Below are 220,816 nucleotides of genomic sequence, written 5' to 3'. Positions count from 1 at the left end.
GGATTGATGTCGTTGCCGATGGTTCCGTTGATGACAGCCATTTTAGCCCTCCCGTGCTGTTTGGCATTATCCCAAGGATGATTGTATCCGAAGGTTGTATTAGAGTCATCTTATATAAAAGGCCGTAGAACCAAACTGTTCCGCGCCAAGAGTGCCCAGGATTTTATTTCCAATTGTATTGTCGGGCAGCATCGAAGTTTTTCGAGGAAGCACTACAGTTGGAAGCGCCAGGGCGCTCACTGGACGGCTCGACTCTCAAGAGCGTCATGAAAACAGGAAGAGCAGAAGCCGCACCGGCAGAGGTGGGCGCCTGCTGGAGTGCTTGTTGGTCTAGCGATTTGTTAAACGGCGGACCGTCGCAACCACCATTGGTTCTCGTTAAGATTTGCAACGCTCGCTCTGGTTCCTGGAGCAAGCTTAGTTGTTATTCAGCCTCTCACACCACGACGAAATCGGCGTTGGTGAGCGCGAGGTTTGTGGCCAGCGTGGCGAAATGGGTGGAACCACCCGCCGCACTGCCGTTGCTGTCATAGTAGAGCCAGCCCGTGTCGGTCTCGTAGATGATGTGATCGTCGCCGTCGCCGGCAAGACCAGTGGTGTTCTTGACGAACTGGTTGGCCGTCAGCGTGCCGTTGCCGCCAAGCGCTGCAAAGATCAAATTGTCGGCCTGGATGGTGTCGTCGACCACCGCGAAGTCGGTGATGGTATCGACATTGGTCAAGGCGTCGAGCGCTGTATGGAAAACGAAGAAGTCGCTGCCAGTTCCGCCGATCAGTGTGTCGTTGCCCAGGTGGCCGTCGAGGACGTCGTTGCCCGCGCCGGCAGTCAGGATGTTGTCGTGCCCGCCGCCAAATATCTGATCCGCAAACTGCGTACCGGTGACATTGCGGATATTGGTTACGAAATCCGTATTCCCAAACGAATCCGTTGCGGTATCGGCTGCCACCCCCAGTTGCGAGCCGCCAGCCCAGAGATTGACGACGATACCATGTACTGCGCCGCTGTTGACGTCGGTACTGTAGTCGACCGTGTCAAGGCCGGAATTGCCATTGATCGTGTCATTTCCACGTCCGCCAATCAGCCTGTCGTCGCCTGAGTTGCCGTTGATGATGTCATTCCCGTCTCCCCCAATGAGCGTGTCGTTCCCGTCCCTGCCGCTTATTGTATCGTTGCCGCCTCCGCCGATGAGAACGTTGACGAAACCATCGCCGGTCAATGTGTCGCCACCACTGCCGCCGGTGACATTCTCGATGTTGCGAACAGTATCTTCCGCGATCCCGCCGATCGTGACTTGAGCGTCAACGGCCTTGGTTAGACTTACAGCAACAGCGGCGACCTGGTTGGCGTAGTCGGCCGTGTCGAGGCCATCTCCACCATCCATAACATCATGACCGAGGCCTCCTCTGAAGATATCGTTGCCGCCGAGGCCCAAAAGTGTATTTACACCGCTGTTGCCAGTGATGATGTTGGCAATCGAATTGCCGGTGCCGTTGATGTTCGCCGCGCCTGTCAGTGTCAGGGTCTCCAGCTCCTGGCCGGAGAGATTGAAGGAGACGGAACTGAAGACGTTGTCGGTGCCCTGGCCAGTCAGGTCTATGACATGGTCCCCGGCATTGTCGACATAATAGGTGTCGTTGCCTTGAGCGCCGCTCATCGTGTCGGCGCCGCCAAGGCCGTTGATGATGTTGTTGCCGGAATTGCCGTTGATGATGTTGGCAATCGAATTGCCGGTGCCGTTGATGTTCCCCGAGCTGCGCAGCTGCAGGTTCTCGAGTTCCTGGCCGGAGAGGTTGAAGGAGACATAGGCCTGCACATTGTCGGTGCCCTGGCCGGTGGTTTCAACCACGTGATCGCCGGCATTGTCGACATAATAGGTGTCGTTGCCGATGCCGCCTTGCATGGTGTCGGCGCCCGCCTTGCCGTCCAGCGTATCGTTGCCGCCGAGACCGATCAGCGTGTTGATGCCTGAATTGCCGGTGATGACGTTGGCGATTGAATTGCCGGTGCCGTTGATGGACGCCGCGCCGGTCAATGTCAGGGTCTCCAGTTCCTGGCCGGAGAGGTTGAAGGTGATCGAACTGAAGACGTTGTCGGTGCCCTGGCCAGTCAGGTCTATGACTTTGTCGCCGGCATTGTCGACATAGTAGGTGTCGCTGCCGAGACCACCTTGCATGGTGTCAGCGCCGCCAAGGCCGTTGATGACGTTGTTACCGCTGTTGCCGGTGATGATGTTGGCAATCGAGTTGCCGGTGCCGTTGATGGACGCCACGCCGATCAATGTCAGGGTCTCGAGTTCCTGTCCGGAGAGATTGAAGGAGACCGCGCTGAACACGTTGTCGGTGCCCTGGCCAGTCACGTCGATGACTTGGTCGCCGGCATTGTCGACATAGTAGGTGTCGTTGCCGAGACCGCCCTGCATGGTGTCTGCGCCGCCAAGGCCGTTGATGACGTTGTTGCCGGTTGTGCCGGTGATGGTGTCCGCGAACTGGCTGCCTTCAGCGTTCTCGATGCCGCTCAGGGTGTCAGTGAAGCCCCAGCCGTCAATTGCAATGCCGGTCGCCAGATTGATCGTTGCACCATGTGTGATGATGCCGCCGCCGTCGGCGTCGACTCCAAGGTCAAAGCCGTCGTCCCAATAGGAAATCGTATCCACGCCGGCGCCGCCAACTATGGTGTCGGTGCCGCTTCCGGCCATTACCCTGCCGCCGTTTGATCCCATCTGGATGGTGTCGTTGCCCGCCCTCGCAAACGCCCAAAAGCCGTCATCTCGCATCGTGATGTTGTCTGCGAAGTAGCTGGCGTTCAGCCCCTCGACACTGTCGAGCGTATCGGTGTTGCCCAGGCCGTCGGTGACGACACCAGTCTGCATGTTGATGGTCAGGCCATTTGTGTAAGCCTCGTAGACAACGTCATCCTCCCCGTCCCCTCCATTCACCTGGTCGTTGCCGCCAATCGCCATGAAAATTAAGTCGTTACCGGCCAATGCGTTGATGGTGTCGTCGCCGACCAGGTCCTGAACGCCGGGGTTGATGTCGTCGCCGATAGTTCCGTTGATGACAGCCATTTTAGCCCTCCCGTGCTGTTTGGCATTATCTCAAGGATGATTGTATCCGAAGGTTGTATTAGAGTCATCTCATATAGAGAGCCGTAGAATCATTCTGTTCTGCGCCAACGAGGTGCCCAGAAATTATAATTCCAATAGTATTGTTGAGGATAAAAGAAACTTTTCAATGAATACATACAGCTCGTAATCGCTGAGGCGACCGCTTGGCGGTTTTATTTTCAGGAACGCCATGAATAACAGGAAGAGTAGAAGTCGCGCCGCCGGAGGCGGCGGTCTGCTTGGATTGCAACCATCGGTGGTTTCGGCTGAAAGTTGCAGCGCCCGCTCCAGCCCTGAAGCAGGCTTTTGCTGCTATTCATCTTCTCACACCACGACGAAATCGGCGTTGGTCAGCGCCAGGTTTGCGGCGAGGGTGGCGAAGTGGGTGGAACCGCCCGCCGCACTACCGTTGCTGTCATAATAGAGCCAGCCCGTGTCGGTCTCGTAAATGATGTGATCGTTGCCGTCGCCGGCAAGACCTGTGGTGTTCTTGATGAACTGGTCGGCCGTCAGCGTGCCGTTGCCGCCGAGCGCTGCAAAGATCGCATTGTCGACCTGGATGGTGTCTTCGACCACCGAGAAGTCGGTGATGTGGTCGACATTGGTCGAGGCATTGAGCGCCGTGGTGAAGACGAAGCTGTCCTGACCCTGCGCGCCGGACAGCGTGTCGTTGCCACCGAGCCCATTGATGATGTTGTTGCCGGAATTGCCGCCGATGACATTGGCAATCGAATTGCCGGTGCCGTTGATGGAGGCGGGGGTACGCAGCTGCAGGTTCTCCAGCTCCTGGCCGGTGAGGTTGAAGGAGACATAGGCCTGCACGTTGTCGGTGCCCTGGCCGATGGTCTCAACCACATGGTCGCCGGCATTGTCGACATAATAGGTGTCGTTGCCTTGTGCTCCGCTCATCGTATCGGCGCCGCCAAGGCCGTCGATGATGTTGTTGCCACTGTTGCCGTTGATGATGTTGGCAATCGAATTGCCGGTGCCGTTGATGGAAGCGGCGCTGCGCAATTGCAGGTTCTCGAGCTCCTGGCCGGAAAGGTTGAAGCTGACATAGGCCTGTACATTGTCGGTACCCTGGCCGACGGTCTCGATGACCTGATCGCCGGCATTGTCGACATAATAGGTGTCGTTGCCGATGCCACCTTGCATGGTGTCGGCACCCGTGTTGCCGTCCAGCGTATCGTTGCCGCCAAGGCCGATCAGGATGTTGACGCCCGAATTGCCTGACATGACATTGGCGATGGAATTGCCGGTGCCGTTGATGGAGGCCGAGGTGCGCAATTGCAGGTTCTCCAGTTCCTGACCGGAGAGATTGAAGCTGACATAGGCCTGCACATTGTCGGTGCCCTGGCCAATCACATCGACCACAAGGTCGCCGGCATTGTCGACATAGTAGGTGTCGTTGCCCTGTCCACCGTTCATCGTGTCGGCACCGATGCCGCCGTCCAGAATATTGGCAACATCGTTGCCGTAAAGTTGGTCCGTATGGCCCGACCCGGTCAGGTTTTCGATGAGGGAATAGCTGTCGCCGTCGGCGTCACTGGTATTGACCTTGTGATTTGAGAGGTTCGCAATGACGCCTGCGGCAGCACTTGCATAAGAGGCCGTATCCGAACCGTCGCCGCCATTCAGATTGTCCTCGCCGCCGCCGCCGATCAGTATGTCATTACCGAGGCCGCCATTGATGGTGTCGGCATGGGAAGAACCGGTGATCGTATTGGCAAGACCATTGCCCGTAACAGTGATAGCGTCGCTCGTGTCAGTCCAATTGTTGGCGAAGACTGTCGTCGACAGGCTGACGTTCGCGGTCATAGCGTCCAGATTGACGACGAGATTGTCGGCTCCGTCGCCGCCAAAGAAGGTACCGGTCACATTCGTCGACTGATGCGAAAGGGTCAATGACTTGCCATACAGGCCAATGCCCCCGTGATTGATCAGGTCCTGGATCGTCGTCCCGCTTGCGGTGATGCCGGATATGTCGAGAGCGCTTCCCGCGGCGATGACCAGACCCGATGAACTCGCTATTGTGCCGGCCGAAATCAGATACAGCGAACCATCCGCTATATTTGTCGCCCCCGTATAGGTGTTGGCGCCCGCAAATACCTGGGTGCCGTCACCGCTCTTCGTCAGGTTAAGGCTCCCGAAGACGCCGGAGCCATCCGAGATCACTCCATCAAACGTCCGTGCTCCCAATTCGAGGTCGACTGTCAGCGTAGCCGAGGTCACAGTGTCGGCCCGGACTTCGCCGCTGCCGGCCAGCCCTGCAACCGTTTGATCGAAAGCGCCGATGTTGAGCGTCGCTCCGGCGTTTACGGTGACAACGCTCTCAGCGCTGAACGCGTGGTCGGCTCCCGCCCGCAATGTTCCGATCGCGACAGTGGTTGCGCCGGAATAGGTATTGAGCCCCGACAATGTCAGCGTTCCGATGCCGATCTTGTTTAATCCTATATGGCTCAAGCTATTCGCCAAAACACCCGAGAAGCTGGAGATGCCGGCTTCATTGACGTTCGCGACAACATCGGAAAGGCCGTTGTTGCTGATCAAGCCCCCTCCGGTCAGATGGTTCAGTTCCAGATTGAAGCCATTCGCGTCGAGAACCGCTCCGGCTGCGATATTCGTGTTGGCCAGCCCGTTGGTAAATGACGCGAACGCTGCACCCACACTCAGCGTACCGCCATCAATGGCAAGCGAGCCCGCATCGTTGGTGGTGATGCTAGTTGAGACAAAGTGAATCGTTCCCGCATCGGCTGCGCTGCCAAAATGCACCGTAGTCCCGGCCCCGCCGAGCGCTGCGAAGGTACCGGTCAACGTCAGTGACGTGCCCGTCTGTGCTCTGATGGTCGTCGAAACGCCGGCAAGTTCGACCAGATCGTTGGCAAGCGTCGTGATGCCTGTAGACCGGAACGTGCTGTTGCCGGCGAACGCGATGTCTCCCGTTCCGAACGCGGCGGCGCCAAACGAAACCATGCCTTGATCGATTTGCGTTCCACCTGACCAGTTGTTGGTCGCATCGGACAGTTTCAGCGTGCCGACGCCGGATTTGGTTAGCAGTCCCGTTCCGGTAATCTGTGCCTGAACGTCGAGGGTGGTGTTGGCTCCGCTCGTCGCGATCAACGTTGCCGTATTGAGCTGCAGCGTCAGCGACGACGCCAAAACACTTGCCAGTGGATTGCCGCTCGACGTTACGCTGATGAGCGCACCGCCCGCCTTGTTCATGATGAGCGAGCCGTTCTCGAGACTGTAATTCTCGATTGCGGAACTCGCCAGATTCAGGGTGCCGACAGTGAATGGACCTTGAACCGCCAGGTCGATGTGATGCGTGAGGTTGGCACCGGCGAGATTGCTGAAATCGGCTGTAGCACCGATTGCGTCAGGCACGCCGCCAGTCCAATTTGAAGCGGTTGACCACGCGCCACCTGCAAGACTATTCCAAACCGACATTTCTGACCCCCGTCAAAACAAATTCTCAATTGAAGCAGAAGTTTTCCTGACTCGTTGCGCCTGGATACAGTCTTGGAATCCGACGCTACTCAGGGCCACGGCACCTGAATTGGCGCGTTCTGGAACCTGCTTTACCGCCGCCCACTAGGCCCGGCGTGTTGCAATGTCGTCACCCGAAAGGATGAGCTCTCGGAAATCCTTCGGCTTGCGTTGAGCTTTTCGAGACCAAGCTGGTATAGGCAGGGACGGGCGGTATCCCTGACTGACAGAAAGGGAGGGCGCTGCTGGGCGGGGGCAAAATGAGCAGGCTGAGCAACGAATTGCTTTCGTCGATCATCGGCGACATTTACGATTGTGCACTCAATTCGGAGTTCTGGACCGGCGTCATGGTCCGGCTCACCGAGTCCGTGGACGCCGCCTATTCAACCATCGCGCTGGCTGACCCCGGCGGTCAACATGGACGTTTTGCGGCCCAGTCGCCTTGGGATTCGGAGCAGATGCGCGTTCTCCAGCAGGACTACGGCTTCGAGGACATTCCAGGTCTGAAGGCCGTCGTCTTCGGCGACATCGACACACCGTTGTCGACATTGTCGAGCATGAGTGAAGCCGAGCTTCAGCTGTCACCTTTCTACCGGAACTGGGCTGGCCCGCAGGGATTGCGCGAGGGTTGCATCACCAAGTTCGTGCACACCTCGGATCGGATCGGCCTCGTGAGCTTCACGACACGCGCGAGCAGGGGGGCCGTCACTGCGGAGGAGCAGCGCTTCATAGCGCTGCTTTCTCCGCATTTGCGCCGCGCTTCGCTGATCGGCGACCTGCTCGATCAGGCGGGCGTCACCGCCAGTCTCTACCGCGCGACGCTCGACAATCTTGCAAGCGCTGTCGTTCTGACCAGCGCGGATGGCGCGATCCTTTATGCCAACGGCCGTGCCGAGGCGATGCTTTCGACCCAGCAGCCCATCTTTTCTAGAAACGGCATCCTCCAGGCACAAAATCCGATGACGGGCCGTGCCCTGCTGGAAGCGATATCGGGAGCCGCTCATGCCGATGCGTCGCTTGGCGCGCGCGGCATCGGCTTGCCCTTGTCCGCGGCCGGTCAGCCGCCAGCCGTTGCCTATGTATTACCACTGACCGAGGGGACCGCGCGCGCGGCTTTCCATCCCGCATGCGCCGCCATTTTCATCTCGACGACAACCTCGGCCGCGCCGCCCTCGGAGGCGGTGCTGACGACACTGTTCGATCTCACGCCAGCGGAAGTGCGGGTTTTGCTGGCTGTGGGTGGCGGACTGACCACGCAGAAGACTGCGCTATCGCTCGGGGTCGGAGAGAACACGATCAAGACCCACCTTGGCCGCATCTTTGCCAAGACCAACACGACGCGGCAGGCGGACCTCGTCAAGCTTGTCTCTGATATTGGTGCGCCGCTCAGTCGGGGTGCCGTCCCATTGGACATCGCATGACGGTTGGCGATAACGCGTCCGTTGCTGCCTCGACCGGTCGCGACGACAGGAATGGTGTTTAGCCGGGTCAAGACATTTCACTCTGCGGGAGACCCGATTCGGAAGTCGTTGCCCTCGGGCAGCAGTTGACCGCCATCGACGACAATGGTCGTGCCGGTGATGTGGCTGGCATCATCGGAGGCGAGGAACAGGAAGGCATTGGCGACGTCGCGCGGGCTGCCGAAGCGGCCGAGCGGGATGGAGTCCTCCATGTTCTTGATGTAGGCCGCGCCGCGATGCAGCTCGATCGCTTGGTGAGGATGTTGCCGGGTTCGACGCCGTTGCCGTTGATACCGCAGCTGGAGAATTCGACCGCGGCCGCGCGATAACGATGACAAAATTCAAATCAAACCAAGGCCGGTGAAGGCCGTATCCGGTTCAGGACTGGCTCACATGCTGTTCCTGGCCGATTGCGCGATGTCAAAACCGCTTCAAGGGTGGGCGAGCCCGCAACCGTTGAGCCAACAAACATGGAGCAGAGATGATCGAATTGCCGTTTGCCCGCGACGAGTACCAGCAGCGGCTTCGAAAGATCCGCACCGAGATGGCGAAGCGCGGTCTCGAACTCCTGATCATCAACGATATTGCGAATCAGCACTACATCACCGGCTATGATGGCTGGTCCTTCTACACGCCGCAGGTGGTGCTGGTTCCAATCGAAGAGGTCGAGCCGGTCTGGATTGGGCGCGCCATGGATGCGGCTGGTGGTCTTCTGACGGCGTGGATGAAGCCCGAGAACGTCGTTGGCTTCCCGGAGGACCACGTTCAGCGTGCCGATCGTCATCCCATGGACTGGATCGCGGCCTGGATCGTCGCCAAGGGTTGGGGTATCAGGCACATCGGCATCGAGCTCGAAGCCTATTATTTCTCCCCGAAAGGGCATGCCCGGCTTGTCGCCGGACTTCCCAATGCGAAATGGCACGACGCCGATCTCCTGGTGAACTGGATTCGTGCGGTCAAATCGGCGCCCGAGATCGCGTATTTGCGCAAGGCATCAACCTTGGCCGAAGCGGCGGTCTCGCGCGCCTTCGAAGTGATCGCGCCCGGTGTTCGCGAGTGCGATGCCATTGCCGCCATCCAGGCGGCGCAGATCGCCGGCAGCCCGGACTTCGCCGGTGACATCACCGCATTGCCGCCAACAATTCTCGGCGGCGAGAATGCCTCCGCGCCGCATATCATGTGGAGCGACAGGCGGTTCGGTGAAAACGAGACGATCGCCCTGGAACTCGCCGGTGTCTGCCGCCGCTATGCTGCCGGGCTGGCGCGAACCCTGCAGCTCGGCAAGACGCCGACCAATGTCTCGGATACGGCAAAGGCGGTGATCGAAGGCATGGATGCGGTGCTCGATGCGGTCAGGCCGGGGATATCAGCCGAAGCCGTCGAGGGCGCATGGCGCAAGGTCATTCAACGCTATGGACTGAAGAAGGAGTCGCGTATCGGCTATTCGATCGGCGTCGCCTATCCGCCGGATTGGGGCGAACACACGATCAGCCTCAGGCCGGGCGACAAGACGGTGCTTGTATCAGGCAACGTCGTTCATTCCATTCTTGGCATGTGGATGGACGGATGGGGCATCGAGATCAGCGAGACCATCCTGGTTACCGAAACCGGCAATGAGACGCTGACGAAATTTCCGCGAGAAATCCATGTCAAATCATGAAAGTGCGGCCCCGGCAGGCGCGCATGCCGACACGATCGAGATCGATGCCGGAATTCTCGATCGCATGATCGAGATCCGCCGCCATCTGCACCGCAATCCGGAGCTCTCGAACCACGAAGCCAACACGCAGCGCTATCTCAGGCAGATGCTGGCTGGTCAGGGAATTGCCGACATTCGCGACGTCGCGGGCTTTGGCCTGGCGGTCGACATTGTCGGAACCGGCAAGCCGTCGAACCGAAAGGTGGCGATACGCGCCGACATCGATGCCTTGCCGATCGAGGAGGCGTCCGGTGTCGACTTTGCGTCGATCAATCCAGGTGTGATGCATGCCTGCGGCCACGACGCCCACGCATCTATGGCATTCGCGGTTGCCGCGCATCTTCACCAGTCGCGGGATGAGTTTGGCGGAACCGTCCGCCTCATCTTCCAGCCGGCCGAGGAAGACGAGCCGTCGGGCGGCAGACGCATGGTGGAAGAGGGGCTTCTCGACGACGTCGACGCCGCCATCTGCGTTCACGTCGATCCGTACACACCATCCGGCAAGATCGCTGTGAATTCCGGGCCCTACACTCTGGCGTGCGATACGTTCGATGCCCTCGTCGTCGGCGAGGCGGCACATGCGGCAAAGCCGTATGAGGGCATCGATGCGATTGCCGTGGCCTGCTCCATGGTGAGCGAACTGCAGAAGATCGTCTCGCGCGAGATCGACCCCTATGATCCCCTGGTCATCTCCGTAACCGGGATCAACGGCGGCAGCGCCTACAACGTGATCGCCGGCAAGGTCGCATTGAAAGGGACCATCCGCAGCGGCAGCGACGCAACGCGTGAGCGAGCCTGGCGGCGCGTTCGTGCCATACTGGAGGGGATGGCGGCGAGCCACGGCGCCAGTGTGCAACTCGACATCCACAAGGGCGAACCGGGGGTCGTCAACGACGCCGAGATGACGGAGCTGATTGTCGCCAGCGCCAAGGCCTGCATCGGGCCCGACAATGTCCTCAACACACCTGGATGGACCATCGCCGACGATTTTGGCTACTACAGCGACAAGCGCCCATCGGTCTATTTTCGGCTCGGAATCCGCAATGAGGACGTCGGATCGGTCTTTCCGCTTCACCATCCGAGGTTTCGCGTCGATGAGGCCGCCTTGAAAGTCGGCGCCGCGACCTTGGTTTCCGCGGCCACGACGTTTCTGTCGATGCAACGGGAAAATCCCGGCTGACCAATCGGTGAAAGCGGGTCGCCTGTTCAGTATTTGATGATCCGGCGCTCGACCAGCACCACGGCGCAGAACAGCGCGATCGACAGGCATGACGACAGCACGATCGCCGCGTAAAGCCGGTCCGACTGGTAGTTGAAGCTCGCCTGGATGATTAGCGCGCCGAGGCCCTTGTCCGAGCCGATCCATTCGCCGACGATGGCGCCGATCACCGCCGTCGCCGACGCGATCCTGAGCGAGGAGAACAGCATCGGCAGCGCGCGCGGCAGGCGCAGGCCCCAGAAGATCTCCCAGCGCGTCGCCGACAGCACGCGAAACAGTTCGTGCTCGTTGTCGCTGGCCGAGTCCAGGCCGCGGATCATGTTGACCAGCGTCGGGAAGAAACAGACCACTGACGCGATGACGATCTTCGGTGTCATGCCCAGCCCGAAGATCAGGGTGATGATCGGCGACAGCGCCAGGATCGGAATGGTGTTGAAGAACAGCACGATCGGAAAATAGGCCGCCTGAAGGATGCGGCTGTGGACGAACAGAACCGCGAGCAGCACGGCCGCAAGATTGCCGATCACGAAGCCCGCCAGCGCCTCGATCAGCGTCGGCCTGAGATTGTCGATGAGCAGCGCGAAACTCTTCTGGAAGACGCCTGATATCGCCGTCGGCGTCGGCACGATATAGGCCGGCACGCCGAGAGCGGGCAGCAGAAACTGCCAGGTGAGAAGGATCGACGCCGCACCGAGAACGGGCAGGGCGGTTGCCATCTGCGGAGACAGTGGTGCCGGCCTCATGACGCGCGCTCCAGCGCGGTCCGCAGCTCGGCCATGGCGGCGACGATCGCCGGGTCTTCGCGCGAGCAGCGGTTGCCATCCTGCTTGAATGGCCGCATGTCGATGTCCTTGGCCAGTCGCCCCGGATTGGCGGCGAGCACGATGACCCGTTCGCCAAGATAGGCGGCCTCGGCGATCGAATGGGTGACGAAAAGGATCGTCGTGCCGGTGCGCCGCCACAGAGCGAGCAGCTCATCGTTGAGGCGGTCGCGGGTGATTTCGTCGAGAGCCCCGAACGGTTCGTCCATCAGCAGCAGCTTCGGTTGCCCGAGCAGCGCGCGAGCGATTGCCACACGCTGGCGCTGGCCACCGGAAAGCTGGTGCGGCAGGCGTTCGCCGAAGCCAGCAAGCCCCATCAACTCCAGCAATTCGTCGCTGCGATCCTCGATGCTGCGGGTCAGGCTGCCTTGCCCGACGCCAAGCGGCAGGCGAACGTTGTCGCGCACCGTGCGCCAGGGCAGCAGGGTCGAATCCTGGAAGACGAAGCCGACATCGCGGCGCGATCGCACAGCGTGCGGCGTGTCGCCGAGCACGTTGATGGTGCCGCCAAGCGGATCGAGCAGATCGGCAACCACCCTGAGCAAGGTCGACTTGCCGCAGCCCGAAGGTCCGAGGATCGCCAGGAAGGATCCGGCCTCGACGTCGAGGTCGAGGCCGGAGAGCACTTTGACGGCGGCCTGGCGGCCGCCATAGCCGACATCCAGTCCGCGGGTTTCGATCGCGTTCGCCATCAGGCGGCGGGCGCGTCGAGCTTCGGCCGGTCGGCGGCCGAAAGTTCGAGGATTTTGGTGGTGTAGACGTCGGCGGCCGCCGGCCGGCCGTTCGGATATTGTCCCACCTTGTCGAGCAACGCCAATTGCTCCTCGAGGGAGGCAGGATCGAACGTGCCCCAACCGTCCTTGGCCGTTGCCGCATCGAAGGACAGCTTGAGCACCAGGTTGACGGTCTTCTCTTCCCAGCCGAGGTCCATTTCCGGATAGGCGGCGACCATTTTCTTCACGGCCTCCTGCGGGTTGGCATGCACCCAGCCCCAGCCCTTGGCGACCGCGCCGATGAATTTCGCCAGCGTGTCCGGATCCTTTTCGATCGCGGCGTCCGTGGCGAAATAGACGTCGGCATAGGAATTCAGTCCGAGATCGCGCACCAGAAGGTCGATGCGATCATCGCCGACGATGCTCAACGCCTGCGTGTTGGTGATCCAGCCGCCAATGGCATCGACATCGCCGCGCATCAGTGGCGCCTTGTCGAAGCCGACATTGACGACAGTGACGTCGGACGGGCCCATGCCGTTCTTGGCCAGGATCTCGTCGATGACGAAACGCGCGGTTGGCTGGATACCGATCTTCTTGCCCTTGAGGTCGGCGATGCCGCGGATCGGGTTTGCCGCCTTCGAGGTAAAGGCATAGGGGCCGGTGCGGAAGCCGCAGGCGATGATCTTTACCGGCACGCCGCTGGCGCGCGCCGCGAAAAGCTGCGGCGTTTCGGAAAACTGGCCGAGCTGTGCCGCGCCGGAGATCACCGGCGGCACTGTCGAGGCGTTGGGGCCGCCCGGGCTGAATTCCACGTCGAGCCCGGCATCCTTGAAATAGCCATTGGCGACGGCCGCGATGTCGCCGATCTGGCCGTTGGACATCAGCCAGTCATACTGGATGATGATCTTTCCGGCCGCCTTCGCACCCGGGGTCAGCACCAGTTGCATCCCTGCCGATGCCGCGGCAACGGCCGCCATGCTGGATTTCATGAAGCTGCGGCGGTTCATGTCGTAATGTTTGTTCCCACTCATTTTTCGCTCCTGTTGCAAGACTTGTCTGTCTCTTCATTGCACGCCGGTCCCTCGGCGCGCTGTCGTCTACGGCCGTTCTTCGTGGTAGTCGCCGGGGCCGCCGTCGAGCCAGGCGTAGAGTTCCCAGAGCGTGTCGTCCGGGTCGGTGAAATAGGCGCAGCGCGCGTTCCAGACATAGTCCCCTGGCGGGCCCTGGAAGGGCACGCCCTTGGCCGTCAGATCGGCGTAGAGGCGGTCGATTTCGCCGGGCGCGTCGAGTTTGACCGCCACGCAAACCTTGTGCGCATGGCGCGGCGAACGCAGCTTCGAGACGCCGGTGTGCTGGCTGATATGGTCGATCTCCCAGGCAGCAAGCGTCACGCCCTCGCCATGGAAGTCGGCAAAACCCTCGGCGCGCCGGCGCAGGCGGAAGCCGAGCTTGTCGACGTAGAACGCCACTGTGCGCTCGATGTCCTCGACAAGCAGGCAGACGTCCGAAATCCGGTATGCGGTGCCGAGCGACATGGCTATTTCCTTTCGTCGGCGCGCTGGGCGCGCGACGCCGGCAGCTTGACGCCGACGCGGTCGGCAGCGCCGATGATGTGCGCGCGCATCGCCGCTTCGGCGGCTGCCGGATCGCCGGCGACCAGCGCCTCGTAGATGCGCACATGCTCGCCGACATTGACTTCCACCAGGTCGTGCAAGGGGTTGGTGAGGCGTGCGTAGTAGATCGAGCGGCGGATCTGTTCGCAGACGAAGGAGATGAAGGTGTGGATATAGCTGTTGCCGGTCGCCCGGGCGATTTCGCGATGAAACAGAAGGTCGGCGTCGATGCTGCCGTCTTCCCAGCGCTCCTCGCCGCTCATGCGGTCGAGAGCCGCCTTGATGGCGTCGAGATGTTCCTGCTCGCGCCGCTCGGCGGCAAGTGCTGCTGATTCTGCCTCGAGGATGCAGCGCAGCTCGAAGAGCCGCTCCATGTTCTGCCCTTCCTTCAGCGTCTCGCGGTCGATGCGGATTGCCGCGCGCTGCTCCGGGGCCAGGACGAAAGAGCCAATGCCTTGTCGCGCCTCCACCATGCCATCGGCGCGCAATTGCGCGATTGCCTCGCGCACCACGTTTCGGCTGACGCCGAATTTCTCCGAAAGCTGTTGCTCCGTCGGCAGCAGGCTGCCCGGATTGAGATCACCGGACTCGATCTCGCGGCTGAGGAACGCTGCGACCCGGTGCGGCAGCGCCTCGACAGTACCGATGGCAGCCAGTCGTTGTTTCATGAAACGGTCTCCGTCGTGGGTAAGAGGCAGCCGGGATTCATCAACTTGTTCGGATCGAGGGCATTTTTGAGTGTGGCGACAAGCCTGCGGTGGACGGGAGAGAGCCCAACCCAGTACACGCGCTGGCGGGTGCGCCCGATGCCGTGTTCGGCGCTGATCGAGCCGCCAAGGGCGTTGACGATGTCGTACAGCCCGGCTGTGATCTCGGCACCCCTGGCGCGAGACTCGGGCTCGGCAAGGTCGAGCGGCGGCAGCACATTGAAATGGATGTTGCCGTCGCCTGCATGGCCGTAGGCCTGGGGGATCCAGCCTGGATGGTCCAGCGCGACAAACTGGCGGGCCTGGGCGATGAGCGCGGGGATGTCCGAGATGCGCACGGAAAGATCCGTGCGTACATGGTAGCCGCGCTTGGCCTGGCCCTCGACCAGCCCTTCGCGAATGGCCCAGAAAGCCCTGGCCTGTGCGCCGCTTTCGGCCAGAACGGCGTCAGTGACGAGATGCTTTTCCATGGCTCCGGCAAGGAAGTCGACCAGCAGCGTGCGCAGGTCGATGGCAGCGCTCGCCGACAACTCGATCAGCACATGAACAGGGGCGGTGACCGGCGCGACGATGTCCGGATCGATCAAACGCGCAAGCTCCATGCATTCAGAGCCGATGATCTCGAAGGCGGATATCAGGTCCGAGCATCCGCGTCGGGCTTGCCCGAACAGCGCGATCGCTGCTTCGAACGAGGGAAGGCCCAGATACGCGGTCTCGACCCGGCCGGGTTTCGGAAACAGCTTGACCTCGACGCCGGTGATGATGCCCAGCGTTCCTTCGCTGCCGACGAACAGCTGCTTCAGGTCATAACCGCGGTTGTCCTTGCGCAGGCCGGAAAAGCCGCTCCACAATTCGCCGTCCGGCAGCACCACTTCGAGGCCGACAATGAGATCGCGGGCCATTCCGTAGCGCAGCACGTTGACGCCGCCGGCATTGCTTGCCGCGTTGCCACCGATCTGACAGCTGCCCTGGGCGCCGAGCGCCAGCGGAAACAGGCAGTCCTGGTTTTCGGCGGCATCCTTGATGTGCTGCAGGATGCAGCCGGCATCGGCCTGCAGGATGAAATTGTCGACGTCGACGAGACGGATGCTGTTCAGCCGCTCCAGGCTGATGACCACCGCACCCCGGCCCATGCCGATGTCGATCGCACCCGCCACAAGCCCGGTGTTGCCACCTTGCGGGATCATCGCCAGCCCAAGCCTGCCGCACAGCCGGACAGTGGCCTGAACCTCCGCGACCGAAGCCGGCTTCAGCACGGCGAGGGCGCCGCCATGATGATCGCCGGACCAGTCTGCGAGATATCTGGCCATACCCGCGGCGTCGGCAGCCACGCCGCTCTGCCCCAGCACATGCTCGAGGGCAGTGAGAATGTCAGGCGAGACGCCGTGGATGGTCATTGTCGGGCCGGTTTTGATGCAGGTGTGTATGCTTATACATATCATCCTACAACTGGAATGCTGTCAACGCCCAAGCGGTGTCGCCAAGGGCAATCACTTCAGATCGACGACAGTTTCCAATTTGTGGGGAAGGTCACCATTGTCGAAGTCGGCGCCGCCCCCATCGCCCTGCCGGGCACTTCTCCCCGTATAGTGACGGGGGGAAGGGGGCTGACCGCGTCACCGGCACCTTTTCTGCGGCGCTGACAATTGGCGAAACCATCAGGGCCTTCAGGGCGAGCTGAGTCTGGAGAGGGCCGCCGATCAGCTCAGCGCTTGCGGCGCTCAGAGATACTGGGCGACCTTCTTGCCGACGGTGAGGAAGCGCAGGGGGTCGATGGCTTCGCCATTGTGGCGGACTTCGTAATGCAGATGCGGACCTGTCGAGCGGCCGCTGCTGCCGGTCTTGCCGATGACGGCGCCGGCATCCAGCTTCTCGCCCACGGTCACGTCGATTTCGCTGAGATGTCCGTAGCGCGTCGCAAAACCATTGCCGTGGTCGACTTCCACCATCCGGCCATACCCGCCGTTCCAGCCTGCCTTGGTGACGACGCCGGGCGCCGTGACCTTGGCGGCCATGCCGATCGGTGCCCTGAAATCCATCCCGGAATGCAGCGCGGCGGTGCCGAGGATCGGGTCGGTGCGCACGCCGAACGGGCTGGTGACGGAATGGCCGGGGGCTGGATTGGTCAGCGGCAGCTGGCGCGCTTCCTTCTTGAGGTGGTCGAGCGTGTCCAGCGCCTCGTCCAGTTCCTTGACCTTGCTGTCGAACATCATCGAACTGTCGAGCGGGATCAGCGGTCCGCCGACGTCGCTCTCGTTCTTGCCGAAATCGCTGTCGACCGGCAAGCCTGCCGCTTGCAGGGCCTGGGTGATTGCGTCGGCGCTCTTGTAGGCGTTGTCGGCAAGCGTGCTGATGCGGGTCAGCTGTTCGTTCTCGATGGATTTCAGCGACTGGTTGATCGAGACGAACAGCCTGTCGGCACGGTCGGCGGCTGAATCGTTGGGCAGCGGATCGGAGCGGGTCGACCAAAGCGAGAATGGCCTGGTGTCGCCTGCACCAAGGTCGGCGCTCAGACTGGCGACCGCGTAGGTCTGCACTGGCGGGTTGATGCTGCCGGTTACCTCGGCGGGTTTGTCCGGCTTGCCAGCCGCAGCCGGATCCTCGGCTGGCGCCGTGCCGACGTCATTCTCGGCGCGTTCGAGCAGCGGGCCGAGGCGGCCGTGACGCTGGCTCAACTGGCTCTGGCGTTCAAGCAGTTCGCTGACCTTGGTTTCCATCAGCTGCTGGTCGAGCAACTGGCGGCTGGTGATGCGGTCGACCTGGCCGCGAAGCGCCGAAATGCGATCTTCATAGGCCTGCTGCATGCGTGCCTGCCGCGCCGTGGTGGCGCCGATCAGGTCGTCGCGCAGCACGAGGTAGGAGGTGGCCAGGAGGTAGCCGATGGCAATGGCGGCCAGCGCTGAGCCGACAAAGGCCGCGAGCCAGGGTCGGATCGTGAAGTGCCTGATCTCATTACCCCGGGCGATGATGATCGTGTGGGGCTCTTTACGCCTGCCGAAGACTGCTGACTGACCGGTTGCCTTCACGGGACCAAGCTTTCGTTTACGACACCACGACAAGCTTGATTACACATTATTAGGGTTAACAAAGTTTTGCGCTGCCGGCTTGCCGTCAACGATTACCAGCCATGCGGGCATGAGGTTGTAGGCAAGGGGCGTCGGCTGTGCCGACAAACTCAAAGCGCGCGGACAGCCGCCAGCACTTCCTCGGCATGGCCCTTGACCCGGACCTTGCGCCAGATCCTGGCGATCCGCCCGTCGCGGCCGATCAGGAACGTCGCGCGCTCGACACCCATGTACTTGCGGCCATACATCGATTTCTCGACCCACAGATGGTAGGCCTCGATCACCTTGCGCTCCTCGTCGGCAGCGAGGTCGATGGTGAGACTGTATTTCGATTTGAACTTGTCGTGCTTTTTGACGTTGTCAGGCGACAGGCCGATCACAACGGCGCCCGCCTTCGCGAAGTCCGGCTTCAGCTGCGAGAAGCTGATCGCCTCTTGCGTGCAGCTTGTTGTGTCGTCCTGCGGATAAAAATAGAGCACAATGGGCTTGCCGGAGGATGCGGCAAGGCTGAGCGATCCGCCGCCGTCCCGCGGCAGGTCGAATTGCGGCGCGAGATCGCCTACGTCGAGGTCAGTCATACCGATGCCCTTGTTTGTGGTTACGCGCGACGCCACACCGATATAGTGTCGAGCGGGGATTCGTCCACGATCGAGTTCGTACAACGGAAAAATGCGTGGATCAGGAGCAACCGCAACACGAGAAGATACGGTTCAGGCGGGATGAGATCACCGACCTGGGGACCTTTCCGTCCGCGTGCCGCGTGCCGCCGCTCGGTCAGGCGCGGATCGGACGCGGCTTTCGCATCCTGGCAAGGGTGTTCGCCGGTTTCGCCAGCTTCGTCTTGTTGGCGGCAGTTGTTGTCTATCTGGTCGGTGTGTCCGGCGTTGGCTCCGAGCGGCTTCGAGCGGAAGCGGAAACCGCCATCGAGAAACTGGCCGGCGTCGATGTCGATGTTTCGGTCGGACCGGCGCGCATCACCCTTGATGGATCGAGCTTCATTGCGTTGCAGGTCAGCGACGTCAGCCTGAAGACGGCCGGCGGCAAGCCGATGGCCGATGCGGGCCGCGTGCGCTTCGGCGTGCGCCTGATACCGCTGCTGTGGGGGGATGTGCGGCTGACCAGCGCCAGGATCTCCGATGCGCGCATCTTCGTGGCGGCGATGCCGTCCGGCGACTGGACCGCTGTCCTGCGCAACGAGGACGGCCTCATCGATCCGGAGAAACTGTCCGCTGCGGTGTTCGGCAACGTCAACCGAGCGCTCGATGCCGTGCGGGAAGATTCACTGCGCCGGATCGAATTTCGCAATGTCGAATTCGTGCTGCCCGAAGCCGGGACGATCAAGCTGATCAAGATCACCGACGCCACCGTCGCGCAATCGGGACCGGGCGGCATGCAGTTTTCGTCCGAGGCCGATGTCGACGGCAGGGCGGTTGCCGTTGCCGCGTCCGCCGCCCGCGATGTCGCGGCACACCGCGTGACGGCGCTGGATGCGAGCATCGATCTGGCCGGCGACACCACGGCTGTTGCCGGAAAGCTGGGCGCGGTCACGCTGAAGCTGTCGGGATCGGAAGGGGCCGGCACGAATGCATCGCGGCTGACGGCCACGCTGTCATCGACGGGTTCCGTGCTCGATCTCGGCGCACGCGGGTTGCTGCCGGCGGATGTCGATGTCAACGCGACGCTGGTTGCGGGCAGCAACAAGGTCCAGGTCGACAGATTGTTGCTGAAGACCGGCCGGTCGACATTCGATTTTGCCGGTTCGATCGGGCCGAAGCCGGCAACCGGAGCGGCAGGTGAGGAACCGTCCTATCGCTATGACCTGACCAGCGACGGTTCGTCGCTCGCGCCGTCGGAGTCGCCCGAGCCTGCGCTCGCCTTCCTCGCTCGGATTGCCGGTGTCTACAACACAGTGAGCCACAAGCTCGTGGCCGATCAGATCGCGATTCGGTCCGCCGCCTCCGGCGAGGTGCTTGGCACCGCCGCTGTGGAATTCGTCGACGGCCAGGCACCGGGGATCAATCTGGCGTTCAACGTCCACAACATGCAGGTCTCTCACGTCAAGCAGCTTTGGCCGTGGTTTTCGGCACGCAACGCCCGGCTGTGGGTGCTGGCCAATCTGTTTGGCGGCCGCGTCGTCGACGCCAACCTGCAGTTCCAGGTCGTCCCGGGCCGCCTTGGCAATGGCGTGCCGCTGTCCGCCGATGAGGTGTTCGGCCGCTTCCAGATCGAGGGATCGCGTTTTGACACGGCCGGGCGCATTCCGCCGATACGCGATGCGGTCGGCGTTGTTGCTTTCCACGGCAATGATGTCGACGTCTCCCTGTCCTCGGGCACCGTCTACCTGCCCAGCGGCCGCACCGTGGCGGCCAGCAATGGCACGCTGACGGTCAAGGCGGCCAATCATCCGCCGGTCATCGGCGCGCTCGACATCGATGTTGAAGGCGAAGCGCCGGCAATCGCTGAACTCGCCTCGTACGAGCCGATCAACGCCATGCGCCATGTCGGCCTTCTGCCGGAAGACCTGTCGGGCAGCGTCACCGGTCATGTCAGGGCTGACATTCCGTTGCAGTCCGGCGTTGACTCCTCGAAGCTCGATTGGCTGGTGTCGCTCGACTATAGCGGCCTGTCATTGGCCAAGCCCTTCGAGGGCCAGACCGTGACGGACGCCGACGGTTCGATTACCGTCGACCCCGAAAAGGCAGTCATTTCCGCCAAGGCATCGCTGAACGGCATTCCGGCCGAACTCGACCTGATCGAGCCGCTCCGGGATGATGGGCCGGCGCCCAGCCGCAAGGTGGCCCTGGTTCTCGACGACAAGATCCGTGCCGCCGCAATGCCCGGCTTGACGCCGCTGCTTGGCGGAACGGTGAAGGTCGCGATCGACAAGAGCGGCAGCGGCGACCAGAACGTCTCGGCCGATCTGACCAACGCCAGGCTGGACATTCCCTGGGCCGGCTGGAGCAAGGGGGCGGGGGTTCCCGCCAATGTCACATTCGTCATGACCAAGTCCGGCGACACCACGACGCTGTCCGACTTCGAACTCGACGGAAAGAGTTTCTCCGTCGATGGCAACATCGTGCTGGTCAATGGCGCCCTGTCTTCCGCAAAGTTCAGCAAGGTCACCTTGAACAGGGGCGACAATGTCGCGGTGTCGGTGAAGCGGTCCGGCAAGGGCTATGCGGTCAACATATCTGGCAACGCGCTGGACGCGCGCTCGCTGATCAAGCAGTTCACCTCGGACGTCGACACTGCGACCAAGACCACTGGTTCCGACTCTATTTCAGTCAGCGCCGACGTCGATCAGCTGACCGGTTTCCACGACGAGCAATTGTCCAATCTGAAGCTCGACTACAGCGCGGCCGGTTCGCGCGTGAACGGGCTGAAGGTCAGCGCCACGGCAAGTTCGGGAGCCGCCATAACCATCAGCAACACCACCGGCGCCGGCCGGCGCACCCTCAACATGCAGTCCGCCGACGCCGGCGCGATCCTTCGGTTTCTCAACATCTACGAGCATATGGAAGGCGGAGCGATCACCCTGGCGCTGGCGGGGCCGAGCGACGGATCGCTGACGGGCAAGGTGGATACCAGCAACTTTTTCGTGGTCAACGAACCGAAACTGGCCTCCATCGTCTCGACCACGCCGGCCGGTGACAACCGAAGCCTCAACCAGGCGGTCAAGGGCAATCTGGACACGTCGCGGGTGAAATTCGAACGCGGTTACGCCGAGATCGACAAGGGCAGCGGCTATCTGAAACTGGCCAATGGGGTGCTGCGCGGCCCGCGCATTGGCACGACGTTCCAGGGCACGCTCTACGACCAGAACAACAACATGGACATGACCGGCACGTTCATGCCGGTCTATGGCCTCAATCGCATCTTCGGCGAATTGCCCATCGTTGGCGCGCTTCTCGGCAATGGCCGCGACCGCGGCCTGATCGGCGTCACCTACCGGCTGAAGGGCAACGCCAACAAGCCGGTTCTGGATATCAACCCGCTGTCGGTGATCGCGCCCGGGATATTCAGGTCGATCTTCGAATACCGGTGACCGGCCTTAAACAGGCCGCACGAGAATGTGTTTTTTCCTGCCGAGTGAAAGCTTTGCGACGTTTTCCGGACTCAAATCCTGAGATGTCACCAGCTTGCGCTCGTCGCTGACAGGCAGATCGTTCAGCCGCACCGCACCGCCCTGCACATGCCGCCGCGCCTCGCCGTTCGACGCCGCCAATCCGGCGGTCACGAGCAGCGACAGGATGCCGACGCCGGCTTCGAGTTTGGCTTGTTCCACCTCGACGGACGGCAGCGATTCGGCGAGCGCGCCTTCCTCGAATGTCTTGCGCGCCGTGTCGCCGGCCTGTTCGGCGGCCGGGCGACCGTGCAGCAAGGCCGTGATCTCGGTGGCGAGGACTTTCTTGGCCTCATTGATCTCGGATCCGCCGAGCTGCTCGAGCCGCGTAACCTCGTCCAAGGGCAGCGTCGTGTAGAGTTTCAGGAAACGGCCGACATCGGCATCCTCGGTGTTGCGCCAGTACTGCCAGAACTCATACGGGCTCAGCATGTCCGCATCGAGCCAGACCGCGCCCGACGCCGACTTGCCCATCTTGGCGCCCGATGAGGTGGTGAGCAGCGGCGTGGTCAGCGCATAGAGTTGCGCGTCCTCCATGCGGCGGCCGAGATCGATACCGTTGATGATGTTGCCCCACTGGTCGGAGCCGCCCATCTGCAGGCGGCAGCCGAGACGCTTGTAGAGTTCGACGAAATCATAGGCCTGCAGGATCATGTAGTTGAATTCGAGAAACGACAGCGACTGTTCGCGATCGAGCCGCAGCTTGACGGAATCGAAGGCCAGCATGCGGTTGACGGAAAAGTGACGGCCGACGTCCCGCAGGAAATTGACGTAGTTGATCTCCATCAGCCAGTCGGCGTTGTTGACCATGATGGCGTCATTCGGCCCACTGCCGAATTTGAGGTACGGCATGAAGTTGCGGCGGATGCCGGCGAGGTTGTCGTCGATATCCTGCGGGGTCAAAAGCTTGCGCGCCTCGTCCTTGAAGGACGGATCGCCTATCATCGAGGTACCGCCGCCCATCAGCGCGATCGGCCGATGACCGGTCTGCTGCAGCCAGTGCAGCATCATGATCTGAATCAGCGAACCGGCATGCAGGCTCCTGGCGGTCGCGTCGAAGCCGATATAGGCCGTCACCGTCTCCGTGGCGAAGAGATTGTCGAGGCCGGCATCATCCGAAGTCTGGTGGATGAAACCGCGCTCGCTCATCGTGCGCAGGAAATCGGATTTGAAGGCAGGCATTTTTTGTTTCCCGAAAGCGTCCGGCCGATCTGGCCCAAGCGTGGCGTGCATGAACGCGGGCGTTTAGCACCCAAGCGCGATCAGCAAAAGTGGAATCCGGTTTTGGCGCGATCGCACGTTGCGAGCGGCAGCCGCTGCTGCCCACTGGCCATTTGCCGCAATCCACCGTCCGGCTCCCATGCTTGCTTCATCGTTTCGGCTGGCGTAATGAGGCGCCGCGCCAAAGGTTCTTGCAGTCCACGACCTCAAGCGGCACCGCACGGCATCCACAAAATGCCATATCCGACGACAGAGCCCCGACGCGACATGCCGGACGCATTGATATCCATCGTCATTCCTTGCAGGAACGAGGCGGCCAATCTGCCGCTGTTGATCGACGAGATCGAGGCCGCCATGGCCGGGCGCGACTTCGAGCTGATCATCGTCAACGATGGCTCGACCGACGACACCACTTCGGTTCTCGCCGCGCAAGCAGCACTTCGCCCGTTTCCGGTGCGGGAATTGCGGCACCGGAAATCCGCCGGCCAGAGCCTTTCGGTGCGTTCCGGCGCCTGGGCCGCGCGCGGCGGCATCGTCGCCACGATCGACGGTGATGGCCAGAACGACCCTCAATACATACCCATGCTGGTCGATGCCTTGCGGCAGGCGGGCCCCGATTTCGGCGCGGCACAGGGCCAACGCCTCAAGCGTCGCGACAGCAAGGTCAAGCAACTGGCGTCGCGTTTTGCCAACTGGCTGCGGGGCGCGATCCTGCATGACGACACGCGCGATACCGGTTGCGGCCTCAAGGCGATCCACACCGATATCCTGCGCAAATTGCCGTTCTTCGACGGCACCCATCGCTTCGTTCCGGCCCTGGTCATCCAGGAGGGTTATCGCGTCGTGCATTGCGACGTCGTCGATCGCTCGCGCCGGCATGGCAAGTCGAATTACGGCATTTTCGATCGCGGCCTGCAGGGCGCGCTCGATCTCGGTGGCGTCTGGTGGCTGCGCCGCCGGCGCCGCAGAATGCCCAAAGTAGAGGAAATCAGCCGTGGTTAACGTGCTTCAGGAACTGGTGACGTGGCTTCACCAGGTTTTCGTCAAGCAGTTCGATGCGTGGATCCTGCTCGGCTTCATCGCCCAGTTCTTCTTCACCATGCGCTTCGTCGTGCAGTGGCTCGCCTCCGAAAAGGCCAAGCGCAGCGTCGTGCCGGTCGCCTTCTGGTTCTTTTCCCTGTTCGGCGGCGGCCTGCTGCTGATCTATGCGATCGTGCGCCAGGATCCTGTGTTCATCGCCGGCCAGGCCATGGGCATGTTCATCTATATCAGAAATCTCTGGCTGATCGCCAACGAGCGCAAGGCGGCGGCGATGACCAAGGTCGATTGAGCAGCGGTCGATTGGGCAGTCTGGCGCATCGAGAGAACGGTTGGAGAGGCTGAAAACATGGCGGTGAACAGGAATTACATCCTTCTCTTCCTGTTCAGCCTGGTGATGACGGTTTCGGGGTTGGCCTCGATGCCGCCGATCGACCGCGACGAGTCGCGCTTCGTCCAGGCCACCAAGCAGATGGCCGAGACCGGCAACTATGTCGACATCCGCTTTCAGGACGCCTCGCGGTACCAGAAACCGATCGGCATCTACTGGCTGCAATCGGCGGCCGTGGCGCTGAGCGGCGAGGGCGCCCAAGCGCCGATCTGGGTCTACCGCACGGTCTCGGCGCTTGGCATTGCCATTGCGGTGCTGGCGATCGCCTGGACCGGCACCAATCTGTTCGGCGCCAATGCCGGCATCGCCGCCGGCCTTGTCATGGCGGCGATCTTCGCCACCGCTTTCGAAGGCCGCGACGCCAAGACCGACGCCATGCTGCTGGCCTGTTGCGTGGCGGCGCAAGGCGCGCTGGCGCAGATCTATCTGGCGTCGCGCCGGAACCAGCCTGTCGCTGGCCATCTCTGGTGGATTTTCTGGATCGCGCAAGGTGCGGCGATCCTCATCAAGGGACCGATCGCGCCGCTGCTGTCGGCGCTCACCATCGCCGTACTTTTTGCCTTCGAGCGTGACGGGCGCTGGCTGTCGAAGCTGAAGACGGGGCGCGGCCTGGCGCTCGTGGTGCTGATCGTGCTGCCCTGGCTTGCGCTGATCACCTGGAAGAGCGGCGGCGCCTTCCTGCAGCAGGCCGTCGGCAAGGACATGATCGGCAAGGTCGCGTCGGGCGAGGAATCGCACGGCCTGCCGCCTGGCTTCTACATGCTGACCTATTCGCTGTTCATGTGGCCCTTCGGCCTGATCGCGGTCGGCGCCGGGCTGCAGGCCCTCAACCGCTTGCGCGACGATCCCCGGCTGCGCTTCTGCCTCGCCTGGTACATCCCGTTCTGGCTGGTGTTCGAGCTCATCCCGACCAAGCTGCCGCACTATGTCCTGCCGGCCTATCCCGGCATGGCGCTGCTGATCGGCTGGCTGCTGACGTTGCAGCCGCAGGATGCGAACGCACCGCTCAAGCGCTGGCAGGATTGGTTGTGGTGGTCGACCGCCTTTGGTCTCGCCGTGGTCAGCCTCGGTCTGGCGGCGGTCTGCATCGGCGCGCCGATCTACCTCACCGGCGCCTTCTCCTGGTGGAGCATTCCGGCGGCGGCGGCAGCGCTCGGCGCCGGCTACTTCGCCTTTTCGCGGCAGTTGCAAGTGCCGCTGCGCCGCATCGGAGCTGTCGCGGTCTGTGCCGGCATCACCTATGGGCTGTTGTTCGGCGTCATCGCGCCGTCGCTGAAGCCGATCTGGCTGAGCCCGGCCATCGAGGCGGCGGTGCGCGCCAACAAGCCTTGCGACACCACCGTACTCGCCTCGTCGCGCTATCAGGAACCGAGCCTGGTGTTCCTGGTCGGCACGAAAACGGTGCTGACCAATGTCGAGGGCGTCGCCAGGCATCTGTTTACGGATCCGGCCTGCGCGCTCGCACTGGCGCCGATTGCGGACGAGCAGAAACTGAATGGCATGCTGGCGGCATACGGCAAATCGGTGAACCGCGTTGCCGAGATCGACGGGCTCAACTATTCGTCGGGAGACAAATTGTCGCTCGGCCTCTATCGTATGGCCCAATGACGGCTCGTCGATGACAGGGTCGAGTTTCCTATGCTCGTGAAATCGCGCCCTTCCGTTTCCGGTATGCTCCTTGGAGTGGGGCGCCGGTCCCTCGACAACTTTCGCGATACGTTGCAGATCGCAAGAAGGCGCTTTGCCGCTCGTCCCGCCAGATACCCGAACATCGTGTGGCCGGTTTGGGGCCTGGTCTGGATTTTGCTGACGGCGGCGGCGTTTGTTCGCCTCGACACCCCGGCAGGAATGTCTCACGGCCAATGGTCGCCAGGGTTCGTCCAATTGGCCGATTTCTTCACGCAGTTCGGCCTGGGAGGCTGGTATCTCATCCCATCAGCGCTTTTGCTCGTTGCCGCCAACCTGACGGACTGGCGAAGCCTTTCAAGGCGATCGCTGATGCTGGTCTACAACTGGACCTGCCTGGCTTTTCTGATGCTGAGCGCCGCCGGTCTGTCCGGCCTGGCCGTCAATGTGCTGAAATACGCGATCGGTCGGGCTCGCCCGCTGTATTTCGACGATTTTGGCGTGCTGGCCTTGCATCCCTTTGCTTTTGATGCGCGCTTCGCCGGCTTCCCGTCCGGCCACGCCACCACCATGGGCGCCGTGTTCGGGGTCGCTTTGCTGTTGTTTCCGCGGCGCTGGTACATCGCGCTGGCGATCACGGCCTGCATTGCCTCGACGCGGGTCTTCGTCGGCGCGCACTATCCCAGCGACACCGTCGCCGGCTTCGGCCTCGGCTGCGCCTTCGCGTTGGCTTGCGGGCTGGTCTTTGCCCGGCTCGGCTTCATCTTTCGCCCGATGCCGTCGGGGTTGCCGGTCCGCAAGGGAACGTTTCGGCTGACCTAATTGCCGTCCAGGCCGCCATAGGATCTGACCAGGCGTGCCATGTCAGGCGAGCGGTGGTCTTCGTTTTCGAGCCCTTGCGCAACGCCGGCGCGATCGGCGACCGGCCGGTTCTGGCTGACCTTCCACTTGCCGTGGATTTCGCTGATCTCGATTTCCAGCCCGATAATGCCCTTGATCTGCGACTGGATGAAGGGCGCCGGCGCGTCGGTCACCGCCCAGGGCGCGGCGCGGGCGCCTTCCTGGGACGCGGTCAGGTCGGCGATCTGCTGCGCCAGCCAGGCCTGGTCATCGATCACCTTGACGGTGCCTCGCACCTGCACGATGGCGTAATTCCAGGTCGGCACCACCTTGCCGGTCTCGCGCTTGGTCTCGTACCAGGACGGCGTCACATAGGCATCGGTGCCCTGGAAGACGATCAGCACCGGCGATGCCGGATTGTCGGCCAACAGCTGCCATTGCGGATTGGCCTTCGCCAGATGGGCGCGCAGCCTGCCGTTCGGCGGGGGGCCTTCATCGAGCCCTGAGGGGGCGTCGAGCAGGAACGGGATGGCGTTGGCGACCGGCCCCTCGGCTCCGTTGCAAATCAACAGGCCCAGCGGATGCGCCCGGATCAGCCCGTGCAGGATTTCCGGCCGCGTTTCCCTGAAATGAGGAGGCTCGTACATCGCTGCCCGTTTCCTTTGCCTATCTCAACCGCTTCGCCTATCTCAGCCGCTTGGGGCGCGGATCCGACAATTCGCCGGCCAGCCGGCGATCGAGATAGTCCGCGCATTCCTCGAGCAGCAGGTCGGCATCGTTGGAGAAGAAGTGGTTGGCGCCGGGCAAGGTCTTCTGCGTGATGGTGATGCCCTTTTGCGTGTGCAGCTTGTCGACCAGGCCCTGCACATCTTTCGGCGGCGCCACCTTGTCGGCATCGCCATGGATGATCAGGCCAGACGACGGGCAGGGCGCCAGGAACGAGAAATCATAGGTGTTGGGCTGCGGCGCGATCGAGATGAAGCCTTCGATCTCCGGCCGGCGCATCAGGAGTTGCATGCCGATCCAGGAGCCGAAGGAGTAACCGGCGACCCAGCAGCTCTTGGAATCCGGATGCAGGGACTGCACCCAGTCCAACGCGGCAGCGGCGTCCGACAACTCTCCGGTGCCGTGGTCGAACTCCCCCTGGCTGCGGCCGATGCCGCGAAAATTGAAGCGAAGCGTGGTGAAATCCCGCTTCTGGAACATGTAGAAGAGGTCGTAGACGATCTTGTTGTTCATCGTGCCGCCGAATTGCGGATGCGGGTGCAGGACGATGGCAATCGGCGCGCTCTTTTCCTTGGAAGGCTGGTAGCGTCCCTCCAGACGGCCGGCAGGACCGGTGAAAATGACCTCAGGCATGAAATACTCCACTTGGTATGCGAATGCGCGGCGCCCGGAACGTGTCTTCCTCTGGCCTTGACGCAGGGCGAGCGTCTTCTTAGAAGCTAGTTTAGAATTGTTCAAAACTGAGTGGCCAGAAGTCGAGCCCGGCCACCCGCGCCGCAAGCCGCGTAAATAGGACGGCTCGCCTTGGAATTTCAAGGAAATAACGCGATACGACAGCGGAATGGCTTCTGACGGGACCAAACGGACGAAAATGGCCGGAACACGCGCCTATCTCGACTATAACGCCAGTGCGCCGCTGCTTGCCGCGGCGCGTGAGGCTGTGGTCGCGGCACTTGACGTCGCCGCCAACCCGTCGTCGGTCCACGCCGAGGGACGCGCCGCACGCCGCCTGATCGAGACCGCGAGGCGTGACGTGGCGGCGCTGGTCAACGCCAGGGCCGAGCACGTCGTGTTCACCTCCGGCGCGACGGAAGCTGCCTCGACGCTGCTGACATCAGACTGGCAGATGGGGCGCGGCAGCGTGCGCATGAGCCGGCTCTACGTGTCGGCGGCCGATCATCCCTGCCTGTTGAATGGCGGGCGCTTCCCGGCGGCGCAGGTCGCCCGGATCGGCGTCGACGCCAACGGCATTGCCGATCTCGACGCGTTGGCGGCCGCACTCGCCCATCACGACAGGGCCGAGGGCCTGCCGCTGGTCGCCATCCATGCCGCCAACAACGAGACCGGCGTCATCCAGCCGATCGATCGTATCGCCGAGATCGTCAAGGCAGGGGGCGGCGTCCTCGTCGTTGATGCAGTCCAGGCCGCAGGGCGTGTTTCGATCGATCTGTCAGCGGGTTACGCCGATTACCTGATTCTGTCCTCGCACAAGATCGGTGGTCCCAAGGGGGTCGGCGCCATCGTCGCCGCCTCGGATCTGATGATGCCGAAGCCCTTGATCAATGGCGGCGGCCAGGAAAAGGGCCATCGCGGCGGCACGGAAAACCTCGCCGCCATTGCTGGCTTTGGCGCCGCTGCACGCGAGGCACTCACCGGATTGACGGCCATGGATGCGGTGCGCCATCGCCGCGACGAGATCGAGGCAATCGTGAAAATGCTGGTGCCGGACGCGGAAATCTTTGGAACCGGTGCGCCAAGGCTTGCCAACACGACATTCTTCGCTATTGCGGGCATCAAAGCCGAAACCGCGCAGATCGCCTTCGATCTGGCCGGCGTGGCGCTGTCGGCCGGCTCCGCCTGTTCGTCGGGCAAGGTCGGGCCGAGCCATGTGCTGAAAGCCATGGGGTACGGTGACAGTCTTGGCGCCTTGCGCGTGTCGATCGGTTCGGCGACCGGCGCAGAGGACATCGAACTGTTCCGCACCGCGCTGGCAGCAATCGCCGCACGCCGGGCGAACAGGGAAAAGGCCGCATGAGCAGCGGCCGGACACAAACAGGCCTTTGGCCTGGCAGAGCCGTGCGTTTCATATTGGCCGGGTGAATTTCCGGTCGAAACGCACTATATGAAACTTACGCTGCCGCGAATGCCCTTCGGCGTTCATTTTTGGCGGTGCCATAGTTTGAAAACTGTCGGGCCTTGACCCCGGCGTGGATGGAGAACGCATATGCCTGCTGTGCAGGACACGATCGATCGGGTCCGAAAGATCGACGTCGACCAATACAAATACGGATTCCAGACCGAAATCGCGATGGACAAGGCCCCCAAGGGCCTCAGCGAAGACATCATCCGTTTCATTTCGGCCAAGAAGGACGAACCGTCCTGGATGCTGGAATGGCGTCTGGAAGCGTATCGCCGCTGGCTGACGCTGGACGAGCCGACCTGGGCGCGCGTTCACTACCCGAAGATCGATTTCCAGGACATCTACTTCTACGCGGCGCCGAAGAGCACGCCCGGCCCGACGTCGCTGAGCGACGTCGATCCCGAACTGCTGAAGGTCTACGAAAAGCTGGGTATCCCGCTGAGGGAGCAGGAAATCCTCGCCGGTGTGCAGAAGACCGACGCCTCGGAGCTCGAGGAAGTCAGCGATAATGTCTACAAGTCGGGCCGCGTCGCCGTCGACGCGGTGTTCGATTCCGTCTCCGTCGTCACCACCTTCAAGAAGGAACTGGCGCAGGCCGGCGTCATCTTCTGCTCGATCTCGGAAGCCATCCGCGAGCATCCGGAGCTGGTGAAGAAATATCTCGGCTCGGTCGTGCCGACCTCCGACAATTACTACGCCACGCTCAATTCCGCCGTGTTCACCGATGGCTCCTTCGTCTTCGTGCCCAAGGGTGTGCGTTGTCCGATGGAGCTGTCGACCTATTTCCGCATGAACGAGAAGAACACCGGCCAGTTCGAGCGCACGCTGATCATCGCCGAGGAGGGGGCTTATGTCTCCTATCTCGAAGGCTGCACGGCGCCGCAGCGCGACGAGAACCAGCTGCACGCCGCCGTCGTCGAACTGGTGGCGCTCGACGATGCCGAGATCAAATATTCGACGGTGCAGAACTGGTACCCTGGTGACGCCGAGGGCAAGGGCGGCATCTACAATTTCGTCACCAAGCGCGGCGACTGCCGCGGTCACCGCTCGAAGATTTCATGGACGCAGGTCGAGACCGGCTCGGCGATCACCTGGAAGTATCCGAGCTGCATCCTGCGCGGCGACGATTCCAGCGGCGAGTTCTATTCGATCGCGGTGTCGAACGGCTATCAGCAGGTCGACAGCGGCACCAAGATGATCCATCTCGGCAAGAACACGTCGAGCCGCATCATCTCCAAGGGCATCGCCGCCGGCTTCTCGCAGAACACCTATCGCGGCCAGGTCTCGGCGCATCGCAAGGCGACCAATGCCCGCAACTTCACCAATTGCGATTCACTGCTGATCGGCGACCAGTGCGGGGCGCACACCGTGCCCTACATGGAAGCCAAGAATTCGACGGCGCAGTTCGAGCACGAAGCGACGACGTCGAAGATTTCCGAGGACCAGAAATTCTACGTCATGCAGCGTGGCATTCCCGAAGAGGAAGCGATCGCGCTGATCGTCAACGGCTTCGTCAAGGACGTCATCCAGCAACTGCCGATGGAGTTCGCTGTTGAGGCGCAGAAGCTGATCGGGATCTCGCTTGAGGGCTCGGTCGGCTGACCGGACACATATTCAGGAAACAAAGAATGCTTGAAATCAGAAACCTGCACGCCCGCATCGTCGATGATGGCACCGAAATCATCCGCGGCCTGAACCTGACGGTGAAAGCCGGCGAGGTCGCCGCGATCATGGGGCCGAACGGCTCGGGCAAATCGACGCTGTCCTACATCCTCGCCGGCCGCGAGGACTATGAGGTCACCGAAGGCGACATCCTCTACAACGGCCAGTCGATCCTCGAAATGGATCCGGCCGAGCGCGCCACGTCGGGCATTTTCCTCGCCTTCCAGTATCCGATGGAGATACCGGGCGTGGCCACCATGGAATTCCTGAAGGTGGCGATGAACGAGCAGCGCAAGGCGCGCGGCGAGGAGCCGCTGAAGATCCCGGAATTCCTGAAGCGCGTGAAGGAAGCCGCCGCCTCGCTCAGCATGGACATGGCGATGTTGAAGCGGCCTCTCAATGTCGGCTTCTCCGGCGGCGAGAAAAAGCGGGCCGAGATCCTGCAGATGAAGCTGCTGGAGCCGAAACTCTGCGTGCTCGACGAGACCGATTCCGGCCTCGACATCGATGCGCTGAAGATCGTTTCCGACGGCGTCAACGCGCTGCGTGCGCCGGACCGCGCGTTCCTGGTCATCACCCACTACCAGCGCCTGCTCGAACACATCGTGCCCGACACCGTGCACGTGCTCTACAAGGGTCAGGTCATCAAGTCCGGCGACAAGTCGCTGGCGCTCGATCTTGAAGCCAATGGCTATGCCGGCGTGATCGGCGAAGCCGCGTGAGATGCCAGAGGTAATACCGATGAACATGCACGCACAACCGCAGCGGACACCGGCCGAAACAGCGTTGATCGACGCGTTTGGCGACCGGCTGTCGCTGCTGCCGGGCGACGGCGCGGTAATGCTGAAGCGCGACGACGCCATCGAAGCGATCAAGCACGGTCTGCCGACCCGGCGCATCGAATCCTGGCACTACACCGACCTGCGCCGGCTGTTGAGCGCCGTACCGGACTTCGATCCGGCCGCCGCGCCCAAAGCTCTTGCACCGATCGTGGAAGGCTCCGCCGTGCTGGCGATCCTCAACGGCGTGTCGAGCGCGAAAGTGCCTGATATCGAGGGCGTCACCGTGCAGCGCCTGTCGGAAAAGCTCACCGACGGCAGCATCGCGCCGGGGCTCGACCCCTATGGCAGCGACGACGCCATCGGCGCGCTGAACGCGGCTTTCGTGGCCGACGGTTACTTTGTCGATATCGCCGATGGCGCCGAATTGGAAAAGCCGATCGAACTGCAGAACCTGCAGGCCGGTGGCCAGACCCATGTGCGCCTGCCGGTGCGTGTCGGCGCCGGCGCCAAGGCTGTCATCGTCGAACGTCAGGCCGGCGATGGGGCCGCCCTGGTCAGCTCGGTCAGCCAGCTCGTGCTCGGCGAAGGCGCCGAGGTGACGTGGCTGATCGTCCAGGAGCAGCCGGAAACGGCGACGCATCTGGCGCAGTTCAAGGCCCATATCGGCAAGAATGCGAAACTGACGCTGTTTGTCATGAACGCCGGCGGCAAGCTTGTGCGCCAGGAGATCATGGTCCGGACGACCGGCGAAGGCGCCGACTTCAAACTGCGCGGCATCAACCTCCTGGCCGGCGACACCCACACCGACGTGACCATGGTGCTCGACCACGCCGTGCCGCACACGGCCTCGACGGAAGTGATCCGCAATGTGGTGACGGGCAAGGCGCGCGGCGTCTTCCAGGGCCGCATCAACGTCCATCAATATGCGCAGAAGACCAACGCCAAGATGGCCTGCAACACGCTGCTGTTGTCGGATGATGGCGAGTTCTCGACCAAGCCGGAGCTTGAAATCTTCGCCGACGACGTCGTCTGCGGCCATGGCGCGACGGTCACCGAGATCGACCACGACCATCTGTTCTACCTGATGGCGCGTGGCGTCGACGAGAAGACCGCGCGGGGCCTTCTGGTCAAAGCCTTCGTCGCCGAGGTGATCGAGGAACTGGACGACGAGACGATCGTCGAGGCCCTGGAAGCGAAGCTCGACGACTGGTTTGTGACACACGGGTAGCTCCCTCCCTTCTCCCCTTGTGGGAGAAGGTGGATTGGCGCGAAGCGCCAAGACGGATGAGGGGTTCTGGAAGGAACGCGGCCTAGAGCGGCAAGGACTTCGAAATGGACCAGAAAGTCGAAAACATCCCCTACGACGTCGAGGCGATCCGCCGCGACTTCCCGATCTTGTCGCGCGAGGTCTACGGCAAGCCGCTGGTCTATCTCGACAATGGCGCCTCGGCACAGAAGCCGCAGGCGGTGCTCGACGCCATCCAGCATGCCTACAGCCAGGAATACGCCAACGTCCATCGCGGCCTGCATTTCCTCTCCAACGCGGCGACCGACGCCTATGAAAAGGCGCGTGAGACGGTGCGTCACTTCCTCAACGCACCAAGCACCGACAACATCGTCTTCACCTCGAACACCACCTCGGCCATCAACACCGTCGCCTATGGCTATGGCATGCCCAACATCGGCGAGGGCGACGAGATCGTGCTGTCGATCATGGAGCATCACTCCAACATCGTGCCGTGGCATTTCATCCGCGAGCGGCAGGGTGCGAAACTGGTCTGGGTGCCGGTCGACGATCTCGGCGTCTTCCACATCGAGGAATTCGAAAAGCGGCTGACCGACCGCACCAAGCTGGTCGCCATCACCCAGATGTCGAATGCGCTGGGCACGGTGACGCCGATCAAGGAGATCGTCCGCATTGCCCATGCGCGCGGAATTCCCGTCCTCGTCGACGGCAGCCAGAGCGCCGTGCATATGCCTGTCGACGTGCAGGATCTCGACTGCGACTTCTTCGTCTTCACTGGCCACAAGGTCTACGGCCCCTCAGGCATCGGCGTGCTCTATGGCAAGAAGGACATTCTCCTAGGCATGCGGCCATTCATGGGCGGCGGCGAGATGATCGAGGAGGTGACTGAGGACATCGTTACCTACAACGAGCCGCCGCACCGCTTCGAGGCCGGCACGCCGCCGATCGTGCAGGCGATCGGGCTGGGCGCGGCATTGGATTATATGGAGAAGGTCGGCCGTGAGCGCATTGCAGCGCATGAGGAAGATCTCAAGACCTATGCGCATGAACGGCTGCGCGCCATCAATTCGCTGCGCATCTTCGGTGACGCGCCGGGCAAGGGCGCCATCATTTCCTTCGAACTGCAAGGCATTCACGCCCATGACGTGTCGATGGTGATAGACAGGCAAGGCGTTGCCGTCCGCGCCGGTACCCATTGCGCCCAGCCGCTGTTGAAACGCTTTGGCGTAACCTCCACATGCAGGGCATCGTTTGGCATGTATAATACCAGGACCGAAGTCGACGCTTTGGCCGAAGCGCTTGAAAAAGCGCGCAAGTTTTTTGGGTGACGACCATGGATGACGCTAGCCACACCACCGAGACCGCACCGGAACCGGCCATGAACCCGCTGGTTTCCGCTTCGGCCATTCCCGCCGACGAACTGGCGCGGCTGACCGACGACATCGTCTCGGCGCTGAAGACGGTCTATGACCCGGAAATCCCGGCCGACATCTACGAACTCGGCCTCATCTACAAGATCGACATCGAGGACAATCGCGCGGTCAAGATCGACATGACGCTGACCGCCCCCGGCTGCCCTGTCGCTGGCGAAATGCCCGGCTGGGTGGAAAACGCCGTCGGCGCCGTCGAAGGCGTGTCCGGCGTCGAGGTCAACATGACCTTCGACCCCCCCTGGTCGCCCGACCGCATGTCCGAAGAGGCGCAGGTCGCGGTGGGTTGGTACTAGCGTCGAGCCCGACAGGGGTTGGCGCACTTGCGCCAGTCATAAAACTTCACCATTTTAGGTGAGGAATCGTTCGGCAGGCCTTGAACCTGCGTGAATGCGGAGAAAGAAAAATGGGACGCTTTGCCGTCATCACGATGACCGAGAAGGCCGCCGACCGGGTGCGCGAGATCGTCGCCACGCGCGACGGCGCGCATGGCATTCGCCTCGGCATCAAAAAGGGCGGCTGCGCCGGCATGGAATACACGGTCGACCTGGTGACTGAGCCCAACACCAAGGACGATCATATCGAGCGCGACGGCGCGCATGTCTATGTGGCGCCGGAGGCAGCCCTTTTCCTGTTCGGCACCGAGATGGATTTCGAGCAGACGACGCTGCGCACCGGATTCACCTTCCACAACCCGAACCAGAGTTCGGCCTGCGGCTGCGGCGAATCCGTCGAGCTGAAGCCGGCCGATCTCAAGGCTCTCGCGGAAGCTCGCGCCACGGCCTGAGTGCCCTTCGCCCCGTTTACGGGGTGAAGAACGCTAGTCCACCCACATGCCCGTCCGCTTGTGCCAGTCGGCGATCGATTCCTCCGGGTAGACATCGAACGTCTTGTCGCCCTTGCCGATCACGGGCTCGACCCAGTTGGCCTTGTATTTCAGCATCAGATGCACCCGGCTGGGCGGCTTGGGAAGGTCGTTGTCGATCGCCGATGCGAACGGATGCACGAGCTCCGGCCAGGTCGGATCGTAGAGCCACAGTGCCGACCCGCACTTGCGACAGAAATTGCGCTCGCCCGTTGATATCTCGCACTGCGGACGCTCGTCGTCCTCGATCTCGGCCCGGTAAACGCCGAGGCTCCTTTTGCCCTTGATTTTCAGGGTGTCGTTGATGGCGCCGAGGTTGATGGCAAAGCCGCCGCCGCCTTGCTGCTTGCGGCAGATCGAGCAGTAGCACAGCATGAATGGTGCCGGCGTGTGGCTCCCCACCTCGAAGCTGACGGCATTGCAGCGGCAGGACCCTTTTAGCAGAAGCGGCATGGCAAAAACTCCAACGGATGGCTCTCAACCTGTCAGCATGATTTTGGTTGCGGCATGACAATGCCAAATGCCGGTGACATGATTGCGGCATGGACAATGAACGCATCGCCGAACTGTTCGAGGGCCTCGGCCCGGTCAGCATCCGCAAATTGTTCGGCGGCAAGGGCATCTATTTCGACGGTGTCATCGTCGCCATCGTGCTGCGCGGCGAATTGATGCTGAAGGCCGACGCGCAAAGCGCGCCCGACTTCGAAGCCGCGGCATGCCGGCAATGGACCTATACCGGCTCTCGCCACGGCAAGCTTGTCTCCATGCCGTACTGGACCATTCCCGACAGCGCCTTCGACGATCCCGACGAGATGACGGCCTGGGCACGCCGCGCCTATGAGGCAGGGCGGCGCGCCGGCAAGTAGCTGCGTCGGAACTACAAAGCCTTGGCGATCTTCGCCGCCAGCCTTGCGTTGTTTTCGACCAGCGCGATGTTGGTCTTCAAGCTCCGGCCGCCCGTGAGTTCGAGGATTTTCGACAGCAGGAACGGCGTCACCGCCTTGCCGGTCACGTTGAGCGCTTCGGCGGCCTTCTGCGCCGCTTCGATATAACCGGCCATCTCCTCGGCCGGGATTTCGTGGTTCTCGGGCACCGGATTGGCGATCAGCATGCCGCCGGCGAGCCCCAGCGCCTGCCGCGTCTGGTAGAAATGCGCGATCTCTTCCGCTCCGTGCAAGGTCAGCGGCGCGCGGAACGGCGAATGCCGCGACCAGAAAGCCGGCATCGTCTCGCAGCCATGACCGACCACCGGCACGCCGCGTGTCTCCAGCACTTCCAGCGTCTTTTCGATGTCGAGGATGGCCTTGGCGCCGGCTGACACGACAATCACCGGCGTGCGCGCCAGTTCGTCGAGATCGGCGGAAATGTCGAAACTCTTTTCCGCGCCCTTGTGCACGCCGCCTATGCCGCCGGTGGCGAACACCTTGATGCCGACCATGTGCGCCGCGATCATCGTGGCGGCGACCGTGGTGCCGCCGGTGCGTCCTTGCGCCACCGCAAAACCGAGATCGGCGCGCGACAGCTTCATGGCGTCGCCGGTCATGGCCAGCGATTCGCGCTCGCCGTCCGACAGGCCGATCTTGATGCGGCCGCCAACCACGGCGATCGTCGCCGGCACCGCGCCGCCATCACTGATGATCTTTTCGACATCGGCTGCCATGGTGCCATTGTCAGGGTAGGGCATGCCATGGGTGATGATGGTGCTCTCCAGCGCCACCACCGGCCGCCCGGCCGCCAGGGCTTGCGCCACGGGCGCATGGATGTCGATGAAGGGGCGGGCGGTTTCTGGTGTCATCTTGATCTCCAACCCGGAGTGCGGCGCATCCATCTGGACGCGCAGCTGCATACCGGTGCTATGAACTGGCCGGTCTCATGCCACTTCCTGCGCATCCGGCACAAGAGCCAGCGCCTCGGTGAAATCAGCTGCGGAGAAATCGGGAACGGCGTCGGCGCTCTCGATGGCCAGCGTTGCAGCGGCAATGCCTTCGCGCAGCGCTGCGCGCAAAGGCAGGCCGCGCAGCAAGGCGGCGACCGTCGCGCCCGCCAGCGCATCGCCGGCGCCGGTGACATCGGCGACCTTTCTTGGCGTCGGCGGCAGGATCGAGAAGGTGCCGGCTTCATCGAAGCCCAGCATGGCAGCTCCGCCCGCCGTCACCACGCCGCTTTTGAGCCCTGCGCGCTTCAGCCCGCCGACGATGTCCTGCCCTGGGGCCGCACCGTCCAGGCCGGCAAGGGCTAGCGCCTCGCGCCGGTTCATGAAGACGACGGCCAGATGGCCGAGCACTGGCCTCAGGCGCACGATCTTGGCCGGCGAGATGGCAATGGCGAAGACGGGCTTGCCGGCGGCGAGTGCCACCAGCCGCTCCAGTGCCGCCGTCGGCAGGTTGGCGTCGCAGAAGACGGCATCGGCGGCAGCGACAACCTCTCGCACCTTGGAGCGCCTGATCTGCTTGGGAAACGCCAGCTCATAGAGCGCCATGTCGGCGAAGCCGACGATCAACTCGCCCTCGCTGTCGATCAGCGCCGTATAGCTGGGCGTCGTGCGATCGAGGAACACCGCCGACAGGTCGGCAATACCGGCCTCGGCGATGGCTCGTGAAACGGTATCGGCGGCGGCATCGCCGCCACGAACCGACAGCAGCGACGCGGAGACACCGCGACGAACCGCACTGCGCAAAGCGTTGAAGACGCCGCCGCCGACATCCTCGCGCATCGTGCCGGGATTGGACGCGGCTGGCACGTAGGGGCCGGACACCTGGCCGCGCCTATCGATATGGGCGCCACCTACGGCCAGTATTTTCGCGGATTTCAGCATGCCGGCGATATGACCTTTGTTATTCCAGCCGCACAAGCGCTAGGCTGCGTGACGAAGCTTCGCATCCAAGGCAGCGATTCGGCAGATCGAAACAATCGAGCCGCCTGGCCCAATGCGAGGTGCATTCCTGATCGAATTCCTGGGACAAAAAAAGAACAAATCGGGATATTGATTGTTTTTCAGATATTTGAACCCCCTTGCCAAACGAGAACAAAAAAGGTACAAATAGGCAGGGATTACGGATTGTCCGGCCTTCATTGACGACCAAGGGGTGATGTATCATGGCTCAGAATTCTTTGCGGCTGGTAGAGGACAAAGCGGTGGACAAATCAAAGGCTCTGGATGCGGCGCTGTCGCAAATCGAGAGGGCTTTCGGCAAAGGCTCGATCATGCGGCTCGGCGCGAACGAGCAGGTCGTCGAGATCGAAACCGTGCCGACCGGCTCGCTTGGCCTCGACATCGCGCTTGGCGTCGGTGGCCTGCCGCGCGGCCGCATCGTCGAGATCTACGGGCCGGAAAGCTCGGGCAAGACGACGCTGGCGCTGCACACCGTGGCCGAAGCCCAGAAGAAGGGCGGCATCTGCGCCTTCGTCGATGCCGAGCATGCGCTCGATCCGGTCTATGCCCGCAAGCTTGGCGTCGATCTGGAAAACCTCCTGATCTCGCAGCCCGACACGGGTGAGCAGGCGCTGGAAATCTGCGACACGCTGGTGCGCTCCGGTGCCATCGACGTGCTGGTGGTCGATTCGGTCGCGGCGCTGACGCCACGCGCCGAAATCGAAGGCGAGATGGGCGATTCGCTGCCCGGCCTGCAGGCCCGCCTGATGAGCCAGGCGCTGCGCAAGCTGACCGCCTCGATCTCGCGCTCCAACACCATGGTCATCTTCATCAACCAGATCCGCATGAAGATCGGTGTCATGTTCGGTTCGCCCGAGACCACGACCGGCGGTAATGCGCTGAAATTCTACGCTTCGGTCCGCCTCGACATCCGCCGCATCGGCTCGGTCAAGGACCGCGACGAGGTCGTCGGCAACCAGACCCGCGTCAAGGTGGTCAAGAACAAGCTGGCGCCGCCCTTCAAGGTGGTCGAGTTCGACATCATGTATGGCGAGGGCGTGTCCAAGACCGGCGAACTGGTCGATCTCGGCGTCAAGGCCGGCGTGGTCGAGAAGTCGGGCGCCTGGTTCTCCTACAATTCGCAGCGTCTCGGCCAGGGCCGCGAGAATGCCAAACTGTTCCTGCGCGACAATCCCGACACAGCGCGCGAGATCGAGCTGGCGCTCAGGCAGAATGCCGGGCTGATCGCCGAGAAATTCCTCGAGAATGGCGGCGCCGAGAGTGGCGACGACGGTTTCGAGGAGGAATCCGGCGCGATGTAGCAGCGTCGTGCGCAAGATGCCGGTCGAAGATCGGCCATAATTTTGTTTCATTATCTCAGGCTTATGTAATCGAGTTCTGTGTTTTCGCGTTCCAAACCGCCGGCTTTCGAGCCGGCGGTTTTTCATTTTGGCGGCGAAGCAGCCTGGGTTCGAACGGCAGGCAAAGGCCGCGAATTGGACCAATTCCGTGTTTCTGGACAGGGTGCGATGTGACGGCTAAAAGGCCATGTCCATTTCCGCCGGTTTGCCGGTGGCTCTCTCGAAAAGGCAGTATTCATGAGTGGCGTGAACGAGATCCGGTCGACTTTTCTCGACTACTTCCGCAAGGAGGGTCACGAGATCGTCGCGTCGAGCCCGCTGGTGCCGCGCAACGATCCGACGCTGATGTTCACCAACGCCGGCATGGTGCAGTTCAAGAACGTCTTCACCGGTCTCGAGAAGCGGCCCTATTCGCGCGCCTCGACCGCCCAGAAGAGCGTTCGCGCCGGCGGCAAGCACAACGACCTCGACAATGTCGGCTACACCGCGCGCCATCTGACCTTCTTCGAGATGCTCGGCAATTTCTCCTTTGGCGACTATTTCAAGGAGCGCGCCATCGAGCTTGCCTGGAACCTGATCACCAAGGAATTCGGGCTGAACAAGGACAAGCTGCTGGTCACCGTCTATCACACGGACGATGAGGCGGCCGGCTTCTGGAAGAAGATCGCCGGGTTTTCCGACGACCGCATCATTCGCATCGCGACCTCCGACAATTTCTGGGCGATGGGCGACACCGGACCGTGCGGGCCGTGCTCGGAGATCTTCATCGACCGCGGCGAACACATATGGGGCGGACCTCCCGGCAGCCCCGAGGAGGATGGCGATCGCTTCCTCGAATTCTGGAACCTGGTGTTCATGCAGTATGAACAGGTGACGAAGGAGGAGCGCATCGACCTGCCGCGCCCGTCGATCGACACCGGCATGGGCCTGGAGCGCATGGCGTCCATCCTGCAAGGGGTGGAAAGCGTCTTCGAGACCGATCTGTTCCGTCATCTGATCGACGCGGCGTCGTCCGCTATCGGGCACGGTCCCGACCAGGAGACGGTCGCGTCGTTCCGCGTCATTGCCGATCATCTGCGTTCGTCCTCCTTCCTGGTGGCCGATGGCGTGCTGCCGTCGAACGAAGGCCGTGGCTATGTCCTGCGCCGCATCATGCGCCGTGCGATGCGCCATGCGCAGTTGCTCGGTGCCCGCGACCCGCTGATGTGGCGGCTGGTGCCGGCGCTGGTGCGCGAGATGGGCCAGGCCTATCCGGAACTGGTGCGTGGCGAGCAGTTGATCACCGAGACCCTGAAGCTCGAGGAAACTCGTTTCCGCAAGACGCTGGTTCGTGGCCTCGGCCTGCTTGCGGAGGCGACGGAAACGCTGGGTGCCGGCGACATGCTGGATGGTGAGACGGCTTTCAAACTCTACGACACCTACGGCTTCCCGCTCGATCTGACGCAGGATGCACTGCGCCAGCGCAGCATTTCGGTCGATCTTGCCGGCTTCACCAATGCGATGGAGCGGCAGAAGACCGAGGCGCGGGCACATTGGGCAGGCTCCGGTGACGCGGCCACCGAAACTGTCTGGTTCCCGGTGCGTGAGAAGGCCGGAGCGACCGAATTCCTCGGCTACGAGACCGAGCAGGCGGAAGGCCTCATCCAGGCGCTGGTGCGGGACGGCAAGACCGTCGACAGCGCCGGCAAGGGCGACGCGGTTGCCGTGGTCGTCAACCAGACGCCTTTCTATGCCGAGTCCGGCGGCCAGATGGGCGACACCGGCGTCATTACAGGCGAGGGCTTCTCGATTGAGATTTCCGATACGCAGAAGAAGGCCGACGGGCTGTTCGTCCATATCGGCAAGGTGGCCAGCGGCACGGTCAAGACGGGTGCTGCCGTCGAACTGAAGGTCGATCATTCGCGCCGCTCCAGGCTGCGCGCGAACCATTCCGCGACGCATCTGATCCATGAGGCGCTGCGCGAGGTGCTGGGTAGCCATGTCGCACAGAAGGGTTCGCTGGTCGCACCCGAGCGCCTGCGCTTCGATATCTCGCACAACAAGCCCATTTCGCCGGAGGATCTCGAAGAGGTCGAGCGCATGGCGAACGAGATCGTCGTCCAGAACGGGCCGGTGACCACGCGCCTGATGTCGGTCGACGACGCGATCGCCGAGGGCGCCATGGCGCTGTTTGGCGAGAAATACGGCGATGAAGTGCGCGTCGTGTCGATGGGCACCGGCCTGCATGGTGCCAAGGCCAACCGGCCCTATTCGGTCGAGCTCTGCGGCGGCACGCATGTCAGGGCGACCGGCGATATCGGTCTGGTGCGTGTCGTGTCCGACAGTGCGGTCGCCGCCGGCGTACGCCGCATCGAGGCGTTGACCGGCGAAGCCGCGCGCAAGCATCTCGACGAGCAGGACCGGCGCCTGAAATCGGTGGCTTCGACGCTGAAGATCTCGCCGGCCGACGTGCCGGCGCGCGTCGAAGCACTGCTCGACGAGCGCAAGAAGCTCGAGAAGGAGCTGACCGAAGCGCGCAAGAAACTTGCGCTGGGCGGCGGTGCCGCGGCGGGTGCGCCGTCGGAGAACGAGACCGTGGCGGGCGTCGGCTTCCTCGGCAAGGCGGTCTCGGGTGTTTCGCCGAAGGATCTGAAGCCGCTGGCCGATGCCGGCAAGAGCTCGCTCGGTTCCGGTGTCGTCGTCTTTGTCGGCGCCGGGGAAGACAACAAGGCGAGCGTCGTGGTCGCCGTCACAGACGACCTCGTCGGCCGCTTCAGCGCCGTCGATCTGGTGCGCGTGGCCTCCGCCGCATTGGGCGGGCAGGGCGGCGGTGGCCGGCCCGACATGGCGCAAGCCGGTGGCCCCGACGCTTCGAAAGCCAATGATGCGATCGCCGCCGTAAGGGCTGCGATCAGCGAGGCGGCGTAACAAGCGCCAGTGAGATGAAGCTGGGGTAACAGCTGGCCCGGCGGACATCTTGGGGGATGATGTGCCCACACTGACCATGTATCAGGTCGACGCTTTTGCCGACCGCGCCTTTCAGGGCAACCCCGCTGCCGTCCTCATCCTGCAGGACTGGCTGGCGGACGACGTGATGCAGGCTGTCGCAAACGAGAACAATCTTGCCGAAACCGCCTTTGCGCGGCCGAATGGCAAAGGCTGGGATTTGCGCTGGTTCACACCGGTTCACGAAGTCGACTTCTGTGGCCACGCCACGCTGGCGACCGCCCATGTGCTGGCGGCGCAACACAATGTGGCTGAGGACATGGCCTTTGCCACGCGCGTGGGCGAGTTGCGGGTCTCGCAGCGGCAAGGCGCCTATCAGCTCGATCTGCCATGTTTTCCGCCGCAGCCTGTCGATGGCGAAACCATGTCGGCGCTGCAGGAGATTTTATCCCCGCTTCCGGTCGCGGGCTTTCGCAATTTTGAAAACCTGTTCGTCGAGTTCGCTGAGGAGCAGTCCGTCCGGGCCTTCGTACCCGATCTGCTCCGGATCGGAACCTTCCACCCGCTCGGCCTGGTCATTACCGCGCGCGGTCAAGCGCATGATTTCGTGTCCCGCTATTTCGTCCCGGGAGCAGGCATTCCCGAGGATCCGGTGACCGGCTCCATCCATGCGACGCTGGTGCCCTACTGGTCTGAAAAACTCGGGAAGACCCATCTGTCGGCGTTCCAGTGTTCACAGCGCGGCGGGCATCTGCTGTGTGATCTGGCCGGAGATCGCGTGCTGATCCAGGGCCGCGCCAGGACCTTCATGAAGGCGGAAATCTACCTTCCGGAATGAATGGCGTGCCGGAATAAACAGCAGGTGCAGGCTGATCAGGTCGCCGGGCCGCTCGCGGCAAAGCTTGGACGGGCCGCGATCCGGTCCCACCACGCCTTGATCTCGGGGAACCCGGCGAGCAGTTTTTGCCCCTCGGTGACCTTGATGAAATAGCTGATGATCGGTGCCGCATGCAGATCGGCCAGCGTCAACTGGTCGCCCAAAAACCATGGCCCCGGCGCTTTCAGCGAGGCGAGCGTCTGAAGCGCTTTGCGCGCCTGCGAAAGCCCGTTGGCGATCAGGGTCTCGTCGGGCGCGTCCTTCTCCAGCCGCTCGACGGCGACATCCCAGACCATCGACCTGTAGGCATAGGCGTCGAGCATGCCGATGATCTGGTTCATCCGCGCCTGGCCGCGCGGATCCTTCGGTTGCAGCGCCGGCCCCTCGAAGGCCTCGTCGACATATCTGGCAATCGCGCTGGTCTCGAAAAGCCGAAACCCGTCATGTTCGAAGGCCGGGATGCGGCCGAACGGATGATGCTCGAAATACCAGGCGGGGATGCCCTCGGCGGCAAAGACATCGACCGGCACAAGCTCGTAGTCGATGCCCTTTTCCGCAAGCACGAGGCGGACGATGCGCACATAGACGCTATAGTCCGCGCCGTAGACGACCGGTTTGCCCATGTGCCCTCCCGGGTCTTGGCTGGTCAGGCCATCGCCTTCTGCAGGTTCTCGTCGATCTTGTCGAGGAAACCGGTGGTCGAGAGCCAGGGCTGGTCGGGGCCGATCAGCAGCGACAGGTCCTTGGTCATGAAGCCGGATTCGACGGTCTGGATGCAGACCCTTTCCAGCGTCTCGGCAAAGCGCTTCAGCTCGGCATTGTCGTCGAGCTTGGCGCGGTGGGCGAGGCCGCGCGTCCAGGCAAAGATCGAGGCGATCGAATTGGTCGAGGTCTCCTCGCCCTTCTGGTGCTGGCGGTAGTGGCGGGTGACGGTGCCATGCGCGGCTTCGGCTTCCACCGTCTTGCCGTCCGGCGTCATCAGCACCGAGGTCATCAGGCCAAGCGAACCAAAACCTTGCGCAACGGTGTCGGACTGGACGTCGCCGTCATAGTTCTTGCAGGCCCAGACATAGCCGCCCGACCATTTCAGGCTGGAGGCCACCATGTCGTCGATCAGGCGATGCTCGTACCACAGCTTCTTCGACTTGAACTCGGCCTCGAACTCGGCCTCGTAGACTTCCTGGAAAATGTCCTTGAAGCGGCCGTCATAGGCCTTGAGGATGGTGTTCTTGGTCGAGAGATAGACCGGATAGTTGCGCAGCAGGCCGTAATTCAGCGAAGCGCGGGCGAACTCGCGGATCGAATCGTCGAGATTGTACATGGCCATGGCGACGCCGGCGCCCGGCGCATCGTAGACATCGTGCTCGATCACCTTGCCGTCCTCGCCGACGAACTTGATCGTCAGCTTGCCCTTGCCGGGAAAGCGGAAATCGGTGGCTCGGTACTGGTCGCCGAAGGCGTGACGGCCGACGATGATCGGCTTGGTCCAGCCGGGCACCAGACGCGGTACGTTCTTCATGATGATCGGCTCGCGGAAGATGGTGCCGCCGAGGATGTTGCGGATGGTGCCGTTCGGCGACTTCCACATCTTCTTCAGCTTGAATTCCTCGACGCGCTGCTCGTCGGGCGTGATCGTCGCGCATTTCACGCCGACGCCGTATTTCTTGATGGCGTTGGCCGAATCGATGGTCACCTGGTCGTTGGTGGCGTCACGGTGCTCGATGCCGAGGTCGTAATATTCAAGCTTGAGGTCGAGATAAGGGTGGATCAGCTTGTCCTTGATGAACTGCCAGATGATCCGGGTCATCTCGTCGCCGTCGAGTTCGACGACCGGGTTTGCCACCTTGATCTTCGCCATGGAAAGAATGCCTCGTTCAACAGTTGGGTGATGGCGGGGCTCGCCCCGCCAGGGTAGGGACTTCGCCTATAGCAAAGCGATCCGAGCGGTGCAAACCAACGGCGGCGGAAGACGCAGGCTTCTGCTGTAGAGATCGGTAACAAAAAGGCGATGCCGCACTGCCCTTGAGGGACAGGCGGCATCGCCTTTGTTTCGTGCTGCCGCGCAGGCGGCAGGTGGTTATTGCAATGGCGTACCGCCAGGGCCCGGGAAGGCCGTGATCGGCGTGCCGTCGGCTACGTTGCCGGAGATCATGTTGTTTTTGAACGACTGGACGGCGCCGCTTCCGGTATTGCTGACCCCGGTGACATTGCCGAACACCGTCGATCCGCCGAGAAAGGCGATGGCGCTTCCGTTGCCGCTGGCCGCGGCAGCGTTCGCGTTGACGCCGCTGCCGGCATTGGCGCTGATCGTGTTGCCGACAATCGTCGCGCGCACCGGCGAAGCCGCGGCGATGGATTTGATCGCCACACCGTTGCCGGTGTTGCCGCTGACCAGGCTGTTGGTCAGTGTCAGGTTCATGGCAACGGTGTTGCCGGTGCCGTCGACAAGAACGCCGCTGCCGTTGTTGGTAATTTCCACCTTCGAAAGGATGGCATTGATGCCAATGGCCCCAGTCGTTTTGACGAGGACACCTTCAGCGCCTGTTTCAGCTATGCGGGTGTTGCTTATGTAGAGTTCGCTGTTGCCGTTGGGGAGAAATTCGACGCCGTTGCCGGTAAACCGCTCGATGTTGCAGTCCTCGATATGCAGCTGACCTTGGCCGACCATACGCACGCCGTCGAGGCCGGTTCCCACACCGAATATGTCGAGGCCGCGAAGATGAACCGCGGCGCCGACAGGCGTGTTCACGATGATGGCGTTCGTACCACTGACAAGCACGCCCGCTTCAGTGTTCCTGCAGTCGATGGTGATGGATTTGGTGATGGTGACCCCGCCAAAACCGCCAGGGTCGATACAGTTGATTTCACCACTTACCGCCGTCTTCGAGATGGCACCTGCAAACGTCTTGCAAGGTGCCGTGCGGCTGCACGGATTGGCGTCGTCACCAACGCCGGAAACCCACGTGCGTGTCGCTTGCGCGGAAGCTGGCGCGGTCAGGAAGACTGACGCCAGGGCCAACACAGCGAGTGAAAGGAAAAACCGTACAACTTTCAATTGCCCCTCCTAGATTTTGGCCAACGCCCTCGTCGGCCATGGAAACCCGTGTCGAAATGCTTGGGGCATAAATAAATGACGGGAGCGTGCAAGACACACTCCATCTTCCAAATACCAACCGTCGATACAGATTGAAAACCCAAGCGGTTGGGAGCCTACCTTTTTCTAATTTGATTCTCCAGTCACGCGGTGCGTCATCGTAAATAAATATGCATTCGGATCGTAGATGATTTCTACAAATGGAAAACATCGTCAATGCCAACAGCGGCCGGTCCATTTGTCGGCTGGCGCATGGTCGGGCGATGCAAACCGGTGGCAGAGAAAGACGCAGGCTTCTGCTGGCAGTCGAGTACAAAAAGGCGATGCCGCACTGCCCTTGAGGGACAGGCGGCATCGCCTTTGTTTCCTACTGCGGCGCAGGCGGCAGGCGCTTATTGCAATGGCGTACCGCCAGGGCCCGGGAAGGCGGTGAGCGGTGTACCGTCGGTGAGGTTGCCGGCGATCATGTTGTTCTTGTACGACTGGACGGCGCCGCTCCCGCTATTGCTGACCCCGGTGACATTGCCGAATATCGTCGATCCGCCGAGAAAGGCGATTGCGCTTCCGTTGCCGCTGGCAGCGGCACCGTTCGCGTTGACGCCGGTGCCGGCATTGGCGCTGATCGTGTTGCCGGTAATCGTCGCGCGCACCGGCGATGCCGCGGCGATGGATTTGATCACCACCCCGTTGCCGGTGTTGCCGCTGATCAGGCTGTTGGTCAGTGTCAGGTTCATGGCAACGGTGTTGCCTGTGCCGTCGACAAGAATGCCGCTGCCGCTGTTGGTAATTTCCACCCTCGAAAGGATGGCATTAATTCCGACGGCCCCAGTCGTCTTGATGAGGACACCGTCAGCGCCTGCCTCGGCTATCCGGGTGTTGCTTATGTAGAGTTCGCTGTTCCCGTTGGCGAGAAATTCGACGCCGTTGCTGGTTATCCGCTCTATGTTGCTGTCCTCGATATGCAGCTGACCCTGACCCACCATACGGACGCCGTCGATCCCGTTGCCCGCACCGTTTATACTGATGCCGCGAAGATGCACTATGGAGCCGACGGGCGTGTTGACGATGACGCCGTTCGTGAGTGACGAAAGCACGCTACCTTCTGTGTGTCTGCAGTCGATGGTGATGGATTTGGTGATGGTGACCGCGCCAAAGCCGCCCGGGTCGAGACAGTTGATCTCGCCGGCCGTCGCCGTCTTCGAGATAGCACCGGCAAACGTCTTGCAAGGCGCGGTTCGGCTGCACGGATTGGCGTCGTTGCCAACGCCGGAAACCCACGTCCGCGTCGCTTGCGCGGAAGCTGGTGCAATCAGGAAGGCTGACGCGAGAAGCAACACAGCGAGTGAAAGGAAAAACCGTACGACGTTCATTTACCCCTCCTAGGTTTGGCTGACGCTTCGTCGGCCATTGAATCCGTGTTGGATGCTTGGGGCATAGATAAATGACAGGAGCGCGCAAAACGCACTCCATCGTTCCAAATACTATTCGTCGATAAAAATTGAACCCAAGCGGTTTCGATATTACCGCTTTCTAAATTGGTTTCCCAGTCACGCGATGCGTCATCGTAAATAAACGTTCATTCGGATCGTAGATGATTTCTACAAATGGAAAATATCACCAATAGCAACAGCGAGCACGGGCCGATCAATTTGTCAGCGGTTTGGGGTCGCAATGGTTGAGCCATTTGCCGCAACAAGACCAGATGTCTTGTCGCCAACTGCACGAGTGCGATGCCGCATCCCACCAATCTCTTGAGGGACGGAGCGCGCGGCTCAACTGCTTGGACAAGTCTGGTATTTGCGCGAGCCCCCCGGTGACGCGCATCTGGATTTTTCGCGCAAACCCGGGGGAGCGGCAGAAGAGTATTTGTCTGTCAGGCGGCCGATAACTCTTCAAAAAGCCGTATCGATATGGCAGGACGCGAAGACTGCGTAACGCAATCACCTGGAACACATGGCAGGAACGGACTTTCAGCGCGACCTCATGACCGCTGGCCCGGCGATCATCCTCGTCGAGCCGCAGCTCGGTGAGAACATCGGCATGGTCGCTCGTGCCATGGCCAATTTCGGCCTGTCGGAGCTGCGCCTGGTCAATCCACGCGACGGTTGGCCGAGCGAAAAGGCGCGCGCCGCCGCCAGCCGCGCCGACCACGTCATCGACGCCGTGACAGTGTTCGACGATCTGGCCTCGGCGCTCGCCGACCTGAACTTCGTTTTCGCAACCACCGCCAGGCAGCGCGACGGCTTCAAATCCGTGCGCGGCCCGGTGGAAGCGGGCAGGGTGCTCCGGACCCGTCACGCAATGGGGCAGCGCACCGGCATCCTGTTCGGACGCGAGCGCTTCGGCCTCTACAATGACGAGGTCGGCCTTGCCGACGAGATCGTCACCTTCCCGGTCGATCCCGATTTCTCTTCGCTCAACATCGCCCAGGCGGCCTTGCTGATGTCCTACGAATGGATGAAGTCCGGCCTGGAAGACGAGACCAAAACCAATTTTTCCGGCCCAGACATGAAGCCGGCAAGCAAGGAAGAGCTGCACGGCCTGTTCGCCTATCTCGAAGGCGCATTGGAAGCGCGCGGTTATTTCCGTCCCGCACCGAAGAAGCCGAAAATGGTCGACAATCTGCGCGCCGTGCTGACGCGTGCCGGCTTTGCCGAACCGGAGCTGAAGGTGCTGCGCGGCATAATCTCGTCGCTGGACAGATTTTCACCGGCGATGCCGCGTGGCGAGGGGTCTCCGGGCGACGATCCAAGACGATTGCCCGCGGCCGTAGCGCGCGCCCGCAAGGCGGAAGGCGATCGCCTCGCCGGCAAGGCCACCGGCAAAGACGACGACATGCCGCCGCTCGGCGGAAAAGGAACCGATAATGACTGAGCGGCCGATCCTGATGTTCGATTCCGGCATCGGCGGGCTCACCGTGCTGCGCGAGGCGCGTGTGCTGATGCCTGACCGCCGCTTTGTCTACGTCGCCGACGATGCCGCCTTCCCCTATGGCGCCTGGGAGGAGCCGGCGCTCAACGCCCATATCCTCGGCCTGTTCGGCGCGCTGCTGGAAAAATTCCAGCCCGAGATTTCGGTCATTCCCTGCAACACCGCCTCGACGCTGGTGATCGACGCGTTGCGTGAGAAATTCCCCGGTCATCCCTTTGTCGGCACGGTGCCCGCGATCAAGCCGGCGGCGGAGCGTACGCGCTCAGGGCTCGTCTCGGTGCTGGCGACGCCGGGCACGGTCAAGCGTCAATACACGCGCGACCTGATCAGCAAATGGGCGCAGAAATGCCATGTGCGGCTGGTCGGCTCGGACCGGTTGGCGCCGCTGGCGGAAATCTACATGCGCGAGGGGTTCGTCGACGAGGAGATCGTCCGCGCCGAGATCGCGCCATGCTTCGTCGAGAAGGACGGTGCCCGCACCGACATCGTCGTGCTCGGCTGCACGCATTATCCGTTCCTGGCCAACCGCATGCGCAAGACCGCGCCCTGGCCGGTCGACTGGATCGACCCGGCCGAAGCGATCGCCCGCCGCGCCATGTCGCTGCTGGCGCCCGTCGACGGGCCATTGCCGGTGGGTGAGCCTGACATTGCGGTCTTCACCTCCGGCAAGGTGGATTTCGCCACCAGCCGGCTGATGCAGGGGTTCGGGCTGGTCGTGAGCTAGATGGCGGCGGAAACGTCTGCCCCTTAAACAGGTTCGAAGACGATGCTGCGTTGATCTGGGTCGGCCAGGACCAGCCTTAGCATCAGATCGTCGCCCTGTCTAAGCCCGGAGGCCTTTACGTTGGCAACGACAGGCATGTCGGCAAGCTGAACGCGCACGCCATGGTCGACGACGTCGGTGACAGCAGCTTTGAACGTCTCGCCCTCGCGTCCGTTCAGCATTATCGCCTCGGCAAGGTCGATAGCGGCGTGGTTGATCTGCGAAGCGTGGCTATCCGCCCGCCCCATCACCTGCGGCAATCTGGCGAACGCGTCGGTGACAGCCTGGGACACCGGCTGGCCATTGGCGATGGCCAGCGCGCAGCGCACGACGTAGCGATCGGCCAGTCGCCTGAGTGGCGCCGTTGCATGGGCATAGGTCGCTGCCATCGCCTCATGCCAAGGGACAACACCTTCCTTATAGGGTTGGTAAGATGCGCCGGCGCTCGCATGGCGGATTTCCAGCATCAGCGCCGCCTGTTGCGGATCGGTCGGGTCAAGGGTTCGCTGATAGTCGCGCAAGCTGGTGGAGGCCGGCCAAGACAGCCCGAGAGCCTGTGCCGCGCTGCGCAGTCTTTGCACCCTGAAAGCATCTGGCTCCGACATCACCCGAAACAACCCGGTATGGTGCGCAAACATGGCGTCGGCAATCGCCATGTTTGCAGCCAGCGAAAGCGCGGCGTTGTCTTGCTCGGACTGCAGCAGCGGTCTGAACGAAAGCCGAAATGTACCATCGGCGAGCCTTTCAACCTCCTGCTCGGGTGGGTCGACGCGCGAAGCACCACGACGCTTTTCGTTCATTGCCATGCGTCGCGCCATTTCGGCGAAGCCGGCCGGAACGTCGGAGGCCTTCACACTGTCATAGGCGAGCTTCGCGCGGCTTTGAATGATTGCCCGCTCCGCGCCGTCCAACTTCGTCGCACCGTCCTGCGCAACCCGAACCGTGAAGACAACCGCTGGCCGCGATCCATCCGGCAACAGGCTCGCTGCACCCTCGGCAATTACCGGCGGGTAGAGCCCGGCCTTGCCGTCCGGCAAGTAAAGCGTCTCGCCCCGCGTCCAGGCTTCGAGATCGATCGCGTCACCGTCCTCGACGAACCAGGCTACGTCGGCAATGGCGTAATGCAGCAGAAGATCGCCGCCGCTCACTTCGATTGAGAACGCCTGATCAAGATCGGTGGAACTCGCCGGATCGAGCGTGACGAAGGGCATCGCTGTTCGATCGGCATGCTGGTTGGGCACACGTTTGGCCGCCGCCTCCGCGGCGGCCATTACGACTACCGGAAATCCATCTGGCACGTGGAATTCGGTGCGGATTTTCGCCAGGCCAGTGGAGAGAGCTTGTGAGGGATCGGTCAGAGATTTCATTCAGCCGTCCTACACTGGGGTTCCAGACACGGGAAGGCTGCCAACGAAAATCACCAAGCCTGACCACGTGGCGAACTGGCACCAAGCGGGCCGGGAACCGAGCCACTGGGGCTGGAACCGTCACCGAAGCGCGGCGTTTCTTCTGAGAGCAAGGGAAAACAGCCATGCCAGCCACCTCGAAAGCCCAGCAGAAAGCCGCCGGCGCCGCTCTGTCGGCCAAGCGCGGCGAGACGAAAAAGAGCGAGCTCAAAGGCGCTTCGAAGGAAATGTATGAATCGATGAGCGAAAAACAGCTCGAGGAATTCGCCGAGACGAAGCGCAAGGGACTGCCGGAGAGGAAATCGGACAGCTGACCCTGGCAGCGTCATCTGGAGAAGGGCGTCAAAAAATGAAAGCCCGCGGTTGAACCGCGGGCTATCGTCATTGTGACGGGCTGTTTTCCCCGATCAACCGATCCAGTCTGATGTCACCAGCGGTGGCAGCGCCGGACCCTGTGGACGATCACCCTGCGGTGACCATGCCGCCACACCACTCTCTTCTTCACGATGATGCGGCAAACCTGTTTGTGTCCGTGCCAATGACGCGCCATCGCCGGTTCCGGCGCCACCGCCATCGAACCCGCAAGCACCGCAGCACCAGCCAGGGTAAGGAAGAATTTCTTCATAAGTCTTGCGCTCCTCGAGCTCCAGTCCGTTCCTGATGCCGTTGGCGCAACAACCTCCCGCCACATCCGGCACTGCATTTACGCGGGAAAACGGGTATCTCGTCGCCGAGCCCTATGCCAGTCACAAGCTTGACACCGGTCAAATCTCGGTTTAACCAGCCGTCACAACCACCGGGCAGCGATGTCCGGTTTTTGTTTTGTATGCGCAAGATCAGGATGCCTAGTCGTTTCTGATCTTGTTTGAAATGACGTGTCCCGTGGGTTTTCCGCCGCGTTGCGTGGGAAAACCCTGTCAGGTCTCGAAAACGGAGGCCAGAGGAGGGCGCGTTTCCTTCACCCGGACCATGAGGTTCCGGGTGTGTTGTTTTGAAAAGGGAATGCGATGAGCAAGCGCGAATCCGCGAAGTACAAGATCGACCGCCGTCTAGGCGAAAATATCTGGGGCCGCCCGAAGTCCCCGGTCAACAAGCGTGAATACGGCCCCGGCCAGCACGGCCAGCGCCGCAAGGGCAAGCTTTCCGATTTCGGCCTGCAGCTGCGCGCCAAGCAGAAGCTGAAGGGCCACTATGGCGACGTTTCGGAAAAGCAGTTCCGCAAGGTCTATGAAGAGGCCGATCGCCGCAAGGGCGACACCTCCGAGAACCTGATCGGCCTGCTCGAGTCGCGTCTCGACGCGGTCGTCTACCGCGCCAAGTTCGTGCCGACGATTTTCGCCGCCCGTCAGTTCGTCAACCACGGCCACGTCAACGTCAACGGCAAGCGCGTCAACATCGGCTCGTACCGCTGCAAGCCGGGCGACGTCGTCGAAGTCCGCGAAAAGTCGAAGCAGCTGGTCATCGTCCTGGAATCGGTGGGCCTGGCCGAACGCGACGTGCCGGACTACATCGAAGCCGATCACAACAAGATGGTCGCGACCTTCTCGCGCATCCCCGGCCTGGCTGACGTTCCGTTCGCCGTGCAGATGGAACCGAACCTGGTCGTCGAATTCTATTCGCGCTAAGCGGCGAATTCCATTCGCGCTGAGCGAACGCGTTTGCGATACCCTCCAAAGGCCGCCCGTCGAGGCGGCCTTTTCTTTGTCGGCCATGTCCGCTAATCCGGGCGCTCCGAGCAATTCCAGGAAAAGCGGGAATCGGTTTTCCGTCCGGAATTGCTCCGAACAACGTGATAGAGCGGTCGGCGTTTCCTTGAAACGATGACCGGTTCACCGAAAGCGACATGCCATGAACATGCTGCCAGACATCGAAACGCTTGAACCGATTGCCGACAGCGACGGCGGCTTCCATCCGCTGTTTGCTGACGTGCCGTCCTCGGTCGAGTTCAACAAATTGCGCAAGCGACTGCTGCGTCTCACCCGTCAGGCGATCGAGGATTTCTCGATGGTAAAGCCCGGCCAGCGCTGGCTGGTTGCGCTGTCTGGCGGCAAGGACTCCTACGGGCTGCTCGCCGTGCTGTTGGACCTCAAATGGCGCGGGCTGTTGCCCGTCGATTTGCTGGCCTGTAACCTGGACCAGGGCCAGCCGAATTTCCCCAAACACATCCTGCCCGGCTATCTTGACAGCCACGCCATTCCGCACCGGATCGAGTATCAGGACACCTATTCCGTCGTCACCGACAAGCTGCCCGAGGGCAGCACCTATTGCTCGCTCTGCTCGCGGCTCAGGCGCGGCCATCTCTATCGCATCGCACGCGAAGAGGGCTGCTCGGCGCTGGTGCTCGGCCACCATCGCGAGGATATTCTGGAGACCTTCTTCATGAACCTGTTCCATGGCGGCCGTCTTGCCGCCATGCCGCCGAAACTGCTCAACGACGAGGGCGACGTCATGGTGCTGCGGCCGCTGAGCTACTGCGCCGAAACCGACCTTGAGAAATTTGCCGCGGCGATGCGGTTTCCGATCATTCCCTGCGATCTCTGCGGCAGTCAGGAAGGCCTGCAGCGCAACGCCATGAAGGCGATGCTCGAGGATATCGAAAAGCGCATGCCCGGCCGCAAGGACACCATGCTGCGTGCGCTGTCCAACGGCAGGCCATCGCACCTGCTCGACAGAAAACTGTTCGACTTCGCCGCGCTCAACGACACCCTCACCACCAGGCAAGATGTTCCCGATGAAATTTGACGACACCGCGATCGACTGGCTGGCCGGCCTTCTGGCCGAGGCAGCCCAGTCCGAGATCATGCCGCGCTTTCGCCGTCTGGGCGACGGCGACATCCGGCAGAAGACCTCGGCCGCCGACCTGGTGACCGAAGCCGACGTCAATGCCGAGCGGCTGATCACCGCCAGGCTGCGCGCGCGTTGTCCCTCGGCGATGGTGGTCGGCGAGGAAGCCTGTTCAGACGATCCGGCGCTGCTCAATGGCCTGGGCGATGCCGATCTGGCTTTCGTCATCGACCCGGTGGACGGCACTTTCAACTTCGCATCCGGCGTGCCGCTGTTCGGCGTCATGCTGGCAGTGGTGGTCAAGGGCGAGGCCGTTGCCGGCATCATCCACGATCCGGTCGGCAAGGACTGGTTGATCGGCGCCAAGGGCGCCGGCAGCCATATCAGGCATGCGCATGGCAGCCTGGAGAAGGTGCGCGTCGCGGCGCCTGCGCCGATCGCGGACATGACCGGCTCCGTCTCCTGGCAATACATGCCCGAACCGGAGCGGTCGCGGCTGGCGCGCAATCAGACGAAGATCCTGTCGCAATTCGCCTATCGCTGCGCGGCCCACGAATACCGCCTGCTGGCCAGCGGCCACGCCCATTTCGTCGTCTACAACAAGCTGATGCCGTGGGATCATCTGGCCGGTGTGCTGATCCATGCCGAGGCCGGTGGCCACGCCGCGCGCTTCGACGGCAGCGCCTATCTGCCGTCGCACCTGGATGGTGGCTTGCTTGTCGCGCCCGACCGGGAAGGCTGGCACGAGTTGCGCCGCGAACTTTGGGCAGAATAGGACCTATCCCTACGGCCGGTGTTGAATCGGCGGGTTTAATGCAAGTCGGCCATATGCCCTGAGACGGGTGGGTTGTGGGGCTGGAACATCTTGCCGCGCTCGGCGATGAAAATCATCAGCAGCGCTGCGACCGAGACGCTGCAGAAGCCGGCGGCCAATGGCGTCACCGTGCCGTTGAAGGCCTGACCGATCAGCGTGCCGAGAATGCCGCCGAGAAAGGTCTGCATGAAACCCAGGATGGACGATGCCGTGCCGGCCAGTTGGCCGAGCGGCTCCATGGCCAACGCGTTGAAATTGGCGCCGAGCGCACCGAAAGGCAGCATAGCGCATGCAAAGAAGGTGATGAAAAGCCAGAGTGGCATCTTCATTTCCAGCGAAACGACCAGCCAGGCCAGGCTGATGACCAGAAACAACAGCAGCGCGCTCTGCGACAGGCGGCGCATGCCGATACGGCCGACAAGACGCGAGTTCAGATAGTTGGAGAAAGCAAGCACGCCCGCAACCCCGGCGAAGATAACCGGGAACATCTCGCCGACGTTGAATATGTCGACATAGATCTGCTGCGCCGAGGCGATGAAGCCGAACATGGCCCCGAAAATGAAGGTGCTGGCAAAGGCATAGCAGATCGCAACGCGGTTGGTGAGCACGATGCGGAAACCGCCGACGATGGAGTTGACGGTCAGCGGCCGGCGGTATTCGGGATGCAGCGTTTCAGGCAGGCGCAGCAACGACCAGGCCGACACGATCAGCGCACCGGCCGCCATGGTGACGAAGATCCAATGCCAGGTTGCAAACAGCATGATGAACTGGCCGATCCCCGGCGCGATGACCGGGATGGCCATGAACACCATGAAGATCAGCGACATCACCTCGGCCATGCGCCGGCCGTCGAACGTGTCGCGCACGATCGAGACGGCGATAACGCGGGTCGCGGCAGCGCCTATGCCTTGCACGGCCCGGCATAGCAGAAGTGTTTCAAAGCTTGGCGCAACAGCAGCCGCCGCAGCCGCGGCGACATAGATCACCAGCCCGGCAACCAGTGGCGCGCGGCGTCCGAAACGATCCGAGATCGGGCCGAAGAAAAGCTGGCCGCCGCCGAAGCCAAGAATATAGGCTGTAATGACATATTGCCGATGGTTTTCGTTCTCGACGCCGAGCGAAGCGCCGATCTGCTGCAGGGCCGGCAGCATGATGTCGATGGCCAGCGAGTTCAGCGCCATCAGTGCGGCGCACAGGGCGATGAACTCCCAGCGCGGAATGGGCAGTTTGCTTGCCGATTGCGGCGCGGCTGTTGGCTGGTCCACGGCAAGTCCGATCTCTCAAACGAAAACGCGCCGGCGGGCCGGCGCATTGGCTCGTCTTGGTCCCGATATCAGGGACATAAAATTGCCGAGGTGGGGCTGCCCTGGCGCTTAACGTATGCGCAAAACAGAAATCAGGCGGCGCCTTTGACGCTGACGCCCTTCTCGACGAGGAACGTCTGCAACTCGCCTGCCTGGAACATCTCGCGGACGATATCGCAGCCGCCGACAAATTCACCCTTGACGTAGAGCTGCGGGATCGTCGGCCAGTTGGAATATTCCTTGATGCCCTGGCGCAGCTCGGCGGAGGTCAGCACGTCCACGCCTTTGTAGTCGGCGCCGATATAGTCGAGGATCTGCACGACTTGGCCGGAAAATCCGCACTGCGGAAAACCGGGCGTGCCCTTCATGAAAAGGACGACGTCGTTGCCCTTCACTTCGTTGTCGATGTAGTCGTTGATACCGCTCATGGACGATCCTTTCACGCCTGTGGGAGTCAGGCTGGAAACATAGCCATCAAATAAACCCATAGGTTGCCCGAAACAAGATGTTTGCGCCGCCGCCGCTGAAATGGCGCAAAGGATCGCCTGATATTGGGCCAAACGGGGCGCATTCTGAAGTCTCGAGGCGCGATGAAAAGCCGGCATGGTGCGGCGATCCTTGGTAGGCATTCTTGCTCTGGGCAGCGCTCCTGAAATGGTGGTTCAGGCAGCCGCAGAGCCCGGCCATCATCATGGAAACGAACGCCTACGCCGCCGCCAGCCGGATGTGGCAATCGCCACCCAGTCCGGCCCGATGCTGCCGCCGGGTGCCGCCAAAGCCGAAATATAGCTGTAGCTAACTCTTGAAGCTTGCGCTATTGTGACCGCAAGTGTCATTGCAAAGAGGACGCCGGCATGCGCGAGGGGAAACTCTGGGAGCGAAAGCTCGATCGAAGGCTGCTTCTGGCCGGTGGTCTTGCGGCTGCCGGCGGCACCGTGGTCGCGGCGAATGCCGCCCGCGGTCAGACAAGCCACGCCGGTCACGAGATGCCGGCGGCCGCTGCCGCTGAAGCGCCGCCGGCGCATCTCTCAGCCCATGGCGCCATGATCACGGTCGGCGAGGTCGACGACGCACGCAACGGCTTCGATCCATCGAAGATGCTAAGCGACTGGTACACCGGAACGGTGTCGATGCTGCCGGACGGGCGGACGCTTCGGACCTTCGAGGTCACTGCGGAGGACAAGGAGATCGAGATCGCGCCCGGCATCATGTTCCCGGCCTGGACCTACAATGGCCGTGTGCCAGGACCGACGCTGCGTGCGACCGAAGGCGAGCGGCTGAGGATCGTCTTCCGCAACCAAGGCTCGCATCCGCATTCGATGCATTTTCACGGTATCCATGCCGCGCGCATGGACGGTGTTCCGGGCGCCGGCCTGATCGGACCGGGCGAGGAGTTCGTCTACGAGTTCGATGCGAGGCCGTTCGGCTGTCACCTGTATCACTGCCACGCCCTGCCGCTGAAGCGGCACATCCAGAAGGGCATGTACGGCGCCTTCGTGATCGACCCCGATCCGGCCCGGCATCCGGAGCACGAAACGGTCGCCCGATCGCGCCTGCTCGGCACGCCGGAGAATGCCGGCTGGCAGGAATTCGTCATGGTGATGAATGCCTTCGACACCAACTTCGACAACGAGAACGAGGTCTACGCCGTCAACACGGTCGCACACGCCTATGCCAAGAAGCCGATCCGGGTGCTGAAGGACAAGCCTGTCCGCATCTATCTCGTCAATGTCGTCGAGTTCGATCCGATCAATTCCTTCCACCTTCACGCCAATTTCTTCGACTACTACAATCAGGGCACAACCCTGACGCCCACGCTCAGGACCGTCGACCTGATCACCCAGTGCCAGGCCGAGCGCGGCATCCTCGAGTTCCATTTCCGCGACCACGAACCTGGCCTCTATATGTTCCACCCCCATCAGTCGGAATTCACTGAACTCGGCTGGTCCGGCATGTTCGACGTCGTGGAGGCCGTGTCGTGACCGACCTGAGCCAAACTTCCGCCGATCCGCGCGCCGACCGCCCAAGGTCTGCCTATCTGCTCTGGGTCGCACTGCCGCTCGTTGTGCTCGGGCTAGCCATCGCCTGGCTGGTCTCCTCTGACCCGCTGTCGAGCTTCCGCAATGGCGCGCCGCCGGTCGAGAACCTCACCTTTGAACGGACGATCCTGGGGACCGACGGCATCCGGGTCCTTGTCCGGGGCGGCGGATCGGAAGCGATGACCGTTGCGCAGGTCCAGGTCGACGATGCCTTCTGGCAGTTCACGCAGGATCCTCCGGGACCGATCGCGCGCGGCGCCACGGCGTGGATCAGCCTGCCGTATCCCTGGGTGCTGGGGGAGGCGCATGCGATCAACGTCGTGACCAGCACCGGGACGACATTCGGGCACGAGATCGCCGTAGCCGTGCCCACGCCGACACGCGATTCGCTGAGCTTCGCCGCGCAGGCGGTACTCGGCGCCTTCGTCGGCATCCTGCCGGTAGCGATCGGCCTTATGTTTTATCCCGCGCTCCGCGGCGTCGGACGGGGCGGCATGGACTTTCTTCTGTCGCTGACCGTTGGGCTGCTCGCCTTCCTTTTCGTCGATGCCCTGGAGGATGCCTTCGAACTGGCCGGCGAAGCCGCCGCCCTATTCCAGGGGCCGACGATGGTGGTGCTTGCCGCCGCCGCCAGTTTCCTCCTGCTGATGGCTGCAGGCCGGCGGAGTGGGACGCCGACGGGCCTGGCGCTCTCCACTTTCATCGCGCTCGGCATCGGCCTGCACAATCTCGGCGAAGGGCTGGCGATCGGCGCCGCCTTCGCCTCGGGCGCGGCGGGGCTGGGCACCTTCCTCGTGCTCGGCTTCACATTGCACAACATCACCGAGGGTATCGGCATCGCTGCCCCGATCCTGAAGCAGCGCCCGTCATTGCGGACCTTCGCCGGACTGACGCTGCTCGCGGGCGGACCCGCCGTCGTCGGCCTGTGGATCGGCAGCCTCGCCTACGCCCCGCAATGGTCGGCGCTGGCGCTGGCTGTCGGCGCAGGGGCAATCCTGCAGGTGATCGTCGAGCTTGTTTCGATGCAGTTTCGCGAGCGGGGAGACGGCACACGTGCATTGTTTGCACCGAGCGCGATGGCTGGTTTGGCAGCCGGAGTTGGCTTCATGTACCTCACGGCGATGCTGGTCAAAATCTGAACAGCTGGGTCTCGAGGCTCAGTCCGGCACGCTGGTCTGCAGCGCCAGCGCGTGCAGCACCCCGCCCATATTGCCCTTCAGCGCGTCATAGACCATCTGGTGCTGCTGGACGCGGCTCTTGCCGCGAAAGCTCTCGGCCACCACCTCGGCCGCGTAGTGGTCGCCGTCACCGGCGAGATCGCGGATCGTGACCTTGGCGTCCGGAATGCCGTCCTTGATCAGTTTTTCGATGTCGTGGGCATCCATTGCCATGGCAAAATCCTGTTTCGAGCGGCCGGAGCCCGGCCATCTGATAAGAGTCGGGCGAGCCTAAAGCCTTTCTGGTCCGGATTGAAGCCGTTCAGTCCTGCCACCGGCAAGAAGACCCGGGCAGACTTAGGCTGGTGGGCTTGCTTCGTCCTCGGCAGCATCCTCGCGCGTCGAAAAAGCGCGGCCAAGGCTGAAGGCCAGCACATAGAGCGGAACGTTGATAATCAGGCTGACGATGGGGAGATAGCTCGTCATTCGCCAGAACGGCGAGAAGAATGGCTGACCGTATCCATCGCAGACAAGCGAGGAGCCGTATTCCCACAGCGCTCCAACGAGCACCGCGGCCGCGAAAAGCTTGATGCAGGTGACAATATGCCTTGCCCGCGCCGGATCCGGCAAAAGGCGATCCCATAGCACCAGGCAGAGGATCGGAACCGCGTAGATGAGGTTCTGCGCGGCGAGCATCGGAATGGTGCCATTGGCCGCGGCGAGGAACTCCGAGCGTGTTTCCAGCCGTGTGCAAACCTCGCTCGAGGTCGTCGACAGCAGGAAAAAGACGAACGGCCCGAGGAACCAGAAGAAGAACAGCGACGGCCAGAAAACGACTGCAAGCAGCGCCCGGGCAGCCAGTCTCGTCAACTGGCCTGATCCATGAAGCGTGGGAACCAGCCTTCGTGGGCGCCGGTCAATTCGCCGACCGGGATCGCCCGCGCCTCGCCGAGCTTCAGCGTGTTGCCGCCCGTCGAGCCGATCCAGGGCGCGAAAATGCCGAGTTCGCCTTGCTGCTTGCGAATGGTGTCCCATTCATCGCTATCCGGATCGATCGACAGCGTCAGGAGATAGCGCCCCTGATCCTCACCGAACCAGACCGGGATCGGATCGGTGCCGACAAGCCCGGGGATGGTGGCGCCGATGCCGGACGCCATCGCCATTTCGGCCAAAGCCACCGCGATGCCGCCATCGGAAACGTCATGCGCCGACGTGACGATGCCGGACGCGATCAGGGCGCGCACATGGTCCCCGACACGCTTTTCATGCTCGAGGTCGACCGGCGGCGGCGGGCCGTCGCTGCGCCCATGGATGTCGCGCATATAGACCGACTGGCCGAGATGCGTTCCCCACGAAGCGGGCGCGCCGACCAGCAGGATCATCTGGCCCGCACCGGCAAAGCCGGTTCGCACCATCTTCGACCAGTCGGCGATCAAACCGACGCCGCCGATGGTTGGCGTCGGCAGGATGCCCTGGCCGTTGGTTTCGTTGTAGAGCGAGACATTGCCGGAGACGATCGGGAAGCCGAGCGCGCGGCAGGCATCGCCGATGCCTTTCACCGCGCCGACCAGCTGGCCCATGATCTCCGGCCGTTCCGGATTGCCGAAATTGAGATTGTCGGTGGCCGCCAGCGGCAGCGCACCTGTGGCGGTCAGGTTGCGCCAGCATTCGGCCACCGCCTGCTTGCCACCCTCGTAAGGATCGGCTTCGCAATAGCGCGGCGTCACGTCTGACGAGAAGGCCAGCGCCTTGGTCGCATGACCGTCGACACGCACCACACCGGCGTCGCCGCCCGGCAACTGCAGCGAATTACCCTGGATCAGCGTATCGTATTGCTCCCAGACCCAGCGGCGCGACGAAAGATCCGGTCCGCCGAGCAGCTTCAGGAGCGCCTCGGCGACATCGGCCCGCGGAACGTCGTTGGCGGCAAGCGGGGCTGGCTTCTTGGCCTCGATCCAGGGACGATCATACTCCGGTGCCTTGTCGCCAAGATCCTTGATCGGCAGATTGGCGACCTCGTCGCCCTGATGCAGGACGCGGAAGCGCAGATCGTCGGTGGTCTTGCCGACAATGGCGAAGTCGAGCCCCCATTTGTGGAAGATCGCCTCGGCTTCCTGTTCCTTTTCAGGGCGCAGCACCATCAGCATGCGCTCCTGGCTTTCCGACAGCATCATCTCGTAGGCACTCATGCGCTCTTCGCGCACCGGCACCTTGTCGAGATCGAGCTCGATGCCGAGGTCGCCCTTGGCACCCATTTCGACTGCCGAACAGGTGAGACCGGCCGCACCCATGTCCTGGATGGCGATGACCGCGCCCGAGGCCATCAATTCGAGGCAGGCCTCCAGCAGGCACTTTTCGGTGAAGGGGTCGCCGACCTGCACGGTCGGGCGCTTCTCGTCGATCTTGTCGTCGAATTCGGCCGACGCCATGGTGGCGCCACCGACACCGTCGCGGCCGGTCTTGGCGCCGAGATAGACGACCGGCAGGCCGACCCCCTTGGCTTCCGACAGGAAGATCGCATCGGTCTTGGCTATGCCGGCCGCAAACGCGTTGACCAGGATGTTGCCGTTGTAGCGGGCGTCGAAATTGACTTCGCCGCCGACCGTCGGCACGCCGAAAGCGTTGCCATAGCCGCCAACGCCTGAAACCACGCCTGAAACGAGATGCCTGGTCTTGGGATGGTCGGGCGCGCCGAAGCGCAGCGCATTCATCGCTGCGATCGGCCGTGCGCCCATGGTGAAGACATCGCGCAATATGCCGCCGACGCCGGTCGCGGCACCTTGATAGGGCTCGATGTAGGAGGGGTGGTTGTGGCTTTCCATCTTGAAGACGACGCAGTCGCCGTCGCCGATGTCGACCACGCCGGCATTCTCGCCCGGTCCCTGGATGACCTGTGGGCCGGTGGTCGGCAGTGTGCGCAGCCATTTCTTCGAGGATTTGTACGAGCAATGCTCGTTCCACATCGCCGAGAAGATGCCGAGTTCGGTGAAGCTCGGCTCACGGCCGACAAGATCGAGGATGCGCTGATACTCGTCGGGCTTCAGCCCATGCGCGGCGATGAGCTCGGGGGTGATCGGCACGGAATTGGAAATGGTCATGGGCGGCGATTTGTATCCGGGGCGCTGGGATTTGAGTCCCCTCTTATCGCAAGCCTTGCGGCCGATACACCCATGGATCGACGAAAAACGCAGGAAAACCGGACAAAGCCACCGGGCAATCCGGGGTAGCCAGCGATCCCTCAGGAGCGAGCTGCTTCGGGCTCAGGAAAAACTGTCGTAGCCGGCGCGGCCCTCATCCAGAAGCCGCCGGATCACCGCGACGCCTTCGGCGATGTCCTTGCGTTGTCTTGGCTGTGAAACGCCGAAGCGCACGCCGTGGAAAACCTGCTCTGAGCGGCCGGCCTTGAATTCGTCCTCGTCGTCGATCAGCACACCGTGTTCGAGACAGGCGTTCTTGAAGGTGCCGGAAAGCCACGGGTCGGGCAGGGTCAGCCAGACAAAGGGCACCTTTTCGTGTGACTTGAACGCGAAGCCGGCCAGTGTCTCGCGCACGATCGCGATGCGGGCGTTGATTTCGGCGATGCTGCGTTTGCGGATCTCGTCCGCCAGGCCGGACAGCACCAGCCGGGTATTCACCTCCGCCAGCAGGAAGGGCATGCCGCCAGTCATCATCTTGTGGGCGACACGGATGCGGTGGCGATAGGCGGGCGGGCAGGAAAGCCAGCCGCCGCGAACGCCGGCCGCGACCGATTTCGACAGGCCGCCTGCGACGATGGTGCGTTCAGGGGCATATTCGGCCAGCAACGGCGTCGGATCATCGGTCAGGTTGCCGTAGAGATCGTCCTCGATGAGAACGACATTGTATTCGCGTGCGACGCGCGCGATTGCCTCGCGGCGCGACGCCGACAAGGTCACCAGCGTCGGATTCTGCGCCGTCGGCATCAGGAAGATCATCCGGGGATGTTTTTGCGCGCAGACGCGCTCGAAATCGGCCGGGTCGATGCCCCCTTCGTCTGACGCCACCAACGCCGTGCGACGGCCGATCAGCCCGGCACTGCGCGAAATCTGCGAGTAGGTGAGGTGCTCGAAGGCGACATAATCACCGGGTGTTGTCAGCGCTGCGATCGCCGCCATCACCGCGGCATGGGTGCCGAGTGTGGGGACAATGGCGTCGGCTTTTGGGCGGAAGGAATTGCGCGACAGCCAGCGGGCGCCGGCTTCGTACCAGCGGTCCGGAAAGTCCCGCGTGTAGCTCGAAATCTCGTGCGGATAGTCCTGCGCCGTGCGCGACAGGACATCGGCGACATCCGCGCCCTGGCCGATGTCGGGCGCGGCCGTGCTGTCGAAACGCAGCTTGCCGCGCGGCGCATCGATATAGCGCGTGCCTTCGCCGCTGACGTCTGAGGTCAGCAGGTTCGGCCTCGCATCATCGGCGCGCTGGCCGAGCACATAGGTTCCACGCCCGACTTCGCCGCTCACCAGCCCGCGCTCGCGCAGCAATTGATAGGCCCGGCCGACCGTGCCGACGGTGGTGCCGATGTCGTAGGCGAGGTCACGTTGCGGCGGCAGTTTTGCTCCCGCATCGATCACGCCCCGGTCGATATCCGTTTCGATGGAATCCGCAAGCCGTTGATACAGCGGCCCGGAGCCGGCGGTGAGGTCTGGCAGCCAATTTGTCATGGTGACAATTTTCTATATTGCACCGAAATGTGAGTCAATACATATCAGCTCTGCACCAAAAAGGGTGCAATTGAGAATTCTGGTAGAAAGAAAATGAATACAATCGCTACAATCCGTCATTCGAGAGCCGAGTTGTCAGGCCAATCGACATGCCCATCGGGCCGGCGCGGCTTTGCCGGCCGGCTGGTGTATGTGGTCAGGTCGCTGGCGAACTGGATCGACCATCTGCTGCAGCGCCGGCGCAGCCGGCTGGTGCTGCTGGAAATGACCGATGATCAGCTCAAGGATATCGGCGTCTCGCGCCGCGATGCCCACAGCGAGGGCATCAGGCCGTTCTGGGACTGACCCGGTTTTTTTTTGGATCAGGGCCAAACTTGGAATTGCGGACGGTGTCCGGATGACTAACGGACGCTCGATGTTCTGATGCGTGCAACGCCGTGGTCGACAAGGACGGCGGCCACGCACAGCACGAGAAAAAGCCCGGTGATGGCCGCTGCCGAGATGGCGACGCTGGCGGCGCCATTCTTGGCGACATCGAGGAAGGGGTAGGGCACTTCGCCGGCAAGCGGCGCCCGCGCCAGCGCATAGACCAGGTAGGCCACAGGATAGAGCATCCACCAGGAGATGTCGTTCCACCGCGTCCTGCCGTCGGCGCCTGCGACCAGCCACCACAGCACGAACAGCACCGGCGTCACATAGTGCAGCAGGACGTCGCAGAGCAGGAATAGGCCCTGTGGGTGCCAGAGCTGCGACAGCACCGTCGCATAGACGATGAAGACCAGAGTGATCGAAACGGCGATGCCAGCGCGCATCCGGAATCCCGCGAAGGCAGGCAGCCACGCATAGCCGGTGGACGACAGCAGCGATGTGTACACCAGCACCGCGCCGATGTTGGTCAGGATGGTGAAGAAGCTGAAAAGGAAGACGATGGAGCCGAGCAGGCTGCGGCCTGCTTCCATCGACGCCGGAATGCTGATGCAGAACTGCAGGACGAGCCCGGCCAGACCGATGACCAGACCCGCGATCTGCAGGAACCGGCTCATTGCCTATGCGGCCGCCGAACAGGAGGGATTGCCCGCCTGCCAGCGCGCAATGTCCGAACCGATGCGCGCACCGAGCGGGCCGTCGATCAGCGGTCCAAACGCGTCGACGCGGCTCGAATTGCCTTGTGCCTGCACGACCAGCAGTGGTTTGCCGCCATAATGCTTGGCCGGCACCAGCAGGAAGCGCGGCGTGCCGCTGTACGAATTCAGCTCGTTGGCCATCTGGTATTGCTTGAAGGCCGGATCCTTGCTGGCGATCCAGCATTTGTGGGCAGCGATTGCCACTTGTTCCATGGCCAGCAATGAGGCACTTTTGCCCGAGGGGACAGGCGTGCTCTTCGGGCTCGATTGGCAGGATGCCAGGGCGAAGCCTGCCGCGGCAACCAGCGCGATCGTCTTGCTCCTAGTCAAGCGGCACCCATCTCAAGCTCGGACAGAAAAATCTTCAGGCCGTCGGTCATTTCGCCCCACACCCGCGACAATGCCGGATGCTGCGAGGCGATCTGTTGATAGGCATCGAATTTGGGATAGGCGTCGAGCAGGTCGTGGCGTCCCGTCATGGCGCGGAACTGGTTGAAGATGAACCGCGTCGGCGTCAGCCAGGCGTCGGCGAAACTGATATCGTCGCCGAGCGCGAAAGGGCCTTGCGCCATGCGTTCCTCGATCGCCGCCAGTCCGTGGTGCAGGCGGGCGAACTGGGCGTCGATCTCGGCACTGTTTCGCTTCGGCACGAAATGAAGCTCGAAAAGCTTCATCATCGGGGTCAGTACGTCGAGATCGGTGATGCGGGCGAACATGCGCACCAGCGCACGATCCTTGGAATCGGGCGGCAACAGCGCGGGTTCCGGAAAGCGCTCCTCGAGATACTCGGCAATGACCACGGATTCGACGATCGTTTCGCCCGAACCGGTGATCAGCACCGGAATGCGGTTCAGCGGTGAGATGGCGCGAAACTCTTCCGGGATCGGAAAGCCGGGCGGCGGCGCGATGATCTTGAGCGGCACATCCTTGATGTAGGCCAGTGCCCGCACGATCGACGAATAGGGCGACAACGGTCGCGAATAGAGTTTCATGACCGTCTCTCTCCCCAATAATGCGGACTTGCTCCCGTAAAGAGACAGGAATGTCCGGCTGTTTTCAAGGCATCCGCCTCGATGATGTCAGGCGGCAATGCCAAGCGCGCTCTCGAACAGCGCCCGGCCATCGCTGCCGCCGTGGGCTGCTTCGATCAGGTTTTCCGGGTGCGGCATCAGGCCGAGCACATTGCCGCGTTCGTTGATGATGCCGGCAATGTCGTTGATCGAGCCGTTGGGGTTGGTACCGTCCGCATAACGGAACACCACCTGGCCCTCGCCTTCGAGGCGGGCAAGCGTGTCGGCGTCGGCAAAGTAATTGCCGTCATGATGCGCGACCGGCGAGCGGATGATCTGACCAGGCTGATAGCGGCGGGTGAACATGGTGTTGGCGTTGGTGATCTGCAGCTTCACCTGACGGCAGACGAATTTGAGCGAGGTGTTGCGCATGAGCGCCCCGGGCAGCAGGCCCGCCTCGACCAGGATCTGGAAACCGTTGCAGACGCCAATGACCGTTACGCCCTGGGCCGCCTTTTCGGCGACCGCCCGCATTACCGGCATGCGCGCGGCAATCGCGCCGCAGCGCAGATAATCGCCGAAGGAAAAACCGCCGGGAATGGCGATCAGGTCGACATCCGGGATTTCGGTGTCGGTCTGCCAGACCGTGACCGGCGGTTTTCCCGAAATCTTGGTCAGCGCCGCGATCATGTCGCGGTCGCGGTTGAGGCCAGGCAGAAGGACGACGGCGGATTTCATGGCAATTCCCGTTCGAGCATCTGAACCAGATACCGGGGTGAAACGTGGTTGGTCAACCAGACGCCGTTGTCGGAGAGAAAGAATGATACCCCATCCCTCATCATGGCTGCCGAGTCGACTTGGAGGATAACACTTTTTCCGTGGCGGCGTCGTGCGACGATCAGAGCCGTTTCGGCGTCCTTTGACAAGTGAACATGCTGGCGTGACTGTCTGGTCAGGCCTTCGCGGAGAATGCTGGGGAGAACCTCTTCCTTGGTGCCGTGGTAGAGGGTTGCCGGCGGGATCGATGGCGACAAGCCGAGATCGACATCGACGCTGTGGCCTTGCACGGCACGGATGCGTTGGCCGTCGATAGCAAAGCGCTTTTTCGGATTCTCTTCGACGATGCGCGAAACATCGGCGACCGATGCGCCGAACTTCGACTGTATCACCGCGCAGAGCGCGTCGAAATCGGCCCAGCCGTTTTCGTCGAGCGACAGTTCGGCCTCCTGCGGCGCATGTCGCAGGACCAGGCTCATGAACTTTGAAATCTGTGTGTCGTTCGGCATCGCAACAAGGCGGTTTTCAAGTGTCGACGGCGGCGTCTCGAAGGCGCGGGCGATTTTGACTGCGCACGCCGTGTGTAGCGAGGTCGCGGACGTCGGTCAAACGGGTACAGAGCTCGACAGGCAAGTGCCAATGTGGCGATCCAATGCAGGTGCATAGCACTTTATTAAGTATACTCTTGTGTCGATCTATATCGATGATCGATCTATAGGAGAATCGTTCAGTAGAAAACCACGTTGTTAAGGACCACTGCTGCAAGAGAGATGCTTCTGCAGCAGTTCGAGGCTCTGGTGGATTACGATAAGATTAGAGCACGCGAGTACAGTCGACGCGCGATGTGGGCTTCAGCCACCGTCGTGGCGGCACTCGCTGCCTTCGCCTTAATGTTGTTCTGGGATGCTTCGGCATCCATGCGATCGTTGTTTTCGACGTGGCTCTCTCTCAACACGGATTTGGGTGATTGCGCCGTGTCTTTCGCGCGCCTGTTGATGGTGGCGACGGCTCTTTCGATTGGCCTGGGGATCATTTCGGCGGGCCTGGTCGTGTCGAACGCAGTTGATGTCTTCAGCTACAAGAGAAGCTTCAGGGTCTACCGCAAGCTTCTGCTCCTCGGAGTGGGCCTGACGATATTTTTCCTTCTACCTCTTTTTTTTGGAAAAGGCACTTGGGACAGGGGTGGCCATCACGGAGTGTCGCGGATCGATCTCGCGAACGCCTGCATTGCCAGCCACCATACCACTTTCTACAGGCTGCATGGCCGTCTGCTGATAGTCGTATTTGCTGGCTGGATAAGCATATTGGTGCAGTTGGTTCTGCGACGCGCGATCGCTGACGGGCGCGATCCGAGCCAGCTTTCTGACGATCCGCGGACCCGGGAAATGCAGCTGCGAGTCCTAGAATTGGCTCAACGACGCCAGGCGAGTGGGCGAATCGTATTCAAGGTTGCGATGACGGTGCTAGCGGCTGCGCTGTTTTATTCTGGCGCGTGGTCGATGAAGCCGGCCGTCGTCCGGTTCATTCACACGTTCACCTGGGAGCGGCAAAAGGCGAACGTGGTCGAGACCGGCATGCAATGTGTCCTGGAAGTGAAAGTCAGGCGTAACTGGGTAGAGCGGTCCCGCGCCGATTGCTCCTCAGTTGCCGTGACAGTTCCTTCGACCCCGGCGCCGGGCGAGGGTGCGTGGCGCATCTCGAAAATTCCAACCGCAAAGCTCGCCTATCGCCCTCCAGGAGGTGGCGAATATTCGTTTGAGGTGACTGGAGATTTCTATGTGAAAATGCCGACGTCGGTCGGCACCGAGATCGAGGTGTTGCGAAATCCGGCCAATCCCGAGGGGATCGACAAGGTTTTCGACGGCGGTGATGTCAAACGAATGTTCTACAAACTGCTCGCGATCATCTCAGGTGCCGTCGCGATCTACTATCTTTGGTTTCGCAGGCCGCAGAGCCCACGCCCGAGCTAGACCGGATCACCGCCCGCAAACCGGCGGGCGCTATCGGCATCACACCAGCGTTACACTATAATTCTCAATCACCGTATTCGCCAGCAGCTTGTCGCACATGGCTTTCAGATCAGCCTCGGCCTTGGCCTTGTCGGTCTCCGAAAGCTCGACGTCGAACACTTTGCCCTGCCGCACCGCGCCGACGCCGCCGAAACCCAGTCCGGACAGTGCGTGTTCGATTGCCTTGCCTTGCGGGTCGAGCACGCCGTTCTTGAGGGTGACGGTAATGCGGGCCTTGATCACGCTGGACATGCTCCTGTTCTCAAATATCGGGGTGCAAGCCGCTATCAGTGCGGCTTGCCTTTGACGCCTTCGGTCGAGGCGACAAGCACCGGGCCGGTGGGGCGCGGCGGCTCGTTCTCGTTCATGATGCCGAGGCGGCGGGCGACTTCCTGATAGGCTTCGACGAGGCCGCCCATGTCGCGGCGGAAACGGTCCTTGTCGAGCTTGTCATGCGTCGCCACGTCCCACAGGCGGCAGGAATCCGGCGAAATCTCGTCGGCGACGACGATGCGCATCATGTCGCCCTCGAACAGGCGACCGCATTCGATCTTGAAGTCGACGAGCTGGATGCCGACACCCATGAACAGGCCGGAGAGGAAGTCGTTGACGCGGATGGCGAGCGCCATGACGTCGTCGATTTCCTGCGGGCTGGCCCAGCCGAACGCGGTGATGTGCTCTTCCGACACCATCGGATCGTCAAGCGCATCGGCCTTGTAGTAGAATTCGATGATCGAGCGCGGCAAAACGGTGCCTTCCTCGATGCCGAGGCGCTTGGACAGCGAGCCGGCCGCGACGTTGCGCACCACCACCTCGAGCGGAATGATCTCGACTTCCTTGATCAGCTGCTCGCGCATGTTGAGCCGGCGGATGAAGTGGGTCGGAATGCCCATGCGGTTGAGATGGTTGAAGATGTGCTCGGAAATGCGGTTGTTGAGCACGCCCTTGCCGTCGACGACTTCGTGTTTCTTCTTGTTGAATGCGGTTGCGTCGTCCTTGAAGAACTGGATGAGCGTACCCGGCTCGGGTCCCTCATAGAGGATCTTGGCCTTGCCTTCATAAATGCGGCGGCGATTTTTCATCTGATTTTTTCTCTGGAGTTCCGGGCAGGCGGCAAGCGACCATTTCCTGTCCGTCTGCCTGAAATAGTGCGGCTACGGTAGGGTTCAATGCCGGGTCTATCCCAATCACATCGTTTGCTCAATCGGCAAATCCTTCCAATCAACCGCTTTCGGGAGTGAAATGCCGCAGCGCAGCATGCTACGAAGCGTATTGACCGGCTCGCGACCTTTTGGTTTGTGCTTCGTCAACACATATACATCATCACCAGCGAATCGATTTCCATCGGAGGGATGCCATGAGCAGCATGAAGGATCGCGAAGAGGGCTTTGAGCGCAAATTCGCATTCGACGAGGAACTTCGGTTCAAGGCCTCGGCGCGCCGCAACAAGGCGCTCGGCCTGTGGGCAGCCGAAAAGCTCGGAAAATCGGGCGCCGATGCCGACGCCTATGCCAAGCAGGTGGTCGTCGCCGACATCGAGGAAGCCGGCGATCACGACGTATTCCGCAAGATCCGCAAGGACTTCGACGACGCCGGTGTCGACCAGTCGGACCACCAGATCCGCCGCACCATGGACGAGCTGATGGCGCAGGCGATCGAGCAGATCAAGAACACCTGATCCCACCACGCGCTGGACCAATCGACCGCCCGGCCTATCCGGGCGGTTTTTCTTTGCCTTTGCAGCGGTTTCCGGCTGAAACTGCTGTCGTTAACAAGGAAAAGATCAGATGTCCCTGAAGTCCCGCCTTGCGGCCGATGAAACGCTGTTCACCGCATGGTCCGGCGTACCGGATGCCTTGACCGTCGAGATCGTCGCCAAGCAGGGCTTCGATGCCGTCACGCTCGACATGCAGCATGGCGGCCATCATGAGGACAGCGTGCTGCGCGGTCTCGTGCCTGTGCTCGCCGCAAACAAGCCGGCGCTGGTGCGCATTCCGGTCGGCCGCTTCGACATGGCAAGCCGCGCGCTCGATTTCGGCGCCGAGGCTGTCATTGCGCCGATGGTGAATTCGGTGGCCGATGCAAAACTGTTCGCCGCCGCCATGAAATATCCGCCGATTGGCGAGCGCTCCTGGGGCCCGACCTATGCGTTTCCGCGCCACGGCAAGGGCGACCAGGCTGAATGGCTGCGCGACACCAATCAGCGCACCATGGCTTTCGCCATGGTCGAGACCCGCGCGGCACTCGACGCGCTCGACGGCATTCTCGACACGCCTGGTATCGACGGCATCTTCCTCGGCCCGTCGGATTTCTCGATCGCCTGGAGCAACGGCACGACCGTCAATTCGACGCTGGAAAGCATGATGGAAACCGTGGCGTCGGTCGCCGAACGCACCCGCAAGGCCGGAAAACATGCAGCGATCTATGTCGTCGAGCCGGCGATTGCCGGCCGCGTTGTGTCGATGGGCTACCGGCTGCTGGCCATGGGCTCGGAACACGCGCTGATCGGGCTCGGTGCAAAAACCCTGATCAAGAGCGTCAGGGATTCGATCGGCTCCTGAGCAAGCTCAGGGTTTCAGGTCGGTCAGGAACTTGGCGAAGGTCATCGAGCCTTCGGGCCACGGACCGAAGCCTGAATCGGCGTTGAGGTGACCGGTCTCGCCGGCGTCGATGAACAGCGAGCCCCAGGCGCCGGCAATGTCTTCGGCGACATCGAAGGCGCAGAAAGGGTCGTTGCGGCTGGCGATCACGATCGAAGGAAAGGGCAGCGGTTCGCGCGGATAGGGACCGAAGGTCATCAGGTGCCTGGGCTTGATCTTGGGATTGGCGACATCTGGCGGCGCCACGAAGAAGGCGCCGGCGACCGGCTTTACGAACTGCGGCATGGCTTGCACTGCCGCCGCGACACCAAGCGAGTGCGCAACGATGACGACCGGCCGCTCGGCCTCGTTGACCGCCTTGGCCACGCTCGCCGTCCAGTCCTCGCGCACCGGTTTGGACCACTCCGCCTGTTCGACGCGGCGCGCCGTCGACAGCTTCGACTGCCAGCGGCTCTGCCAATGGTCGGGGCCGGAATTGGTGTAGCCCGGCACGATGAGAATATCTGTGTCTTTGACCTTCATGGCGCTGAAATAGCGAGCGGCGTCGCTTCGTGCAACGGCCATGAACCGCGCACTTGATCACAATGGTGAACACGATGTTCGCTTCTTCACGTCTTGTGTGAACGATGCCGATGGACGATTTGTCGTCAGGAATAGAAACAGCCAGTGCGGGAACTCCACACGGCGTACAATGATTGGCGGCGCGGGGCTCTACCGCAGGCTGGCCGAACGGAGACTTTGATGAGTGAATTGCCTTTTGCCGCCACCACCCCCGTCAGCGTCGCCCGTGTCGGGCTGAAGGCGCGCGATGCCGAAAGCCTTGCCGCCTATTATCGCAGCGTCGTCGGCCTGCAGGAGTTGAGCCGCGCCGATGGCGCGATCACGCTCGGCGCCGCCAACCGTCCGCTGCTGGTCATCGAGGCGGATGCGACGGCAAAGCCGGATGATCCGCAAAGCGCCGGCCTGTTCCACACCGCCTTCCTGCTGCCCAGCCGCGCCGATCTCGGTCGCTGGATCAACCATGCCATCGCCGACAAGATCGCCATCGAAGGGGCTTCCGACCATCTGGTCAGCGAAGCGCTGTACCTGACCGATCCCGAAGGCAACGGCATCGAGATCTACGCCGACCGCCTCCCGCAGGACTGGAAGTGGAATGGCGACAAGATAGCCATGGCCACCGAGCGGCTGAACATTCCGTCGGTGGTTGCCGAAGTGCCGGTCGGTGATGCGGGCTGGCAGGGGGCGCCGGAAAACAGCATTGTCGGCCATGTCCATCTGCGAGTCGGCAGGCCGGAAGACGCCGAAGCCTGGTGGAACCAGGAATTCGGCTTCGACACCGTGGCGAAATATGGCGGTCAGGCGGTGTTCCTGTCGTCCGGGGGCTATCACCACCACATCGGCGCCAATGCCTGGCGCAGCCCCGGCGCCGGCCGCCGCGATCCGAGCCGCTCGGGCCTTGCCTGGGTTGAGATGCGCTCGGACAATGTGGCCAGCCCGGTAACCCGCGAAGACCCGTGGGGCACGGTGATCAGGACTGTTCCCGGCAAGGCCTGATCAACAAAAGCAGTTTAAGCTCGTAGGCGCTTGTCGACATATGAATCGACGAGCGCAGAGAGTTTCTGGGCATGAGCGAGAAATTTTTGCGCGTCGTAGCCGGCTGCGTCGAGATGAAAATCCAGCACAAACTGATGCAGCAGATCTGCAAATTCGCGGAGATCAGCGGTGTTCAGTTCATGTACGTATATGCAGTTGTAACCCCAGTCGTACTGATTACGAAAATTAACTAGGTACGGCTTTTCTCCGACCCTATCGATACAAAAGCGAATTACCCAGCGAGCGAACCAGGACGCTGTGCCAAAGTCTTCGATAACGTCGTCAATGACAACTACACCCATCGCCTGTACAGTTTATGCGATATGGACAAACTACGTCGTGCCTTGAAAAACGAAGGCGCTGTCGGCAACAACCAAGTTCCCTGCAGTCGAAATCCTCAGGCTTCGCCGAACACCCGCTTGAAGATCGTGTCGACATGCTTGGTGTGATAGCCGAGGTCGAACTTCTCGCGGATCTCGGCTTCCGGCAGGGCTGCGGTCACTTCCTTGTCGGCCAACAATTCCTCAAGAAAATCAGCGCCTTGTTCCCACACCTTCATGGCGTTGCGCTGAACCAGCCGGTAGGAATCTTCACGCGACAGGCCCGCCTGCGTCAGCGCCAGCATGACGCGCTGCGAATGCACGAGGCCGCGGAACTTGTTCATGTTCTTCAGCATGTTGTCGGGATAGACGAGCAGCTTGTCGACGACGCTGGTCAGCCGCGACAACGCAAAGTCGAGCGTCACCGTGGCGTCCGGCCCGATCATGCGCTCGACTGAGGAGTGTGAGATGTCGCGCTCGTGCCAGAGCGCTACATTTTCCATCGCTGGCAGCGCCATGGAGCGCACCATGCGGGCAAGGCCGGTGAGGTTTTCCGTCAGCACCGGATTGCGCTTGTGCGGCATTGCCGACGAGCCCTTTTGTCCCGGCGAAAAATACTCTTCCGCTTCCAGAACCTCGGTGCGCTGGAGATGCCGGATTTCGATCGACAGCCGCTCGATCGACGAGGCGATGACGCCGAGCGTGGCGAAGAACATGGCGTGGCGGTCGCGTGGGATCACCTGCGTCGACACCGGTTCCGGCTTCAGGCCGAGTTTTGCCGCCACATGTTCCTCGACATACGGTTCGATGTTGGCAAAGGTGCCGACCGCGCCCGAAATGGCGCAGGTGGCGATGTCTTCCCGCGCGTGCACCAGCCTCTCGCGGCAGCGCGAGAACTCGGCATAGGCCTGCGCCAGCTTGATGCCGAAGGTCGTCGGCTCGGCATGGATGCCGTGGCTGCGGCCGATCGTGACGGTGTCCTTGTGCTCGAAGGCACGCCGCTTGAGTGCTGCAAGCAGCGCGTCGATGTCGGCGAGAAGGATGTCGCTCGCTCGGGTAAGCTGCACGGCAAAGCAGGTGTCGAGAACATCAGACGATGTCATGCCCTGGTGGATGAAGCGGGCGTCGGGTCCGACGAATTCGGCAAGATGGGTCAGGAAGGCGATGACGTCGTGCTTGGTGACACGCTCGATCTCGTCGATCGCCTCGACATCGAATTTCGCGGCACCGCCCTTTTCCCAAATCGTTTTTGCCGCTTCCTTGGGGATGACGCCGAGTTCGGCCAGCGCGTCGCAGGCATAGGCTTCGATCTCGAACCAGATGCGGAACCGGGTTTCGGGCGACCAAATGGCGACCATTTCCGGCCGGGAATAACGAGGGATCATCGGTCAGTCCTGATTTGTCGAGGAGTTTGCCCGCGTCCTAACAGAGGCGGGCAAAATGCTCAACGCTGCTGCCGTGCAAACCAGACGCTGGCGGCAAACAAGGCGACGAAACCAAGCGGAAAATAAAGCCGGATGCCGAGCACCACGAACTGATAGAGCGCCGTCAGCGTCGTGAAGACGAACTGAAGGCCCCAGGTGAAGGTGAAAGCCGGGGCATGCCATTCGGCGTAGTAGGAGCGGTACTGCAGGGCAAACAGCCCGCCGGTAAGGCCGATCGTTGCGCCGAGCAGGCACACGAACGCCGCCGCAAAGGCGACCTCCCAGCGCCTTCCAAGCGAGACCAGCCGTGCCGCGAACAGGCCAAGCGGAAAGGCGAGCGCTCCGCCGCAGGCATAGAGGAGCGACACGGTGCGGATTTTCTCCGGCGTCTCCCAGTCGTCCAAAAGCAGGTTGACGAGCGCGCTGGCGCCCATCGTCACGGCCCACAACAAGGCGCCGAAAAGCGCGGTCCGCGGTGTTGGCATCGCACGGCGAAGGCGATTGCGCCCAGCGGGTTGAACAAGCGGTGTCACAGGCGGCCGGTCACCGCGATCCAGCGAAAGTTCGGCCCCTCGAAGCCGTACTGGCGCACCGTGATCAGCACCGCATAACCGCTCAGACTGTCCATGGAAAATGTCTGCACCGCGCCGATCCGGTAGCCGTTTGGGCAACCCCGGCTTCTGGGGATCGACTTGTCCTCGTGCAGCAGCTTGGTCGTGCCGCCATCCTGCGCCTCGATGCGCAGCAGCCGAAAGCCGTTGATCTCTCCCTGGCTCTCGCAGCCTTCGGTGTTGTTCATGCCGATCTCGTCGAGCCGGAATTCGAGCGGCCGGTCGACCGGCGAAAAGATCGGGCGTGGGTTGACCGCCATCCGGTGCGGATCGGCCGAAAGCTCGGTCACCGGGTTGAAGCCCGCGGTGATACCCCTGTTCGCGCTCAACTCAGCCTGTTTGACGATCGCTTCGCCTTTCTGCTGGGCCTCAAGGCGCGCCGCTTCGAGCGTGGCGTTCTCATCGTCAATCCGGACCCGGATCGGCGTTCCCTTGAGAAAGCTGTCGTCGTTCGTGTCGATGTAGTAGCGGTTGGCATAGGGGAATCCGGACCCGTCCTGGACGCCATACTCCTCGAAGGCGAAGACGCCGCCGTCCTTGGTGAAACCGAGGATTTCGAGTTCGGCGACATCGCCTGCATGGGCGGCGATCGACGTCGCGAACTGTGCAAGCAGATAAACGGCTAACAGAAAAAGCAATCGCATCGGTTCACTCCGGCAGCTGTCGTCGTTCCAATCCCCAAAAGCACGTCGCGTTTGAACGGATTCAGGTGACGCGCTTTAGGTCTTTCTTTCTATGCATGTCGTTCTCCCAAACCGGAACCACCTTTGGGCGACATGCATTAGCACGACGGAATCAAAACGTCGTGCAGTCCCAAAGCCGATGCATCCAATCGGCCCGTCATTAGTTATCGTCAGCAGCCCCAATGGAGAACCACCATGACCGACACCAGCAAAATTCGTGAGCATATGGAAGTCGTTGGCGCCGATGGCGTGCATGTCGGCACCGTCGACAAGGTCGAGGGTGAGCGCATCAAGCTGACCAAGGCCGATAGCGGCGCTGGCGCTCACAAGGGCCACCACCATTACATTCCCCTGAGCCTGCTTGCCGAGGTCGATGGCAAGAAGGTGTGGCTGTCAGCGAATTCCGATGTCGCGGTGACCTTCGAGGAAGAAAAATCCGATCCGGTCTGATCGGCTGATTCACCCCGAGCGCGACGACCAGACTGGAAACAGGTCGTCAACGGCAGGCGTCGCGGCAAACACGCCGCGGCTGATGGCGCGCGCGATGGTGGCGCCGGCCGCGGCGTAGAGGTCGATCGCCGCGTCGGCAAGCTCGACACCACTCGTGCCCGTCGCCAGCGCAAACACCAGGTCGCCATCGGCCGGCGTATGCGTTGGCCAGATGGCGCGCACGAATCCGTCATGCGCCGATATCGCCAGGCGCTTTGCAGCGGCCTTGGTGAGCACCGCGTCCGTGGCAATGACGGCGATGGTGGTGTTTCCGCCGGTTTCCATCTGTCCGCCGACACGCTTGTCGCGGTATTTCAACAGGATCCGTTTCGCATCGTCTGGCATCGGCGAGGGATAGCCAAGCCCGCCGAATTCGTCGCCGATTTCGAACGGTGCCGCCCAGAAATGGCGGGTTCGGCCGACGGTCACCGAGCCGGTCGGATTGATGGCGGCCAGCGCGCCGATGGTGATGCCGTTGTCCAGAAGCGTCGAGGCCGAGCCGAGGCCGCCCTTCAACCCTGAAGTGAGGGCTCCGGTGCCGGCGCCGATCGTGCCGAGCTGGAATTCGGTGCTGGCGGCTTGGACCGCTTCATAGCCGAGGTCGCGGTAGGGTGGATAACGCCCCCAATCCTTGTCGCCGCCATTGCGCAGGTCGAACAGGATCGCCGCTGGCACGATCGGCACGCGAAAGCCGCCGACTTCGAGCCCGATGCCGCGCTCGCGCAGCGCCGCCTGCACGCCGGATGCCGCGTCGAGGCCGAAAGCCGAGCCGCCCGAAAGCACCACGGCGTGGACTGCCTCGACCGAATTGTGCGGTTCGAGCAGATCGGTCTCACGGGTGCCCGGTGCACCGCCCAGGACCTGCACGCTTGCCACCGCCGTCCCGTCGCAAAGCACGGTCGTGACGCCGGACTTCAGCCTGGTGTCGGAAGCATTGCCGACGCGCAGGCCGGCAACGTCGGTGATCAGATTGCGCGGGCCGGTGCGAAACATCAGTTGCTTTCCAAGGGCGCAAAGCGCGTGCCATCGAAGCGGAAGACACGGTAGGGGCTCTGGCTGAGGTCGCCTTTCGCGTCGAAGCGGACCGGCCCGATCGCAGTGGTGAAATCATGCCCCGTCAGAGCGTCGGCGAGCGGCTTGCCCGAGGTTTCGGACAGGCCTGACGCCGCCTTGGCGATCTCGACCGCCGCATAAGCCGGTAATGTGTAGCCGTCCGGCACGATTTTCTGGGCCGAGAAGCTTTCCAGGACCTTTGGATCGGCGACATCGGCCCATTCAGGCGGCGCGATCATCAGCGTGCCCACCGCATAGGGCACGTCGCCCGGTGTGCGCAAATTTTCGCCGCCGGCGAAGACGATGCCGGCAGACAGTTGCGCCGCATCACGGCCCATGATGGCGATGTCTTCGCCGTCGCCGCCGGCAAAGACATGCGTGGCGCCTGCCTTTTTCAGCCGGCCAATCATTCCGATCTGGTTGTCCAGCTGCGGCCGGAACGTGTCGACGAAAACCGGTTTCAGCGCCGCCTGCTCGGCCGCCGCGCGAAGCGTCTCGGCGATTTCGCGGCCATAGATGGTGCCGTCATCGATGATGGCGAACAAGTCATTCTGCCACAGATGGGTGAGGCTGGAGGCGACTGCATTGCGCTCATCGTCACCTCGTGGCCCGAGACGGTAGACCGGCCAGCCGGTCTTGGCACGCCGGTCGGTCAGGCTTTCGGTTCGCACACCAACGGTGATGACCGGAATGTTCGCGTCCTTGAGGATCGGCATCGCCGCTTCGATCGCCTCGGTGCAGAGAAAGCCGACCACGACATTGACCTTGGCCGCCACGAATTCCCTGGCCGCGGCGGCGCCGCCGTCAGCGGTGCAGGCATCATCCATGGTCTTGAGTTCGATGCCGTTCGCTTCGGCTGCAAGACCCGTGCCGGCGTCGATCTGCTTGCCCAGGATGGCTGACGGTCCCGACAAGGGTGCCGCAACGCCGACCAGCATCGTCTGGGCGCTGGCGGCGCTGGCCATGAACAGCCAGGCCAATGCGGCCGATATCGTTACCCTGGATCGCATCCTGATGAAGAATTCCTCCAAGCTGGCGACATTTTGCTGGCGCCAATTCCGCCAAGACCTAAAGGCTGGCCGGGCTTGGTGCAACACGCGAATTTTGGGGAGAAGGAGCCCAGGCTCAGCCGTCGCCTCGCTTGTGGCATGTCATATGTCGCCATATATAGCGGTAGGGTTCTGACTGTGGAAAATTTCCGGTGCTGAAGAAGAACGACATTGGGCCGCAGGCCTATCGCGATGCGATGAGCCATTTTGCCGGCCACGTCCATGTGGTCACCACCGATGGGCCGGCGGGCAAGCGCGGCGCGACAGTGATCGCGGCCTGTTCGGTGTCGGATACGCCGCCGACGATTCTGGTCTGCCTCAACAGTGAAAACCCCAAGAATGAGCCGTTCGTGAAAAACGGCAGATTTGCCCTGAACACGCTGGCTTCGCACCAGGAGCCGCTGTCGGTCGGCTTTTCCGGCATCACCGGCCTGCCGGTCGAGGAGCGGTTCGCGCTCGGCGAGTGGGACGTGATTTCCACTGGCGCGCCAACGCTGAAGGGCGCGCTCGCGGTGTTCGACTGCGAACTGATCGACACCAAGGATCTGGCCACGCATCGTGTGCTTTTTGGCAAGGTGACAGGCCTGCGCATCGGCGATAATTTGCGGCCGCTGATCTACCACGCCCGCGGCTACCACGTTCTGGACAGCGGAGCGCCGGCGTTCACGGAGAAAGAATGACCGAGCTGAAACCGCGCCCCGTGCCGCGGACGATCGACGAGACGCTCGATCTCCTGACCGGCGCGGACTATGTGGCGGATCGATCGCTGGCGACCGTGCTGTTCCTGTCGCTGCGCATGAAACGGCCGCTGTTCCTCGAGGGCGAGGCCGGCGTCGGCAAGACCGAGATCGCCAAGGTGCTGGCCCAGGCGCTTGGCCGCCGGTTGATTCGCCTGCAGTGCTATGAAGGGCTCGACGTCTCGTCCGCCGTCTACGAGTGGAACTACGCCGCGCAGATGATCGAGATCCGCATGGAGGAGGCGGCCGGCAAGGTCGACCGCACCGCCATGGAGCGCAATGTCTTCTCCGAAAAATACCTGATCCGTCGCCCTGTGCTCGATGCGCTGACCGGCAAGACAGGCGCTGCCCCGGTCTTCCTGATCGACGAACTCGATCGTACCGACGAGGCATTCGAGGCCTTCCTGCTCGAAATTCTTTCCGATTTCCAGGTGACGGTGCCTGAACTCGGCACCATCAAGGCGGAAGAACCGCCAATCGTCATTATCACCACCAACCGCACACGCGAGATCCATGACGCGCTGAAACGGCGCTGTCTCTATCACTGGGTCGACTATCCCAACGCCGAGCGAGAGCTGGAGATCGTGCGCCGAAAGGTGCCGCAGGCCAACCAGCGGCTTTCGGCCGAAGTGGTTTCATTCATCCAGAAGCTGCGCCAGATCGAACTGTTCAAGGTGCCGGGCGTGGCCGAGACCATCGACTGGGCCGGCGCACTGACCGAGCTCGACAAGGTGGCGCTCGATCCGGAAACCGTGTCCGACACGATCGGCGTGCTGTTGAAATACCAGGACGACATCGCCCGCATCGAACAGGGCGAAGGCCGGCGCATCCTCAACGAGGTGAAGGCCGAGCTTTCGGCGGCGGAGTAGGGCCATGCCGGTGTCGCGCCCCGAACCCAAGGAAGTCCGGCCGGACGGACGCATCGCCGACAACATCGTCTATTTCGCCCGTACCTTGCGCAAGGCCGGCATGCGGGTCGGACCGGCCTCGGTCAAGGATGCCATAGAGGCGGTGCTGGTCGCCGGCATCGGTTCGCGCGATGACTTCTACTGGACGCTGCATGCCGTGCTGGTGTCACGGCACGAGGATCACGCCACCTTCGACGAAGCCTTCCGGCTGTTCTGGAAATCGCGCGAACTGATCGAAAAGATGCTGGCGATGTTTTCGCCGGTGGCGCCTGACGTCAGGGAGAAGCAGAAGCCGCGCGCCGCCGAGAACCGCGTCAGCCAGGCGATGTTCGAGGGCCACCAGAAGAACCAGCCGGCCCAGGAGATCCCCGAGATCGAGGTCGACGCCCGCTTCACCTTTTCCGGCAACGAGGTGCTGCGCGGCAAGGACTTTGCCCAGATGAACGCCGTTGAAATGGCGGATGCCAGAAGGGCGATCGCCCAGTTGCGGCTGCCATTCGACATGGTGCGGACCCGGCGCTTCAAGGCCGATGCGCACGGCCGCCGCATTGATCCGCGCGCCATGATGCGTTCGGCAGCGCGCACCGGCGGCGAACTGATCCTGCCGAAATTCCGCTCACCGCGCGAGGTCCATCCGCCGCTGGTGGTGCTGGCCGACATTTCCGGCTCGATGAGCCAGTACACGCGCATCTTCCTGCATTTCCTGCATGCGTTGACGGAAAAACGCCGGCGGGTGCACACGTTCGTCTTCGGCACGCGGCTGACCAACCTGACCCGGCAGATGCGCCATCGCGATCCCGATGCCGCACTTGCCGACTGTTCGGCGGCGGTCAAGGACTGGTCGGGTGGCACCCGCATCGGCGACACGCTGGCCGAGTTCAACCGGCTGTGGTCGCGGCGTGTGCTGGGGCAGGGCGCGGTGGTACTTTTGATCACCGACGGACTGGAGCGCGACGATATCGCCGGCCTGTCGGAGGAAATGGAGCGCCTGCACAAATCCTGCCGGCGGCTGATCTGGCTCAACCCGTTGCTGCGGTTCGACGGTTTCCAGGCGCGCGCCCGCGGCGTCAAGGCGATGCTGCCGCATGTCGACGAGTTTCGCTCGGTGCACAATCTCGATGCACTCGCCGATCTCTGCGCATCGCTGGATAAGAAATCGGCGCAGTCTGTCGATCCACGCCGGTGGCTGGACGCTGGCGCGAGGCACGCCGCGTGACCATATGTGGCCCGAGAAATACGAGAAACAGACTCTGAGAGAAGCGATCATGGAAGACAGCATCTATCTCGATGAGGCCCGCGACCCGCTGATTATCGCGGAAGGCTGGATGAAGGACGGCAAGGATGTGGCCATCGCCACCGTGGTCGAGACCTGGGGTTCTGCGCCTCGCCCCGTCGGCAGCCATCTGGTCATTGACGCCGACGGCAATTTCCACGGCTCCGTCTCGGGCGGCTGCGTCGAAGGCGCGGTGGTGACTGAAGCAATCGACGTGATCGACAGCGGCAAGGCCAGGATGCTCGAGTTCGGTGTTGCCGACGAAACCGCCTGGCAGGTCGGTCTGTCCTGCGGCGGCCGGATCAAGGTCTACGTTGAAAGATTGGGCTGACCTTTTATGGATCCCTATGCGCTGAAAACGTTGAACGCCGAACGCCGCGCCCGCCGCGCGGCGATCCTTGTCACCGATCTTGGTGACGGCCGCGACCGCATCGTGCGCGAAGGCGATCAGGTTGCCGGCGATCTCGGCGCTGCGATCGCCAAGGCATTCCGCACCGGCAATTCCGGTTCGGTCGAGGCCGAAGGGCGGACCTTTTTTCTCAACACGCATCTGCCGCAGCCGCGGCTCGTTGTCGTCGGCGCTGTGCACATCAGCCAGGCGTTGGCGCCGATGGCCAGGATCGCCGGCTATCCCCTGGAGATCATCGATCCGCGCACGGCCTTTGCTACACCCGATCGCTTTCCCGATGTCGCTTTGCATGCCGAATGGCCGGAGGATGTGCTGAAACGCCAGCCGCTCGACAGCTACACGGCTCTCGCCGCCGTCACCCATGATCCGAAGGTCGACGATTTCGCGCTGAAGGCAGCACTCGACGCCAGATGCTTCTATGTCGGCGCGCTTGGTAGCCGCAAAACGCATGCCAAGCGCGTCGAACGCTTGCTGGCGTTGGGCGCGAGCGCCGAGCAGATCGCCCGCATCCATGCGCCGATCGGGCTCGACATTGGTGCTGCCAGCCCCGCCGAGATTGCGGTCGCGGTACTGGCACAGGTTGTCCATGCCTTCCGCTCGCGCGGCCTCGAGTCCAAAGGCGCGGCAGCGTGAAATTTGGCCCGATCCCGATCGAAGCGGCAGAAGGTGCGGTGCTCGCACATGCCACCACAGCCGGAGAACGGCGTTTTCGCAAGGCGCACAGGCTGAGCGCCGAAGATGTCTCGGTGCTCAAGGTGGCAGGCGTCACGCAGGTGGTTGCGGCTGTGTTGGCTTCTGACGATCTCGGCGAAGACGCCGCCGCGCAGGAAATAGCCGAAAGCATGGGCTTTCGCGGTATCGATGTGCGACCGGCCGCCACCGGGCGGGTCAACCTCCATGCCAGCTCAGCGGGCATCTTCACCGTCAATGCCGCGATGATCGACGCCATCAACGCCGTCGATCCCGCCATCACCATCGCCACGCTGGCGCAGCATGCGCCGGTCGAGAAAGGCCAGATGGTCGCGACGGTGAAGATCATCCCTTTCGCGGTCAGCTCCGCGCTGGTCGATGCGGTCACGAAAATCTGCGCCGGTGGCGAGATCTTTGCAGCCAACGCCTATCGGCCGGTTCGCGTTGGCGTCATCCAGACGGTTCTGCCGGGCATCAAGCCGAGTGTGCTCGACAAGACATTGCGCGTCACCGAAGCGCGGCTGGCGCGCTCGGGCGGCAGGCTGACGGCGGAGCGCCGCACGCCGCATGAGATCGCGCCGGTGGCGAAGGCCGCGGCTTCGCTGGCGCGCGACAACGACATGGTGGTGATCTTCGGCGCCTCGGCGATGAGCGATTTCGCCGATGTCGTTCCGGCGGCGATTGAAATGGCGGGTGGTACCGTCATCCGCGCGGGCATGCCGGTCGACCCCGGCAATCTGCTGGTGCTCGGCACGCTCGATGGCAAGCGTGTCATTGGCGCCCCCGGCTGCGCCCGCAGCCCCAAGGAGAACGGCTTCGACTGGGTGCTGGACCGGTTGATCGCTGGCCTTGATGTGACCGCCAAGGATATTGCCGGCATGGGGGTCGGTGGACTGTTGATGGAAATCCCGACCCGGCCGCAGCCGCGCGAACCGCTGCCGGCCAAAAGCCAGCTCAAGGTCGGCATCGTCCTTCTGGCGGCTGGCCGGTCGAGCCGCATGGGTGGACCGAACAAGCTACTGGCGCTGTTCGATGGCAAGCCTCTGGTGCGCCGCACCGCCGAGCGTGCGCTTGGCTCGAAGGCTTCGGGCACGATTGTCGTCACCGGCCACCAACGCGAGCGGGTGCGCGCGGCGCTGGCGGGCCTCGATGTGACCTTCGCCGACAATCCCGATTTCACCGACGGCCTGTCCACGTCGCTGAAGGCCGGTATTGCCTACCTGCCCGAAGACGCCGCCGGCGTGATGATCGTTCTCGGCGACATGCCGGGTGTCGCGTCAGACGATCTCGACGGATTGATCGATGCGTTCCGCAAGGCCGGCGGCAATTCGGTGGTCCGCGCCTCGCATGACGGCAAGCGCGGCAACCCGGTGCTCTTGCCGCGCTCCCTGTTTCCGGCGATCGCCCATCTCGAGGGCGACACGGGCGCACGTCATCTGGTCGAAGCCGAAGGGCTCGATGTCATCGATGTCGAGATCGGAGCAGGGGCGTCCGTTGATGTCGACACCCGCGAGGCGCTAGAAGGGGCCGGCGGCGTGCTGCAGGATTGACAAACCGAAGTCGAAAACCGCATGCCATGGGCATGTCTTTCCGCTTCCGCTTTTTCTGCGTCCTCGTAACCGCGACAGCCCTGTTGTCGTCGGTCGCTCAAAGTCAGGCGCTGTCGCTAAAGCCCTTCAAGGACGATCTCTTCGCCTATCCGGCGACGCTGTCGTCCGACACCGACGGCGCCTACACGGTCCTCGATTACCATGAGATGCGCGACATCAACCAGCGTGACGAGGTGCCCGAGCGCCGGGTGCACGCCCAATACACCGACACCAGCGTTCGCAAGGCGCAGCAGGATCTGCTGCTGAAGACCGATGCTGGCGATGTCAGGCATGTTGCCGTCGGCAAGACCGAGGGCGCCGCCATCATTGTGCTTTACCTGCACGGGCAGGGCGGCAGCCGCAAGCAAGGCGTCGATGACTTCACCTTTGGCGGCAATTTCAACCGGCTCAAGAACCTGATGGCCGGCAATGGCGGCCTCTATCTCAGCCCGGATTTTACCGATTTCGGCGACAAAGGTGCGGCGCAGGTCGCTGCCCTGATCGACCACTACGCCGAACAATCGCCGGGCGCGAAGATTTTCGTCGCCTGTGGATCGATGGGCGGCGCTCTGTGCTGGAAGCTTGCCGCCCGCAACGACACGGGCCGGCGCATCAATGGGCTGCTGCTGCTCGGCTCGCTATGGGACGAGAGTTTTTTCTCAAGCCCGGCCTTCAGGCGTCACGTCCCCGTCTTCTTCGGCCAGGGCAGCCATGACGTGGTTTTCCCCGTGGAAAAGCAGGAAGCCTTCTTCCGCTCTATCATCGCCAAATCGAAGGCCTATCCCTACCCAACCCGCTTCGTTCGCTTCGAGACCGGTACCCATGGCACCCCGATCCGTATGACCGACTGGCGCGGCACGCTCAACTGGATGCTGTCGAAGGCGCCTTGATTCCCGCTTGGGGGAAGCTCTTCTGACTCTCAGGGTGCGGTGTTGTAGTCGACAACGGTCTGCGGATTTTGCTCGCCGTCATAGGACGCATCGACGTCGAACTGGACCAGCGAGAAATTGCCGTTGCGGAACAGATACGTCCCCGCGTCGGACGCATCGCCGATGCCGCGCCACTTGTTGAAAGTGGTGATCGTGTGGGCTTCCTCGTCATAGTCGGAATTGACCGCCCATCCGGTCGTCTGGAAGCCGACGATGCTCATGCCCAGCAATTTGCCGTCGCTGTCATTGTTCTCGTAGCGGATGTCCATCTTGGGTTCGGCGAACTGCAATTGCTGCACGCCCGACACCTCGTCGGTCATGTAGTAGATCGAGCTTTCATTGTAGGCAGCGGCCGAACAGGAAAAATGGAACAGCCGCGTTTCCTTGTCGGGATCGCCGGGCGCCGCATCCTTGTCCTTGTACTTGATCGAAAAGACGGTCGGCTCATTGGCCAGGAACTGCTTGTCGCACTGGTCGCCATAGGTCGCCAGGAAGGCTTTCTTGGCCTGCTCCAATGCCGTGTCCTTCTTCGGTGGCGGCGGCCCGTCGCCGCAACTCGGCGGCAGTGCCTCCTCGAAATCGGCCGTGGAGGGTTTCAGCGCGCCTTTTTCGATGTGGATCGGGTCGAAAGGCGGTGCCGCCTGGATCTGGGCATTGACCTGGCGCAGCGTATAGCAACCGGCAAACACCTTTTTGCCGCCACTCTTGTCGGTGGCGCGGATGGCGACTGGGACGTTGTAGAAAATGCTGCCGGCGGCGCCTTCGTCTGAAACGGCACCCGTCGCGACCTCGACCTTGTCGGTGCCGTCAAAGCCCTTGACGAAACTGTCGAAGTCTTTTGCCGGTTTTGTATCGCCGAAATAGCCCCAGGCACGGCCGAATTCATGCCGGTTGATGGCGCTGTAAAGTGAGCGGACGACGGCGTCGGCGCTTGATCGATCGTCGACATAGGGCGCTTCGGGGGCATCGTCGGCGGCGAGCACCGTCTGGCCGGTTGTGGCAAGGGAGAGAAAGGCAGTCGCTGCGAAAAGGACGCGTCTCATCGGGAATCTCCGCTCGATGAGGAGATTCTACGATGGCGATTGCGGCAACGTGGTGACGGGGCGTGAGGGACGCTTGAAGAATCGTGCGCGAAGGCGCTACGTCCGTCCGTCGGCGTTCCGGCCGGACAGGAGATTTGACGTGACGATATCGATGTATGAGGCATCCGTGCCAGTGTTTTCGGCCAGGCTGAAAGCACTTTCCACTGTGCTGGCGGCCGCCGAACAGAATGCGCTTGACCGCAAGATCGACCCGCAGGTGTTTTTGACGGCCCGGCTGGCGCCTGACATGTATGCGCTGACCCGGCAGGTGCAGATCGCCACCGATCACGCCAAGGGCGCGCCGTCGCGCCTCGCCGGGCGCGAAGTGCCGAGATATGAGGACAATGAGGCGAGTTTTGCCGAAGTCCAGGCGCGCATCACGAAGACCCTGGACCTGCTGGCGACATTTTCAGCTGCCGAGTTCGACGGTTCGGATGACAAGGTGATCGAGTTGAAGCTTGGCGGGCGCGAAAGCTCGATGCCCGGCCTGCAGTATCTGCTGCATGTGGCCATGCCCAACTTCTATTTCCACCTCACCACCGCTTACGACATCCTTCGCCACAATGGCGTGCCACTGGGCAAGGCGACATTCCTGGGCGCGCGCTGAGCAATTGAGGCTTTCGAGATGTCCCGGATGCGGCCGGGACATCTGGGCCTCCATGCACCTAGCGGATGGACATTTCGCGGGCGATGCGCGGAAAATCGGCGGGCTTGATGCCGATGTCGGCGCGGTCGGCATTGCTCATCGAATGAAGCAGTGCAAGCGCCGAGCGATATCTCAGATGTTCCTGCGGGCGCGGCCTGGCGAACATTTCAGTGAAGAAACCCATGATTCAGCCCCTCGTTGGTCCTCCACGGCTGCCAATATAGGTGAATCGTGACAATTGTGCAGTGCAGCATTTGCATAGCAGCCATGTCTTCATGATCTTTTTCGAAGATATTTGCAGTCGACTGAAACTTCTGTCCGGTGCGCACCGTACGCTTGAACGCTGGCACATGCCGGCTTTCCTCGCCACTCCTGGCGAATTCCGGACTGCATGAAAGTGCAGTCCGGCTTTTTGTCTTGGGACTGCGGATGAGCGAGCGGCGAACCAAGCGAATGCTAAATTCGTTAACATCGGTGGCATGCATTTTTAACGAGCCGGTTCTATGCTCCGAAGCTTGCATGGTCGGGCGAGAGGGAGGCTGACATCGCTACTGGCGCCAAGCGTGATTTCGCTTCGTTGCTCGACGACCTCTTCGTCGCCTCCGACAAGAGCGACGGGATTGAGGGCGAAGAGACCGGCGCTCGTCCGTCCATCCCTTTCGACTATCTCTCGGTGGCGGATGAACTCCATTCCGGCCGCATCAAGGTATCGGGCAGCGGCTTTGCCACTGAATATCGCGAGGCCGGCGCCGATCTGGCGACCGAATTCGCTGCATTGCTCGATCATGCCAAACTGGCTCTCGCCGGCGAAGAACAAAAGCCCGAGGAAAAGCTGCCGCCGATCGATCCGGAATCCATCGCGGTCGAACTTGGCCTCAATCAACCGAAGCTCATCGCCGATTTTGGCCGCATGCGCCGCAGCTTTGCCTTCGCCAACCATCCGGACCGTGTCGCTCCGCACCTGCGCCAGCGCGCCATGATCCGCATGCAGGTCGCCAACATGCTGATCGATGAGGCCAAGCGCCGTGCGCTGGCCGGCGCTCGCCGCTAAACGTCGCTGGTTCACGCAAAAGTCGGTCTGGCGAGGCTTGGAGAGCGCCTCTGCTTTCCCTATAGATGCGGCTTCCTTCCCATGCCGCCTAGCAAGCTTTCCCTCCGGAGCAGAATTCCATGCACAAACGCCGTCTCGGTCGGACCGATCTTCTTGTTTCCCAGATCTGCCTGGGCTCCATGACCTGGGGCCAGCAGAACACCGAGGCCGACGGGCATGCCCAGATGGACCTGGCCTTTTCGCGCGGCGTCAACTTCATCGACACAGCCGAGCTCTACCCGATCCCGCCCAAGGCGGAGACGCAAGGGCGGACCGAAAAGATCATCGGCAGCTGGATGAAGGCGAAGGGAAACCGCGACAAGGTGATCCTGGCCTCCAAGGTGGTCGGCCGCACGGCCAACAGCTGGTTTCGCGGCGACCGGCCGTCGCAGCTGGTGCGCGCCGATATCTTTGATGCCATCGACAAATCGCTGGCCAAGCTCGGCACCGACTATCTCGACCTCTATCAGATCCACTGGCCGGAACGGGACATACCCTGGGGCGCCAACCCGACGCGCGTCGGCGCCGTACCGCGCCGTGCTGATTCTGTCGGCGCACCAACCGACGAGACGCCGATCGAAGAGACGCTTGCCGTGTTCGACGAACTGGTGAAGATCGGCAAGATCCGCCATTTCGGCCTGTCGAACGAGAGTTCCTGGGGCGTGATGCGGTTCCTGGCCGAGTCTGACAAAGGTGTCGGTCCCCGTGTCGCGTCGATCCAGAACGCCTACAATCTCGTCAATCGCACGTTCGAGGTAAACCTCGCCGAGGTCTGCGAGCGCGAGCAGGTGTCGCTGCTCCCCTATTCGCCGTTGGCGCAGGGCTATCTCTCAGGCAAATACGACCATGGCGCGCGCCCGTTGGGATCGCGCACCCAGCTGTTCAATCGCGGCCAGCGCTATGAGACCCCCAATGCGGCCGAAGCACAGCTCGAATACAACGAACTGGCACGCTCCTTTGGCCTGGAGCCTGCGCTGTTTGCCAATGCCTATGTGTCGAGCCGGCCCTTCGTCACCTCGAACATCGTCGGTGCGACGACCCTTGCGCAACTCGACATGGCGCTGTCTTCGGTGGACGTCGTCTGGACCGAAGAGATGCAGAAGGCGGTGGATGCAATCCATCAGCGCGTCGGCAATCCCTGTCCGTGATTGGCTTCGGGGTAGAATTGTCCAGGAATGACTGAGGGGTGGAGACGATGGCGGATTTTTCGATCGAGGCAGTGCGTGGAAGGTTTCCGGCCCTCTCGCTGGCCGACAAGGGGCGACGCCGCATCTATCTCGACAACCCCGCTGGCACGCAGGTGCCGCAAGCGGTGGCCGATGCAGTGTCGCGCTGCCTTTTGACCACCAACGCCAATCTCGGCGGCTATTTCGAAACCACGATCGCCGCGCAGGCCGTCGTCGACGAGGCGCATCAGGCGATGGCCGATTTCCTCAATGCGGCGAGCCCTGAGGAAATCATCATCGGCGCCAACATGACGACGCTGACCTATCACATGTCGCGCACGCTCGGCCGCACGCTGAAGCCGGGCGATGAGATCATCCTCACCCGCATGGACCATGAGGGTAACGTGTCGCCCTGGCTGCAATTGGCCGAGGATCTCGGTCTGGTGGTGCGCTGGCTGCCGTTCGACGAAAAGAGCTGGCAGGTCGAAGAGGCGACGTTGGCCGCGCTGCTCACGGACAAGACCCGGCTGGTCGCGTTGAACTACGCCAGCAACCTGACCGGCTCGATCAATCGGGTGAAGGCGTTGACCGCCATCGCCAGGAATGCCGGCGCGTTGGTCTATGTCGACGCCGTCCAGTTCGCGCCGCATGGCCTGATCGACGTCAGGGATCTCGGCTGCGATTTCCTGATCTGCTCGGCCTACAAATTCTTCGGTCCGCATATGGGCATATTGTGGGGCCGGCGCGACGTCATCGATGGCCTGAAACCCTACAAATGCCGCTGTTCTTCGAATGGCCTGCCGGAGCGGTTCGAACTCGGCACGCCGCAGATCGAACTGATGGCTGGCCTCACGGCCGCTGTGGACTATTTCGCCGAACTGGGTGCGGCAGCGGGCGAGGGTGGGTCGCGAAGGCAGAAGATCGCCAGGGCGTTCGAGGTGTCGATCGCCTACGAAAACCCGCTGGCGCAGAGGCTGATCGACGGCCTGTCCGACATTTCAGGGCTGACCATCCATGGCATCACCGATCCGAAGCGGCTCGGCGAGCGCGTACCGACGGTTTCCTTCACCGTCGACGGCATCGTGCCGGAGACGATCGTTCGGCAGATGAACGCCGAAAACATCTTCCTGTGGTCCGGGCACAACTACGCCTGGGAGATCGTCCACCAACTCGGCATTCCGGCCGAGCATGGCGTCGTGCGCATCGGCATCGCCCACTACAACACGGCAACCGAAATCGACGAGACGCTGGAGAGCGTGCATCGGGTGATCGCCATGCTCAGGCAGCAGCGCTCCTGACGCCAGGCCGGATCTTCAGCGCGTCTTGCCACCGAAGCCGGTGAGGAAGGCGGTGAGGTTGTCGCTGAGTTCGTCGCAGAGGTAGCCGCCTTCCTGGACGATGACCGTCGGCAGGCCGAGCGTGGCAATCGCCTCGCCAATGCGCGAAAAGCCTGGTGTCGTCACCGAAAGCCCGCCGAATGGATCGCCCTCGAACGCGTCGAGGCCGAGTGCGACGACCAGCGCATCGGGCGAAAAGGCACGAATACGCTGGAACGCCACCGCAAGCGCTTCCAGAAACGCCGCATCGGCGGATTTGCGCGGCAGCGGCAGGTTGAAATTATAGCCGAGGCCCGGGCCTTCGCCGCGCTCGTCGGCATGGCCCCAGAAGAACGGATAGAAGCGCACTGGATCGGCATGCAGCGACACGGTGAGCACGTCCGGCCGAGCATAAAAGACGCCTTGCGTGCCGTTGCCGTGATGCAGGTCGACATCGAGGATCGCCACCCGCGCCGCCTGCTTCCGCAGAACCTGAGCTGCAACGGCCGAATTGTTGATGAAACAGAAGCCGCCGGCGACATCGGCAAAGGCATGGTGGCCCGGTGGACGGCACAGCGCATAAGCGGCCGGAGCGCCAGCCATCACTGTCTCGGCGGCCTCGACCGCGCTCCACGCGCTCCATCGCGCGCTCTGCCATGTTTGGCCCGAGATCGGGCAAGCGGTGTCAGCCATGTGATAGCCGGCCTGGCCCACCGCCGAGGCCGGATAGGATCCGTTGCGCGCGATCGGATGGATGTTGGGGATTACCTCGGCCGAAGCGCCGTCGATGCGCTGCCAGCGCTCGAAGATGTGCTCGAGAAAGTCGAGATACTCGGGCGTATGCACCGCCGCGACCGGGCCGAGCCCGTGATCCCGCGGCCGCTCGATGGTGCAGCCGGCAGATTTTGCGCCGGCTAGCAATCGCTCGACCCGTTCCGGCTTTTCCGGATTGGGCTTTGCCGCACCGCTCGAAAGAAAGGCCTTGGGATCGTGGCGTTTTTGTTCCTCGGCATAGAAGGCTTTCATTCCTGCTCCCCATTCTCCGGCGCGTCGGCGAAGGCAAAAAAGGCATCGCCGATGATCTTCTGCGTCTGCTCGTAGCTCGACCAGGCGATGCCCAGCCTTTCATAAAACGCCTTGGCGCTCTCATTGTCGGTGTCGACGGACAGTCGCAGATAGACGCCGCCTTCCTTTCGGCACTGTGCCGCGACGTGCCGCAGCAGGCGCTCGCCGATCTTGCGACCACGAAACCGGTCCTCGACATAGAGATCCTGCACATAGACGCCAGGCCGCCCCATCCAGGTGGAAAAGATCGGGAAATGCAGGCAGAGACCGGCGAATTCGCCGTCCACCTCGGCAATCAGGGTGGAAAAGGCGGGTTTTTCGCCAAAGCCGTAGGTTCTGAGATCGTCTGTTGTCGAGATGATCTCTTCGGGCGCGCCGATGTGGCTCCCGAGTTTCAGGATCGCCGCGTGGATGGTTTCGACATCGTCGATGCGGCCGGGCCGGATAACGGTGTCGGTGGCTTGGGCTTTTTCTCGCATGGATCAGGCCGCGGCGCCGGCCGAACCCGGTCTGGTCAAAAGGTCATCAAGCTCGTCAATGCCGTCTTCCGAAAAGACGCGAATGCCGTTCGCTTCCAGCAGCGCGGTGGTCGTGCCATGGCCAGCCACCCGGTTACCCCTGAAACTCCCGTCATAGATGAAACTGCTGCCGCAGGACGGGCTGCCGTCGGTAAGAACCGCATATCGACACCCTGTTTCTCGGGCGAGATCGAGCGTGAGTTGCCCGGCTTCGAGATAGAGTTCGGTCACATCGTTTCCCGTTTGCTCGACCACTTGGCCTTGGCCGTGAAGCACTGCGCGGCCGTCTCCTGTGCCTCGAATTTCCGCCGGAGGACGTGGCGTGGAGAAGCCTGCGGCAACCTCCGGGCAGATCTGCACGATCCGCCCCTCTGCCTGCCATCGCGCAAGAATGGGATGATCGTTGAGCCGGTAGGAGCCGTTGTAGCGGACCTTGCTGCCGAGCAGGCAGGCTGAAACGAGAACCCTTTCCATATCAGCTCCCTCCCTTTGCCACTCGACTCCAGTGCTCCCCTAGAACGCCACCCGGTCGCCGCCCTTGAGTGCCAGCATGTCGCGCGCTTCGGTGGGCGTGGCAACCTCCAGCGACAGCCCGTCGAGAATGCCACGGATACGGCGCACCTGATCGGCATTGGACTTCGCCAGTTGGCGGCCGTCATAGAGACTGTCTTCCAGCCCGACGCGGACATTGCCACCCATCGCCGCGGCAATCGAGATCAGCGGCATCTGATTGCGGCCGGCGGCCAGCACCGAGAACTGGTAGCTGTCGCCGAACAATTTGTCGGCGATCCGCTTCATATGGACGAGATTGTCCGGGTCGGCGCCAATGCCGCCCAATATGCCCAGCACGAACTGGATGAACAGCGGTCCCGACACCAGCCCGCGGTCGCGGAAATGCGCCAGCGAATAGAGGTGGCCGACATCGTAGCATTCGAATTCGAAGCGCGTGCCGCAGCCCTTGCCCAGCCTCTCAAGCACGCCCTCCATGTCGGCGAAGGTGTTCTTGAAGATGGTGTCGCGCGTGGCTTCCAGCAGCTTCGGCTCCCATTCGTGCTGCCACTCCCTCGGCTTGTCGAGCATCGGAAACAGCGCAAAATTCATCGAGCCCATGTTGAGCGAGCACATTTCGGGCTCGGCCCGCAGCGGCGCTGCCAGCCGCTGGTCCAGCGTCATCAGCGACGAGCCGCCGGTGGTGATGTTGATCACCGCATCGGTCGCCTGCTTGATGCGCGGCAGGAACTGCATGAACACGTCCGGATCGGCGGTCGGCCGTCCATCCCTCGGGTCGCGGGCGTGCAGGTGCAGGATCGAGGCGCCGGCTTCGGCGGCGGCGATCGCGTCCGCTGCGATCTGGTCCGGCGTCACCGGCAGGTAGGGCGACATTGACGGCGTGTGCACCGATCCGGTGACGGCGCAGGTGATGATGACTTTTCGCGACGCCATTCCTTTACCCCTGGCCTTCGACCGGCAGGTCGAGCTCGGCGGCCAGAATCTCCAGCGAGTCGCCGATGATCGAGACGATCTCGCCGACCTGCTCCCTGGTGACGATCATTGGCGGCGCGACCATGAAATTGTCGCCATCGACACCACCCTTGACCCTGCGGCCATAGATGATCAACCCGCGTTCATAGGCGAGGTCGAGCAGCCGCTGCGTGGCTTTCTTGTTCTGCTCTATCGGTCGTAGCGTCTCGGGATCGGCAACCATTTCCGCGCCGGTGAGCAGGCCCTTGCCACGCACGTCGGCGATGAACGGAAACCGCTTCGCCAACCCCTTCAGCCCGTCCATAAGCACATCGCCCATCGCGGCGGCATTGGCGATCAGGTCGAGCCGGTCCATTTCAGCGAGCACCGCAAGGCCGGCGGCACAGGCCAGCGGATTGCCCGCATAGGTGTGGCCGTGCTGGAAGCCGCCTGAGGCGAGCAGCGGCTGCACCAGCCGCATCGGTGCAGCCAGCGCCCCAAGCGGCGCATAGCCCGAGCCCAAGCCCTTGGACAGCGCGACGATGTCGGGCTTGCAGTTCCAGTGGTCGCCGCCGAGGAATTTGCCGGTGCGGCCGGCGCCGCTCATCACTTCGTCATGGATGAGCAGGACGCCGTAGCGGTCGCAGATCTCGCGGATGCGCGCATAATAGCTGTCCGGTGCCACCAGGGCTGCGGTCGCGGCGCCGCCGATAGGCTCCATGATGAAGGCAACCACGCTCTCCGGGCCTTCGGCCAGGATCTTCTCCTCCAGCATGTCGGCATAGCGGAGACCGCGCTGTTCCATCGAAAGGTTGTCGCGGTCGCGCCACGCCGTCGGTGCCGGCACGGTCGGCATGACGCGCATCATCGGCGTAAAGGTTTCGGCCAGCGCATCGTCGCCGGTGATCGAGAGCGAGCCCAGAGTGCCGCCATGATAGGAGGGGAAGCGCGTGATCACCTTCCAGCGGCTGGCCTGACCGGTGGCCACCGCCCACTGCCGCGCCAGCTTGATGCAGGATTCCGTCGCCTCCGAGCCGCCCGAAACGAAGAAGATGCGGTCCATGCCTTCGGGCAGTTTTCCGGCCAGCTCCCGCGCCAGTTCCTCCGCCGGTTCGTTCTCGAAATGCAGCCGATATGCGAAGGTGGCGCGGTCCATCTGGCGCTTCATCGCGTCGAGTACATTGTGGTTGGAATGGCCGATATTGGCGACCATCGGTCCGCTCGACCCGTCGATGAAACGGCGGCCATCCTGCGTCCAGATGTAGATGCCCTCGGCGCGATCGACCAATGGCCGGCGCAGGCTGGACAGATAGAACAGATGCGATTCTCGCCGGGCGTCAGTGTCTTGAGCGGCGGTCTGGACTTTCGACATATCAGGACTTTCTGAGGTAACGATCGAGGACATTCTTGGTGACGCGTTCGACCATCGGGTCATGTCTTAGCAGGCCGGCGACCCATTCGCAGCTTCCAGCGTGGAACACCTCGCCCTTGCCGCGCGGGAAATTGACGATCATGCCATTGCCGCGTTTGACTTTTTCCAGATTGGCGTCGCTCGGGTCGCCGAACAGCGTTTCGGCGGTGAAGCGGCCGTCCTCGTCAGTAAGGAACTGATCCTCGATCGGAATGTCAGCGCTTTCCTCGACCTGGGATGCCATGCCGACCGCGAGAACCTGGAGGCCCTCAGGCGCGCCGCTGGTGGCGGTTGGATAAGGCAGGCCGCCGCGTATCTCGAAGTCGAGCCCGTCGACCTCGTAGCCATAGACATGGCTGTCGGCGCCGAGCAGGTCGCCGTAATAAATGCCGGTGCCGGCAAAGGCCCAGTGCTCGGGCCGGTAGACCGGAAAGCCGCGCACGCCGCGCGGCGCGCAGCCACCCCAGCCGGCATAGACGCCGCGGGTCGCGTTGAGTCCGAAGGTAGCCGAACCCGGCCGGCCGATTTCCGGCGCTTCCCAGGAATTGGTCGCGCGGGTGACGTCGCCGCTGCTGAGATAGGCGGGATCTTCGGCACGCGCGCGGTATTTGTAGCAGACCTGCCGGCGGCCCTCGTCCTCCAGCCGCGTCTGCCACATGAAATTGCCGGCGAAGCGCGCCGTATGGCCGCCGCGCTCGACAAAGGCGTCGACCGCATCGCGCATTTCCCAGGTCCAGTATTCGTCATGACCGACGAAGACCGCGCAGTCGTAGCCGTCGAGAATGTCCGGTGAGAAATGCAGGTCGTGCTGGCTGGCGAGGTCGACGCCATAGCCGGACCGTTCGGCGAAGCGGAAGAAGTGGCTGTCGTAGCTCGCCCAGCCCGACGAGGCGTATTTCTTCGAATGGCCGGTGGCGAGCGCCCATTCCATATGCGGATAGCGCGGCACCGTCTTCGCCGGCACCGCGACTTCCAACGGCACACGCGGTGCATCGTTCGGCAGCACGACGAAGCCTCGGCACCAGGGGCGTTGCGTCGAGACAACAGGCGAATACTGGTCGCGGTTCGGCCCGGTGATGCCCTGATAGTGGTTGGAGCCGCCCCAAGTGTTGTAGGCGAGCCAGGTCCCCGTCGCCGCCACCTGCAGCACGCGGCCGGGCTTCCTGCCGCGCTGCGGAGCCACGATGAAAAGGTGGTGGCTTTGGATCGGCTTGCCGTCGCGGCCATCCGCAGTCAGCGTCACCCGATAGGCTCCGGACGGCCAGTCATCATCGACACGAAATTTGAACGAGGCCTCCCAGCCGCAGCCCTCGGCCGAGCACTGATCGGGAGTGTCCTGCCAGCGCGCCGCAATGCCCGATTTCTCGAACACTTTCGTCTCGGTACCGCCGTCGCGAATGATCGTCATGCTGAAGGTCGGAGCTGTCGAAGTGACATGCAACGCCACCGTATCGCCGGCACGATAGGAAAACCGGTCGCTGTAGCACCAGATTTCGCCGCGCTCGCCGTCCATGCCAGGCCACTCGTAATAGTGGCCGCGCACCGCGTGACGGCGCTGCTCCGGCGTCAGTCCGAAATCGGGAAACTCGGTCGGAAGGTTGATCATGAAGCCCTGGAGTTTCAAAGGCGCCATTTCGGCGATCTGCCGGTCGAGCGTCAAATGGAAACCATCGGGCCAGCATTCGTTAGCCGCGCCCTTGGTGCTTTTGAACAAACCGACTATCTCAAGGGAGGGCGGTGTTTCCGCCATGGGGGTCGGTATGCTCAGAGTGCAAAAGGTCAAGGTCGACGACATCTATGTGCCGACGGCGCGCAAGAAGACGCTGCATCCCGAGACCGTCAGGCATCTGGCCGAGGACATATTGGAAAACGGTATGAAAACGCCGATCCAGGTCCGCCACGACGGCAAGCGCCATATCCTGGTCGAAGGTCTGCATCGGCTGGAAGCGGCAAAATGGCTCGGCGAGACCGAGATCGACGCCTACCTGGTGCAAGCCAAGCGCCACTGACGCTTCCTTCGTTCGTGATCTCTGCCCAGTAGACGCATTCTCCGGAATTTTTCGCTGGCCCAGAATATTTCGCTGGCGATGTCGGCTTGCGTTTCAGCCGTTCGTCCTTGGGGCGGAAGCCAGATAAAACCGAGGAAACCATCATGACCACCAAGCTCGACATCGCCCCCGCCAACGACCGCGAACTGGTTGTGGCGCGTATCATCGATGCGCCGCGCGACAACGTCTATCGCTGCTGGACCGACACCAAGCTTTTGACGCAGTGGTTCGCGCCAAAGCCGTGGACGACCCCGCGCGCCGAGATGGATGTGCGCACCGGCGGCTCGAGCCTTGTCGTCATGGCCGGCCCCGACGGCAACGAATTCCCCAACCCCGGTGTTTTCCTCGAAGTCGTTCCCGGCAAGAAGATCGTCTTTACCGACGCCTACACCCAGGCATGGGAGCCGTCGGAAAAGCCGTTCATGACCGGCGTGCTGACCTTCGAGGACGAGGGTGAGGGCAAGACCCGTTACATTGCGCGGGTCAGGCACTGGAGTGTCGCCGACCGCGAGCAGCACGAGAAAATGGGTTTCCACGCGGGTTGGGGCCAGTGCACCGACCAGCTCGAAGAGCTCGCCAAAACGCTTTGATATGGCCAGGACGCTTTGATAGCGGCAGGACGAGAGGAGATCCATATGTCCAAAACCTTGCTTTTCGCCATTCTTGCTTCGGCCGCAGCGCTTCTTGCTTCGCCGGGCTTCACAAACGCAGAGGAGGCAAAACCTGCCATGACGACCGCTACGAACGCACTGCCGAAGCCGGAAAAGTCCGGCGTGCTGCCGATCGACGGCCTGAACTACTACTACGCCATCTACGGCAAGGGCGAGCCGCTGCTTCTGCTGCATGGCGGCCTTGGCAGCACGGACATGTTCGCGCCGATCCTGCCGAAGCTTGCCGAGAACCGCACCATCATCGCCGTCGACCTGCAAGGTCATGGCCGCACGGCACTCGGCGAGCGTCCGTTCACCCTTGAGGCGATGGGCGACGACATGGCAGCTGTCGTCAAGGCGCTCGGCTACGACAAGGTTGATGTCATGGGTTATTCGCTGGGCGGCGGCGTCGCCTTCCGCATGGCGGTCCAGCATCCGGAAGCGGTGCGCCGCCTCGTGCTGGTGTCGACAGGCTACGCCGCGGACGGCTTCTACGCCGAGATGCGCGGCCAGCAGGCGCAGGTGAGCGCAGCAGCAGCCGATTTCATGAAGGACACGCCGATGTACAAATCCTACGTGGCCGTCGCACCGCATCCGCAGGATTTTCCGAGACTGCTCGACACGCTGGGCAACTTCATGCGCCAGAACTACGATTATTCCGCCGATGTCGCCAAGTTGAAGATGCCGGTCATGCTGGCCTATGGCGACAGCGATATGTACCGGCCCGAGCATGAGATCAAGTTCTACCAGATGCTCGGTGGCGGGCTGAAGGACGCCGGCTGGATGCGCGAGAACCTGTCGCAGAACCGCCTGGCCATCCTCCCCAACCGCACCCACTACGACGTCTTCTTCGCCCCGGAACTGACGGCCGCGGCACTGCCGTTCCTCAACGGCGAGACCAAGGTGAAGACCTGGGACGAGGTCGTCAGCGAAACCGAATAATCCTGTCCATTCCCACCGGCCGTCTCCGACGAGACGGCCGGTGGCTTTGTTTATGAAGCTTTGGCGCGGCGCGGCTGCCTGAGATGCTTGATGCCGCTCATCTCGACGAAATTCGTCGCCGCTTCCCAGAGATAGTCGCCATAGAGAAACGGCTCGAAGGCTTCTGTGCCGGTCAGCGGCAGTGGCGCGATCTCCGCGTCGACGCGCGGCTCGTAGAAGAACGGGATCGAGAACCGCGCCGTCTTCGGCGCGATCACCCGGTGTCGCGTCGCCCGGACGCGTCCGCCGGTCCAGCGCTCCAGCAACTGGCCGAAATTGACCGCCAGCGTGCCGTTGGCAGGCGGCACGTCGATCCATTCGCCGGCGAGGTTTTTTGCCTGCAAGCCCCCGACGCCGTCCTGCGCCAGCAACGTGACAAAGCCGGAATCTGCATGCTCGCGGCCGATGATCGTGCGCGTCTCGCCCTTGTGCATCACCGAAAACTCCGGCCCGCTGGTGTCGATGCCGGCATTGGCGTCTCGCAAGGGATAACGGATCAGGCGCAGCGTCGAGATGCCGCCTTCGAAACAGGCATCGAAGATTGGTTCCGGCAGGCCAAGACCGCGGGCAATCGATCGCATCAGCGCGTTGCCCACCGTCTCCATCGCGCGGTAGTAATCCGCTGCCGCCGCGCGCCAGCCGGGCAGGGCATCTTCGGCCGGCAAGGGTGTCGGCTCGCACAACGGATCTTCAGAAACCGGAATATCAGCCGCGTCGACAAGACCCGGATTGGCAAAGTCCGGTCCCATGTCGATGCCTTCCTTGTAGGAAACAGCTGCCGGCTGCAGCGGGAACCAGCCGCGATAGACGTTCTTCTTGGTGTGGTCGAAATTCCAGCGCAGCAGTTTCTGCTTCTCGTCGTCGGGAAGCGCGAAGATGCGCAGCAATTGTGCCCTCCTTTCCGGCGTCAGCCAGCCGTCGCCGGGAAAGTCCCGGACCGCCATGAATCCGATGCCGGAGGCGGCAGCCATGATCTTGGCATCGGTACGGTCGCGAGCGGACGAGGGCGGCCCGAACAGATCCGCAATGCCGATGGTTTCGATGTCCGGCGTCATGGCTTCAGGTCCACCGCATCACGATAATCGATGGCGTTGTATCAAAGCTTTTCAATTGACCCAATCGGCCCCGCCTTTACCTTGCCGCTTATTCTCTCCACCGATGGGATCAGGGTAATGGCAAGATACCAGGGCGGATGCCTGTGCAAAGCGGTGCGCTACCGCACGGACGCAGCGCCGATCAACGAGCGCGTCTGCCATTGCCGGCTCTGCCAGAAGGTGATTGGCGCCGCCTTCAACGCACGCGTGCTGTTTCGCATCGACGATGTGACGGTCGACGGGCCGTTGGCGACGGTGAACACCTCGCCGGACCTCAAGCGCGGCTTTTGCTCGAGCTGCGGCACGACGATGTTCTCACGGCGCGATTCCGCCGGCATCATCGGCATCACCACCGGTTCGCTCGACGATCCCACGGTCTTCAGCCCGCAAATGCATATTTTCACGGCCTCGAAGCAGCCCTGGGTGATGCTCGACGATGGCCTGCCGCAGTATGAAGGCGCACCGCCGCCAGGCTAGGCTTTTCCCCTCTCCCAAGCGGGCGAAGGGAGAGCGCAAGCATGACCAAAATTTAATCGAAAGGGACACGAGATAGCCGGCAAAGCGTCATTGGCGGGCCATCATTGTCTCCCTATTTAAGGGGCGCGGGCACGGCATTCGAGGAGACGACCGATGAACGACAGCATCAGCACCCTGGACGAGCTTTTGAGCGATCCGATGGTTCTGCTTGTGATGGAGCGCGCTCATGTGCGCCCGGAACAGGTGCGCATGCTGCTCGAACGGGCTCGCCGGCCTGCCGTCGACGAGCCTGTCGTACCGCCGGCGCATGTGATTGCCAGGACATGCCAGAAACTCTGGCTCTGCCCATAATCGCGTTGCGATTTCCCGTATGAACACTCAAAGCCGGCCCAAGGCGGGCCGGGCCATGAACGCTGCGCATTTCGGCGCACCACCGCCAGCTTACAAATCCGTAAATTGATTATCCGGTCCATGACGATAAGGCTTGCCCGGGATTGACCGACAACTGGTCGGTCCTGCGCAAGCCCGATCTCTCATACATGGAATTCGACATTGGCCGACATCTGCACTCAAGGCGTCGACACTGGCTTTGTCGGCTTGGGATTCGCCAAAGTGGCGTTTCTTGGCGTGGTGCAAGGCATCACCGAATTGCTGCCGATTTCATCGACCGCCCATATGCGCATCGTGCCGGCCGTGCTCGGCTGGCAGGATCCGGGTTCTGCCTTCTCCGCCGCCATGCAGCTTGCGGCGCTTGCCGCGGTGGTCAGCTATTTCTGGAGCAACGTCAGGGACATCCTGTTCGGTTCGCTCGACTCCCTGACGCGACGCGATTTCGCCGACCGGCATTTCCGGCTGGCATTGTGGATCGTGCTGGCGACGATCCCTATCGTCATCGCCGGAGTGGCGCTGTCGGGGGTGCTCAACGCCTGCAATTCGCCGCTGCGCAGCTTGACCGTGATCGGCTGGGCCTGCATCGCCATGGCGATCCTGCTGGCGCTGGCCGAGATTTTTGCCAGTCACCGACGCAGCATGGGCGAAGCGTCGTTGGCCGATGCGCTGCTCGTCGGCGTCGCCCAGATCGGCGCGCTGATTCCTGGTGTCTCGCGCTCGGGCTCGACCCTGACGGCCGCGCTCGGGCTCGGCTTCAAGCGGGCCGAGGCGGCGCGGTTCTCGTTCCTGCTCGGGTTGCCCGCGATCGCGCTCGCCGGCCTCAAGGAGCTTTGGGAACTGCACAAGGTCCATCTCGACGCGCACGGCTGGTCGGTTCTGGCGGTGGGTTTGGTCGTCGCCTCGGTTTCGGCCTTTTTCGCCATATGGGGCCTGATGCGTGTGCTGGAGCGTTTTTCGGCCTGGCCGTTCGTCATCTATCGCGGCCTGCTCGGAGTTGTCCTGCTGCTGGGTGTGGCGATGGGATGGCTTGCCTGATGCATGTCGCCCAAAAGTGGCGCCGGTTTTGGGAAAACGACATGCACAAAACAAGACCTAAAGCGCGTCGCTCAGTCCGTTCAACGCGATGCGCTTTAGGGCCTGTCCACAGTATCGCTTGAAACAGGCTATATCCGCGTCGGACTCTCAACTTGGATTCCGGTACGCGCATGGATTTTTTGACCCTCCTGCAATCGCTGCCGCTGTTGCTGGCGCTGGCCAAGGGCGCGCTGCCGTCGGTGGCGGCACTTGGCATGGGATTCGGCGAATGGGTCGCCACGCTGCCGCCATGCCGGGACTTTGCCTTTGAGGCGACCAGTTATCTCGTTTGCGAGGTCGATCCGAAACGATATCAGGTCGAACTGTTCTGGAAAGATCCGGCGGGCAAGCCGTTTCAGTCGCTGCACAACCTCAATGCCGCGCAGCAGGCCGCAGGGCGCACCATGCTGTTTGCCATCAATGCCGGCATGTATCACCCCAACCTCGACCCGGTCGGTCTCTATGTCGAACGCGGCAAGGAAATGGCCTCGGTGAAGACGGGTTCGGGAAGCGGCAATTTTTCCATGCAGCCGAACGGCATTTTCTACATGAGCAACGGCAAGGCCGCGGTTCGCTCCGCCAGGGAGTTTGTGAAAAAACGGCCGCCGCTCGACTATGCGACGCAATCCGGGCCGATGCTGGTGATCGACGGCCGGCTGCATCCGAAATTCCAGGCCGACAGCACCTCGCGCAAGACCCGCGACGGTGTCGGCGTGCGAAAGGATGGCGTCGCCGTCTTTGCCATTTCGAACGGCACGGTGACTTTCCATGCCTTCGCCCGCCTTTTCCGCGACGCGCTCGGCTGCGACAATGCGCTGTTTCTGGACGGCACGATATCCAGCCTGTTCGCTCCGGCCATCGGTCGCAATGACGACTACTGGAATCTGGGGCCAATGATCGGCGTCTTCAGAAAGTCCTAGCGGCTTTACCAACTGGCTTCACAAGGTTGGCCGATCGCTTGCTCCGGGAGCCAGATTTCGGCGCTGGCGCACGCGAAAAAAATTGATTCAAACTTTATTGGTAATTTCTCGTTCATAACTGATCTGGTTTGTCCGTTGGCTGTCGTTTCGCCCTCGGTCTGTTGTGTTTTGAGTACAGGTCCAGATGCGGATTCCGGGCGTCATCAGTTTCTTGGTCGCATCGCTATGCCTTGCCGGCTGTTCGTCGACGGCCGGCGTCGATGCGCTGGATTTGCAGAAACCGTCCAACGAGACCACCAGTTCGGTGATCCGGCCGCCCGCGCCGATCGCCGCCGTCCCGGCTGCAATGGCCAGGAGGGCGCCGAGGGTCGAAATGGCGGCCGTGCCTGAAAACAGTCCGGCGGAAAGAACCCGGCCCTTCAGCCTTGCGGAGGAGGAAGAGACCGCGGCGTTTGCGCCGCCCGAAGTGCCCGATCCCGAAGCGCCGGATGTCGGCGGGCTGCCGGTCGAGCCGGCCGCGCTGGTGTCGCCGCCGAGGCTCCTGACGCGTCCCGCCCCGGCTATGCTTGCCGGGCCGGTCACCCGTTACGGCTTTCGCGACGCCAAGCCGATCAATTTCGGCCGGTCCTCGCCCCGGCACCTCGCCGTGCATGGCGTCGACGTCTCGCGCTGGCAGGGCAACGTCAACTGGGACAAGCTGCGCGCCCAGGGCGCCAACTTCGCCTACATCAAGGCGACCGATGGCGGCGACCATCTCGATCCGATGTTCATGAAGAACTGGCGCAATGCCGATGCCGCCGGCCTGAAGCGCGGCGCCTATCATTTCTTCTACTGGTGCCGCACGGCGGGCGAGCAGGCCGACTGGTTCATCCGCAATGTGCCGAAGATGGATGGCGCGCTGCCGCCGGTGATCGACGTCGAGTATAATGGCGAATCCAGTTGCAAGCGGCGGCCGTCGCGCGAAAAGGTGCTGGAAAAGATGCAGGTGTTCATGGACAAGCTGGAGCGCCATTACGGCCAGCGGCCCATCATCTACACCGCGCCTGACTTCTACCGCGACAATCTCAGGGGCGAATTCCTCGATTATCCCTTCTGGCTGCGCGCGGTGGCGCGGCATCCGTCGAAGGTCTATCCCGACCGCAAATGGCTGTTCTGGCAGTATTCCGGCTCCGGCCTGTCGCATGGCGTCACTGGCCGCATCGACCTCAACGTCTTCCACGGCGACGAACGGCAATGGCGCGCCTGGGCCGGCGGACGGGTTTCCGTCGCCGACGCCGACTGAGCCCATCAGGCCCGGCGTGCTTCACTCTCCCGTATGTCCGCGGTCTGGGCCAGGACCCAGTCCCGGAACACCTTGATCTTCGGCGTGTTGCGGCGGCTTTCGGAGTGCACCAGCCAATAGCCATCGCCGTCGGATCCGAGGACTTCAAACGGCTGTATCAACTGTCCCTTTGCCAGGAGCGCGCTGTAGATGTTGCGGGTGAGGATGGCAGCGCCCTGATCGGTCAGTGCCGCCATCGCATCGTAAGCCTGCGACCCCAGCATCGGACCCGCGATGACCCGATGGGGCTCGAACGGTACACCGGCTGCTTCGAACCAGATTTTCCACCAGGGATCCGTGGCGCAGCATAGCGCCACCTTGTAGAGATCCTCAGGGTGGCGAATACCGCCCACGCTCTCGGCCAGTTTTGGGCTGAGCATTGGCGTGTAGTCCGCCTTGAACAGATAATGCGCTGTCAGGCCGGACCATTTTCCGGTGCCGGTTCTGATCCCGATATCCATGTCCTCGCGCGTGAAATCGACCAGCCGGGACGATGTATTCACCTTCACTGCGAGGTCGGGATGCATCAGCTGGAATGTTCCAAGCCACACGGCCAGCCAGTTCGATGCAAATGTTTCCATGGTCGTGACGGAAAGCACGCCTGTCGCTCCACCCTTTGTGGCGACCCACGCATCAGCCAGGGTTGAAAACGCGCCGGTTGCGTGCGGCGCCAACTGCTGCCCGGCGTCAGTCAAGGCGATCTGTCTTGTTTTCCTTACGAAAAGCGGCGTTCCGGCGCGTTCTTCCAGCACCTTGATCTGATAGCTCGCGGCTGATTGGGTCATGCCGAGTTCTTCGGCCGCCTTGGTGAAACTGCCCAGCCTTGCTGCAGCTTCAAACACCCGAATGGCGCCTAACGGCGGTAGCTCCCAGCTCATTACGCATCAATCCTCCTGATGCATGCTACGCGACGTTCGATTGGAAACCAAGCCAGCAAAGCTGCATACTCTGGTCATCAACTCGAACCCGAAAGGACACGGCAATGACCACCACCCTCTACTCCACGCTTCGTCGTCCCATGCTCGACCTCTTCACCGCTCCGTTCAGGCCCCGCACGCGCGGCCTTCTCGACCACCGTTGCCTGTCGGACCACTTCCTGCGTGATATCGGCATGCTCGATGGCCATGCTTCCGCCGGCAGCATCCGCTGAGGAAGTGTCCGGCTCTTTGACCACCATGGAATGCAAGGGAGGAAAAGATGAGCGTTTCTGCAGAGGCCCTGGCAAAGAACCGTCAAACGATCTCCTCCTACGAGGATTATGCGGAACAGTATGATGCAATCGTGCGGCATGTTCCCAACCCGAGAGAGCAGGCGGCGCTAAAGCGCCTTGTGGCGATCGCCGGCACAGGCGGCCAGATTCTGGAAGTCGGGTCGGGACCGGGATACGATGCGGACTTTCTGGAGAGTTTAGGCGTCAACGTTCGGCGCACCGACGCAACACAGCGGTTTCTTGAGCTGCAGGCCGCGCGCGGCAAGCACGGCGAGCTTCTCGATCTCATCACCGATGATCTCGGCGGCCCCTACGACGCAGTGCTGGCCCTGTGCGTCCTGATCCATGTGCCTCGCGACCAAACCGACCAGGTACTTGCCAAGATAGCCGGATCGCTGCGGCCAGGCGGCGCCTTCCTCGTCTCTATGCGCAATGGCGATGGCGAGACATCAGGCGAATATCATACCGTCTACTGGCGCAGGGACGACTTCGCGGCCCGTATCGAAAGCGCCGGGCTGGTCCTTATCAGGGATGATTTCAACGTCGGCCGCGATCGCGAAGAATGGAACACGTTCCTGGCTGTGAGGCCGTCATGACGCGACGCGGACTGTTACGACGTCACGTTCAAGGATTGAGTCTCGAGCGCATCATGGCTCGTTGATCATCGCTTCGATGTTGTAGCCATCGGGATCAAGCACGAAGCAGGCGTAGTAATTTTCCGCATAGTTCGGCCGCGGGCCGGGTGCTCCATTCTCTCTCGCACCGGCCTCCAGTGCTGCCCGATAGAACGCATCGACCTCTGCCTTGCTGCCGACCCGGAAAGCGACATGCAGATGGGTGAGCGGCGGCTTCTCGTCCGTTCGCTGGATCTCGAACAGGCAGCCTTTGCCGACATCAAAAGCCCAGAACACGCCCTCTTTGCCAAAGGAAAGGCGATACCCCAGGGGAGCGAAAGCGGACTCATAGAAGAGCTTGCTCTTCTTCAGGTCACCCACTTCGATGGTGATATGATCGATCATGTTGTCTTCCAGAAATGTGAAGGGCGCAGGATGACGGCCGCCGTAGCCGATGTCGAGGACTGGATGCTCAAGAACGATTGCGGCACGGCGTACAGGGGGCTCGTCAGCCGGCATGATGTCCTGGCGGAACGTGCCCATGCAGGCTGCTGACGCGACCAACGTCATTCGGGATGTAGCGCAGGGTTGTCGCTTCCATGGCCACGCGGCGCATTGAGACTTGCCAGCGTTCAAGTCCCGACTTTGCGAATAAACAAGACATTGTTGTCGCCGTGTTGTCTATGTGCAGGTTCCTGCACTCCTGGGGGGAGACGAGTTGGAACTCAAGATTATGCTTGTCGGCTTTGCCTGCGTGATCGCGGGCAGCCTGTCGCTCATCACCTTTGTTAAATGGCGCGAGGTGAAGGCACTCAGCCGCTGGCTGCCGACACCAGGAAAGATCATCTCGTCGCGCGTTGAAGCCCGTGAGGTGAGACGCTCGGGCGTTGGCTCGGACAGTACCGACACCACCGAAATGCGCAATTTTCCGGCGATCACCTTTGAATACAAGGTCGGCGGCAAGAAATTTCAAAGCTCGCGCTACAGCGTGAAGGAGAATTTGGGGAATTTCGAAGTCAATGAGACCCTCGCGCAGTTTCCCCGCGGCGCGGAGGTGACTGTCTTCTACAATCCGGCCGATCCGAGCAAATCCGTGATCGAGCGCACCTTGCCGGACGGCGCCTTCAAGTTCATGGTCCAGCTTTCGGCCGGACTGGTGATCGGCGCGCTGGTGCTGGTGTTTTCCGTCGGCGGTCTGCTGGAGGCGATCGGGCCGCATCTGCCCAAGCCGCAAAATCTAGGTGCGGGAGCGCTGCTGCTATTCATGGGACTGTTCATCCTGAGCATGGGTTTCGCCCAGAAGTCGCTTGCCGAGCAGGCGGCAAAATGGCCGATCGCCGCCGGCCGCATTGAGTCCTCGGGCCTGCAGGCGCTGCGAAGCCATTCAGGCTATCGACGCTGGCGCACCGTCTTCAAATCCCGCATCGTCTACTCTTATGACGTCGCCGGCCAGCGCTACAGCGCGGATCGTGTGACCTTCGGCGGAACCGTGACGGCCTCGCTGCCCGGCCTCGTCGGCGGTCAGGCACGAGAATATGTCGAAGGCAGCAAAGTCGACGTGCACTATGACCCCGCCAACCCCGCCTCGGCGGTGCTCGAATGCCGGGTGCGCGGGCTTTGGCTGTTGTGGGTCTGTTCGGCTGGTTTTCTCGGCGGCGCCGCGTTTCTGGTCGGGCTGTTCTGAGACGCCGGATACTCAGCAGCGGACGAGGGGGCCGCTGTCGAAGCCGGGCCAGGTGAACCGCAGCGTGGCGCCATGCCTCTCGATATGGATGACGCGCGTGAACGGCTCCTTGAGTGACGGATCCGAGCCGTAGCATTGGCTGGCATGCACCGCCCATCCGGTCGGATTTTTGCGAAACGTCGCCTGCTCGCAGCCGAATTCGGGAAGCGACAGCGACGCCTGATCCACGGTGAACAAAGTCTGGCGCTGGATGTCGGCGGCCGCGTGGCAGTTCAACCTGTCACCGGACCACGCCCCGACATAGGGCGCCACCGCCAGCGCCGGACCAACCGCGAATACGGATATTGCCATCGTCATCACCAAACGCCGCATCACCAGGCTTTCTCCTTCGGTCAGTGCGCTCGACCATACAGTCTGTTGGAATTTGCGAGGGAAGTTTTCGTCCGGGTGCGGATAAAAGCGGCGGCTCGGGATTTCGCTTATGATTTTGCGCGGATAGTGCGACTGTGCGGGGCAGTCCCACCCAGGCAACGCTTTCCCAGAGACTTTTGATGATCACCCGCAAATTGGCCTTCGTTTTCCTGGGCCTGCTCGGTCCGATGCAGGCGGCGAGCGCCGGGGAATGTCTGCTGAGTCACGCCACCTATCGGGAGCCGCGCTCGGGTGCCGTCATGCAATTTCGGCCGCTTGCCAACGAGCCGGCAGCGGCGACGACCGAGGTGTTTTCGCTGACCGTGCCCAATACCGACACGAGCCTGCCGGCCGACATCACCTGGACCAACGGCAAGAATTCGTTTCCGCTTGGCACCATCCGCCACCCCTGCACCGACGACGATCGCGAAGCGGGCCTGCAGGACGGCAGCGGACTGTGCAGGATATGGCAGGGCCAAGTCTATGCCTTGACCGGAGGCGGCGCCGAGCAGTTGAACTCCAGCGAAGCGACACCGGCGCCGAAAGGCATGCTGCTGCCTGATTTCGGCGCCGCTTTCACCGAATGGGCCGATTTCGCCAATGCCAATCCGGATGGCTCGGTATGGGATGCCTTCACTTTGACAGGATGCAGCGATGAATAGCGCCATGAAATCGATCGTCTGGAGTTGCGCCCTGTTTGCGTCCGTGGCGACATCCGCCCTGGCGCGTGCAGACGAGCCGGTGCCATCGCGTCCGCCCATCGACAAATGCGTATGGGAAAGGCTGACAGACAAAAATGTCGGGCTTGCCGCCTGGGTGCAGCGTTGCGATTTCGGCTTCCGCCAGATCCATTTCGAGTTCGCCGGCAACGCGCTCGCCATCAAATACAGCGATGGTGGAGACGCCGACCCGCTTGTCGAGTTGTATGACATCAGGTCCGGCGAAACCGCCGAAGCCGCCTTGCAGCGCCTATTTCTGGAAAAGACCGACGCGGCCGTCAGCGCCCGCTGCGTGCTGGCGCCCTACACCGAGGGAAACGTGCCCGCCGGCGTCAAACGCTACACGTTCCACCCCGACGTTGCGTACGCGAAAGAACTGGAAGCGAAGGCCGATCCCAATGAGATCCCCGATCCGCCCTGCGGCGACTGGGGCGAAATGCCAGACGGCATCCAGTACTTCGAGGTGCCAGCGGGTGCGGCGCGCAAGCTGCTGTTCGTCCGCATCGGCCAGGACGAGCCGTTGTTCGATGAGCAGACGTTGCAGGTATTGCCATAGGGGTGAGGTCGGTCTGAGCCTGATCCGCATTGGGTGGGCGCCTCTTCCCTTCTTCCACAAGGGGAGAAGGGGGACGCACCGGATCACGACCCTTAAAAACAAATCGGCCCGATCTTGCGACCGGGCCGATGATATTGCGTTTTAGCGCGTCAGAATTCCTCAGCTGCACCCGCTCGTGGCGCCGCACGTGTCGCACTTCTCGCAAGTCCCGTTCCGCACCATCGTAAAGTTCTGGCACTCTGAGCAGGAATTGCCGGTGTAGCCCTGGAGCAGCGATTTGGCGCGGCGGTCGTTGGCGAGTTTCTTTGCCTCGGCCGCTTCATTGGCCGCCGCGTCGGTGAACAGCGCCGCCGTCGTGTCGGAAGCAGCACCCGCTGCTTCCTCGAAGGCGATGTCCTCGGCCAGTTCCTTTGCCCGCTCCTCATAGTCACGCTTGTACGCGACCGCTTCGTCGCTGGCCGGCTTCAGCGCCAGCACGTTGGAGCCGGAGAAGGCGGTCGGCGCCGAGCGGGCAGGGGCGCCCGAGGGAGCCGCCGCAAAACCCTTCGGATCGTTGCCGCTCACCCGCGACACCAGCTTCACCGGCGAGGCGCCGCGGGTCAGGCCCTTGGAGACCGCGTCGGTCTTGCCTTCGCTGATGCCACGGCCAAGTGCGGTGTTGGAAAAGTCCGACTGGTCGACATGGGCGAGGTCGTTGCGGCCGAGATAGGAAATCGCCAGTTCCCGGAACACGTAGTCTAGGATCGACGTCGCGCTCTTGATGGCATCATTGCCTTGCACCATGCCGGCCGGCTCGAACTTGGTGAAGGTGAAGGCGTGCACATATTCGTCGAGCGGCACGCCATATTGCAGGCCGAGCGAGATGGCGATGGCGAAGTTGTTGAGAAGGCCACGCAGCGTCGCGCCTTCCTTGTTCATGTCGATGAAGATCTCGCCGAGACGGCCATCGTCATATTCGCCGGTGCGCAGGAAGATGGTGTTGCCACCGATCTTGGCCTTTTGCGTGTAGCCCTTGCGGCGTCCGGGCAGCTTTTCCTGCTCGCGCGACACGCGCTCGATGATGCGCTCGACGATCCGCTCGGTGATCTGTGCCGCGCGCGCTGCCGCCGGTGCGGCGATCAGCTGCTCGAGGGCTTCGTCCTCGTCGTCCTCGCCATCGGCGAGCAGCGAGGAGTTGAGCGGCTGCGACAGCTTCGAGCCATCGCGGTAGAGCGCGTTGGCCTTCAGCGCCAGCTTCCACGACAGCATGTAGGCGCCCTTGGCGTCTTCCACCGTCGCATCGTTCGGCATGTTGATGGTCTTGGAGATGGCGCCGGAGATGAAGGGCTGTGCTGCAGCCATCATCTGGATGTGGCTGTTGATCGACAGCGAGCGCTTGCCGATCTTGCCGCACGGGCTGGCGCAGTCGAACACGGCAAGGTGTTCGGCCTTGAGGAAGGGCGCGCCTTCCAGCGTCATCGCACCGCAGACATGGATGTTGGCGGCCTCGATGTCCTTCCTGGAGAAGCCCAGCGCCGGCAGGATCTCGAACGAGAAGTCGTTGAGCTGCTCGTCGGTGAAGCCAAACGTCTCCTTCACCCAGTCGGCGCCCAGCGTCCACTGGTTGAAGACGAACTTGATGTCGAAGGCCGACTTCAGCGCCGCATTGAGCGCCGCGATCTTCTCGTCGGTAAAACCCTTCGCCTTGAGCGCGCCGGGGTTGATGCTAGGTGCCTGGTTGAGATTGCCGTGGCCGACTGCATAGGCCTCCATCTCGCCGATCTGGGCTTCGGAGTAGCCGAGCGTGCGCAGCGCTTCCGGAACGGCGCGGTTGATGATCTTGAAGTAGCCGCCGCCGGCCAGCTTCTTGAACTTGACCAGCGCGAAGTCTGGCTCGATGCCGGTGGTGTCGCAATCCATCACCAGGCCGATCGTGCCGGTCGGCGCGATCACCGTTGCCTGCGCATTGCGATAGCCATGCTCTTCGCCGAGCTCGATGGCGCGGTCCCAGGCGGCCTTGGCGTGCACGGCCAGGTCCTGCTGCTTCAGGTCGGAGGCGACCAGCGGCACCGGATTGACCGCCAGCTTCTCATAGCCCTGCTTCTCGCCATAGGCGGCGCGGCGATGGTTGCGCATGACGCGCAGCATGTTCTGCGCGTTGCGGTCGTAATCGGCGAAGGCGCCGAGTTCGGCGGCCATCTCGGCCGAGGTGGCATAGGCCGTGCCGGTCATAATCGCGGTGAGCGCGGCGCAGATGGCGCGGCCCTCGTCGGAGTCATAGGGAATGCCGGATGTCATCAGCAGGCCGCCGATGTTGGCATAGCCGAGGCCGAGGGTGCGGTATTCATAGGACTGCTTGGCGATCTCCTTCGACGGGAACTGCGCCATCATGACGGAGATTTCGAGAACGATCGTCCACAGCCGCACCGTGTGCTCGTAGGCGGCGATATTAATGGTGCCGTCGGCGTTGCGGTAGGGCAGCAGGTTGATCGAGGCGAGATTGCAGGCCGTGTCGTCGAGGAACATGTATTCCGAGCACGGGTTGGACGCCCGGATCGCGCCGGCGGAGGCGCAGGTGTGCCAGTCGTTCATCGTCGTGTTGAAATGCAGGCCCGGATCGGCGGAAGCCCAGGCGGAGTAACCGATCTTTTCCCACAGGTCGCGCGCCTTCAGCGTCTTCAAGACCTTGCCGTCCTTGCGGGCGGTGAGGTGCCAGTCGGCATCATCCTCAACGGCGCGCAGGAAATTGTCCTTCAGCGACACGGAATTGTTGGAGTTCTGGCCCGAAACGGTGAGGTAGGCGTCCGAATCCCAGTCGGTGTCGTAGGTCTTGAACGACATCGAGCTGTAGCCCTGCTTGGCGAACTGGATGACGCGGTAGATGTAGTTCTCCGGCACCGCGGACTTCTTGGCCGCCTTGATCTCGCGCTTCAGCGCGGTGTTGATCGACGGGTCGAAGCAGTCGTCGGCATTGCCTTCGCAGTTGACGCAGGCCTTCATGATCGCTTCGAGATGCTTCTTGACGATCTTGGAGCCGGTCACCAGCGAGGCGACCTTCTGCTCTTCATTGACCTTCCAGTCGATGAATTCCTCGATATCGGGGTGGTCGGCGTCGACGATGACCATCTTGGCGGCGCGGCGCGTCGTGCCGCCCGACTTGATGGCGCCCGCCGCGCGGTCGCCGATCTTGAGGAAGCTCATCAGGCCGGACGAACGGCCGCCGCCGGACAGCTTTTCGCCTTCGCCGCGCAGCAGCGAGAAATTGGAACCGGTGCCGGAGCCATATTTGAACAGGCGCGCTTCACGCACCCAAAGGTCCATGATGCCGCCCTCGTTGACAAGGTCGTCCTGCACGCCCTGGATGAAGCAGGCATGCGGCTGCGGATGCTCGTAGGAGGACTTCGACTTGGTCAGCTTGCCGGTGAACGGGTCGACATAGAAGTGGCCCTGGCTCGGGCCGTCAATGCCATAGGCCCAATGCAGGCCGGTGTTGAACCATTGCGGCGAATTCGGCGCCACGCGCTGGGTGGCCAGCATGTAGGCAAGCTCGTCGCGGAAGGTGCGCGCGTCTTCCTCAGACGCCTTGAAGTAGCCGCCCTTCCAGCCCCAGTAGGTCCAGGTGCCGGCGAGGCGGTCAAAGACCTGGCGGGCGTCGATCTCGGAACCATAGCGCTCGGCTTCCGGCAGCTTGGCAAGCTCGGCCTCATCGGCGACGGAGCGCCACAGGAAGGAGGGGACGTCGTTCTCCTCGATCTTCTTCAGCCGTGCCGGGACACCGGCCTTGCGGAAATATTTCTGCGCCAGGATGTCGGCGGCGACCTGGGAGAACTGCGCCGGCACATCGATATTGTCCAAGCGGAACACCACCGAACCATCCGGATTCTTGATCTCCGAAAGCGCCTTGCGGAATTCGATCTCCGCATAGGCAGATTGTCCTTGCTTGGTGAAACGACGCTCGATGCGCATTGGTCCGGTCCCTTTTGTCTATATATAGCGCTTTCGTCAGGGGATTTCTGCCCCCCATGCGAAACGCGCATGTCCGCCGCCTGCCGGCGTTCGAAAACGGCCGGCTCTCCATTTGCAGTCTCCGCCGGCCCTGCTGGTCAAAACTCCTTGCGAAGTGCCTGTCCAACGCGCCGACGAACCCGCGGGTCCCTCAAAACTGATTTTTTTCCGATTCCCTCACGTGAGGGAAATTCACACTATCTAGCGCCGAACCTGCCTGCAAACACTAAATATAGTGTTAACAGACAATTTATTCCAGTCCGACAATTCTCCCTATCGTCCCCAACCGCCCGCAATCCCAACGCTTCCGCCAGCCTCGTAAACAGGCGGAAATGCGGGAAAAAACACACATAATCCGGGAAAAAGACCGGGCTCAGAACTTTCCGGTCGCACTCTCAACAGGAGCGCATGGCCTATAAAAGGCGACTCGTTTTGCGCCGTCAAGGATTCGTTTGCGTAGCTTTTGTGACCCCAACATCTTGTGTGTCACATATGTGGATAACGGGGATAGAATTGAGCTTCAGCGCAGGCGATTTTGCCGCCGACAGGGCTGGCGCCAGCATGTGTCGCCCAAACACAACCGCTGCGGCCCCTGGGCGGATCAGCCGTAATGCAATTTCGGCTTTGGCTCGGTGCCGGTGAACTGCACCCCGATGCGATCATTGCGGCGCCAGCGAACCTCGCACCGATAGGCAACACCGTCGAGCGGCACATAAAGAAGAAAGTGGTCGGGGACCCGTGCTTCCAGCGGTATCTTCAGTTCGGCGCCACCCTCGTGCTGATTGCGCAGCGTGCAACCGACCTCCGAGTTCTGAATCCCGGTGATGATCGATCCGCCCTTGAGCACGCGCGGACGACGTTCGCGCTGAGGCTCGCCGGAATCTTGCTGAAGTGGGTTTACAGGGTTTGCCATAGATAAAGCGCCCGATCGGCGCGATTCTTATCCGCCAATGATTAGCAAACCATTTCACGACGCATCACAGGGTTGCGAATCGGCTGTGATACACGCGGGAGATGAGCCGGCAAGGGGAAGCCAACGGCTAGGGGAATCTGTGCGGGTCGGCGCAGAAATAGGCGATGATCTGGCAAAGGTCGGGTTCGTTCACCATGCGCACCGCTTCGCTGGAACTGACCCATTTGCGGGTACGCGAGTGTTTTTCCTTCCAACGATCGGCGATCTTGTCGACGTGTAGCGGAAACACCAGGACTTCGCACGGCACTTCTTCGCCGGAAGCCAACACCTTGGCGTAGAAGTAACGGCCGGCCTCAAGGTGCGACACCGTTCCGCGCAACCCGGCTTCCTCGCCGGCCTCGCGCGCCGCGGCCTCACAGAGCGGCTCTTTGGCTTCGGGCCAACCTTTCGGGATAACCCAGCGACCGGTATCGCGGCTGGTGATCAGCATGATCTCGACACCGTTTCCGTTGTCGCGCCAGGGCAGGGCGGCGACCTGCAGGCGGCATGGCGCTGTGCCGAAGAGCCGCCGGACCCTTTCGGCCAGATGATTGTGCGTCGTTGGCCTCGTTAACATCGGAGAAGCTAGCCCCAGCCTCCAGAATCGTTTGCCGTCTCACGAATCTTACGGCCAATCATAAGCAATAAAAGTAAAAACTTTTGCTCGTCTGGCCAATTTTCGCCAAGGAACGTCGATTTCGCAAATATCTGGCCTGCCGGGACCATTTGCGGAAGCAACTGATGCCCGACAGAGGCGGCTGATCTGGAAGAGGCAGTTGTTGCGAATCAGCCGGCGTGGTCGTCAGCGATCGGCTTCTGATAGGTGAAGCCCATGTCCCACGGGAAATAGATCCAGGTGTCCTGGCTGACTTCGGTGACGAAAGTATCGACCAGCGGCCGGCCTTTTGGCTTGGCGTAGACGGTGGCGAAATGCGCCTTCGGCATCATCGCGCGCACGATGCCCGCCGTCTTGCCGGTGTCGGTCAGGTCGTCGATGATCAGCACGCCGGCGCCGTCGTCGGCCAGCAGGGCAGGGGTGATCTCCTTGAGAACCTGCAGCTGCCCTTGGCTGGTGTAGTCGTGATAGGAAGCGACGCAGACCGTCTCGATGACGCGGATGCCGAGTTCGCGCGAGATGATGGCAGCCGGAACCAGCCCGCCACGGGTGATGCAGACGATTGCTTTCCATTGCCCCTTGTTGGCACCCGCAAGCCGCCAGGCCAGCGCGCGGGCGTCACGATGGAACTGGTCCCAGGAGACCGGAAAGGCTTTTTCGGGAAGGGACATGTCGCGCACTCCGCAGCACGCGGGGATCGCGCGCAAGACAACAGGGAATGCGCGCGGAATTAACTGGAAAGCCTTGGCCTTGGCAAGGGCAGGGGACAGCGATCGCTGTGGACTTACCGCGACAGGAAGGCCGCTACCTGCGCCGTGCGCAGCACGCTGCGTGTCACGCCGCCGAACAGAAGCTGGCGCAGCCACGAGTGGCTGTAGGCGCCGAGCACCAGCAGGTCGGCGCCGGTCTCCGCGATCCTGGTCTGGATGATGTCGTCGATCGAGTTGCCGCCCGACCTCTGCACCGAGACGCTGACGGTGGCGCCGTGGCGTGACAGGGCGGATGCAATTTCGGCGCCGGCGGCCTCCGGGCTCTCGTCGAGCGTGTCGGGGGGATCGATGACCAATATGTCGGTTTTCTCGGCTTCGATGATGAAGGGCAGCGCGTCGAAGGCGGCGCGGGCGGCTTCCTTGCTCCCGTTCCAGGCGAGCAGCACATGCTTGAAGGTGGTGACCAGCGGGCCGGCATGCGGCACCACCAGCACTGGCCGGCCGGCATCATAGACCAGCGTATCGACATCGGCGCTCGGATCGCCGCCCGTCTCCCGCTGCGCGGCGATGATCAGATCGGCGGCGCGCACGCTGGAAATGCCGGTCAGCGCGCTGTCGCCCGAAAAGCTTTCCAGGCTTCGCCACTCGAAGGAAAGCCCGGAATTCTCGATATGCTTGAGAAAAATGGCCTGCAGCCTCTCGGCCCGCTCCCGGTTCATGTCGGCCGAAACCTGTAGGAACTCGGTGTCCGGAAAGCCGGTGGCCGAGGTGTAGGGCACCGGAAGCGTTTCGGCATGGATACCGATCAAATGGCTCTGGAACCGGTTGGCGAGTGGAATGGCGCAGTCCAGCACGCGCTCGGCGTCCTGCTCGTTTTGCAGAATCGCGACGATGGTTTTGAATCGCATGGTAAATCCCTCAGTTTACGAGCGACCGGACTCGCGCGAAGCAAACGTTCCAGCGTCGTGCTTGGTTCCGGTCTGGACCAGATCAGCCGGGACTGCTGGCGAACCCGGCCACCATCGCCTCGACGTCCGCCCGAGCTGCATCCAGCGCTTCCTGGCTGCGGGCACGCACGACCAGTTCGGTCCAGAATTTGCCATCGCCATATTTCGGATAGGAGCCGATGATCGTGTCCGGATGCGCTTTCTGGATGTCGCCCAGCGGTCCGCCGATGAGGCCTTCGCCGAATGGGCAGTGCACGGTTGCCGACAGCATCTTGGTGCCGGCCTTCAGCGTCGGTACGACATTGTCGAGCATGGCCTGGAAGATTGACGGTACGCCGGCCATGACATGGACGTTGCCGATGCGAAACCCGGGCGCGACGGACACCGGGTTGTCGATGAGATCGGCGCCGCGCGGCATCCGCGCCATGCGCTTGCGGGCCTCGGTGTATTCGATGCCGCGCGCGGCATAGCTTGCCTCCAGCATGGCATAGGCCTTGGCGTCGTATTCGCAAGGCACGCCAAAGGCTTTGGAAATGGAATCGGCCGTAATGTCGTCATGCGTCGGGCCAATGCCGCCGGTGGTGAACACATAAGTGTAGCGCGCCCGCACCGCATTCACCGCCGCGACGATCTCGTCTTCCTCGTCCGGAACGATGCGCACCTCCTTCAGGTCGATGCCGATCGCCGTCATGATATCGGCGAGATGACCGATGTTCTTGTCCTTGGTTCGGCCGGACAGAATCTCATCGCCGATGACGAGCATGGCGGCGGTAACAATTTCGGGCATGGAACACTCCGGCAGGACGGCTCGCCTCAGATAGCGCGGCGCGGCAGCCGTCGCAATGCTGCCTGAGCGGGCCAGCAAATCAACTATCGACGGTGGTCCTTGGGCCGCCGGGTTTCGATGCAAGGTTGCAGCGGCACCGGATGCGGCTAAGCTCAAGCTGGTTCTCGTTCGGGTGAACAATGCTTCTGTCGATTCTGTCGTGGCTGCTTGCCGTTCTGTTGTCGCTGGCGATCCTGGGGATCGCCTGTCTGGTGCTGGCGACGCTGTGGATCGCGGCGAAGGCCGAAAGGCTGGTGCCGCCGGTCGGAAAATTCATCGAAATCGACAGCAACCGCATCCACTATGTCGACCAGGGCGAGGGGAGCCCGATCGTCTTCCTGCACGGGCTTGGCGCCCAACTCCATCATTTCCGGCACACTCTGTTCGGGCGGCTTGGTCCGGGCTACCGGTTGATCGCGCTCGATCGACCGGGGGCGGGCTATTCGGTGCGGGCGAGCGGCGCGACGGGCCGGCTGCCCGAACAGGCCGAGATCGTGCGCCGCTTCATTGAAGCGCTCAGTCTGGAAAAGCCGCTGGTCGTCGGTCATTCCCTGGGCGGCGCCATTGCGCTAGCCCTGGCAGTGGAACACCCCGAGGCGATTTCTGGCATCGCGCTCCTGGCGCCGCTGACGCACATGGAAGCCGATGGGCGCGAGAAATTCGGCTCACTCTACATTCCGTCACGCCTGTGGCGCTGGATCATGAGCTATACTCTGGCGATACCGACAAGCCTCAGATATGCGCTGCCGACGATGGAGTTCATCTTCGCGCCGCAGGTCCTGCCTGGCGACTACATGGTCGCGGGAGGCGGGTGGCTCGGGCTCAGGCCAGCCCATTTCTATGCCATGTCCTCCGATGTCGTGGCGATCGAGCGCGACCTTGGGCGCATCGAAGGGCGCTATGGCGAGATCGCCATGCCGGCCGGCATCCTCTTCGGCGATGCCGATCGCGTGACCCGCTTTCACACCCAGGGCGCGCCGATGAGGTCAAGGATCGAGGGGCTCGATTTCGAATTGGTCGAGGGGATGGGGCACATGCCGCAATTCGTCGCGCCGGAGCGGATCGTGGCCTTCATCAAGCGCGTCGCCAACCGGGCCTTCGCTGGCCGGACATCACCGCGGCCTCACGACAATTTCACTGAACCATTCGGCTGATTGCCGGTTTTACCCGTGTCGCACCCAAGGCGGCCAAGACACGGAGTAATTCAATGGTCACGAAACTTCTCGCAGCCTCCGTTCTGACGATCGGTCTTGCCACATCGGCAATGGCGCAATCGTCGGACAGCACCTATTCCAGCCAGCACAACTGGCTCTTCGGCAACGAGCAATCCTCGGCTGTCGACAACAGCACCACCGGAAGCATCAACGGCGATCGCTCAGGATTGAACACTTTGGGAAATCTCGGCCCGGCCGGGCCTTGTGCCTCCAACACCGCCGGTCCCGATGCGAATGCCCAAGGGAACGTGAACGATCAGTATTGCGGCAAATAGTCGAAGCATGATCCCGAAAGTGGGTACCGGTTTTCGGCAAAAATCATGCTCGCAAGCTAGAGCCCGCAGGGCAGTCGCTGGCCCCGGAACGTCTTCTCTCCGGACGTCTGCGGTCGGCGTGCTGCCTGCCCAATATTGAAATTAGTCGGAGACTTCCGTCTGCGGCCGGTCGCGGCCGTCGGCCAGTTCCTCGTGCCATTTGCCTTCGGCGTCCTCGTACTGGATGCCGTCCGTGGCTCCGGCGACCTGCTGCTCGGCCGAAGCGATTTCGGCGGCGCGCAGCGCGTCCAGATGCGTGGGAAACGTCTCCGAGAAGGTCGCTCCGACCTTGTAGGCCCAGCCGCCGTCATGCTCGACGATCTTGTAAGTCAGCTTCGCCATGAAAACCTCCAGTTGAAAGGCCCGTCTGCTCAATGCAGCCGGTCGTCGCGCAGTTTGTCGTCGGGCACCAGCACTTCCGATTCCTTGGCGGCTTCAATCAGCGCCCGGCGCGCATCCGCTGTCGAACGATAACCTTCCAGCACTTTGAGGCAAGTGTCGAGGGCTTCACGATGGCGCTGGCCGCGATTGAGCGGCCACACGGTCATCAGGCACTCCGCCGCTTCCTGGGCACTGCGGATATGGCGATATTTGCCGACGTGGCCAAGTTCGACGACGACCGGCACTTCAAAAGGTTTGTTGTCCATCATGGCCGCAACGCAAATCAGCCAATTTGGTTGCAACCGTGGCCGTTAGGCTGCGCCCAAACGTCGCGTCACGTTTGCGACGCGCTTTAGCTCTTTGTTTGATGCATGTCGTTATCCCAAAACCGGATCCACTTTTGGGTGACATGCACGGGCGTGTCAGTAGCCGCAATCGTTGTGCAGCCAGCGTGCGTTTGCCCAGCCGGTCCTGCCGCCGATCTCGACCTGATACCAGTTGCCGCGCCGGTCGAAGATTTCGGTGTGGTCGCCATTGAACAGCTGTCCGATCATCCGCGACGACGAGTTCGGCCGTGTCCGCACAGCGAGAAAGCCGCTGCCGGTCGCCAGATTGTAGCGGCTGGACAGGCCGTGCACCGTGCCCTCGCAATATTGCGCGCCGGCCGGCGTCGATGCGCCAATCCAAAGGCCAGCCACGGCTGTCAGCGCTGCAACCGGCAACAATGCCCTGAACGACATGATTTCCTCCCAAGCCCGGGCGAGCCCGCCGCAGCCTTACCCAAGGTAACAGTTCGCGAACAGAATTGAAGCGGAGCTGTGGCCAACTGTCCAGAAACTACGGGCAGGGACCGCCCCGGTATCGGCAGAACGGGCCGATCAGCCCGCCGCCTTCATCCAGTGCTGCATCGTCGTCACCGAGCGGGCAAGCTGCGGTGCCGGGTGGATTGTCTCGCTGAACGTGGCCGCCGCACGCCATCCCCAGCGTGGATCGGCCAGGAAGGCCCGCGCCAGCGCCACCATGTCGGCTCGGCCCTCGGCGACGATCGCCTCGGCCTGCTTGGGGTCGTCGATCAGGCCAACCGCACGGGTCGGAATGCCGGCGCCCCTGCGCAGGGCTTCCGCCAGGTGCACCTGGTAACCGGGGCCCGTGGGCAATTTCTGCAACGGTGAATTGCCGCCGCTCGAGCAGCAGAGATAGGCGACGCCGACGTCCTTGAGTGCTTTCGCCACGTCGATCGCGTCTTCCACGTCGAAGCCGCCATCGACCCAGTCCTTCACCGACAGCCGTGCGCCGAGCATCAGCTTTGGCGTTGCTTTGCGCACCGCCTTGGCGATCTCGACGGCAAGGCGCATGCGGTTTTCCAGCGAGCCGCCCCAGCGGTCGGTGCGCTGGTTGGACAATGGCGACAGGAACTGGAAGATCAGATAGCCGTGCGCGGCATGCAGTTCGAGGAAGTCGAAGCCGGCGCGCTCGGCCCGCCTTGCCGCCTCGGCGAAGCGCTCGATGAGCTGCAGGATCTCCTCGTCCTCCAGCGCGCGCGGCACGTTCCAGCCGGTGTCGTAGGCGATGGCCGAGGCCGAGATGGTCTGCCAGGGATCCTCATTTGGCTGCAGCGGCCCGCCGCCCTCCCAGGGCTTGCGGTTCGAGGCCTTGCGGCCGGCATGGGCAAGCTGCGAGCCGAACTTCGTGCCGGGTGCGGCGACGCGTCTGGCCGCATCCAGGGTCCGGCGGGCGGCCGCCTCATTGTCTTCGGAATAGAGGCCAAGGCAGCCATGCGTGATACGCCCGCGCCGCTCGACATCGGTCATCTCGACCGTGATCATGCCGGCGCCGGACATGGCAAGGTTCATCCAGTGATAGAGGTGCCAGTCGCTGGCCGAGCCATCTTCCGCGGAATACTGGCACATCGGCGCGACCGCGATGCGATTGGGAAAGTTGAGGCCGTCGAGGGTGATCGGCTGGAAAAGCGATGCTGTCATGAAAAAGGGCTCCGGGAGGGGTAAGCCGCTATCTAGGCAATGGATCGAAGGCGCGCCAGACACGAGACGGTGACACGCCTTTTTGGACCGATTGCCTGCATTGCGCAAACGCCGGTTCGCGGCTACGCCTCAACCAGCCAATGCATGTCGCCCCAAAAATGGCCCCGGTTTTGGGAGAACGACATGCATAGACAGGAGCATGAAGCGCGTCGCCCGCGCTTTGGCATGGAGACCATGATGGAAGATCGCATCCGCATCCGTTCGGAGGAAATCCTCTCCGACGACTGGGCTGTCCTGAAGAAGACCGTCCTCGACTACCGCCGGCGTGACGGGCAGTGGGAGACGCAGATCCGCCAGACCTACGATCGCGGTGACGGCGCGGTGATCCTGCCTTACGATCCCTCGCGCTCGACCGTGCTTCTGGTGCGCCAGTTCCGCTATCCCGCCTACGTCACCGGTCATCGCGAGCCGCTGATCGAGGCCTGTGCCGGCCTGTTGGACGAAAACGATCCGGAAACCTGCATCCGCAAGGAAGCCGAGGAAGAACTGGGCTACCGGCTGCAGAATGTGGAGCGGCTGTTTTCACCCTATATGAGCCCCGGCAGCGTCACCGAGCGGCTCTGGTTCTTCGTCGCCCGCTATTCGCCCGCCGACCGCATCTCGGCCGGCGGCGGTGCAGCGGACGAAGGCGAGGACATCGAAGTGCTGGAAATGCCGCTCGAGGAGGCGCTGGCCGGCATCGCCGATGGCCGCATCATCGACGCCAAGACCATCATCCTGATCCAGCATTTGAAGCTGAACCCGATCCCTGCTTGAAGCGCCGGCCTTCTGGCGCCTTACATCCTGTCGTTTGGTTTCAGCGTGCGCGCATGCGGCGCGCGCAGGCCGGCCCGGGGCCGCGCATATAGTGGAGTTCTGGCCGGTAGCGAGGTGCAACGAATTCGCGAAACGCTGATGCCAACCGGGTGATCAAGGCCCAACGCCCCATGACCCAATCCCGGCAAGACGCCGCTGCAGGAGCCTGTTCATTGCCGATTTTTGTCTGTGCTATCCACATGACGGCAACGTCCGCGACGCTGAAGCCGATACGGTCTCGCGTGATGGACCGCTTGAACAAAAGACCGAACCGGATTGGGTCGCCGTCAGAAATCCCCATGAGGTGTCGGACGACAAGAGGGCTATGCCCAAGGCCGTGACCAGGAACACTGCGGGAAGGCCGAACAGAAGCTTACGCGACATCATTGTCCCAACCTCACACGCCGGTGTCGATGTGGAACAGCGTCTCTGCGCCGGCGTGCCTGAAGTTATGGGAGCAAGAACCGTGCCAAGCTTGCCCAGCCCGCGTTTCCCGCCGGACCAATCCTGGCCGACGCCGCCTGAGCCAGCGCGCGCAGATGTCCCGTAATGGGTCATTTGCGCTGGCATCAGAATTGCAGTGTCAGCAATGCCGGGTGTTGGGGCCGGCAGTCGGGGCGGGTGGGGGCCTCGCCGCTTCGCAAATGGAGCGGCGAGGCTTTTTCATTCAGCCATAAGCTTTCAGTTCAGCCATAAGCTTTCAGGCGGCTCGACAGCCGTCGGGGTGGCGAGAGGCCGCCGAGCCTAACCGGCTTGGGGTTTCTTGTTGGGGCAAGCCGGCTAAAGCCAATCCTAATATTAGCAACTCTGCAGCAGAACCCTGTTTGGACGTTTTCCCCCGCTATTGGCCGCGCAGCTTTCGGAGGGCTATTGGCAACAGAGGGATGTCAGGTGTGCTGCAAAGCGACAAAGTCGTAAGCAAGCGCCGGTCGACAGGCTTGGCCCGGATCACGGCTCAATACATTGGGATCTGGTGGCGGCTCTTCGGTCGCGAAACATCACGGCCGCGACCGCAGACCGGTGTTCTTCACGGCCACTCCTGACTACGGGCCAGCAGAGGGAGCGCAATCGCGACTGGAGCCAACTTTCGATAGCGCCAAGTCAGAGCGCCAAGCAGTCATTGAACCGTAGGTTTCGGAAGAAACTTTGGATCCTGCAGATCACGGCCCAATCTCGTTGCCTGACCAGGGCTAAGGAGGACCGGGAACGGTTCGCCTGCCGTCGGGAACATGCGCAAGACGACTTGGCCCATCTCCTCGCTCATCGTTACATCCCATTTTTCGAGAGCTATCGTCCTTTTTGCGAGAGCTATTGCCCTTTTTTCAGCCGCCATCTGATTCCCCTTCGTCCGTCCCCAAGGCAATAATCGCGCAACCCGAAGGCGAGTGCAAGCGGGCGCCTCGCGCGGGGGTGCTCGACGATTTCAGCGCGAGTGGGGGCGGGAGCACATTTCGCTGTTTCGATGATGCCGGCTTTGCTGTGGGAAACGGCCCGGCACCGGGCGGCCCAGCGGCCTGGTTGCCAGTGTGATTGGCAGCTAGGCCGCCGGGCCTGACCGGCGGGGCGGGTTGGGGCGGCGCCGGCTGGCGACGATATATATGCTTCTGCTAATATAAGCGGAACACACCCATATGAACGAAGGTAGTAGCCAAAGGTGGAGCATAAACCGGCCACCTCCTACATCGTGAGCGTTTTCGAGAAGCTGCATTGGCGGCCCGTGCTGACCACCAGAGACAAGGCCAAATGCTGGCGGCGGCAAGGAGACCGGCGACAAGGTGGGGGTCGAGGAGATCACGCCGAAAGTAAAGCGCTGACGGGAGCGGATTTTTTACCGGGGCGGCCCAGCGGCTTGGGTCGTGGGGGACTAGCAGCGGTGGCCGCTGGGCCTGACCAGCCAGGCTCGAGGAGGCGCTGTGCTGGCTGAGCCGAAGCATGCTCTCACTCTAATATAAGAGCCAGAGCGCATCCGCATGAAGGCTACCGCCGAAAGGTGTAGTTTCAATCGCAAGGGCGCGTTTGACAGGAGTTCGATCCTGCCGAAGCCGCTTTGCCGATGGCCTGTACCACCTAAAACCCGAGCCAAGTTCTCGCGCGGCGTCTGGTCGTCAAGACATTGGAATGTCGCGATCAATCGACGAAAGCATGGGGTGATAACCGCTTAACCTACGACGTGCCGCTCCCCCCACATCTTTAGATTGTGAGGGCTTTGCCGGATCTCGGATGTAGGTCTTCCGTCCAAGGCAATCACAATGCCAAGGCCTACTGCGACGATGCCAGCGAGCACCAACAACGTGACCGCGACCCGAGCGTTGTTTCGTTTGCCTTCCAAGGCTTTGCTGAGATCGTCGAAAACCGATTCCATATTCGAAATTCTAAATCGGAACTGGTCGAAAGCGGTATCCCTAAAAGCCGGCGGCAAAAATGGGGGATCACGGGCGCTTGCGACGACTGCGGATGATCCATGAAGATGCGGCGATCGACGAGGAGACCAGGCCGAGGATCAGGAGAAAAGCCGAAAGGCCCGCGATGTCGTCCTTCGCGGCCGGCCAGTAGGTCAACATTTTGTCGCGCCCCGCACCCGCCACGACCAGGGTCCAAAGAACGTACGACACTATCACCGCCATGAAGGCGGGACTTGCGTCGAAATAGCGATCTGTTGTCAGCCGGCGGATCATGGCAACTAGGAGGACGGTATTGATCATGGCGGCAAAAGGAGGCCCCCATATGCCAAGTCCGCTGTGGTCGTTGAGGTCGACGCCGACATAGGTGATAAGGGCGTCAATCTGGGCGACCAGGGCAAGAAAGGTCAAGCGAGGCTCGGCGAACGCGGCGACCATCATGGTGATCTCGAAGGCGTAGAAGTAGCGCTCGTGCATCTTTGGCAGCGCCCACGGCATCAGCTGCAGGCAGACAGCCGCCGCCAGGATGGCAAACAGCGGCGTCCAGGCTGCCTCACGGGCAACTCTCAATGAAAACGCTAATCCCGCCAGCGCGGCGAGCACCAGGCCGACAACGACCCCTGCGTGGTAGAACTCGTTTGGCACGAAGATCCAGAGGTTCGCGGCGTTCTTGGAGAGCTCCTGGAAGAACTCGGCCTGGGCCTGATAAACCAGCAGCACGTCAAGGACGGACCTGCCGAGTAGGAGCAGAGGAACGGCGGTCAGCGCATAGACAATTGGGACCAGAGCCAGCCATGCCCAGTGGAGCTCGCGTCGCAGAACGAGGGCGAAGATCATGGGGCCGAAGAAAATGGCCTGCAGCTTGATGCTCACGGCGAATGCGAAAGCCGCCATGGCCCCAACCGGGCGTCTCTGGCAGATCGCATGCAGGGAAACCATGATGAAGAACGTCCAGATCGCATCGGCTTGGGCCCACAGGGCGCCATTGAAGATGACGCTCGGGGCCAGCCAGACCGCTGCAAATGCCCAAGCTGGCCGAGTGAACGAGTTGGTCGAGGTTGCGACGAGCCGATAGGCCATAGCCGCGCAACCCAATTCGAAGGGCAGCGATATCAGCTTGATGGAGGCGAAGACCGGCAGCCGGTCATGCAGAAGTGTGATGGCATAGAATGCATAGCTGTACAGCGGAGCGTAGTTCGTCAGCCCCTGCCGCAGGCTGTCCGCCCCCGCCGAAAGACCCAGTTCATACCACTGGACGAAGAGGCCGGCATCTGTTGGCGTGTAATCGCGGGCGAGGAATCTAACAGCGAGGCCGGCAGCCAGCGCCAGGCCGATGATCGCCCACGACACGACGTTATGCGAAAGGCGCCTCCGGCGACCGTGCAGAGCGCGGTCTCGCCAACGATTAGCCTGATCAGCACCTATGTTAAGCTTATCCACGCCCTTCCCCCGTAAGCAGAATGCGACTCATGGCGGCTGGTGTCCAGATGCACTTGCGAGATGCGCGAACGGCTCTGGACACGCGTCCAGACCCTCGCAGGGACGTCCTAAGGGCATGAAGCGACTGGCGACCACGTGGTGCGGACGAAGGGGTTCGAACCCGTACGATCAGAGGCCGAGGGATTTTAAGTTCTTTGAGACTTTACCCGTTGCTGGTAGGCTGCCTGGTAAGGAGAGGAAGGGGAAAGCTTATGATCTGTAGCACCTTGTTCAGTCGCGCGGTCGTCACTTGTGGCATGCTTGCGATCTCTTCGGTGGCAGGCAACGGCTTGGACGGCATTTTGGGGTTTCGCCTCGTCAGTCCGGTGGAAGCAAAGACGGTCGTGATCCAGAGGACGACCATCTACATCACGACCCTGCCCAAAGGATGCGTGAAGACCACCTACAGCGGTGGGGCCGTGGTCTGGAAATGCGGGACGAAGTATTACCAGCCTTACAAGAACCGCTACGTGCTGGTTTACATCAAGTAAGGGCGCTGGCCTCACCGGAGAGGCCGTGAAAGCTTTCGCCAAGTCACCGGCGGGACACCGCACGCCGGCTGCCGTTCGGTTGCGGTCCCTGGATCGTCCGAGGCAGCCTCCTTTGCCTGGAGGCGCGGCAGCCGAAAATGGTGCGGACGACGGGAATCGAACCCGTACGATCAGAGATCGAGGGATTTTAAGTCCCTTGCGTCTACCAATTCCGCCACGTCCGCAGGCCAGCCCTTTTCAGACGCCAGACGCAGGCCGTCAAGTCGTGTTCTCGGCCACGTCTGAATGCGGAAACCAGACAAGCTGGCGTGGCGGTACTGGTGTGATCACGGAATTATGCGCGCTGCAGGCCCTGCTACAATATTCTTCGGCGGATCAGATCCGCTACGGCCGGCGCCTCTCAGGCCCAACCCATTACCCCGCCCAACTGGGAGCGTCGGCCGCCCCCTTGAAATCGCAGCTACGATATTGGCCGGTGGCGTCCCGCTGCCGGTGAGGTTCAGAACTTGTAGCTCAGATTGATGCCGACTGTGTTCAGCTTCACATCCTGATCGCGGTCGGTGAAATCACCGGACGCGTCATAATGCTCGGAGCCAAAATCGTAGTAGCGATACTGCGCGCCGACGACGAACTTGTCGGTCAGCGCGTAATCGACGCCGGCGCCCACGGTCCAGCCGACACTCGTGCGTGAGCTGTCGAAGGCCGTGCCTGTCGCTTGCGAGGTTTCGATGCCGGCAAAGGCGATGCCGCCAATGCCGTAGACCAGCGCGCGGTCCATGGCGTAGCCGGCCTTGGCGTTGATCGACCCGAACCATTTGATGTCGGTGCCGAACGTGTTTCCCGGTTCCGCTTCGGTCGTGCCGTCGACCGAGGAATAGTTGAGGTCGGCCTCGCCGCCGAGCACCGCCTGGTCGAACTGCCACAGGCCGGCGATATGGCCACCGACAAAACCGCCGTCGATGTTGGGCGAGGCGGAAAATGGCTCGCCCTCTGTTCCTGATATATCGGATTGGCCCCAGCCGTATCCGGCCTGCAGGCCGGCGTAGTAGCCGGTCCAGTCGAAGCCGGGCGCGGTCATCGGCACGTCGACCATAGGGTCGGCCGCGGAAGCCGGCACGGCCAGAGCGGCAAGAAAACCGGCACTTGCGACCATCAGGCGACGCACATCGAACTCCCCGAAATGGCGGTTCAGAAAGGTCCTTGCGAGGAACCTAACCCGATTTGCGACAAAACGGAATCCTATTTCGGCCGATGTCGCTCTCGCCGTGCCCGGGAGGGCAGCCCGAAGTGGCGGCATTGCCGCGGCAGCATTGCCGTGCAAGATCGGCGGTTTAAGGAGAAAATCCTGATGCGTGCCTTGTTTCGCCTGATCGCCGCAGCGGCCATCGCGCTCCTCGCCTGCGGCCTCGGCATGGCCGAGCCATTGACGCTGGCCATTGCCAAGGCGGTGGTCGTACCCGATCCGGCGCCAGGACAAGTGGCGCTCAACCTCAAGATGACACCGGACAGTACGCAGGCATTCGCAGCCTTCACCAAGGCGAATGTCGGAAGGACGATCGATCTCAGCGTCGGCGGCAGCGTCGTGATGTCGCCGCGGCTGGTCGAACCCATCCTCGGCGGCGAGGTCCTGATCAGCGGCCGGTTCGCCAAGGGTGAACTCAGCCGTCTGGCGGAACGGATTTCGGCCGGAAAGGCGAAAGTCACGATCGACGTGAAGGCCCAGTAGGCTCCATAAGGCGCAGTAGATCCCAAGCTCTCCGCTGTTTGACGCTGGTCAAAACCCCACCGGCTTGGCACAGTCGGGCAAACAGGAGTTTTTCATGGCAAAGAAGCCGTCGGCCCATGCGACGAAACCCAAACCCTGGACCGAAATGGCGACGCAGCTGGTCGATGTCGCCATGGGCCGCACACCTGCCGATCTCGTCATCCGCAACGGCCGCTGGGTGAACGTCCATTCGGGCGAGATCATCGCCGGCACCGACATCGCCATTGCCGGCGGGCGCTTCGCCTATTGCGGGCCGAACGCCAGCCATGCCATCGGCCAGGGCACCAAGGTGGTCGACGCCGCTGGGCGCTATCTGGTGCCCGGTCTCTGCGACGCGCATATGCATGTCGAGAGCGGCATGGTGACGGTGACCGAATTCTGCCGCGCGGTCATTCCGCACGGCACCACTTCGATGTTCATCGACCCGCACGAGATCGCCAATGTGCTGGGCCTGCCGGGCGTGCGGCTGATGCATGACGAAGCCGTCGCGATGCCCATCAACGTGCATGTGCAGATGCCGTCCTGCGTGCCTTCGGCGCCGGGGCTGGAACATGCCGGCGCCGAGCTGACGGTCGCCGATGTGGCGGAAGCGATGACGTGGGAGAACATCATCGGGCTGGGTGAGGTGATGAACTTTCCCGGTGTCGCCGCCAACGACCCGGTCATGTCCGGCGAGATCGCGGCTACCGTGAAAGCAGGAAAAACGGTTGGCGGCCACTATGCCTCGCGCGATCTCGGCCTGCCGTTCCACGGCTATGTCGCCGGCGGCCCCGAGGACGATCACGAGGGTACGCGCGCCGAGGATGCCATTGCCCGTGTGCGCCAGGGCATGAAGGCGATGCTGCGGCTGGGCTCGGCCTGGTATGACGTCGCCTCGCAGATCAAGGCGGTGACCGAGAGCGGCATCGACCCGCGCAACTTCATCCTGTGCACCGACGACAGCCACTCCGGCACGCTGGTCCATGAGGGCCATATGGACCGGGTGGTGCGCCACGCCATCCAACAGGGGTTGAAGCCGGTGACGGCAATCCAGATGGCGACGCTCAACACCGCCCAGCATTTCAAACTGGAACGCGAGGTCGGCTCGATCTCGCCAGGGCGGCTGGCCGACCTGCTGATCGTCTCGGATCTTTCCGCCATGACCATCGATGAGGTCTATGCGCGCGGCGTCAGGCTGGCCAAGGGCGGCAAGCTCGAAATCGACATTCCAGCCTATGACTACCCGAAGACGGCGAAGAACACCGTCAAGCTCGGCAAGAAACTCAAGGCCGGCGACTTCGACATTGCGGCCCCCAAGGGCGCCAATGAGGTGCGCGTGCGGGTCATCGGCGTCATCGAGAACCAGGCACCGACCCGGGCGCTGGAGGCCGACCTGCCGGTTGAGGACGGGCTGGTCGCGATGGATCGCCGCAACGATGTCTGCCAGATCGCGCTGGTCGAGCGCCACAGGGGCACCGGCGGTGTCACCAACGCCTTCGTCTCCGGCTTCGGCTATATGGGCGATTGCGCCATGGCCTCCAGCGTGGCGCACGATTCCCATCACATCATCGTCGTCGGCACCAACAAGCAGGACATGGCGCTGGCCGTGAATCGACTGGGGGAGGTCGGCGGCGGTGTCGTGCTGTTCTCGAAAGGCAAGGAACTGGCGCTGGTTGAAATGCCGATCGCCGGGCTGATGTCGGACGAGCGGGCGGAGATCGTTGCCGCCAAGGCCGAGAAGCTCACCGAGGCGATGCGCAAGATGGGCTGTTCGTTGAACAACGCCTATATGCAGCACTCGCTGCTGGCGCTGGTGGTCATTCCGGAACTCAGGATTTCCGACGTCGGGCTGATCGACGTGACGACATTCCAGAAGGTCGATCTCTTCGTTTGAGATCGGTCGTCAGCGCTCGGTTTTTCACCCGCCAGTGGCGATGGTCAGCACCTTGAACGGTGTGGTGATGACGACCTCGGCCACCGAGCCGACCGCCTTGCCGAGGCCCTGGCCGAGATTGTTGAGCTGCGCCTGATCGGGTTCGGCCGAGGCTAGGCCGGCTGGCGCGCGCAGGCGGTCGCCGAGCAATTGCACCAGGATCGGGTTGTCGGCGAATTTTGCGTGGTTCAGGCGGTCGCCACCCTTGGCCTGGGAAAGGTCGACGACCGACACGCCATAGCTGGCGAGGTCGGCCGCATTGCCGTAGTCGCCGACACGCGGCTTGTCGCCCGAGATCAGGGAGGACAGCTTGAGAGCCCGATCATCCGCCGAGAGCAGGATGGCGAACGGCTTGTCGGGTTTGCCGTAGCGGATCATCTGCTTCTTGAACACATCGACATCGATGTCCGGCGAGGCCAGGATGACATAGCCGAGCTTGCCGTCGAGGTCGCGGTCGCCGGTGATGGCGAGTTGGCGCAGCGCCTCCATCGTCACCCACGTTCCCATCGAGTGAGCGATGATGTCGATGCTCTTGACGCGCGTCTTGGTCAGCATCCTGAGCGTCGCTTCGAGGTCGTCGCGCGCCGCGTTGGCGCTTTCCTTGTCGTAGATATAGCCGGTCGGCTTGCCGCTCGACGCCCAGGAGAACAGCACCGGCGTGCCGGGATATTTGGTGTCGTGGGCGATCTGCGTCAGTCTGTAGATGCCGTCGTCGAAGCCGTTGTTGAAGCCGTGCACGAAAACCAGCGCACGATCGCCGCGCATGGCGATGTCGGCGCCAACCGCCTTGGCGAATTGCGGCGCGCCTTCGTAGAAGGTGACGTCCTTGGCGGTGAAATCCTTGGCTGGATTGCTGTTTGCGGATCCCTTGACCCGCTCGATGGCGCCGACCTTGTGACTTTTGGGAACGGTGACGTCGACCCGCGCAAAGCTGGTGGTCAGCGAGCGATCGCCGCCATACACCTGTCGCGGGTCCTTTGTGGCCCTCAGGCGTGTCGTGGCGACGAAGATCTCATGCGTCGCCGCAATGTCGGAGGCGGGCACCGCGACCGTCGTCTTGTTGAGCAGATCATGCGTCTTCTGGCCGGCGCAGCCAGTGACAGCGAGCGCGAACGCGACGATGAGGAAACTCTTCAAACGCACGGTCACACGCCGGCTCCCGCAAAGGGGGACGTCAAACGCATGACGTCGCTGGCTATTCCGATAAAGCCAGAGGCCGGCGCGGTCCAGTTCAAAGTGAAGCGATATGTCCGCAATGCTGAACTGGCACCGCGAAAGCCTCGCGAATGCATCTATTGGCCGAGCAGGCCAATGCGATCGGTCACGTCGCGATCGCTGGCAAAACCGTCATCGTCGCGCAGCCGCTGGCCGATCATCTTCACCAGTTCGGGATTGTCGGCGAATTTGGTGTGGTTGAAGCTGTCGCTACCCTTGACCTTCGAGAGGTCGACGACCGTCACGCCGTAAGAGGCAAGATCGGCGGCATCCTTGTAGTCGCCGACGCGCGGCCGCGAGCCGGCGATCAGCCCGGAGAGCCTCAGCGCCCGATCGTCGTCGGACAACAGCAGGATGAATGGCTTGTCGGGCTTGCCATAGCGCCGCATCTGGCTCTTGAACACATCGACATCGATGTCGGGCGAGGCCAGCACCACGTCACCGAGCTTGCCGCCGAGATCGCGGTCGCCGCTGATGGCCATCTGGCGCAGCGTTTCCATGGTGACCCAGGTTCCCATCGAATGGGCGACAATGTCGATGCGCCGCGCGCCGGACTGCTCCAGCATCCGCAGCGTCACTTCCAACTGGTCACGCGCCGCGCTGGCGCTCTCCTTGTCATAGACATAGTCGGTGGTCTTGGCGCCTGAGGCCCACGAGAACAGGACTGGCGTGCCCGGATAGCCGGAATCATGGACGATCTGGGTCAGGCGGTAGACGGCGTCGTCGAAGCCGGTGTTGTAGCCATGCACGAAGACCATGACGCGGCCGCCACGCGCCGCGATGTCGGCGTTGAGGGCGGCGGAGAATTTCGGCTGTGTATCGTAACCGACGACTTCGGATGCCATGAAATACTTGGCCGGGTCATTCGATTTGCCGCGCGAACGGCGCTCGATCTGGCCGGTCTGGTGGGCACCTGGCACCGTGACATTGACGCGGGCGTAATTCAGCGTGGCCGAACGCTCACCGTCGAAAACCTTGTTTGGATCGTCGGACTTCTTGCGCGTCGTGGCGATGAAGATGCTGTGATTGCCGGCAATCTCCGTCACCGGCGCAGCGACGATGGCGCTGCCAAGCAGTTCCTGTGTTTGCGTGCCGGCGCAGCCGGAAACGAGCAAAGCGAGGACAACGGCAAAGATCTTCTTCAAAGGCACTTAGAAATTCCAACTCCGGCCAAAAGGCCTGTCTACCCCCGCGACACCTCCGGACAGCCAGAGTGCGGCAGAACTAAGTCGTGTCCAGCCGAAATATGATCAGCGCCCGGTTACGGCCATCGCACTGTTGCGCGAAAGCCAAAATGGCGGGAGAAACGCCGGAATGTTGGAAAAGGGCAGTACCTCCGGCTTGAGGCGGATGCCGAGCACATCCGCCATGAAGCCGCGCCGCGCCTCGATGCGGCCCCAGGCCTCGGGATAACGCGCTGCGATCTCCTCGCGCAGAGGCTCGTCGGCGAGCGCGATGCCGTCTTCGATATTGGTGGTGAAATAGGCGCTGCCGGTCGCCGGAATGATGTCGACCTGTAGCGCCATGCCGGATCGCAGCCTGATGTCGGAGCCGGAAAACACCGGAGAATGCATCCACTCGTCGATATGGACGAGATGGCCTGGATTGAGTGAAACACCGAAGAACGGATCGCCTATGCGGTCATGCACCGCCTTCCACAGCGTGCCCCCCGCGGTGCCGATGCCGATTGCTTCGTACCAGTCGACGACGGCGGCAAAATAGGGCGCGACCAGCCTGTCGACATAGTCGCGGATGTCCGGTGGAAGCTCGGACGCATCCTCGGCGAGGAAGCCGGCGCGCGCATTGAGCGCGCCCTGGATGCCATAGGCCATGGTGATCGGGTCGCCGCGCCGGATGACATCGAGGCGCGGGCTGGGCAGGCCATAGGCGGCGCGCTTGCCTGCCGACAGCATCGGGTGACAGCCATGCGGCAGTCCGTTCATGCCCATCAGCCGGGCCGCCTGCAGTTCGGTCATGCCGGGCTCGATGCCTTGCAGGACATTGCGCAGCCCCTGCGAAGTGAAGGTCGCTGCAAACTCGAAGGCAGCCAGTTGGTCGGCCTCGTTGAGGGCGCGCAGGCCGTCGGTGGGGTTCATCAGCAGATTGGCCGCGTTCACAACCGAACCCTTGTCGCCAGCGAGCGCGCGCAGCGTATCGGCGATGAAGGATGGCAGGTCGAGCGCCGTTTCGCCGAACCCGGTGTCACCCGCGCCGAACGGCTTCCAGCCAATGGCGCCGATGCGCTGGCCGGGTTTCAGGCCGCAATCGGCGAGGATGTCGGGAAGCGCGTCCGAGCGATCGCGCGGCTGCGCCGGTAGCGAGAAGGTCTGATAGAGCACGCGCTCGTACGGCCCGTCGCAGAGTTCGGCATAGCCCCAGCCTTCATTGCCGACGAGAAGTTTTGCCTGCCGTCCGGGGACGATGATCAGCAGCGTTTCCTCGAAGCGCGGATCGTAGCCTGAGAGATATGCCACATTGGCCGCGTGTTCGCGGTCGCCGTAGATGGCGAAGGCGTCGAGGCCGGCCTTGGTGCCTATTGCCGTCAGCGCCGCGATGCGGCTTTCGTGACTGGCGCGCGCAACCAGCGGCATCACCGTCGGTTCGCCGAATTCCGGCAACAACATGGATTTCAGGCCAACCGACGCGACAGGCATGAACAAACGCCTCCAAGTGCTTGCAAGGATTCTGCGAATGCCCGTTGCGGAGGGGCATGGATGGCCGGACAATGGCGTCGCGGGGCCGGATATGCAATAGCCGGGATCGGGCCGCGCGACGGCAGGGCGCTCAACAACAGCCGGTGCGCGGCCCGATCGATGATAGAGGTTCCGCAGACGACACGCGGTGCGAGGTGGTTTTCCGATGAACAGTTTTTCTTCCCGTGTTGCAGTCGCGGCCGCCGCGATCCGCCAGATTTTTCCGGAAACGCCGCTGCAGGAGAATGACTATCTGTCGAAGAAGACCGGTGCGCGGGTGCTGTTGAAGCGCGAGGACCTGTCGCCGGTGCGCTCCTACAAGATCCGTGGCGCCTTCAACTTCTTCCGCAAGACGCTCGCGGCCGGCAACGAGGCCGAACTGTTCGTCTGCGCTTCCGCCGGCAACCATGCGCAGGGCTTCGCATTCGTCTGCCGCCATTTCGGCAAGAACGGCGTGGTGTTCATGCCGGTGACGACGCCGCAGCAGAAGATCGACAAGACCAGGCTGTTCGGCGGCGATTTCGTCGAGATCAGGCTGGTCGGCGACTTCTTCGACGATTGCTATCGCGCCGCCTTCGAATTCACCGAAAGTTCCGGCGCTCACATGGTGCCGCCCTTCGACCACAAGGACATCATCGAGGGGCAAGCGACTGTCGCCTATGAGATTGCCGATCAGATGCCGGGCGCACGGATGCCCGACATCATCCTGCTGCCGGTCGGCGGTGGCGGACTGGCCGCCGGCGTCACCCATTATTTCGCCGATCAGGGCCGGGAAGCGCGCTTCGTCTTCTGCGAGCCGGCCGGCGCGCCGAGCCTGCGCGAAAGCCTGTCTGCCGGAAAGCGCCTGAAGCTCGCCAAGGTCGACAATTTCGTCGATGGAGCCGCGGTGGCCGAGATCGGCCGCGAGCCGTTGCGTCATCTCAAGGATTTTCCGGCCGACACCGTGCGGTTGATCCCGGAAAACCGGCTCTGCGCCACCATGATCGAGATGCTCAATGTCGAAGGCGTCGTGCTGGAGCCGGCTGGCGCGCTGGCGATCGACGCGCTCAAGGATTTTTCGAAGAAGGAGATCAGGGGCAAGACGATCGTCGCGGTGGTTTCGGGCGGCAATTTCGATTTCGAGCGGCTGCCGGACGTGAAGGAGCGGGCGCTGCGCTTCGAGGGCCTGAAGAAATACTTCATCATCCGCTTTCCGCAGCGGCCGGGTGCGTTGCGCGATTTCCTTGAATTGCTTGGGCCCGACGACGACATCGCCCGCTTCGAATATCTGAAGAAATCGGCCCGCAATTTCGGTTCGGTGCTGATCGGCATCGAAACCAGGGATCGCCGCAATTTCGACCTGCTCAAGGCGAACTTCGAGGCCGAGGGCGTCCAGTATCAGGACATCACCGACAACGAGACACTGGCCGGGTTCATCATATGAGTGGTCGAGGAAGAACCTTCGTCGCACTGTTTTCCGGCATCAATGTCGGCGGCAACCGTATCGTCAGGATGGCGGAACTGCGGTCGTTCTTCGAGGATCTCGGCTTCTCCGATGTCGCCACCTATGTGCAGAGCGGCAACGCTGTGTTCCGGGCGAAGAAGGCTGACGCGGCGGCGCTGACGAAACAGATCGAAACAGCCTTCGAGAAGAAATGGGGATTTCATTCGCGCATCATGGTGCGCGATCTCGGCTGGTTCGAGCGGCTGGTCGCGGACAATCCATACCCGGAGATCGCCGAAGAGCCGACCAAGCTCCATGCCTATGTGCTTGAGCGCGAGCCGACAGGCGATGAGGTGGCGCGGCTGGCCGAAAAGTGTACCGGCCCCGAACGGTTCGAAATCAAGGGCGACGTGCTCTATCTGCACGCGCCGGACGGGCTTGGCAAATCGGTTTTTGCCGGGCTGATCCCGCGCACGCTGAAAGTACCGGGCACCGCGCGCAACTGGCGCTCGGTGCTGGCGCTACAGGAGATGGCCGGTCAGGCCGGCGGAGCTTAGCTGGTCGTTTGAGCTGCCGTGGCGGGCTTCCAGTCGAAGGTCAGTTCTTCGCGGAAAGCGAAACGCTTGATGTGATCGGCGACGACGCTTTCCAGGCGCTCCAGCGATCCGCCTTCCTCGGTTGACACCGTGATAAGCAGTGCGCTCGCATCGGCATCCATGACGGCGCGCCCGAGCGAGAGATCGATCGTGCCGTGGTTCGGATCGAACTCGACGGGGAATTTATGCGCCCAGTGCTTGCACAATTGCTGCAAATAGCGGCTGGCATGTTCGGTGGGGACTTCGGCACGGCTGGTCGGCATGAGTGAATTCTCCGGGAGGGCAGGCGCCCATTGCTTGACATGGCGCCAGACTTGCAAGCCTGGCGCGACAGCCGGATAGATAGGTGCCGTCGTGCAAAATGCCAAAGGCTGCCGGGCAATCTCTGCCCGGCGCCATGGTCGAAGCCTACCAGCTTCCGGTGTTCGCCATTGACGCCCACGGTTCAGCCTTGGCCTTGGCCGGGCCTTTCTGCAGGAGCTCGATCGAAATGCCGTCCGGCGACCGGATGAAGGCCATGTTGCCGTCGCGCGGAGGCCGGTTGATGGTGACGCCATTGTCCATCAGATGCTGGCAGGTGGCGTAGATGTCGTCGACCTCATAGGCGAGGTGGCCGAAATTGCGCCCGCCCTTGTAGTCTTCCGGGTCCCAATTGTAGGTCAGTTCGACCAGCGGCGCCTTTTCGTTGACGCCGCTCTCCTCGTCTTCCGGCGCGGCGAGGAAGATCAGCGTGAAGCGGCCTTGCTCGTTTTCGTAGCGGCGCACCTCCTTGAGGCCGAGCTTGGCGCAGTAGAAGTCGAGCGAGGCATCGACGTCGGCGACGCGGACCATGGTGTGCAGATAGCGCATGTCATTTCCTCGATAAATTGCGTTGCGGCGCAACATAGGGTCGACCCGGTCAAAGGGCAATCGTTCGGCAGTGCACAGTGCCGGCAAAGAACAAATCCGGTATTCCCCCAATGAACCGTGAAAAAAGGCACGTCAGGTCTTGCACACACCGGAAGCCGCAGTGTTAATCTAGCGTCAAGAATCAGTTGCGGTGTTCTTGAAAAAAGGGGGCATTCTTATGGGGGAAAAGGCCTCTTTGACGGGGCGGGACGGACCCCTTGGCGACGCCTTGCATCGTGACGAAGGCGGCGATGCCGCCGATCTGCTCGAAATCGCCGGCGCCATCAAGTGGTTCGATGTGGCCAAGGGCTATGGTTTCATCCTCCCGGATGACGGCATCTCGGGCGATATCCTCCTCCATGTGACATGTCTTCGAAGGGATGGCTTCCAGACGGCCCTGGAGGGTGCGCGCGTGGTCTGCCTCGTCAAGCATGGCGATCGCGGATTGCAAGCCTTCCGGGTGCTCTCGATGGACCTGACCACCGCAGTCCATCCGGCCGAAATGCAGGAGCAGCGCACCCATATCGCGGTGACGCCGGAAAGCGGCCTCGAGCGCGCCTTGGTGAAGTGGTTCAACCGCACCAAGGGGTTTGGTTTTCTCACCCGCGGCGAGGGCACCGAGGACATCTTCGTCCACATGGAAACCTTGCGCCGCTACGGCATCACCGAGCTTCGGCCCGGACAAGTTGTGCTGGTTCGTTTTGGACGCGGCGACAAAGGCCTTATGGCTGCCGAAATTCACCCCGATATGGGCACCTTGCCGGCTTCGCACTAGGACGATTTCGGTCGAGGACTTTGAATGGCTCACAGGAACTGGCTGACGGCGGGTGTGGTGTGCGCCATTGTCGCCGTGGCCGTCGCCGTGAGCGCTTACTTCTATTCCGACCGGCCGACCGCGGCGGACAGCCGGGCGATGCTTCTTCCCGTCGATTCCGTGCCGCTAATTGTGGTGACGAAGAGCGGGAACCGCTCTTTTTCGATTGAAATCGCTGACACCCCCTCGGAGCGCGAGGCTGGGCTGATGTACCGCCAGGACATGGCGGACGACCATGGCATGCTGTTCGTCTTCGATATCCAGCAGCAGGTCAGCTTCTGGATGCAGAACACGCCGATGCCGCTGGACCTGATTTTCGTCGGCCAGGACGGCAAGATCCGGGCGATCAAGCATGGCGATCCGCAATCCGAGGCCATCATTTCGCCTGGCGTGCCGGTGCGCTTCGTGCTCGAGCTCAAGGCTGGCACCGCTGCCAGGAACGGCATCGAGTATGGCGACCTGTTGCGCCACCCGGCCGTTGGCACCGTGTCTGGTCCCAGCATGCCGCCAGCGGACAATGGCGATGCGCCCAATGGCGGTGCCGGTTGAGTGCGCGGGCGGGGTCGCTGATGCAGGTTTTCACCCATGACGGCTTCGATCTTGCCTTCCTCGACCGCCAGCCGGCGTCGGGTCAGGGCGATCCGGTGCTTATGATCCATGGCTTCGCCTCGAGCCACTATGTCAACTGGGTGTCGCCTGGCTGGTTCAAGACGCTGAACGATGCCGGTTACCGCGCCATCGCCTTCGACAATCGCGGCCACGGCTCTTCTTCGAAGAGTTATGACGAGGCCGACTACACGCCGGTCAAGATGGCTTCGGATGCCGCAGCCTTGCTCGGCCACCTCGGCATCGAGCGCGCCCATGTCATGGGCTATTCGATGGGCGCGCGCATCGCCGCGTTCCTGGCGCTGTCCGATCCCGACAAGGTGGCGACGCTGGTCTTCGGCGGTCTCGGCATCGGCATGATCGACGGTGTCGGCGATTGGGATCCGATCGCAACCGCTCTTCTTGCCGACGATCCGGCCACGGTCACCCATCGGCGCGGGCGATCGTTTCGCGCCTTCGCCGACCAGACCCGCAGCGACCGCCGGGCGCTGGCCGCCTGTATCGCCACCTCTCGGGAGTTGCTGAGCGAGGAGGATCTTGCCCGCATCGCCCAGCCGACGCTGGTTGCCGTCGGCACGACGGACGACATTGGCGGCTCGCCCGACGAGCTTGCAGCGCTGATGCCGAACGCCAGGGCCTTTCACATCGAGGGCCGCGACCATATGCTGGCGGTCGGGGACAAGGCCTTCAAGCAACGCGTGCTGGAGTTCTATGCCGAAAATCCGCTCTGAGCGGACGGTGAGGGGAGCGGGCATAAAGTGGCACAATGGGGCAGAAGCACGGCCGCTATACCGGACGCGGTCGTGCAGGGGTTTGCTCGCCTAACGTTCAGTCGTCCCGGCGCTGTCGGCATTCGCGGCGGGCGCGATTGCGATAACCATCCTGGTGGTGGCGATGCCGAGCGACGCTTCGCAGCTCACCCAGAACATCGCCAAGGTTTTCTTCATGGCGGTATTCCTGCTCGCCGCACCTTTGGCGCATGTTACCGATACGGTTTTCGGCGTGATGGCGCTGGTGGGTTCGAACGACAATCGTGCGCTTGGCATTCTCGGGATCATTCTCAACGGCCTGTCGGTGATGGCAGGGCTGGCTCTCCTTGCGGCGATGGCATCGACGATAGGCGCCTTCACCTGACTGTTCTCAGCCTGCGGTGAGGGCTTCCAGAGACCGCGCCATGTTCGCTCGGGCCTGCGGTTCGAAGCGCTGGCGAAACTCTTCGGTGTGGAAGATGTGCGGGCGGGCGAGGAAATTCTTCAGGACCGCGCTGCGGCCGGCCCGCCACATCGGCTCTTCAACCCAGGCATATTCGCGCCGAACCGCCCGTTCATAGGCGTCGAAGGCATCCGGCGCGGCACCCAGGATCGACAAATCCATGTCGAGGAAAAGACCGGCATCCCGTGCTGCTGTGGCGTCGTCAAACAGCGGCAGTTGGTGCGTGGCGGTAGCGACGATCATCGCCGAGATGCGGTTGAGGCGCCCGGCTTCAGTGCGGCCCGCGAGCTTTTTCTCCGCAAGGGCGGCACTTTGCGCCTCGTTGTCCTTGGCCCTGCTGTCATAGATGGCGTCATGGAACCAGATCGCCGCTTCGACCGCTTCGGGGTCATCGAGCAGCCCTCGATAGTCGCCTGCGAGCGCAAGCATCGCCTCGATATGGGCCAGGTTGTGATAGTGGCGGTCTTTCACGCTGTAGAGCGCCGAAAGCTCGCGCTTTTGCGGCTCGTCGATCAAGGGTCTGTTTTCCATGGCTGCGTCACTATCCACGCAATGAGATGATCCCGGCATCCTGGGCCAAAACACGGCACAGCGGAAGGCTGCGGGGGAGCCATGGTGCCACACCCGATTGACCAAATCGAAGGACGGCAGGAAGCTCCTTGCCATGAGCAGGATCCACGCGGTCACCCGCTCGGACGCATCTTGTCATTTTCAAAGCACTCAAACCCAAGGAGCCTGACATGACCACGATCGACATGAAGCTGGAGGCCGTCATCATTTCCGTTTCGGATGCCGATCGGGCCAAGCGGTTCTATGGTGGCCTGGGTTGGAGGCTCGACGCCGACTTCGTCGTTGGCGATGCGTTTCGGGTCGTGCAGTTCACGCCGCCGGGGTCACCATGCTCGATCCATTTCGGCAAGGGACTGACGACCGCCGCGCCAGGCTCGGCAAAGGGGCTTTATCTCGTGGTGTCCGATATCGAGGCGGCGCGTGCCGAAGTCGTGGCGCGCGGGGTCGATGCGAGCGAAGTGTTCCACCGTGCGGGCCCTGGGCAGCCGCCGATCAGCGGCAGACATCCGGAGGGGCGCAGTTATTCCTCCTATGCCTCGTTCGGCGATCCGGATGGCAACAACTGGCTGCTGCAGGAGATCACCCAGCGATTGCCGGGGCGCGTGGATGCCCTCGACACGACATTCACCTCGTCGGCCGAGCTTGCCGCCGCGCTGCGGCGTGCGGCGGCCGCGCATGGCGAGCACGAGAAGCGGACCGGCGGACAGCGGGATGAGAACTGGCCCGACTGGTACGCCGAATACATGGTAGCGGAACAGGCCGGCAAGCCGCTGCCGACTTGAACAGCGGCCATTGTTGCGGCGGTCATCGCCATAGCGGCGAACTTGGGCACGCTGGCCACCAGACCGCTACACCTTCCGCGGTCAAGCGCGGAAGGCTCGCTTTCGGTGGCTCATGGATCAAGGGTTCGTTTTCCATGGCTGCTTGAATTCCCGCGAACCAAATCCATTTGACACAGCACTAAGGAAAATTGAGTTCAATCGTGCTACGATCTGGCTTATATGCCGCCAGACAACAGGCAAGCACAACAGGCAAGCCCGGCAGGACGCAGGACGAGACGGCGATGAACAGCATCAGCATTTCCCGACACAGCGCATTGCAGCCGGTCGACCCGATCTGGCGCTCCATCCGCGACGAGGCGATGGAGGCGGTCAATCGCGACCCGCTGCTCGCCGCGTTCCTCTATTCGACCATCCTCAACCAGGACAGCCTGGAAGAAGCGGTGATCCATCGGCTGGCCGAGCGGCTCGACCATCAGGACATCGGCTCCGATCTCATCCGTCAGACCTTCAAGTCCATGCTGGCCGACGACAAGGACTGGCCGACGACCGTGCGCGTCGACATCCAGGCCTATTACGACCGCGATCCGGCCTGCGACCGCTTCATCATGCCCGTGCTCTATTTCAAGGGCTTTCACGCCATCCAGACCCATCGGCTGGCGCATTGGCTGTGGAAGCAGGGCCGCAAGGACTTCGCCCTTTACCTGCAGAGCCGTTCGTCGTCGGTTTTCCAGACCGACATCAACCCGGCCGCCCGCATCGGCAAGGGCATCTTCATCGACCACGCCACCGGCCTCGTCGTCGGCGAGACCGCGGTCATCGAGGACGATGTGTCGATCCTGCATGGCGTGACGCTGGGCGGCACCGGCAAGGCCGGCGGCGATCGTCACCCCAAGATCCGCTACGGCGTGCTGATCGGAGCCGGCGCCAAGATCCTCGGCAACATCGAAATCGGCCATTGCTCGAAGATCGCGGCAGGCTCGGTGGTGCTGTCGCCTGTGCCGCACAACAAGACGGTTGCCGGCGTGCCGGCCCGCGTCGTCGGTGAGACCGGCTGCGATCAGCCGTCGCGCCAGATGGACCAGCTTTTGCCGTCACAGACGATGGATCAGGTCGTCAGCTTCGACATCTGATTTTCATCTGCCCGCTGCCTGTAGCCGGAGTCTAGCCGCAGGCAGGAGCGGGCGGTTGTTCTCGTCTTATCGGGCCGCTTGCCTTTACATCGCCATTGTCGACGTGCCAGAAGCGCCTTCGAACGAGCAAGCCCGATGATCGGAGAAGACTGTTGAAGCCGGACGAAATCAGAAAGCTGGACGCCTATTTCAAGCGCGTCTTCCAGAACCCCAAGCTCGAGGTCAAGGCACGGCCGCGCAAGGAAGATTCGGCCGAGGTCTATGTCGGCGACGAGTTCCTCGGCATCGTCTTCAAGGACGAGGACGACGGCGACTACAATTTTTCGATGGCGATCCTCGACATCGATCTGGCCTGAGCCAGCCATCCAGTGCTCGGCCGGCTCCGCCACGAATGCGGCCGGCCAGCCCGATCTCCAAGCTTTCCTAGAGCAATTCCAGGAAAAGTGTGAAACGGTTTTCTGTCCGGAATTGCGTCAAAACAAAGAGATAGAGCGGTTCTGCATTTCCGTTAAACGGGTAAACCGCTTAATGTCCTGTTTTCAGGATGCGCGCGGCTTCGGTGGCAATTGCCGCGTCGAGCGCCTGCCAATCGCCCAGAAACTCCCTGGGGAAGCGATAGGTGAGGCTGAGCTCGTCGCCGACCTGGATGTCGCGCTCGCAGGGCGCCAGCGATTCCTCGGCACTCGGACCGCTCAGGCAGCGGGCCACGAACGGGTCCTTGCCGGGGCGCTTGCCGACAACCAGATCCTCATTCAGGTATCCTGATTTTTCATTGAAGCCATACACCGTCGTGCCGCCGGGGCCGGCAATGCCGGGTTGGGTAATCAAAGCGCTGTAGATCGGCGCGAAGCGACCGCTCATGTCGCGCGACATCATCTGCTGTTCGAAGGACAGGAAAATGATGTTCCTGCTCGCTCCCATGTGATTGAAATCGTCGCGCGCCGGCTCGCTGTAGCCGTCCATCTGGGGATAGCGCAGATAAAGGTCGAGCCGCGAGGCGATGCCGTCGCGCCGCGCCTGGGCGAAACGGATGGCGTTGGCCGGCACGGCGATGACATTGTTGCCGATCACCACCTGGTGGATCGTTGGGTCGTCGGTGTATCCGGCCATCGCGATCGAATGGCCGAACCATTTGCCGCCGAGGCTGATCGCTACCGACAGCAGCGCCAGCGCCGCGAATGCGTAGAACACCCGCCTCATCAGCACGGAATCGACCACGGTGAGTTCGGGGCCGTCGGTGGTCGCTGCCTGTTTCATCTCAGTCCTCGGATCCACGCTGCTGTGCGCCTTTGGGTGTCCCTGGGCGGCACACATCGCACGGCACGGCTCTTGCAGCCTTCATGGCACGACTGTGCAATTTCATGGTAAATGGAACGTAAAGATGAGCTCTCTGGCACTCACCGTATTCGCTTTTGTCGTCGGACTGACGGCCTGCGGGCTGGCTGGATCGATGATGGAGCTGGTATCGGGCCGCAAGGTCGCCTTCACTGAGCCCTATGTGTCGCCGTCGCATCTGCTGCGCTCGCTGCTCGCCACCGCTTGTGCCGGTCCCTTCATGCTGGCCAACGACGCCCTCGATGCCCGGCGGGAGCGCCGCATATCGACCTTGGCGCTGATGTCCTGCGGTTGCACGGCGATTGCCTGGGCGCTGGCGCTGGGCGTCGTTGTCCTCGCCATTGCCTCGTGGGCGATCGGTCTCCTAGGCTCCAGCCTTCCAGGCTGAGACGATTCGGAGACCGAAAATGCCGCTTTATGCGATCGATGGAGCGGAGCCCAGCTTCGCGGATGTGGACTCAAACTGGATCGCGCCCGATGCGACTCTGATCGGCGATGTACGCGTCGGCCGCAATGCCGGCATCTGGTTCGGCACCGTCATTCGCGGCGACAATGAACCCATCGTCATCGGCGCCGACACCAATGTGCAGGAACACACGGTCATGCACACCGATCCCGGCTTCCCGCTGACGATTGGCGAAGGCTGCACGATCGGCCACCGCGCCTTGCTGCATGGCTGCACGATCGGCGACAACAGCCTGATCGGCATGGGCGCCATCGTGCTGAACGGCGCCAGGATCGGCAGGAATTCGCTGGTTGGCGCCGGGGCACTGGTCACCGAAGGCAAGGAATTTCCGGACAATTCGCTGATCGTCGGCTCGCCGGCCAAGGCAATCAGGGTGCTGGACGACGCGGCTATTGCCAGACTGCGCGGCTCGGCGGCTCACTACGTTGCCAATGGCAAGCGCTTCAAGGGGGGATTGAAGAAGGTTTGAGGCCAGCGTGTCCGGCCGATGGTTTCATCGCGCCCCAACTCACCGTCGGTTAGAGCCGCGCCTGGCCATCGCATCGCGCAGCAAGGAAGCGCCGGCTTCAAAGCCGGCAATGTCGGCTTCCTCGGTGGCTGTCCTGTAGTCATCGATGCGGGTTTCGAGCGCCGGGTCGGCGCCCGCCGCCAAAAGCAGGCGGATCGCCTCGACGCTACGGATGGCCACCGAATAGTGAAGCGGCGTCCAGTCGTTCACGCCCCGCATGTTGGCGTCGGCGCCACCCTCGATCAGCACCCGCACAATTTCCAGTCTGTCGGCCCGGTCAGTGGACAGCGCGGCAATGATTGCCGGAAACCCACCGTGATCCTGATAATTCGGATCCGAGCCCGCATCCAGCAAGGTCGAGATGAAGCCTACGGGGCTCCAATAGATCGCATACTCCAGCGGGTGCCCGAGGCCGAACTCGAATGGCATGCGCTCGTTGAACCAGCAGGGCGACCCGCCCAGGGCCACACCGAGGCCCTCGAAATCGCCGGCTTTGAAGGCATCGTCGATCGCCTTGAACAGACGATGGCGCTCGCATCGATCTTCCGGGATTTCCAACATCGCCGTGATCCAGAAGGCGAAACCAACGGCCTATTGTGCCTCGATCTCCTGCCCGTGGAAAGGCGGTCGCCTGATGTGATTGGCGGGTCGGTGGGACCTGTCACCCGCCAGACGTCGCTATGTGGCTTTGTTTTTTAACTTTTTCCCAGCCGCGGGCTTGGTCCGTATTCGCATGGCTCCGCCCTTCGGGGTTTCGATTTCAAATGCGTCTGTACTCCGCACCAGATCGCTCAATTTGCTGAAACCGTAGGTACGGGGATCAAAATCGGAAAACAGGTTTGACAACTGTTTTCCGAAGGTGCCGAGCAGGACCCAACCATCTTCGCTTTCCATCTGGCCAATGACTTTTTTGAGTATGGGCATCGCAGCGCTGGGCACTTGAAGCGGTTTGGTTGCGGGCGCGGCATCCTGAATGTTCGCCGTGCCCCGCAGAAGATTTTCGGTGTAGACGAAACGGCGACATGCTTGCCGGAAGCTTTCGGGAGTTTTCTGCTCCCCAAACCCGAACACATCGACGCCTTGTTCGGGTATGCGTGCAGCAAGCCGGGTGAAATCACTGTCGGAAGAGACCAGACAGAAACCGTCGAAACGATCGCTGTGGAGCAGGTCCATGGCGTCGATCACCAGTGTGATATCGGACGCGTTCTTGCCGGTGGTATAGGCGAACTGCTGCTGCGGGATGATCGCATGCTTTGACAAGACGTCTGCCCATCCCTTCGATCGGGCGTTTGAAAAGTCACCATAGATGCGGCGGACGCTGGCTTCGCCAATCTTCGCGATCTCCTCGAACAGGCCGTCGACAATCTTGGCAGAGGCGTTGTCGGCGTCGATAAGAACTGCAAGGCGCGGTGATCGGGGTTCGGTCGGCATGCGACACTTCCTGCGGCTGGCGGGAGCTTCGAACTGAAGCCGGCGAAACCGCTGCCGAACCGCCGTTCGCGCTACTTTGCTGTTGTAGCAGAGGCATGTGGCAAACAGGAATCTAAGCCGTTGAAATCGTATCTTTTATCGGAATTTCAATGAGTTACCGCCAGAAATGGTGGAGCCGGCCCGGGGACGGGGCCGGCTCCTTGACCCGGTCGTTGGGGACGGGGAGGGTGGGGACTCGACCGGGTTTCTCCTTAGGCGGTCGCATTCTTGCGACGCGCTTGACCTCTGTTTTAGCGGACGCTGGCGACCGCGTCGGAGCGGCCGTCGTTGATCGTCACCCAAACACCGGAGTTCTGGTCTGACTGGCGCTTGAGGTAGGTGTAGTCGGTGTCCGTCCAGGACAGCACCTTGGTCTGCAGATTGTCGAGGATGAACTCTCCGAGGCTGGTGCGTACCGTCAGCACCGCATGGCCGTCGCCATTTGGCTGGCGCGCGACCGTCATCAGGAGATTGCCGGCGGGCACGCCCGCATCCATCAATTCGCGGCGCTTTTCCAGCGCGTAGTCCTCGCAGTCGCCATAGCCATTGTCGGGATAGGCCCAGTATTCCTCGACACCGTAATTTTCCATGTCGGTGCGCGGCTTGACCCTTGTGTTGACCGAATTGTTGATGCTGACGATCGTCGCCCACAATTTGCGGGTCAGTTCGACCGGCGCGCCCTTCGGCGTCCTTTCGCTGCATTCGCCAGGAATGCGCTGGCAGAATTCATAATGGCCAACAGGCTGCGTGGTGCGTCCGCCGGTGTGCATATAGGCCGGTCCCGCGGCATATGCTGATCCCCAAGCGGAGAGCTGCATCGCCATTGCCGCCAGCAACAGCTTGCCCCTCGTCTTCTTCATTGTTGTAGTCTCCCCGTTCGAAGGAGACATTGCCACATGTGGATTTATTTGAGGCAAAAGCGCGAAGTAGATATTGAGTAAAACCTCAATAGAATAAACATAAAATTTGAATCATTTGAGTATTAAATTGTTTGGACGTCCCGGGCGCCTTCCAGGGCTCGATGTCATACAGGCCTTCCGGGGCAGCTGCTGCAACCTTGGCCAAAGCATCTCGACCAACGGTCTCCTGAACCACAAAAAACCGGCCGCGAAGGGCCTGTTTCATAGAGTGCTTCTGTCGGCCTGTCAGGTGCGTGGCGTGTTGAATTCCGAATCAAGCGTTTCGGGACGCTGGATGACGGCGAATTCGATGGCGACGCCGTCCTCGAAATGACGAACGATCTGCCCGCGCATGGTGCCGAGCATGACCTGGATGCCGATCGCCGGCTTGACGTCGATCTCGATCGCGGCGCCAGAAAGCGATAGGTCGATGATACGACACTGGTACTGACGGCCGTCGGTCAGTTGCAGCACGCTGGTCGGATTGCGCGGCGCAACGCGCTCGTGCCGGCGGTCTTCCGGCAGGTCGAGCTCGTGCTTGTTGGCCAGCCAGGTCAACTGCGCGGCAAGCTTGTCCTTCTTGCGGTCGGACGCGATGACGGTCATCGCGAAACCGTCTTGCAAGGTCCGCGTGACGACACCCTCGATGCGGCCGATATGGTCGATATAGGCGATGACTTTTTCGCCGGGCATGCCGATGCGATCGGTGCGAAACGCCACATTGCCCGGCGACATGTCGACGACCTGGCAGGGGTGTTCGGTGCGATCTTCCAGCATGAAGCGCCCGTAGATCTTGACCCGGACGCGCTGAAAGTTACGCCTTTCAGCTTGGGACGGCGCATAGTCGATCGCCGCTGACCTCATGACTGCCTATACCTCGTTTGGCATCCCGCGCGTCGATGCGAGGAACTTCATCAGAGAAGTACAACAATGGGGGTTAACAAAGGGGAAAAGCAGGTGCCGTTACGGGCGCGATTTGCCGCCTATTCCTCGCGCCCACCGTCGAAGACGACGAGATGGCGGATGCGGCGCGCGCGACCGAGCGCCGATATGGTCTCCGGCGCCCCGAGTTCGTCGGGAACGAGCGAGGGAACATTGATCGCCGGGCGATTGTTGAGGAGTTCCTTCTCCGGATCGATGACGCGGATCGAATCGATCAAGGCGTCGGTTATCGGGTCGGCCCCCAGCCAGAAGGGCTTCTCCACGGCACTGATCACGCCCAGGCAGCGCGGATTTTCAACGCCGCCGTCGAGCGGCAAGGCGAGCAGTTCGAACTTGTTGGACCGGCCGTTGCGGCTGAAACCCTCGAAGGCGATGAGCACGACCGACTTCTGGTCGAAGACGCCATGGATCAGCCGCGAGACGAGCCGCTGATCCTTCTCGCGCCACAGCGACGGAAAGGAGAACCCCTTGAGTTCGCGGCCATAGCAGGCGCAAAGCCTGGTGCCGGCCAGCCGAAAAACGGCTTGCCCGCGCGTGTCCCTTTCCAAGATGAAGGTGTCGGCCAGCAGCGACTTTATGTCGGCCGGCTCGACCTCCGAACGCTTGGGGGCGGGGCGTCCGTCACGCAGGCGGTTCCAATATTGGAACAGCGTGATCGATCCGTTCTGGTTCATGCTATGCTGCTCCGCGCAATCTGTCGTCTGATGTCCCATCGGTGAACAGAAGGGCGCCCTCCGATGACCTACATGCGTTGCGGAGCAGGAAGCGTGCCAGCGTCGTTAACACTTGTTCACGGGTCGGGGCCGTTAAGGTTAACAAGTGGTTGACGTTGCGCCGAGGCGAGCTGCGTGGCACATAAAAACCACTCCAGAAGCGGTCGTTTCGCAACGATCGGCAGCACTTCAGTCAAGAGTTTTAGGGGGAGCAGGGGGCTCGACCAGCCGTTCAAGGGAAACCTTGAACGGCTTTTTTTTGATTCGCAGTGGGGCGATTCGCCGTTTGCGGTTCGTTCGAGGGTGATCTAGATGCTCGAACCCGAATTCCATGCTTGAGTGCAATTCCATATGAGCGAACCGGTAGGCCCCTCGGAAATCGAACCGATCGAGGATGTACCCGAACAGCGGCGCGAGCCGGTGTTCAATCTGCCACCTGTCGTGCTGGCAGTGATCGGCATCTGCGCGGTCGTCTATCTGTTGCAGCAGTACGTGCTGACCGACGCGCAGCAACTGACCCTGCTTTACGACGGGGCCTTCATCCCCGTTCTCTACACCGGACAATACGGCTTCGACTGGTTTCTTTTCTCTCGCCCGTTCACCTATGCCTTCATGCATGGCGGCTTTGCCCATATTGCCATCAACATGGTCTGGCTCGCCGCTTTCGGTTCGCCGTTGGCCAATCGCCTGGGCGCGCTCAGGTTCGCGTTATTTTTCGCCGTGACCGGGCTGGCTTCGGTTGTGCTTTATTGGGCCATGCATCCGTACGGAGAGGCGCCGCTGGTCGGGGCATCGGGCGCTATTTCTGGCATGATGGCGGCTGCCGCGCGTTTTGGTTTCCGCACCAACCGCTCGGCCGGCAAGGCTGCCTTCGACGGCCCTGTGCTGCCCATCGCAATCGTATTGCGCTCGCGCGGCGTCGTGATCTTCCTTGCCGTGTGGATGATCATCAATCTCGCCACTGGCCTTCTCGGCTTTGCCCCGGGCGTAGACGGCCAGATCGCCTGGGAGGCCCATATTGGCGGCTTCGTCGCCGGCTTCTTCGGACTGCGCTGGTTCGACAGGCGATGGCAACCGCCTGAATGGGAGACCACCGACCGTCGCTCTTGAAATGCAACAGATCACGGCGCACGATGTTCACTCTTATGTGAAGGCCGGTCAGGGCAGGAAACCGGCAGGCAAAGCAGAGGAGGACGCCATGACGGTTAAGGCAATTCTCGAGAAAAAAGGCCATGACGTATTGACGCTCGGGCCGAACGAAAAACTTAGCGAAGCCATCCGCATCCTTGCCGAACACAAGATCGGCGCGCTGGTCATCACCAATGGCGATCGCAAGATTGTCGGAATTCTTTCGGAGCGCGACATCGTGCGGGTTGTTGCCAGGGAAGGTGGAGCCGCGCTCGATATCGCCGTGCGTTCGGCAATGACACCGAAGGTGAAGATCTGCAATGAGAACCACACCGTCAACGAGGTGATGGAGATCATGACCAAGGGCCGTTTCCGCCATCTGCCGGTGGAAAAGGACGGCATGCTCGATGGCATCGTCTCCATCGGCGACGTGGTCAAGCGCCGTATCGAGGACGTCGAGCGCGAGGCCGACGAGATCAGGGCATACATCGCCACCGCTTGAGCGGCGAAGGAACCGCCGGCCGGTCACCGACCGGCGGAGCCAAATGCTACCTGTTGTCGAGTTCGGACCGGACGCATTCGAGCCTGCGGCGGGACGAAAGCCGCTGAAAATCCCAGCGTGCGGCTTTGCGCTTGTCTCTTTTGGCGGTTTGCACTAGCGAATGACTTCCACGTTTGACGTGAAATTCACGTTCAAACGTGAGTTCAGTCACCGCAATTCGCAGGCCGCCATGACCCTCATCGATACCCGTACCCCCGACGCAAAACGCCTGATCCCGGGCACCACCGGCGACTGGGAGATCATCATCGGCCTCGAGGTCCATGCGCAGGTTACCTCCGAAGCAAAGCTGTTTTCCGGCGCTTCGACCGCATTCGGCGCCGCACCCAACGCCAATGTCAGCCTGGTCGATGCGGCCATGCCGGGAATGCTGCCTGTCATCAACGAGGAATGCGTCAAACAGGCGATCCGCACCGGCCTTGGTCTGAAGGCGCAGATCAACCACAAATCGGTCTTTGATCGGAAGAACTACTTCTATCCGGACCTGCCGCAGGGCTACCAGATCTCGCAGTTCAAGCAGCCGATCGTCGGCGAGGGCACGGTGATCGTCTCGGTCGGCCCCGACCGCCAGGGCGAGTTCGAGGACATCGAGGTCGGCATCGAGCGGCTGCATCTGGAGCAGGATGCCGGCAAGTCGATGCACGACCAGCATCCGACCATGTCCTATGTCGACCTCAACCGCTCCGGCGTGGCGCTGATGGAGATCGTTTCCAAGCCGGATATGCGCTCGGCCGACGAGGCGAAGGCCTATGTCACCAAGCTGCGCACCATCGTGCGTTATCTCGGTACCTGCGACGGCAACATGGACGAAGGCTCGATGCGCGCCGACGTCAACGTCTCGGTGCGCAAGCCGGGCGGCGAATTCGGCACGCGCTGCGAGATCAAGAACGTCAATTCCATCCGCTTCATCGGCCAGGCCATCGACTATGAGGCGCGCCGCCAGATCGCCATTCTCGAGGACGGCGGCAAGATCGACCAGGAAACGCGGCTGTTCGACGCCGTCAAGGGCGAGACGCGTTCGATGCGCTCCAAGGAAGAGGCGCACGACTACCGCTATTTCCCCGATCCCGACCTCTTGCCGCTGGAATTCGACCAGGCCTATGTCGATGCGCTGGCGAAGGAATTGCCGGAATTGCCCGACGACAAGAAGGCGCGGCTCATCGCTTCGCTCGGCCTGTCGACCTATGACGCCTCGATCCTGGTTTCGGAAAAGCCGATCGCCGACTATTTCGAGAAGGTGGCCGCCGGTCGCGACGGCAAGCTTGCCGCCAACTGGGTCATCAACGATTTGCTCGGGCAATTGAACAAGGCCGGCAAGGACATTGAAAGCGCTCCGGTTTCGCCCGACCAGCTCGGCGCGGTCATCGATCTGATCAAGGATGGCACCATTTCAGGCAAGATCGCCAAGGACCTGTTCGAGATCGTCTGGAACGAGGGCGGCGATCCACGCCAGCTTGTCGAGAGCCGGGGCATGAAGCAGGTCACCGACACCGGCGCCATAGAGAAGGCCGTGGATGAGGTGATCGCGGCCAACCCCGACAAGGTCGAACAGGCTCGCGCCAAGCCGAGCATGGCCGGCTGGTTCGTTGGCCAGGTGATGAAGGCGACTGGCGGCAAGGCCAACCCGCAAGCGGTCAACGACCTCGTCAAGGCCAAGCTCGGCATCGCCGATCAATGAGCCGAGACGCGAAGCCGGGCAATCCGGCAAGCGTCTCGTCGGCTTTGTTGATTGCCGGCGCCGTGCTGCTTTTTGTCGGCACGTCGCTGCATCCGATGCATGAGGACCCGAATGACGCGCTTGCCGCCTTCGGTGAATATGCCGCCGACCCCATCTGGCTGTTCAGCCACATGGCTCAGCTTGCCGGCGTCCTGTCGATGGTCGCCGGCCTGGTGCTGATCCTTGCCCGTCTGTCCGACGGCCCGCTTCGCGGTTGGGCTCTTCTGACGATCCTGTCTGGCGCGGCATCGCTGGCGGCGGCAGCTGCCTTGCAGGCCGTCGACGGCATTGCGTTGAAGGCGATGGTCAATGCCTGGGTGATGGCCGATGCGGCAACAAAGCCGTCGTTGTTCAGCGCCGCCTTTGCGGTGCGCCAGATCGAAGTCGGCTTTGCCGCAATCAGCGCCATGCTGCTCGGCTTGACGGTTCTGCTCGCCAACGTCGCCCTGCATCAGGCCCAGCGCTGTCCGTTGTGGCTGTCGTTGCTTGGCGGCGCCGGCGCTGTGGCTGTCGTGGTCGGCGGTTTCGCGACCGCGGCAACCGGTTTCTCCAGCACTGCCATGGTGGCCAACATGCCGGGCAGCATGGTGCTTCTTGTCTGGGTGGTGCTGCTTGCAGCAATCGATTTCAGACGCAATCGCGTCGCAACATAAGCGGGAGAGAGAACCCATGTTCGTCCGCACCGCCGGGGACCGCGACCTCGCTGCCATTCGTGCGCTGCTGGTCGAAACCTGGCACGCAACCTATGACGGAATCTACGGCGCCGCCAAGGTCACGGAGATCATCGACGAATGGCATTCGATCGCCTCGCTGAAGGCGCGGCTGACCAAGCCGGTCAGCGAGTTCCTCGTTGCCGATGACGGCAAGCGCATTGGCGGCGTGGCTTTTGCCGAAAGCATCGACAGCGGTAAACTGGTTGTCCTCAAACAGCTCTACGTGCTCCCGGACCTGCAGGGGCGGGGCATCGGCGGTATGCTCATCGATGAAGTCATTGAGAGTTTTCCCGAGGCGCGCGCCATCCGTCTGGAGGTGGAGGAGCAAAACACGCGCGCCATCGCCTTCTATGAGGCGAACGGCTTCGTGCGATCCGGCGATGTCGGCGAACAAACCTCGGGAAAGCCGATGCTCGTCTACCGCAGGCCTCTTGTCGGCTGACCGTCGTCTGCCGGCATATGTCTGGATCACCTTCGCGCGAGCGGCCCGATAAAGGGCTGTTTTCGTTTGACGACCCAAGGGTCCGGCACCAAAGCTGACCGCGCGGAAGCTGGAATGGACCGGCATCCAAGGCGGCGCTGAGGGTATCCATGCCGAGCTTGCCGGAACTGATGCCGACACAGGTGTCGGACGAAACCTTTGGTGGCGTCACCTATCATATTGCTGGCGAACTAGTGCCGGTGCTTTCGGTTGATGTGACCCGCATGCCTGTCTATTTGCAGCTGCAACACCAGGGCCGGCGATGTTCGCGGTCATCACCAACGGCGTATCGCGCGGGTTCCTTCGTGCATTCATGGCCGGAGTTGGCGTCGCCGCCGGCGATGCCGTGCTGGTCACCCTGGCGTTGCTCGGACTGGTGGCGTTGGCCCAGACTTTCGAATGGGTTTTTCTCCTGCTGAAATACGCGGGCGCTGCCTACCTGGTTTTTCTCGGCATCAGGATGTGGCGAGCTGCCGCCACGCAATCGGATGAACCGCAGGCGTCGCAGGCGAGATTGTCACGGTCGTTCTTCCTCGGTGCATCCATTGCGCTAGGCAATCCGAAGGCTATCCTGTTCCATGCCTCGATCATGCCGCTGATCCTGAACCTCAACACCATGACCCCTGCCGACGGTCTGCTGGTGGTCGCTGTCGTCATCAGTGTCAACGTCATCACCATGGGCATCTATGCTGCACTTGCCGGACGGGCCTCGGGCTGGTTCAGGACGCCGAGACGCATGAGGCTGATGAACAGGTTTGCTGGCAGCGCAATGATCGGCACCGGAGCGCTGATTGCCGCACGCTGAGTGGTGGAACGCCGGTGGCGTCTCAATTTGAATTTCGGCTCACGACCTTCTCTGCCCTTCGTTCGCGGCATGCCCTGACCCAAACCGGACTTTGCCGTCTCGGGAAATTCACCGTACTTCAGACGTTGATCCCGCTCTTCCGGAAGCCTTCGAGCCAGTGATCCCTATCCGCCTGTCGCGAGCACATTCGCATCCAAAATGTGATGTGGGATTTCAAGTCGTGGCCGGGAGGCCGCTTTCGTTCATACTCCTTGACGGCGGCCTCCGCCTCGTCAGTTTGTCCCGATTGCGCGTATGCGGCAGCCAAGACCAGGTATAGGAATGCAGGGACGTTCTGATAGGTCTCGTGAATCTCGATCACTTTCTCATAGTTGCGAAGCATATAGTGGCAGTCGCAGAGCGTATCGAGACGCTGATCATCGGAGGCGTAGGGTTCAAGGTGCTCTGACCTAGCGAACCACTCAAGCGCCTGCTCGGGTTCCCCTGTATAGCTTAGAGCGCAACCAAAGGCGTAAAGCGCAAACGGGTCGTTGGGGTTGAGGGCCACCGCGCGCTCGGCATATTTTCTAGCCAACCGATGATCACCCGATATGTGGTACGTGTATGCCGCATACGCATTGACTGTTGGATTATTCTCGTCGAGCGAAACTGCCTGTTGTGCGTGCGTTCTGCCACGATTCAGCGTGCTTTCCGGGGGCAATCCCAAACTTAGGATACCGAATATGCAAGTCATACCGAGGCCGGCATGCGCCATGGCATAGGTGGCATCTGCCTTGACCGCCTTTTCATACCAATCAAGCGCACTTGATAGGCCTTCTGCCAGATGAAAAAACGCCCAGCGGCCGCGAAGTTCGCAGTCGTAAGCGGTGAGATTGTTTGGTGCCTTTCTCCGGAGATGCTCAACAGCAAAGCGATCGAGTTGACCGGGAATCGCTGCGGAAATAGCGCGTACCAGTTCGTCTTGGACGATAAAGATTTGGTCCAAGTCACGATCATAACGCTCAGCCCAGAGATGATTTCCAGTAGCTGCTTCGATCAACTGGACAGTCACACGGACCCGATTGCTTGTCCTGCGGATGCTGCCTTCGACGACGTACTGCGCACCGAGTTCGCGTCCGATCCGTCGCACGTCAGTAGCTTTGTCGCGATACTGAAACGATGAGTTTCGAGCGATAACGAACAGCGAAGCGAAGCGGGATAATTCTGTGATGATGTCCTCGGTAATTCCATCGCTAAAATATTGTTGCTCCTGATCGCCGCTCATATTGTCGAACGGGAGCACGGCGAGCGAATGCTTCGTGGAGGGAGCCTCGGCCGGCAGTGGGCCAGCTACCCCTGTCTTCGTCCTCACCCGGTATGCCCGCACCGGCCGATCGATGTTCTTGAGTGTCTGCTCGCCCATATCCTCCATGGCGCAGTCGACTTTGCCGCGGACCTCCTCCTGCACCTTGCCCGAGATGCAAATGCCACTGGGTTCGGCCATGGTCTCAAGTCGCGCCGCGATGTTTACGCCATCGCCGAATATGTCAGTACCGTCGCCAACGACTTCGCCGAGATTTATGCCGATACGCAATTTGATCTTCCGTTCCTCGGTCAGATCGGCGTTCGTCTCGGCCATTCCCTCCTGCAGGCCGAGCGCGCAGCGCAGCGCATTAACGGCACTAGGAAACTCTACCAACACGCCATCGCCCATGAACTTGACGATCCGCCCGCCGTTTTCGCGAACTAGCGGTTCGACGATAATCTTCCGTCGCGCCTTTAGCGCAGCGAGGGTCAGCGCTTCGTCCGCCGCCATGAGGCGGGAATAGCCGACCACATCGGCGACAAGAATGGCAGCGAGGCGGCGCTTCACCGTAGGTTCTCCTATCGGAGAGGGATTATCGGCCATTCCTCATACAAGCGACAGCGATAAGAACGCCCGCAACTTGGGCTATTGGCGCTTGCTGCTCGTTCCGGTCGACGAGACGTACGGCGGGAAACCACCCACAGCCGAAATTCAAACTGAGACACTACCTGAACGCCCCACGACTTGCGTTTGTCACGCAAGCCCTCTATATGCGCGCTCATTCCACACACGGACTTTGGTGTCTGCCCGGGAGAAATCCGGCTGAAACCTCCGGTGGCGTTCGAGGACAAAGTCCAAAAATGCCTGTGTCCGTGGAGGCTAACCGGAAAGGAACTAAGAATGGCTCTGCCTGATTTCAGCATGCGCCAGCTTTTGGAAGCTGGCATTCACTTCGGCCACCAGACTCACCGCTGGAACCCGAAGATGGCGCCTTACATCTACGGCGCCCGCAACAACATCCACATCATCGACCTCAGCCAGACGGTGCCTTTGCTGCACCAGGCGCTGAAGCAGGTTTCTGACACTGTCGCCAAGGGTGGCCGCGTGCTGTTCGTCGGCACCAAGCGCCAGGCGTCCGACATCGTCGCCGATGCGGCACAGCGTTCGGCCCAATACTATGTCAATTCGCGTTGGCTCGGCGGCATGCTGACCAACTGGAAGACGATCTCGAACTCGATCCAGCGCCTGCGCAAGCTCGACGAGATGCTGGCCGGCGAAGCCCAGGGCCTGACCAAGAAGGAACGCCTCAACCTCGACCGCGAGCGCGAGAAGCTCGACAAGGCCCTGGGCGGCATCAAGGACATGGGCTCGACGCCCGACCTGATGTTCGTCATCGACACGAACAAGGAAGCGATCGCCATCCTCGAGGCCAAGCGCCTCGGCATCCCGGTCGTCGCCATCATCGATTCGAACTGCGACCCAGACAAGATCGACTTCCCGATCCCCGGCAATGACGACGCTGCCCGCGCCATTCAGCTTTATTGCGACCTGATCGCCAAGGCTGCGATCGACGGCATCGCCCGCCAGCAGGGCGCGCTCGGCGTCGACATCGGCGCTTCGGTCGAAGCTCCGGTCGAACCGGCGCTCGATCCGGCCCCGGCGTCGGAAGCCCCCGAAGCTTGATAATCGAAGGCCGGTTGCGGCCTTCATCTTTCTCATATTTTGGCACGCTAAACAGACGCATCATCGAGGTTCGATGGTGCGTCGGTGCATTTAAAACAAAGAGGCGACAATGAGCATTTCGGCTGCACAGGTCAAAGAACTCCGCGACTTGACCGGCGCGGGCATGATGGATTGCAAGGCGGCGTTGAACGAGACCAACGGCAACATGGAAGAGGCCATCGACTGGCTGCGCAAGAAGGGCATTTCGAAAGCTGACAAGAAGGCCGGCCGCACAGCGGCCGAGGGCTTGATCGGCGTCGATTCCGGCGTGCGCGAAGCTGCCGTCGTTGAAGTCAACTCCGAGACCGACTTCGTTGCCCGCAACGATCAGTTCCAGGAGCTGGTGCGCAATGTCGCGAAGGTCGCGCTCGCCTACGGCGGCAAGACCGAAGTGGTCGCGGCGGCCAAGTATCCGGGTTCGGACAAGTCCGTCACCGAGGTTATCAAGGACGCCGTCGGCACAATCGGCGAGAACATCAGCTTCCGCCGCTCCGCCAAGCTGACGGTTCCGCACGGCGCAGTCGCGACCTACGTCCACAACGCGGTTGCCGATGGCCTCGGCAAGCTCGGCGTGCTGGTCGCCATCGAGACCACGGGCAACGAGCATGCCGCCAACGCCTTCGCGCGCCAGGTCGCCATGCATGTCGCGGCCACCAGCCCGATGGCGCTGACCACCGAAGAACTCGATCCGGCGGCAATCGAGCGCGAGAAGGCGATCTTCTCGGATCAGGCGCGCCAGTCCGGCAAGCCGGAAGCGATCATCGAGAAGATGGTCGAGGGCCGTCTGCGCAAGTTCTATGAGGAAGTCGTACTCCTGAAGCAGGCCTTCGTGCTCAATCCCGACATCACTGTCGAGAAGGCGCTGAAGGATGCCGAGAAGGACATCGGTGCGCCGGCCAAGATCACCGCCTATCTGCGCTTTGCGCTGGGCGAAGGCATCGAGAAGGAAGAGACCGATTTCGCGGCGGAAGTCGCGGCGGCGGTCAAGAAGTAAGCTACCGAGGCGGCTGTTCTTCTGACGATTTTTTTCGGCCGGGTGTCCGCAGGGATGCCCGGCCGATTTCTTGTGCGGTATCGATGAAGGCCCTGAGCTTCGGCGCCATGGACGCCCGGCGCGGAAAGTAGAGGAACAGCCCCGGCTCGTCGATCGCGGCTTCGCGCAGGATTTCGACCAATCGGCCGGTCTGGATGTCGGCTCGCACCAGCGGCTCGAACAGATAGGCGAGGCCGATACCGGCCAGCGCCATGTCGCGCGCCGACAGCGGATCGGTGACGACAACGCTGCCACGCGTTTCAACGCTGATATCCTTACCATGGTCGGACAGATCCCAGCGGTAGAGCGCACGCGATCGCAGCAACCGATAGCCGACGCAGTTGTGACTGGAGAGGTCTGCCAGCGTCCGCGGTTTTCCATGCCGGCCGACATAGGTGGGGGAGGCGACGATGACCGTTCGGAACGGCTCAGTCAGCCGCACCGTCACCATATCCTCCGCGATCATCTCGCCCAGCCGTATGCCGGCGTCGAAGCCTTCGCCGACAATATCGCTCAGACGCTCGTCGGTGAACACTTCCACCGTAACCTCGGGATAGCGCTCGGCCATTGCCGACAGGATGGGCATCAAGGCGAGAGGCAGCGCCAGGCGCGGCACGTTCATCTTGAGCAGACCACTAGCCCTGCCTTTCACCGAGCGAATGCGTTCGATCCTGTCGGTGATGTCTTCCAATGCCGGTTCCGCAGCCGCGACAAGCGCTTCGCCAGCTTCGGTAAGCGCGACGCTGCGCGTGGTGCGGGCAAACAGCGGCTGGCCGATCCGCTCTTCCACCAGGCGCACCGCGTGGCTGACCGCCGAAGGGCTCATGCCAAGTTCTGCTGCGGCCGACGCAAAGCCGCCACGCCGCGCCACGGCGACAATGACAGGGAGGTGGCTGAGCACATCGCGATCCATTCATGCACAATATCGCATAGTCCATGCAGATAATGCAATCTTCTCGACGCCGGCGCGCCCGCCCACATTGTCGCCAACAGCTCGCGGCGGGCCGATCGCGCAAAGGAGAAGAGACATGACTGCATTGAAGTACATTACCTTCGCGGCGGGACTTGCGCTGGCGCCAGTCGATGCCGGCCGGGCCGAACCGTGCCGCGAAATGACGCTCGCTGATGAGCGTGCCGTCATCCGCATCGCCGATGCTATCGATCGCGCCGTCGATGCCCAGGATTGGCGACTCGCCCGCAGTTACTTCGCCGACCGCGTCACCGCAGCAGCCTGAGCGGACAACCGTCGGCCACCATCGCCTCGGACGACCTGATCGGAACCTGGGCGGCGAACCTCCGTGGCAACAAGACCAGCCTGCATCTGCGCACCAATCACCAGGTCGCCTTTGGCGCCGAGGCCGCGACCGTCTCCTCTAACGGCTATGCCTGGAACAGGATGGAAGGCAATGGAGACCCGCTGTGGGAAGTGTGGGGCACCTATGAACACCACCTGACGCGATCGGGCGCCGGCTGGATAGTGGACGGCTTCACATTCCGCATGACGCATGAGCGTGGCAACCCGTGGGTCAAGACGACCCCCGGGCAGGATCGGCGTTGACCATTGGATCAGGATCGGAACGACATCATGACCATGTCCTACTACACCCTCGGCAACAGCGGGCTGCGTGTCACCCGGCTGGCACTCGGAACCATGACCTTCGGCACCGAATGGGGCTGGGGCGCCGACAAGGAAACGGCGCGCGCCCTGGTCGATGCCTATGTCGAGGCCGGCGGCAATTTCTTCGACACGGCCGACGCCTATACCGGCGGCACCTCCGAGACCTGGCTTGGCGAGTTCATCGCCGACCGCGGTCTGCGCGACAAGGCGGTGATCAGCACCAAATTCAGCATGAATCTGGAGCGGGGCAATCCGAACGCAGGGGGCAATGGCCGCAAGAACATCATCCGGGCCGTCGAAAGCTCGCTGAAGCGGCTCGGTACCGACTATATCGACCTCTATATCCTGCATGCATGGGACAGGCTGACGTCGCCGGAAGAGGTGATGCGGACGCTGGACGATCTGGTGCGCGCCGGAAAGATCCGCCATGTCGGCCTCTCCGACGTCCCCGCCTGGTACGCAAGCAGGGCACAGTCCGTCGCCGAGCAGCGCGGCTATGAACCGGTTTCGGCGCTCCAGCTCGAATATTCGTTGGCCGAGCGCAACATCGAGCATGAATTCGTGCCGTTCGGCACCCGCTACGGTGCCGGCATCATGGTCTGGAGCCCGCTGGCAAGCGGCCTTTTGAGTGGCAAATATCGTTCAGATACAATCAGCGAGGCCGGTGGCCGGCTGGAGACGATGCGCGGTTCGACCAATCCTGGGTTCCAGAAATTCACCGACCACAACTGGGCAATCGTTGCCGAGCTGGAGAAGGTCGCCGGCGAGCTCGGTCGCGGCATGGCCCAAATCGCCTTGAACTGGGCAGCGACGCGGCCCGGTGTCGCCTCGGTGATCATCGGGGCGACCAGGCTGGATCAGCTCAAGGACAATCTCGGCGCGCTGGATTTCGAAATTCCGCTGGAGCTTCTGGCAAGGCTCGATGCGGTCAGCCGGCCGGTCACGCCGTTCCCGTACTCGTTCTTCGGCCCGGAAATCCAGGGCGGCCTCACCGGGGGCCAGGCGGTCGGCGGCAAGCCGGCCGGCTACTTCCCGGACCTGCTCATGAAAGGCATTTTTGCCGGCGTGAGTTAAACAAAAGCCGAGACAATTTTCGGGCTCGGGCGCCGCGTGACATCGCGGCGCCCTTCGTGTATCGGAACACGGCATCGCGCCATTGTTTCGGGGCGGCGCCTGCGCGAGGGTGGCCACCCGGAACGCGTCACATGCAAAATGACGAGGACCAGATGACGGTGAAGCCCCTCTACCGACGTGTCTTGTTGAAAGCGTCGGGCGAAGCATTGATGGGCGAACAGCATTTCGGCATCGACGTTTCGGTCGTGGATCGCATCGCCGCCGATATCGCCGAGGCGCGCGCACTGGGCATCGAGGTGGGCGTCGTCATTGGCGGAGGCAACATCTTTCGCGGCGTGGCCGTTGCCTCCAAGGGCGGCGATCGCGTCACCGGCGACCACATGGGCATGCTTGCCACGGTCATCAATTCGCTGGCTCTGCGCACGTCACTGAACAAGATCGGTGTCGACGCGGTCGTGCTTTCGGCGATCGCCATGCCCGAACTTTGCGAGAGCTTCTCGCAGCGCCAGGCCACCGCCTACATGAACCAGGGCAAGGTGGTGATCTTTGCCGGCGGCACTGGCAATCCGTTCTTCACCACTGATTCGGCCGCCGCACTTCGCGCAGCTGAGATTGGCGCCGACGCGCTGTTCAAGGGCACCCAGGTCGACGGTGTCTATTCGGCGGACCCGAAGAAGGACCCGAATGCGACGCGTTTCGAGCGTATCAGCCATGGCGAAGTCATAAAACGCGGCCTCTCGATCATGGATACGGCAGCGATTGCACTTGCGCGCGAAAACAACATTCCGATAATCGTTTATTCGATCCACGAAAAAGGTGGGTTTGGCGATATTCTAAGGGGCGGCGGCCGCTGCACGGTCGTCGCGGACGATTGATCCGGGGCCTGATCCCGAAGAAGGGGAAGCCGGTTTTCGAAAATCAGGCTCGAACACGGGGCCTTGCCCCGAAGCAGTGAACCCGCGTCAGACGGGTCGAGGAGACTAAGATGAGTGGTGAGTACGACGATCTCAAGCGGCGCATGGACGGGGCAATCGCCGCGTTCAAACATGATCTGGCTTCGCTGCGGACCGGTCGCGCCTCCAGCAATCTGCTCGACGCGATCCAGGTGCAGGCCTACGGCACCACCATGCCGATCAACCAGGTCGCCAACGTTTCGGTGCCGGAGCCGCGCATGATTTCGGTGTCGGTCTGGGACAAATCGATGGTCGGCGCGGTCGACCGCGCCATCCGCGAATCCAATCTGGGTTTCAATCCGATCGTCGACGGCACCAATCTCCGCATTCCACTGCCCGAACTCAACGAGCAGCGCCGCAAGGAGCTGGTCAAGATCTCGCACGGCTACGCCGAGAACGCCCGTGTCGCCGCGCGCCATGTGCGCCGCGACGGCATGGACTTCCTGAAGAAGGCGGAGAAGGACGGCGACATCAGCGAGGACGATCAGCGCAAGCGCTCCGACCAGGTCCAGAAACTGACAGACGAAACGATCAGCACCATCGACCACCTGCTTTCCGATAAGGAAGCTGAAATCATGCAGGTTTAGGGTCTTGGCCATCGGCTGACCCGAAAGCGAGAACATGGCAACGCCCGCGCATGTCGCGATCATCATGGACGGAAACGGACGCTGGGCCAAGGCGCGCGGCATGCCTCGCCTTGCTGGTCATCGTGCCGGCGTCGAGGCGTTGCGCAAGACGGTGCGCGCTGCACCCGGGCTCGGCATCTCCTTCCTGACCGTCTATGCCTTCTCGTCGGAGAACTGGTCGCGGCCGAAGTCCGAGGTCAGCGACCTGATGGGCCTGCTGAAACTGTTCATCCGCCGTGATCTGGCCGAATTGCACCAAAGTGGCGTGCGGGTCCGAATCATCGGCGACAGGGCTGGGCTGCAGCCCGACATCAGGGGGCTGCTCGACGAGGCCGAATCGCTGACTGCCGCAAATGAAGCGCTGACGCTGGTGATCGCCTTCAACTATGGCGGACGCGACGAGGTCGTGCGCGCGGCGCGCAAGCTTGCCGCGGCCGTGGCGCGTGGCGAACTCGACAGCGAGGCGATCACCGCCGAAAGTTTCGCCGGCGCTCTGGACACCCAAGGCATTCCCGACCCGGAACTGGTCATCCGCACCAGCGGCGAGCTGCGGCTGTCGAACTTCCTTCTGTGGCAGGCTGCCTATAGCGAGCTCGTCTTCCTGCCTTGCTACTGGCCCGACTTCAGCCGCGAGCACTTGGCCGAGGCCTTGCGCGAATTTGCCGGCCGCGAACGTCGTTTCGGCGGACTTGGCCCGCAGGACGTTGCCTCGCGACCGGCCGCAGGATGAGCAATCTCCAGCTTCGCGTCATTTCGGCAGTTGTGCTTGCCATCATCACCCTCGGCTTGACCTGGCTCGGTGGCCTGCCGTTCCGGTTGCTGTGCGCCGTGATGGCGGCGGTGATCTTCCATGAATGGACACGTATGTCGCGCCCTGCCGTGGCCACGGGTCTGGGTTTCCTGCCGGAAGCGCTGCTGGTTGTTTTCATTGGCGCCTTGATCGCTGGCTTTGCCGCGTGGTGGTTGCTGCCACTTGTCGTGGTCATGGTTGGCGCAACGGCGATTGCTGCCTCGGTTCGCAAGATCGGGCAATGGGACGCGGCTGGCCTTGCCTATGCCGGCGCTTCCGGCCTGTCGCTCGCCCTGCTGCGCGATGGCGACCAGTCAGGCCTTGTCGCCATCCTGTTCCTGTTCGCGGTCGTCTGGGCCACCGATATCTTTGCCTATTTCGTCGGCCGTACCGTAGGCGGCCCGAAACTGGCGCCGTCGATCTCTCCCGGCAAGACGCGCAGCGGCGCGCTCGGCGGCGCTGCCGGCGGCGTTGTGGCCGGGCTCATCCTGGCCGCGGTTGCCGGCGTCGGCAATCTGGCATTGCTCGGCCTGGTGGCGCTGGTGCTGTCGATTGTCGCCCAGGCCGGCGACCTGTTTGAATCGTGGGTCAAACGCCGCCACGGCCGCAAGGATTCGGGTGCGCTCATCCCGGGCCATGGCGGCGTCATGGATCGTGTCGACGGGCTTGTCGCGGCAGCTTTCGCCCTGTACGTCATCGGTTGGATTTCGGCGACCGCCGATCATCCGGCGCAGGGGCTGTTTCCGGTTTGAGTGGTGTCATCTCAGGGGCCGTTGCGCGCCGCGCCTTGGATTCGCCTGGATTGATGCCACAGTCACGGCGCTATCCGCGCCGCGGAAGAATTTGAGGGTTTATCTTGAACGATATTCTTCACGCGCTTTTCAGCACCCAAGGCTTCGTCCTCGGCACGCTCTTGCCGTTCCTCTTTGTGCTGACCGTGGTCGTGTTCGTCCATGAAATGGGCCATTATCTTGTCGGGCGCTGGTGCGGCATCGGGGTGAAGGCCTTCTCGATCGGCTTCGGCCCGGAGCTTTTCGGCTTCAGCGATAGCCACGGCACGCGCTGGAAACTGTGCGCGATACCGCTTGGCGGCTATGTCAAATTTGTCGGCGACATGAATGCCACCTCGAGCCAGCCCACTTCGGAAGAGATGGACACGCTGACCGAGGAGGAGCGCAAGGTCGCCTTTCACACGCAGCCGATCTGGAAGCGCGCGGCGACGGTGGTCGCCGGGCCGCTGTTCAACTTCCTGCTGACGATCATCGTCTTTACCGTATTGTTTTCCGCCTATGGCCGCTATGTCGCCGAGCCGATGGTCGCAGAGGTGACCGCTGACAGCCCGGCGGCGAAAGCCGGCATCCTGCCCGGCGACCGATTCGTCAGCGTCGACGGCAGCAAGGTCGAAACCTTTGGCGACGTCCAGCGCCTGGTTTCGGGACGCGCCGGCGACACCATCACTTTCGTCATGCTGCGTGACGGCAAGGAGGTCACGGTGACTGCGGCGCCGCGGCTGATGGACCAGGAAGACGCGCTCGGCAACAAGGTCAAGGTCGCCGTGATCGGCGTCGTCAACAACAAGGAACTCGGCCAGCCGAGGTTCATCACCTACACGCCCGTCGGTGCGGTTGCAGCGGCAGTCGAGGAGACCGGGCATGTCATCCAGCGCACCGGTCAGTTCCTGCAGCGTTTCGTTGTCGGGCGTGAGGATAAATGTCAGCTGGGCGGCCCGGTGAAGATCGCCGACATGGCCGGCAAGGCCGCGAAACTGGGGTTCGAATGGCTCGTGCAACTGATTGCACTGCTGTCTGTCGGCATAGGGTTTCTGAACCTTTTGCCGATTCCCCCCCTCGACGGCGGCCATCTCTTGTTCTACGGGGTGGAGGCCGTCATTCGCCGTCCGGTGTCGGATCGGATGATGGAAATGGCCTATCGGGTCGGGTTGCTTCTGGTGCTGGGCTTCATGGGTTTCGTTTTCTGGAACGATCTGTTTGGCTGCTGAAATCATGAAGAAATTTGGCTTTGGCATGGTCGATGTTGAGACGCCGTTTACCATGCACGGGGATATGAGTGACGCGAAAGCCACGCCGCAGGGTTAAGTAAATACAAATTAACCAGAAGCCTTGCGTGTAGGGAAAATCCGGTTAATACGGTACGAGAAATTACCGCACGTCCGGTTTTCTCGCCGTGGGGACTACGAGAAAAGGTTATTAAGCCCGATGAAGGCAGCATCCAAGTTTCTGAGCGCCGCTTCCGCGGTGACCCTGTCCGCGGCTCTTGTCGTGCCAGGCGCGCTCGCAGTGCAGTTCGTTGCCACATCGGCGGCCGAAGCCGCTGTCGTCAGCAGAGTCGAAGTGAGCGGCAACCAGCGTATCGACGCTGATACCGTCCGCAATTACATCACCATCAAGCCGGGCAAGGCGTTCTCCAGTTCCGATATCGACAGTGCGGTCAAGGCGCTGTTCGGCACGGGCCTGTTCTCGGATGTGCAGATCAACCAGGTCGGCTCGACGCTGGTGGTCAAGGTTTCCGAATACCAGGTCGTCAACCAGGTGCTGTTCCAGAACAACAAGAAGCTCAAGGACAATGCGCTGGCGATGGCGGTGCAGCTGAAGCCGCGCGGAACGTTTTCGCAGGCGACGCTCGATTCCGACGTGGAGGCGGTCAAGGCTGCCTACAGGCGTATCGGTCGCGATGATGTGACTGTGACCACGCAGGTCATGCAGCTTGGCGACAACCGTGTGAACGTGGTCTTCAACATTACTGAAGGCGACCGCACGCAGATCGCGGCGATCAATTTCGTCGGCAACAGCGCCTACTCCAGCCGCCGCCTGTCGGATGTGATCAATACCAAGCGTTCGTCATGGGTTTCCTTCATCCTGCGCGACGACGTCTATGACGACGACAAGCTGCGCGCCGACCAGGAGTTGCTGCGCCGCTTCTATTACAATCACGGCTATGCCGATTTCCAGGTCGTGTCCGCTGTCGGCGAACTCGACAACGCGACGAACAAGTACACGGTGACCATCACCGTCCAGGAAGGCGACCGCTACACGTTCGGCGATGTCAGTGTCGAAAGCACGATCCCGGAAGTCGACAGCAAGTCGCTGGAATCGGTGGTCGAAACCCGCAAGGGCGACGTCTACAACGCCAAGGACGTCGAGGACACCATCATAGCGCTGACCGAGAAGGTGGCCGGTTCCGGCTATGCCTTCGCGCAGGTGACACCGCGCGGCGACCGCAATTTCGAGAACCACACCATTTCGGTTGTCTACACGATCGACCAGGGCACCAAGGCCTATATCGAGCGCATCGAGATCCGCGGCAACGACCGCACGCGTGACTATGTCATTCGCCGCGAGTTCGACGTCAGCGAAGGCGATGCGTTCAATCAGGTGCTCATCCAGCGCGCGAAGAAGCGCCTGGAAGCCCTAAATTACTTTGACAAAGTCGATATCTCGACCGTGCCGGGCTCGCAGCCCGACCAGGTCGTGCTGGTTGTTGACGTGGTCGAAAAGTCCACCGGCGAGTTCTCTGTCGGCGCCGGCTATTCGACCGGTGGTGATACGTCCGGTCCGTCCGTCGAAGGATCGATCACCGAGCGCAACTTCCTCGGTCGTGGCCAGTTCATCAAGGTGTCGGCTGGTGGCGGCAAGAATTCGCGCGACTACAGCCTGTCTTTCACCGAGCCCTATTTCCTCGGACGGCGCATTGCCGCAGGCTTCGACATCTTCAAGCAGACGCGGGAGTACGACAAATACGATAGCGATACCACGGGCGCTACGGTGCGCTTCGGCCTGCCAATCACCAACAGCATCACGACGCAGCTCGCGTATAACATCTCGCGGGAAAAATATGAGTACGACGACAACTGCGATGACAATGCAGACGGCGTGCTGGGTGACTGCGACATCTCGAAGGCGATCGTTCAGGGTATCGACGAAAGCCCCTGGATCAAATCGTCGGTCAGCCTTGGTCTGGTCTACAACACCATCGACGATATGAAGAACCCGCACGAAGGCATTTACGCCAACACGACGGCCGAATTTGCCGGCTTGGGCGGCGATGCCAAGTATGTGAAGCTTACCGGGCGCGGTAGCGTCTATCAGACGCTCTCGGAGCAGTTCGATCTGGTTGGCCTCGTGTCGGCTGGTGCAGGTCATGTCCAGTCTTACGGCGGCGATGGCAGTTTGCGCATCTTTGACCAATTCCAGAGTACCGACCGCATGATCCGCGGTTTCGAATATGGTGGCATTGGCCCGGCGGACAGTCTTACGGGTGACCACCTCGGTGGCACGACGTATTTCAACGCCTCGGCCGAAGCCCAGTTCCCGCTGCCGGTCATTCCGGAAAGCTTTGGCTTGCGCGGCGCCGTGTTCGCGGACGCAGCAACGCTCTATGGCACCAAGATCAGCGACACCGTCGCCGCTCAGACATCGACTGACATGAAGCTGCGCGCCTCGGTCGGTGTCGGTCTGATGTGGGCGTCGCCGTTCGGTCCGATCCGTATCGACTATGCGATCCCGGTCAAGAAGGAAGCAACCGACGACGTGCAGGAATTCAACTTCGGCATATCGACCCGCTTCTGATCGGCGGCCAACGATGCTCCCGGATTTTTAAGGTCCGGGAGAAATGTTCCGACCTAGCTGGATATAGCTTCTGGAATGACCGATCCGGTGTTCTTCGCGCCATCACGCCGGTACACGGCGGGCGAAGTCGCGAATCTGACCGGCTCGGTGCTTGTCGATTCCGGCCAATCCGATATTTCGATCGAGGCACTCGCGCCGGCCAACGAAGGCGGCGAGAATGCGCTCGTTTTCGTCGATGGCAAACGCAATTCGGCGCTGATGCCGTCACTGCGGGCGGCCGCGGTCCTATGTCCGGCGGAATTTGCCAGCAAGGCGCCGGCTGGCATCGCCGTTCTGGTCCATCCACGTCCGCAACAGGCCTTCGCGCTGGTCGGGCGTCTGCTCTTTCCGACAGCCGCGACACCAGGGCCAATGACCAGTGAAACCGGTGTCTCGCCGCATGCTCATGTCGATCCGACCGCGCATGTCGAAGCCGGCGCGGTTATCGAGGCCGGTGCTGTTATCGGTCCGAGTGCTTCGATCGGTGCCGGCACCGTCATCGCGCCCAATGCGGTCATCGGACAATCCTGTCAAATTGGTCGCGACGGGTATGTTGGCCCGGGCGCCAGCATCCAGTATGCCTTGATCGGCAACCGCGTCATCATCCATGGCGGCGCCAGGATCGGCCAGGATGGGTTTGGCTTCGTCGGCGGCGCCAAGGGCCCCGAACGTGTGCCCCAGGTCGGCCGTGTCGTCATCCAGGACGACGTCGAGATCGGCTCGAACACCACCGTCGATCGCGGCGCCATGTCCGATACGATCATCGGCCAGGGCACCAAGATCGACAATCTCGTGCAGATCGCCCATAACGTTCGCATCGGCCGCAATTGCATAATAGCCGGGCTTTCGGGTATTTCGGGTTCAGTGGTCGTGGGTGACAACGTCACCATGGGAGGCGGCGTCGGGCTTGCGGATCACCTGACCATCGGGTCTGGGGCCAAGCTTGCCGCCAGAAGTGGATTTATGAGCAATGTCCCTGCAGGCGAGATCTGGGGCGGTTATCCGGCACAGCCGATGGCGGAAGCCATGCGGGAGATAGCCATGCTGCGCAAACTCGCCAGGACCCGCAAACAGGGCGAGGGAGGCAATGGCTGACATGATCGCGTCGACGACGCTGGAAGCGGTCGACATCATGGGGCTGATGAAGCTCCTGCCGCACCGCTATCCGTTCCTGATGATCGATCGCATCGTCGACATCGACGGCGACGAGTTTGCTGTCGGCATCAAGAACGTGACCATAAACGAGCCGCATTTTCAGGGCCATTTCCCCGAGCAGCCGGTCATGCCGGGTGTGCTCATCGTCGAGGCGATGGCGCAGACGGCCGGCGCCATCTGCATCCGCAGCTTGGGCACTGAAAAGCCGTCATTGGTCTATTTCCTGACCATCGACAACGCCAAATTCCGCAAACCGGTCGTCCCCGGCGACCAGTTGAAGATTTATGTCAAGAAAATCAAGAAACGCGGCAACCTGCTCAAATTCGCTTGTGAAGCCATGGTCGACGGCGCCAAGGCGGCCGAGGCCGAGATTTCAGCCATGATGGTCACCAGCGACTGACGATCGAATGCTTATGAAAATCAAGACATCTATCCATGCTTCCTCTGTCGTGGAGGAAGGCGCCCAAATCGGCCAAGGCGTGCGCATTGGCCCGTTTTGTCATGTCGGCGCCGATGCGGTGATCGGCGACGGCGTCGAACTGGTCAGCCATGTCTCGGTGATGGGCGCGACCACCATCGGTGCGTCGACCAAGGTCTACCCGATGGCGATACTGGGCGGACCGCCGCAGAACACCAAGCACAAGGGCGGCCGCACCACCCTGGTCATCGGCAAGAACTGCACGATCCGCGAAGGCGTGACCATGCATCTCGGCACCGATTCCAGCCGCGGCGAGACGACGGTCGGCGACAACGGCAATTTCCTTGCCTATGCCCACATCGCCCATGATTGCGTCGTCGGTAACAATGCGACATTCGCCAATGGGGCGACGCTGGGCGGCCACTGCGAAGTCGGCAACAATGTCTACATCGGCGGCCTGACGGCGGTTCATCAGTTTGTCCGCGTCGGTGACAATGCGTTTCTGGGTGGCTGCTCTGCGATCGTGGGCGACGTCATCCCCTATGCCATCGCGGTCGGCAACCGCGCCAGCTTGCGAGGCCTCAACATCATTGGCCTGAAGCGTTCCGGCCTGCCAAGGTCCGAAATCCATCTGCTGCGCAAGGCCTACAGGGTGATCTTCGATCGTTCCCGAACCGTTGGCGAGAACATCGAATTCGCCAAGGCGGAGTTCGCGTCGTCACCGACCGCCATGAAGATCATCGATTTCATCACCAGTCGCGGCAAGCGGCATTATGCGGTGCCGTCGCTCAAGGGCGGCGATGGCGACGATGTCGATGACGAAGACTGAGACCGCATCAGCGGGTCTTGATCTTCCGCCGGGTTCCAGGGTCGGCATCATCGCCGGTGGTGGCAGTCTGCCGGTCGAAGTCGCGGCCGGCTCGGCGGAACGAGGTTACCCTCCCTTTGTCATCCTGATGGAAGGTGAGGTGAACCGCATGGCCGACCTTTCCCGGTATGAGCATGAAAGCCTCGCTCTCGAATCTATCGGCTCGCTGATACCATTGCTGAGGCGGCACCGGATTACCCATCTCGTGCTTGCCGGCGAGATCAAGCGCAGGCCACGATTGCTTGCGTTGCGTCCCAGTCTCAGCCTGCTCGCGGTGATCCCCCTGGTGGTCATGGCGCTGGCGCGTGGTGACGATGGCCTGCTGAAGGTCGTGGCTCGCGGCCTCGAAGCGCGTGGAATAAAGGTCGTCGGCGCCCACGAAATCGTGCCGAACCTTGTCGCCGCCAAAGGCGTCCTGACCAAAGCCGCGCCACGAAAATCGGACTGGCCCGACATCGAGGCTGGCCTTGCGGCGGCAAAGGCCATAGGGGCGCTGGATATTGGCCAGGCGGCGATCGCGGTCGGCGGCCGGACCATCGCGCTCGAGGGCATCGAGGGGACAGCCGGACTGCTCGATCGTGCGAAGCTGCTGCGCGGCCACGGCCGTATAGCGGGCAAGACCCGCGGCGTCCTCGTCAAATGCGCCAAGCCTGGTCAGGAACTGCGCGCGGATCTTCCTTCCATCGGTCCGCAGACGATCGAGGCGGTGCATGCGGCCGGGCTTGCCGGCATTGCCGTCGAGGCAGGACGGTCGCTGGTTCTCGAAGGCTCTGAAACCATAGCGCGCGCCAACGCCCTCGGTCTGTTCGTCATTGGTTTGCCTGCTGCTGCGGAGCCGCACCATGGCTGACAGGGCATTGAAGATCGCAATCGTTGCCGGTGAGGAGTCCGGCGACTTGCTTGGCGCCGACATCGTGCGTTCGCTCAAGCAGGCTACCGGGCGTGAGGTGCAACTCGTCGGACTCGGCGGCCGCCATTTGCAGGCACTGGGATTGGTGTCGCCATTCGATGCCGGCGAGATCGCACTCATGGGTTTCAGCGCTATCCTGCGCGACCTGCCGCGCCTGATGCGGCGGATCAACCAGCTGGCCAAAATCGTTGCGGATGAGAAGCCTGACTGCCTCATTACCATCGACAGCCCCGACTTTTCGTTGCGCGTCGCCAGGAAGGTGCGTGCGGCCAATCCGTCGATCCCGATCATCCACTATGTCTGCCCGAGCGTCTGGGCGTGGCGGCCGGGCAGGGCGGTGGCGATGAAGCCCTATGTCGACCATATCCTCTGCATCCTGCCGTTCGAGGTGAAGGAGCTCGAGCGGCTCGGCGGCCCGCCCGGAACCTATGTCGGGCATCGCCTCACCCATGATCCGGGCGTCCTCGCCGCGGCCAAGGCGCAGGACCTGTCACGCGACCTCGCTCCGGACCACGTCAAGACATTGCTCGTCCTGCCCGGTTCGCGGCGCGGCGAGGTGCGGCGGCTGCTCGACCCGTTCGGCGAGACAGTATCGATGCTGCGCGCGCGCGGACATCGTCTGCGGCTGCTGCTGCCGACAGTGCCGCATGTCGCCGACCTCGTCAGATCCTCGGTCACCAGGTGGGATGAGAAGCCCGAGATCATCCTTGATCCCCAGCGCAAATGGCAGGCATTCGGCAAGGCCGACGCCGCGCTGATCGCGTCCGGGACGGTATCGCTGGAGCTGGCGCTGGCGGGTGTGCCGATGGTCTCCTGCTACAGGCTCGATCCGGTCGCCCGTGTCGTCGCGCCTTACCTGCTGTCCATCTGGTCGGCGCTGCTGCCCAACCTGATTGCGGATCGCGCGCTGGTCCCGGAATTCTACAACGAGTACGTCAAGCCGAACAATCTGGCCCGGCAACTGGAAGCGCTGTTCGCCGATAGCGGGATGCGCGCCTGGCAAAAGCAAGGCTTTGCCGAGATCACGCGGCGTATGGCGACCAGCAAGCCGTCCGGTGAGATCGCAGCGGGTGTCGTGCTTCATCACATGAAAAAAGCGCCCTGACGGGCGCCTTTCTTAGTCTGGAAGCTTCGATCAGCGCTTGGCGATCGGCACGTAGTCGCGCTCTGGCGCGCCGGTATAGAGCTGGCGCGGGCGGCCGATCTTCTGGCGAGGGTCCTCGATCATCTCCTTCCACTGCGCGATCCAGCCGACGGTGCGGGCGACCGCGAACAGTACGGTGAACATGGTGGTGGGGAAGCCCAGCGCCTTCAGCGTGATGCCGGAATAGAAGTCGACATTGGGGTAGAGCTTCTTCTCGATGAAATAGGGATCGGTCAGCGCGATCTTTTCCAGTTCCATGGCGATGTCGAGCAGCGGATCGTCCTTGATGCCAAGCTCGCCCAGAACCTCGTGCGCCGTCTTCTGCATGATCTTGGCGCGCGGATCGTAGTTCTTGTACACGCGGTGGCCAAAGCCCATCAGCCGGAACGGGTCGTTCTTGTCCTTGGCGCGGGCAATGAACTCCGGGATGTGATCGACATGGCCGATCTCGCCCAGCATGTTCAGCGCCGCTTCATTGGCGCCGCCATGGGCCGGGCCCCACAGGCAGGCAATGCCGGCAGCGATACAGGCGAACGGGTTGGCGCCCGAAGACCCGGCGAGACGCACGGTCGATGTCGAGGCGTTCTGCTCATGGTCGGCGTGCAGGATGAAAATACGCTCCATGGCGCGCGCCAGAACGGGATTGATCTTGTATTCCTCGCACGGCACCGCAAAGCACATATGCAGGAAGTTGGCGGCGAAGTTCAGCTCGTTCTTCGGGTAAATGAAGGGTTGGCCGATGTGGTATTTGTAGGCCATCGCCGCGATCGTCGGCATCTTGGCGATCAGCCGCATGGAGGCAACCATGCGCTGGTACGGGTCCGAGATGTCGGTGGAGTCGTGATAGAAAGCCGACAGCGCGCCGACCACGCCGCACATCACCGCCATCGGATGCGCGTCACGGCGGAAGCCGGTGAAGAAGCGCGACATCTGCTCGTGCACCATGGTGTGGCGCGTCACGCGGTAATCGAAATCGTCCTTCTGCGCCTTGGTCGGCAATTCGCCGTAGAGCAGGAGATAGCAGACCTCGAGGAAATCGCCATGTTCGGCCAGCTGGTCGATCGGATAGCCGCGGTGCAAGAGGATGCCGGCGTCGCCGTCGATGAAGGTGATCTCGGACTCGCAGCTTGCGGTCGAGGTGAAGCCGGGATCGTATGTGAAGGCGCCGGTGGTGCTGTAGAGCGAGGCGATGTCGATGACATCGGGCCCGACCGAGCCGCTTCGCACCTTGAATTCGTGAGTCTTGCCGGCGAATTCAAGCGTTGCCGTGGCCTCTTGGGTCGTGCCGCCCAAATCCAGTTTTTTCGCAGCTTCGGTCATTGCAAACTCCTTATTGTTTCCTCATGCCGGCAAAGGCAAAATTCTGCAGAGCGACACGTCGAAATCACCGCAATGCGCGTATTCGCCACCGCATTTTAGGAGGTGCGTGCCAGATTGGGCCAAGGCCTAATGTTGCACTGCGAAACGCGCCTTTCAATGCCAATCTTCTTGGGCCAGATTGCTCCTAATCGATTTGATCCGCTATGCGAGCCAGGCTCTCGTTGCGCCCGAGCACGGCAAGCACGTCGAACACGCCCGGCGAGGTGCTCTTGCCGGTCAATGCAGCGCGCAAAGGCTGGGCCACGGCGCCAAGCTTGTGGCCGCCAGCCTGCGCATAATCGCGGACCGCGGCCTCAGCCGCAGTGGCCGTCCAGTCGCCCGAAAGCGCGTTCAAAGCTTCGTGAGCGCCGCGCAAGACCTTGCGTGTGTCGTCATTGAGCAGAAGTGCCGCCTTGTCGTCGATTGGTAGCGGCCGGGTGGCAAACAGGAAAGCGGCGCCATCGACAAGCTCGACCAGCGTCTTGGCGCGCTCCTTCAGGCCCGGCAGCGCGGCGAGCAGCTGCGCCTTGTTGTTGTCGTCGAGGCGTGCGGCCATCGCTGGACCACCCTCGAGATAGGGCAAGGTGGCGATGAAGATATCGAACAGCTCGGCATCGCTCATGCGGCGCATATGGACGCCGTTCAGCGCCTCGAGCTTGGCGAAGTCGAAGCGGGCCGCGCCCTTGTTGACATCGCCGATGTCGAACCAGGAGATCATGTCCTTGATCGACATGATCTCGTCGTCGCCATGGCTCCAGCCGAGCCGCGCCAGGTAGTTCAGCAGCGCTTCCGGCAGGTAGCCCATGGCGCGATAAGCCTCGACCCCAAGGGCACCGTGCCGCTTCGACAGCTTGGCGCCATCGGCGCCGTGGATCAGCGGGATATGCGACATCGACGGCACGCCCCAGTCCATGGCGTTGTAGATCACCGTCTGGCGGGCGGCGTTGGTCAGGTGGTCGTCACCACGGATGATATGGGTGACGCCCATGTCGTGGTCGTCGACGACCACGGCATGCATGTAGGTCGGGTTGCCATCCGAACGCAGGATGATGAAGTCGTCGAGATCCTTGTTGGGAAATCGCACCTCGCCCTGGACACGGTCGTGCACCACCGTCTCGCCCTCGGTCGGCGCCTTGATGCGGATTGCGCCCTTGATGCCTGCAGGCGCCTCGGACGGGTCGCGGTCACGCCACCGGCCGTCATAGCGGGGCGGCAGCCCCTTGGCCCGTGCTGCCTCACGCATCGCCTCCAACTCGGCCGGCGTCGCGTAGCAGTAGTAGGCCTTGCCCATGCGCACGAGCTCCTCCGCCACCTCACGGTGGCGCGGCGCACGCTCGAACTGTGACACCGGCTCGCCGTCCCAGGTCAACCCGAGCCAGGAAAGCCCGTCGAGAATGGCCGCGGTGGCAGCATCGGTCGAACGCTCACGATCGGTGTCCTCGATGCGCAGCAGCATCGTGCCATCGGTGTGCTTTGCATACAGCCAGTTGAACAGCGCCGTGCGTGCCCCGCCGATGTGCAGGTAGCCGGTGGGCGAGGGGGCAAAACGGGTGACGACCTTGTCGGACATGGAACTCTCGGAAACCATCTTAAGCGGGTGCGGTTGCGCGGACTTTCGCGCGGTCGGCGTTCATGTAGCATAGGGTGTCGAGGGCGCAAGGGGCAGACCCGATGGCTGGACCAGGCCGGGGCTCGAATCAGGGCGAGGACGCTGCTATCGGCGTCAGCGAACGGTCGCTGTTTGCGCCGCCGCAGCCGGCTTCGTTGCCGCCGCCATCACCTCTCGTGCCGGGCACCGGCAACCTGCCATTGCAAGCCGATATCCCGGTCGTTGCCGAAGTCGGCAGGATCGTGCGCGTGCGCCGGCAAATCGGTCCGATATCACTGCCTCGCCTGCGACACAGCCTGGCCACGGCAGCGGGCCTGGAGCTCGACCGAGGCGTGGCCTTTCTGCTGGTGCCGGTCTGCCTGGCAATCGGCGCGATCGGCTATTTTTCGCTGGCGGCGGAGCCTGACTTTCCAAAGCCTGTCGCGGTCGTTGCACTGACGGCGTTCTGTGCGCTTGTCTCGCGTTCCTGGCCGAAAACCCATCTGTGCCTCATGGCAGCATTGTTGTGTGCGCTGGGCTTGCTCGCCGCAAAGGTCGAGACATGGCGGGCGGGAACGCAGATTCTGGGTTCGGAAATCTCGACTCAACTGACGGGGCGGGTGGTCTCGCTCGACCGGATGGAGAGCGGCCGCATTCGGCTCACCATCGATGTGACATCGACCGCCCGGCCGAAGTTGCGCTATGCGCCGGAGCGGGTTCGGCTTTCGGCGCGAAAGATCCCGGCAGAGATGACCGCCGGCTCCCTCATCGCCGGCTACGCCAAGCTGTTGCCGCCGACAGGCCCGGTACGGCCGGGCAGCTACGATTTCTCCTTCGACAGCTACTTCGCCGGCATCGGCGGCAGCGGGTTCTTTCTCGGCAATCCAAAGATGGCCGCCACCGATGGCAACGAGATGCCGCTGTCGGCCCGCCTTTCCTCGGGGATAGAAAATGCCCGCGAAGCCATCGCCGACCATATCAGGGGCAGTGTCGGTGGCGCCGAGGGCGAGATTGCCGCGGCGCTGATCGTCGGCGTGCGCGCCGGCATTCCCGATGACATCAACGAAGCGATGCGGAGGACCGGCATTTACCACATCATCTCCATTTCCGGACTGCACATGGCGCTGGTCGCCGGCACAATCATGGGCTTGCTGCGTGGCGCCTTCGCCCTGTTTCCGGACTTTTCCGCGCGTCGACCGGTGAAGAAATACGCGGCCGCCGCGGCACTTTTCTCGATCGCCGCCTACCTGATCATCTCTGGCGTCGTCGTTGCCGCCGAGCGCAGCTTCATCATGCTGGCCGTGATGCTGATTGCCGTGCTGTTCGATCGGGCGGCGCTGACCATGCGCAATCTGGCGATCTCGGCGATCGCCGTCATTGTGGTGTCGCCGCACGAAGTGGCCGGCCCGAGCTTCCAGATGTCGTTCGCGGCGACGGCTGCGCTTGTCGGCGCCTATGCCGGGTGGTCGGATCATCGAGCGGGAAAGACGAGACCTCCGCCGCCACGGCGATCGCTGCCTGGGTTTCTCACGCAAAAATTCCTGCTGGCGGCTGGCGGCCTTGCGATGACCTCCATCATCGCCGGCGGCGCGACTGCACTGTTTGCCATCTGGCATTTTCAGCGGGTGTCGCCGCTCAGCCTGTTCGCCAATCTGGCCATCATGCCGATCGTGTCACTTGTAGTCATGCCCTTCGCCGTCCTCAGTGCTCTGGCGATGCCATTCGGTGCCGACGGCCCCTTTCTTTATGTGATGGGCAAGGGCCTGACGGCGATGATCGCCATGTCCGGATGGATTTCCGAGCGCTCGCCGGTCGACGCCGTCGGGTTGATTTCGCAGCAGTCTGTCCTGCTGGTGGCGATTGCCTTGGTCATTGCGACGATGGCGACGACATGGCTGCGGCTCGCAGCCCTTCCCTTTGCGCTTGCCGGCCTGTTGACCGTCTCGAATACGCGCCCACCGGACGTGCTGATCTCGGAGGACGCCAGGCTGGTTGCGTTGCCGATCGGGGGCGGCGAGCTGGCCGTCAGCCGCGCCCGTCCGAACGAATTCACGGTCGACAACTGGAAACGCGCGCTGACATCGGAAACCATCATCGTGCCGGAGGTGTTCAGCAAAGGAGAGGGGCAGTTCGACATAGCGGATGCCGCTGAACTGCCGCCGGGCGCGCCTTTCTACTGCACGTCAGGCGTTTGTCTCGCCAAGCATCCGTCCGGTGTGATCATCGCGCATGTCGAAGACGGGAAGGACGCCTGGAAGGCCTGCGGCTTCGCAGACCTGATCGTCATCAATGACGCCACGGCCTATGACCCCTGTCACAATCCGCTGGTGCTTGTCATCACCAAGCGACAACTGGCTCGCAAAGGCAGCGCCGCCGTCTTCTTCGATCGGGAGTCTGCGACGACGCCGGCAACGGTCAGCTTCGCGGTGGACAGGCCATACCGGCCCTGGCACACGCAACGCAAATTCTCGCGCGAGGCGAGGGGCCTTCCACCCTATCGCAAACCCGAAAAGCCGGCTGCAAGCCCTGCTCAGTAGCGCCTGATCAGGCCGACGAGCTTGCCTTGCACCTTGACCCTGTCCGGTCCGAAAATGCGGGTTTCATAGGCCGGGTTGGCGGCTTCGAGGGCTATCGAGGCGCCCTTGCGGCGGAACCGCTTCAGCGTCGCTTCCTCTTCATCCACCAGCGCCACGATGATCTCGCCCGGGCTGGCTGTATCGGCGTTACGGATGATGACCGTGTCGCCGTCGAAGATGCCGGCCTCGATCATCGAATCGCCCTTGACCTCCAAGGCGTAGTGCTCGCCGCCCATGATCATGTCCGGCGGCACCGAGATCGAATGCGTCTGGTGCTGGATGGCGTCGATCGGCACGCCGGCGGCGATGCGGCCCATCACCGGGATCGACACGGCGGAGACGACGTCGTCGTCATTGCCGGCAGAAGGCATCCGCGAAGGCGACGGTTTGATTTGCCGGCCAAGGCCGCCTTGACCGAGGCTGCCCTGGATGACGCTTGGTGAGAACTTTTTTGCCGCGTTGAGGCCAGGCGCGATCGAGTCCGGCAGCCGCAGCACTTCCAGAGCGCGCGCCCGGTTGGGCAGCCGGCGAATGAAGCCGCGCTCCTCCAGCGCCGTGATCAGCCGGTGGATGCCGGATTTGGAGGCGAGGTCGAGCGCTTCCTTCATCTCGTCGAAGGATGGCGGAATGCCGCTTTCCTTGAGGCGTTCATGGATGAACATCAGCAGTTCATGTTGTTTGCGCGTCAGCATGGCAGCCCCCAGGTTACCTGAAATCGGAATCGGAAAAACAAACCCAGAACAAACACTATCTGTTCCAGTTGTGTTCCGCAACCGTTTAAAGTTTAATGAATTTGTTAAGACGGCTGAAATCATTTGCCGCGCGGTAGCGTGCGGCGTTCCACGCTTGCCTGCAACCGCCACAGCCTTGGTTCGATTGAAAATGTTATGGTTAATGGCTTTGGCCCACCCTGTGTCGGGCTTGGCATCCGTTACAGATGAAGCTCAACGAGAGGGCTTTGGTCACGTCACCGATGGTTGGCCTGCCGTGAACGAAACGAAGCCAAAATGCCAACTTCGCCGGAGAAATTGACCAAGTCGGCTTTAGCCTGTTCCTGTTGCATTACCGCTTGTTCGTGCTGCCGTCGCCAGCATGGACATAGACATGCAACGTGTAGCCGATGTGGGCGATCATCAGGGTTTTCGCGCGCTCGATGTTGCGATCCAACGCCGCTTCCATGAGCGCGGTGTGATGTTCGATCGCGACAGCCTGGCGCAACGCCGCCACGGCCTCCTCATAACCATGCTGCAGGCCAGCGACCGCTCGCAGGGTTGGTGCAAGGCCTAGAAACCGGTGATGGCGACGCAGTTGATCCGCGATCGTGGAATGGAAGGTCAGCAGCCATGGGGATGCTGCCGCGCCGAGCAGTGCCGCGTGGAAAGCCTCGTGCTTTTCGTCCCATTCGTCCACCACGCCGTCGGACGGGTCGTCGACCGCTGTCTTGCAGCGCGACAGCCGGTAATGGGCCGCGACAACGGCATCCTCCCATTCACGGCCGCCTTTCTCGATCGATTCCTGGAGCAGCGGCAGTTCGACCACGAGCCTCGCGCGTGACAGATCTTCCAGCTCGACGCGCGAGACTGGTGCGACGGCAAAGCCACGATTGCTGATGGCGGTCACCAGGCGCTCGGCCTCCAACCGCGACAGCGCCTCGCGCAACGGGGTCCAGCCAATGCCGTAGCTGCTCCGCAACGCGCTGAGCTTGAGCGGCGCGCCGGGCTTCAGGCGGGTCGTGAGGATATCGCGACGCAGCAGCCTGTAAGCTGCTTCCGTTTTCGAGAAGTGCTCGTCATCCAGCATCGCCGTCCATCCGTACTGCCTGGGCGACGATTATATATGAAAACCTCTCGTTCCGTAAATTATATATAACGTTTGACAGCGCCTAGGAGACTGCCCATGATCGGCTAACGGTTTCACCTGATGCTCATCCGAGTACGCTCATGCGCGGGGATAGTCGATCATGAATGCCACTCTCGATCTCGCTGCAATCGAGGCGATGGATGCCGCGGATCCGCTGCGTGCCATGCGCGATCGTTTCGTCTTGCCGGAAGGGGTCATCTACCTCGACGGCAATTCGCTTGGCGCGGCTTCACCCGCCGTCTTCGAAGAGATCCAGAAGGCCGCGACGCAGGAATGGGCGCAGGATCTCATCCGTGCCTGGAACACCGCCGGCTGGTTCGACATGCCGGTCGAGCTCGGCGACCAGCTCGGACGCCTGATCGGTGCCGCGGCCGGCCAGACGGTGGTCTGCGACACGACCTCGATCAACATCTACAAGGTGCTGCATGCGGCACTTGCAATGCGGCCTGACCGGTCGGTCATCGTCGCCGAGGGCGACAGTTTTCCAACCGACCTCTATATGGCCGAAGGCGTTGCCTCGACGCGGCCAGGTACCGTGTTGCGGCTTGAGGGCGTCGACGCGCCTGCTATCGAGGAGCTCATCGATGAACGCGTCGCCGTTATCCTGGTCAACCACGTCAACTACAAGTCCGGTCAGTTGCGCGACATGGCAGCCTTGACGCGCAGGGCTCATCAGGCCGGTGCGCTGATTGTCTGGGACCTCTGCCACACCGCCGGTGCGCTGCCGGTCGAGCTTGACGGGGCTAATGCCGATTTCGCCATTGGCTGCACCTACAAGTACCTCAATGGCGGCCCGGGCTCACCGGCCTTCATCTATGCCGCAAGGCGCCACCACGGAGATGTCTATCAGCCGCTCAGCGGCTGGTGGGGGCATGCGCGGCCGTTCGCCTTCGAACAGGCCTATGCGGCCGGCACCGGCATCCGCCGCTTCCTGTGCGGCACGCAGCCGGTGTTATCGATGCGGGTGCTCAAGGGCGCGCTCGACCTCTGGAACGATGTCGACATGGCGGCGGTACGCAAGAAAAGCATCGCACTGACCGACCTGTTCATCCAACTCGTCGAAGCGAAATGCGGCGCCTATCGCCTCGAACTCGAAAGCCCGCGCAACGGAGAAGAGCGCGGCAGCCAGGTTTCGTTCATCCACCCGCATGGCTACCAGGTGATGCGGGCCTTGATCGAGCGCGGCGTGATCGGCGATTTCCGCGCGCCGTCGACGATCCGCTTCGGCTTCACGCCGCTCTATGTCGGCTACAGGGATGTCTGGCAGGCGGTCGAGGTGCTGGAGGACATCCTGCGCACCGGCGCCTGGCGGGACGCGCGGTTCGCGGTCAAGACTGCAGTCACTTGAGGTGTGTTGATATTCAGGTGATACCGGCCTGCATACGACGGCTTTCCGCGCTTCCGGTGCTCATGGACCCGAATGTCCGTTCCGCTCCGGTTCTCGAAAGCCACCGTTTTCGGCTCGGCCTGACCTGACTCTCATTACTGCTTGATGCATAAAAGTGCGCACGATGGTCAGAGTCGGGTGCGGACCGTCCAGAGCTCCGGAAACAGGACGACCTCGAGCATCTTCTTCAAGTAGGAAGCACCCGACGTGCCTCCGGTACCGCGCTTCAGGCCGATGATGCGCTCGACCGTGGTGACGTGGTTGAAGCGCCAGCGGCGGAAGTAATCCTCGAAGTCGACCAGCTTCTCGGCCAGTTCATAGAACATCCAGTAGCGCTGCGGGTCGCGGTAGACTGTCTGCCAGGCGACCAGGACCTCTTCATTCTCGGTTCGCGTCTCACGCCAGTCGGTGCGCCTGGCGTCGGCGCCGATGTCGAATCCGTTGCGCGCCAGCAGCAGAAGCGCTTCGTCGTAGAGCGACGGCTCGGCCAGAATAGCCTCAAGCTTCCCGCTGAGATCCGGCCGGTGCTTGTGCGGGCCGAGCATGGCGAGGTTGCGGTTGCCGGCCATGAACTCGATGGCGCGATACTGCCAGGACTGGAAACCCGAGGATTGGCCGAGCGCGTCGCGGAACTCGGTGTATTCGCTGGGCGTCATCGTCCGCAGCACGTCCCAGGCGTTGTTCAACTGCTCGAAAATGCGGGCGACGCGCGACAGCATCTTGAAGCTCGGTTCGAGGCGGTCGCCGCGGATGGAGCGGATCGCAGCACCGATCTCGTGCAGCGCGAGCTTCATCCAGAGCTCGGAGGTCTGGTGCTGGATGATGAACAGCATCTCATCATGCGCCGACGACAGCGGCGTCTGTGCCTCCAGCACTTTCTCCAGGTGCAGATAGTCGCTGTAGGACATGCGCTCCTTGAACGACATCTGTGCGCCTTCGGAAGCCGGATCGTATGGTTCGCTCAATTGATTTTCTCCGTGCGCAGCCGGAAGCGCTGGATCTTGCCGGTCTGCGTCTTGGGCAACGCAGCGATGAACTTCACCGATCGCGGGTATTTGTAGGGCGCGATCGTCGCCTTGACGTGGTCCTGCAGGCGCTTGGTGGTCAACGCGTCAGGTGCCACGCCTTGCACCAGCACGACATGCGCCTCGACGATCTGGCCGCGTTCGGCGTCTTGGGCGCCGATCACAGCGCATTCGGCGACATCCGGATGCGCCAGCAGCGCCGCCTCGACCTCTGGGCCAGCAATGTTGTAGCCGGCGCTGACGATCATGTCGTCGGAGCGGGCAGCAAAATGGAAGAAGCCGTCCTCGTCCTGCGTGAAGGTGTCGCCGGTAAGGTTCCATCCGTCGCGGACATATTCTTTCTGCCTGTAATCGGCCATGTAGCGGCAGCCGGTCGGGCCGCGCACCGCCAGCCTGCCAGTCGCGCCGCGCGGCACCTCGCGCATCTCGTCGTCGACGATGCGCGCTTCGTAGCCGCCCACTGGCTTGCCGGTCGATGCCGGCTTCATGTCGTCGAAGCGGTTGGAGATGAAGATGTGCAGCATCTCGGTGGCGCCGATGCCGTCGAGGATCGGTTTGCCGGTCTTTTGCGTCCACTCCTCGAAGACCGGAGCCGGCAAGGTCTCGCCGGCCGAAACGGCGACGCGTAGCGATGACAGGTCGGCACCCTCATCCATGGCCTTCAGCATGGCGCGATAGGCGGTCGGCGCGGTGAAGGAGATGGTCGCTTTGTAGGTCTCGATGATGTGGATCATGTTGGGTGGCGTTGCCTGTTCCAGCAATGTCGCCGCCGCACCGAAGCGCAGCGGGAAGATGGCGAGACCGCCAAGGCCGAAGGTGAAGGCCAGCGGCGGCGAGCCGACAAAGATGTCGTCCGGCGTCACCTGGAGGATTTCGCGGGCATAGGCGTCGGCGATGATCAAGAGGTCGCGGTGGAAATGCATCGTCGCCTTCGGCACGCCTGTCGTTCCCGAGGTGAAGCCGAGCAGCGCGACGTCGTCGCGGCCGGTGTTGACGGCGCTGAAAACAACCGACTTGTCGAGAGCCGCGCGATCGAGTTCGGCATCATGGTTGGCGGTGCCGTCGAAGCCGATAACCTGCTTGAGGAACGCGCTGTCCTTGGCGCAAGCGGTCATCTCGTCCATCAGCCTGGTGTCGCAGAGCGCGATTGTGATTTCCGCCTTGTCGACGATCTTGGCAAGCTCGCCGGCGCGCAGCATCGGCATGGTGTTGACGACCACGGCGCCGACCTTGGTGGCAGCCAGCCAGCAAGCGACCATGGCGGGGTTGTTGGCCGAGCGGATCAGCACCCGGTTGCCGGGCTTCACGCCATAGTTCTCGACCAGCGCATGGGCCAGCCTGTTCGTCCAGTCGGACAGTTCCTTGTAGGTGCGGCGGCGGCCATTGCCGATCAGCGCGGTATGGTCACCCAGGCCCTTCTCGACCAGCCTGTCGGTCAGTTCGACGCCGGCATTGAGACGTTCGGGATAGTCGAAACCGTCGAGCAGGAAGTCCGGCCATTGCTCCGGCGGCGGCAGGTGATCGCGCGTGAACGTGTCGATATGCGCTGAAGGCCCAAGCATGTCGCCGCTATCCTGTCTGCTGCCTGGCCAGTGCACGAGGCTCTGGCTGGTGTGGTGGATTTGGAATTCCTGCTTTTAGAGGAGGCTTCGTGCCGCCAGTCGCTACCTTGCTCAACATCGGCCGAAAGGGCGGACATCTGCAGGTTTTGGGCAGCACAGCAGACCTCCCATTGTCGGCTGTTCATCAGGGCAGGATCGCACCAGTCGAAATTTGTTTCAAGCCTAAAATGTTTTGTCCTGGAGCATTGACGCATGACGCGGCGGTGGCCATTGCTAGCGGAGAAACGATGCCGTTTGGGGAGGGGTGCGGATGTTCGAGCGTCACATTGCCGATTGGGACAGCGCCTACGCCAACGGCGCGAACATCGCCGGCAGCGACCGCTGGCCGGCCGCTTGGGTCGAACCGGCGCAAGCGTTTCGTGGCGCGCTTTCGGCAGAGGGCCGGGCAAGGCTCGACATCGCCTATGGCGGGGGACGGCGCAATCGGCTCGATCTCTTCCTTCCAAGCGCCACGCCCAAGGGGCTCGTGGTGTTCATCCATGGCGGTTACTGGATGGCATTCGACAAGAGTTTCTGGTCACATCTCGCCAACGGCGCGGTCAGCAGTGGCTTTGCCGTGGCGATGCCGTCCTACACGCTGTGCCCTGAAATACGCATCGCCGGCATCGTCCAGGAGATCGGCGCGGCGATCGGCAAGGCGGCCGAAATGGTCGACGGGCCGTTGATGTTGACCGGGCATTCGGCCGGCGGCCATCTCGCCAGCCGGATGGTGACGACAACCACGCCTTTGGCGGCAGACGTGGCGCGGCGCATACGCCACGTCGTTTCGATTTCGGGTGTCCATGACCTGCGTCCGATCATGCAGACCGAGATGAACGCGACCCTGGCAATCGACGAGCCCGAGGCGCTGGCCGAAAGCCCGGCGCTGTTGCGCCCGATGGACGGTGCCCGCATCACCTGCTGGGCCGGTGGTGGTGAACGCGCCGAGTTCCTGCGCCAGAACGCGTTGCTTGCCAACATCTGGACCGGCCTTAGCGCGACGACCAGCGCCGTGGTCGAGCCAGACCAGCATCATTACAACATCATCGATGGCCTTGCCGACCCAGCGCATCCGCTGACCCGGACCTTGATCTCGGAATAGCGCAGAGATCATTTTCGTTTTTTTATGAACGGCTTGTCTGGTGGCGCTTCAGCGCAGCATCAGCACACTGCATGCTTCGCCCACAGCCGCTGCAGGGGCGAACGGCGCCCGCACCACCAGCCCGTTGGCGTCGGCCAGCATTCGCAGCATCGAGGAATCCTGGATACCGAACGGCGTCGCCACGAGCGCGCCGTCATCTTCCCTGACCACCGCCCGCACATAGTCCTGGCGCAGGTCGTTGGCCGACATTGCAGCTCCCAATCGCGCCCGGCGTATGTCCTGGCGATGATTGCGGCCGCCGAGCCGTGCCAGCAGCGGCTTCAGGAACAGATGCGAGCAGACCAGGCTTGCCACTGGATTGCCGGGCAGGCCGATGCACCTGATGTCGCCGAGGCGGCCGAACATCAGCGGCTTGCCGGGGCGCATGGCGATCTTCCAGAAGCCGAGCGTCATGCCTTCGCCGGTCAGCACGTCGTGGATCAGGTCGTGATCGCCCACCGAGGCACCACCAAGCGTGACGATGACATCCGCGCCGGCCATGACAGCTTTCTGCACCAGCGCAGCGATGGCCTCCTTGCGGTCGGCAGCAATACCGAGATCGAGTGCGCGAGCGCCGACCGACTGTGCCGTCGCGGCGACGCCATAGGCATTGGACGAGATGATCTGGTCCGGACCGAGTTCGCTGCCCGGCGGCAACAATTCGTCGCCGGTGGCGATGATGGCGACCAGAGGCCGTTTCACCACGTTGACCCGGGGATGGTTGGCCGATGCCGCCAGCGACAATGCCGCAGGGTCGAGCACGCGGCCTTTTTCCAGCAGGACGTCGCCTTTCGAAAAGTCGAGGCCGATGCTGCGGATGTTGCGCCACTTCGTCGTCGGTTCGATCACTTCGATGTCGCCGCCGCCGAGGTCGCGGACATTCTCCTGGATGACGATGGTGTCGGCTCCGTCAGGCAGCGGCGCACCGGTGAAGATGCGCACGGCCTGTGCCTTGCCGACCGTGCCGTCAAAGCCGCGCCCAGCCGGCGCCATGCCGATCACCGAAAGTCTCGATGGCGCCGACGCCACATCCGTGGCGTGGGCCGCGTAGCCATCCATGGCCGAGGCGTTGAAGGGCGGCTGAGTACGCAGGGCGACGACCGGCTCGGCCAGCACCCGGTCCACCGCCTCGAGGAGCGGAACGCTTTCACCGGCCAGCGGCGCAGCGCCTTCCAGCAGGCGTTCGAGCGCCTCCGCGACGGGAACCAACGCCATCAGGCGCGCGCCTTGTAGTCACCCGACTTGCCGCCGGTCTTTTCGACCAGCCGGATGCCGGAGATGACCATGGCTCGGTCCACCGCCTTGGCCATGTCGTAGATGGTCAGGCAGGCCACGGAAGCAGCGGTCAGTGCTTCCATCTCGACGCCTGTCTTGCCGGTGACACGTGCCAGCGCGGTGACTTTCAGGCCCGGCAAAGCGTGGTCCGGTTCGATGTCGACGGAAACCTTGGTCAGAAGCAGCGGATGGCAGAGCGGGATCAATTCATGCGTCTTTTTCGCCGCCATGATGCCGGCAATGCGCGCGGTGCCGAGCACATCGCCCTTCTTGGCATTGCCGGCGAGGATCATGGTCAGCGTTTCGGCCTGCATCGCGACAAAACCCTCGGCGATTGCCGTGCGCGTTGTCTCGGCCTTGTCGCCGACATCGACCATGTTGGCCTCGCCCTGCGCGCCGAGATGGGTGAGGGCGGACGTCATCGTCAGATCGCCTCGGCCGGTGCCTTGCCCGTCAGAAGCAGGCGCGTCGCCGTGGTGACGTCCTGTTGCCGCATCAAGCTCTCGCCGACAAGGAAGGTGCCGATGTCGCTCTTCTGCAGTCTGAGGCAATCGTCATGCGTGAAGATCCCGCTCTCGCTGACCAGCAGGCGGTCGGCCGGCACCATCGACGCCAGCCGCCCGGAGGTTTCGAGGCTGGTCTCGAATGTTCTGAGATTGCGGTTGTTGATGCCGATCAGCCGCGAAGACAGCTTTAGCGCGCGCTGCGTCTCGGCCTCGTCATGCACTTCGACCAGCGCATCCATGCCAAGTTCGAACGCCGTCGATTCGAGGTCGCTGGCCAGGGCGTCGTCGACGCTCGCCATGATGATCAGGATGGCGTCCGCACCCCAGGCGCGGGCTTCGTAGACCTGGTACGGGTCGAACAGAAAATCCTTGCGCAAAGCCGGCAGGGCAACAGCGGCTCGCGCACTGGTAAGAAATTCGGGCGCGCCCTGGAAAGACGGTGCATCGGTCAGCACCGAAAGACAGGCGGCGCCGCCTTCCGCATAGGCCTGCGCCAATGCCGGCGGGTCGAAATCGGCACGGATCAGGCCTTTGGACGGGCTTGCCTTCTTGATCTCGGCGATCAGCGCGAAGGCGCCGGATTTGCGCTTCGCCTCGAGCGCGGCAAGAAATCCGCGTGGTGCGTCGGCATCCTTGGCCCGCGCCTTGATCTCAGCCAGCGGCACACGCCCCTTTGCCGCCGCGATCTCCTCGCGCTTGTAGGCCTCGATCTTGCGAAGAATGTCAGACACGCTCTATCCGTTCGAAATCTCGACCAGCCTGTCGAGCACCTGCAGCGCCCGGCCGCTATCGATGGCTTGCGCCGCTGCTGCGATGCCGTCGCCAAGTGTCGTCGCCTTGCCGGCGACCACAAGTCCGGCGCCGGCATTCATCAGCACGGTATCGCGATAGGCGCCGGCAGCCCCGCCCAGCATATCGCGCAAGGCCTTGGCGTTGTAGGCCGCGTCGCCGCCGCGCAACTCGTCCTTGGTGTGGCGCGCCAACCCAACCGCTTCGGGGGTCAGTGTGAAGCTGCGGATCTCGCCGCCGATCAGTTCGGCGACATGCGTTTCGCCGGTGGTGGTGATCTCGTCATAGCCGTCGCCATGGGCAACCCATGCATGCTCGGCTCCCAGCGCTTTCAGCGTCTCGGCCACCGGCAGGATCCATTCCGGCAGGAACACACCGACCATCTGACGCTTGACGCCAGCCGGGTTGGAGAGCGGGCCGAGCAGGTTGAAGATGGTGCGGGTGCCGAGTTCGACGCGGGTCGGGCCGACATGCTTCATCGCCGGATGGTGGGCGGGCGCGAACATGAAACCGACGCCCGCCTCATGGATGCAACGGCCGATGAATTCGGGCGAGATGTCGATCTTGACCCCGAGCGCGACCAGGACGTCGGCGGCACCTGTCAGCGACGACAGACCGCGATTGCCATGCTTGGCGACCGGCACCCCACTGCCGGCTATGACGAACGCCGACCCCGTCGAAATGTTGACGCTGTGGGAATTGTCACCGCCCGTGCCGACGATATCGATGGCGCCGGCCGGTGCGTCGACGCGCAGCATCTTGGCGCGCATGGTTGCAACGGCGCCGGAAATCTCGCTCACCGTCTCGCCGCGCACGCGCAGCGCCATCAGGAAGCCGCCGATCTGGCCGGGCGTTGCGTCACCCGACATGATGATGTCGAAGGCCTCGCGTGCTTCCTCGAAGGAAAGCGCGCTTCCGGTCGCGACCTTGGCGATATGGGTTTTCAGCGCGCTCATCTTGTCGAGGCTTGGGCAACGGCGGCCTGGTCGATGCGAACGTCGTATTGCGTCTGCAGTTGTGCCACCAGCTGGTCGAGCAGATCATCCGACATGCCGGAGGTGAAGGATTTCTGCGCGTCGTCCGGCACCGAACTGGCATCGGCCCCGGCGGGCTCGAACACTTCGGCGATCTTGTACAGGATCTGTCCGTCGCCGGTGGGCGAGGGGATCAGGCCGGTGCCGCCTTCGCCGACACCGAACATCGCCGCCGCACCCTCCTTGCCGAAATCGACATCGTCAGCCTCGCGCTTGACGCCGCGCTTGGTCTGCTTCTCCAGCTTCAATTCGCCGGCGATGACGTCGAGCGTGACACCGGCCTTGAGCCGCTTCTCGAGCTCGTCAGCCTTGGCGGCGAGCCGCTTGGTCGTCTCGGCAGCCGTCCAGTCGGCGACGACTTTCTGACGAACCTCGTCCAGTGTCCGGTCTCGGGCCGGCGTGATGGAAGCCACCTCATAGAAAACGAAGCCGTTGTCCGCCGTGGTCAAGGCGTCGTTTTCCGTCTTGGGTTCGGCGTCGAAGACAGCCTTGATCAATTCCGGTGATTGCGGCAGGTCCTTGACGATGGTTGCGTCGGGCCGCAGCCCGCTGCGATCGATGGCGTCGATGGTGACAACCTTCAGCTTCAGCTTGGTGGCGGCGTCGGCCAGAGAACCGCCGGCGGCGCGGGTGTCTTCGTAATTGTCACGCACATCCAGAAGAATGCGGCTTGCCTCGCCCAGCGCCAGATCCTTGCGGATCTGGTCGGACGCTTCGGCCAGCGGCTTCACGACTTCGGGCTTGATTTCGGTGACGCGCAGCAGCACCGGACCGAAGGCGCCCAGCACGACCTGGCTGACTTCATTGGCATTGAGTTTGAAGGCGGCGTCGGCGACGGCCTTGTCAGCGATCTTGTCCTTGGCCAGCGTGCCGAGCAGCGTGTCGGCCTGGGTCTTGCCTTCCGCCGTGACCAGCTTGTCGAAGGTGGCGCCGGCCTTGAGCGAATCGAGCGCCGCCTTGGCCGCGTCTGGCGTCTTGAACACAAGCTGCTCGATGGTGCGCAGCTCCGGCGTCGTGTAGCGCGCCTTGTTCTTGTTGTAGTCGTCGTTGACCTGTTGGTCGGTGACGGCGGTCGTATCCATGATGTCGACCGGTTCGAGCCTGACATAAGAGAATTTGCGGTATTCGGGCGCCGCATATGTCTTCTTGTTTGTGTCGAAATAGGTCGAGAGCACGCTGTCGGACGGCGCCTGGATCGGCTCGACCAGTGCCTTGGGCAGCGTCAAATAGTCGATGGTGCGGTCTTCGCCGCGATAGAGCGCGACCGCCTTGAAGAAAGTGTCCGGCGCCTTGAGGCCATCCGAGACCGCCTCGACGATTTGCTGGCGCACCGCCACCTGGGCACGGTTCTTCAGATAATCCTCAGGCCGCATGCCGATCTGCTGCAACATATATTCGAAGGTTCGCCTGTCGAACTGGCCGCCAGGGCCCTTGAAGGCCGGATCTTCGCGCGTCAACTCGGCCAGCCGGTCCTTGGAGAGGCCGAGGCCCAGCTTGCGGGCCTGTTCGTCGAGGATGGCTCCCGAGACGAGCTGCGCCAGCACCTGGTTGTCGATGCCGAGCGCTTTTGCCTGTTCGTGGGTGAGACGCTGGCCGAACTGCTGCGACATGACGGCGAGCTGGCGATCATAAGCCAAGCGATATTCGTTGAGCGACACCTTGGTGCCGCCGGCGGTTATGACCGAATCGTGGCCCGCGAAGCCACCCATCACCCGCCCGGAAATGCCCCAGGCGAGGAAACTCACAACCAGCAGCGAAAGCAGCGTTTTCGCGACCCAGGTTCCTGCCGCGTCTCTCAATATACCAAGCATGGACAATTCCGATTTATGCGCATCTTCGCGTGCGCCGAGTCTGAAACAAGCGCAATAGCGCCCTTCCGGGCCACTGTCGATTGCTTTGTGGCCTGATTTTGGTAGTGAGGGCCAAAGCCGAATATTGCCCGGAGAAGCAAACCCATGACGCCAGGAATTCGACCACTCGTTGCCGGCAACTGGAAAATGAATGGCACCAGCGCCTCGCTCAATGAGCTCAGGATGATCGGCAATGGCTTCATGAGCGGGCTCGACGCGGAGACCGAAGCGCTGGTCTGCGTCCCAGCAACCCTGCTTGCGCACGCGGCGGAAATTCTGTCACGCACGCCGGTCCATGCCGGTGGCGAGGATTGCCACACCAAGGAAAGCGGCGCCTACACCGGCTGCATCTCGGCGGAAATGCTGAAGGATGCGGGCGCGAGCCACGTCATCGTCGGTCATTCCGAATGCCGCGAGCAAGCAGGCGAGGATGACGCGACGGTCCAGGCCAAGGCCTCCGCCGCCTGGCGCGCCGGGCTTGTGGCCATCATTTGCATCGGGGAAACGCAGCAACAGCGCGAAGCGGGCGCCACGCTCGACGTGCTGTCACGGCAGATCGCCGGATCTGTGCCACCAAGCGCCACCCCGTCCAACTCCATCATCGCCTATGAGCCGGTATGGGCGATCGGCACCGGCCTGACTCCGACTGCGGCCGATGTGGCCGAAGCACACGCGCATATCCGCGAAAAGCTCTCGGAAAAGCTCGGCAGCGTTGCGGCCAAGATGCGCATTCTCTATGGCGGCTCGGTCAAGCCCTCCAACGCTGTCGAACTGCTCGGCATAAAGAATGTCGACGGCGCGCTGGTCGGCGGCGCCAGCCTGAAAGCGGCGGACTTTCTTGCCATCGCCGAGGCTTATCGCAACATCGCCTAGGGGCAGACGGCGCCGGAAATCGTTGCAAAGGGAGCGTTGCTTCCCATATTCCGGCCACGGGCTTGGAAATGCCGTCAAAGCATTGTATTGAGCCGCCTCCAATTCACCGGTCGTGTCCGCGGCCGGGCAAGGCCTTGCCAGGATAAACTATGGAAACCGTACTGATCGTCATCCATCTCATGGTCGTGCTCGCCCTTGTCGGCGTGGTGCTGCTGCAGCGCTCCGAAGGCGGCGGCCTGGGCATCGGCGGCGGCTCGGGCTTCATGACCGCGCGCGGTGCGGCCAATGCGCTAACGCGTGCGACGGCGATCCTGGCGGCCGCCTTCTTCGCCACCTCGCTGACGCTGTCGATCGTCGCCCGCTACGGCGAGAAGCCGATCGACATCCTTGACCGTGTGCCCGCGACATCGGACGGCGCCGGCAAGGGCGTGCTCAACCAATTGCCCGGGACGACCACCCCGGCGCCTGCCGGCAATGCCACGCCGACGCCGCCGTCCGGCAATGACGCCGCCGCAAAGCCTCCGGCGACGGCGCCTGCCGCCGGTTCGACTCAGCCGGCGGCAAACGGCACCACTCCCGCTGCACCGGCGACCCCGCAGGTCCCGAACCAGTAGTCTCCAACGCCTGAAGCCGCGACCTGTTGTCGTTTGAACACAGTCGCGGCAAATGCGGCACGATCACGAAGATTCGAGTGGGTGCGGCGCGGCCTCGCGCTTGAGGCATCCGCGCTTATTCGACTATAGATTGCGCGCGGCATTTCCGGCGCCCTTGGGGGGCGCTGGGCGACGCCGTGGGCAACAGCATAGAACGATCGGATCTTCGCCATGCAGCTTCGCAGCTTCATTTTCCTGGGACTTTGCGCCGCACTCGGCATGAGTTCCCCGGCTTTCGCCGGTGTGCCGGCCAATATGGCCGTATCGGCTGACAAAACCAGTGCCATCAACGTCGCCGTCAAGAGTGATTCGGCGCAATTGAAGCTTCTCAAGAAGAAGAAGAACCCGACACCCGACGATCTCGCCCAGATCAAGAAGATCGAGGCCAAGATCGTTGCCGACAAGGAAGCCGCCAAGGCCAAGGCGCTCGAAGCCAGAAAGCTGGCAATGCGCGAAGCGGCGAAGGCCAAGGCCGACGCGGAACGGCAGGCGTTCCTCGCCAAGCGGGGCAAGAGCGCAACCGAAGTGGCTGACGCCAAGCTGGCCAAGAAGGCTGCCAAGGTCCTTGAGCCAATCGAACCGATCGAACCGATCCAGTCGGCTGAGCCGCTCCCGGCCGAGGCGATCAATGTCGCGTTGACCGGCAACAACGGCGAGCTGCGCAGCGAAGTCGTCGGCCAGAAGCAGGCGAGCGGCGGTCTGTTCGCCGGCCTCTTCGGCGGTACCTACTCTTCTTCGATTTCATATCTCCCCGAGACGCGTGCGCTGGACCAGGCTCTCGCCAAGAAGGAGGCCAAGAAGCAGTTCAAGGTGAAGCCGGAGTTCGTCCCGCAGGACGTGGAATTCACCGGTTACGATGCGGGCACCATTGTCATCGACACCAGCGCCCGCCGCCTCTATCTCGTCGAATCGTCTTCCACCGCTCGCCGCTACGCCATTGCGGTCGGCCGCGAGGGCCTGCAGTTCAAGGGCACGGTTGCGGTCGGCGACAAGCAGGAATGGCCGCGCTGGATCCCGACGCTGGACATGCAGAAGCGCGAGCCGAAGCACTATGGCCAGTACAAGGACGGCATGCCTGGCGGCGGTCAGAACCCGCTCGGCGCCCGCGCCATCTATCTCTATGACGGCAAGAAGGACACGCATCTACGCATCCACGGCACCATCGCGCCGCAATCGATCGGAACCAGCGCCTCTAACGGCTGCTTCCGCATGATCAACGAGCACGTCATGGACCTCTACAGCCGCGTTAGGGTAGGCACCAAGGTCGTCATCATCTGACGCCTGCGTCCATCATGCCGAAAGGGCCGGCCTTGCCGGCCCTTTTGTTTTGCCTTGCCTCTAAAGCGCGTCGCGTTGAAACGGAATCAGTCGACGCGCTTTAGATCTTCGTTTCATGCATGTCGTTGTCCCAAAACCGCTGCACACTTTTGGGCGACATGCATAGGACATCACGCCTTTTTGGGAAAAAACCTTCGCGGCGGTTTTTTCTCTGGCGGAATCAATCCGGCCGCGTTAAGCGATGACTCCCATGGCGCGATATGTATTCATCACAGGCGGCGTGGTTTCCTCACTTGGAAAAGGCATTGCCGCAGCGGCCCTTGGGGCTCTCTTGCAGGCGCGAGGCTATCGCGCGCGCATCAAAAAACTCGATCCCTATCTCAATGTCGATCCGGGCACGATGTCGCCGTACCAGCATGGCGAGGTTTTCGTCACCGATGACGGCGCCGAGACCGATCTCGATCTTGGCCATTACGAGCGCTTTACAGGGCGCTCGGCCAATCAGCAGGACAACATCACCACCGGCCGCATCTACAAGAACATCATCGAGCGCGAGCGGCGCGGCGATTATCTTGGTGCCACCGTGCAGGTCATCCCGCACGTTACCGACGAGATCAAGAATTTCGTCCTCAATGGCAATGACGACTATGATTTCGTGCTGTGCGAGATCGGCGGCACGGTCGGCGACATCGAGGCGATGCCGTTCCTCGAGGCGATCCGCCAGCTTGGCAATGACTTGCCGCGCAACAACGCCGTCTACGTGCATCTGACGCTGATGCCCTACATTCCGACGGCGGGTGAGCTGAAAACCAAGCCGACCCAACATTCGGTCAAGGAATTGCGTGGCATCGGCATCGCGCCCGACATCCTGCTGGTTCGCGCCGATCGCGCCATCCCCAAGGAAGAGCGCCGAAAACTGTCGCTGTTCTGCAACGTCAGGGAAAGCGCGGTGATCCAGGCGCTGGACGTGCCGCACATCTACGACGTGCCGATGGCCTACCACAAGGAAGGGCTCGATTCGGAAGTGCTTGCCGCTTTCGGCATCGATCCGGCGCCGAAGCCGCGCATGGAGCCCTGGCAGGCGGTGTCCAACCGCATCCACAATCCGGAAGGCGAGGTCACCATCGCCGTGGTCGGCAAATATACCGGCCTCAAGGACGCCTACAAATCGTTGATCGAGGCGCTTTCGCATGGCGGCTTGGCCAACCACGTCAAGGTCAAGCTCGACTGGATCGAATCGGAGATCTTCGAAAAGGAAGATCCGACGCCCTGGTTGGAAAAGGTCCATGGCATCCTGGTTCCCGGTGGCTTTGGCGAGCGCGGCTCCGAGGGCAAGATCCTGGCGGCGAAGTTCGCGCGTGAACGCAAGGTGCCGTATTTCGGCATCTGCTTCGGCATGCAGATGGCGTGCATCGAGGCCGCGCGGTCGCTGGCCGGCGTCGAGCACGCCTCATCGACCGAATTCGGCCCAACCGAGGAACCGGTGGTCGGCCTGATGACCGAATGGCTGAAGGGCAACATGCTGGAGAAGCGTCGGGAAACCGGCGATCTCGGCGGCACAATGCGGCTCGGCGCCTATCAGGCCGATCTCGCCAAGGGCTCCAAGATCGCCGAGATCTATGGCGATACGCAGATTTCCGAGCGCCATCGCCACCGCTACGAGGTCAATGTCGACTACAAGGAGCGGCTCGAGGATTGCGGCCTGGTGTTTGCCGGCATGTCACCCGATGGCGTGCTGCCGGAAACGGTCGAATACCCCGATCATCCCTGGTTCATCGGCGTCCAGTATCACCCGGAACTGAAAAGCCGGCCGCTCGACCCGCATCCGCTGTTCGCCAGTTTCATCGAGGCGGCGGTGGAGCAGAGCCGGCTGGTGTAGCGACCACTGGCTGGCAGGGCGATGCAGACGTATGTCGCGCTTCTCTACAGCATCATCCTGGGGCAGGGGCGGCGGGTGGTCATGGCCGACCTCAAGGCGATGGCCGAAGACCTCGGCCTGAAGAATGTTCGCACCTTGGTGGCGACCGGCAATCTCGTCTTCGAGACGTCGGCAACGGCCATCGCCGATCTGGAGCAACGGCTGGAAGCAGCCTTCGAAACAACCTTCGGCCGGCATGTCGAGATCATCGTGCGCGGTGCCGAGGAGTGGCTGACGCTTGCCGCCGGCAATCCGTTCCCGGGCGAGTCCACCGAAGCCGGTGACCAGGTCGCGGTGCGCGTGATGCGCCAGCCCGCGCCCATGGATGTCGTCGCGGCGCTCCAGGCCTATGCCGCCGAGGACGAGAAGGTGCTGTCGGTCGGCGGCGACATATGGGTTGTCTTTTCACGTGAGAGGCCAAGTTCGCGGCTGCTTGCGGCAACCAACCACAAGCGTCTGGGCATTGGCACGTCGCGCAACTGGAACACGGTGCGCAAACTGGCCGAGATGGTCAGCGCATAAAATTGGGGGCGGCCTTGCGCCGCCCCCAATAATGCCTGTCAGGCCTTCGCGGTCTTGGCGCCGGCACCGAGTGCCGCGGTGCGCAGCACGTAGTAGATGATGCCGGCGATGGCAACGCCGAAGAACCAGCCATAGACGCCCCACCAGGACGGCAGCCAGTTGGTGAAGTTGGGCAGGATCGACGAGAAGATGGCGCCGACGCCGGCGGCGATGAAGGCATTGACGTGCCAGCCGCCCTGGAAGCGGAATTCGCCGTCCTCGCGATAAAGCGCTTCGACGTCGACCTCACCTTTGCGGATCAGATAATAGTCGACCATCATCACCCCGAAGATCGGTCCCATCGTCGCGCCGATGATGTTGACGAAGGAGGCGGCGCTGCCTTCCCACGGCGCGAAGGGATAGAGCACGAGCGCAATCAGCGCCGCGATATAGCCGCCCTTCTTGAAGTCGATCTGCCTTGGAAAGACGTTGGAGAAGTCGAAGGCCGGCGACACGAAGTTGGCGACGACGTTGATGCCAAGCGTCGCCACGGCGAAGGTCAAGGCCGCAAGGGCCGCCAGGAACCAGCTGTCGAATTTCGCCGAGATCTGGTCGGGGTGCAGCAGCACCTCGTGATAGACGTCATAGGCGGCAATGGTGGTGACGCCGGCGACCAGCGAGAACAGGATGAGGTTGACCGGCAGGCCCCAGATGTTGCCCTTGCGCAGCGACGCCTGATCGGGCGCATAGCGGGCGAAATCGCAGAAGTTGAGATAGAGCGCCGAGAAATAGGTTACCCAGATCGCGGCCACCGCAAACAGCGCGGTCCACGAACCCGGCGTGCCCGGCACGCCCGCATCCTTGGTCTTCTCCAACAGCACGTCCATCGGGATGTCGCTGGTGAAGGCGAAGGTTCCGGATTTGACGCACAGGTAAATCGCCAGGATCAGCATCATCACCCAGACCGCCGGACCAGCCCAGTCCTGGAAGCGGCGCACTGTTTCCATACCGCGCTGGATGATCAGCAGCTGCAGCGCCCAGATGACGACAAAGCAGATCACTTCCAGGCCCGAATGACCTAGGAAATGCGTGTTGGCGTTGAAATCGGCGAACCATTGCGAGCGGATCAAGAGCGCCACGATGGCGCCGGAGGCGGCGGCAGTCTGCGCGCCGTACCAGAAGCACGCGACGATGGCGCGCACCAGCGCCGGTATGTTGGCGCCCCAGATGCCGAAAGAGGCGCGGGCAAGCACGGGGTAGGGCACGCCGGTCTTCACGCCGGCATAGCCGACCATGTTCATCAGCGCATAGATAATCAGCGAACCGATGCCGATGGCGATGATGAAGTTGACGAAGCCGCCGCAGAAAAGGAACAAGCTGGCGGCCAGGTAGTAGCCCCAGAGGCTGTGAACGTCCGACGTCCAGACGTTGAAGATCGAGAATGGTCCCCAGTTTCGAACTTTGGCCGGAGCTAGATCCTCATTGTACAGATCAGGTGATGCGCCTTGTATCGTCATTCAAATATCCTCCCCTTGATTGCCCGCGCGCCGCCGCGCGTTGGCCCCGCAAGGTAAGCCTGGCGCAGGGGAACCGACAAGCAATCCATTTGCCGGCTTTGGCCTTAAAGATATTCAATGAGAACCGCGATTATCGATCGGACGCGATGGTGGGCCGCTTTGCATTTGTCGGTCGAGTGATTCGAATTTCGGCGTCTCGCGATTTTTCAAAATTCCGCTTCTGGCACGGAACCAACCTGCGGATGGAGCGTTTCATTGGGTTCGATCGTGCAGCGGTCGACCGGGAGGAAACAATGGATTATCTGCATTTCTTTTCGCCCGTGCGGATTTCGCGCGGGCAGGGACACCCTGCTGAAGAAATCGATAGTGTTGCCGAGGCCATGGTGTTCTTGCGGAAATGGCCGACGGGACGGCGCGGTCCGGTCTATCAGTGCGCGCTGAATTGCTGCTCGGCCGCCTTGTCGGGCCAGATGTCGGCCGAGGAAGCAAGGAAAGCGTTTACAGGCTTTGCCCGCATTACGCGCCTTCTCGACGATGACATGGCGTTGCCGCTCGGCGGCGAAGGCGAAGCCAAGGTGTATGCGCTGAGGCGGTAAGCGCCTGTTCTGTTGATGATCTCACAAGGTCTCGCACCGTGGCGGCGCGGGTCTTGTTTTGGTGCGCTCCGAGATGACGGGCGTCGAAGTTCGTCCGCATCGCATCGGACGCTTGCCTCAAGTGACGGAATAACGGTCGATCACCCAAAGCCAGCTGCCATCGCCTTAAACCTCGCTGGTCACGTCGCCATCGGGGAGCCGGGTCGATGTGAGCGCAAGATCGCCGCATATGAGGGCGGGGCGCTGCTGTCCCACCGCAAACTTTCGTCCTGACGCGACAATCTCGACATAGTAGCCGCGAATGGCCTCCTTGCCGCGCAGCAAATTTCCACCTCCACGATCGATCACCGCGTCGGTTCGAACAGAGCCGTCATGCCATCGACATCGCCAGCGTGCTGTCGCGAAACCAGCAGGGGCTCCAGGTGCTGGGGATCGTAAACAGGTTGTCTCCCGGCTGGATCGTTCATGCTGACCTCCGCTGGTCTTGCGAACGCAATCCTAGCGCAGGCTGGCCGGATATGTCCGTGGCAAGTCGGAGAATGTTCTGGGTCAGCAAGCACGGCCACGCCGTGCAGTCGACACGTGACGAAGGCGTCACGTTGTGGCATACGATCGTGCGCCAGGAACGACCCGGAATTGGTTTTGACGAAAGAAGCCGCGAAATATCAAGAACATAGGCTTGCCATCGCCCCAATGATGGACTGGACGGACCGGCATTGCCGGTTCTTCCATCGCCAGCTGACGAGCCGTGCGCTGCTTTACACCGAGATGGTGGTGGCCGACGCGGTCATCCAGGGCGCACGCGCGCGGCTGCTCGGCTTCGACGAGGCGGAACATCCGGTTGCCTTGCAGCTCGGCGGTTCCGATCCACGCAAGCTTGCCGAGGCGGCGCGCATTGGCGAGGCCTTCGGCTATGACGAGATCAACCTCAATGTCGGGTGCCCGTCCGATCGCGTCCAGTCGGGCACGTTTGGCGCCTGCCTGATGAAAGTGCCTGACCTCGTTGCCGGCTGTGTCGCGGCGATGAAAGCTGTGGTGACAATTCCCGTCACCGTCAAATGCCGCATCGGCGTCGACGAACAGGACCCAGGACCCGCACTTGATGCACTGGCGGACGGTGTTTTCGACGCCGGCGCGGACGCGCTGTGGGTGCATGCGCGCAAGGCGTGGCTGGAAGGGCTGAGCCCCAAGGAAAACCGCGACATCCCGCCGCTCGACTATGGTCGCGTCTATCGGCTGAAGGCCAGAAAGCGGAGCGAATTCATTGGGATTAACGGCGGTATTCAATCGATCGAAGAGGCGCAGGCGCATCTTGACCATGTCGACGGCGCCATGCTCGGCCGCGCCGCCTACCACACGCCCGGCATCCTGGCCGGCGTTGACGCAGCCTTCTATGGCGCCAAGTCCGAAACGTTCGATTTCGCCGCGCTGATCGATTCGATGGCAGAATACGCGGCCCGCCATATCGAGCAGGGCGGGCGGCTTGGCCATGTCACCCGCCACATGGTCGGTCTGTTCCATGGCTTGCCCGGCGCGCGCCGTTACCGCCAGATCCTGTCCACCGACGCGACGCGGCCGGGTGCCGGACCGGAGGTGCTGAAGACGGCTTTCGCAGCCGTCGAGTTGGGTGGGGCGGCTGAAGCGGCCTGACGCGTCGGGTCGGGGTCAATCCCTGAGGACCATGCGATCGCCGCGCACATCGAAGCCCGACAACGAGCCGATGAAGTTCATGCCGAGCAGGGACTGGCTGAGCATGCCGGGTGCCGCGACCATCACCGACATGTCCTTGCGCACAATGCCGCCGATCGCCAGCTGATCGGTCTTCACGGCCGCGGCGCGCGCCATGCCGTTGGCGGTCGAAACCGGTATGGTGTAGTTGAGCGCCGCTGGATTGAACCCGGACGCCTGGGCGTCCTCGGAGGTCAGCACGGTGCTGGTTGCGCCGGTATCAACCACGGCGCGCACAGGATTACCGTTGATCAGGATGCGAGCTTCGAAATGGCCGTTTTCCGCCTTGTCGAGCGTCACCGTGGCGTGGCCGTCTTCGACGCCCAGGGCGAGCGGGCTGCCGGGAACAAGGCCGGCGGTCACCCGGCTGGCGAAATCCTGCAGTTCATAGCGATACTGGTAACCGGCGATCAGCGCGAGCGCAATTGCCGCCCAGGCGCCGAGGTTGCGGGCCATGGCGCCCAACGGCCTGCCCGAACGAAGCAGGCCGGCGCCGATCAGGGCGCCGAAGGCGCCAAGCCAGATCAGCCGACCAAAATCGTAATTCTCGACGCCGAGCGTGCTGCCGCCGGAATCGTTGACCATGAGCAGGACTGCTCCCACCCCGATCACGGCAATCAGTATCCAGAACAACCTCATCTGCGTCTCACGAAAGCACGTCGCGTTCGCGCGCCATGCGGGTGCGGCGCGTTTCCCGGCGCGGCCGGCGCTCGACCGTGTCCAGCCGGGCGGGCAATTCAGCCATGACGCTGCGGCGTGCTTCCGGCGTCATTGCGATCCAGGCGCCGATTTCCTCGCGCGTGCGACCGCAGCCGAAGCAGAAGCCGGTTTTCATGTCGATCGAACAGACTAGGATGCACGGGGATTCGATGGCCGTCATGACTTTCTCTTGAGGGTTTCCATCCGGATCCCTTTGTTCCATCTCCACATGGTGCAACGGCAAAGCCAATGCAAGCCCTCACAATTGCGCCGTGCGCAGCCGCCTTTGCGGCAAAGGGTGGAGGGTTGATCCTAGAGGTTGTGCCAACAGCGCAAGGCGGCTATGCCGCTCACCAACTTCAGGGAATGACCACCAACGACATGACTAGCGCGCTGCCTTTCGAAGATTTTCGCAACCTGTTGGCCAACCTGCCGGCGGCCGACACGACGGCCGAGGCGCGTGTGCGCACGCTGTTTGCCAGGGCCGACAAGCCCAGGAGTTCGCTTGGCCGCGTCGAGGACATCGCCGCGTGGCTCGCCGCCTGGAGCGGGCGTGCTCCACCCGCAGTGACAAGGCCGCTGATGGCGGTCTTTGCCGGCAATCACGGCGTCACCCGGCATGGCATTTCGCCCCGGCCGGTGGCGGCGACCGCCAACGCGGTCGAGCTTTGTGCCGCCGGAGGTGCTGCGATCAACCAGATCTGCATTGCCAACGATCTCGGCCTGAAGGTTTTCGATCTTGCCCTGCACATCCCGACCGCCGACATCACCGAGGATGCCGCGCTCGACGAGCGCGGCTGCGCCGCCACCATGGCCTTCGGCATGGAAGCGATCGCCGGCGGCACCGATCTGCTTTGCCTCGGCGATCTCGGCGTCGGCAACTCCACCGTCGCAGCTGCCCTGTTTGCCGCGCTGTTGGGCGGCGGAGGCGCCGACTGGGTCGGCCCGGGGTCGGGCGCCGACGCGGCGATGCAGACACGCAAGGCGGACGTGGTCGATGCGGCGCTGGCCTTTCATGGCGGCCATCTCGGCGACCCATTAGAGGCGCTGCGCCGGGTCGGTGGCCGAGAGTTCGCGGCGATTGCCGGCGCCATCCTGGCGGCACGGGTGCAGAAGATTCCGGTGCTGCTCGACGGATTTGCGGCAACGGCCGCGGCTGCGGTGCTGCATGCCGCGAACCCCACAGCACTCGACCATTGTCTTCTTGCCAGCCTGTCGCCGGAGCCCGCACATTCCCGCGCCGCCGAACGCCTCGGTCTTCACCCGTTGCTCGACCTGGGCATCGGCCACGGCGAAGGGGCAGGGGCCGCTCTTGCCGCAGGTCTCGTCAAGGCGGCGGCGCTGACCAGCTCAGGCATGGCGGCGGCGGTTCGGGGTTAGGCGCCAGGCACGCTATATCCGGGCGACGCCTGCTACCGCCGCCGCGCCGCCACGGCCGCCACCGCCGCGGTCGGCAGCGCGGGCAGTTCCTCCATCACCCGGCTCAGCGGGAAGAAGGCGATCGCCTCGGTGCCTTCGCGCAGCTTGGAGTGAAGTTGGAACTCGCCGCCATGCATGGCGAGCAGGCCTTGCACGATCGGCAGGCCAAGCCCGGTGCCCTGCTCGGCGCTCTTGATCGCGATGGAACCCTGGCCGAAGGCCGAGAGCACCACCGGGATTTCGTCTTCGGGGATGCCGGGACCATTGTCCTTGATCGAAATGTACTGCCCGCCGCCCGCCGTCCAGCCGACGCGGACGCGGATTTCGCCGCCGGTGGCGGTGAACTTGATGGCATTCGACAGAAGGTTGAGCGTGATCTGGCGCACCGCCCGCTCGTCGGCGAACAGGCGCAGCAACTCATGCTCGAAATCCTGGACGACGCGGATATCCTTGTTGCGCGCCCTCAATTCCATCATGTGACAGCAATCCTCGACGATGTTGAGAAGCATCACCGGCTCCTCGTTGAGCTGGTAGCGGCCGGCCTCGATCCGCGACAGGTCGAGGATCTCGTTGATGAGGTCGAGCAGATGCTGGCCGGATTCGTGCACGTCATGAGCGTAGTCGCGATAGGTGGGATTGCTCATTGGTCCGAGCACTTCGTTCGACATCACCTCGGAGAAGCCAAGGATGGCGTTGAGCGGCGTGCGCAGTTCGTGGCTCATCGAAGCGAGGAACCGCGACTTCGCCAGGTTGGCGTCTTCCGCCCGCCGCCGCGCCTCGTCTGACATCGATTTCGCCGTCTCCAGTTCAGCGACCAGCGCATCTTTCTCTGAGCGGAACGACAACAGCATCAGGGACGCGCGGTTGAGATCGCGGGCCAGATAGGCGAAGAAGGGCAGCGACACGACCAACAGCCCGGCCATAATCACCTCGACCGGCATCCACAGCTTGATGCCGGCATAGGCGTAGAGCGCCACCGGAACGGCAAAGGTCGCCAGCAAGGCGCCGCGCAGGGATGACGTCATCACCGCGGTTGCCGCCATCGCGAAGAGCAGCACCACCGCCTTGACGACATGGAACTGGTCGACCTGGCAAGTGCTGCAGCCAAGCCAGACGAACCACCCCCAGCCGAGCCCGCAGAGGAAGTGGCCGATCAGCAGTTCTCTTTGTGTTTGCAAGGGGTTGAGGTCGGAAGCTTCAGTGCGTTCGATGCGCCGCGCCAGGAATGTAACGATGGTGTAGCAGGCGAGCGTGAACAGTGCCCAGAGCCCGATCTCGTTGCCGACGCCGGCAAGCCGGCCGGCTGCCGCGATCACCAGGACGAGCAGCGGGATGGCGATGGCGCCGCTTGTCATTGCGCGGGCATGGAGCTTCAGGAGTTCACGATCAAAATCGGGATTGCCGGCCTGCTGCGAAAGACGGTCGCGCGTCTTGCGCACCGCGCGCGCCACATCGCTGTTGCGATGAGGTTTCCTGCGGTCCACTATGAACTTGTCCGCTGTGTTCGAGCGTTGCAAGGGCATGAAACTTCGATTTATGCGAGCAGCGGTTTCCAAGTGTTAAGCTACGTTCGAATGATTAACCAACCGTTTGCCATATGAGCCGTTCATGGGGGCCAGGGCCGCGCCGGCGATACGTTTCGCCACCCCGAAGCCCATGGCGTCGGCTGCTGGACTACGGGCTTACCGTCATCATTTTCGGGCTGCTGATCCTGCTGTCCGCCCGGCTCGACCGTGTGGAAACGCGCAAGACGGTAGGTGCGGCCATCGTCAACGACGGCGATTCGATCACGCTTGCCGCCGAACGCATCCGCATGCGCGGCATCGATGCTCCGGAGTATACGCAGACCTGCCGCAGGAATGGCGCCGACTATCCCTGCGGCACACTTGCGCGCCAGTCGCTGGTGCGGCTGATCGCCGGCAAACCCGTCTCCTGTACCGGCTGGCAGCTTGATCGCTATGGCCGGCTGCTTGGCAATTGCACCGCCGGCGGCAAGGACCTCAACCGTGCGCAGGTCGAGGCGGGCTGGGCGGTTGCCTTTGGCGACTTCGAGAGCGAGGAAGCCATCGCCCGTGCGGCAAAGGCCGGCATCTGGGCCGGCACGTTCGACCAGCCGCAAGACTGGCGCGACAGCCATCACGGCGAAGCCGTCGAGAGAAAGCACGGCACGCTGGCGTCGATCGGCGATGCCATGCGCGAGATTTTTCGCTTCTGGTGAAGCGCATCGGTAAATGAACCCAGCAGTTGTCTGGAAAACCGGGAGGATAGATAGAATGAAATTGTTCGATGGCGGCCGCGCACCCAATCCGAGGCGAGTCCGCGTTTTCCTGGCCGAGAAGGGGATCGCGGTTCCGCTGGTGTCCGTCGACATGGGCGCACTGGAGCACAAGCAGCAAGCGGTCAGCTCGCGCAACCCTTTGCAACGCCTGCCGGTGCTTGAACTCGACGACGGCTCCGTCCTCACCGAATCCGTCGCCATCTGCCGCTATTTCGAGGAGTTGCATCCCGAGCCGGCCCTGTTCGGGCGTGGCGCACTCGGCAAGGCGCGGGTCGAGATGTGGCAAAGACGGATGGAATTCAACCTGCTTAGTTGCGTCGCGCAGGCCTTCCGGCATATCCATCCGGCCATGAAGGATTGGGAAATCCCGCAGATTCCCGAATGGGGCGAAGCCAACAAGCCCAAGGCCGTTGCGTTCCTCAGGCTGCTGGACGATGAGCTGGGCAGCCGAGAGTTCATCGCCGGCGACGGCTATTCGATTGCCGACATCACTGGCCTGATCGCCGTCGACTTCATGAAGCCGGCACGCATCAAGGTGCCGGAGGAGTGCGCCAATGTGTTGCGCTGGCATCAGGCGGTTTCCAGCCGACCGAGCGCCGCCGCCTAACCATGAGCCCGAAAAGTGGAAGCTGGTTTTCGGACGAGACCATGGTCAACGAGGATGCGCTCGAAAGCTTGGCCGCGGCGGTGCGGGCTTGCCGCATCTGCGTCGAAAATCCGATCGGCCGGCCACTGCCGCACGAACCGCGCCCCGTGCTGCGACCATCGTCCAGCGCCCGCATCCTGATCGCCAGCCAGGCGCCGGGAACCAAGGTGCATCTGTCAGGCATGCCATTCACCGACGCCTCGGGCGACCGACTGCGCAGCTGGCTCGGGGTGACAAGCGAGGAATTCTACGACATCGAGAAATTTGCCATCGTGCCGATGGGCTTCTGCTTTCCCGGCCAGGATGCCAAGGGTGGCGACCTGCCGCCGAGGCGCGAATGCGCGCCGGCCTGGCGCGCGCCCTTGATGGCGTTGATGCCACGGATCGATCTGGTGCTGACGATCGGCATCTATGCGCAGTCCTGGCACATGGGTGCGGCGCGCCGGGCCTCGCTGACGGAAACGGTGATGGACTGGCGTGCCATCTGGGACGCGCCCGGCAGTCAGAAAGTGCTGCCGCTGCCGCATCCGTCATGGCGCAACAGCGGCTGGCTGAAGAAGAATCCATGGTTTGAAATGGATTTGCTGCCATTTCTGAGATCGGAAATCCGCTATCGTCTCGATTGACCTTTCAGCAAGAAATCACTCGCTTTTTGCCCGATCGGCAGAATTTCTTTCTTGTGAAAGGCCTGGATAAGGCAGAGTATAGGCAATCTATTCCCTTGGGAGCACGATATGGACCGCCTCGATAGAAAAATTCTCCGGCTCTTGCAGGAGGACGCGACACTTGCGGTCGCAGACGTTGCCAAGAAAGTCGGGCTGTCGACCACACCTTGCTGGCGGCGCATCCAGAAGCTCGAGGAAGAGGGCGTCATCAAGCGGCGCGTCGCTATTCTCGACCATGAGAAGGTCAATGTCCGGGTCACCGTCTTCGTGTCGATCCGCACCAATTCGCACAGCCATGAATGGCTGCGGCGGTTTTCCGAGGTCATCCAGGAATTTCCAGAAGTGGTCGAGTTCTACCGCATGAGCGGCGATGTCGACTATCTGTTGCGCGTCGTGGTGCCCGACATCGCCGCCTACGATGCCTTCTACAAGCGGCTGATCGCAAAGATCGAGATCCGTGACGTTTCGTCGTCCTTCGCCATGGAGCAGATCAAGTACACGACCGAGATCCCGCTCGACTACATGGTGCTGGACAAGGAATCGGGCGCCAACGCCGCTTGAGCCGAAGGGACGTCTCAGTTCTTCTTCTTGTTGAGGAAACTCCAGGGTGAGTTCACCGGCAGCGTGATCGTGTCCGGCACGCTGTCGACACTCACCACATCGGCCTTGCGCACGGTGTAACCGGACTGGATGACGCTGACGCCATCGAGAATGAACAGCTGGCTTTTCTCCATGTCCGGCTTCAGCGCACCGGTAACCGAGACCGGCTGGTAGGCTTCCGACATCTTGTAGGGGTGGGCCGGCGTGACCAGAACGATCTGGTTGGGCGGCGGTGTTGGCATGTGGCTGCAGGCGCCTGTCCACGGCACCAGCAGGAACTGATAGACAAGATCGCCGTCGCGATCGACCGGCAGTGCATAGCCGGCCAGCTGGATGGTTTTGTCCTGCAGGCTCAGGGACAGAGTCTCGCCATGGTCGGGCAATTTTGCCGCGATCATCGGCAGCCCGACGTTTTCGGCCGCGACTTGCGTCGCCGGGCGCAAATCCTTCCAGACTATGTGTGCGGTCTCGGCCGAGGCATTGGCGGCAATCGACACAGACAGCGCAGCTGCGAGCGCCATGGTTGATCTGATATGCTTGCTCATCGGACGCTTCCTTTGGGTCTCGAGTAAAGACGCCGCCACCAGCGACGTCAACGCTCGAGCCGCATCACATGTCGGCGAGAACCGGCCATGCCGATCTCGTGGAACCCGCGCGCCGCGAACATGTCGCGAAAGCCCATGAAACTGTAGCTCGGCGACGCCTGATCGACCGGATAGGCTTCGACCGAGCTGGCGCCCTTGGCAAAGGCGTGATCGATGGCCGCGTCCAGCAGTGCTGCTGCCAATCCGTCTCCACGCAGGACCCTTGGCACGTAAAAACAAACGATCGACCAGATATCGGTCTCGCTGTCGTCCTGTTGGCGTGAAAGCCTGCGATAGGTCTGGCGTGGCGCGACCGAGCACCAACCGACGGTCTTGCCCTCAAGATGGGCGAGGATGCCGACCGGTGCGCCGGCATCGACAAGCGCCATCATGGCTCGCTTCTTCTCGTCGTTCCGGACATGCTCTCGGCTGGGCAGATGGCGCCAGGCCATGCACCAGCAATATTTCGGCGCGCCCGGCTGTTCGAACAGGTTTTCGAAATTGGCGCGTGTCGAGCCTGTCACTTCCGTGAAGCGGATTTTACGTCCGTCAGCCTTTCCTGGCGGCGAGGCGTTCGAGCGTCCTGGCATCCGATAGTTCCTTCACAGCGTCCTTGCCGATCCAGCGCGCGGTCTTGTCGGTCGATTGCGCGAGCCTTTCGGCGACAGCAAGGACAGCAGCGTGCATATCCATCGATCGTTTACCGATCGAACGAAGGGCCCAGTTCACGCCCTTCTTCACGAAGTTGCGGCTGTCGGTGGCATGCGCTTCGATGATCGGCAGGAAGGCGAGAAAGGTCGCCTCCGGCTCTTTCTTCCGGTGGACGACAGACCAGGCCATCATGGCAAAAGCCGTGCGTCGAACGAATTCCCGTTCATCGGCCGCGAACTCGCCGATCAGTTCTTTCCAGGCGTCCGTGTCGACGAAGAGATCAGAGACGCCATCGACGATATCCCAGGAGTCGAAACTCGACGCCCATTGCCTTGCATCCGCGGCAGAAAACCGTTTCGGGTCGGCCGTGACGGAAGCGATGAACTGCGCCTCCATGATACCGGTCTGCCACAGCGCGAAAGCGCGCTCGTGGTTGCGCTTGATTTTCCTGGCAATCTGCCGCTGCACCCCGTGCGAGATGCCGAGCGCACGTTCGATCTTGATGCCGTAGCGCAGCATGCCAAGGCGATTTTCCTCCGAACCGATCGAGCGCAGATGTGCGACGATTTCGTCGGCACTCGATTGGGGCGAAAGCTCGGCCATCGCGAACCCTATTTTTCCAGGCGCGCCAGCAGCGAGGACGTGTCCCAGCGCTTGCCGCCCATTGCCTGCACATCCTTGTAGAATTGATCGACAAGTGCGGTCACCGGCAGCTTGGCGCCGTTGCGGTCGGCCTCGGTCAGGCAGATGCCAAGGTCCTTGCGCATCCAGTCGACGGCGAAGCCGAAATCGTATTTGCCGGCATTCATCGTCTTGTGCCGGTTCTCCATCTGCCAGGAACCGGCAGCGCCCTTGGAAATCACCTCGATCACCTTCTCGATGTCGAGCCCGGCCTTCTTGCCGAAATGGATGCCTTCGGCCAGGCCCTGGACAAGGCCGGCGATGGTGATCTGGTTGATCATCTTGGTGAGCTGGCCAGCACCGGCCGATCCCATCAAGCCGACCATGCGGGCATAGGCATCGATAACGGGCCTGGCCCTGTCGAAAGCTTCCTGCTCGCCGCCGACCATGACGGTCAGCACGCCGTTCTCGGCGCCGGCCTGGCCGCCGGAGACCGGCGCGTCGAGGAACGAAAACCCGCCGGCCATCGCGGCCAATGCCAGTTCGCGTGCGACCTCGGCCGAGGCCGTGGTGTTGTCGATGAAGACCGAACCTTTCTTCATCGTCTGGAAGGCGCCTTCCGGACCCGTCGTCACCGAACGAAGGTCGTCATCATTGCCGACGCAGGAGAAGACGAAATCCTTGTCCGTGGCCGCCTCCGCCGGCGTAAGCGCCAGGCTGCCGCCGTGCTGGCCAACCCATTGCTCGGCTTTGGCCTTGGTGCGGTTGTAGACCGTGACGTCGTGGCCGCCCTTGTTCCTGAGGTGCCCGGCCATCGGATAGCCCATCACGCCAAGACCGAGAAATGCCACAGATGCCATGAGCTTGCCCTTCATACGGAAAACGAATTTGCTGCGAAAGCTCTAGGCTCTACGCGCAATTCGTCAAGGCGCCTGTGGCCTGATCGACTGGTGCAGGCGGTATGGAAAGCAGTCAGCGTTTCAGGTGAATGGTGATCCGGCGCTCGATCCATTCAACGCCATGGCGCAATATCTCGACCATGACGAGGTAGACGACGGCGACCCAGATATAGGCCTGGATGTCGAAGGAGTTGGCGAAGGCGAGCTTGGCGTTGCCCATCAGGTCGTAGACGGTGATGATGGCGACGATGGCCGAAGCCTTGATCATCAGGATCAGTTCGTTGCCATAAGGCCGCAAGGCGACAATCAACGCTTGCGGCAGGATGATCTTGCGCAGTGTCTGCAATTTGTGCAGGCCAAGGGAAGCAGCACCTTCCCACTGGCCGCGGGGCACGCTCTCGATGGCGCCGCGCAGGATTTCGGCCTGGTAGGCGGCGGTGTTGAGCGCAAAGGCAAAGACGCCGCAGTTGAAAGCGTCCTTGAAAAAATCCCAAAGCGTGAACCGGGCGACAGTAAGCCCATCGCTGATAACCGGAAGGTAGATACCGTATTCGCTGAGCTGAGGCCGGAAAGAGCCGACGCCGTAATAGACGAGAAAAGTCTGGACCAGCAGCGGCGTGCCACGGAAGAAGTAGACGTAGCAGTAGGCGAGGCCGGACAGAATCCGGTTCTTGGACATGCGACCGTAAGCGACGGGGACCGACAGTATCGCACCAAGCACCATCGCTATGGCGACCAGCGACAGGGTGACCCCAAGCCCTTTCAGATAGGCCGGCGCATACTTGGCAAAGAAGGCGGGATTCCAGGCTAGAACCAGATAGGCAACGATGCCCAGCCCGAAGGCTATCCACAGGCAGACGAGCGCATAGCCCGCGATGCGGGGGCGCGGCCAGCCGCGCGCCCGGGGCGGGGGCCGCTCGACCATGGTGGCTGTGGCGCTCATCGTTGTGCCTCCCGCCGGCCGAGCGAGCGCAGGATGGCGCTGGTGGCGAAGGACGACACGACTGCCAGGCCGAGAAAGACCAGGGCCGCCACACTGTAAAACATGAACGAGTGCTTGGTGACGCGAGCGGCAACACCGGCATTGCGCAACGTCTCAGCGAGACCGACGACTGATACGAGCGACGTGTCCTTGAGCAGGCTAAGCCAGCAGTTCTCTAAACCGGGAAAGGCGATGCGAAGCAGCTGCGGCAAGATCACCTTGCGCATGGTCAGCCAATTCGAAAGGCCGATGGCATAGCCACCCTCATACTGGCCTTTCGGTATGGCGCGGAATGCGGACAGGAAAACCTCGCTGGCATAGGACGAGAAGATCAGCGCAAGCACGATCATGCCGGCGACGAAACCGTTGACGTCGATTGTCGCGTCGGGCCGGAAATATCGGATGAGATGCTGCAGCAGAATTGGCATGCCGAAGAAAAACAGGAAAAGCGTCACCAGTTCCGGCAGGCCGCGGAAGACCGTGGTGTAGATGTTGGCGGCAAGGCGCAGCGAGGGTTCTTCGGACTGTTTGGCCAGTGCTATGAAAAAACCGATCGCCAGCCCAATCGGCAGTGTGGCGAGCGCAAGCGCCACAGTGACCAGTGCGCCATAAGCGATATCATCAAGCCAGCCATCGGGTCCCCAACTGAGAAGTGTCCATATGCTCTGGGCTGGCATTGACGGGTCTTGTCTCCACTCTGGTCAGGGAAGAGCGAAAGGCGGCGGGAAATTTCCCGCCGCCTTTGTATATTATCAGGAATCGCCGCCGAAGACGTCGAACTTGAAGTACTTGTCGTTGATCTCTTTGTATTTTCCGTTGGCGCGGATGGCGTCGATGGCAGCATTGAACTGGTTGACCAGATCGGTCTCACCCTTGCGCACGGCAATGCCGGCGCCAGGTCCGAAGATTTCGACCGGCTGCGGCGACGGCGTGCCGAGAATCTTGCAGCAGGCGCCATCCGGAGTCTCCAGCCACTGGCTCAGCACGACGATGTCGTCTTCAATGGCGTCAAGCCGGCCATTGGCCAGATCGGCCTGCTCTTCCGGGCTGCTCGGATACCCCTTGACGGTGCTGTCGGTGTAGGTCTTCGAGGCATAGTTGAAATGCGTTGTCGTGGTGGCGACGCCGACAGTCTTGCCTGCGAGATCTTCCTTGGTCACGCCCTTCAGCGTGGTGTCCTTCGGCGCGGCAAGGGCCGAGGGCGTGTTGTAGTATTTGTTGGTGAAGTCGACCTTTTCCTTCCGCTCCGGCGTAATGGACATCGAGGCGACGATGGCGTCGAACTTGCCGGCCTGAAGCGCGGGAATGATGCCGTCCCAATCCTGGGCGACGAAGGTGCACTTGACCTTCATCTGGTCACAAAGTGCCTTAGCGATGTCGATGTCGAAACCGACGAGCTGGCCATCGGCGGTGAGGTTGTTGAAAGGCGGGTAGGCGCCTTCGGTGCCGATCCTCAGGGTCTTTTCCTGGGCCTGGGCTACGCCGAGCGTCAGCAGCGCAGCCGATGCGGCAAGCGCGATACGCAGTGCAATACGCATGATAGTCCTCTCTTATGGTCCCGGCCGTCGTTCCAAACGGCTCTGTGGGGCGGTGCTTTTGACCGCCCGCTGGCGCGATACTCCCACTCTTTCCGAGAAAAAAGCAACTGCAAAACCACAAAAATGGGCAAGACTATTCTGCCGCTACGTTACCTCTCAAGCAACGAGTCCGGTGGCCAGTTCGATGAAGTCGGCTATTGATTTCACGTCGTCGAGATCGAACATCGGCAGGTGCTCGCCTTCGGCCGCAAAATCGGCGGCGACGGCGACGATATTCGGATCACCTGCCGAAAGCGGCGTACGGTCCTTGGCTTCCAGCCGGCGGGTTTCGATCTTGCGGTGGGCTTCGCGCTTGTAGCCTTCGATCAGCACCAGATCGCAAGGGGCAAGCCGTGACAGAATGGCCTCCAGTGTCGGCTCATCCTCACCGCGCAGTTCGTGCATCAGCGCCCAGCGATTGCCGGACACGATCGCGACTTCCGTGGCACCGGCCTGCCGATGGCGGAAGCTGTCGGCACCCGGCTTGTCGATGTCGAAATCATGATGGGCGTGCTTCACCGTCGACACTGTCCAGCCGCGCCGGACAAGCTCGGCGACCAGCTTTTCGGTCAATGTCGTCTTGCCGGAATTCTTCCAGCCGGTGATGCCGAAGACGCGCCTGTTCATGGTTTCATGCTCTGCAACAGACGTTCGGCCCGAACAAGGTCATTGGGCTCGTTGATGTTGAAGAAAGGGTCCACCGGTTGGCCCGCGGATTGCAGAACCGGGAATTCCACCTCGACAAAATCATGCCGGTCGATGAAGGCCGAAACCCGCCTGATATCCTCATCGACCAGAAAGTGCCGCAAGGCGTCGCGACAATCCGTCGGCCACAGCGCGAAGGTCGGGTGCCGCTTGCCGGCCGAGCAAGCAACGGCAATCGAACCGGTGCGTTGAACGGTGGCAGTGGTCAGTCGCTCGACAAGATCAAGCGGCAGGAAGGGCGTGTCGCCGGCAGCGGTGACGATTGCCTTGCAAGCCGTGTTGGCGGCAGCCCATTCAAGGCCGGTCAGGACCCCGGCAAGCGGTCCGGCAAAGCCCGTGACCATGTCGGCAAGTACCGGCAGTCCAAAGCGGGAGAACCGCGCCGGATCGCCGTTGGCGCTGAGCGCCAGGGGTGCGATCTGTGGGCCAAAGCGCGACACGACCTGGTCAAGCACGCGACCGCCGCCAAGCGGCAACAGGCTCTTGTCGCCGCCGCCCATTCGTCGTGACTGGCCGCCGGCCAGAATGATTCCTGCAACATCTCGCTTCATGCCATCGAGCCTGTACGCCAGCCGCCGGAAATCACAAGAGCCTGCTAGATTCCATCCGGGACCATGGTTGGCCCTGTGCTTTCGGCGACGATCTTGCGCCGGCCGACGACCCGCTCGCGATAGAGTGCATAGAGGCCGGAGCCGATGATGATCGTGGCACCGATGATCATCGGCAGATCGGGAATATCGGCGAAGATGAACAGGCCAAGCAGGATCGACCAGATCAGCGCCGTGTAGCGGAACGGCGCGATGAAGGAGATGTCGCCGGCCCGCATCGCCATGATGATGAATTGGTAGCCGATGAGCACGAGCACCGCGGCCATCGCCAACAAGGCCGTGCTTTTCCCCGTCATCGGCGCCCAGCCGCCCATCGGCAAAAGCAACACGGCTCCCAGCACCGTCATGGCAAGCGCCGTGGCGGTCGACACCAGCAGCGTCGGAATGGCCTGGGGAATCCGCTTGGTGGCGAGATCGCGTACCGCACAACAGGCAACGCAGGCCAGCGCCACCAGCGAATAGACGCTGAACCCTTCGAAGCCAGGCCGCACGATGACCAGCACACCGGCAAATCCGACGGCGATGGCCAGCCAGCGCCGCCAACCGACGCCCTCGTTGAAGACCAGTGCCGCGCCCATCGTCACTGCCAGCGGCAGCGCCTGCAGGACAGCCGAGACGCTGGCAATCGGCAAATGGGCGAGCGCGATAAGGAACGTCACCGTACCGCCGGCTTCGCCGAGGACGCGCAGCGCCACCATTGGCTCCAGCATCGAGCGTAGCCGGACAAGGGCACCGCGCTGCCAGGCAAGCGAGCCGACGAAAAGCGTCGCAAACGCTCCCCTGATCAGCATGACTTGCGCCATGTTCATCGATTGCGACGAGTATTTGGTGATGGCGTCGTTGAGGGTGAAGCCGGCCATCGCCACCACCATGAACAACGCGCCGCGAAGATTTGGAGACAGGGGCAAGACGACTACCGGTTCTGCTTTGCAGCAAGCCTGTAGCAGCCGGATATGAGACAGCAATACCAAAGGGCTGGGCCACAGAATTTTCCGTAGCCCAGAATATCGCCTGCCATAGTGGCAGGCCTTACTTCTTCGGCGTCAGCACTTCGGTGCCGTTGCCTTCCTTGCCGGCGATCGTCCACAGGCCGTGCAGCGAACCGTCGTCCATCACCTTGTAGACGACGAGGCCGATGTCCTTGTCCATCACATAGCCGGCGGAGAAGGCATCGTCGTTGCGCATGCAGATACCGTCGGAAGATGAGCCGCCGGTTTCCCAGTGGATCGTGCACGTCGTTCCGCTGGTCAGCGTGATGGTGGCTTCGCCGCCGTAGGCCGAACCGTCGAAATTGGTGCCGGCGACGGTATAGGTGCCGCCGATGGACTGGGCCGCAGCGGGCAGGGCGGCGAGGCCAAGCAATGCCAAAGAAAGAAGAAGTTTGCGCATGGTGTGTTCCCCCGAGCGAAAGGCCGCTACGAGGCGGAGGCTAAGCGGGAAAACACCACCGGTAAATCAGGCGAACATTCGCGAACCGAGATTTGTCGGCGGTGTGGCCGAAAATGCTCATGGTCCCTTGAGGCTGCCGGCGATGGCGCCGACCAGCGGATCGTATTTCGGTTTCAGGGCCTGCGGATAATCGATCCAGACCGTGCGGATGACGCCATCCCGGCCGAACAGGCGCCGCTCGCAAAAAATCTTGCCATCCTTCAAGCCCGACAGCACCGCCCAGTCCTTGCCGGCCTTGCTGTAGGTGACCTTGTAGCCGATTTCGTCACTGGCCTTCTCGGCCGCCACGAAACCCTTCGGCGTGTCATCATCGATGTTCAGGATGCCGAGCAGATCAGGCTGGCGCCGTCGGCACTCAGCCATTCCTGGCCGTCACCATTGTCCGGTTCAGGCTGGCGGTCGGTGAAGATCTCGTCGGGAAAGGTGCAGACGGTGCCGAAGCGCTCGTTGACATAGGTGAACGGTGCGGCAACTGCATTGGTCGCTGCGATTGTTGCAATAACCGCCAGAAATGAGCAACACCTCTGCATATCTCGCCTCGAGACCAATGACCGAGGGCGATCTTGCATCAATTTCCCGAAAAGATCAGCCGCCGGTGACGCTCATGTGCCGCGAAACGGAGGGACGGCTGGTGCGGCGGTCGATGATGAAATCATGACCCTTGGGCTTGCGGCCGATGGCTTCGTCTATTGCCGCGGCGACCAGTTCGTTGCCTTCGGACGCACGCAGGGGCGCGCGCAGGTCGGCGGCATCTTCCTGGCCGAGGCACATATAGAGCGTGCCGGTGCAGGTCAGCCGGACGCGGTTGCAGCTCTCGCAGAAATTATGCGTCATCGGCGTGATGAAGCCGAGCCGTCCGCCGGTCTCGGCGACATGCACGTAGCGGGCCGGGCCGCCGGTCTTGAAAGGAATGTCGGTCAGCGTGAACTGGCGTTCCAGCGACGCGCGCAGCAGCGACAGCGGCAGATACTGGTCGGTGCGGTCGCCCTCGATCTCGCCCATCGGCATGGTTTCGATGACCGTCAGGTCCATGCCGCGGCCATGCGCCCAGCGCATCATGTCGGCCAGCTCGGCGTCGTTGAAATCTCTCAAGGCCACGGCATTGAGCTTGACCTTCAGCCCGGCAGCCTGTGCGGCATCGATGCCCTGCATCACCTTGTCGAGGTGGCCCCATCGGGTGATCTTGTGGAACTTGTCGGCATCGAGCGTGTCGAGCGAGACGTTGATGCGCTTGACGCCGCAATCGGCGAGTTCGGCGGCGAAACGCGACAGCTGCGAGCCGTTGGTGGTCAGCGTCAATTCTTCCAGCGCGCCGCTTTCGAGATGCCGCGACAGCTGGCGCACGAGGTGCATGATGTTCTTGCGCACCAGCGGCTCGCCGCCGGTGAGGCGCAGTTTTCTGACGCCTTTTTCGATGAAGACCGTGCACAGCCGGTCGAGTTCTTCCAGCGACAGCAGGTCTTTCTTCGGCAGGAAGGCCATGTCCTCGGCCATGCAATAGGTGCAACGGAAATCGCAGCGGTCGGTGACCGACACCCTGAGATAGCTGATCGTGCGACCAAAAGGATCGATCATGTCCATGCTTCAAGCGCTTCCCGTGGCCGTGAACGGCTTCGTTATATACAGCTATGTGATACGATCCGGCCGGTCATTCAAGATACCGCTTCTCGATCTTTGGTAACATCCCCTGGCCGACATCGCATGTCGGCTCACTTCAAACGGTCTTTTCCCCTGTGGCGAAGCAGCGTAGGGAAGGGTGATTGCTACGGGATCGAACACCATGACCGCACCCAGGGAACTCCGAGTCTCGAAGGATCGCAGACTGCTGTCCGTCACCTTTCCCGATCATCAGCCGTTCGAACTGCCGGCGGAGCTGTTGCGCGTCGCTTCGCCGTCGGCCGAGGTGCAGGGACATTCGCCCGAACAGCGGGTGACGGTTCCCGGCAAACGCGATGTCGCGATCCTGAAGATCGAGCCGGTCGGCAATTATGCCGTGCGCATCACCTTCGATGATTTACACGACACCGGTATCTTCACCTGGAATTACCTGCACACGCTCGGCCACGAGAAGGATGCGCGCTGGAATGCCTATCTTGCCGAGCTTGCGGAAAAGGGCTTGAGCCGGGACCGATGATCCCGTCGTTGTCGTCACATCGTCATCGATGTGGAGTAGCGCCGGCAAAGGTTTGGAGACGAAGACAATGTCCGTCATCACAACGGTCGAGCAGCTCGAGGCGCTCTATGGCATTCCGGGCGAAGCCTCGCTGGTCAAGGAACTCGACCACGTCATTCCCGAATATGCAGCCTTCATCAAGGCATCGCCTTTCGTCGCGCTGGCAACCAGCGGACCGGAGGGGCTGGACTGTTCGCCGCGCGGCGATCTCGCCGGCTTCGTGCGCATCGTTGATCCGAAAACGCTGATGATGCCGGACAGGCGCGGCAACAACCGAGCCGATTCGCTGAGAAACATCATTCGCGATCCGCGCGTCGGTCTGCTGTTCCTGGTGCCGGGCTCCGGCACGACGCTACGCATCAATGGCAGGGCTCATATCACGACGGATACAGCGCTGTGCGCTTCTTTCACTGTCGATGGCAAGGCGGCGCGCTCGGTAACCGTCGTCGATGTCGATTCGGTCTATTTCCAATGCGCCCGCGCCATTGTCCGCTCCGAGCTGTGGAATCCGGCGAGGCATGTCGACCCCAAGTCGCTGCCGACGCCCGGACAGATCCTGGAAATCACCAGCCTCAAGACCATCGACGGCAAGACCTACGACAAGGAGTGGCCGGAGCGGGCGAAGAAGACGATGTGGTAGGCCAGGGCTGAAAGGGCGGCTAGGCGTCCTTCAGCACGTCATAAATCTTGCGCATCTGCTCGCCGATCATGTCGCATTGTTCCGGCGTCGACTGGCTCATCGCTTTTTCGATCAGCGCCATATGCACTTTCAGCGCCTGCATCAGCAGCGCTTCCCCAGCCTCGGTCAGGGCAAGCCGCAGGATGCGCTTGTCCTTCTCGTCGCCCTCGCGGCGCAACAGGCCACGCGCTTCCAGCTGCGGCAAAAGCATGGTGATGTTGGAGCGGCCGACGAGCAGCTTGCGGGCAAGGTCGTGCTGCGACATGCCGGGGTGGCGGTAGAGGTTCATGAGCACGTCGAGCTGCGCCGGCTTCAGGTCGAGCGGCGCCAGCTTCACCGCCAGCGTGCGTTCAAGCACATGGCAGGCGCGCGCCACCGCGACCCAGTTGCGAAAACGCGGGTTGTCCCAAGGTAACTCTTGTTTATTGTTCATCTTTGAACTATTATGTTCATGCTTGAACGTATGGATGGATTCTCACTATGGCATCAATCGGGCTGAAGGTCATCCGGGGTGTGTTTGGTGCGGCCGAGCGTATTGCGCCGCGCCTCACCGGGCGCGCGGCTTTCGAACTGTTCTGCCGCACGCCGAACGTGAAGGCGCTGAGCGACGGCGAACGGCGCGCCGTCGACCGTGCCGCCGAGTTCATGACCGAGGCACGCCATCACCGGCTGAAGACAGCGACCGGCTGCGTCATGGTGCACGAATTCCGCCCGGAGCCGGGCAGGGCGAAGGCCGGCACGGTGCTTGTCGTCCATGGCTGGCGTTCGCGCACCGAATATATGCGGGCGCTGATCGAAGGCTATCGCGCAGCCGGCTACAGGGTCGTTTCGCTCGACCTGCCGGGCCACGGCCAATCGCAGGGCCGGCGGCTGAACATGGTCAATGCCGTGGATGCGATGCGGGTTGCCGGCGAATGGTTCGGCCCATTCGTGGCAGCGGTCGGTCACTCCTTCGGCGGCGCCGTCGCCGCCAATGCCATCGCTGGATCGGTCAAGAACATCCCGCCGCTGGTGGCCGGACGTCTGGTGCTGATCGCGGCGCCAAGCTCGCTGCCGGCGATCTTCGCCGACTTCAGCCGCATGCTCAATGTCGGCCCGCGCTCGCAGGCCGCCATGGCCGACCGGGTCGAACATCTTTCCGGCCGGCCGCTGCATGAATTCACCGGCGACCGCCAGCTCGCGCATGCACCGGTGCCGACGCTGGTCATCCATGCACCGGACGACCGTGAGGTTCCGGCCGATCATGCAACACGCTATGCCGGCGCCGGCGGCCATGTGCGGCTCTACTGGGCCGATGGGCTCGGCCACCGCCGCATTCTGGCAGACAAGGGCGTGGTCGGACGCGCGGTCGGCTTCGTCGCGGAGCATCGGGAGCCGTCGCTGCTGCACTGACGGTGATCGAATCTATTTCTTCTTCTCGCCGGGTTCGACCGGCAGTCCGGCCCCCTTCCAGGCGGTGTAGCCGCCAAGGATGTGCTTGACCGGCGACAGCCCCATGTCCTGCGCTGTCTTGGTGGCCAGCGCCGAGCGCCAGCCGCCGGCGCAGAAGAAGACGAAGCTCTTTCCCGAAGCGAAGAACGGCTTATGGTAGGGGCTTTCGGGGTCGATCCAGAATTCCAGCATGCCGCGGGTGACATGTTTGGCGCCGGGAATCCTGCCGTCGCGTTCGACCTCGCGTGGATCGCGCAGATCGACGAAGATGGTGTCTTCATCCTCGAGCAGCCCGGCCGCTTCCTCCGGCGACACCACCTCGATCTCGGCATTCGCCTCATCCAGCAGTTCGCGGTAACCCTTTTTCATGAGGCTAGTCCTCCCGACCGCGCATTTGGCTGGCTGTTGGATTTCCAGCACAATGACCGGCGTTTGTCACGCTCCGTCCGTCCCGGCTATCACCTGCCAGGCCGCCATTGCGCCGGCCACGGTTGCCAGAAGAGCCGAATGCGAGGCGCCGTCGCGGGCCTGGATCGACATGCCGTGCTGAACCGTGGCGTAAAAGGTAGCAGTAGCGTCGCAGTCCAAGTCCGCCGGCAGTTCGCCTTCGGCAACGCCGCGCTCGAGACGCTTCTCCAGCGCTGAATGGTTTTCGGCGCGGCGGCGGCGCAGTTCCTCGCAGATGGCGCCGCGGCTGGAGTCCTGGTGCAAAGCACCGAGCGTTATCAGGCAACCCTGCGGGCGATCGGTCTGCGCATAGGCTTTCGCCGTCAGGCACAAAAACTGTTCGATCGCCAGCCGCGCCGTCGGTGCTTCTTCAAGCGCCAGCCAGATGTCGGCACCCTCCGTGCGCGAATAAAAGTCTGTCGCCTCGAGGAACAGCGCCTCCTTGCTGCCGAAGGCGGCGTAGAGGCTGGGCGAGTTGATGCCCATGGCAGCGGTCAGGTCGCTCATCGATGCGCCTTCGTAGCCGCGAGCCCAAAAAACCTGCATCGCGCAGCGCAAGGCTGCGGTTCGATCGAAGGTGCGGGGACGACCTCGCTCAGACATCACGCTCTTTTCTGTGTTGATCGATACATAATTCAGTTGACGCTGCCGGGCAAGGCTGACAGGTATTTATGTGTCGATCATTACAAAAAAGGAGAAATCGATGTCATCCAATCAGCAGGCGGGCAACCAACTGGGCGGCAAGGCCGCGCTCGTCACCGGCGGCAGCCGCGGCATAGGCGCGGCGATTGCGCGAAGGCTCGCCACCAATGGTGCCAGCGTCGCAATCACCTATGTCAATGGCGAGGAGCAGGCCGTCGCGGTCGTCAGGGAAATCGAGGCAACCGGCGGGCGAGCCATCGCGATCAAGGCCGACAACCGTGATGCCAAGGCCATAGACAAGGCCGTCGATGACGCTGCGACTGAATTTGGCCGGCTCGACATCCTGATCAACAGCGCCGGCATCTGGCGCGCGGCTTCCATCGAGACATTGTCGCTCGCCGATTTCGACGAGACCATGGAGGTCAATCTGAGAGCCTCGTTCATCGCCTCCAAGGCAGCGGCAGCCCATATGGGCGAGGGTGGCCGGATCATCTCGATCGGCAGCAATCTCGCCGAGCGGGCAACCGACACCGGCCTCACCGCCTATTCGGCCAGCAAGGCGGCGCTTGTCGGCCTGACCAAGGCGCTGGCACGCGACCTCGGCCCGCGCGGCATCACCGCCAATGTCGTTCATCCCGGATCGACCGACACCGACATGAATCCGGCAAACGGCCCGCATGCCGAACACCAGCGGCAGAAGATGGCGACACCGCGCTTTGGCAAGGCCGACGACATCGCTGGCATGGTCGCCTGGCTTGCAGGTCCCGAAGGCCGTTTCATCACTGGCGCCGCGCTGACCATCGATGGTGGCGCCAACGCCTGATCAGCAATGGATCGCCCCGGCCGTAGTGGAGGCATCCCGCTTTGGCCGTCACGATGTTGTGAAACCGTTCTGCAACAGGCTTTCGGAAATTTATGAAAGCTTAACCAAATCAGTATGAATCAGTATAGTCGCGCCTTACATCCGCCATGCGGTGCGCGAGATCGTCTAGCGGTGCGGAACGGGAGCCGGTTACAACCGGAGCGGGTGGTCCATGAAATTCCTCGGAAACAAAGCAACCGTGATGCCGCTGGTGGCAATCTCGGCGACGCTGGCCTTCGGTGTGCCACAGGCAGGCGCGCAAGGGCTT

At 62.3% G+C, this 220,816-nt stretch carries 233 protein-coding genes, 1 tRNA gene and 1 pseudogene (2 of these 235 cut by a window edge); 118 read left to right on the top strand and 117 right to left on the bottom strand.

Annotated elements, in window-relative coordinates:
- The 3 genes from AC1RZR_RS24505 to AC1RZR_RS24495 all read right to left on the bottom strand — a co-directional run.
- On the bottom strand, positions 1-41 hold the 5' end (the start) of the coding sequence (locus AC1RZR_RS24505; protein ID WP_481826246.1) for a beta strand repeat-containing protein. 2,233 nt of this gene lie to the left of the window's left edge; only the first 41 of its 2,274 coding nucleotides appear in the window; it begins with the start codon at positions 39-41; the stop codon falls past the left edge of the window.
- 395 nt (positions 42-436) lie between these two features.
- Positions 437-3,064, bottom strand: coding sequence for a beta strand repeat-containing protein (locus AC1RZR_RS24500; protein WP_481826245.1), 2,628 nt, complete (start codon positions 3,062-3,064; stop codon positions 437-439).
- A 363-nt stretch (positions 3,065-3,427) separates the two neighbouring features.
- On the bottom strand, positions 3,428-6,487 hold the full coding sequence (locus AC1RZR_RS24495; RefSeq protein WP_481826244.1) for a beta strand repeat-containing protein: 3,060 nt from the start codon (positions 6,485-6,487) through the stop codon (positions 3,428-3,430).
- 383 nt (positions 6,488-6,870) lie between these two features.
- On the opposite strand from AC1RZR_RS24495, the gene AC1RZR_RS24490 reads away from it, so the two are divergent.
- Positions 6,871-8,010, top strand: a complete 1,140-nt coding sequence (locus AC1RZR_RS24490) for a helix-turn-helix transcriptional regulator (protein WP_481826243.1) — start codon at positions 6,871-6,873, stop codon at positions 8,008-8,010.
- A gap of 77 nt (positions 8,011-8,087) precedes the next feature.
- Here the strand turns inward: AC1RZR_RS24490 and AC1RZR_RS24485 are convergent.
- Positions 8,088-8,374: pseudogene (locus tag AC1RZR_RS24485) on the bottom strand (SDR family oxidoreductase); the annotation flags it as partial.
- A gap of 156 nt (positions 8,375-8,530) precedes the next feature.
- On the opposite strand from AC1RZR_RS24485, the gene AC1RZR_RS24480 reads away from it, so the two are divergent.
- Both AC1RZR_RS24480 and AC1RZR_RS24475 read left to right on the top strand, forming a co-directional pair.
- Entirely contained in the window at positions 8,531-9,709 is a 1,179-nt protein-coding gene (locus AC1RZR_RS24480) for a M24 family metallopeptidase (RefSeq protein WP_481826242.1), read from the top strand.
- Entirely contained in the window at positions 9,696-10,928 is a 1,233-nt protein-coding gene (locus AC1RZR_RS24475) for a M20 metallopeptidase family protein (protein WP_481826241.1), read from the top strand. The genes AC1RZR_RS24480 and AC1RZR_RS24475 overlap by 14 nt, the downstream gene beginning before the upstream one ends.
- A 26-nt stretch (positions 10,929-10,954) precedes the next feature.
- On the opposite strand, the gene AC1RZR_RS24470 is transcribed toward AC1RZR_RS24475, so the two are convergent.
- The 8 genes from AC1RZR_RS24470 to AC1RZR_RS24435 form a co-directional block, all read right to left on the bottom strand.
- Positions 10,955-11,710 (bottom strand): ABC transporter permease, encoded by a 756-nt coding sequence (locus AC1RZR_RS24470; RefSeq protein ID WP_481826240.1) that lies wholly within the window; start codon positions 11,708-11,710, stop codon positions 10,955-10,957.
- The gene (locus AC1RZR_RS24465; RefSeq protein WP_481826239.1) at positions 11,707-12,480 is read right to left on the bottom strand and encodes an ABC transporter ATP-binding protein; all 774 of its coding nucleotides are present in this window, start codon (positions 12,478-12,480) and stop codon (positions 11,707-11,709) included. The genes AC1RZR_RS24470 and AC1RZR_RS24465 overlap by 4 nt, the downstream gene beginning before the upstream one ends.
- A complete protein-coding gene (locus AC1RZR_RS24460) occupies positions 12,480-13,508 on the bottom strand; it encodes an ABC transporter substrate-binding protein (protein ID WP_481829111.1) in 1,029 nt (342 codons plus the stop codon). Before AC1RZR_RS24460 ends, AC1RZR_RS24465 begins: the two co-directional genes overlap by 1 nt.
- 90 nt (positions 13,509-13,598) lie before the next feature.
- Positions 13,599-14,036 (bottom strand): VOC family protein, encoded by a 438-nt coding sequence (locus AC1RZR_RS24455; RefSeq protein WP_379096913.1) that lies wholly within the window; start codon positions 14,034-14,036, stop codon positions 13,599-13,601.
- 2 nt (positions 14,037-14,038) lie between these two features.
- Positions 14,039-14,782, bottom strand: a complete 744-nt coding sequence (locus tag AC1RZR_RS24450) for a FadR/GntR family transcriptional regulator (protein ID WP_477275398.1) — start codon at positions 14,780-14,782, stop codon at positions 14,039-14,041.
- The gene (locus AC1RZR_RS24445; protein WP_481826238.1) at positions 14,779-16,218 is read right to left on the bottom strand and encodes an FAD-binding oxidoreductase; all 1,440 of its coding nucleotides are present in this window, start codon (positions 16,216-16,218) and stop codon (positions 14,779-14,781) included. The genes AC1RZR_RS24450 and AC1RZR_RS24445 overlap by 4 nt, the downstream gene beginning before the upstream one ends.
- Positions 16,219-16,542: 324 nt before the next feature.
- Complete coding sequence (locus AC1RZR_RS24440; protein WP_481826237.1) at positions 16,543-17,847, bottom strand: M23 family metallopeptidase; 1,305 nt, start codon at positions 17,845-17,847, stop codon at positions 16,543-16,545.
- A gap of 149 nt (positions 17,848-17,996) precedes the next feature.
- Entirely contained in the window at positions 17,997-18,464 is a 468-nt protein-coding gene (locus tag AC1RZR_RS24435) for a peroxiredoxin (protein WP_481826236.1), read from the bottom strand.
- Between the two features lie 95 nt (positions 18,465-18,559).
- Here AC1RZR_RS24435 and AC1RZR_RS24430 point away from each other — a divergent pair, with 95 nt between their 5' ends.
- Positions 18,560-21,931 (top strand): hypothetical protein, encoded by a 3,372-nt coding sequence (locus tag AC1RZR_RS24430; protein WP_481826235.1) that lies wholly within the window; start codon positions 18,560-18,562, stop codon positions 21,929-21,931.
- 6 nt (positions 21,932-21,937) lie between these two features.
- Here the strand turns inward: AC1RZR_RS24430 and tyrS are convergent, their stop codons facing one another.
- Entirely contained in the window at positions 21,938-23,191 is a 1,254-nt protein-coding gene (gene tyrS / locus AC1RZR_RS24425) for a tyrosine--tRNA ligase (RefSeq protein ID WP_481826234.1), read from the bottom strand.
- Positions 23,192-23,497: 306 nt separating this feature from the next.
- On the opposite strand from tyrS, the gene AC1RZR_RS24420 reads away from it, so the two are divergent.
- From AC1RZR_RS24420 to AC1RZR_RS24405, 4 genes are all read left to right on the top strand, one after another.
- Positions 23,498-24,232 (top strand): glycosyltransferase family 2 protein, encoded by a 735-nt coding sequence (locus tag AC1RZR_RS24420; RefSeq protein ID WP_477275387.1) that lies wholly within the window; start codon positions 23,498-23,500, stop codon positions 24,230-24,232.
- The gene (locus tag AC1RZR_RS24415) at positions 24,225-24,560 is read left to right on the top strand and encodes a lipid-A-disaccharide synthase N-terminal domain-containing protein (protein WP_379096937.1); all 336 of its coding nucleotides are present in this window, start codon (positions 24,225-24,227) and stop codon (positions 24,558-24,560) included. Before AC1RZR_RS24420 ends, AC1RZR_RS24415 begins: the two co-directional genes overlap by 8 nt.
- A gap of 57 nt (positions 24,561-24,617) precedes the next feature.
- Positions 24,618-26,267: an ArnT family glycosyltransferase gene (locus AC1RZR_RS24410; RefSeq protein ID WP_481826233.1), complete on the top strand. Its 1,650-nt coding sequence runs from the start codon at positions 24,618-24,620 to the stop codon at positions 26,265-26,267.
- Positions 26,268-26,543: 276 nt separating this feature from the next.
- Entirely contained in the window at positions 26,544-27,107 is a 564-nt protein-coding gene (locus tag AC1RZR_RS24405) for a phosphatase PAP2 family protein (RefSeq protein ID WP_481826232.1), read from the top strand.
- Here AC1RZR_RS24405 and AC1RZR_RS24400 read toward each other — a convergent pair.
- Both AC1RZR_RS24400 and AC1RZR_RS24395 read right to left on the bottom strand, forming a co-directional pair.
- Entirely contained in the window at positions 27,104-27,772 is a 669-nt protein-coding gene (locus AC1RZR_RS24400) for an FMN-binding negative transcriptional regulator (protein ID WP_481826231.1), read from the bottom strand. The two genes, AC1RZR_RS24405 and AC1RZR_RS24400, sit on opposite strands and share 4 nt — an antisense overlap.
- A 37-nt stretch (positions 27,773-27,809) precedes the next feature.
- A complete protein-coding gene (locus tag AC1RZR_RS24395) occupies positions 27,810-28,484 on the bottom strand; it encodes an alpha/beta hydrolase (protein WP_013532163.1) in 675 nt (224 codons plus the stop codon).
- A 238-nt stretch (positions 28,485-28,722) separates the two neighbouring features.
- Here AC1RZR_RS24395 and AC1RZR_RS24390 point away from each other — a divergent pair, with 238 nt between their 5' ends.
- From AC1RZR_RS24390 to sufA, 7 genes are all read left to right on the top strand, one after another.
- A complete protein-coding gene (locus tag AC1RZR_RS24390) occupies positions 28,723-29,886 on the top strand; it encodes a cysteine desulfurase family protein (protein ID WP_481826230.1) in 1,164 nt (387 codons plus the stop codon).
- Positions 29,887-30,075: 189 nt separating this feature from the next.
- Complete coding sequence (gene sufB, locus AC1RZR_RS24385; RefSeq protein WP_436161799.1) at positions 30,076-31,593, top strand: Fe-S cluster assembly protein SufB; 1,518 nt, start codon at positions 30,076-30,078, stop codon at positions 31,591-31,593.
- Between the two features lie 26 nt (positions 31,594-31,619).
- On the top strand, positions 31,620-32,375 hold the full coding sequence (sufC, locus tag AC1RZR_RS24380; RefSeq protein WP_023810312.1) for a Fe-S cluster assembly ATPase SufC: 756 nt from the start codon (positions 31,620-31,622) through the stop codon (positions 32,373-32,375).
- Between the two features lie 19 nt (positions 32,376-32,394).
- On the top strand, positions 32,395-33,663 hold the full coding sequence (gene sufD / locus AC1RZR_RS24375) for a Fe-S cluster assembly protein SufD (protein WP_481826229.1): 1,269 nt from the start codon (positions 32,395-32,397) through the stop codon (positions 33,661-33,663).
- 104 nt (positions 33,664-33,767) lie between these two features.
- On the top strand, positions 33,768-35,009 hold the full coding sequence (locus AC1RZR_RS24370; RefSeq protein ID WP_481826228.1) for a cysteine desulfurase: 1,242 nt from the start codon (positions 33,768-33,770) through the stop codon (positions 35,007-35,009).
- A 5-nt stretch (positions 35,010-35,014) separates the two neighbouring features.
- Entirely contained in the window at positions 35,015-35,407 is a 393-nt protein-coding gene (locus AC1RZR_RS24365; protein WP_477275371.1) for an SUF system Fe-S cluster assembly protein, read from the top strand.
- Positions 35,408-35,517: 110 nt separating this feature from the next.
- On the top strand, positions 35,518-35,898 hold the full coding sequence (sufA, locus tag AC1RZR_RS24360) for a Fe-S cluster assembly scaffold SufA (RefSeq protein WP_379096967.1): 381 nt from the start codon (positions 35,518-35,520) through the stop codon (positions 35,896-35,898).
- 33 nt (positions 35,899-35,931) lie between these two features.
- On the opposite strand, the gene AC1RZR_RS24355 is transcribed toward sufA, so the two are convergent.
- Positions 35,932-36,429, bottom strand: coding sequence for a GFA family protein (locus AC1RZR_RS24355; protein ID WP_477275369.1), 498 nt, complete (start codon positions 36,427-36,429; stop codon positions 35,932-35,934).
- 89 nt (positions 36,430-36,518) lie between these two features.
- Here AC1RZR_RS24355 and AC1RZR_RS24350 point away from each other — a divergent pair, with 89 nt between their 5' ends.
- Positions 36,519-36,842: a TfoX/Sxy family protein gene (locus tag AC1RZR_RS24350; protein ID WP_481826227.1), complete on the top strand. Its 324-nt coding sequence runs from the start codon at positions 36,519-36,521 to the stop codon at positions 36,840-36,842.
- 11 nt (positions 36,843-36,853) lie between these two features.
- Here the strand turns inward: AC1RZR_RS24350 and AC1RZR_RS24345 are convergent, their stop codons facing one another.
- Both AC1RZR_RS24345 and AC1RZR_RS24340 read right to left on the bottom strand, forming a co-directional pair.
- Positions 36,854-37,771: a pseudouridine-5'-phosphate glycosidase gene (locus AC1RZR_RS24345; protein ID WP_481826226.1), complete on the bottom strand. Its 918-nt coding sequence runs from the start codon at positions 37,769-37,771 to the stop codon at positions 36,854-36,856.
- A gap of 75 nt (positions 37,772-37,846) precedes the next feature.
- Positions 37,847-38,791 (bottom strand): carbohydrate kinase family protein, encoded by a 945-nt coding sequence (locus AC1RZR_RS24340; protein WP_481826225.1) that lies wholly within the window; start codon positions 38,789-38,791, stop codon positions 37,847-37,849.
- On the opposite strand from AC1RZR_RS24340, the gene AC1RZR_RS24335 reads away from it, so the two are divergent.
- The 4 genes from AC1RZR_RS24335 to AC1RZR_RS24320 all read left to right on the top strand — a co-directional run bounded on the left by AC1RZR_RS24335 (position 38,750) and on the right by AC1RZR_RS24320 (position 43,972).
- Positions 38,750-39,052 carry a hypothetical protein gene (locus AC1RZR_RS24335; protein WP_481829185.1) on the top strand — a complete coding sequence of 101 codons (303 nt, stop codon included), beginning with the start codon at positions 38,750-38,752 and terminating at the stop codon, positions 39,050-39,052. The two genes, AC1RZR_RS24340 and AC1RZR_RS24335, sit on opposite strands and share 42 nt — an antisense overlap.
- Before the next feature lie 20 nt (positions 39,053-39,072).
- The gene (gene recA / locus AC1RZR_RS24330) at positions 39,073-40,170 is read left to right on the top strand and encodes a recombinase RecA (RefSeq protein WP_111542534.1); all 1,098 of its coding nucleotides are present in this window, start codon (positions 39,073-39,075) and stop codon (positions 40,168-40,170) included.
- Positions 40,171-40,446: 276 nt separating this feature from the next.
- The gene (gene alaS / locus AC1RZR_RS24325; protein WP_481826224.1) at positions 40,447-43,116 is read left to right on the top strand and encodes an alanine--tRNA ligase; all 2,670 of its coding nucleotides are present in this window, start codon (positions 40,447-40,449) and stop codon (positions 43,114-43,116) included.
- 61 nt (positions 43,117-43,177) lie between these two features.
- The gene (locus tag AC1RZR_RS24320) at positions 43,178-43,972 is read left to right on the top strand and encodes a PhzF family phenazine biosynthesis protein (RefSeq protein ID WP_481826223.1); all 795 of its coding nucleotides are present in this window, start codon (positions 43,178-43,180) and stop codon (positions 43,970-43,972) included.
- Positions 43,973-44,007: 35 nt separating this feature from the next.
- Here AC1RZR_RS24320 and AC1RZR_RS24315 read toward each other — a convergent pair whose 3' ends face one another.
- From AC1RZR_RS24315 to AC1RZR_RS24300, 4 genes are all read right to left on the bottom strand, one after another.
- Positions 44,008-44,634 (bottom strand): glutathione S-transferase family protein, encoded by a 627-nt coding sequence (locus AC1RZR_RS24315; protein WP_477275357.1) that lies wholly within the window; start codon positions 44,632-44,634, stop codon positions 44,008-44,010.
- 23 nt (positions 44,635-44,657) lie between these two features.
- Positions 44,658-45,869 carry an NADP-dependent isocitrate dehydrogenase gene (locus AC1RZR_RS24310; protein WP_379096998.1) on the bottom strand — a complete coding sequence of 404 codons (1,212 nt, stop codon included), beginning with the start codon at positions 45,867-45,869 and terminating at the stop codon, positions 44,658-44,660.
- A gap of 219 nt (positions 45,870-46,088) precedes the next feature.
- Complete coding sequence (locus AC1RZR_RS24305) at positions 46,089-47,066, bottom strand: right-handed parallel beta-helix repeat-containing protein (RefSeq protein ID WP_477275354.1); 978 nt, start codon at positions 47,064-47,066, stop codon at positions 46,089-46,091.
- Between the two features lie 431 nt (positions 47,067-47,497).
- Positions 47,498-48,442, bottom strand: a complete 945-nt coding sequence (locus AC1RZR_RS24300) for a right-handed parallel beta-helix repeat-containing protein (protein ID WP_481826222.1) — start codon at positions 48,440-48,442, stop codon at positions 47,498-47,500.
- A gap of 616 nt (positions 48,443-49,058) precedes the next feature.
- Here AC1RZR_RS24300 and AC1RZR_RS24295 point away from each other — a divergent pair.
- Complete coding sequence (locus AC1RZR_RS24295) at positions 49,059-49,979, top strand: RNA methyltransferase (RefSeq protein WP_481826221.1); 921 nt, start codon at positions 49,059-49,061, stop codon at positions 49,977-49,979.
- Positions 49,972-50,760, top strand: coding sequence for a glutamate racemase (gene murI / locus AC1RZR_RS24290; protein WP_481826220.1), 789 nt, complete (start codon positions 49,972-49,974; stop codon positions 50,758-50,760). The genes AC1RZR_RS24295 and murI overlap by 8 nt, the downstream gene beginning before the upstream one ends.
- 23 nt (positions 50,761-50,783) lie before the next feature.
- Here the strand turns inward: murI and AC1RZR_RS24285 are convergent, their stop codons facing one another.
- Entirely contained in the window at positions 50,784-52,166 is a 1,383-nt protein-coding gene (locus AC1RZR_RS24285; RefSeq protein WP_481826219.1) for an RNB domain-containing ribonuclease, read from the bottom strand.
- A gap of 164 nt (positions 52,167-52,330) precedes the next feature.
- Here AC1RZR_RS24285 and AC1RZR_RS24280 point away from each other — a divergent pair, with 164 nt between their 5' ends.
- Positions 52,331-52,519 carry a DUF3008 family protein gene (locus AC1RZR_RS24280; protein WP_477275344.1) on the top strand — a complete coding sequence of 63 codons (189 nt, stop codon included), beginning with the start codon at positions 52,331-52,333 and terminating at the stop codon, positions 52,517-52,519.
- A gap of 113 nt (positions 52,520-52,632) precedes the next feature.
- Here the strand turns inward: AC1RZR_RS24280 and AC1RZR_RS24275 are convergent, their stop codons facing one another.
- Positions 52,633-52,830 (bottom strand): hypothetical protein, encoded by a 198-nt coding sequence (locus AC1RZR_RS24275; RefSeq protein ID WP_477275342.1) that lies wholly within the window; start codon positions 52,828-52,830, stop codon positions 52,633-52,635.
- A 382-nt stretch (positions 52,831-53,212) separates the two neighbouring features.
- Between AC1RZR_RS24275 and rpsD the strand changes: the two genes are divergently transcribed.
- The 3 genes from rpsD to AC1RZR_RS24260 all read left to right on the top strand — a co-directional run bounded on the left by rpsD (position 53,213) and on the right by AC1RZR_RS24260 (position 55,764).
- Complete coding sequence (gene rpsD, locus AC1RZR_RS24270; protein WP_013895883.1) at positions 53,213-53,830, top strand: 30S ribosomal protein S4; 618 nt, start codon at positions 53,213-53,215, stop codon at positions 53,828-53,830.
- Positions 53,831-54,053: 223 nt separating this feature from the next.
- A complete protein-coding gene (ttcA, locus tag AC1RZR_RS24265) occupies positions 54,054-54,947 on the top strand; it encodes a tRNA 2-thiocytidine(32) synthetase TtcA (RefSeq protein ID WP_481826218.1) in 894 nt (297 codons plus the stop codon).
- Positions 54,937-55,764, top strand: a complete 828-nt coding sequence (locus AC1RZR_RS24260; protein ID WP_481826217.1) for an inositol monophosphatase family protein — start codon at positions 54,937-54,939, stop codon at positions 55,762-55,764. The genes ttcA and AC1RZR_RS24260 overlap by 11 nt, the downstream gene beginning before the upstream one ends.
- 35 nt (positions 55,765-55,799) lie before the next feature.
- On the opposite strand, the gene AC1RZR_RS24255 is transcribed toward AC1RZR_RS24260, so the two are convergent.
- Together AC1RZR_RS24255 and grxD are read right to left on the bottom strand one after the other, a co-directional pair.
- Complete coding sequence (locus tag AC1RZR_RS24255) at positions 55,800-57,068, bottom strand: multidrug effflux MFS transporter (RefSeq protein WP_481826216.1); 1,269 nt, start codon at positions 57,066-57,068, stop codon at positions 55,800-55,802.
- Positions 57,069-57,199: 131 nt separating this feature from the next.
- Positions 57,200-57,535 (bottom strand): Grx4 family monothiol glutaredoxin, encoded by a 336-nt coding sequence (grxD, locus tag AC1RZR_RS24250; RefSeq protein WP_379027203.1) that lies wholly within the window; start codon positions 57,533-57,535, stop codon positions 57,200-57,202.
- Positions 57,536-57,961: 426 nt separating this feature from the next.
- On the opposite strand from grxD, the gene AC1RZR_RS24245 reads away from it, so the two are divergent.
- Both AC1RZR_RS24245 and AC1RZR_RS24240 read left to right on the top strand, forming a co-directional pair.
- Positions 57,962-59,089: a multicopper oxidase domain-containing protein gene (locus tag AC1RZR_RS24245; protein ID WP_481826215.1), complete on the top strand. Its 1,128-nt coding sequence runs from the start codon at positions 57,962-57,964 to the stop codon at positions 59,087-59,089.
- Positions 59,086-60,285 carry a ZIP family metal transporter gene (locus AC1RZR_RS24240; protein ID WP_481826214.1) on the top strand — a complete coding sequence of 400 codons (1,200 nt, stop codon included), beginning with the start codon at positions 59,086-59,088 and terminating at the stop codon, positions 60,283-60,285. Before AC1RZR_RS24245 ends, AC1RZR_RS24240 begins: the two co-directional genes overlap by 4 nt.
- A gap of 18 nt (positions 60,286-60,303) precedes the next feature.
- On the opposite strand, the gene AC1RZR_RS24235 is transcribed toward AC1RZR_RS24240, so the two are convergent.
- From AC1RZR_RS24235 to AC1RZR_RS24220, 4 genes are all read right to left on the bottom strand, one after another.
- Positions 60,304-60,537 carry a BolA/IbaG family iron-sulfur metabolism protein gene (locus AC1RZR_RS24235; protein WP_010909092.1) on the bottom strand — a complete coding sequence of 78 codons (234 nt, stop codon included), beginning with the start codon at positions 60,535-60,537 and terminating at the stop codon, positions 60,304-60,306.
- 123 nt (positions 60,538-60,660) lie between these two features.
- The gene (locus AC1RZR_RS24230; protein ID WP_481826213.1) at positions 60,661-61,173 is read right to left on the bottom strand and encodes a hypothetical protein; all 513 of its coding nucleotides are present in this window, start codon (positions 61,171-61,173) and stop codon (positions 60,661-60,663) included.
- Positions 61,170-63,401: a phosphoribosylformylglycinamidine synthase subunit PurL gene (purL, locus tag AC1RZR_RS24225; RefSeq protein ID WP_481826212.1), complete on the bottom strand. Its 2,232-nt coding sequence runs from the start codon at positions 63,399-63,401 to the stop codon at positions 61,170-61,172. Before purL ends, AC1RZR_RS24230 begins: the two co-directional genes overlap by 4 nt.
- Positions 63,402-63,563: 162 nt before the next feature.
- Positions 63,564-64,982 (bottom strand): aminotransferase-like domain-containing protein, encoded by a 1,419-nt coding sequence (locus AC1RZR_RS24220; RefSeq protein WP_477275325.1) that lies wholly within the window; start codon positions 64,980-64,982, stop codon positions 63,564-63,566.
- Between the two features lie 93 nt (positions 64,983-65,075).
- On the opposite strand from AC1RZR_RS24220, the gene AC1RZR_RS24215 reads away from it, so the two are divergent.
- Complete coding sequence (locus tag AC1RZR_RS24215; protein ID WP_477275323.1) at positions 65,076-65,327, top strand: DUF1127 domain-containing protein; 252 nt, start codon at positions 65,076-65,078, stop codon at positions 65,325-65,327.
- Between the two features lie 56 nt (positions 65,328-65,383).
- Here the strand turns inward: AC1RZR_RS24215 and AC1RZR_RS24210 are convergent, their stop codons facing one another.
- From AC1RZR_RS24210 to AC1RZR_RS24190, 5 genes are all read right to left on the bottom strand, one after another.
- Positions 65,384-66,025: a Pr6Pr family membrane protein gene (locus AC1RZR_RS24210; protein WP_481826211.1), complete on the bottom strand. Its 642-nt coding sequence runs from the start codon at positions 66,023-66,025 to the stop codon at positions 65,384-65,386.
- Positions 66,026-66,028: 3 nt separating this feature from the next.
- Positions 66,029-66,436: a hypothetical protein gene (locus AC1RZR_RS24205; protein WP_477275319.1), complete on the bottom strand. Its 408-nt coding sequence runs from the start codon at positions 66,434-66,436 to the stop codon at positions 66,029-66,031.
- Positions 66,433-67,098, bottom strand: coding sequence for a glutathione S-transferase family protein (locus tag AC1RZR_RS24200; protein WP_481826210.1), 666 nt, complete (start codon positions 67,096-67,098; stop codon positions 66,433-66,435). Before AC1RZR_RS24200 ends, AC1RZR_RS24205 begins: the two co-directional genes overlap by 4 nt.
- 87 nt (positions 67,099-67,185) lie before the next feature.
- Positions 67,186-67,854, bottom strand: a complete 669-nt coding sequence (purQ, locus tag AC1RZR_RS24195) for a phosphoribosylformylglycinamidine synthase subunit PurQ (RefSeq protein WP_481826209.1) — start codon at positions 67,852-67,854, stop codon at positions 67,186-67,188.
- Complete coding sequence (locus tag AC1RZR_RS24190) at positions 67,851-68,402, bottom strand: RNA 2'-phosphotransferase (RefSeq protein ID WP_481826208.1); 552 nt, start codon at positions 68,400-68,402, stop codon at positions 67,851-67,853. Before AC1RZR_RS24190 ends, purQ begins: the two co-directional genes overlap by 4 nt.
- A 261-nt stretch (positions 68,403-68,663) precedes the next feature.
- Here AC1RZR_RS24190 and AC1RZR_RS24185 point away from each other — a divergent pair, with 261 nt between their 5' ends.
- Positions 68,664-69,863 (top strand): hypothetical protein, encoded by a 1,200-nt coding sequence (locus tag AC1RZR_RS24185; RefSeq protein WP_481826207.1) that lies wholly within the window; start codon positions 68,664-68,666, stop codon positions 69,861-69,863.
- Positions 69,864-69,902: 39 nt separating this feature from the next.
- Here AC1RZR_RS24185 and purS read toward each other — a convergent pair whose 3' ends face one another.
- The gene (gene purS / locus AC1RZR_RS24180; protein WP_379098152.1) at positions 69,903-70,145 is read right to left on the bottom strand and encodes a phosphoribosylformylglycinamidine synthase subunit PurS; all 243 of its coding nucleotides are present in this window, start codon (positions 70,143-70,145) and stop codon (positions 69,903-69,905) included.
- Between the two features lie 44 nt (positions 70,146-70,189).
- Positions 70,190-70,984, bottom strand: coding sequence for a phosphoribosylaminoimidazolesuccinocarboxamide synthase (gene purC, locus AC1RZR_RS24175; RefSeq protein WP_111542508.1), 795 nt, complete (start codon positions 70,982-70,984; stop codon positions 70,190-70,192).
- Positions 70,985-71,259: 275 nt separating this feature from the next.
- On the opposite strand from purC, the gene AC1RZR_RS24170 reads away from it, so the two are divergent.
- On the top strand, positions 71,260-71,580 hold the full coding sequence (locus AC1RZR_RS24170; protein WP_379097050.1) for a DUF1476 domain-containing protein: 321 nt from the start codon (positions 71,260-71,262) through the stop codon (positions 71,578-71,580).
- 109 nt (positions 71,581-71,689) lie between these two features.
- Positions 71,690-72,463 carry an HpcH/HpaI aldolase family protein gene (locus tag AC1RZR_RS24165; protein ID WP_477275313.1) on the top strand — a complete coding sequence of 258 codons (774 nt, stop codon included), beginning with the start codon at positions 71,690-71,692 and terminating at the stop codon, positions 72,461-72,463.
- Positions 72,464-72,469: 6 nt separating this feature from the next.
- Here AC1RZR_RS24165 and AC1RZR_RS24160 read toward each other — a convergent pair whose 3' ends face one another.
- Positions 72,470-73,024, bottom strand: a complete 555-nt coding sequence (locus AC1RZR_RS24160; protein ID WP_477275836.1) for an RBBP9/YdeN family alpha/beta hydrolase — start codon at positions 73,022-73,024, stop codon at positions 72,470-72,472.
- 219 nt (positions 73,025-73,243) lie between these two features.
- Here AC1RZR_RS24160 and AC1RZR_RS24155 point away from each other — a divergent pair, with 219 nt between their 5' ends.
- A complete protein-coding gene (locus AC1RZR_RS24155; protein WP_481826206.1) occupies positions 73,244-74,056 on the top strand; it encodes a VOC family protein in 813 nt (270 codons plus the stop codon).
- A gap of 14 nt (positions 74,057-74,070) precedes the next feature.
- On the opposite strand, the gene AC1RZR_RS24150 is transcribed toward AC1RZR_RS24155, so the two are convergent.
- From AC1RZR_RS24150 to AC1RZR_RS24135, 4 genes are all read right to left on the bottom strand, one after another.
- Entirely contained in the window at positions 74,071-74,397 is a 327-nt protein-coding gene (locus AC1RZR_RS24150) for a hypothetical protein (protein ID WP_481826205.1), read from the bottom strand.
- A gap of 95 nt (positions 74,398-74,492) precedes the next feature.
- The gene (purB, locus tag AC1RZR_RS24145) at positions 74,493-75,800 is read right to left on the bottom strand and encodes an adenylosuccinate lyase (protein WP_477275309.1); all 1,308 of its coding nucleotides are present in this window, start codon (positions 75,798-75,800) and stop codon (positions 74,493-74,495) included.
- A 59-nt stretch (positions 75,801-75,859) separates the two neighbouring features.
- Positions 75,860-76,324: a hypothetical protein gene (locus AC1RZR_RS24140; protein ID WP_481826204.1), complete on the bottom strand. Its 465-nt coding sequence runs from the start codon at positions 76,322-76,324 to the stop codon at positions 75,860-75,862.
- 44 nt (positions 76,325-76,368) lie between these two features.
- Positions 76,369-77,094 carry a DUF2259 domain-containing protein gene (locus AC1RZR_RS24135; protein ID WP_481826203.1) on the bottom strand — a complete coding sequence of 242 codons (726 nt, stop codon included), beginning with the start codon at positions 77,092-77,094 and terminating at the stop codon, positions 76,369-76,371.
- Between the two features lie 234 nt (positions 77,095-77,328).
- Here AC1RZR_RS24135 and AC1RZR_RS24130 point away from each other — a divergent pair, with 234 nt between their 5' ends.
- Positions 77,329-77,583 carry a DUF2171 domain-containing protein gene (locus AC1RZR_RS24130; protein ID WP_477275303.1) on the top strand — a complete coding sequence of 85 codons (255 nt, stop codon included), beginning with the start codon at positions 77,329-77,331 and terminating at the stop codon, positions 77,581-77,583.
- 9 nt (positions 77,584-77,592) lie between these two features.
- Here the strand turns inward: AC1RZR_RS24130 and AC1RZR_RS24125 are convergent, their stop codons facing one another.
- Positions 77,593-78,615 carry a P1 family peptidase gene (locus tag AC1RZR_RS24125; protein WP_481826202.1) on the bottom strand — a complete coding sequence of 341 codons (1,023 nt, stop codon included), beginning with the start codon at positions 78,613-78,615 and terminating at the stop codon, positions 77,593-77,595.
- Positions 78,615-79,685 carry a branched-chain amino acid ABC transporter substrate-binding protein gene (locus AC1RZR_RS24120; RefSeq protein WP_481826201.1) on the bottom strand — a complete coding sequence of 357 codons (1,071 nt, stop codon included), beginning with the start codon at positions 79,683-79,685 and terminating at the stop codon, positions 78,615-78,617. The genes AC1RZR_RS24125 and AC1RZR_RS24120 overlap by 1 nt, the downstream gene beginning before the upstream one ends.
- Positions 79,686-79,876: 191 nt before the next feature.
- Here AC1RZR_RS24120 and AC1RZR_RS24115 point away from each other — a divergent pair, with 191 nt between their 5' ends.
- From AC1RZR_RS24115 to AC1RZR_RS24085, 7 genes are read left to right on the top strand one after another with little or no spacing between them, the layout of a single operon-like run.
- Entirely contained in the window at positions 79,877-80,404 is a 528-nt protein-coding gene (locus tag AC1RZR_RS24115) for a flavin reductase (RefSeq protein ID WP_111542498.1), read from the top strand.
- Positions 80,401-81,330, top strand: a complete 930-nt coding sequence (locus AC1RZR_RS24110) for an AAA family ATPase (RefSeq protein WP_481826200.1) — start codon at positions 80,401-80,403, stop codon at positions 81,328-81,330. The genes AC1RZR_RS24115 and AC1RZR_RS24110 overlap by 4 nt, the downstream gene beginning before the upstream one ends.
- A 4-nt stretch (positions 81,331-81,334) precedes the next feature.
- Positions 81,335-82,585, top strand: coding sequence for a vWA domain-containing protein (locus tag AC1RZR_RS24105; RefSeq protein WP_481826199.1), 1,251 nt, complete (start codon positions 81,335-81,337; stop codon positions 82,583-82,585).
- A gap of 49 nt (positions 82,586-82,634) precedes the next feature.
- On the top strand, positions 82,635-82,973 hold the full coding sequence (locus tag AC1RZR_RS24100; RefSeq protein WP_477275291.1) for an XdhC family protein: 339 nt from the start codon (positions 82,635-82,637) through the stop codon (positions 82,971-82,973).
- A gap of 6 nt (positions 82,974-82,979) precedes the next feature.
- Positions 82,980-83,684 carry an XdhC family protein gene (locus tag AC1RZR_RS24095; protein ID WP_481826198.1) on the top strand — a complete coding sequence of 235 codons (705 nt, stop codon included), beginning with the start codon at positions 82,980-82,982 and terminating at the stop codon, positions 83,682-83,684.
- On the top strand, positions 83,681-85,291 hold the full coding sequence (locus AC1RZR_RS24090) for an NTP transferase domain-containing protein (RefSeq protein WP_481826197.1): 1,611 nt from the start codon (positions 83,681-83,683) through the stop codon (positions 85,289-85,291). Before AC1RZR_RS24095 ends, AC1RZR_RS24090 begins: the two co-directional genes overlap by 4 nt.
- Before the next feature lie 32 nt (positions 85,292-85,323).
- A complete protein-coding gene (locus AC1RZR_RS24085; protein ID WP_481829110.1) occupies positions 85,324-86,220 on the top strand; it encodes an alpha/beta hydrolase family protein in 897 nt (298 codons plus the stop codon).
- Between the two features lie 29 nt (positions 86,221-86,249).
- Here the strand turns inward: AC1RZR_RS24085 and AC1RZR_RS24080 are convergent, their stop codons facing one another.
- A complete protein-coding gene (locus AC1RZR_RS24080) occupies positions 86,250-87,302 on the bottom strand; it encodes a DUF1176 domain-containing protein (protein WP_481826196.1) in 1,053 nt (350 codons plus the stop codon).
- A 139-nt stretch (positions 87,303-87,441) separates the two neighbouring features.
- Here AC1RZR_RS24080 and AC1RZR_RS24075 point away from each other — a divergent pair, with 139 nt between their 5' ends.
- Positions 87,442-87,948: a DUF1993 domain-containing protein gene (locus tag AC1RZR_RS24075; protein ID WP_481826195.1), complete on the top strand. Its 507-nt coding sequence runs from the start codon at positions 87,442-87,444 to the stop codon at positions 87,946-87,948.
- Positions 87,949-88,006: 58 nt separating this feature from the next.
- On the opposite strand, the gene AC1RZR_RS24070 is transcribed toward AC1RZR_RS24075, so the two are convergent.
- Positions 88,007-88,171 (bottom strand): hypothetical protein, encoded by a 165-nt coding sequence (locus tag AC1RZR_RS24070; RefSeq protein WP_023810361.1) that lies wholly within the window; start codon positions 88,169-88,171, stop codon positions 88,007-88,009.
- Positions 88,172-88,564: 393 nt separating this feature from the next.
- On the opposite strand from AC1RZR_RS24070, the gene AC1RZR_RS24065 reads away from it, so the two are divergent.
- The 3 genes from AC1RZR_RS24065 (at position 88,565) to AC1RZR_RS24055 (ending at position 91,541) form a co-directional block, all read left to right on the top strand.
- Positions 88,565-89,038 carry a hypothetical protein gene (locus AC1RZR_RS24065; RefSeq protein WP_477275279.1) on the top strand — a complete coding sequence of 158 codons (474 nt, stop codon included), beginning with the start codon at positions 88,565-88,567 and terminating at the stop codon, positions 89,036-89,038.
- Positions 89,039-89,157: 119 nt separating this feature from the next.
- On the top strand, positions 89,158-90,225 hold the full coding sequence (locus tag AC1RZR_RS24060) for an aldo/keto reductase (RefSeq protein WP_481826194.1): 1,068 nt from the start codon (positions 89,158-89,160) through the stop codon (positions 90,223-90,225).
- A 47-nt stretch (positions 90,226-90,272) separates the two neighbouring features.
- Positions 90,273-91,541, top strand: a complete 1,269-nt coding sequence (locus AC1RZR_RS24055; protein WP_481826193.1) for a cysteine desulfurase-like protein — start codon at positions 90,273-90,275, stop codon at positions 91,539-91,541.
- A gap of 15 nt (positions 91,542-91,556) precedes the next feature.
- Here the strand turns inward: AC1RZR_RS24055 and AC1RZR_RS24050 are convergent, their stop codons facing one another.
- From AC1RZR_RS24050 to AC1RZR_RS24025, 6 genes are read right to left on the bottom strand one after another with little or no spacing between them, the layout of a single operon-like run.
- Positions 91,557-92,585, bottom strand: a complete 1,029-nt coding sequence (locus AC1RZR_RS24050; RefSeq protein WP_481826192.1) for a histone deacetylase family protein — start codon at positions 92,583-92,585, stop codon at positions 91,557-91,559.
- Positions 92,582-93,103: a GNAT family N-acetyltransferase gene (locus tag AC1RZR_RS24045; RefSeq protein WP_481826191.1), complete on the bottom strand. Its 522-nt coding sequence runs from the start codon at positions 93,101-93,103 to the stop codon at positions 92,582-92,584. The genes AC1RZR_RS24050 and AC1RZR_RS24045 overlap by 4 nt, the downstream gene beginning before the upstream one ends.
- A 3-nt stretch (positions 93,104-93,106) precedes the next feature.
- A complete protein-coding gene (locus tag AC1RZR_RS24040; RefSeq protein ID WP_481826190.1) occupies positions 93,107-93,616 on the bottom strand; it encodes a 2-thiouracil desulfurase family protein in 510 nt (169 codons plus the stop codon).
- Positions 93,617-93,655: 39 nt separating this feature from the next.
- Complete coding sequence (gene kce / locus AC1RZR_RS24035; RefSeq protein WP_477275269.1) at positions 93,656-94,585, bottom strand: 3,5-dioxohexanoate:acetyl-CoA acetone transferase; 930 nt, start codon at positions 94,583-94,585, stop codon at positions 93,656-93,658.
- Between the two features lie 4 nt (positions 94,586-94,589).
- Entirely contained in the window at positions 94,590-95,975 is a 1,386-nt protein-coding gene (locus tag AC1RZR_RS24030) for an aminotransferase family protein (RefSeq protein ID WP_481826189.1), read from the bottom strand.
- Position 95,976: 1 nt separating this feature from the next.
- Entirely contained in the window at positions 95,977-97,620 is a 1,644-nt protein-coding gene (locus AC1RZR_RS24025; protein WP_481829109.1) for a N,N-dimethylformamidase beta subunit family domain-containing protein, read from the bottom strand.
- Between the two features lie 154 nt (positions 97,621-97,774).
- On the opposite strand from AC1RZR_RS24025, the gene AC1RZR_RS24020 reads away from it, so the two are divergent.
- The 3 genes from AC1RZR_RS24020 to AC1RZR_RS24010 all read left to right on the top strand — a co-directional run bounded on the left by AC1RZR_RS24020 (position 97,775) and on the right by AC1RZR_RS24010 (position 99,654).
- A complete protein-coding gene (locus AC1RZR_RS24020; RefSeq protein ID WP_008875526.1) occupies positions 97,775-98,023 on the top strand; it encodes a ParB N-terminal domain-containing protein in 249 nt (82 codons plus the stop codon).
- A 143-nt stretch (positions 98,024-98,166) separates the two neighbouring features.
- A complete protein-coding gene (locus AC1RZR_RS24015; protein WP_481826188.1) occupies positions 98,167-98,652 on the top strand; it encodes an SRPBCC family protein in 486 nt (161 codons plus the stop codon).
- 45 nt (positions 98,653-98,697) lie between these two features.
- Positions 98,698-99,654, top strand: coding sequence for an alpha/beta fold hydrolase (locus tag AC1RZR_RS24010; protein ID WP_481826187.1), 957 nt, complete (start codon positions 98,698-98,700; stop codon positions 99,652-99,654).
- 50 nt (positions 99,655-99,704) lie between these two features.
- On the opposite strand, the gene AC1RZR_RS24005 is transcribed toward AC1RZR_RS24010, so the two are convergent.
- Positions 99,705-100,748 carry an isopenicillin N synthase family dioxygenase gene (locus tag AC1RZR_RS24005; protein ID WP_481826186.1) on the bottom strand — a complete coding sequence of 348 codons (1,044 nt, stop codon included), beginning with the start codon at positions 100,746-100,748 and terminating at the stop codon, positions 99,705-99,707.
- A gap of 117 nt (positions 100,749-100,865) precedes the next feature.
- Between AC1RZR_RS24005 and AC1RZR_RS24000 the strand changes: the two genes are divergently transcribed.
- The 5 genes from AC1RZR_RS24000 (at position 100,866) to AC1RZR_RS23980 (ending at position 104,930) form a co-directional block, all read left to right on the top strand.
- Positions 100,866-101,264: a GFA family protein gene (locus AC1RZR_RS24000; protein WP_477275259.1), complete on the top strand. Its 399-nt coding sequence runs from the start codon at positions 100,866-100,868 to the stop codon at positions 101,262-101,264.
- A gap of 153 nt (positions 101,265-101,417) precedes the next feature.
- Entirely contained in the window at positions 101,418-101,615 is a 198-nt protein-coding gene (locus AC1RZR_RS23995; RefSeq protein WP_477275257.1) for a hypothetical protein, read from the top strand.
- 201 nt (positions 101,616-101,816) lie between these two features.
- The gene (locus AC1RZR_RS23990) at positions 101,817-102,689 is read left to right on the top strand and encodes an undecaprenyl-diphosphate phosphatase (RefSeq protein ID WP_481826185.1); all 873 of its coding nucleotides are present in this window, start codon (positions 101,817-101,819) and stop codon (positions 102,687-102,689) included.
- A gap of 170 nt (positions 102,690-102,859) precedes the next feature.
- On the top strand, positions 102,860-103,648 hold the full coding sequence (locus tag AC1RZR_RS23985; protein ID WP_481826184.1) for a phosphodiester glycosidase family protein: 789 nt from the start codon (positions 102,860-102,862) through the stop codon (positions 103,646-103,648).
- Between the two features lie 184 nt (positions 103,649-103,832).
- Entirely contained in the window at positions 103,833-104,930 is a 1,098-nt protein-coding gene (locus AC1RZR_RS23980; RefSeq protein WP_481826183.1) for a glycoside hydrolase family 25 protein, read from the top strand.
- A gap of 5 nt (positions 104,931-104,935) precedes the next feature.
- Here the strand turns inward: AC1RZR_RS23980 and AC1RZR_RS23975 are convergent, their stop codons facing one another.
- Positions 104,936-105,847: a LysR substrate-binding domain-containing protein gene (locus AC1RZR_RS23975; protein ID WP_481826182.1), complete on the bottom strand. Its 912-nt coding sequence runs from the start codon at positions 105,845-105,847 to the stop codon at positions 104,936-104,938.
- 104 nt (positions 105,848-105,951) lie between these two features.
- On the opposite strand from AC1RZR_RS23975, the gene AC1RZR_RS23970 reads away from it, so the two are divergent.
- Positions 105,952-106,119, top strand: a complete 168-nt coding sequence (locus AC1RZR_RS23970) for a hypothetical protein (RefSeq protein ID WP_477275247.1) — start codon at positions 105,952-105,954, stop codon at positions 106,117-106,119.
- 47 nt (positions 106,120-106,166) lie between these two features.
- Positions 106,167-106,775: a class I SAM-dependent DNA methyltransferase gene (locus AC1RZR_RS23965; protein ID WP_477275245.1), complete on the top strand. Its 609-nt coding sequence runs from the start codon at positions 106,167-106,169 to the stop codon at positions 106,773-106,775.
- A gap of 51 nt (positions 106,776-106,826) precedes the next feature.
- On the opposite strand, the gene AC1RZR_RS23960 is transcribed toward AC1RZR_RS23965, so the two are convergent.
- Positions 106,827-107,198: a VOC family protein gene (locus AC1RZR_RS23960; protein ID WP_477275830.1), complete on the bottom strand. Its 372-nt coding sequence runs from the start codon at positions 107,196-107,198 to the stop codon at positions 106,827-106,829.
- 313 nt (positions 107,199-107,511) lie between these two features.
- Here AC1RZR_RS23960 and AC1RZR_RS23955 point away from each other — a divergent pair, with 313 nt between their 5' ends.
- Positions 107,512-108,477 (top strand): DUF3592 domain-containing protein, encoded by a 966-nt coding sequence (locus tag AC1RZR_RS23955; protein ID WP_477275243.1) that lies wholly within the window; start codon positions 107,512-107,514, stop codon positions 108,475-108,477.
- A gap of 12 nt (positions 108,478-108,489) precedes the next feature.
- Here AC1RZR_RS23955 and AC1RZR_RS23950 read toward each other — a convergent pair whose 3' ends face one another.
- A complete protein-coding gene (locus tag AC1RZR_RS23950; RefSeq protein ID WP_481829108.1) occupies positions 108,490-108,849 on the bottom strand; it encodes a hypothetical protein in 360 nt (119 codons plus the stop codon).
- A 179-nt stretch (positions 108,850-109,028) separates the two neighbouring features.
- On the opposite strand from AC1RZR_RS23950, the gene AC1RZR_RS23945 reads away from it, so the two are divergent.
- Both AC1RZR_RS23945 and AC1RZR_RS23940 read left to right on the top strand, forming a co-directional pair.
- On the top strand, positions 109,029-109,550 hold the full coding sequence (locus AC1RZR_RS23945; RefSeq protein ID WP_481826181.1) for a hypothetical protein: 522 nt from the start codon (positions 109,029-109,031) through the stop codon (positions 109,548-109,550).
- Positions 109,543-110,163: a hypothetical protein gene (locus tag AC1RZR_RS23940; protein WP_481826180.1), complete on the top strand. Its 621-nt coding sequence runs from the start codon at positions 109,543-109,545 to the stop codon at positions 110,161-110,163. Before AC1RZR_RS23945 ends, AC1RZR_RS23940 begins: the two co-directional genes overlap by 8 nt.
- A 159-nt stretch (positions 110,164-110,322) precedes the next feature.
- Here the strand turns inward: AC1RZR_RS23940 and AC1RZR_RS23935 are convergent, their stop codons facing one another.
- The 6 genes from AC1RZR_RS23935 to AC1RZR_RS23910 all read right to left on the bottom strand — a co-directional run bounded on the left by AC1RZR_RS23935 (position 110,323) and on the right by AC1RZR_RS23910 (position 118,159).
- The gene (locus AC1RZR_RS23935; RefSeq protein ID WP_481826179.1) at positions 110,323-114,108 is read right to left on the bottom strand and encodes a vitamin B12-dependent ribonucleotide reductase; all 3,786 of its coding nucleotides are present in this window, start codon (positions 114,106-114,108) and stop codon (positions 110,323-110,325) included.
- 640 nt (positions 114,109-114,748) lie between these two features.
- Positions 114,749-115,060, bottom strand: a complete 312-nt coding sequence (locus tag AC1RZR_RS23930; protein WP_477275233.1) for a PilZ domain-containing protein — start codon at positions 115,058-115,060, stop codon at positions 114,749-114,751.
- A gap of 127 nt (positions 115,061-115,187) precedes the next feature.
- On the bottom strand, positions 115,188-115,676 hold the full coding sequence (locus tag AC1RZR_RS23925) for an NUDIX hydrolase (protein WP_477275231.1): 489 nt from the start codon (positions 115,674-115,676) through the stop codon (positions 115,188-115,190).
- 209 nt (positions 115,677-115,885) lie between these two features.
- Positions 115,886-116,386 carry a xanthine phosphoribosyltransferase gene (gene gpt / locus AC1RZR_RS23920; protein WP_006200882.1) on the bottom strand — a complete coding sequence of 167 codons (501 nt, stop codon included), beginning with the start codon at positions 116,384-116,386 and terminating at the stop codon, positions 115,886-115,888.
- 113 nt (positions 116,387-116,499) lie between these two features.
- Positions 116,500-117,333: a universal stress protein gene (locus AC1RZR_RS23915; protein WP_477275229.1), complete on the bottom strand. Its 834-nt coding sequence runs from the start codon at positions 117,331-117,333 to the stop codon at positions 116,500-116,502.
- Positions 117,334-117,415: 82 nt separating this feature from the next.
- Positions 117,416-118,159, bottom strand: coding sequence for a competence/damage-inducible protein A (locus tag AC1RZR_RS23910; protein WP_481826178.1), 744 nt, complete (start codon positions 118,157-118,159; stop codon positions 117,416-117,418).
- Positions 118,160-118,338: 179 nt separating this feature from the next.
- Here AC1RZR_RS23910 and AC1RZR_RS23905 point away from each other — a divergent pair, with 179 nt between their 5' ends.
- Together AC1RZR_RS23905 and AC1RZR_RS23900 are read left to right on the top strand one after the other, a co-directional pair.
- Entirely contained in the window at positions 118,339-119,352 is a 1,014-nt protein-coding gene (locus AC1RZR_RS23905; RefSeq protein WP_481826177.1) for an alpha/beta fold hydrolase, read from the top strand.
- A gap of 53 nt (positions 119,353-119,405) precedes the next feature.
- Positions 119,406-119,687, top strand: a complete 282-nt coding sequence (locus AC1RZR_RS23900) for a hypothetical protein (protein WP_477275223.1) — start codon at positions 119,406-119,408, stop codon at positions 119,685-119,687.
- A gap of 141 nt (positions 119,688-119,828) precedes the next feature.
- Here AC1RZR_RS23900 and AC1RZR_RS23895 read toward each other — a convergent pair whose 3' ends face one another.
- From AC1RZR_RS23895 to AC1RZR_RS23880, 4 genes are all read right to left on the bottom strand, one after another.
- Entirely contained in the window at positions 119,829-120,068 is a 240-nt protein-coding gene (locus AC1RZR_RS23895; protein WP_481826176.1) for a hypothetical protein, read from the bottom strand.
- Between the two features lie 29 nt (positions 120,069-120,097).
- Positions 120,098-120,376, bottom strand: a complete 279-nt coding sequence (locus tag AC1RZR_RS23890; protein ID WP_477275220.1) for a DUF982 domain-containing protein — start codon at positions 120,374-120,376, stop codon at positions 120,098-120,100.
- A gap of 153 nt (positions 120,377-120,529) precedes the next feature.
- The gene (locus AC1RZR_RS23885; protein WP_481826175.1) at positions 120,530-120,847 is read right to left on the bottom strand and encodes an SH3 domain-containing protein; all 318 of its coding nucleotides are present in this window, start codon (positions 120,845-120,847) and stop codon (positions 120,530-120,532) included.
- Positions 120,848-120,985: 138 nt separating this feature from the next.
- Entirely contained in the window at positions 120,986-122,089 is a 1,104-nt protein-coding gene (locus AC1RZR_RS23880; RefSeq protein ID WP_481826174.1) for an NADH:flavin oxidoreductase/NADH oxidase, read from the bottom strand.
- 237 nt (positions 122,090-122,326) lie between these two features.
- On the opposite strand from AC1RZR_RS23880, the gene AC1RZR_RS23875 reads away from it, so the two are divergent.
- Complete coding sequence (locus tag AC1RZR_RS23875) at positions 122,327-122,905, top strand: NUDIX domain-containing protein (RefSeq protein WP_481829107.1); 579 nt, start codon at positions 122,327-122,329, stop codon at positions 122,903-122,905.
- Between the two features lie 2,468 nt (positions 122,906-125,373).
- Here the strand turns inward: AC1RZR_RS23875 and AC1RZR_RS23870 are convergent.
- Complete coding sequence (locus AC1RZR_RS23870) at positions 125,374-126,693, bottom strand: hypothetical protein (protein ID WP_481826173.1); 1,320 nt, start codon at positions 126,691-126,693, stop codon at positions 125,374-125,376.
- A 341-nt stretch (positions 126,694-127,034) separates the two neighbouring features.
- On the opposite strand from AC1RZR_RS23870, the gene AC1RZR_RS23865 reads away from it, so the two are divergent.
- Positions 127,035-127,313, top strand: coding sequence for a hypothetical protein (locus AC1RZR_RS23865; RefSeq protein WP_481826172.1), 279 nt, complete (start codon positions 127,035-127,037; stop codon positions 127,311-127,313).
- Between the two features lie 138 nt (positions 127,314-127,451).
- Here the strand turns inward: AC1RZR_RS23865 and AC1RZR_RS23860 are convergent.
- Both AC1RZR_RS23860 and AC1RZR_RS23855 read right to left on the bottom strand, forming a co-directional pair.
- A tRNA-Leu gene (locus AC1RZR_RS23860) sits at positions 127,452-127,537 on the bottom strand.
- Positions 127,538-127,812: 275 nt separating this feature from the next.
- The gene (locus AC1RZR_RS23855) at positions 127,813-128,478 is read right to left on the bottom strand and encodes an outer membrane protein (protein WP_481826171.1); all 666 of its coding nucleotides are present in this window, start codon (positions 128,476-128,478) and stop codon (positions 127,813-127,815) included.
- Positions 128,479-128,661: 183 nt separating this feature from the next.
- On the opposite strand from AC1RZR_RS23855, the gene AC1RZR_RS23850 reads away from it, so the two are divergent.
- Positions 128,662-129,039 carry a SecDF P1 head subdomain-containing protein gene (locus AC1RZR_RS23850; RefSeq protein WP_481826170.1) on the top strand — a complete coding sequence of 126 codons (378 nt, stop codon included), beginning with the start codon at positions 128,662-128,664 and terminating at the stop codon, positions 129,037-129,039.
- 94 nt (positions 129,040-129,133) lie between these two features.
- The gene (gene ade, locus AC1RZR_RS23845) at positions 129,134-130,951 is read left to right on the top strand and encodes an adenine deaminase (protein ID WP_481826169.1); all 1,818 of its coding nucleotides are present in this window, start codon (positions 129,134-129,136) and stop codon (positions 130,949-130,951) included.
- Between the two features lie 24 nt (positions 130,952-130,975).
- On the opposite strand, the gene AC1RZR_RS23840 is transcribed toward ade, so the two are convergent.
- From AC1RZR_RS23840 to AC1RZR_RS23830, 3 genes are all read right to left on the bottom strand, one after another.
- A complete protein-coding gene (locus tag AC1RZR_RS23840; RefSeq protein ID WP_481826168.1) occupies positions 130,976-132,139 on the bottom strand; it encodes an alpha/beta hydrolase in 1,164 nt (387 codons plus the stop codon).
- A gap of 143 nt (positions 132,140-132,282) precedes the next feature.
- The gene (locus AC1RZR_RS23835) at positions 132,283-133,356 is read right to left on the bottom strand and encodes an alpha/beta hydrolase (RefSeq protein WP_477275202.1); all 1,074 of its coding nucleotides are present in this window, start codon (positions 133,354-133,356) and stop codon (positions 132,283-132,285) included.
- Positions 133,357-133,455: 99 nt separating this feature from the next.
- Complete coding sequence (locus AC1RZR_RS23830; RefSeq protein ID WP_481826167.1) at positions 133,456-134,859, bottom strand: aminopeptidase P family N-terminal domain-containing protein; 1,404 nt, start codon at positions 134,857-134,859, stop codon at positions 133,456-133,458.
- A 205-nt stretch (positions 134,860-135,064) separates the two neighbouring features.
- Between AC1RZR_RS23830 and ilvA the strand changes: the two genes are divergently transcribed.
- Together ilvA and AC1RZR_RS23820 are read left to right on the top strand one after the other, a co-directional pair.
- Positions 135,065-136,321 carry a threonine ammonia-lyase IlvA gene (gene ilvA, locus AC1RZR_RS23825; protein WP_481826166.1) on the top strand — a complete coding sequence of 419 codons (1,257 nt, stop codon included), beginning with the start codon at positions 135,065-135,067 and terminating at the stop codon, positions 136,319-136,321.
- Positions 136,318-136,878 (top strand): DUF1697 domain-containing protein, encoded by a 561-nt coding sequence (locus tag AC1RZR_RS23820; protein ID WP_481826165.1) that lies wholly within the window; start codon positions 136,318-136,320, stop codon positions 136,876-136,878. The genes ilvA and AC1RZR_RS23820 overlap by 4 nt, the downstream gene beginning before the upstream one ends.
- Here AC1RZR_RS23820 and AC1RZR_RS23815 read toward each other — a convergent pair.
- Positions 136,875-137,180 (bottom strand): DUF2218 domain-containing protein, encoded by a 306-nt coding sequence (locus tag AC1RZR_RS23815; RefSeq protein ID WP_481826164.1) that lies wholly within the window; start codon positions 137,178-137,180, stop codon positions 136,875-136,877. The two genes, AC1RZR_RS23820 and AC1RZR_RS23815, sit on opposite strands and share 4 nt — an antisense overlap.
- A 145-nt stretch (positions 137,181-137,325) precedes the next feature.
- Positions 137,326-137,766 (bottom strand): VOC family protein, encoded by a 441-nt coding sequence (locus tag AC1RZR_RS23810; protein ID WP_095090732.1) that lies wholly within the window; start codon positions 137,764-137,766, stop codon positions 137,326-137,328.
- Between the two features lie 217 nt (positions 137,767-137,983).
- Here AC1RZR_RS23810 and AC1RZR_RS23805 point away from each other — a divergent pair, with 217 nt between their 5' ends.
- The 4 genes from AC1RZR_RS23805 (at position 137,984) to AC1RZR_RS23790 (ending at position 140,359) form a co-directional block, all read left to right on the top strand.
- A complete protein-coding gene (locus tag AC1RZR_RS23805) occupies positions 137,984-138,580 on the top strand; it encodes a cold-shock protein (protein ID WP_379097252.1) in 597 nt (198 codons plus the stop codon).
- 24 nt (positions 138,581-138,604) lie between these two features.
- A complete protein-coding gene (locus AC1RZR_RS23800) occupies positions 138,605-139,168 on the top strand; it encodes a DUF192 domain-containing protein (protein WP_481826163.1) in 564 nt (187 codons plus the stop codon).
- A gap of 20 nt (positions 139,169-139,188) precedes the next feature.
- Positions 139,189-139,956, top strand: a complete 768-nt coding sequence (locus tag AC1RZR_RS23795) for an alpha/beta fold hydrolase (protein ID WP_481826162.1) — start codon at positions 139,189-139,191, stop codon at positions 139,954-139,956.
- 163 nt (positions 139,957-140,119) lie between these two features.
- Positions 140,120-140,359, top strand: a complete 240-nt coding sequence (locus AC1RZR_RS23790) for a hypothetical protein (RefSeq protein ID WP_481826161.1) — start codon at positions 140,120-140,122, stop codon at positions 140,357-140,359.
- Between the two features lie 6 nt (positions 140,360-140,365).
- On the opposite strand, the gene AC1RZR_RS23785 is transcribed toward AC1RZR_RS23790, so the two are convergent.
- The gene (locus tag AC1RZR_RS23785) at positions 140,366-140,968 is read right to left on the bottom strand and encodes an HD domain-containing protein (protein WP_481826160.1); all 603 of its coding nucleotides are present in this window, start codon (positions 140,966-140,968) and stop codon (positions 140,366-140,368) included.
- A 209-nt stretch (positions 140,969-141,177) separates the two neighbouring features.
- Here AC1RZR_RS23785 and AC1RZR_RS23780 point away from each other — a divergent pair, with 209 nt between their 5' ends.
- The 3 genes from AC1RZR_RS23780 (at position 141,178) to AC1RZR_RS23770 (ending at position 143,275) form a co-directional block, all read left to right on the top strand.
- A complete protein-coding gene (locus AC1RZR_RS23780) occupies positions 141,178-141,789 on the top strand; it encodes a VOC family protein (protein ID WP_481826159.1) in 612 nt (203 codons plus the stop codon).
- 281 nt (positions 141,790-142,070) lie between these two features.
- The gene (cysE, locus tag AC1RZR_RS23775; protein ID WP_379097267.1) at positions 142,071-142,919 is read left to right on the top strand and encodes a serine O-acetyltransferase; all 849 of its coding nucleotides are present in this window, start codon (positions 142,071-142,073) and stop codon (positions 142,917-142,919) included.
- Between the two features lie 152 nt (positions 142,920-143,071).
- The gene (locus tag AC1RZR_RS23770) at positions 143,072-143,275 is read left to right on the top strand and encodes a DUF3126 family protein (protein ID WP_006200852.1); all 204 of its coding nucleotides are present in this window, start codon (positions 143,072-143,074) and stop codon (positions 143,273-143,275) included.
- Between the two features lie 169 nt (positions 143,276-143,444).
- Here AC1RZR_RS23770 and AC1RZR_RS23765 read toward each other — a convergent pair whose 3' ends face one another.
- The gene (locus AC1RZR_RS23765; RefSeq protein ID WP_481826158.1) at positions 143,445-144,176 is read right to left on the bottom strand and encodes a hypothetical protein; all 732 of its coding nucleotides are present in this window, start codon (positions 144,174-144,176) and stop codon (positions 143,445-143,447) included.
- A 124-nt stretch (positions 144,177-144,300) separates the two neighbouring features.
- Here AC1RZR_RS23765 and AC1RZR_RS23760 point away from each other — a divergent pair, with 124 nt between their 5' ends.
- Positions 144,301-144,642 (top strand): DUF6949 family protein, encoded by a 342-nt coding sequence (locus AC1RZR_RS23760; protein WP_481826157.1) that lies wholly within the window; start codon positions 144,301-144,303, stop codon positions 144,640-144,642.
- A 19-nt stretch (positions 144,643-144,661) separates the two neighbouring features.
- Complete coding sequence (locus AC1RZR_RS23755; protein ID WP_477275175.1) at positions 144,662-145,189, top strand: gamma carbonic anhydrase family protein; 528 nt, start codon at positions 144,662-144,664, stop codon at positions 145,187-145,189.
- A 39-nt stretch (positions 145,190-145,228) separates the two neighbouring features.
- Here the strand turns inward: AC1RZR_RS23755 and AC1RZR_RS23750 are convergent, their stop codons facing one another.
- From AC1RZR_RS23750 to AC1RZR_RS23725, 6 genes are all read right to left on the bottom strand, one after another.
- A complete protein-coding gene (locus AC1RZR_RS23750; protein WP_481826156.1) occupies positions 145,229-145,789 on the bottom strand; it encodes an ankyrin repeat domain-containing protein in 561 nt (186 codons plus the stop codon).
- A 117-nt stretch (positions 145,790-145,906) separates the two neighbouring features.
- Positions 145,907-146,659: an NYN domain-containing protein gene (locus AC1RZR_RS23745; RefSeq protein ID WP_481826155.1), complete on the bottom strand. Its 753-nt coding sequence runs from the start codon at positions 146,657-146,659 to the stop codon at positions 145,907-145,909.
- A 290-nt stretch (positions 146,660-146,949) separates the two neighbouring features.
- Positions 146,950-147,558: a transglutaminase-like cysteine peptidase gene (locus AC1RZR_RS23740; protein WP_477275169.1), complete on the bottom strand. Its 609-nt coding sequence runs from the start codon at positions 147,556-147,558 to the stop codon at positions 146,950-146,952.
- Positions 147,559-147,643: 85 nt separating this feature from the next.
- Positions 147,644-147,823, bottom strand: a complete 180-nt coding sequence (locus tag AC1RZR_RS23735) for a hypothetical protein (RefSeq protein ID WP_477275167.1) — start codon at positions 147,821-147,823, stop codon at positions 147,644-147,646.
- A gap of 20 nt (positions 147,824-147,843) precedes the next feature.
- Positions 147,844-148,461, bottom strand: coding sequence for a PilZ domain-containing protein (locus tag AC1RZR_RS23730; RefSeq protein WP_111542442.1), 618 nt, complete (start codon positions 148,459-148,461; stop codon positions 147,844-147,846).
- A 119-nt stretch (positions 148,462-148,580) separates the two neighbouring features.
- Positions 148,581-149,213 (bottom strand): PAS domain-containing protein, encoded by a 633-nt coding sequence (locus tag AC1RZR_RS23725; RefSeq protein WP_379097289.1) that lies wholly within the window; start codon positions 149,211-149,213, stop codon positions 148,581-148,583.
- Between the two features lie 390 nt (positions 149,214-149,603).
- Between AC1RZR_RS23725 and AC1RZR_RS23720 the strand changes: the two genes are divergently transcribed.
- The 6 genes from AC1RZR_RS23720 (at position 149,604) to AC1RZR_RS23695 (ending at position 154,655) form a co-directional block, all read left to right on the top strand.
- Complete coding sequence (locus tag AC1RZR_RS23720; protein WP_481826154.1) at positions 149,604-150,362, top strand: rhomboid family intramembrane serine protease; 759 nt, start codon at positions 149,604-149,606, stop codon at positions 150,360-150,362.
- An 88-nt stretch (positions 150,363-150,450) separates the two neighbouring features.
- Positions 150,451-150,882 (top strand): CBS domain-containing protein, encoded by a 432-nt coding sequence (locus AC1RZR_RS23715; protein WP_184870665.1) that lies wholly within the window; start codon positions 150,451-150,453, stop codon positions 150,880-150,882.
- A gap of 229 nt (positions 150,883-151,111) precedes the next feature.
- Positions 151,112-152,617: an Asp-tRNA(Asn)/Glu-tRNA(Gln) amidotransferase subunit GatB gene (gene gatB, locus AC1RZR_RS23710; RefSeq protein ID WP_481826153.1), complete on the top strand. Its 1,506-nt coding sequence runs from the start codon at positions 151,112-151,114 to the stop codon at positions 152,615-152,617.
- Entirely contained in the window at positions 152,614-153,309 is a 696-nt protein-coding gene (locus tag AC1RZR_RS23705) for a hypothetical protein (protein WP_481826152.1), read from the top strand. Before gatB ends, AC1RZR_RS23705 begins: the two co-directional genes overlap by 4 nt.
- 16 nt (positions 153,310-153,325) lie before the next feature.
- Positions 153,326-153,811 carry a GNAT family N-acetyltransferase gene (locus tag AC1RZR_RS23700; RefSeq protein WP_481826151.1) on the top strand — a complete coding sequence of 162 codons (486 nt, stop codon included), beginning with the start codon at positions 153,326-153,328 and terminating at the stop codon, positions 153,809-153,811.
- A 301-nt stretch (positions 153,812-154,112) separates the two neighbouring features.
- Positions 154,113-154,655 (top strand): LysE family translocator, encoded by a 543-nt coding sequence (locus AC1RZR_RS23695; RefSeq protein WP_481826150.1) that lies wholly within the window; start codon positions 154,113-154,115, stop codon positions 154,653-154,655.
- A 118-nt stretch (positions 154,656-154,773) separates the two neighbouring features.
- On the opposite strand, the gene AC1RZR_RS23690 is transcribed toward AC1RZR_RS23695, so the two are convergent.
- A complete protein-coding gene (locus AC1RZR_RS23690; RefSeq protein ID WP_481826149.1) occupies positions 154,774-156,507 on the bottom strand; it encodes an adenylate/guanylate cyclase domain-containing protein in 1,734 nt (577 codons plus the stop codon).
- Positions 156,508-156,840: 333 nt separating this feature from the next.
- Between AC1RZR_RS23690 and rpsB the strand changes: the two genes are divergently transcribed.
- Positions 156,841-157,623, top strand: a complete 783-nt coding sequence (rpsB, locus tag AC1RZR_RS23685) for a 30S ribosomal protein S2 (protein ID WP_023777441.1) — start codon at positions 156,841-156,843, stop codon at positions 157,621-157,623.
- Positions 157,624-157,732: 109 nt separating this feature from the next.
- Positions 157,733-158,656, top strand: a complete 924-nt coding sequence (gene tsf, locus AC1RZR_RS23680; protein ID WP_477277068.1) for a translation elongation factor Ts — start codon at positions 157,733-157,735, stop codon at positions 158,654-158,656.
- A gap of 1 nt (position 158,657) precedes the next feature.
- Here the strand turns inward: tsf and AC1RZR_RS23675 are convergent, their stop codons facing one another.
- Positions 158,658-159,608 (bottom strand): LysR family transcriptional regulator, encoded by a 951-nt coding sequence (locus tag AC1RZR_RS23675; RefSeq protein ID WP_481826148.1) that lies wholly within the window; start codon positions 159,606-159,608, stop codon positions 158,658-158,660.
- 115 nt (positions 159,609-159,723) lie between these two features.
- Here AC1RZR_RS23675 and AC1RZR_RS23670 point away from each other — a divergent pair, with 115 nt between their 5' ends.
- The 14 genes from AC1RZR_RS23670 to lpxB all read left to right on the top strand — a co-directional run bounded on the left by AC1RZR_RS23670 (position 159,724) and on the right by lpxB (position 172,837).
- The gene (locus tag AC1RZR_RS23670; protein ID WP_481826147.1) at positions 159,724-159,930 is read left to right on the top strand and encodes a hypothetical protein; all 207 of its coding nucleotides are present in this window, start codon (positions 159,724-159,726) and stop codon (positions 159,928-159,930) included.
- Positions 159,879-160,253 carry a nuclear transport factor 2 family protein gene (locus AC1RZR_RS23665; RefSeq protein WP_481826146.1) on the top strand — a complete coding sequence of 125 codons (375 nt, stop codon included), beginning with the start codon at positions 159,879-159,881 and terminating at the stop codon, positions 160,251-160,253. The genes AC1RZR_RS23670 and AC1RZR_RS23665 overlap by 52 nt, the downstream gene beginning before the upstream one ends.
- Positions 160,254-160,280: 27 nt before the next feature.
- The gene (locus tag AC1RZR_RS23660; RefSeq protein WP_481826145.1) at positions 160,281-161,387 is read left to right on the top strand and encodes an aldo/keto reductase; all 1,107 of its coding nucleotides are present in this window, start codon (positions 160,281-160,283) and stop codon (positions 161,385-161,387) included.
- A 152-nt stretch (positions 161,388-161,539) separates the two neighbouring features.
- Positions 161,540-162,262: a UMP kinase gene (gene pyrH / locus AC1RZR_RS23655; RefSeq protein ID WP_111546675.1), complete on the top strand. Its 723-nt coding sequence runs from the start codon at positions 161,540-161,542 to the stop codon at positions 162,260-162,262.
- A 110-nt stretch (positions 162,263-162,372) separates the two neighbouring features.
- Complete coding sequence (gene frr / locus AC1RZR_RS23650; RefSeq protein WP_015317784.1) at positions 162,373-162,927, top strand: ribosome recycling factor; 555 nt, start codon at positions 162,373-162,375, stop codon at positions 162,925-162,927.
- A gap of 34 nt (positions 162,928-162,961) precedes the next feature.
- Positions 162,962-163,696: an isoprenyl transferase gene (locus AC1RZR_RS23645; protein ID WP_379104426.1), complete on the top strand. Its 735-nt coding sequence runs from the start codon at positions 162,962-162,964 to the stop codon at positions 163,694-163,696.
- Entirely contained in the window at positions 163,693-164,508 is an 816-nt protein-coding gene (locus AC1RZR_RS23640; RefSeq protein ID WP_481826144.1) for a phosphatidate cytidylyltransferase, read from the top strand. The genes AC1RZR_RS23645 and AC1RZR_RS23640 overlap by 4 nt, the downstream gene beginning before the upstream one ends.
- 104 nt (positions 164,509-164,612) lie before the next feature.
- Entirely contained in the window at positions 164,613-165,755 is a 1,143-nt protein-coding gene (rseP, locus tag AC1RZR_RS23635) for an RIP metalloprotease RseP (protein WP_379104430.1), read from the top strand.
- 217 nt (positions 165,756-165,972) lie between these two features.
- Positions 165,973-168,342 (top strand): outer membrane protein assembly factor BamA, encoded by a 2,370-nt coding sequence (gene bamA, locus AC1RZR_RS23630; protein ID WP_481826143.1) that lies wholly within the window; start codon positions 165,973-165,975, stop codon positions 168,340-168,342.
- A 75-nt stretch (positions 168,343-168,417) separates the two neighbouring features.
- Complete coding sequence (gene lpxD / locus AC1RZR_RS23625) at positions 168,418-169,476, top strand: UDP-3-O-(3-hydroxymyristoyl)glucosamine N-acyltransferase (RefSeq protein ID WP_477277057.1); 1,059 nt, start codon at positions 168,418-168,420, stop codon at positions 169,474-169,476.
- Positions 169,469-169,936 carry a 3-hydroxyacyl-ACP dehydratase FabZ gene (fabZ, locus tag AC1RZR_RS23620; protein ID WP_481826142.1) on the top strand — a complete coding sequence of 156 codons (468 nt, stop codon included), beginning with the start codon at positions 169,469-169,471 and terminating at the stop codon, positions 169,934-169,936. Before lpxD ends, fabZ begins: the two co-directional genes overlap by 8 nt.
- A 13-nt stretch (positions 169,937-169,949) precedes the next feature.
- A complete protein-coding gene (gene lpxA, locus AC1RZR_RS23615) occupies positions 169,950-170,783 on the top strand; it encodes an acyl-ACP--UDP-N-acetylglucosamine O-acyltransferase (protein ID WP_481826141.1) in 834 nt (277 codons plus the stop codon).
- Entirely contained in the window at positions 170,755-171,672 is a 918-nt protein-coding gene (locus AC1RZR_RS23610) for an LpxI family protein (RefSeq protein ID WP_477277052.1), read from the top strand. Before lpxA ends, AC1RZR_RS23610 begins: the two co-directional genes overlap by 29 nt.
- Positions 171,665-172,837: a lipid-A-disaccharide synthase gene (lpxB, locus tag AC1RZR_RS23605; protein ID WP_481826140.1), complete on the top strand. Its 1,173-nt coding sequence runs from the start codon at positions 171,665-171,667 to the stop codon at positions 172,835-172,837. The genes AC1RZR_RS23610 and lpxB overlap by 8 nt, the downstream gene beginning before the upstream one ends.
- 30 nt (positions 172,838-172,867) lie before the next feature.
- Here the strand turns inward: lpxB and gltA are convergent, their stop codons facing one another.
- Both gltA and gltX read right to left on the bottom strand, forming a co-directional pair.
- Complete coding sequence (gltA, locus tag AC1RZR_RS23600; RefSeq protein ID WP_477277048.1) at positions 172,868-174,196, bottom strand: citrate synthase; 1,329 nt, start codon at positions 174,194-174,196, stop codon at positions 172,868-172,870.
- A 184-nt stretch (positions 174,197-174,380) separates the two neighbouring features.
- Complete coding sequence (gene gltX, locus AC1RZR_RS23595) at positions 174,381-175,805, bottom strand: glutamate--tRNA ligase (protein ID WP_477277046.1); 1,425 nt, start codon at positions 175,803-175,805, stop codon at positions 174,381-174,383.
- Between the two features lie 101 nt (positions 175,806-175,906).
- Between gltX and AC1RZR_RS23590 the strand changes: the two genes are divergently transcribed.
- Entirely contained in the window at positions 175,907-178,360 is a 2,454-nt protein-coding gene (locus tag AC1RZR_RS23590; RefSeq protein WP_477277044.1) for a ComEC/Rec2 family competence protein, read from the top strand.
- On the opposite strand, the gene lexA is transcribed toward AC1RZR_RS23590, so the two are convergent.
- The gene (gene lexA, locus AC1RZR_RS23585) at positions 178,354-179,091 is read right to left on the bottom strand and encodes a transcriptional repressor LexA (RefSeq protein ID WP_379104446.1); all 738 of its coding nucleotides are present in this window, start codon (positions 179,089-179,091) and stop codon (positions 178,354-178,356) included. The genes AC1RZR_RS23590 and lexA overlap by 7 nt on opposite strands.
- Between lexA and AC1RZR_RS23580 the strand changes: the two genes are divergently transcribed.
- A complete protein-coding gene (locus tag AC1RZR_RS23580) occupies positions 179,054-179,431 on the top strand; it encodes a hypothetical protein (protein WP_477277042.1) in 378 nt (125 codons plus the stop codon). The genes lexA and AC1RZR_RS23580 overlap by 38 nt on opposite strands.
- A 30-nt stretch (positions 179,432-179,461) precedes the next feature.
- Here AC1RZR_RS23580 and AC1RZR_RS23575 read toward each other — a convergent pair whose 3' ends face one another.
- A complete protein-coding gene (locus AC1RZR_RS23575; RefSeq protein ID WP_477277040.1) occupies positions 179,462-180,199 on the bottom strand; it encodes a GntR family transcriptional regulator in 738 nt (245 codons plus the stop codon).
- A gap of 160 nt (positions 180,200-180,359) precedes the next feature.
- On the opposite strand from AC1RZR_RS23575, the gene kynU reads away from it, so the two are divergent.
- Positions 180,360-181,607, top strand: coding sequence for a kynureninase (gene kynU / locus AC1RZR_RS23570; protein WP_477277038.1), 1,248 nt, complete (start codon positions 180,360-180,362; stop codon positions 181,605-181,607).
- Between the two features lie 167 nt (positions 181,608-181,774).
- Here the strand turns inward: kynU and kynA are convergent, their stop codons facing one another.
- Both kynA and AC1RZR_RS23560 read right to left on the bottom strand, forming a co-directional pair.
- Positions 181,775-182,611, bottom strand: a complete 837-nt coding sequence (gene kynA, locus AC1RZR_RS23565) for a tryptophan 2,3-dioxygenase (RefSeq protein WP_477277036.1) — start codon at positions 182,609-182,611, stop codon at positions 181,775-181,777.
- A complete protein-coding gene (locus tag AC1RZR_RS23560; RefSeq protein ID WP_477277034.1) occupies positions 182,608-184,233 on the bottom strand; it encodes an AMP-binding protein in 1,626 nt (541 codons plus the stop codon). The genes kynA and AC1RZR_RS23560 overlap by 4 nt, the downstream gene beginning before the upstream one ends.
- 310 nt (positions 184,234-184,543) lie before the next feature.
- Between AC1RZR_RS23560 and AC1RZR_RS23555 the strand changes: the two genes are divergently transcribed.
- Positions 184,544-185,374 carry a hormone-sensitive lipase gene (locus tag AC1RZR_RS23555; protein WP_477277032.1) on the top strand — a complete coding sequence of 277 codons (831 nt, stop codon included), beginning with the start codon at positions 184,544-184,546 and terminating at the stop codon, positions 185,372-185,374.
- A 48-nt stretch (positions 185,375-185,422) separates the two neighbouring features.
- Here the strand turns inward: AC1RZR_RS23555 and AC1RZR_RS23550 are convergent, their stop codons facing one another.
- Genes AC1RZR_RS23550 through AC1RZR_RS23530 form a run of 5 tightly spaced genes read right to left on the bottom strand, consistent with a single transcriptional unit; the run spans position 185,423 to position 190,828 of the window.
- Entirely contained in the window at positions 185,423-186,628 is a 1,206-nt protein-coding gene (locus tag AC1RZR_RS23550) for a molybdopterin molybdotransferase MoeA (protein ID WP_481826139.1), read from the bottom strand.
- A complete protein-coding gene (gene moaC, locus AC1RZR_RS23545) occupies positions 186,628-187,110 on the bottom strand; it encodes a cyclic pyranopterin monophosphate synthase MoaC (RefSeq protein ID WP_481826138.1) in 483 nt (160 codons plus the stop codon). The genes AC1RZR_RS23550 and moaC overlap by 1 nt, the downstream gene beginning before the upstream one ends.
- A 2-nt stretch (positions 187,111-187,112) precedes the next feature.
- Entirely contained in the window at positions 187,113-187,925 is an 813-nt protein-coding gene (gene trpC / locus AC1RZR_RS23540) for an indole-3-glycerol phosphate synthase TrpC (protein WP_481826137.1), read from the bottom strand.
- Between the two features lie 3 nt (positions 187,926-187,928).
- Positions 187,929-188,939, bottom strand: a complete 1,011-nt coding sequence (trpD, locus tag AC1RZR_RS23535) for an anthranilate phosphoribosyltransferase (protein ID WP_481826136.1) — start codon at positions 188,937-188,939, stop codon at positions 187,929-187,931.
- A complete protein-coding gene (locus tag AC1RZR_RS23530) occupies positions 188,936-190,828 on the bottom strand; it encodes a SurA N-terminal domain-containing protein (RefSeq protein ID WP_481826135.1) in 1,893 nt (630 codons plus the stop codon). The genes trpD and AC1RZR_RS23530 overlap by 4 nt, the downstream gene beginning before the upstream one ends.
- Before the next feature lie 144 nt (positions 190,829-190,972).
- Between AC1RZR_RS23530 and tpiA the strand changes: the two genes are divergently transcribed.
- The 5 genes from tpiA (at position 190,973) to AC1RZR_RS23505 (ending at position 196,111) form a co-directional block, all read left to right on the top strand.
- Positions 190,973-191,740 (top strand): triose-phosphate isomerase, encoded by a 768-nt coding sequence (tpiA, locus tag AC1RZR_RS23525; RefSeq protein WP_481826134.1) that lies wholly within the window; start codon positions 190,973-190,975, stop codon positions 191,738-191,740.
- Between the two features lie 149 nt (positions 191,741-191,889).
- The gene (secG, locus tag AC1RZR_RS23520) at positions 191,890-192,354 is read left to right on the top strand and encodes a preprotein translocase subunit SecG (RefSeq protein WP_477277018.1); all 465 of its coding nucleotides are present in this window, start codon (positions 191,890-191,892) and stop codon (positions 192,352-192,354) included.
- 210 nt (positions 192,355-192,564) lie between these two features.
- On the top strand, positions 192,565-193,671 hold the full coding sequence (locus AC1RZR_RS23515) for a L,D-transpeptidase (protein WP_481826133.1): 1,107 nt from the start codon (positions 192,565-192,567) through the stop codon (positions 193,669-193,671).
- Positions 193,672-193,912: 241 nt separating this feature from the next.
- A complete protein-coding gene (pyrG, locus tag AC1RZR_RS23510; protein WP_095081390.1) occupies positions 193,913-195,550 on the top strand; it encodes a CTP synthase in 1,638 nt (545 codons plus the stop codon).
- A 21-nt stretch (positions 195,551-195,571) separates the two neighbouring features.
- A complete protein-coding gene (locus AC1RZR_RS23505) occupies positions 195,572-196,111 on the top strand; it encodes a DUF1697 domain-containing protein (protein WP_481826132.1) in 540 nt (179 codons plus the stop codon).
- Between the two features lie 38 nt (positions 196,112-196,149).
- On the opposite strand, the gene AC1RZR_RS23500 is transcribed toward AC1RZR_RS23505, so the two are convergent.
- Positions 196,150-197,607 (bottom strand): NCS1 family nucleobase:cation symporter-1, encoded by a 1,458-nt coding sequence (locus AC1RZR_RS23500; protein ID WP_481826131.1) that lies wholly within the window; start codon positions 197,605-197,607, stop codon positions 196,150-196,152.
- On the opposite strand from AC1RZR_RS23500, the gene AC1RZR_RS23495 reads away from it, so the two are divergent.
- The gene (locus AC1RZR_RS23495) at positions 197,589-198,203 is read left to right on the top strand and encodes a DUF982 domain-containing protein (protein ID WP_481826130.1); all 615 of its coding nucleotides are present in this window, start codon (positions 197,589-197,591) and stop codon (positions 198,201-198,203) included. The two genes, AC1RZR_RS23500 and AC1RZR_RS23495, sit on opposite strands and share 19 nt — an antisense overlap.
- Before the next feature lie 165 nt (positions 198,204-198,368).
- On the opposite strand, the gene AC1RZR_RS23490 is transcribed toward AC1RZR_RS23495, so the two are convergent.
- On the bottom strand, positions 198,369-198,527 hold the full coding sequence (locus tag AC1RZR_RS23490) for a hypothetical protein (protein WP_481826129.1): 159 nt from the start codon (positions 198,525-198,527) through the stop codon (positions 198,369-198,371).
- A 318-nt stretch (positions 198,528-198,845) separates the two neighbouring features.
- Between AC1RZR_RS23490 and dusA the strand changes: the two genes are divergently transcribed.
- Entirely contained in the window at positions 198,846-199,853 is a 1,008-nt protein-coding gene (gene dusA / locus AC1RZR_RS23485; protein ID WP_481826128.1) for a tRNA dihydrouridine(20/20a) synthase DusA, read from the top strand.
- A 15-nt stretch (positions 199,854-199,868) separates the two neighbouring features.
- On the opposite strand, the gene AC1RZR_RS23480 is transcribed toward dusA, so the two are convergent.
- Together AC1RZR_RS23480 and AC1RZR_RS23475 are read right to left on the bottom strand one after the other, a co-directional pair.
- Positions 199,869-200,570, bottom strand: a complete 702-nt coding sequence (locus AC1RZR_RS23480) for a TIGR02281 family clan AA aspartic protease (protein ID WP_477276852.1) — start codon at positions 200,568-200,570, stop codon at positions 199,869-199,871.
- 7 nt (positions 200,571-200,577) lie between these two features.
- Positions 200,578-200,811 carry a DUF1289 domain-containing protein gene (locus AC1RZR_RS23475; protein WP_477276850.1) on the bottom strand — a complete coding sequence of 78 codons (234 nt, stop codon included), beginning with the start codon at positions 200,809-200,811 and terminating at the stop codon, positions 200,578-200,580.
- A gap of 200 nt (positions 200,812-201,011) precedes the next feature.
- On the opposite strand from AC1RZR_RS23475, the gene AC1RZR_RS23470 reads away from it, so the two are divergent.
- Positions 201,012-202,010: a nicotinate-nucleotide--dimethylbenzimidazole phosphoribosyltransferase gene (locus AC1RZR_RS23470; RefSeq protein WP_481829106.1), complete on the top strand. Its 999-nt coding sequence runs from the start codon at positions 201,012-201,014 to the stop codon at positions 202,008-202,010.
- A gap of 32 nt (positions 202,011-202,042) precedes the next feature.
- On the opposite strand, the gene AC1RZR_RS23465 is transcribed toward AC1RZR_RS23470, so the two are convergent.
- Entirely contained in the window at positions 202,043-203,572 is a 1,530-nt protein-coding gene (locus AC1RZR_RS23465) for a sensor histidine kinase (protein WP_481826127.1), read from the bottom strand.
- A 74-nt stretch (positions 203,573-203,646) separates the two neighbouring features.
- Between AC1RZR_RS23465 and AC1RZR_RS23460 the strand changes: the two genes are divergently transcribed.
- The 4 genes from AC1RZR_RS23460 to AC1RZR_RS23445 all read left to right on the top strand — a co-directional run bounded on the left by AC1RZR_RS23460 (position 203,647) and on the right by AC1RZR_RS23445 (position 206,199).
- Entirely contained in the window at positions 203,647-204,267 is a 621-nt protein-coding gene (locus AC1RZR_RS23460; RefSeq protein ID WP_481826126.1) for a thermonuclease family protein, read from the top strand.
- 55 nt (positions 204,268-204,322) lie between these two features.
- Complete coding sequence (locus tag AC1RZR_RS23455) at positions 204,323-204,934, top strand: glutathione S-transferase (RefSeq protein ID WP_477276844.1); 612 nt, start codon at positions 204,323-204,325, stop codon at positions 204,932-204,934.
- Complete coding sequence (locus AC1RZR_RS23450; RefSeq protein ID WP_477276842.1) at positions 204,874-205,599, top strand: uracil-DNA glycosylase family protein; 726 nt, start codon at positions 204,874-204,876, stop codon at positions 205,597-205,599. Before AC1RZR_RS23455 ends, AC1RZR_RS23450 begins: the two co-directional genes overlap by 61 nt.
- A 108-nt stretch (positions 205,600-205,707) precedes the next feature.
- Complete coding sequence (locus tag AC1RZR_RS23445; protein WP_006205209.1) at positions 205,708-206,199, top strand: Lrp/AsnC family transcriptional regulator; 492 nt, start codon at positions 205,708-205,710, stop codon at positions 206,197-206,199.
- Positions 206,200-206,213: 14 nt separating this feature from the next.
- Here the strand turns inward: AC1RZR_RS23445 and AC1RZR_RS23440 are convergent, their stop codons facing one another.
- The 14 genes from AC1RZR_RS23440 to moaA all read right to left on the bottom strand — a co-directional run bounded on the left by AC1RZR_RS23440 (position 206,214) and on the right by moaA (position 215,895).
- Positions 206,214-206,783: a DUF3299 domain-containing protein gene (locus AC1RZR_RS23440; RefSeq protein ID WP_477276840.1), complete on the bottom strand. Its 570-nt coding sequence runs from the start codon at positions 206,781-206,783 to the stop codon at positions 206,214-206,216.
- A gap of 47 nt (positions 206,784-206,830) precedes the next feature.
- Positions 206,831-207,412 carry a GNAT family N-acetyltransferase gene (locus tag AC1RZR_RS23435; RefSeq protein ID WP_477276838.1) on the bottom strand — a complete coding sequence of 194 codons (582 nt, stop codon included), beginning with the start codon at positions 207,410-207,412 and terminating at the stop codon, positions 206,831-206,833.
- Complete coding sequence (locus AC1RZR_RS23430) at positions 207,372-208,076, bottom strand: DNA alkylation repair protein (protein WP_379104508.1); 705 nt, start codon at positions 208,074-208,076, stop codon at positions 207,372-207,374. The genes AC1RZR_RS23435 and AC1RZR_RS23430 overlap by 41 nt, the downstream gene beginning before the upstream one ends.
- 8 nt (positions 208,077-208,084) lie before the next feature.
- Positions 208,085-208,954 carry an NAD(P)-dependent oxidoreductase gene (locus tag AC1RZR_RS23425; protein ID WP_477276836.1) on the bottom strand — a complete coding sequence of 290 codons (870 nt, stop codon included), beginning with the start codon at positions 208,952-208,954 and terminating at the stop codon, positions 208,085-208,087.
- Positions 208,955-209,066: 112 nt separating this feature from the next.
- Complete coding sequence (locus tag AC1RZR_RS23420) at positions 209,067-209,936, bottom strand: ABC transporter permease (RefSeq protein ID WP_477276834.1); 870 nt, start codon at positions 209,934-209,936, stop codon at positions 209,067-209,069.
- Positions 209,933-210,652 carry an ABC transporter permease gene (locus AC1RZR_RS23415; RefSeq protein WP_477276832.1) on the bottom strand — a complete coding sequence of 240 codons (720 nt, stop codon included), beginning with the start codon at positions 210,650-210,652 and terminating at the stop codon, positions 209,933-209,935. The genes AC1RZR_RS23420 and AC1RZR_RS23415 overlap by 4 nt, the downstream gene beginning before the upstream one ends.
- A gap of 75 nt (positions 210,653-210,727) precedes the next feature.
- Positions 210,728-211,513 (bottom strand): ABC transporter substrate-binding protein, encoded by a 786-nt coding sequence (locus AC1RZR_RS23410; protein ID WP_379104516.1) that lies wholly within the window; start codon positions 211,511-211,513, stop codon positions 210,728-210,730.
- A 156-nt stretch (positions 211,514-211,669) separates the two neighbouring features.
- Positions 211,670-212,179, bottom strand: a complete 510-nt coding sequence (gene mobB, locus AC1RZR_RS23405; RefSeq protein ID WP_477276829.1) for a molybdopterin-guanine dinucleotide biosynthesis protein B — start codon at positions 212,177-212,179, stop codon at positions 211,670-211,672.
- The gene (gene mobA / locus AC1RZR_RS23400; RefSeq protein ID WP_481826125.1) at positions 212,176-212,808 is read right to left on the bottom strand and encodes a molybdenum cofactor guanylyltransferase MobA; all 633 of its coding nucleotides are present in this window, start codon (positions 212,806-212,808) and stop codon (positions 212,176-212,178) included. Before mobA ends, mobB begins: the two co-directional genes overlap by 4 nt.
- A gap of 44 nt (positions 212,809-212,852) precedes the next feature.
- Complete coding sequence (locus AC1RZR_RS23395) at positions 212,853-213,773, bottom strand: DMT family transporter (protein WP_481826124.1); 921 nt, start codon at positions 213,771-213,773, stop codon at positions 212,853-212,855.
- 121 nt (positions 213,774-213,894) lie between these two features.
- Complete coding sequence (locus tag AC1RZR_RS23390; RefSeq protein WP_477276823.1) at positions 213,895-214,254, bottom strand: hypothetical protein; 360 nt, start codon at positions 214,252-214,254, stop codon at positions 213,895-213,897.
- 117 nt (positions 214,255-214,371) lie between these two features.
- The gene (locus AC1RZR_RS23385) at positions 214,372-214,677 is read right to left on the bottom strand and encodes a hypothetical protein (RefSeq protein WP_481826123.1); all 306 of its coding nucleotides are present in this window, start codon (positions 214,675-214,677) and stop codon (positions 214,372-214,374) included.
- A complete protein-coding gene (locus AC1RZR_RS23380; protein WP_481826122.1) occupies positions 214,632-214,844 on the bottom strand; it encodes a hypothetical protein in 213 nt (70 codons plus the stop codon). The genes AC1RZR_RS23385 and AC1RZR_RS23380 overlap by 46 nt, the downstream gene beginning before the upstream one ends.
- Before the next feature lie 55 nt (positions 214,845-214,899).
- Positions 214,900-215,895, bottom strand: a complete 996-nt coding sequence (gene moaA / locus AC1RZR_RS23375; protein WP_481826121.1) for a GTP 3',8-cyclase MoaA — start codon at positions 215,893-215,895, stop codon at positions 214,900-214,902.
- Between the two features lie 199 nt (positions 215,896-216,094).
- On the opposite strand from moaA, the gene AC1RZR_RS23370 reads away from it, so the two are divergent.
- Positions 216,095-216,448, top strand: a complete 354-nt coding sequence (locus tag AC1RZR_RS23370) for a gamma-butyrobetaine hydroxylase family protein (protein WP_481826120.1) — start codon at positions 216,095-216,097, stop codon at positions 216,446-216,448.
- 67 nt (positions 216,449-216,515) lie between these two features.
- Positions 216,516-217,127: a pyridoxamine 5'-phosphate oxidase family protein gene (locus tag AC1RZR_RS23365; RefSeq protein WP_481826119.1), complete on the top strand. Its 612-nt coding sequence runs from the start codon at positions 216,516-216,518 to the stop codon at positions 217,125-217,127.
- A gap of 19 nt (positions 217,128-217,146) precedes the next feature.
- Here AC1RZR_RS23365 and AC1RZR_RS23360 read toward each other — a convergent pair whose 3' ends face one another.
- Complete coding sequence (locus AC1RZR_RS23360) at positions 217,147-217,599, bottom strand: MarR family winged helix-turn-helix transcriptional regulator (protein WP_379104533.1); 453 nt, start codon at positions 217,597-217,599, stop codon at positions 217,147-217,149.
- A gap of 47 nt (positions 217,600-217,646) precedes the next feature.
- Here AC1RZR_RS23360 and AC1RZR_RS23355 point away from each other — a divergent pair, with 47 nt between their 5' ends.
- Entirely contained in the window at positions 217,647-218,558 is a 912-nt protein-coding gene (locus AC1RZR_RS23355) for an alpha/beta hydrolase (protein WP_477276812.1), read from the top strand.
- A gap of 12 nt (positions 218,559-218,570) precedes the next feature.
- Here the strand turns inward: AC1RZR_RS23355 and AC1RZR_RS23350 are convergent, their stop codons facing one another.
- Positions 218,571-218,966 carry a rhodanese-like domain-containing protein gene (locus tag AC1RZR_RS23350; protein WP_481826118.1) on the bottom strand — a complete coding sequence of 132 codons (396 nt, stop codon included), beginning with the start codon at positions 218,964-218,966 and terminating at the stop codon, positions 218,571-218,573.
- A gap of 66 nt (positions 218,967-219,032) precedes the next feature.
- Entirely contained in the window at positions 219,033-219,647 is a 615-nt protein-coding gene (locus AC1RZR_RS23345; protein ID WP_481826117.1) for a TetR/AcrR family transcriptional regulator, read from the bottom strand.
- 100 nt (positions 219,648-219,747) lie between these two features.
- Between AC1RZR_RS23345 and AC1RZR_RS23340 the strand changes: the two genes are divergently transcribed.
- Together AC1RZR_RS23340 and AC1RZR_RS23335 are read left to right on the top strand one after the other, a co-directional pair.
- Complete coding sequence (locus AC1RZR_RS23340) at positions 219,748-220,509, top strand: 3-oxoacyl-ACP reductase family protein (RefSeq protein ID WP_477276806.1); 762 nt, start codon at positions 219,748-219,750, stop codon at positions 220,507-220,509.
- Between the two features lie 211 nt (positions 220,510-220,720).
- Positions 220,721-220,816: the 5' portion of a L,D-transpeptidase family protein gene (locus AC1RZR_RS23335; protein ID WP_481826116.1), read on the top strand. 1,785 nt of this gene lie beyond the right edge of the window; the window shows 96 of its 1,881 coding nt (coding positions 1-96); the start codon lies at positions 220,721-220,723; the stop codon falls past the right edge of the window.

This window comes from Mesorhizobium bavaricum (assembly GCF_056781655.1).
Note: the sequence above shows the minus strand (reverse complement) of the source record. Positions and strands in the feature narration are given on the sequence as shown.

Coding starts and splice junctions, on each gene's coding strand:
- AC1RZR_RS23780 (WP_481826159.1), top strand. CDS start 141,178: ATGACCACGATCGACATGAAGCTGGAGGCCGTCATCATTTCCGTTTCG.
- AC1RZR_RS24410 (WP_481826233.1), top strand. CDS start 24,618: ATGGCGGTGAACAGGAATTACATCCTTCTCTTCCTGTTCAGCCTGGTG.
- AC1RZR_RS24010 (WP_481826187.1), top strand. CDS start 98,698: ATGTCCAAAACCTTGCTTTTCGCCATTCTTGCTTCGGCCGCAGCGCTT.
- pyrG (WP_095081390.1), top strand. CDS start 193,913: ATGACTCCCATGGCGCGATATGTATTCATCACAGGCGGCGTGGTTTCC.
- AC1RZR_RS23430 (WP_379104508.1), bottom strand. CDS start 208,076: ATGGCCGAGCTTTCGCCCCAATCGAGTGCCGACGAAATCGTCGCACAT.
- cysE (WP_379097267.1), top strand. CDS start 142,071: ATGAACAGCATCAGCATTTCCCGACACAGCGCATTGCAGCCGGTCGAC.
- gpt (WP_006200882.1), bottom strand. CDS start 116,386: ATGTCCCTTCCCGAAAAAGCCTTTCCGGTCTCCTGGGACCAGTTCCAT.
- AC1RZR_RS23925 (WP_477275231.1), bottom strand. CDS start 115,676: ATGTTAACGAGGCCAACGACGCACAATCATCTGGCCGAAAGGGTCCGG.
- gltA (WP_477277048.1), bottom strand. CDS start 174,196: ATGACCGAAGCTGCGAAAAAACTGGATTTGGGCGGCACGACCCAAGAG.
- AC1RZR_RS24390 (WP_481826230.1), top strand. CDS start 28,723: ATGGCCGGAACACGCGCCTATCTCGACTATAACGCCAGTGCGCCGCTG.
- AC1RZR_RS23355 (WP_477276812.1), top strand. CDS start 217,647: ATGGCATCAATCGGGCTGAAGGTCATCCGGGGTGTGTTTGGTGCGGCC.
- AC1RZR_RS24085 (WP_481829110.1), top strand. CDS start 85,324: ATGTCTTTCCGCTTCCGCTTTTTCTGCGTCCTCGTAACCGCGACAGCC.
- AC1RZR_RS23800 (WP_481826163.1), top strand. CDS start 138,605: ATGGCTCACAGGAACTGGCTGACGGCGGGTGTGGTGTGCGCCATTGTC.
- AC1RZR_RS24060 (WP_481826194.1), top strand. CDS start 89,158: ATGCACAAACGCCGTCTCGGTCGGACCGATCTTCTTGTTTCCCAGATC.
- AC1RZR_RS24445 (WP_481826238.1), bottom strand. CDS start 16,218: ATGACCATCCACGGCGTCTCGCCTGACATTCTCACTGCCCTCGAGCAT.
- AC1RZR_RS23455 (WP_477276844.1), top strand. CDS start 204,323: ATGAAATTGTTCGATGGCGGCCGCGCACCCAATCCGAGGCGAGTCCGC.
- AC1RZR_RS24135 (WP_481826203.1), bottom strand. CDS start 77,094: ATGCGATTGCTTTTTCTGTTAGCCGTTTATCTGCTTGCACAGTTCGCG.
- AC1RZR_RS23480 (WP_477276852.1), bottom strand. CDS start 200,570: ATGAGGTTGTTCTGGATACTGATTGCCGTGATCGGGGTGGGAGCAGTC.
- AC1RZR_RS23575 (WP_477277040.1), bottom strand. CDS start 180,199: ATGCTGGATGACGAGCACTTCTCGAAAACGGAAGCAGCTTACAGGCTG.
- AC1RZR_RS24120 (WP_481826201.1), bottom strand. CDS start 79,685: ATGCGATCCAGGGTAACGATATCGGCCGCATTGGCCTGGCTGTTCATG.
- AC1RZR_RS23505 (WP_481826132.1), top strand. CDS start 195,572: ATGCAGACGTATGTCGCGCTTCTCTACAGCATCATCCTGGGGCAGGGG.
- AC1RZR_RS23730 (WP_111542442.1), bottom strand. CDS start 148,461: ATGAGGTCAGCGGCGATCGACTATGCGCCGTCCCAAGCTGAAAGGCGT.
- AC1RZR_RS24465 (WP_481826239.1), bottom strand. CDS start 12,480: ATGGCGAACGCGATCGAAACCCGCGGACTGGATGTCGGCTATGGCGGC.
- AC1RZR_RS23590 (WP_477277044.1), top strand. CDS start 175,907: ATGGCTGGACCAGGCCGGGGCTCGAATCAGGGCGAGGACGCTGCTATC.
- AC1RZR_RS24040 (WP_481826190.1), bottom strand. CDS start 93,616: ATGGAAAGGGTTCTCGTTTCAGCCTGCCTGCTCGGCAGCAAGGTCCGC.
- AC1RZR_RS23705 (WP_481826152.1), top strand. CDS start 152,614: ATGAGCCGAGACGCGAAGCCGGGCAATCCGGCAAGCGTCTCGTCGGCT.
- AC1RZR_RS24015 (WP_481826188.1), top strand. CDS start 98,167: ATGACCACCAAGCTCGACATCGCCCCCGCCAACGACCGCGAACTGGTT.
- AC1RZR_RS23720 (WP_481826154.1), top strand. CDS start 149,604: ATGAGCGAACCGGTAGGCCCCTCGGAAATCGAACCGATCGAGGATGTA.
- AC1RZR_RS24340 (WP_481826225.1), bottom strand. CDS start 38,791: ATGCTGAAATCCGCGAAAATACTGGCCGTAGGTGGCGCCCATATCGAT.
- AC1RZR_RS23765 (WP_481826158.1), bottom strand. CDS start 144,176: ATGAAACAGGCAGCGACCACCGACGGCCCCGAACTCACCGTGGTCGAT.
- ilvA (WP_481826166.1), top strand. CDS start 135,065: ATGAACAGTTTTTCTTCCCGTGTTGCAGTCGCGGCCGCCGCGATCCGC.
- AC1RZR_RS23715 (WP_184870665.1), top strand. CDS start 150,451: ATGACGGTTAAGGCAATTCTCGAGAAAAAAGGCCATGACGTATTGACG.
- AC1RZR_RS23675 (WP_481826148.1), bottom strand. CDS start 159,608: ATGGATCGCGATGTGCTCAGCCACCTCCCTGTCATTGTCGCCGTGGCG.
- AC1RZR_RS24455 (WP_379096913.1), bottom strand. CDS start 14,036: ATGTCGCTCGGCACCGCATACCGGATTTCGGACGTCTGCCTGCTTGTC.
- sufA (WP_379096967.1), top strand. CDS start 35,518: ATGGGACGCTTTGCCGTCATCACGATGACCGAGAAGGCCGCCGACCGG.
- AC1RZR_RS23785 (WP_481826160.1), bottom strand. CDS start 140,968: ATGGAAAACAGACCCTTGATCGACGAGCCGCAAAAGCGCGAGCTTTCG.
- AC1RZR_RS24045 (WP_481826191.1), bottom strand. CDS start 93,103: ATGCGAGAAAAAGCCCAAGCCACCGACACCGTTATCCGGCCCGGCCGC.
- AC1RZR_RS24215 (WP_477275323.1), top strand. CDS start 65,076: ATGAATACAATCGCTACAATCCGTCATTCGAGAGCCGAGTTGTCAGGC.
- gltX (WP_477277046.1), bottom strand. CDS start 175,805: ATGTCCGACAAGGTCGTCACCCGTTTTGCCCCCTCGCCCACCGGCTAC.
- AC1RZR_RS24260 (WP_481826217.1), top strand. CDS start 54,937: ATGAAATTTGACGACACCGCGATCGACTGGCTGGCCGGCCTTCTGGCC.
- rpsB (WP_023777441.1), top strand. CDS start 156,841: ATGGCTCTGCCTGATTTCAGCATGCGCCAGCTTTTGGAAGCTGGCATT.
- recA (WP_111542534.1), top strand. CDS start 39,073: ATGGCTCAGAATTCTTTGCGGCTGGTAGAGGACAAAGCGGTGGACAAA.
- AC1RZR_RS24210 (WP_481826211.1), bottom strand. CDS start 66,025: ATGAGCCGGTTCCTGCAGATCGCGGGTCTGGTCATCGGTCTGGCCGGG.
- AC1RZR_RS23610 (WP_477277052.1), top strand. CDS start 170,755: ATGGCGACGATGTCGATGACGAAGACTGAGACCGCATCAGCGGGTCTT.
- purL (WP_481826212.1), bottom strand. CDS start 63,401: ATGACCATTTCCAATTCCGTGCCGATCACCCCCGAGCTCATCGCCGCG.
- purB (WP_477275309.1), bottom strand. CDS start 75,800: ATGATCCCTCGTTATTCCCGGCCGGAAATGGTCGCCATTTGGTCGCCC.
- AC1RZR_RS23550 (WP_481826139.1), bottom strand. CDS start 186,628: ATGGCGTTGGTTCCCGTCGCGGAGGCGCTCGAACGCCTGCTGGAAGGC.
- mobA (WP_481826125.1), bottom strand. CDS start 212,808: ATGAAGCGAGATGTTGCAGGAATCATTCTGGCCGGCGGCCAGTCACGA.
- purQ (WP_481826209.1), bottom strand. CDS start 67,854: ATGAAATCCGCCGTCGTCCTTCTGCCTGGCCTCAACCGCGACCGCGAC.
- AC1RZR_RS23410 (WP_379104516.1), bottom strand. CDS start 211,513: ATGCGTATTGCACTGCGTATCGCGCTTGCCGCATCGGCTGCGCTGCTG.
- AC1RZR_RS23700 (WP_481826151.1), top strand. CDS start 153,326: ATGTTCGTCCGCACCGCCGGGGACCGCGACCTCGCTGCCATTCGTGCG.
- AC1RZR_RS23515 (WP_481826133.1), top strand. CDS start 192,565: ATGCAGCTTCGCAGCTTCATTTTCCTGGGACTTTGCGCCGCACTCGGC.
- AC1RZR_RS23750 (WP_481826156.1), bottom strand. CDS start 145,789: ATGTTGGAAATCCCGGAAGATCGATGCGAGCGCCATCGTCTGTTCAAG.
- AC1RZR_RS23445 (WP_006205209.1), top strand. CDS start 205,708: ATGGACCGCCTCGATAGAAAAATTCTCCGGCTCTTGCAGGAGGACGCG.
- AC1RZR_RS24275 (WP_477275342.1), bottom strand. CDS start 52,830: ATGAAGAAATTCTTCCTTACCCTGGCTGGTGCTGCGGTGCTTGCGGGT.
- ttcA (WP_481826218.1), top strand. CDS start 54,054: ATGAACATGCTGCCAGACATCGAAACGCTTGAACCGATTGCCGACAGC.
- AC1RZR_RS24005 (WP_481826186.1), bottom strand. CDS start 100,748: ATGACGCCGGACATCGAAACCATCGGCATTGCGGATCTGTTCGGGCCG.
- AC1RZR_RS24080 (WP_481826196.1), bottom strand. CDS start 87,302: ATGAGACGCGTCCTTTTCGCAGCGACTGCCTTTCTCTCCCTTGCCACA.
- bamA (WP_481826143.1), top strand. CDS start 165,973: ATGAAGGCAGCATCCAAGTTTCTGAGCGCCGCTTCCGCGGTGACCCTG.
- secG (WP_477277018.1), top strand. CDS start 191,890: ATGGAAACCGTACTGATCGTCATCCATCTCATGGTCGTGCTCGCCCTT.
- AC1RZR_RS23980 (WP_481826183.1), top strand. CDS start 103,833: ATGCGGATTCCGGGCGTCATCAGTTTCTTGGTCGCATCGCTATGCCTT.
- AC1RZR_RS23850 (WP_481826170.1), top strand. CDS start 128,662: ATGCGTGCCTTGTTTCGCCTGATCGCCGCAGCGGCCATCGCGCTCCTC.
- AC1RZR_RS23350 (WP_481826118.1), bottom strand. CDS start 218,966: ATGAAAAAGGGTTACCGCGAACTGCTGGATGAGGCGAATGCCGAGATC.
- AC1RZR_RS24245 (WP_481826215.1), top strand. CDS start 57,962: ATGCGCGAGGGGAAACTCTGGGAGCGAAAGCTCGATCGAAGGCTGCTT.
- grxD (WP_379027203.1), bottom strand. CDS start 57,535: ATGAGCGGTATCAACGACTACATCGACAACGAAGTGAAGGGCAACGAC.
- AC1RZR_RS24020 (WP_008875526.1), top strand. CDS start 97,775: ATGCTCAGAGTGCAAAAGGTCAAGGTCGACGACATCTATGTGCCGACG.
- AC1RZR_RS23475 (WP_477276850.1), bottom strand. CDS start 200,811: ATGACGGCCATCGAATCCCCGTGCATCCTAGTCTGTTCGATCGACATG.
- AC1RZR_RS23970 (WP_477275247.1), top strand. CDS start 105,952: ATGACCACCACCCTCTACTCCACGCTTCGTCGTCCCATGCTCGACCTC.
- AC1RZR_RS23345 (WP_481826117.1), bottom strand. CDS start 219,647: ATGTCTGAGCGAGGTCGTCCCCGCACCTTCGATCGAACCGCAGCCTTG.
- AC1RZR_RS24470 (WP_481826240.1), bottom strand. CDS start 11,710: ATGAGGCCGGCACCACTGTCTCCGCAGATGGCAACCGCCCTGCCCGTT.
- moaC (WP_481826138.1), bottom strand. CDS start 187,110: ATGACGTCCGCCCTCACCCATCTCGGCGCGCAGGGCGAGGCCAACATG.
- AC1RZR_RS24420 (WP_477275387.1), top strand. CDS start 23,498: ATGCCGGACGCATTGATATCCATCGTCATTCCTTGCAGGAACGAGGCG.
- AC1RZR_RS24050 (WP_481826192.1), bottom strand. CDS start 92,585: ATGAAAGCCTTCTATGCCGAGGAACAAAAACGCCACGATCCCAAGGCC.
- AC1RZR_RS23910 (WP_481826178.1), bottom strand. CDS start 118,159: ATGCCCGAAATTGTTACCGCCGCCATGCTCGTCATCGGCGATGAGATT.
- AC1RZR_RS23340 (WP_477276806.1), top strand. CDS start 219,748: ATGTCATCCAATCAGCAGGCGGGCAACCAACTGGGCGGCAAGGCCGCG.
- AC1RZR_RS24165 (WP_477275313.1), top strand. CDS start 71,690: ATGTCCCTGAAGTCCCGCCTTGCGGCCGATGAAACGCTGTTCACCGCA.
- frr (WP_015317784.1), top strand. CDS start 162,373: ATGAGTGGTGAGTACGACGATCTCAAGCGGCGCATGGACGGGGCAATC.
- AC1RZR_RS23995 (WP_477275257.1), top strand. CDS start 101,418: ATGAACGACAGCATCAGCACCCTGGACGAGCTTTTGAGCGATCCGATG.
- AC1RZR_RS23380 (WP_481826122.1), bottom strand. CDS start 214,844: ATGCAGAGGTGTTGCTCATTTCTGGCGGTTATTGCAACAATCGCAGCG.
- AC1RZR_RS23495 (WP_481826130.1), top strand. CDS start 197,589: ATGCGCCTTGTATCGTCATTCAAATATCCTCCCCTTGATTGCCCGCGC.
- kce (WP_477275269.1), bottom strand. CDS start 94,585: ATGGCGTCGCGAAAAGTCATCATCACCTGCGCCGTCACCGGATCGGTG.
- AC1RZR_RS24220 (WP_477275325.1), bottom strand. CDS start 64,982: ATGACAAATTGGCTGCCAGACCTCACCGCCGGCTCCGGGCCGCTGTAT.
- AC1RZR_RS24190 (WP_481826208.1), bottom strand. CDS start 68,402: ATGCCGAACGACACACAGATTTCAAAGTTCATGAGCCTGGTCCTGCGA.
- AC1RZR_RS23470 (WP_481829106.1), top strand. CDS start 201,012: ATGACTAGCGCGCTGCCTTTCGAAGATTTTCGCAACCTGTTGGCCAAC.
- AC1RZR_RS24200 (WP_481826210.1), bottom strand. CDS start 67,098: ATGAAACTCTATTCGCGACCGTTGTCGCCCTATTCGTCGATCGTGCGG.
- alaS (WP_481826224.1), top strand. CDS start 40,447: ATGAGTGGCGTGAACGAGATCCGGTCGACTTTTCTCGACTACTTCCGC.
- AC1RZR_RS23945 (WP_481826181.1), top strand. CDS start 109,029: ATGATCACCCGCAAATTGGCCTTCGTTTTCCTGGGCCTGCTCGGTCCG.
- AC1RZR_RS24370 (WP_481826228.1), top strand. CDS start 33,768: ATGGACCAGAAAGTCGAAAACATCCCCTACGACGTCGAGGCGATCCGC.
- AC1RZR_RS24170 (WP_379097050.1), top strand. CDS start 71,260: ATGAGCAGCATGAAGGATCGCGAAGAGGGCTTTGAGCGCAAATTCGCA.
- purC (WP_111542508.1), bottom strand. CDS start 70,984: ATGAAAAATCGCCGCCGCATTTATGAAGGCAAGGCCAAGATCCTCTAT.
- AC1RZR_RS23425 (WP_477276836.1), bottom strand. CDS start 208,954: ATGGCATCTGTGGCATTTCTCGGTCTTGGCGTGATGGGCTATCCGATG.
- AC1RZR_RS23915 (WP_477275229.1), bottom strand. CDS start 117,333: ATGCGATTCAAAACCATCGTCGCGATTCTGCAAAACGAGCAGGACGCC.
- AC1RZR_RS24365 (WP_477275371.1), top strand. CDS start 35,015: ATGGATGACGCTAGCCACACCACCGAGACCGCACCGGAACCGGCCATG.
- AC1RZR_RS24480 (WP_481826242.1), top strand. CDS start 8,531: ATGATCGAATTGCCGTTTGCCCGCGACGAGTACCAGCAGCGGCTTCGA.
- sufB (WP_436161799.1), top strand. CDS start 30,076: ATGCCTGCTGTGCAGGACACGATCGATCGGGTCCGAAAGATCGACGTC.
- AC1RZR_RS23500 (WP_481826131.1), bottom strand. CDS start 197,607: ATGACGATACAAGGCGCATCACCTGATCTGTACAATGAGGATCTAGCT.
- AC1RZR_RS23695 (WP_481826150.1), top strand. CDS start 154,113: ATGTTCGCGGTCATCACCAACGGCGTATCGCGCGGGTTCCTTCGTGCA.
- AC1RZR_RS23435 (WP_477276838.1), bottom strand. CDS start 207,412: ATGCCAGGACGCTCGAACGCCTCGCCGCCAGGAAAGGCTGACGGACGT.
- AC1RZR_RS23905 (WP_481826177.1), top strand. CDS start 118,339: ATGCTTCTGTCGATTCTGTCGTGGCTGCTTGCCGTTCTGTTGTCGCTG.
- AC1RZR_RS23420 (WP_477276834.1), bottom strand. CDS start 209,936: ATGAGCGCCACAGCCACCATGGTCGAGCGGCCCCCGCCCCGGGCGCGC.
- AC1RZR_RS23740 (WP_477275169.1), bottom strand. CDS start 147,558: ATGAAGAAGACGAGGGGCAAGCTGTTGCTGGCGGCAATGGCGATGCAG.
- AC1RZR_RS24295 (WP_481826221.1), top strand. CDS start 49,059: ATGGCAGGAACGGACTTTCAGCGCGACCTCATGACCGCTGGCCCGGCG.
- sufD (WP_481826229.1), top strand. CDS start 32,395: ATGAACATGCACGCACAACCGCAGCGGACACCGGCCGAAACAGCGTTG.
- AC1RZR_RS23985 (WP_481826184.1), top strand. CDS start 102,860: ATGGATTTTTTGACCCTCCTGCAATCGCTGCCGCTGTTGCTGGCGCTG.
- AC1RZR_RS23640 (WP_481826144.1), top strand. CDS start 163,693: ATGAGCAATCTCCAGCTTCGCGTCATTTCGGCAGTTGTGCTTGCCATC.
- AC1RZR_RS23950 (WP_481829108.1), bottom strand. CDS start 108,849: ATGCGGCGTTTGGTGATGACGATGGCAATATCCGTATTCGCGGTTGGT.
- AC1RZR_RS24150 (WP_481826205.1), bottom strand. CDS start 74,397: ATGGGTGTAGTTGTCATTGACGACGTTATCGAAGACTTTGGCACAGCG.
- AC1RZR_RS23930 (WP_477275233.1), bottom strand. CDS start 115,060: ATGGCAAACCCTGTAAACCCACTTCAGCAAGATTCCGGCGAGCCTCAG.
- AC1RZR_RS23725 (WP_379097289.1), bottom strand. CDS start 149,213: ATGAACCAGAACGGATCGATCACGCTGTTCCAATATTGGAACCGCCTG.
- AC1RZR_RS23890 (WP_477275220.1), bottom strand. CDS start 120,376: ATGATGGACAACAAACCTTTTGAAGTGCCGGTCGTCGTCGAACTTGGC.
- AC1RZR_RS23975 (WP_481826182.1), bottom strand. CDS start 105,847: ATGAGCTGGGAGCTACCGCCGTTAGGCGCCATTCGGGTGTTTGAAGCT.
- AC1RZR_RS23580 (WP_477277042.1), top strand. CDS start 179,054: ATGAACATCAGCAGTTCATGTTGTTTGCGCGTCAGCATGGCAGCCCCC.
- AC1RZR_RS24350 (WP_481826227.1), top strand. CDS start 36,519: ATGGACAATGAACGCATCGCCGAACTGTTCGAGGGCCTCGGCCCGGTC.
- AC1RZR_RS24155 (WP_481826206.1), top strand. CDS start 73,244: ATGAGTGAATTGCCTTTTGCCGCCACCACCCCCGTCAGCGTCGCCCGT.
- ade (WP_481826169.1), top strand. CDS start 129,134: ATGGCAAAGAAGCCGTCGGCCCATGCGACGAAACCCAAACCCTGGACC.
- AC1RZR_RS24160 (WP_477275836.1), bottom strand. CDS start 73,024: ATGAAGGTCAAAGACACAGATATTCTCATCGTGCCGGGCTACACCAAT.
- AC1RZR_RS23965 (WP_477275245.1), top strand. CDS start 106,167: ATGAGCGTTTCTGCAGAGGCCCTGGCAAAGAACCGTCAAACGATCTCC.
- AC1RZR_RS24400 (WP_481826231.1), bottom strand. CDS start 27,772: ATGTACGAGCCTCCTCATTTCAGGGAAACGCGGCCGGAAATCCTGCAC.
- AC1RZR_RS23385 (WP_481826123.1), bottom strand. CDS start 214,677: ATGGCTGAGTGCCGACGGCGCCAGCCTGATCTGCTCGGCATCCTGAAC.
- AC1RZR_RS24235 (WP_010909092.1), bottom strand. CDS start 60,537: ATGGCAATGGATGCCCACGACATCGAAAAACTGATCAAGGACGGCATT.
- AC1RZR_RS24125 (WP_481826202.1), bottom strand. CDS start 78,615: ATGTTTCGCACCGGCCCGCGCAATCTGATCACCGACGTTGCCGGCCTG.
- tpiA (WP_481826134.1), top strand. CDS start 190,973: ATGACGCCAGGAATTCGACCACTCGTTGCCGGCAACTGGAAAATGAAT.
- AC1RZR_RS24355 (WP_477275369.1), bottom strand. CDS start 36,429: ATGCCGCTTCTGCTAAAAGGGTCCTGCCGCTGCAATGCCGTCAGCTTC.
- tsf (WP_477277068.1), top strand. CDS start 157,733: ATGAGCATTTCGGCTGCACAGGTCAAAGAACTCCGCGACTTGACCGGC.
- AC1RZR_RS23755 (WP_477275175.1), top strand. CDS start 144,662: ATGCCGCTTTATGCGATCGATGGAGCGGAGCCCAGCTTCGCGGATGTG.
- AC1RZR_RS24335 (WP_481829185.1), top strand. CDS start 38,750: ATGGGCGCCACCTACGGCCAGTATTTTCGCGGATTTCAGCATGCCGGC.
- AC1RZR_RS23660 (WP_481826145.1), top strand. CDS start 160,281: ATGACCATGTCCTACTACACCCTCGGCAACAGCGGGCTGCGTGTCACC.
- AC1RZR_RS24105 (WP_481826199.1), top strand. CDS start 81,335: ATGCCGGTGTCGCGCCCCGAACCCAAGGAAGTCCGGCCGGACGGACGC.
- AC1RZR_RS24025 (WP_481829109.1), bottom strand. CDS start 97,620: ATGATCAACCTTCCGACCGAGTTTCCCGATTTCGGACTGACGCCGGAG.
- AC1RZR_RS23820 (WP_481826165.1), top strand. CDS start 136,318: ATGAGTGGTCGAGGAAGAACCTTCGTCGCACTGTTTTCCGGCATCAAT.
- AC1RZR_RS23460 (WP_481826126.1), top strand. CDS start 203,647: ATGAGCCGTTCATGGGGGCCAGGGCCGCGCCGGCGATACGTTTCGCCA.
- AC1RZR_RS23875 (WP_481829107.1), top strand. CDS start 122,327: ATGGAAGATCGCATCCGCATCCGTTCGGAGGAAATCCTCTCCGACGAC.
- lexA (WP_379104446.1), bottom strand. CDS start 179,091: ATGCTGACGCGCAAACAACATGAACTGCTGATGTTCATCCATGAACGC.
- AC1RZR_RS24070 (WP_023810361.1), bottom strand. CDS start 88,171: ATGGGTTTCTTCACTGAAATGTTCGCCAGGCCGCGCCCGCAGGAACAT.
- AC1RZR_RS23805 (WP_379097252.1), top strand. CDS start 137,984: ATGGGGGAAAAGGCCTCTTTGACGGGGCGGGACGGACCCCTTGGCGAC.
- AC1RZR_RS23815 (WP_481826164.1), bottom strand. CDS start 137,180: ATGCCGACCAGCCGTGCCGAAGTCCCCACCGAACATGCCAGCCGCTAT.
- AC1RZR_RS23940 (WP_481826180.1), top strand. CDS start 109,543: ATGAATAGCGCCATGAAATCGATCGTCTGGAGTTGCGCCCTGTTTGCG.
- AC1RZR_RS24000 (WP_477275259.1), top strand. CDS start 100,866: ATGGCAAGATACCAGGGCGGATGCCTGTGCAAAGCGGTGCGCTACCGC.
- AC1RZR_RS24030 (WP_481826189.1), bottom strand. CDS start 95,975: ATGTCGAAAGTCCAGACCGCCGCTCAAGACACTGACGCCCGGCGAGAA.
- lpxB (WP_481826140.1), top strand. CDS start 171,665: ATGGCTGACAGGGCATTGAAGATCGCAATCGTTGCCGGTGAGGAGTCC.
- AC1RZR_RS23865 (WP_481826172.1), top strand. CDS start 127,035: ATGATCTGTAGCACCTTGTTCAGTCGCGCGGTCGTCACTTGTGGCATG.
- lpxA (WP_481826141.1), top strand. CDS start 169,950: ATGAAAATCAAGACATCTATCCATGCTTCCTCTGTCGTGGAGGAAGGC.
- AC1RZR_RS24310 (WP_379096998.1), bottom strand. CDS start 45,869: ATGGCGAAGATCAAGGTGGCAAACCCGGTCGTCGAACTCGACGGCGAC.
- AC1RZR_RS24185 (WP_481826207.1), top strand. CDS start 68,664: ATGCTTCTGCAGCAGTTCGAGGCTCTGGTGGATTACGATAAGATTAGA.
- AC1RZR_RS23885 (WP_481826175.1), bottom strand. CDS start 120,847: ATGTCGTTCAGGGCATTGTTGCCGGTTGCAGCGCTGACAGCCGTGGCT.
- AC1RZR_RS23415 (WP_477276832.1), bottom strand. CDS start 210,652: ATGCCAGCCCAGAGCATATGGACACTTCTCAGTTGGGGACCCGATGGC.
- AC1RZR_RS24395 (WP_013532163.1), bottom strand. CDS start 28,484: ATGCCTGAGGTCATTTTCACCGGTCCTGCCGGCCGTCTGGAGGGACGC.
- AC1RZR_RS23745 (WP_481826155.1), bottom strand. CDS start 146,659: ATGCCGACCGAACCCCGATCACCGCGCCTTGCAGTTCTTATCGACGCC.
- rpsD (WP_013895883.1), top strand. CDS start 53,213: ATGAGCAAGCGCGAATCCGCGAAGTACAAGATCGACCGCCGTCTAGGC.
- AC1RZR_RS24500 (WP_481826245.1), bottom strand. CDS start 3,064: ATGGCTGTCATCAACGGAACTATCGGCGACGACATCAACCCCGGCGTT.
- AC1RZR_RS23360 (WP_379104533.1), bottom strand. CDS start 217,599: ATGAACAATAAACAAGAGTTACCTTGGGACAACCCGCGTTTTCGCAAC.
- AC1RZR_RS24110 (WP_481826200.1), top strand. CDS start 80,401: ATGACCGAGCTGAAACCGCGCCCCGTGCCGCGGACGATCGACGAGACG.
- AC1RZR_RS24055 (WP_481826193.1), top strand. CDS start 90,273: ATGGCGGATTTTTCGATCGAGGCAGTGCGTGGAAGGTTTCCGGCCCTC.
- murI (WP_481826220.1), top strand. CDS start 49,972: ATGACTGAGCGGCCGATCCTGATGTTCGATTCCGGCATCGGCGGGCTC.
- AC1RZR_RS24450 (WP_477275398.1), bottom strand. CDS start 14,782: ATGAAACAACGACTGGCTGCCATCGGTACTGTCGAGGCGCTGCCGCAC.
- AC1RZR_RS23670 (WP_481826147.1), top strand. CDS start 159,724: ATGACTGCATTGAAGTACATTACCTTCGCGGCGGGACTTGCGCTGGCG.
- sufC (WP_023810312.1), top strand. CDS start 31,620: ATGCTTGAAATCAGAAACCTGCACGCCCGCATCGTCGATGATGGCACC.
- AC1RZR_RS23795 (WP_481826162.1), top strand. CDS start 139,189: ATGCAGGTTTTCACCCATGACGGCTTCGATCTTGCCTTCCTCGACCGC.
- fabZ (WP_481826142.1), top strand. CDS start 169,469: ATGGCTGACATGATCGCGTCGACGACGCTGGAAGCGGTCGACATCATG.
- AC1RZR_RS24100 (WP_477275291.1), top strand. CDS start 82,635: ATGGAAGACAGCATCTATCTCGATGAGGCCCGCGACCCGCTGATTATC.
- AC1RZR_RS23560 (WP_477277034.1), bottom strand. CDS start 184,233: ATGCTTGGGCCTTCAGCGCATATCGACACGTTCACGCGCGATCACCTG.
- AC1RZR_RS23440 (WP_477276840.1), bottom strand. CDS start 206,783: ATGAGCAAGCATATCAGATCAACCATGGCGCTCGCAGCTGCGCTGTCT.
- AC1RZR_RS23735 (WP_477275167.1), bottom strand. CDS start 147,823: ATGAAACAGGCCCTTCGCGGCCGGTTTTTTGTGGTTCAGGAGACCGTT.
- AC1RZR_RS24475 (WP_481826241.1), top strand. CDS start 9,696: ATGTCAAATCATGAAAGTGCGGCCCCGGCAGGCGCGCATGCCGACACG.
- AC1RZR_RS23530 (WP_481826135.1), bottom strand. CDS start 190,828: ATGCTTGGTATATTGAGAGACGCGGCAGGAACCTGGGTCGCGAAAACG.
- AC1RZR_RS23390 (WP_477276823.1), bottom strand. CDS start 214,254: ATGCGCAAACTTCTTCTTTCTTTGGCATTGCTTGGCCTCGCCGCCCTG.
- pyrH (WP_111546675.1), top strand. CDS start 161,540: ATGACGGTGAAGCCCCTCTACCGACGTGTCTTGTTGAAAGCGTCGGGC.
- AC1RZR_RS23960 (WP_477275830.1), bottom strand. CDS start 107,198: ATGATCGATCATATCACCATCGAAGTGGGTGACCTGAAGAAGAGCAAG.
- AC1RZR_RS23935 (WP_481826179.1), bottom strand. CDS start 114,108: ATGCGCATCGAGCGTCGTTTCACCAAGCAAGGACAATCTGCCTATGCG.
- AC1RZR_RS24435 (WP_481826236.1), bottom strand. CDS start 18,464: ATGACTGACCTCGACGTAGGCGATCTCGCGCCGCAATTCGACCTGCCG.
- AC1RZR_RS24095 (WP_481826198.1), top strand. CDS start 82,980: ATGGATCCCTATGCGCTGAAAACGTTGAACGCCGAACGCCGCGCCCGC.
- kynU (WP_477277038.1), top strand. CDS start 180,360: ATGAATGCCACTCTCGATCTCGCTGCAATCGAGGCGATGGATGCCGCG.
- AC1RZR_RS24345 (WP_481826226.1), bottom strand. CDS start 37,771: ATGACACCAGAAACCGCCCGCCCCTTCATCGACATCCATGCGCCCGTG.
- tyrS (WP_481826234.1), bottom strand. CDS start 23,191: ATGCCTGCCTTCAAATCCGATTTCCTGCGCACGATGAGCGAGCGCGGT.
- AC1RZR_RS23790 (WP_481826161.1), top strand. CDS start 140,120: ATGCCGAGCGACGCTTCGCAGCTCACCCAGAACATCGCCAAGGTTTTC.
- AC1RZR_RS23900 (WP_477275223.1), top strand. CDS start 119,406: ATGGTCACGAAACTTCTCGCAGCCTCCGTTCTGACGATCGGTCTTGCC.
- AC1RZR_RS23365 (WP_481826119.1), top strand. CDS start 216,516: ATGTCCGTCATCACAACGGTCGAGCAGCTCGAGGCGCTCTATGGCATT.
- gatB (WP_481826153.1), top strand. CDS start 151,112: ATGACCCTCATCGATACCCGTACCCCCGACGCAAAACGCCTGATCCCG.
- AC1RZR_RS23810 (WP_095090732.1), bottom strand. CDS start 137,766: ATGCGCTATCTGCACACCATGGTCCGCGTCGCCGACGTCGATGCCTCG.
- AC1RZR_RS23895 (WP_481826176.1), bottom strand. CDS start 120,068: ATGGCGAAGCTGACTTACAAGATCGTCGAGCATGACGGCGGCTGGGCC.
- AC1RZR_RS24130 (WP_477275303.1), top strand. CDS start 77,329: ATGACCGACACCAGCAAAATTCGTGAGCATATGGAAGTCGTTGGCGCC.
- AC1RZR_RS24140 (WP_481826204.1), bottom strand. CDS start 76,324: ATGCCAACACCGCGGACCGCGCTTTTCGGCGCCTTGTTGTGGGCCGTG.
- AC1RZR_RS23555 (WP_477277032.1), top strand. CDS start 184,544: ATGTTCGAGCGTCACATTGCCGATTGGGACAGCGCCTACGCCAACGGC.
- AC1RZR_RS23760 (WP_481826157.1), top strand. CDS start 144,301: ATGAGCTCTCTGGCACTCACCGTATTCGCTTTTGTCGTCGGACTGACG.
- AC1RZR_RS24285 (WP_481826219.1), bottom strand. CDS start 52,166: ATGAAATCTCTGACCGATCCCTCACAAGCTCTCTCCACTGGCCTGGCG.
- trpD (WP_481826136.1), bottom strand. CDS start 188,939: ATGAGCGCGCTGAAAACCCATATCGCCAAGGTCGCGACCGGAAGCGCG.
- lpxD (WP_477277057.1), top strand. CDS start 168,418: ATGACCGATCCGGTGTTCTTCGCGCCATCACGCCGGTACACGGCGGGC.
- AC1RZR_RS24460 (WP_481829111.1), bottom strand. CDS start 13,508: ATGAACCGCCGCAGCTTCATGAAATCCAGCATGGCGGCCGTTGCCGCG.
- AC1RZR_RS23645 (WP_379104426.1), top strand. CDS start 162,962: ATGGCAACGCCCGCGCATGTCGCGATCATCATGGACGGAAACGGACGC.
- AC1RZR_RS23370 (WP_481826120.1), top strand. CDS start 216,095: ATGACCGCACCCAGGGAACTCCGAGTCTCGAAGGATCGCAGACTGCTG.
- mobB (WP_477276829.1), bottom strand. CDS start 212,179: ATGAACAGGCGCGTCTTCGGCATCACCGGCTGGAAGAATTCCGGCAAG.
- moaA (WP_481826121.1), bottom strand. CDS start 215,895: ATGGACATGATCGATCCTTTTGGTCGCACGATCAGCTATCTCAGGGTG.
- AC1RZR_RS23880 (WP_481826174.1), bottom strand. CDS start 122,089: ATGACAGCATCGCTTTTCCAGCCGATCACCCTCGACGGCCTCAACTTT.
- AC1RZR_RS23830 (WP_481826167.1), bottom strand. CDS start 134,859: ATGCCTGTCGCGTCGGTTGGCCTGAAATCCATGTTGTTGCCGGAATTC.
- AC1RZR_RS24315 (WP_477275357.1), bottom strand. CDS start 44,634: ATGGGCAAACCGGTCGTCTACGGCGCGGACTATAGCGTCTATGTGCGC.
- AC1RZR_RS24280 (WP_477275344.1), top strand. CDS start 52,331: ATGCCAGCCACCTCGAAAGCCCAGCAGAAAGCCGCCGGCGCCGCTCTG.
- AC1RZR_RS23465 (WP_481826127.1), bottom strand. CDS start 203,572: ATGCCCTTGCAACGCTCGAACACAGCGGACAAGTTCATAGTGGACCGC.